General features: G+C 33.5%; 218 protein-coding genes and 1 tRNA gene (2 of these 219 cut by a window edge). 79 read left to right on the top strand and 140 right to left on the bottom strand.

What is annotated here, in order from left to right:
- From Q0783_RS11570 to Q0783_RS11555, 4 genes are all read right to left on the bottom strand, one after another.
- A protein-coding gene (locus tag Q0783_RS11570) for a M28 family peptidase (RefSeq protein ID WP_298895299.1) crosses the window boundary here: on the bottom strand, positions 1-675 show its start. It extends 909 nt beyond the left edge of the window; 675 of the gene's 1,584 nt are visible here — the first part of the coding sequence; it begins with the start codon at positions 673-675; its stop codon lies off the left edge, out of view.
- 95 nt (positions 676-770) lie between these two features.
- The gene (locus tag Q0783_RS11565) at positions 771-1,808 is read right to left on the bottom strand and encodes a M28 family metallopeptidase (protein ID WP_298895297.1); all 1,038 of its coding nucleotides are present in this window, start codon (positions 1,806-1,808) and stop codon (positions 771-773) included.
- An 80-nt stretch (positions 1,809-1,888) separates the two neighbouring features.
- The gene (locus tag Q0783_RS11560) at positions 1,889-2,230 is read right to left on the bottom strand and encodes an FUSC family protein (RefSeq protein ID WP_298895295.1); all 342 of its coding nucleotides are present in this window, start codon (positions 2,228-2,230) and stop codon (positions 1,889-1,891) included.
- 4 nt (positions 2,231-2,234) lie between these two features.
- Positions 2,235-3,014, bottom strand: coding sequence for a DUF3108 domain-containing protein (locus tag Q0783_RS11555; protein WP_298895293.1), 780 nt, complete (start codon positions 3,012-3,014; stop codon positions 2,235-2,237).
- 186 nt (positions 3,015-3,200) lie between these two features.
- Here Q0783_RS11555 and Q0783_RS11550 point away from each other — a divergent pair, with 186 nt between their 5' ends.
- Both Q0783_RS11550 and Q0783_RS11545 read left to right on the top strand, forming a co-directional pair.
- Complete coding sequence (locus tag Q0783_RS11550; RefSeq protein WP_298895291.1) at positions 3,201-4,058, top strand: universal stress protein; 858 nt, start codon at positions 3,201-3,203, stop codon at positions 4,056-4,058.
- Between the two features lie 97 nt (positions 4,059-4,155).
- Positions 4,156-5,160 (top strand): class I SAM-dependent methyltransferase, encoded by a 1,005-nt coding sequence (locus Q0783_RS11545; protein ID WP_298895289.1) that lies wholly within the window; start codon positions 4,156-4,158, stop codon positions 5,158-5,160.
- A 6-nt stretch (positions 5,161-5,166) separates the two neighbouring features.
- Here Q0783_RS11545 and Q0783_RS11540 read toward each other — a convergent pair whose 3' ends face one another.
- The 12 genes from Q0783_RS11540 to Q0783_RS11485 all read right to left on the bottom strand — a co-directional run bounded on the left by Q0783_RS11540 (position 5,167) and on the right by Q0783_RS11485 (position 15,505).
- The gene (locus tag Q0783_RS11540; protein WP_298895288.1) at positions 5,167-5,838 is read right to left on the bottom strand and encodes a hypothetical protein; all 672 of its coding nucleotides are present in this window, start codon (positions 5,836-5,838) and stop codon (positions 5,167-5,169) included.
- A gap of 10 nt (positions 5,839-5,848) precedes the next feature.
- Entirely contained in the window at positions 5,849-6,298 is a 450-nt protein-coding gene (locus tag Q0783_RS11535; protein WP_298895286.1) for a hypothetical protein, read from the bottom strand.
- A 64-nt stretch (positions 6,299-6,362) separates the two neighbouring features.
- Positions 6,363-6,815 carry an Hsp20/alpha crystallin family protein gene (locus Q0783_RS11530; RefSeq protein ID WP_298895284.1) on the bottom strand — a complete coding sequence of 151 codons (453 nt, stop codon included), beginning with the start codon at positions 6,813-6,815 and terminating at the stop codon, positions 6,363-6,365.
- A 234-nt stretch (positions 6,816-7,049) separates the two neighbouring features.
- Positions 7,050-7,457, bottom strand: coding sequence for a hypothetical protein (locus Q0783_RS11525; RefSeq protein WP_298895282.1), 408 nt, complete (start codon positions 7,455-7,457; stop codon positions 7,050-7,052).
- A 12-nt stretch (positions 7,458-7,469) separates the two neighbouring features.
- Positions 7,470-8,324, bottom strand: a complete 855-nt coding sequence (locus Q0783_RS11520) for a universal stress protein (protein WP_298895281.1) — start codon at positions 8,322-8,324, stop codon at positions 7,470-7,472.
- Between the two features lie 70 nt (positions 8,325-8,394).
- Complete coding sequence (locus tag Q0783_RS11515; RefSeq protein ID WP_298895279.1) at positions 8,395-9,225, bottom strand: universal stress protein; 831 nt, start codon at positions 9,223-9,225, stop codon at positions 8,395-8,397.
- Between the two features lie 68 nt (positions 9,226-9,293).
- Positions 9,294-10,148, bottom strand: coding sequence for a universal stress protein (locus tag Q0783_RS11510; protein ID WP_298895277.1), 855 nt, complete (start codon positions 10,146-10,148; stop codon positions 9,294-9,296).
- 14 nt (positions 10,149-10,162) lie between these two features.
- On the bottom strand, positions 10,163-11,011 hold the full coding sequence (locus Q0783_RS11505; RefSeq protein WP_298895275.1) for a universal stress protein: 849 nt from the start codon (positions 11,009-11,011) through the stop codon (positions 10,163-10,165).
- A 251-nt stretch (positions 11,012-11,262) separates the two neighbouring features.
- The gene (locus tag Q0783_RS11500; RefSeq protein WP_298895273.1) at positions 11,263-11,649 is read right to left on the bottom strand and encodes a hypothetical protein; all 387 of its coding nucleotides are present in this window, start codon (positions 11,647-11,649) and stop codon (positions 11,263-11,265) included.
- Positions 11,642-12,502 (bottom strand): universal stress protein, encoded by an 861-nt coding sequence (locus Q0783_RS11495; protein ID WP_298895271.1) that lies wholly within the window; start codon positions 12,500-12,502, stop codon positions 11,642-11,644. Before Q0783_RS11495 ends, Q0783_RS11500 begins: the two co-directional genes overlap by 8 nt.
- Before the next feature lie 70 nt (positions 12,503-12,572).
- Positions 12,573-13,628: a response regulator gene (locus Q0783_RS11490; protein WP_298895270.1), complete on the bottom strand. Its 1,056-nt coding sequence runs from the start codon at positions 13,626-13,628 to the stop codon at positions 12,573-12,575.
- On the bottom strand, positions 13,625-15,505 hold the full coding sequence (locus Q0783_RS11485; RefSeq protein ID WP_298895268.1) for a PAS domain S-box protein: 1,881 nt from the start codon (positions 15,503-15,505) through the stop codon (positions 13,625-13,627). Before Q0783_RS11485 ends, Q0783_RS11490 begins: the two co-directional genes overlap by 4 nt.
- A gap of 133 nt (positions 15,506-15,638) precedes the next feature.
- Here Q0783_RS11485 and Q0783_RS11480 point away from each other — a divergent pair, with 133 nt between their 5' ends.
- The 5 genes from Q0783_RS11480 (at position 15,639) to Q0783_RS11460 (ending at position 19,779) form a co-directional block, all read left to right on the top strand.
- A complete protein-coding gene (locus Q0783_RS11480) occupies positions 15,639-16,028 on the top strand; it encodes a hypothetical protein (protein ID WP_298759224.1) in 390 nt (129 codons plus the stop codon).
- Positions 16,029-16,127: 99 nt separating this feature from the next.
- Positions 16,128-16,736, top strand: a complete 609-nt coding sequence (locus Q0783_RS11475) for a WG repeat-containing protein (RefSeq protein ID WP_298895266.1) — start codon at positions 16,128-16,130, stop codon at positions 16,734-16,736.
- Positions 16,737-16,761: 25 nt separating this feature from the next.
- A complete protein-coding gene (locus tag Q0783_RS11470) occupies positions 16,762-17,841 on the top strand; it encodes an HlyD family efflux transporter periplasmic adaptor subunit (RefSeq protein WP_298895265.1) in 1,080 nt (359 codons plus the stop codon).
- On the top strand, positions 17,841-19,103 hold the full coding sequence (locus tag Q0783_RS11465) for an FtsX-like permease family protein (RefSeq protein WP_298895264.1): 1,263 nt from the start codon (positions 17,841-17,843) through the stop codon (positions 19,101-19,103). Before Q0783_RS11470 ends, Q0783_RS11465 begins: the two co-directional genes overlap by 1 nt.
- Position 19,104: 1 nt before the next feature.
- Positions 19,105-19,779 carry an ABC transporter ATP-binding protein gene (locus Q0783_RS11460; protein WP_298895262.1) on the top strand — a complete coding sequence of 225 codons (675 nt, stop codon included), beginning with the start codon at positions 19,105-19,107 and terminating at the stop codon, positions 19,777-19,779.
- Between the two features lie 4 nt (positions 19,780-19,783).
- On the opposite strand, the gene Q0783_RS11455 is transcribed toward Q0783_RS11460, so the two are convergent.
- Complete coding sequence (locus Q0783_RS11455; RefSeq protein ID WP_298759239.1) at positions 19,784-19,936, bottom strand: hypothetical protein; 153 nt, start codon at positions 19,934-19,936, stop codon at positions 19,784-19,786.
- A gap of 161 nt (positions 19,937-20,097) precedes the next feature.
- Between Q0783_RS11455 and Q0783_RS11450 the strand changes: the two genes are divergently transcribed.
- The 6 genes from Q0783_RS11450 to Q0783_RS11425 all read left to right on the top strand — a co-directional run bounded on the left by Q0783_RS11450 (position 20,098) and on the right by Q0783_RS11425 (position 23,147).
- Positions 20,098-20,691 (top strand): CDP-alcohol phosphatidyltransferase family protein, encoded by a 594-nt coding sequence (locus Q0783_RS11450; protein WP_298759242.1) that lies wholly within the window; start codon positions 20,098-20,100, stop codon positions 20,689-20,691.
- A 104-nt stretch (positions 20,692-20,795) separates the two neighbouring features.
- A complete protein-coding gene (locus Q0783_RS11445) occupies positions 20,796-21,308 on the top strand; it encodes a hypothetical protein (protein WP_298895260.1) in 513 nt (170 codons plus the stop codon).
- Positions 21,309-21,320: 12 nt separating this feature from the next.
- The gene (locus tag Q0783_RS11440; protein ID WP_298895259.1) at positions 21,321-21,782 is read left to right on the top strand and encodes a pyridoxamine 5'-phosphate oxidase family protein; all 462 of its coding nucleotides are present in this window, start codon (positions 21,321-21,323) and stop codon (positions 21,780-21,782) included.
- 47 nt (positions 21,783-21,829) lie between these two features.
- Positions 21,830-22,180 carry a hypothetical protein gene (locus tag Q0783_RS11435; RefSeq protein WP_298895257.1) on the top strand — a complete coding sequence of 117 codons (351 nt, stop codon included), beginning with the start codon at positions 21,830-21,832 and terminating at the stop codon, positions 22,178-22,180.
- 77 nt (positions 22,181-22,257) lie between these two features.
- A complete protein-coding gene (locus Q0783_RS11430; RefSeq protein WP_298895255.1) occupies positions 22,258-22,764 on the top strand; it encodes a hypothetical protein in 507 nt (168 codons plus the stop codon).
- An 11-nt stretch (positions 22,765-22,775) separates the two neighbouring features.
- A complete protein-coding gene (locus Q0783_RS11425) occupies positions 22,776-23,147 on the top strand; it encodes a GerW family sporulation protein (protein ID WP_298895254.1) in 372 nt (123 codons plus the stop codon).
- A gap of 138 nt (positions 23,148-23,285) precedes the next feature.
- Here Q0783_RS11425 and Q0783_RS11420 read toward each other — a convergent pair whose 3' ends face one another.
- The 8 genes from Q0783_RS11420 to Q0783_RS11385 form a co-directional block, all read right to left on the bottom strand.
- The gene (locus tag Q0783_RS11420; protein ID WP_298895252.1) at positions 23,286-24,278 is read right to left on the bottom strand and encodes an MlaD family protein; all 993 of its coding nucleotides are present in this window, start codon (positions 24,276-24,278) and stop codon (positions 23,286-23,288) included.
- A gap of 6 nt (positions 24,279-24,284) precedes the next feature.
- Positions 24,285-25,046: an ATP-binding cassette domain-containing protein gene (locus Q0783_RS11415; protein ID WP_298895250.1), complete on the bottom strand. Its 762-nt coding sequence runs from the start codon at positions 25,044-25,046 to the stop codon at positions 24,285-24,287.
- A complete protein-coding gene (locus Q0783_RS11410; protein WP_298759265.1) occupies positions 25,043-25,825 on the bottom strand; it encodes an ABC transporter permease in 783 nt (260 codons plus the stop codon). The genes Q0783_RS11415 and Q0783_RS11410 overlap by 4 nt, the downstream gene beginning before the upstream one ends.
- Before the next feature lie 348 nt (positions 25,826-26,173).
- Entirely contained in the window at positions 26,174-27,166 is a 993-nt protein-coding gene (locus Q0783_RS11405) for a 2-hydroxyacid dehydrogenase (RefSeq protein WP_298759269.1), read from the bottom strand.
- A gap of 280 nt (positions 27,167-27,446) precedes the next feature.
- A complete protein-coding gene (locus tag Q0783_RS11400; protein ID WP_298895247.1) occupies positions 27,447-30,047 on the bottom strand; it encodes a T9SS type A sorting domain-containing protein in 2,601 nt (866 codons plus the stop codon).
- Positions 30,048-30,094: 47 nt separating this feature from the next.
- Positions 30,095-32,557, bottom strand: a complete 2,463-nt coding sequence (locus tag Q0783_RS11395) for a TonB-dependent receptor (RefSeq protein WP_298895245.1) — start codon at positions 32,555-32,557, stop codon at positions 30,095-30,097.
- Between the two features lie 28 nt (positions 32,558-32,585).
- Complete coding sequence (locus Q0783_RS11390; protein WP_298895243.1) at positions 32,586-33,488, bottom strand: FecR family protein; 903 nt, start codon at positions 33,486-33,488, stop codon at positions 32,586-32,588.
- Positions 33,489-33,537: 49 nt separating this feature from the next.
- Positions 33,538-34,062, bottom strand: a complete 525-nt coding sequence (locus tag Q0783_RS11385) for an RNA polymerase sigma factor (protein WP_298895241.1) — start codon at positions 34,060-34,062, stop codon at positions 33,538-33,540.
- Between the two features lie 226 nt (positions 34,063-34,288).
- Here Q0783_RS11385 and Q0783_RS11380 point away from each other — a divergent pair, with 226 nt between their 5' ends.
- Complete coding sequence (locus tag Q0783_RS11380) at positions 34,289-36,073, top strand: hypothetical protein (protein WP_298895239.1); 1,785 nt, start codon at positions 34,289-34,291, stop codon at positions 36,071-36,073.
- Positions 36,074-36,103: 30 nt separating this feature from the next.
- A complete protein-coding gene (locus tag Q0783_RS11375; RefSeq protein ID WP_298895237.1) occupies positions 36,104-36,586 on the top strand; it encodes a hypothetical protein in 483 nt (160 codons plus the stop codon).
- A gap of 449 nt (positions 36,587-37,035) precedes the next feature.
- On the opposite strand, the gene Q0783_RS11370 is transcribed toward Q0783_RS11375, so the two are convergent.
- A tRNA-Ser gene (locus Q0783_RS11370) sits at positions 37,036-37,120 on the bottom strand.
- A gap of 175 nt (positions 37,121-37,295) precedes the next feature.
- On the opposite strand from Q0783_RS11370, the gene Q0783_RS11365 reads away from it, so the two are divergent.
- From Q0783_RS11365 to Q0783_RS11350, 4 genes are all read left to right on the top strand, one after another.
- Complete coding sequence (locus Q0783_RS11365) at positions 37,296-37,925, top strand: NAD(P)H-dependent oxidoreductase (RefSeq protein ID WP_298895235.1); 630 nt, start codon at positions 37,296-37,298, stop codon at positions 37,923-37,925.
- A gap of 84 nt (positions 37,926-38,009) precedes the next feature.
- Complete coding sequence (locus Q0783_RS11360; protein ID WP_298759320.1) at positions 38,010-38,429, top strand: thioredoxin family protein; 420 nt, start codon at positions 38,010-38,012, stop codon at positions 38,427-38,429.
- 7 nt (positions 38,430-38,436) lie between these two features.
- A complete protein-coding gene (locus Q0783_RS11355) occupies positions 38,437-39,630 on the top strand; it encodes a DegT/DnrJ/EryC1/StrS family aminotransferase (RefSeq protein WP_298895233.1) in 1,194 nt (397 codons plus the stop codon).
- 95 nt (positions 39,631-39,725) lie between these two features.
- Positions 39,726-41,285, top strand: a complete 1,560-nt coding sequence (locus Q0783_RS11350) for a family 16 glycosylhydrolase (protein ID WP_298895231.1) — start codon at positions 39,726-39,728, stop codon at positions 41,283-41,285.
- Here Q0783_RS11350 and ribB read toward each other — a convergent pair.
- Genes ribB through Q0783_RS11330 form a run of 4 tightly spaced genes read right to left on the bottom strand, consistent with a single transcriptional unit; the run spans position 41,282 to position 47,927 of the window.
- A complete protein-coding gene (gene ribB, locus Q0783_RS11345; RefSeq protein ID WP_298759329.1) occupies positions 41,282-42,436 on the bottom strand; it encodes a 3,4-dihydroxy-2-butanone-4-phosphate synthase in 1,155 nt (384 codons plus the stop codon). The two genes, Q0783_RS11350 and ribB, sit on opposite strands and share 4 nt — an antisense overlap.
- A gap of 40 nt (positions 42,437-42,476) precedes the next feature.
- Positions 42,477-44,831: an LptF/LptG family permease gene (locus Q0783_RS11340; RefSeq protein WP_298895230.1), complete on the bottom strand. Its 2,355-nt coding sequence runs from the start codon at positions 44,829-44,831 to the stop codon at positions 42,477-42,479.
- Positions 44,832-44,846: 15 nt separating this feature from the next.
- Entirely contained in the window at positions 44,847-45,488 is a 642-nt protein-coding gene (locus Q0783_RS11335) for an outer membrane lipoprotein carrier protein LolA (RefSeq protein WP_298895229.1), read from the bottom strand.
- A gap of 33 nt (positions 45,489-45,521) precedes the next feature.
- Positions 45,522-47,927, bottom strand: a complete 2,406-nt coding sequence (locus Q0783_RS11330) for a DNA translocase FtsK (RefSeq protein WP_298895228.1) — start codon at positions 47,925-47,927, stop codon at positions 45,522-45,524.
- 118 nt (positions 47,928-48,045) lie between these two features.
- Here Q0783_RS11330 and Q0783_RS11325 point away from each other — a divergent pair, with 118 nt between their 5' ends.
- The gene (locus tag Q0783_RS11325) at positions 48,046-48,507 is read left to right on the top strand and encodes a hypothetical protein (protein WP_298895226.1); all 462 of its coding nucleotides are present in this window, start codon (positions 48,046-48,048) and stop codon (positions 48,505-48,507) included.
- Position 48,508: 1 nt separating this feature from the next.
- On the opposite strand, the gene Q0783_RS11320 is transcribed toward Q0783_RS11325, so the two are convergent.
- From Q0783_RS11320 to Q0783_RS11310, 3 genes are all read right to left on the bottom strand, one after another.
- Complete coding sequence (locus Q0783_RS11320; protein WP_298895224.1) at positions 48,509-48,877, bottom strand: diacylglycerol kinase family protein; 369 nt, start codon at positions 48,875-48,877, stop codon at positions 48,509-48,511.
- Entirely contained in the window at positions 48,877-49,377 is a 501-nt protein-coding gene (gene tpx, locus Q0783_RS11315; RefSeq protein WP_298895222.1) for a thiol peroxidase, read from the bottom strand. The genes Q0783_RS11320 and tpx overlap by 1 nt, the downstream gene beginning before the upstream one ends.
- Before the next feature lie 112 nt (positions 49,378-49,489).
- The gene (locus Q0783_RS11310) at positions 49,490-50,344 is read right to left on the bottom strand and encodes a phosphatase PAP2 family protein (protein WP_298895220.1); all 855 of its coding nucleotides are present in this window, start codon (positions 50,342-50,344) and stop codon (positions 49,490-49,492) included.
- Between the two features lie 189 nt (positions 50,345-50,533).
- Between Q0783_RS11310 and Q0783_RS11305 the strand changes: the two genes are divergently transcribed.
- Entirely contained in the window at positions 50,534-51,817 is a 1,284-nt protein-coding gene (locus tag Q0783_RS11305; protein WP_298895218.1) for an ammonium transporter, read from the top strand.
- A 13-nt stretch (positions 51,818-51,830) separates the two neighbouring features.
- Here Q0783_RS11305 and pheT read toward each other — a convergent pair whose 3' ends face one another.
- Positions 51,831-54,257: a phenylalanine--tRNA ligase subunit beta gene (gene pheT / locus Q0783_RS11300; RefSeq protein WP_298895217.1), complete on the bottom strand. Its 2,427-nt coding sequence runs from the start codon at positions 54,255-54,257 to the stop codon at positions 51,831-51,833.
- A gap of 201 nt (positions 54,258-54,458) precedes the next feature.
- On the opposite strand from pheT, the gene Q0783_RS11295 reads away from it, so the two are divergent.
- Complete coding sequence (locus Q0783_RS11295) at positions 54,459-55,673, top strand: peroxiredoxin (RefSeq protein WP_298895215.1); 1,215 nt, start codon at positions 54,459-54,461, stop codon at positions 55,671-55,673.
- 2 nt (positions 55,674-55,675) lie between these two features.
- Here the strand turns inward: Q0783_RS11295 and Q0783_RS11290 are convergent, their stop codons facing one another.
- Complete coding sequence (locus Q0783_RS11290) at positions 55,676-56,257, bottom strand: peroxiredoxin (protein WP_298895213.1); 582 nt, start codon at positions 56,255-56,257, stop codon at positions 55,676-55,678.
- Between the two features lie 3 nt (positions 56,258-56,260).
- A complete protein-coding gene (locus Q0783_RS11285; protein ID WP_230935892.1) occupies positions 56,261-56,842 on the bottom strand; it encodes a tRNA-(ms[2]io[6]A)-hydroxylase in 582 nt (193 codons plus the stop codon).
- A gap of 158 nt (positions 56,843-57,000) precedes the next feature.
- On the opposite strand from Q0783_RS11285, the gene Q0783_RS11280 reads away from it, so the two are divergent.
- The gene (locus Q0783_RS11280; protein WP_298895211.1) at positions 57,001-58,092 is read left to right on the top strand and encodes a DUF2911 domain-containing protein; all 1,092 of its coding nucleotides are present in this window, start codon (positions 57,001-57,003) and stop codon (positions 58,090-58,092) included.
- Between the two features lie 88 nt (positions 58,093-58,180).
- On the opposite strand, the gene recG is transcribed toward Q0783_RS11280, so the two are convergent.
- Positions 58,181-60,283 (bottom strand): ATP-dependent DNA helicase RecG, encoded by a 2,103-nt coding sequence (gene recG, locus Q0783_RS11275; RefSeq protein ID WP_298895209.1) that lies wholly within the window; start codon positions 60,281-60,283, stop codon positions 58,181-58,183.
- Positions 60,284-60,382: 99 nt separating this feature from the next.
- Here recG and Q0783_RS11270 point away from each other — a divergent pair, with 99 nt between their 5' ends.
- From Q0783_RS11270 to Q0783_RS11260, 3 genes are read left to right on the top strand one after another with little or no spacing between them, the layout of a single operon-like run.
- Positions 60,383-62,080, top strand: a complete 1,698-nt coding sequence (locus tag Q0783_RS11270) for a peptide-N-glycosidase F-related protein (protein ID WP_298895208.1) — start codon at positions 60,383-60,385, stop codon at positions 62,078-62,080.
- A gap of 29 nt (positions 62,081-62,109) precedes the next feature.
- Positions 62,110-64,131: a M1 family metallopeptidase gene (locus Q0783_RS11265; RefSeq protein WP_298895206.1), complete on the top strand. Its 2,022-nt coding sequence runs from the start codon at positions 62,110-62,112 to the stop codon at positions 64,129-64,131.
- Position 64,132: 1 nt separating this feature from the next.
- Positions 64,133-65,032, top strand: a complete 900-nt coding sequence (locus Q0783_RS11260; RefSeq protein ID WP_298895204.1) for a patatin-like phospholipase family protein — start codon at positions 64,133-64,135, stop codon at positions 65,030-65,032.
- 3 nt (positions 65,033-65,035) lie between these two features.
- Here the strand turns inward: Q0783_RS11260 and Q0783_RS11255 are convergent, their stop codons facing one another.
- Genes Q0783_RS11255 through Q0783_RS11240 form a run of 4 tightly spaced genes read right to left on the bottom strand, consistent with a single transcriptional unit; the run spans position 65,036 to position 69,994 of the window.
- Positions 65,036-65,554, bottom strand: coding sequence for a hypothetical protein (locus tag Q0783_RS11255; RefSeq protein ID WP_298759397.1), 519 nt, complete (start codon positions 65,552-65,554; stop codon positions 65,036-65,038).
- 52 nt (positions 65,555-65,606) lie between these two features.
- Complete coding sequence (locus Q0783_RS11250; RefSeq protein ID WP_298895202.1) at positions 65,607-67,160, bottom strand: FMN-binding glutamate synthase family protein; 1,554 nt, start codon at positions 67,158-67,160, stop codon at positions 65,607-65,609.
- A 31-nt stretch (positions 67,161-67,191) separates the two neighbouring features.
- Positions 67,192-68,694 (bottom strand): hypothetical protein, encoded by a 1,503-nt coding sequence (locus Q0783_RS11245; protein ID WP_298895200.1) that lies wholly within the window; start codon positions 68,692-68,694, stop codon positions 67,192-67,194.
- 19 nt (positions 68,695-68,713) lie between these two features.
- Positions 68,714-69,994, bottom strand: a complete 1,281-nt coding sequence (locus Q0783_RS11240; RefSeq protein WP_298895197.1) for a M20 family metallopeptidase — start codon at positions 69,992-69,994, stop codon at positions 68,714-68,716.
- 135 nt (positions 69,995-70,129) lie between these two features.
- Between Q0783_RS11240 and Q0783_RS11235 the strand changes: the two genes are divergently transcribed.
- Both Q0783_RS11235 and Q0783_RS11230 read left to right on the top strand, forming a co-directional pair.
- Positions 70,130-72,445 (top strand): ATP-dependent helicase, encoded by a 2,316-nt coding sequence (locus Q0783_RS11235; RefSeq protein WP_298895194.1) that lies wholly within the window; start codon positions 70,130-70,132, stop codon positions 72,443-72,445.
- Positions 72,446-72,460: 15 nt separating this feature from the next.
- Positions 72,461-73,492 (top strand): WG repeat-containing protein, encoded by a 1,032-nt coding sequence (locus tag Q0783_RS11230; protein ID WP_298895192.1) that lies wholly within the window; start codon positions 72,461-72,463, stop codon positions 73,490-73,492.
- On the opposite strand, the gene Q0783_RS11225 is transcribed toward Q0783_RS11230, so the two are convergent.
- Genes Q0783_RS11225 through Q0783_RS11215 form a run of 3 tightly spaced genes read right to left on the bottom strand, consistent with a single transcriptional unit; the run spans position 73,493 to position 76,341 of the window.
- Positions 73,493-74,467, bottom strand: a complete 975-nt coding sequence (locus tag Q0783_RS11225) for a hypothetical protein (protein WP_298895191.1) — start codon at positions 74,465-74,467, stop codon at positions 73,493-73,495.
- Positions 74,464-75,423: an aspartyl protease family protein gene (locus Q0783_RS11220; RefSeq protein WP_298895189.1), complete on the bottom strand. Its 960-nt coding sequence runs from the start codon at positions 75,421-75,423 to the stop codon at positions 74,464-74,466. The genes Q0783_RS11225 and Q0783_RS11220 overlap by 4 nt, the downstream gene beginning before the upstream one ends.
- Positions 75,424-75,462: 39 nt before the next feature.
- Complete coding sequence (locus Q0783_RS11215) at positions 75,463-76,341, bottom strand: alpha/beta hydrolase (RefSeq protein WP_298895471.1); 879 nt, start codon at positions 76,339-76,341, stop codon at positions 75,463-75,465.
- Between the two features lie 32 nt (positions 76,342-76,373).
- Between Q0783_RS11215 and Q0783_RS11210 the strand changes: the two genes are divergently transcribed.
- The gene (locus Q0783_RS11210) at positions 76,374-76,994 is read left to right on the top strand and encodes an L-threonylcarbamoyladenylate synthase (RefSeq protein ID WP_298895186.1); all 621 of its coding nucleotides are present in this window, start codon (positions 76,374-76,376) and stop codon (positions 76,992-76,994) included.
- Positions 76,995-77,067: 73 nt separating this feature from the next.
- Here Q0783_RS11210 and Q0783_RS11205 read toward each other — a convergent pair whose 3' ends face one another.
- The 3 genes from Q0783_RS11205 to Q0783_RS11195 form a co-directional block, all read right to left on the bottom strand.
- Positions 77,068-77,925, bottom strand: coding sequence for an OmpA family protein (locus Q0783_RS11205; protein ID WP_298895184.1), 858 nt, complete (start codon positions 77,923-77,925; stop codon positions 77,068-77,070).
- Positions 77,926-78,027: 102 nt separating this feature from the next.
- A complete protein-coding gene (locus Q0783_RS11200; protein WP_298895182.1) occupies positions 78,028-79,008 on the bottom strand; it encodes a glycosyltransferase family 2 protein in 981 nt (326 codons plus the stop codon).
- Positions 79,005-79,448 carry a type I restriction enzyme HsdR N-terminal domain-containing protein gene (locus Q0783_RS11195; RefSeq protein ID WP_298895180.1) on the bottom strand — a complete coding sequence of 148 codons (444 nt, stop codon included), beginning with the start codon at positions 79,446-79,448 and terminating at the stop codon, positions 79,005-79,007. The genes Q0783_RS11200 and Q0783_RS11195 overlap by 4 nt, the downstream gene beginning before the upstream one ends.
- Positions 79,449-79,551: 103 nt before the next feature.
- On the opposite strand from Q0783_RS11195, the gene holA reads away from it, so the two are divergent.
- Positions 79,552-80,556, top strand: a complete 1,005-nt coding sequence (gene holA, locus Q0783_RS11190; protein WP_298895179.1) for a DNA polymerase III subunit delta — start codon at positions 79,552-79,554, stop codon at positions 80,554-80,556.
- Here the strand turns inward: holA and Q0783_RS11185 are convergent.
- From Q0783_RS11185 to Q0783_RS11035, 31 genes are all read right to left on the bottom strand, one after another.
- On the bottom strand, positions 80,549-81,292 hold the full coding sequence (locus Q0783_RS11185; RefSeq protein ID WP_298895178.1) for a hypothetical protein: 744 nt from the start codon (positions 81,290-81,292) through the stop codon (positions 80,549-80,551). The genes holA and Q0783_RS11185 overlap by 8 nt on opposite strands.
- A gap of 9 nt (positions 81,293-81,301) precedes the next feature.
- Positions 81,302-81,910: a hypothetical protein gene (locus tag Q0783_RS11180; RefSeq protein ID WP_298895177.1), complete on the bottom strand. Its 609-nt coding sequence runs from the start codon at positions 81,908-81,910 to the stop codon at positions 81,302-81,304.
- Between the two features lie 88 nt (positions 81,911-81,998).
- A complete protein-coding gene (locus Q0783_RS11175; RefSeq protein WP_298895176.1) occupies positions 81,999-82,466 on the bottom strand; it encodes a phage tail protein in 468 nt (155 codons plus the stop codon).
- 33 nt (positions 82,467-82,499) lie between these two features.
- Positions 82,500-84,197 (bottom strand): serine hydrolase domain-containing protein, encoded by a 1,698-nt coding sequence (locus Q0783_RS11170; protein ID WP_298895175.1) that lies wholly within the window; start codon positions 84,195-84,197, stop codon positions 82,500-82,502.
- Positions 84,198-84,348: 151 nt separating this feature from the next.
- Entirely contained in the window at positions 84,349-84,783 is a 435-nt protein-coding gene (locus Q0783_RS11165; protein ID WP_298895174.1) for a DUF1801 domain-containing protein, read from the bottom strand.
- A 13-nt stretch (positions 84,784-84,796) separates the two neighbouring features.
- A complete protein-coding gene (locus tag Q0783_RS11160; protein WP_298759439.1) occupies positions 84,797-85,132 on the bottom strand; it encodes a hypothetical protein in 336 nt (111 codons plus the stop codon).
- 142 nt (positions 85,133-85,274) lie between these two features.
- The gene (locus tag Q0783_RS11155) at positions 85,275-85,856 is read right to left on the bottom strand and encodes a hypothetical protein (protein WP_298895173.1); all 582 of its coding nucleotides are present in this window, start codon (positions 85,854-85,856) and stop codon (positions 85,275-85,277) included.
- A gap of 107 nt (positions 85,857-85,963) precedes the next feature.
- Positions 85,964-87,094 (bottom strand): helix-turn-helix transcriptional regulator, encoded by a 1,131-nt coding sequence (locus Q0783_RS11150; RefSeq protein WP_298895172.1) that lies wholly within the window; start codon positions 87,092-87,094, stop codon positions 85,964-85,966.
- Positions 87,095-87,145: 51 nt separating this feature from the next.
- Entirely contained in the window at positions 87,146-87,451 is a 306-nt protein-coding gene (locus tag Q0783_RS11145) for a hypothetical protein (RefSeq protein ID WP_298895171.1), read from the bottom strand.
- Positions 87,452-87,510: 59 nt separating this feature from the next.
- Positions 87,511-87,909, bottom strand: a complete 399-nt coding sequence (locus Q0783_RS11140; protein ID WP_298895170.1) for a lipocalin family protein — start codon at positions 87,907-87,909, stop codon at positions 87,511-87,513.
- Positions 87,910-88,030: 121 nt separating this feature from the next.
- Complete coding sequence (locus Q0783_RS11135; protein WP_298895168.1) at positions 88,031-88,579, bottom strand: VOC family protein; 549 nt, start codon at positions 88,577-88,579, stop codon at positions 88,031-88,033.
- Between the two features lie 12 nt (positions 88,580-88,591).
- Entirely contained in the window at positions 88,592-88,987 is a 396-nt protein-coding gene (locus Q0783_RS11130) for a VOC family protein (RefSeq protein ID WP_298895166.1), read from the bottom strand.
- Between the two features lie 33 nt (positions 88,988-89,020).
- Positions 89,021-89,425 carry an AraC family transcriptional regulator gene (locus Q0783_RS11125; protein WP_298895164.1) on the bottom strand — a complete coding sequence of 135 codons (405 nt, stop codon included), beginning with the start codon at positions 89,423-89,425 and terminating at the stop codon, positions 89,021-89,023.
- 26 nt (positions 89,426-89,451) lie between these two features.
- Positions 89,452-90,588: an alkaline phosphatase gene (locus tag Q0783_RS11120; RefSeq protein ID WP_298895162.1), complete on the bottom strand. Its 1,137-nt coding sequence runs from the start codon at positions 90,586-90,588 to the stop codon at positions 89,452-89,454.
- A 69-nt stretch (positions 90,589-90,657) separates the two neighbouring features.
- Complete coding sequence (locus Q0783_RS11115; RefSeq protein ID WP_298895160.1) at positions 90,658-91,071, bottom strand: DUF1801 domain-containing protein; 414 nt, start codon at positions 91,069-91,071, stop codon at positions 90,658-90,660.
- A gap of 158 nt (positions 91,072-91,229) precedes the next feature.
- Positions 91,230-91,805 carry a helix-turn-helix domain-containing protein gene (locus tag Q0783_RS11110; RefSeq protein WP_298895159.1) on the bottom strand — a complete coding sequence of 192 codons (576 nt, stop codon included), beginning with the start codon at positions 91,803-91,805 and terminating at the stop codon, positions 91,230-91,232.
- Positions 91,798-92,286: a hypothetical protein gene (locus Q0783_RS11105; RefSeq protein ID WP_298895157.1), complete on the bottom strand. Its 489-nt coding sequence runs from the start codon at positions 92,284-92,286 to the stop codon at positions 91,798-91,800. The genes Q0783_RS11110 and Q0783_RS11105 overlap by 8 nt, the downstream gene beginning before the upstream one ends.
- Before the next feature lie 127 nt (positions 92,287-92,413).
- Entirely contained in the window at positions 92,414-92,875 is a 462-nt protein-coding gene (locus tag Q0783_RS11100) for a VOC family protein (RefSeq protein WP_298895155.1), read from the bottom strand.
- 147 nt (positions 92,876-93,022) lie between these two features.
- On the bottom strand, positions 93,023-93,469 hold the full coding sequence (locus tag Q0783_RS11095; RefSeq protein WP_298895153.1) for an SRPBCC family protein: 447 nt from the start codon (positions 93,467-93,469) through the stop codon (positions 93,023-93,025).
- Positions 93,470-93,474: 5 nt separating this feature from the next.
- On the bottom strand, positions 93,475-93,810 hold the full coding sequence (locus tag Q0783_RS11090) for a hypothetical protein (protein ID WP_298895151.1): 336 nt from the start codon (positions 93,808-93,810) through the stop codon (positions 93,475-93,477).
- A complete protein-coding gene (locus Q0783_RS11085; protein WP_298895149.1) occupies positions 93,807-94,223 on the bottom strand; it encodes a VOC family protein in 417 nt (138 codons plus the stop codon). Before Q0783_RS11085 ends, Q0783_RS11090 begins: the two co-directional genes overlap by 4 nt.
- 62 nt (positions 94,224-94,285) lie before the next feature.
- Complete coding sequence (locus tag Q0783_RS11080) at positions 94,286-94,711, bottom strand: AraC family transcriptional regulator (RefSeq protein ID WP_298895147.1); 426 nt, start codon at positions 94,709-94,711, stop codon at positions 94,286-94,288.
- A gap of 26 nt (positions 94,712-94,737) precedes the next feature.
- Positions 94,738-95,979, bottom strand: a complete 1,242-nt coding sequence (hisS, locus tag Q0783_RS11075; protein ID WP_298895145.1) for a histidine--tRNA ligase — start codon at positions 95,977-95,979, stop codon at positions 94,738-94,740.
- A gap of 63 nt (positions 95,980-96,042) precedes the next feature.
- Positions 96,043-96,198, bottom strand: coding sequence for a hypothetical protein (locus Q0783_RS11070; protein WP_298895143.1), 156 nt, complete (start codon positions 96,196-96,198; stop codon positions 96,043-96,045).
- A gap of 149 nt (positions 96,199-96,347) precedes the next feature.
- On the bottom strand, positions 96,348-97,673 hold the full coding sequence (locus Q0783_RS11065) for a leucine-rich repeat domain-containing protein (RefSeq protein WP_298895141.1): 1,326 nt from the start codon (positions 97,671-97,673) through the stop codon (positions 96,348-96,350).
- 69 nt (positions 97,674-97,742) lie between these two features.
- Complete coding sequence (locus Q0783_RS11060; protein WP_298895139.1) at positions 97,743-98,192, bottom strand: GNAT family N-acetyltransferase; 450 nt, start codon at positions 98,190-98,192, stop codon at positions 97,743-97,745.
- A gap of 13 nt (positions 98,193-98,205) precedes the next feature.
- Positions 98,206-98,817 carry a hypothetical protein gene (locus Q0783_RS11055; RefSeq protein WP_298895137.1) on the bottom strand — a complete coding sequence of 204 codons (612 nt, stop codon included), beginning with the start codon at positions 98,815-98,817 and terminating at the stop codon, positions 98,206-98,208.
- Positions 98,818-98,932: 115 nt separating this feature from the next.
- Complete coding sequence (locus tag Q0783_RS11050; RefSeq protein ID WP_298895135.1) at positions 98,933-99,556, bottom strand: DUF1062 domain-containing protein; 624 nt, start codon at positions 99,554-99,556, stop codon at positions 98,933-98,935.
- A 407-nt stretch (positions 99,557-99,963) separates the two neighbouring features.
- Positions 99,964-100,527 carry a hypothetical protein gene (locus Q0783_RS11045; RefSeq protein ID WP_298895133.1) on the bottom strand — a complete coding sequence of 188 codons (564 nt, stop codon included), beginning with the start codon at positions 100,525-100,527 and terminating at the stop codon, positions 99,964-99,966.
- A 175-nt stretch (positions 100,528-100,702) separates the two neighbouring features.
- Positions 100,703-100,975, bottom strand: a complete 273-nt coding sequence (locus tag Q0783_RS11040; protein WP_298895131.1) for a hypothetical protein — start codon at positions 100,973-100,975, stop codon at positions 100,703-100,705.
- A gap of 10 nt (positions 100,976-100,985) precedes the next feature.
- On the bottom strand, positions 100,986-101,894 hold the full coding sequence (locus tag Q0783_RS11035) for an NAD(P)/FAD-dependent oxidoreductase (protein WP_298895469.1): 909 nt from the start codon (positions 101,892-101,894) through the stop codon (positions 100,986-100,988).
- 189 nt (positions 101,895-102,083) lie between these two features.
- On the opposite strand from Q0783_RS11035, the gene Q0783_RS11030 reads away from it, so the two are divergent.
- On the top strand, positions 102,084-102,464 hold the full coding sequence (locus Q0783_RS11030; protein ID WP_298895129.1) for a transcriptional repressor: 381 nt from the start codon (positions 102,084-102,086) through the stop codon (positions 102,462-102,464).
- Between the two features lie 134 nt (positions 102,465-102,598).
- On the opposite strand, the gene Q0783_RS11025 is transcribed toward Q0783_RS11030, so the two are convergent.
- The 3 genes from Q0783_RS11025 to Q0783_RS11015 form a co-directional block, all read right to left on the bottom strand.
- Positions 102,599-103,618, bottom strand: a complete 1,020-nt coding sequence (locus tag Q0783_RS11025) for a serine hydrolase domain-containing protein (RefSeq protein WP_298895127.1) — start codon at positions 103,616-103,618, stop codon at positions 102,599-102,601.
- 249 nt (positions 103,619-103,867) lie between these two features.
- A complete protein-coding gene (locus Q0783_RS11020; RefSeq protein ID WP_298895125.1) occupies positions 103,868-104,362 on the bottom strand; it encodes a hypothetical protein in 495 nt (164 codons plus the stop codon).
- Between the two features lie 91 nt (positions 104,363-104,453).
- Complete coding sequence (locus Q0783_RS11015) at positions 104,454-105,209, bottom strand: DUF6882 domain-containing protein (protein ID WP_298895122.1); 756 nt, start codon at positions 105,207-105,209, stop codon at positions 104,454-104,456.
- A gap of 281 nt (positions 105,210-105,490) precedes the next feature.
- Here Q0783_RS11015 and Q0783_RS11010 point away from each other — a divergent pair, with 281 nt between their 5' ends.
- Complete coding sequence (locus tag Q0783_RS11010; RefSeq protein WP_298895120.1) at positions 105,491-105,757, top strand: hypothetical protein; 267 nt, start codon at positions 105,491-105,493, stop codon at positions 105,755-105,757.
- A gap of 63 nt (positions 105,758-105,820) precedes the next feature.
- Here the strand turns inward: Q0783_RS11010 and Q0783_RS11005 are convergent, their stop codons facing one another.
- The 7 genes from Q0783_RS11005 to Q0783_RS10975 all read right to left on the bottom strand — a co-directional run bounded on the left by Q0783_RS11005 (position 105,821) and on the right by Q0783_RS10975 (position 112,196).
- Complete coding sequence (locus Q0783_RS11005; RefSeq protein WP_298895118.1) at positions 105,821-106,174, bottom strand: hypothetical protein; 354 nt, start codon at positions 106,172-106,174, stop codon at positions 105,821-105,823.
- Positions 106,175-106,312: 138 nt separating this feature from the next.
- Positions 106,313-106,810 carry a hypothetical protein gene (locus tag Q0783_RS11000; RefSeq protein ID WP_298895116.1) on the bottom strand — a complete coding sequence of 166 codons (498 nt, stop codon included), beginning with the start codon at positions 106,808-106,810 and terminating at the stop codon, positions 106,313-106,315.
- A gap of 181 nt (positions 106,811-106,991) precedes the next feature.
- The gene (locus Q0783_RS10995) at positions 106,992-108,446 is read right to left on the bottom strand and encodes a serine hydrolase (protein WP_298895114.1); all 1,455 of its coding nucleotides are present in this window, start codon (positions 108,444-108,446) and stop codon (positions 106,992-106,994) included.
- A 112-nt stretch (positions 108,447-108,558) separates the two neighbouring features.
- Positions 108,559-109,095: a helix-turn-helix transcriptional regulator gene (locus Q0783_RS10990; RefSeq protein ID WP_298895112.1), complete on the bottom strand. Its 537-nt coding sequence runs from the start codon at positions 109,093-109,095 to the stop codon at positions 108,559-108,561.
- A 94-nt stretch (positions 109,096-109,189) separates the two neighbouring features.
- Entirely contained in the window at positions 109,190-109,816 is a 627-nt protein-coding gene (locus Q0783_RS10985; protein ID WP_298895110.1) for a hypothetical protein, read from the bottom strand.
- 239 nt (positions 109,817-110,055) lie between these two features.
- Entirely contained in the window at positions 110,056-111,075 is a 1,020-nt protein-coding gene (locus Q0783_RS10980) for a hypothetical protein (protein WP_298895108.1), read from the bottom strand.
- A 257-nt stretch (positions 111,076-111,332) separates the two neighbouring features.
- Complete coding sequence (locus Q0783_RS10975) at positions 111,333-112,196, bottom strand: alpha/beta hydrolase (protein ID WP_298895106.1); 864 nt, start codon at positions 112,194-112,196, stop codon at positions 111,333-111,335.
- 71 nt (positions 112,197-112,267) lie between these two features.
- Between Q0783_RS10975 and Q0783_RS10970 the strand changes: the two genes are divergently transcribed.
- Positions 112,268-112,876 carry a TetR/AcrR family transcriptional regulator gene (locus Q0783_RS10970; protein WP_298895103.1) on the top strand — a complete coding sequence of 203 codons (609 nt, stop codon included), beginning with the start codon at positions 112,268-112,270 and terminating at the stop codon, positions 112,874-112,876.
- Between the two features lie 128 nt (positions 112,877-113,004).
- Here the strand turns inward: Q0783_RS10970 and Q0783_RS10965 are convergent, their stop codons facing one another.
- The 17 genes from Q0783_RS10965 to uvrA form a co-directional block, all read right to left on the bottom strand.
- Positions 113,005-113,715 carry a hypothetical protein gene (locus Q0783_RS10965; RefSeq protein WP_298895101.1) on the bottom strand — a complete coding sequence of 237 codons (711 nt, stop codon included), beginning with the start codon at positions 113,713-113,715 and terminating at the stop codon, positions 113,005-113,007.
- 73 nt (positions 113,716-113,788) lie between these two features.
- A complete protein-coding gene (locus Q0783_RS10960; protein ID WP_298759526.1) occupies positions 113,789-114,364 on the bottom strand; it encodes a Crp/Fnr family transcriptional regulator in 576 nt (191 codons plus the stop codon).
- Positions 114,365-114,454: 90 nt separating this feature from the next.
- Positions 114,455-114,934 carry a hypothetical protein gene (locus Q0783_RS10955; protein WP_298759529.1) on the bottom strand — a complete coding sequence of 160 codons (480 nt, stop codon included), beginning with the start codon at positions 114,932-114,934 and terminating at the stop codon, positions 114,455-114,457.
- A gap of 92 nt (positions 114,935-115,026) precedes the next feature.
- Entirely contained in the window at positions 115,027-116,460 is a 1,434-nt protein-coding gene (locus tag Q0783_RS10950) for a hypothetical protein (protein WP_298895099.1), read from the bottom strand.
- A 104-nt stretch (positions 116,461-116,564) separates the two neighbouring features.
- Complete coding sequence (locus Q0783_RS10945; RefSeq protein WP_298759534.1) at positions 116,565-116,828, bottom strand: DUF202 domain-containing protein; 264 nt, start codon at positions 116,826-116,828, stop codon at positions 116,565-116,567.
- The gene (locus tag Q0783_RS10940) at positions 116,828-117,205 is read right to left on the bottom strand and encodes a DoxX family protein (protein WP_298895096.1); all 378 of its coding nucleotides are present in this window, start codon (positions 117,203-117,205) and stop codon (positions 116,828-116,830) included. The genes Q0783_RS10945 and Q0783_RS10940 overlap by 1 nt, the downstream gene beginning before the upstream one ends.
- Before the next feature lie 16 nt (positions 117,206-117,221).
- Positions 117,222-118,862 carry a class I SAM-dependent methyltransferase gene (locus Q0783_RS10935; protein WP_298895094.1) on the bottom strand — a complete coding sequence of 547 codons (1,641 nt, stop codon included), beginning with the start codon at positions 118,860-118,862 and terminating at the stop codon, positions 117,222-117,224.
- Positions 118,863-118,902: 40 nt separating this feature from the next.
- Complete coding sequence (locus tag Q0783_RS10930) at positions 118,903-119,283, bottom strand: hypothetical protein (RefSeq protein WP_298895092.1); 381 nt, start codon at positions 119,281-119,283, stop codon at positions 118,903-118,905.
- A 4-nt stretch (positions 119,284-119,287) separates the two neighbouring features.
- Positions 119,288-119,791, bottom strand: a complete 504-nt coding sequence (locus Q0783_RS10925; RefSeq protein WP_298895090.1) for a hypothetical protein — start codon at positions 119,789-119,791, stop codon at positions 119,288-119,290.
- A gap of 19 nt (positions 119,792-119,810) precedes the next feature.
- Entirely contained in the window at positions 119,811-120,302 is a 492-nt protein-coding gene (locus tag Q0783_RS10920) for a DoxX family protein (RefSeq protein ID WP_298895088.1), read from the bottom strand.
- Between the two features lie 99 nt (positions 120,303-120,401).
- Positions 120,402-121,571 (bottom strand): AraC family transcriptional regulator, encoded by a 1,170-nt coding sequence (locus Q0783_RS10915; protein ID WP_298895086.1) that lies wholly within the window; start codon positions 121,569-121,571, stop codon positions 120,402-120,404.
- Between the two features lie 79 nt (positions 121,572-121,650).
- Positions 121,651-122,826, bottom strand: a complete 1,176-nt coding sequence (locus Q0783_RS10910; protein WP_298895084.1) for a cytochrome-c peroxidase — start codon at positions 122,824-122,826, stop codon at positions 121,651-121,653.
- A 72-nt stretch (positions 122,827-122,898) separates the two neighbouring features.
- Positions 122,899-125,310, bottom strand: a complete 2,412-nt coding sequence (locus Q0783_RS10905) for a thiamine pyrophosphate-dependent enzyme (protein ID WP_298895082.1) — start codon at positions 125,308-125,310, stop codon at positions 122,899-122,901.
- A gap of 152 nt (positions 125,311-125,462) precedes the next feature.
- Entirely contained in the window at positions 125,463-128,300 is a 2,838-nt protein-coding gene (locus tag Q0783_RS10900; RefSeq protein ID WP_298895080.1) for a metalloprotease, read from the bottom strand.
- Positions 128,297-129,565 (bottom strand): T9SS type A sorting domain-containing protein, encoded by a 1,269-nt coding sequence (locus Q0783_RS10895; RefSeq protein ID WP_298895078.1) that lies wholly within the window; start codon positions 129,563-129,565, stop codon positions 128,297-128,299. Before Q0783_RS10895 ends, Q0783_RS10900 begins: the two co-directional genes overlap by 4 nt.
- Positions 129,566-129,599: 34 nt before the next feature.
- On the bottom strand, positions 129,600-130,289 hold the full coding sequence (locus Q0783_RS10890) for a TIGR00730 family Rossman fold protein (RefSeq protein ID WP_298895076.1): 690 nt from the start codon (positions 130,287-130,289) through the stop codon (positions 129,600-129,602).
- A gap of 37 nt (positions 130,290-130,326) precedes the next feature.
- Positions 130,327-133,158 carry an excinuclease ABC subunit UvrA gene (uvrA, locus tag Q0783_RS10885; protein WP_298895074.1) on the bottom strand — a complete coding sequence of 944 codons (2,832 nt, stop codon included), beginning with the start codon at positions 133,156-133,158 and terminating at the stop codon, positions 130,327-130,329.
- Between the two features lie 182 nt (positions 133,159-133,340).
- Here uvrA and Q0783_RS10880 point away from each other — a divergent pair, with 182 nt between their 5' ends.
- Complete coding sequence (locus Q0783_RS10880; RefSeq protein WP_298895071.1) at positions 133,341-134,696, top strand: hypothetical protein; 1,356 nt, start codon at positions 133,341-133,343, stop codon at positions 134,694-134,696.
- 3 nt (positions 134,697-134,699) lie between these two features.
- Here Q0783_RS10880 and Q0783_RS10875 read toward each other — a convergent pair whose 3' ends face one another.
- Positions 134,700-136,121, bottom strand: a complete 1,422-nt coding sequence (locus Q0783_RS10875) for an alpha/beta fold hydrolase (RefSeq protein WP_298895069.1) — start codon at positions 136,119-136,121, stop codon at positions 134,700-134,702.
- Between the two features lie 119 nt (positions 136,122-136,240).
- Between Q0783_RS10875 and Q0783_RS10870 the strand changes: the two genes are divergently transcribed.
- On the top strand, positions 136,241-136,768 hold the full coding sequence (locus Q0783_RS10870) for a hypothetical protein (protein ID WP_298759572.1): 528 nt from the start codon (positions 136,241-136,243) through the stop codon (positions 136,766-136,768).
- Between the two features lie 2 nt (positions 136,769-136,770).
- Here Q0783_RS10870 and Q0783_RS10865 read toward each other — a convergent pair whose 3' ends face one another.
- The 16 genes from Q0783_RS10865 to Q0783_RS10790 form a co-directional block, all read right to left on the bottom strand.
- The gene (locus Q0783_RS10865) at positions 136,771-138,168 is read right to left on the bottom strand and encodes a serine hydrolase domain-containing protein (RefSeq protein ID WP_298895067.1); all 1,398 of its coding nucleotides are present in this window, start codon (positions 138,166-138,168) and stop codon (positions 136,771-136,773) included.
- A gap of 93 nt (positions 138,169-138,261) precedes the next feature.
- Complete coding sequence (locus Q0783_RS10860) at positions 138,262-139,086, bottom strand: helix-turn-helix domain-containing protein (RefSeq protein WP_298895065.1); 825 nt, start codon at positions 139,084-139,086, stop codon at positions 138,262-138,264.
- Positions 139,087-139,178: 92 nt separating this feature from the next.
- On the bottom strand, positions 139,179-139,550 hold the full coding sequence (locus Q0783_RS10855; protein WP_298895063.1) for a hypothetical protein: 372 nt from the start codon (positions 139,548-139,550) through the stop codon (positions 139,179-139,181).
- 48 nt (positions 139,551-139,598) lie between these two features.
- Entirely contained in the window at positions 139,599-140,696 is a 1,098-nt protein-coding gene (locus Q0783_RS10850) for a hypothetical protein (RefSeq protein ID WP_298895062.1), read from the bottom strand.
- Positions 140,697-140,723: 27 nt separating this feature from the next.
- A complete protein-coding gene (locus tag Q0783_RS10845) occupies positions 140,724-141,626 on the bottom strand; it encodes a hypothetical protein (RefSeq protein ID WP_298895060.1) in 903 nt (300 codons plus the stop codon).
- Position 141,627: 1 nt separating this feature from the next.
- The gene (locus Q0783_RS10840; protein ID WP_298895058.1) at positions 141,628-144,879 is read right to left on the bottom strand and encodes a S41 family peptidase; all 3,252 of its coding nucleotides are present in this window, start codon (positions 144,877-144,879) and stop codon (positions 141,628-141,630) included.
- Positions 144,880-144,968: 89 nt separating this feature from the next.
- Positions 144,969-145,544, bottom strand: a complete 576-nt coding sequence (locus Q0783_RS10835) for a pyridoxal 5'-phosphate synthase (RefSeq protein WP_298895056.1) — start codon at positions 145,542-145,544, stop codon at positions 144,969-144,971.
- 35 nt (positions 145,545-145,579) lie between these two features.
- Positions 145,580-146,740: an alpha/beta hydrolase-fold protein gene (locus Q0783_RS10830; protein ID WP_298895054.1), complete on the bottom strand. Its 1,161-nt coding sequence runs from the start codon at positions 146,738-146,740 to the stop codon at positions 145,580-145,582.
- Positions 146,741-147,061: 321 nt separating this feature from the next.
- Positions 147,062-147,502, bottom strand: a complete 441-nt coding sequence (locus Q0783_RS10825) for an SRPBCC domain-containing protein (protein WP_298895052.1) — start codon at positions 147,500-147,502, stop codon at positions 147,062-147,064.
- 11 nt (positions 147,503-147,513) lie between these two features.
- Positions 147,514-147,843 carry a metalloregulator ArsR/SmtB family transcription factor gene (locus Q0783_RS10820; protein ID WP_298895050.1) on the bottom strand — a complete coding sequence of 110 codons (330 nt, stop codon included), beginning with the start codon at positions 147,841-147,843 and terminating at the stop codon, positions 147,514-147,516.
- A gap of 170 nt (positions 147,844-148,013) precedes the next feature.
- Positions 148,014-148,556 carry a DinB family protein gene (locus tag Q0783_RS10815; protein ID WP_298895048.1) on the bottom strand — a complete coding sequence of 181 codons (543 nt, stop codon included), beginning with the start codon at positions 148,554-148,556 and terminating at the stop codon, positions 148,014-148,016.
- A gap of 11 nt (positions 148,557-148,567) precedes the next feature.
- Positions 148,568-149,017 carry a hypothetical protein gene (locus tag Q0783_RS10810; protein ID WP_298895046.1) on the bottom strand — a complete coding sequence of 150 codons (450 nt, stop codon included), beginning with the start codon at positions 149,015-149,017 and terminating at the stop codon, positions 148,568-148,570.
- A 22-nt stretch (positions 149,018-149,039) separates the two neighbouring features.
- The gene (locus Q0783_RS10805; RefSeq protein WP_298895044.1) at positions 149,040-149,759 is read right to left on the bottom strand and encodes a hypothetical protein; all 720 of its coding nucleotides are present in this window, start codon (positions 149,757-149,759) and stop codon (positions 149,040-149,042) included.
- A gap of 171 nt (positions 149,760-149,930) precedes the next feature.
- Positions 149,931-150,233 (bottom strand): antibiotic biosynthesis monooxygenase, encoded by a 303-nt coding sequence (locus tag Q0783_RS10800; RefSeq protein WP_298895042.1) that lies wholly within the window; start codon positions 150,231-150,233, stop codon positions 149,931-149,933.
- A gap of 52 nt (positions 150,234-150,285) precedes the next feature.
- Complete coding sequence (gene ggt, locus Q0783_RS10795) at positions 150,286-152,004, bottom strand: gamma-glutamyltransferase (RefSeq protein ID WP_298895040.1); 1,719 nt, start codon at positions 152,002-152,004, stop codon at positions 150,286-150,288.
- Positions 151,994-152,602, bottom strand: coding sequence for an acyl carrier protein phosphodiesterase (locus Q0783_RS10790; RefSeq protein WP_298895038.1), 609 nt, complete (start codon positions 152,600-152,602; stop codon positions 151,994-151,996). Before Q0783_RS10790 ends, ggt begins: the two co-directional genes overlap by 11 nt.
- A gap of 40 nt (positions 152,603-152,642) precedes the next feature.
- Here Q0783_RS10790 and Q0783_RS10785 point away from each other — a divergent pair, with 40 nt between their 5' ends.
- The 7 genes from Q0783_RS10785 to Q0783_RS10755 all read left to right on the top strand — a co-directional run bounded on the left by Q0783_RS10785 (position 152,643) and on the right by Q0783_RS10755 (position 164,584).
- Complete coding sequence (locus Q0783_RS10785; RefSeq protein WP_298895036.1) at positions 152,643-153,710, top strand: acyltransferase; 1,068 nt, start codon at positions 152,643-152,645, stop codon at positions 153,708-153,710.
- Entirely contained in the window at positions 153,710-155,098 is a 1,389-nt protein-coding gene (gene glmM / locus Q0783_RS10780) for a phosphoglucosamine mutase (protein WP_298895034.1), read from the top strand. Before Q0783_RS10785 ends, glmM begins: the two co-directional genes overlap by 1 nt.
- A gap of 24 nt (positions 155,099-155,122) precedes the next feature.
- Positions 155,123-156,631 carry an aminotransferase class V-fold PLP-dependent enzyme gene (locus Q0783_RS10775; protein WP_298895033.1) on the top strand — a complete coding sequence of 503 codons (1,509 nt, stop codon included), beginning with the start codon at positions 155,123-155,125 and terminating at the stop codon, positions 156,629-156,631.
- Positions 156,632-156,986: 355 nt separating this feature from the next.
- Positions 156,987-160,013, top strand: a complete 3,027-nt coding sequence (locus Q0783_RS10770; RefSeq protein WP_298895031.1) for a TonB-dependent receptor — start codon at positions 156,987-156,989, stop codon at positions 160,011-160,013.
- Between the two features lie 6 nt (positions 160,014-160,019).
- Positions 160,020-161,483 carry a RagB/SusD family nutrient uptake outer membrane protein gene (locus Q0783_RS10765; protein ID WP_298895029.1) on the top strand — a complete coding sequence of 488 codons (1,464 nt, stop codon included), beginning with the start codon at positions 160,020-160,022 and terminating at the stop codon, positions 161,481-161,483.
- A 22-nt stretch (positions 161,484-161,505) separates the two neighbouring features.
- Positions 161,506-163,593, top strand: a complete 2,088-nt coding sequence (locus Q0783_RS10760) for a hypothetical protein (RefSeq protein WP_298895027.1) — start codon at positions 161,506-161,508, stop codon at positions 163,591-163,593.
- A gap of 13 nt (positions 163,594-163,606) precedes the next feature.
- Positions 163,607-164,584, top strand: coding sequence for a PKD domain-containing protein (locus Q0783_RS10755; RefSeq protein WP_298895025.1), 978 nt, complete (start codon positions 163,607-163,609; stop codon positions 164,582-164,584).
- On the opposite strand, the gene Q0783_RS10750 is transcribed toward Q0783_RS10755, so the two are convergent.
- Positions 164,581-165,474 (bottom strand): lysophospholipid acyltransferase family protein, encoded by an 894-nt coding sequence (locus Q0783_RS10750; RefSeq protein WP_230935800.1) that lies wholly within the window; start codon positions 165,472-165,474, stop codon positions 164,581-164,583. The two genes, Q0783_RS10755 and Q0783_RS10750, sit on opposite strands and share 4 nt — an antisense overlap.
- A 46-nt stretch (positions 165,475-165,520) precedes the next feature.
- Between Q0783_RS10750 and Q0783_RS10745 the strand changes: the two genes are divergently transcribed.
- Complete coding sequence (locus Q0783_RS10745; protein WP_298759639.1) at positions 165,521-166,180, top strand: rhomboid family intramembrane serine protease; 660 nt, start codon at positions 165,521-165,523, stop codon at positions 166,178-166,180.
- A gap of 56 nt (positions 166,181-166,236) precedes the next feature.
- Here the strand turns inward: Q0783_RS10745 and Q0783_RS10740 are convergent, their stop codons facing one another.
- The gene (locus tag Q0783_RS10740) at positions 166,237-167,394 is read right to left on the bottom strand and encodes a TlpA disulfide reductase family protein (protein ID WP_298895022.1); all 1,158 of its coding nucleotides are present in this window, start codon (positions 167,392-167,394) and stop codon (positions 166,237-166,239) included.
- A gap of 137 nt (positions 167,395-167,531) precedes the next feature.
- Between Q0783_RS10740 and mnmE the strand changes: the two genes are divergently transcribed.
- From mnmE to Q0783_RS10625, 23 genes are all read left to right on the top strand, one after another.
- The gene (gene mnmE / locus Q0783_RS10735) at positions 167,532-168,923 is read left to right on the top strand and encodes a tRNA uridine-5-carboxymethylaminomethyl(34) synthesis GTPase MnmE (protein ID WP_298895020.1); all 1,392 of its coding nucleotides are present in this window, start codon (positions 167,532-167,534) and stop codon (positions 168,921-168,923) included.
- Positions 168,924-169,196: 273 nt separating this feature from the next.
- Positions 169,197-169,412: a hypothetical protein gene (locus tag Q0783_RS10730; RefSeq protein WP_298895018.1), complete on the top strand. Its 216-nt coding sequence runs from the start codon at positions 169,197-169,199 to the stop codon at positions 169,410-169,412.
- A gap of 788 nt (positions 169,413-170,200) precedes the next feature.
- A complete protein-coding gene (locus Q0783_RS10725) occupies positions 170,201-170,944 on the top strand; it encodes a nucleoside deaminase (RefSeq protein WP_298895016.1) in 744 nt (247 codons plus the stop codon).
- A gap of 27 nt (positions 170,945-170,971) precedes the next feature.
- The gene (locus tag Q0783_RS10720; RefSeq protein ID WP_298895014.1) at positions 170,972-172,114 is read left to right on the top strand and encodes a hypothetical protein; all 1,143 of its coding nucleotides are present in this window, start codon (positions 170,972-170,974) and stop codon (positions 172,112-172,114) included.
- 19 nt (positions 172,115-172,133) lie between these two features.
- Entirely contained in the window at positions 172,134-176,672 is a 4,539-nt protein-coding gene (locus Q0783_RS10715) for a molybdopterin cofactor-binding domain-containing protein (protein ID WP_298895012.1), read from the top strand.
- 20 nt (positions 176,673-176,692) lie between these two features.
- Positions 176,693-177,676: a nucleoside hydrolase gene (locus tag Q0783_RS10710; RefSeq protein WP_298895010.1), complete on the top strand. Its 984-nt coding sequence runs from the start codon at positions 176,693-176,695 to the stop codon at positions 177,674-177,676.
- 37 nt (positions 177,677-177,713) lie between these two features.
- On the top strand, positions 177,714-179,159 hold the full coding sequence (locus Q0783_RS10705; RefSeq protein ID WP_298895008.1) for an adenosine deaminase: 1,446 nt from the start codon (positions 177,714-177,716) through the stop codon (positions 179,157-179,159).
- A gap of 114 nt (positions 179,160-179,273) precedes the next feature.
- On the top strand, positions 179,274-182,075 hold the full coding sequence (locus Q0783_RS10700) for a triple tyrosine motif-containing protein (protein ID WP_298895006.1): 2,802 nt from the start codon (positions 179,274-179,276) through the stop codon (positions 182,073-182,075).
- Between the two features lie 330 nt (positions 182,076-182,405).
- The gene (locus tag Q0783_RS10695; RefSeq protein ID WP_298895467.1) at positions 182,406-185,585 is read left to right on the top strand and encodes a glycoside hydrolase family 2 TIM barrel-domain containing protein; all 3,180 of its coding nucleotides are present in this window, start codon (positions 182,406-182,408) and stop codon (positions 185,583-185,585) included.
- Positions 185,586-185,595: 10 nt separating this feature from the next.
- Positions 185,596-187,059 (top strand): Ig-like domain-containing protein, encoded by a 1,464-nt coding sequence (locus tag Q0783_RS10690; RefSeq protein WP_298895003.1) that lies wholly within the window; start codon positions 185,596-185,598, stop codon positions 187,057-187,059.
- 26 nt (positions 187,060-187,085) lie between these two features.
- Positions 187,086-187,961 (top strand): glycoside hydrolase family 16 protein, encoded by an 876-nt coding sequence (locus Q0783_RS10685; protein WP_298895001.1) that lies wholly within the window; start codon positions 187,086-187,088, stop codon positions 187,959-187,961.
- Between the two features lie 15 nt (positions 187,962-187,976).
- Positions 187,977-188,816, top strand: a complete 840-nt coding sequence (locus tag Q0783_RS10680; RefSeq protein WP_298894999.1) for a PKD domain-containing protein — start codon at positions 187,977-187,979, stop codon at positions 188,814-188,816.
- Positions 188,817-188,859: 43 nt separating this feature from the next.
- Entirely contained in the window at positions 188,860-192,306 is a 3,447-nt protein-coding gene (locus Q0783_RS10675) for a hypothetical protein (RefSeq protein ID WP_298895465.1), read from the top strand.
- A gap of 14 nt (positions 192,307-192,320) precedes the next feature.
- Complete coding sequence (locus tag Q0783_RS10670) at positions 192,321-193,607, top strand: glycosyl hydrolase family 17 protein (RefSeq protein ID WP_298894997.1); 1,287 nt, start codon at positions 192,321-192,323, stop codon at positions 193,605-193,607.
- 24 nt (positions 193,608-193,631) lie between these two features.
- Positions 193,632-195,137, top strand: coding sequence for a glycoside hydrolase family 30 protein (locus Q0783_RS10665; protein ID WP_298894995.1), 1,506 nt, complete (start codon positions 193,632-193,634; stop codon positions 195,135-195,137).
- Between the two features lie 23 nt (positions 195,138-195,160).
- Entirely contained in the window at positions 195,161-196,726 is a 1,566-nt protein-coding gene (locus tag Q0783_RS10660) for an MFS transporter (RefSeq protein ID WP_298894993.1), read from the top strand.
- Between the two features lie 19 nt (positions 196,727-196,745).
- Positions 196,746-197,654 carry a glycosyl hydrolase family 17 protein gene (locus Q0783_RS10655; RefSeq protein WP_298894991.1) on the top strand — a complete coding sequence of 303 codons (909 nt, stop codon included), beginning with the start codon at positions 196,746-196,748 and terminating at the stop codon, positions 197,652-197,654.
- A gap of 333 nt (positions 197,655-197,987) precedes the next feature.
- On the top strand, positions 197,988-199,502 hold the full coding sequence (locus Q0783_RS10650; protein ID WP_298894989.1) for a T9SS type A sorting domain-containing protein: 1,515 nt from the start codon (positions 197,988-197,990) through the stop codon (positions 199,500-199,502).
- 164 nt (positions 199,503-199,666) lie between these two features.
- Complete coding sequence (locus tag Q0783_RS10645) at positions 199,667-200,674, top strand: LacI family DNA-binding transcriptional regulator (protein WP_298894987.1); 1,008 nt, start codon at positions 199,667-199,669, stop codon at positions 200,672-200,674.
- Positions 200,675-200,736: 62 nt separating this feature from the next.
- On the top strand, positions 200,737-201,537 hold the full coding sequence (locus Q0783_RS10640; RefSeq protein WP_298894984.1) for a sulfite exporter TauE/SafE family protein: 801 nt from the start codon (positions 200,737-200,739) through the stop codon (positions 201,535-201,537).
- A 1-nt stretch (position 201,538) separates the two neighbouring features.
- On the top strand, positions 201,539-202,123 hold the full coding sequence (locus tag Q0783_RS10635; RefSeq protein WP_298894982.1) for a methyltransferase domain-containing protein: 585 nt from the start codon (positions 201,539-201,541) through the stop codon (positions 202,121-202,123).
- Between the two features lie 91 nt (positions 202,124-202,214).
- Positions 202,215-202,550: a DUF4870 domain-containing protein gene (locus Q0783_RS10630; protein ID WP_298759747.1), complete on the top strand. Its 336-nt coding sequence runs from the start codon at positions 202,215-202,217 to the stop codon at positions 202,548-202,550.
- 152 nt (positions 202,551-202,702) lie between these two features.
- Positions 202,703-203,482 carry a hypothetical protein gene (locus Q0783_RS10625; RefSeq protein ID WP_298894980.1) on the top strand — a complete coding sequence of 260 codons (780 nt, stop codon included), beginning with the start codon at positions 202,703-202,705 and terminating at the stop codon, positions 203,480-203,482.
- 8 nt (positions 203,483-203,490) lie between these two features.
- Here the strand turns inward: Q0783_RS10625 and Q0783_RS10620 are convergent, their stop codons facing one another.
- From Q0783_RS10620 to Q0783_RS10580, 9 genes are all read right to left on the bottom strand, one after another.
- Positions 203,491-203,862 (bottom strand): nuclear transport factor 2 family protein, encoded by a 372-nt coding sequence (locus tag Q0783_RS10620; protein WP_298894978.1) that lies wholly within the window; start codon positions 203,860-203,862, stop codon positions 203,491-203,493.
- Positions 203,863-203,929: 67 nt separating this feature from the next.
- Entirely contained in the window at positions 203,930-205,048 is a 1,119-nt protein-coding gene (dnaN, locus tag Q0783_RS10615) for a DNA polymerase III subunit beta (protein WP_298759756.1), read from the bottom strand.
- A gap of 137 nt (positions 205,049-205,185) precedes the next feature.
- Positions 205,186-206,859 carry a gliding motility-associated ABC transporter substrate-binding protein GldG gene (gene gldG / locus Q0783_RS10610; protein ID WP_298894977.1) on the bottom strand — a complete coding sequence of 558 codons (1,674 nt, stop codon included), beginning with the start codon at positions 206,857-206,859 and terminating at the stop codon, positions 205,186-205,188.
- Entirely contained in the window at positions 206,846-207,340 is a 495-nt protein-coding gene (locus tag Q0783_RS10605) for a hypothetical protein (RefSeq protein ID WP_298894975.1), read from the bottom strand. The genes gldG and Q0783_RS10605 overlap by 14 nt, the downstream gene beginning before the upstream one ends.
- On the bottom strand, positions 207,337-208,065 hold the full coding sequence (gene gldF / locus Q0783_RS10600) for a gliding motility-associated ABC transporter permease subunit GldF (protein WP_298894973.1): 729 nt from the start codon (positions 208,063-208,065) through the stop codon (positions 207,337-207,339). Before gldF ends, Q0783_RS10605 begins: the two co-directional genes overlap by 4 nt.
- A gap of 2 nt (positions 208,066-208,067) precedes the next feature.
- Positions 208,068-208,478 carry a hypothetical protein gene (locus Q0783_RS10595; protein WP_298894971.1) on the bottom strand — a complete coding sequence of 137 codons (411 nt, stop codon included), beginning with the start codon at positions 208,476-208,478 and terminating at the stop codon, positions 208,068-208,070.
- A gap of 6 nt (positions 208,479-208,484) precedes the next feature.
- Positions 208,485-209,120 carry a GldM family protein gene (locus tag Q0783_RS10590; protein WP_298894969.1) on the bottom strand — a complete coding sequence of 212 codons (636 nt, stop codon included), beginning with the start codon at positions 209,118-209,120 and terminating at the stop codon, positions 208,485-208,487.
- Between the two features lie 10 nt (positions 209,121-209,130).
- Positions 209,131-209,427, bottom strand: coding sequence for an antibiotic biosynthesis monooxygenase family protein (locus tag Q0783_RS10585; RefSeq protein ID WP_298894967.1), 297 nt, complete (start codon positions 209,425-209,427; stop codon positions 209,131-209,133).
- 3 nt (positions 209,428-209,430) lie between these two features.
- On the bottom strand, positions 209,431-210,267 hold the full coding sequence (locus tag Q0783_RS10580; RefSeq protein WP_298894965.1) for an SAM-dependent chlorinase/fluorinase: 837 nt from the start codon (positions 210,265-210,267) through the stop codon (positions 209,431-209,433).
- Between the two features lie 210 nt (positions 210,268-210,477).
- Here Q0783_RS10580 and Q0783_RS10575 point away from each other — a divergent pair, with 210 nt between their 5' ends.
- Positions 210,478-211,431, top strand: a complete 954-nt coding sequence (locus Q0783_RS10575; protein WP_298759782.1) for a PhoH family protein — start codon at positions 210,478-210,480, stop codon at positions 211,429-211,431.
- Positions 211,432-211,544: 113 nt separating this feature from the next.
- On the top strand, positions 211,545-212,504 hold the full coding sequence (locus Q0783_RS10570; RefSeq protein ID WP_298894963.1) for a phosphoribosylaminoimidazolesuccinocarboxamide synthase: 960 nt from the start codon (positions 211,545-211,547) through the stop codon (positions 212,502-212,504).
- A 73-nt stretch (positions 212,505-212,577) separates the two neighbouring features.
- Here the strand turns inward: Q0783_RS10570 and Q0783_RS10565 are convergent, their stop codons facing one another.
- The 3 genes from Q0783_RS10565 to Q0783_RS10555 all read right to left on the bottom strand — a co-directional run bounded on the left by Q0783_RS10565 (position 212,578) and on the right by Q0783_RS10555 (position 216,532).
- Positions 212,578-214,890: a T9SS type A sorting domain-containing protein gene (locus Q0783_RS10565; RefSeq protein WP_298894961.1), complete on the bottom strand. Its 2,313-nt coding sequence runs from the start codon at positions 214,888-214,890 to the stop codon at positions 212,578-212,580.
- A gap of 172 nt (positions 214,891-215,062) precedes the next feature.
- The gene (locus tag Q0783_RS10560; RefSeq protein WP_298894959.1) at positions 215,063-215,440 is read right to left on the bottom strand and encodes an ester cyclase; all 378 of its coding nucleotides are present in this window, start codon (positions 215,438-215,440) and stop codon (positions 215,063-215,065) included.
- A 3-nt stretch (positions 215,441-215,443) separates the two neighbouring features.
- Positions 215,444-216,532: a heparan-alpha-glucosaminide N-acetyltransferase domain-containing protein gene (locus Q0783_RS10555; protein ID WP_298894957.1), complete on the bottom strand. Its 1,089-nt coding sequence runs from the start codon at positions 216,530-216,532 to the stop codon at positions 215,444-215,446.
- Between the two features lie 89 nt (positions 216,533-216,621).
- On the opposite strand from Q0783_RS10555, the gene Q0783_RS10550 reads away from it, so the two are divergent.
- From Q0783_RS10550 to Q0783_RS10520, 7 genes are read left to right on the top strand one after another with little or no spacing between them, the layout of a single operon-like run.
- Positions 216,622-218,019 carry an alanine/glycine:cation symporter family protein gene (locus tag Q0783_RS10550; RefSeq protein ID WP_298894955.1) on the top strand — a complete coding sequence of 466 codons (1,398 nt, stop codon included), beginning with the start codon at positions 216,622-216,624 and terminating at the stop codon, positions 218,017-218,019.
- On the top strand, positions 218,009-218,284 hold the full coding sequence (locus Q0783_RS10545; RefSeq protein ID WP_298894953.1) for a DUF4212 domain-containing protein: 276 nt from the start codon (positions 218,009-218,011) through the stop codon (positions 218,282-218,284). The genes Q0783_RS10550 and Q0783_RS10545 overlap by 11 nt, the downstream gene beginning before the upstream one ends.
- Positions 218,277-220,004 (top strand): sodium:solute symporter family protein, encoded by a 1,728-nt coding sequence (locus Q0783_RS10540; RefSeq protein WP_298894951.1) that lies wholly within the window; start codon positions 218,277-218,279, stop codon positions 220,002-220,004. Before Q0783_RS10545 ends, Q0783_RS10540 begins: the two co-directional genes overlap by 8 nt.
- A 3-nt stretch (positions 220,005-220,007) precedes the next feature.
- Positions 220,008-221,915 (top strand): acetate--CoA ligase, encoded by a 1,908-nt coding sequence (gene acs, locus Q0783_RS10535; protein WP_298894949.1) that lies wholly within the window; start codon positions 220,008-220,010, stop codon positions 221,913-221,915.
- A gap of 12 nt (positions 221,916-221,927) precedes the next feature.
- Positions 221,928-222,542 (top strand): DUF2306 domain-containing protein, encoded by a 615-nt coding sequence (locus Q0783_RS10530; protein WP_298894947.1) that lies wholly within the window; start codon positions 221,928-221,930, stop codon positions 222,540-222,542.
- A gap of 21 nt (positions 222,543-222,563) precedes the next feature.
- On the top strand, positions 222,564-222,719 hold the full coding sequence (locus Q0783_RS10525; protein ID WP_298894945.1) for a hypothetical protein: 156 nt from the start codon (positions 222,564-222,566) through the stop codon (positions 222,717-222,719).
- A 53-nt stretch (positions 222,720-222,772) separates the two neighbouring features.
- On the top strand, positions 222,773-224,476 hold the full coding sequence (locus Q0783_RS10520; protein WP_298894943.1) for a DUF6794 domain-containing protein: 1,704 nt from the start codon (positions 222,773-222,775) through the stop codon (positions 224,474-224,476).
- Here Q0783_RS10520 and Q0783_RS10515 read toward each other — a convergent pair.
- Together Q0783_RS10515 and Q0783_RS10510 are read right to left on the bottom strand one after the other, a co-directional pair.
- Positions 224,473-225,678, bottom strand: coding sequence for a multidrug effflux MFS transporter (locus Q0783_RS10515; RefSeq protein ID WP_298894941.1), 1,206 nt, complete (start codon positions 225,676-225,678; stop codon positions 224,473-224,475). The genes Q0783_RS10520 and Q0783_RS10515 overlap by 4 nt on opposite strands.
- Before the next feature lie 124 nt (positions 225,679-225,802).
- Complete coding sequence (locus Q0783_RS10510; RefSeq protein ID WP_298894939.1) at positions 225,803-226,366, bottom strand: DUF1579 domain-containing protein; 564 nt, start codon at positions 226,364-226,366, stop codon at positions 225,803-225,805.
- Between the two features lie 209 nt (positions 226,367-226,575).
- Here Q0783_RS10510 and Q0783_RS10505 point away from each other — a divergent pair, with 209 nt between their 5' ends.
- From Q0783_RS10505 to Q0783_RS10490, 4 genes are all read left to right on the top strand, one after another.
- Positions 226,576-227,022 carry a DinB family protein gene (locus tag Q0783_RS10505; RefSeq protein WP_298894937.1) on the top strand — a complete coding sequence of 149 codons (447 nt, stop codon included), beginning with the start codon at positions 226,576-226,578 and terminating at the stop codon, positions 227,020-227,022.
- The gene (locus Q0783_RS10500) at positions 227,022-228,029 is read left to right on the top strand and encodes a S41 family peptidase (RefSeq protein ID WP_298894934.1); all 1,008 of its coding nucleotides are present in this window, start codon (positions 227,022-227,024) and stop codon (positions 228,027-228,029) included. Before Q0783_RS10505 ends, Q0783_RS10500 begins: the two co-directional genes overlap by 1 nt.
- A 3-nt stretch (positions 228,030-228,032) precedes the next feature.
- The gene (locus tag Q0783_RS10495) at positions 228,033-228,560 is read left to right on the top strand and encodes a GNAT family N-acetyltransferase (RefSeq protein ID WP_298894932.1); all 528 of its coding nucleotides are present in this window, start codon (positions 228,033-228,035) and stop codon (positions 228,558-228,560) included.
- Between the two features lie 77 nt (positions 228,561-228,637).
- On the top strand, positions 228,638-229,723 hold the full coding sequence (locus tag Q0783_RS10490; protein ID WP_298894930.1) for an amidohydrolase family protein: 1,086 nt from the start codon (positions 228,638-228,640) through the stop codon (positions 229,721-229,723).
- Between the two features lie 9 nt (positions 229,724-229,732).
- Here Q0783_RS10490 and Q0783_RS10485 read toward each other — a convergent pair whose 3' ends face one another.
- A complete protein-coding gene (locus tag Q0783_RS10485) occupies positions 229,733-230,608 on the bottom strand; it encodes a VOC family protein (protein WP_298894928.1) in 876 nt (291 codons plus the stop codon).
- Positions 230,609-230,623: 15 nt separating this feature from the next.
- A protein-coding gene (locus Q0783_RS10480) for an SRPBCC family protein (protein WP_298894926.1) crosses the window boundary here: on the bottom strand, positions 230,624-230,686 show its end. Its footprint extends 492 nt past the window's final position; only the last 63 of its 555 coding nucleotides appear in the window; its start codon lies beyond the right edge, outside the window — the gene reads right to left on this strand; its stop codon occupies positions 230,624-230,626.

Below are 230,686 nucleotides of genomic sequence, written 5' to 3'. Positions count from 1 at the left end.
ATTAGCATATCTTTCGAAAAGCGCAGGTTCTAAGTAGAATAAAGCTTTGGCGCCATTTTCTTTGGCAGCATCTCTTTTTGAAGACAGCGATCCTCTACCAGAACTCCATTTAGTTTCTTCTGAGGTTCCTGTGGTAACGTAAGTTCCATCTTCATTTTTAGGTTCACCAGATTTAGCTAATACAATTTTACCTTTTACATCCAATCCTGAATAATTTGAGTAATTCTCGGTATCGATACCATAACCAACATACACGATATTAGACATATCCATGGTTTCTGTTTCGACAGATCCTAAAACAAGAAAATCTGTAAATTGCTCAAAACTGGTTCCTTTAACCTTTAGCATAGCTTCAGGAGATTTTTGCTTTTGAAGTGGTACTTCTTGAAAATAGTCATCTCCAGGTAGAGGAGAAGGGATACCCATTTTCATATATTGTTCTTTAAGATAATTTACAGCTTTTTTTTGTCCTGGCTCTCCAGTTTCACGGCCTTCAAATTCGTCTGAAGCATAAGTGTAGAGCATTTCCTTTAACTCATCTGAAGTGATGGTGTTTCCATATTCTGTTGGGTCTGCAGGAGGTTTGTTTTCGGCTTGTTTTTTTGTGTTTTGATTTGAACTACCACAACTTACCATGAGTAAGGTAGCAGCTAAAATTTTGAATGTAGTCTTCATTATTTAAGTGTTACTTAGTTTTGCAAGGCTAATATTACGAAAATTCTAGGTGACTTTTGATATGAGCAGTTAGTCTTTAAGCAAAATTTAACAGCTTAATATACCTCTTTGTCTACGATGATTCTATTTTCTGAATTTGCTAAGTACCAAGCTGTTGCAAAGATTAACTTTGTGCGTTTTGCAAGAAGCGCATAATTGATTTTCTCGGGCGTATCTGTAGGTTCATGATAGTCTTCATGTTCACCATTAAAATAAAAAATAACAGGAACGCCTTTTTGTGCAAAATTATAATGATCTGATCTATAGTAATAGCGATTAGGATCATTATCACTATTGAGTCTATAATCCAATTCGAGATTGGTAAATTCGTTATTAGCTTCTTCTGAAATATAGTGTAATTCGGTACTTAAACGATCTGCTCCGATAAGGTATAAGTAATTTTCATTGTCTATGTGAGAATCATCGACACGACCTATCATATCTATGTTGAGATTAGCCACAGTATTTGCCATTGAAAACACAGGATATTGCGTGTAATATCTTGATCCGGTAAGTCCTACCTCTTCACCAGTAAGGTGCAAAAATACAACGCTACGTTTAGGTCTATTACCTTCATTAGCAGCTTTTTTGAACGCTTGAGCCATTTCCATAACAGCTGCTGTTCCTGAGCCATTATCGTCGGCGCCATTAAAGATTTCGGTATCGTTATAACCTTCATGATCTGAATGCGCAGATATAATAATCACTTCATCTGGAAACTCGCTACCTTCAATATAGGCGATGACATTTTGAGAATCTTTGATGCCTTCAGAAAAATAAGATTGAGGAATTTGTTGGTAATATTTTGAGCCTAAAGGCGATTTTATGTTTTCGTTGATATAATAATCCTTAATAAATTTTGAGGCTTTATGGTGTCCTGGTTCTCCGGCTCTTCTGCCTTTAAAATCATCTGAAGAAAACGCATAAACGTGCGTCTTTAATTCGTCTTCGGTAATTGTATTGAGGTAAGATTGAACCGTTTGGGTATCTTCAAAATAGATGCTTTCTTTGAGTTGTTCTATTTTTTCGGTATGTCTAAGTGTTGCACAAGACCCAACAAGGGTGAGGGATAAAGCAACAAGTTTAACTTTCATTTTCGGATTAAATAAGTGGCTGATTATGATTCAAATAAAATAAAAAAAAAGGTAATACCGAAGTATTACCTCATTTTAATTTATTCACTGTCGAGCTCCTCTAATTCTATATTGTCAAGTTCATCTAAAGATTCTTGTTCGAGTTGATCTTCTTTTTCTTCTAATTGTTCTGTGTTACCGACTTCAGCTTCTGTAAATAATGCCTTATAAGTTGTAAGTGTTAGCGCAATAATTGTCATTAAAAAAATGAGCTGAATAGAGCGTTTGTACTGTTTGTTATCTTTAGAGGTTATTAAACTTAGCACTCCAAAAATTAAGGCAGCAACAGACGGGATATAGGCAAGTTTTGATAAAGGCGTTACGGCTAAGATTACAGCTAAGATTGCTGCTATAAATCCTAAAATTAAAAACAACTTTTTCATAGTATTAATGTTTTAGTCCGACAGCCGATTTTATCTTTAATTCTCCACTACCAACAGCAATTTTAAATTTGGCATATACTGGAACTTTATTGGCATCAGCTGTTAGCCACAATACATTATTATTACTCCCTTTTAGAACATCGCTGTTATTTATTGCGATAGATAGTTTATAGCATTCTTTTTTACCAATAGCAGTGTTTATGGTTTCCTTGCTTAAATATTTTATAGTCACTATTGATTCTTTATTATCAAATAAGACTTTAAAGTTTTGACTATCACCAATACTAGCTTTATGAATATCTAGGTTTCTAATGTGATATAGTGTGGTCACTAAATCGCGAGTTGAACTTCCTATTTTTACTGTTTTTTTCTCTTCCCATTCTGTACCATCACGTCTAGTTTTGCGCTTTAAACTTGCAACTGTTTTGGTTTTATGGTTGAATTTATATTTCATGAATTTTTTATAACCACCTTCATAGATATCTCTATTGTACAAATAAGGCGTTAATGTTTTTGGATTCACATAGCTTTCGTACAAATCACGTATTTTGAAAAAACTATCCCATTTACTGTAGGTTACTGCAGTACATTTCAATTTCAATAATGTTGATTTTGATGTTTTCACTTCACTGGTTTGCATGGTCACTTCGGCTAACTCGTTAAGGAGACCTTTCATGTTATAAGAAGCACTATAGGTGAGTTTTTCACCAGCAGCAATAGTTTTATTCTGAGCTAATGAGAAAAATGAGCTCAAGACAACTAATGTAGATAACAATAATTTCATTGTGATATGTTTAGTGTTAATAACGTTTGTATTAACATATATTGTGCCGAAAATACAATGCTTTATCATTTCTTGCTAATATTTTTTTGAAGTTTTTCTTTTCTCTAGATTAAGTATGAGATGATAAATGTCATAATTTTTTTGAACAAAGCTTAGTAATTTAGAGTAACATCAAAATCACTAATTATGAAAAAGATATTGTTACCAACAGATTTCTCAGATAACTCCCTTAATGCAATTCGTTATGCAATGGATTTTTATCAAAATGAACCTTGTAAATTCTTTGTACTAAATATTCAGAAAGTGTCATCATTTGTGTCAGATGATTTGATGGCTATGCAACCTTCGGAGACTATATTTGACTCTTTGATTGACTCAGCGAAGACAAAAGTAAAGACACTTATAAGAACTTTGAAAAAGGACTATCAAAATACGTTGCATGATTTTGAAGCAAAAGTAGATTATGACAATTTTATCGATGGGATTAACCAGCTCATTGATCTTGAGCAAATTGATATGATTGTTATGGGAACACGAGGCGCTTCAACCATGAGCAAGAAACTATTTGGATCACATACAGTAAGAGTTATTCAACGCTGTTCTTGTCCAGTGTTAGCAATCCCTAACAACTATACGTACTCAAAAATAAATGATGTAGCATTTCCATCAAATTATTATACAGCATATAACTCTGAAGATCTCGTACCATTAATTAATTTGGTTGAGCTCAACAACTATAATGTGCATGTTATTCATGTCAAGGATTCGGAGCATCTTACCGAATATCAAGAAAATAACAGAGCATATTTAGACTCTTGTTTTTCAAAAGTTAATCACTCGTTTGTAGAACTTGAAGAGGATAAACTGTTCAAAGTGATTACCAATTATATTAATGACAATGATATAGGTTTGCTTACTATGATGAGTAGAAAACATTCATTTTTAGAGCGATTATTTGTGACGCATCCTGCTGAGAGTTTTGCGTTCAATTTAAAAGTACCATTACTTGTCATGGAGAATACTGGATCATTTTATATAAAGTGATATTATACTCGTGTAGACAGGTGATTTGTCTAACCGCTTTATTTTTAGTAATTTAGATAAAATTAGCTCCACATTCTTCATAAAATCAAACTACTTAATGGAGGCATTATCTGATAAAGGTTCTGCCAATAAAAAAGTAAATCGATTAATCTATATCATTGTGTTAGACAAATATAAAAGCCTCACTAAAGGGTATCTCAAAGGAAGGATAAGAGCTACGGCTAAGTTTTTTATAAATAACTCTGCTTTAGCTAGAAGTATTCTTATTAATAAAGAGTATGCCGCTAGTAAGAGCGAATATTGCTATAATATCTGGATGCAACATTTCGGAAATTGGCGTAAATTAAATGACAGTGTTCCAGATGTAGTTATCGAAATTGGCTCTGGTAATTCTTTGGGTGTAGGTCTTTCAGCGTTGTTGTCAGGAGCCTCAAAATTTTATGCTTTGGAAAAAACCCAATTTTGGAATGATTCCACCAATTTGAGAATTTTTGACGAATTGGTAGAACGTTTTCAAAAGGAGATTAATTCTAACAACAGGGAAGAGAATTCTATAAATCACCTATTGACTAATGAGCATTTAGAGAAATGTTTGGAGAAAGACAGAATAGAAAAAATCAGAAATGAACTAGAGCATCCTCATAATCCAAATAATACATTTGTGAGATCTATTATTCCTTGGTCGGATAAAGAACACATTGAAGATCATACGGTCGACCTTATATGCTCTCATACAGTTTTGCAACATATTAACGACCTAGATTTTATGTATGAAAAAATGAATCGTTGGTTAAAGAAGGGTGGTTGCATTTCTCATACTGTAGATTTAAGATCATTAAACACATCTAAGCTTTGGAATGGTCATTGGACTTACAGTGTCAAAGAATGGAAGATTGTTACTGGAGGCATTAATTTAATTAACAGAGAGCCTATTTCTACACATTTAAATTTGCTGAAAAAATATAACTTTGAAATTAAATTTAAGAAGATTACGACAATGAAAAACAAGTTATTAAGAAGTGAACTCGCTGAACGATATCGCAACTTAAAAGAGATAGACTTGACATCTTCTGGATTGTATTATTTTGCAAAAGTCAATTAGTTTTGGCTAATTTACAACAGCGTCCTTAATGTCTTCTTTTTGAGTATTTATGCGGTTTATTAATTGTTCTTCTTCTAAAACAACGATGACTAATCTCACATAATCATTTACAGCCTTTTCTATCGATTCAGGATCTGTGATATCGATATAACCTTTCCATATGAGTTCTCTATCTTTTGTAGGGCAAATACAATACATGGACGTTTCGGCCTTATAGATCTTATAATCTTCGTAATAATCCGGATTAAAAAACACATCCTGATACATTAAATATTCATCTTTGAATTTTCGATACGTTTCATCTCGACCTTTATAATTTTTGCGATACTTAATCTTGTCTTCTACACCAATAATCTTTGTAAATAGAATGGTGTCAAATCCGTCTGCAATTAACTGACTTTCTAAGGCAATCAATTCATCTTCGGTCATCTTATCCGTTTTAGGTGTTTGATCTAATACGTTTAATCCCATAACTGCTTCAGAGCCTCTAAGTTCTAGTTCATTCTTAAGTTTCGTTTCAAATTTATCTCTTGCTCCATAATCAGAAGTTAAGCCAACAACAAGAACCTTATAAGGTTCATAAATACCAATGTCTGGATTTCTCCAATGATCTACTAGCTGTGTTGAAGAACAGTTTGCTAATAGCAATAGAATACATATGTAAAGTAGTTTTTTCATGATACTAACATTATTTTTTATCAATTTGATGGTCTTGTTTTTCTTCTCTCTTCATATTTTTTATGAGATCAAAAAGTTGAGTTTTCAGGGTTTTATAATCTTTTAAAAACTCATTAATGATATCTACCAGACCTTTATGCGCTTTTGTATAGGCACTTTCTTCTTTGATTTGGTCTACACCATCAACCATGATTTGTAGTTCATTCTCATGGGTTTTGACAACTTCAATGAGGAGGTCGTTTTGCTTTTGAGATTTATATAGTTCATCAATAATCTCTTTCGTATCTGAAAACCGTTTTGGAGCTATTAATTGTGATGTATATGTTGTAATTAGGTCTTCAAAGAAGCGGTGTTCATCTTTTATAAAGTTTAATTCTGAAAGCCACTCTTTGGAAGCCTCGTGCATTTGATCTGCACTTAGCCATTCAATATAATGCGCGTGTGTTTGTATAGTTTTCATGGTATCATCTTTATATTTGAAAGCAGAACTCAGTCCCTCAAACCGCGATCTGCTTTCTTGCTAATTAAAGCACTTCTATCTTTTTCTTAAACGCTTCTTTTGCTTCGTCTTTCTTTTTAAGATTTAGTTTTAAAATACCATCCTTATAAGTGGCTTTTATATCTTGATCAATATTAACTGATTTTGGTAATGTAAGTGATCTTTTGAAAGAATTATAGCTAAATTCACGTCGTGTATAATCTTCTTCTTTTTTCTCTTCCTCTTTCTTTTTCTCTCCGCAAACATTAAGGATGTTTTCATCGATTGTAACTTCGAAATCTGTTTTTGAAAAGCCTGGCGCAGCAAATTCGATTTCGTAATCGTTATCGTGTTCTTTTACATTCATTGCTGGCATAAGACTATCTTCTTCAAAGAAGTCTGTATGAAAGAAATCATCTGAGCTTAAAAAATCTTTAAGTTTATCATTACTCCATGAAGGGAATAATCTATTTCTGTTGTTAAATTTGATAAGTGACATAATTTTAATTTTTCGTTATACTTTATTTCCTGTTTGGAATGTACTATTGAAATGTGTTTTTTGAAATGATAATTATCAGTTAGAGGTTCTATTTTAACTGTTTTAAATCATAACCTTTTCACCAGATAATTTGGTAATCTCTAAATTTTTGATTTCCATAATTGACTTAAAAAAACTGCCATAATCAAATAGATCATGGCAGTTTTACTTCACTAACTAATAAAATATCGAAAACTAATTCGACTTGAAAAAGTGTCTTACCCATGCCTTGACTTGATTGTCTGTCATGCTATCTGCCTTTTGCACACCTTTTATTTTTGTACTCAAAGACTTATAATTTTTTTGTAATTCTTCGTTAAGTTTTTCATTGGTTCCAGCAGGTCCAAAAATTACTAATGCATCTGTATCCTTGATTTCCTCAACAATAGTTTTAAAGTATTGTTTGAGTTGATGCTTTTCCCGTTCTAAATATTTACTGTCTTGCACTACATCCTGAGGACCACCTTTAAACCGTGTTCCAGATCCACCATGAATGCGGTAATGTTCTATATTAGATGGAATAGTTTGTAATGTTTCTTGCTCCTTTTCAATGGTAATAATGAGCGCTTTGTCTTTATCTAACCAGATGCCTGTATGTTTCATTTTTAATATTTTTTAGTTTTTTAAATCATGCATTACCATAATGGGTACTCTTGAGTGAAAGGTGATATCTTTAACCAATGGGTTTGTTAACATACTTCCAAAAAAGGCATGTTTTTTATTTATAAACGCAACCATATCACTCTCTCTACTTTCAACAAATATGGTTATTGCGGTTTCAATTGAGCAATGTGGTAACGTATGATGTTTGTAATTGGTGCCTTCTAAAATATCTTCAAGTAATTGCTTCTTCTCTTTTTGATTTTTATCCAATTCGTTTTGCTCTAAAACATGTAGAACAATAATAGTGGCATCACATTTTTTGGCGATGTCGATCAAATACTTAAGTTCTCGCCGTTTAAAATTGATTTTATAATCTGTAGGAAATACGATTTCTTTTGGTAATATTTTCTTAGCATTTTGCGGAACAACAATTACCGGACAATTACGCACTTTTTCCATAACGTTAATTGCTGTACTGCCAAAGGCAGTGGCTCTTGAGTAAGTTTCTCCTTTGCTACCCATAACAATCATCTCTATATCTTTTTTCTCTACTACATCTTTAATAGCAGTAACAGGATTATTAAAGACTGAAATCGTTTTAAATTGATGCTTCGGATTGTCATATTCTCCCATTGCAATCATATCGTATACCTTAGCTAACCCATTTTCAGAATGTAGTTTTGCAGTTTCATACAATTCGCTTCCAGGTTCCATGTTTAATAAACTTTCCATAATATTGCTGGTCGCAGAAAACACATTGAGTATATAAAAATCACAATGGTCATTTTCGTATAGCTTTATAGCATAATGTAAGGCTTGCATTGCGTTTTTAGAAAAGTCTGTAGGTATTAAAACTTTATGCTTCATGATATTTTTAATGTTTATACTGTAAAAGTACTTCACAGATATAAGGTGCAAAATGATATATATCAGATTGTTATTCTGAAATGACTAAAAATGGAATTATGGGATGAAACCCAATTTTTTTGATAATAGGTTCTTTTATAATGCTCTCAATAAAACTGTGTTTATAATTTATCATGGCTAACATATCTATTTCTAATAACGCGATGAAATCATTAATTTCATCTGTTTTTTTAGCATAATTTGGCATGAAATGAAAACTCGTATTATAGTGTTCTAGATAGTTTTTAAGCATGGTCATATTATACTCTTGGATATCTGTCAACTTGTCTTTGGATAGAATACAAACAGGTAAGATCTTAGAATCAAACAGGTCTGCTAGATCCTTTAATGGTCTTAATTCCTTATCATCATAAAATCTAGTATAATCTGTGGGAAATGCTATTTGCTTAGGCGGTACAAAGTTAAACTCGTTTGGAACCACTAGGATAGGACAGCCTTTCACTTTTTTTATAATTCGTACGGTATTGCTTCCGAAGAAAAATTCCTTGGCACCTGTTGCGCCTTTAGTTCCCATAACCATCAAGTCGATTTGATGTTTTTTTATTGATGATTTTACAGCAGTCTCAATGTCATCAGGACTTAAAATGATTTCAAACTCATGATTAGCATTGGCGTTTGAAACTTCTGCCATAGTTTTCAATTCTACAAGTTCTTTCATGGCATTTTCAGACATAACCTTCAATAATTTATTTGAAAAATTTGACATTGTTGAAACGCTCATTTTCGTAGAGTGTAAAAAATAGAATTTACATTCAACTTCGACATATAGTTTTAATGCGTAAACAATAGCACTCCAAGCATTATCTGAAAAATCTGTTGGGAATAAGATGTTTTTTTTCATGGCTATATGTTTTAAATTATAATTTGAAAATTAAGATTTGCAATTAGGCTATGAAATGATATAAATCACTATAGGTTTATCTTTTTTGGAGGAATCACTAAGAATGGAATATTTAAATGAAATCCAATTTGATTAATCGTATTCTTGAAAAATAAGTTTTCAAAAAAGGAATGTTTATTATTAATCATGACCAATAAATTAATTTTGTACTTCACTTGAAATGCATTAATTCCTTCTAAAATATTCATGCTTTTGATATCATGAAATAGAAATGCTGCGTCCTTGAATATCAACTCTAAACTTGATTTATTCTTTTCTTGTAAATCGGTTATATCATAACCTGTAGAAATATGCATGGCGTTAACTCTAGAATGATGGGACTTTGCTATATCATGAAGAATATCTAAGTGTGTTTTATTATAATCTACCTCTAAATCTGTAGGAAATAGAACCTCATGAGGAGATTCATATTCGAAACCAAATGGAATGGCTAGAATAGGACATTTAATGTCTTTAAATACGTGGACAGTATTAGATCCAAACAATATTTCTTTGGCGCCAGTAGCACCTTTGGTTCCCATCACAATCAGATCAATAGGGTGTTTCTCCATAAATGCTTTTATACCAGATGTTAGGGTGTCAAACTTAGCTTCGGTTTCAAATATATGTTTTGGATTCGTTCCAAATTCTTCTTTAATTTTCGAAACTGTCTCATTTAAGTTCTCTTGAGCATTAGTTCTTATCACATCTCCTAAGCCAAATTGAGCTGGATATCCCAATACATATTCGACATGATAAATAACAGGAGTATACGCATTCAATAAGTAAAAGGTGGAATCCTCATTTTTAAATAATGTAATGGCATATGTAATGGCATTCCATGCGTTTTCAGAGAAATCGGTAGGTAATAGAATATGTTTCATGATACTTTGTTTTATTATGATCGTGCTGAATTCTGCATTGCTAAAAGTGGTATTTCCAATCCTAAACTCACCTTATCTATTGTTGAAGGAAATAGCATGTCTTCTAAAAATGAATGTTGTGTGTTGACCATAGTTAACATGTCTATATTGTTATCTTTTATATAGTTTTTAATGGTCTCGGCTATTTTTTTACTGTCCTCATGATAAAAATTAACCTGATTATCCTTTAATGTGTTTTTTATGAATGCTTGATTATCTTCTTGTCGTATTGATAGTTTATCACTTTTAGAGATGTATAAAACATCTATGACGCTCCTGTATGACTTTGCTAGCTCAGACAAGAGTTTCAATTCTCGACGCTTATACGGAATTAGATAGTTAGTTGGAAATAATATGTGTTTGGGCTGAGTGTTGGTATAATTTGATGGTATGGCCAATACAGGACATTGCACATATTTTAATACTTGGAATGTATGACTTCCAAATACAATATGACGTTCATCAGATTTGCCCTTTGTTCCCATTACAATCAGATCGATGTTTCTTGCTTCTGCTATTAAGTTTGCTTCCTCAACAAGTGTGCTATACGATGAAATAGTATGATAGGTAAATCTCGGATTTGGAGCAATGCTTTTAACCTCTTCTAATAATTTTTCTAAGTTGGCTTGTGATGTGGTTCTAATTGTATTTAAAACATCTTCAAAGACCTCTCGAGAGGTAAGGTCTTCATGATCATAAAATTCATTTTGATACGCATGCATAAAATAGAATTGTGCTTTTTGGTATTTAAAAAACTCCAAGGCATATGTAATGGCATTCATTGAATTTTCAGAGAAATCGGTAGGTAGAAGTATTGAAAACATCTGTACAAAGTTTAAGTGTTAATTGTAAAATTAAGCGGTAGATGATGTAAAAACAATGATATATATCAGATGAATACTTACTAGTGAGATACATAATTATCTTGTATTAAGTAAACCAAGAAAGCCAAACGTAGGCGTTTGGCTTTCTTAAAGTTGAGAATCCCCACTCTCAATATGATAGTCACCCTAAAATGACACTATAAATATAATTTTAACTTAGTTTTCATGCAATGATATCTATCAGTTTTGACCTATATCTGTACGATACCGTAAGCCGTATTAAGTAAAAAGAGCCCTGTAAAAAATAGAAGCATATAAATGACCTGAACAAATCTAATATTAGCTAGTTCCAACCAGGAAACTGTTGGTTTAGGAAATATAAATAACGCTAAGCCTATAATAAGCGAAATCCAACCTATGCTTGTAATGATTAGCTTATAACTTAAGTCCCAAATATTATGAAATTGAATGTTTACCAAGCCTACTATAATTGCTAAAAATGATGAGATGATAAGAAATTTTTCATCATTTAGGTCATTAAATATTTGCTTAATGCGTTTTGGGTTAAGACTTAAGATAAAAAAGAATATCAGGAGATACCATCCCCAAAATTTTGCTAAGAAAATTGAATTATCCATAATGTTTGTTTTTTTCATGAAGTACTAAAAACGGTACATCTGTATGATAGCTTATTTGTTCAACCTTTGAATGAAATAGAATTTGCTGAAAGTAATTTAGGTTTTTAGCAACCATACAGATCATATTAATATCTCTGCTTTCTACAAAACATTGAACTGCTCGTTCAATTTTTTTGTCTGTTAAATAGTGAAAGCTAAAATCTTGATGATTAAAATAATCTTCTAGTAGTTCTTTGTTTTTTTCTTGATCGTTATTTAAAACAACTTTGTTTTTGTTGATATGTAGTATTCTTAAAACGGACTTAAATCGTTCTAAAATATCAGAAATTGGTTGAAGAACATGTAAATTGCTGGACAGCGAAAAATCTGTTGGAAATGCAATTTCTCTAGGTATTGTGAATTCTGCATTCTCTGGAATAGCCAGTGTATTGCATTTTACTTTTGTAATTACATCTGCTGTATTGGTTCCTAGAATGATTTTATCCAAGCCTGATGCGCCTTTGGTTCCCATTACAATGCAATCTATGTGTTTTTCATCTACAGTTTTACGAATAGATTCTATAAAAAAATTATACTCAGAAAGTGTATAAAACTTATGCTTTCTATGATTTGTTGTTAGTGTTGAAATACGCTTTAATATGTTGCGTAATTTTTGCTTCGTAGGTTTTACATAAATGGTATCAATAGCATCTTGATTTAATATTAATGGTGAATCATTAACTGCAAGATTGCTAAGTTTATTCACGTGCAACACGTAAAAGTTACAGTCTAAATTTTCAAAAAAACGGACAGCGTATTTAATGGCATTCCATGAGTTTTCCGAGAAATCAGTGGGTAGTAATATATTTTTCATCTGACTACATCTTTACTAAACAAATGTATTAGTAAGATGTCATTTCATAAATGATATTAGTCATGTTTAGTTAACTGATGGATTTTAGCTTTTCTAGATCAACAACTTTAATATTTCGTCCTTCGATGTTTATGATACCTTGCTTTTTAAAGTTTGTTAGCGCTCTAATTAAAGTTTCAGTAGCAACACCAGCAACACTAGCTAAATCGCTTCGTGATATCTTAATAGGATCTTCAGGTTTGCGATTTATTTTTTCTGAAAACTTTATAATAGTGGCTGCAGTTTTTTTATTTACCGAACCATAAGCCATTTCTAATAATTGATTCTTCATTAGCAATAGGTCATCAGATAATAACTGCATTAACTCCAAAGCCAATTTATGGTTGTTATTTAAGATTTGGTTAAACTCGATAATCGAAATACCTACGAGCTGAACATTTCCAATAGCCATGGCTGTTTCTCTGTGTGGCAAATTATTCGTAAATGAGGTATAACCAAATAGATCATCTTCTTTATATAATGTTGTGACAAGTTCTTTGCCTTGATCATCTATTTGATGACATTTTACAGATCCTTTGGTGATAAGGAAGATATAATTAGAATGATCGCCTTCGCGGTAAATAATGGCATCTTTTTCGAATATAAATGCAGTACCATGATCATCAAAATAGTTTTTTAGATCGTTGAGTGATTTTAATTCATTTCTATTGATGTCTTTTATTGAAGTGTTAGTGTTAGCTCTTGTATCTTTTAGTATAGATGCTTTTGCTAAACGACTTTCAATAGCACTAATAAGCTCGTCCTCTGTGAAAGGCTTTGTGATGTAGTCATCTGCACCCATATTCATGCCTTTTCTTACATCTTTATGTTCAGTTTTGGCAGATAAAAAAATAAATGGAATATATTTCGTCGTATCATCTTGAGATAGGATTTTAAGAGTTTCATATCCATCAAGCTCAGGCATCATAATATCACAAATGATAATATCTGGTGAGTGTTCTCTTGCCATATCAATACCAGTATTGCCATTTGAAGTAGTGATTACTTTATAATGCGAAAGCTCTAAAAGTTCTGCGGTATTTTCCCTTAGAACGACATCATCTTCAATAAGTAAAATGGTTTTCATTGTTTTACAGTATTAGGTAATGTTATTGTAAATGTGGTACCTTTTTGTTCTTCACTTTCAAAATAAACAGTGCCACCTAAATTTTCTAAATGATGTTTTGCAATGTTTAGACCTATACCAGTACCTTGCGTATTAATTACATTTTCTGCTCTAAAATAACGCTCAAAAATACTTTTCTGATCTGCCTTCGGAATTCCTATTCCATTGTCTTGGACTTGGATGGTAGTTACGTCATGATCTTGCTTAATGGCTATGGTTATAACCGAATGCTCTGGAGAATATTTAATGGCATTATTGACTAAATTTGATAATATAAGTTCGACAATTTTCTCATCTTGATAAAGGGATAAGTCATTCACATTATCTGGATACTTAATAGACTGACCTTCTTTTAAAAGCATATTGGCATTATAAATCACTTCATCTACAACTTTGCTTAATTTAAAATTGCTAAAACTGTATGTCAGTTTCCCTGTTTCTAATTTTTCTAGCGATAGAAAATCATTTAAAATATTATTTAAGTAATGTACTTTATCTGAGATCGTTTTAATATGTTTATCTCTTCTATTTTGTTCTTCGGTTAATTGATATTTACTCAACAGAACAGTTGACGTTAAAATACCGCTTAGAGGTGTTTTGAATTCATGTGAAACTAAAGATAAGAATCTGGTTTTTAGTTCATTGAGTTCTTTTTCTTTTGATAAAGCTGCTTTAAGTTGTTCTGTTCGTTCTTCTACTGTATTCTCAAGTTTTTCAGTGTAATTTTTACGCTCGGTGATGTCTAGAATGATAGCTACAAAAACTTCGTTGTCACCTAAACTTGAAAGTTGCAAATGTACTTCAACGGGATAGGTTGTGCCATCTTTTCTTTGGTGTATGGCTTCAAATTCTATTTTTTCAACATTCTTTTTTAATAAAACATCAGTGTTTTTTCTAAATGTAATTTCATCTTCTTGAGTTTTTAGATCTAAAGGTGTCATTTGCTTTAGTTCTTCAATAGTATAGCCGCTATTTTTTTGTGCGCCATAATTGACATTTACAAATTTTAAGGTGTGGGCATCAAAAACATATATTTCATTGAGAGATTCATCAAAAATGGTTGACAGATGATTACGTTCGGCTTCCGCTTTTCTTCGCTGTGTTACATCATTCTGAATCCCGATAAAGTGTGTTATTGTTCCTTTCGCATTTGTTATTGGCATAGTGTACAGGTCATTCCAAAATAATGTCCCATCCTTTTTGTAATTGCGCAATGTAACTTGACAACTTTTGCCTTTTTTTATTGCAGCTCTCAATGTTTTAAGTGGTAATTGGTCTGTGTCCTTACCTTGTAAAAACCTACAATTGTGATGTAATATTTCTTTGCTTGAATATCCAGTTAGGTTTTGAAATGCCGAATTAAAATAAATAATTGGGTTGTCAGGTTTTAAGGCATCAGTAATAATAATACCATTACTTGCAGATTGTAGAGCCTTGCTCTTTAACATAAGATCTTTTTGAGTTTCTTTTATTTCTGAAACATCCTTGATCAATGCCATGACATAGGTTTTGTTATAAATTGTAAAGGGGTTAAGCTCTATCTCAAGCGCAATAATATCTCCGCTTTTTTTTACACCGAAAATATCTGAGGCTTCTCCCATACGTCTCCGCTTTCCTTTCTTGACAAATTTTTCAATATGCTTAGCATGACTCTGATGGTAATTTGAAGGCAATAAAGTGTTCAACTCTCGTTGAATGAGTTCCCCTTTTTCATAGCCAAATATGGATTCAGCAGTTGAATTAATTTCCATGATGTGTTGATTGTTATCAATAATGATAACGCCTTCAGAAATTGCTTGGAATAGTGTATTAAATATTTCTTGGTCTTGCTGAAACATAGTTTTTATGAAAAGAATGCTACCATTTTAAAAATACGAAAAAAAGGTATTTTAATCGATTAATAACTGATTTATATCATGTGAGGTACCCATTAAAGCATTTATATTTAAGAATCATCAATTTAATTAAATCATGAGTGAAAAAGTAGATGCTAAATTTTGTCAGCATTTGGGTAAATTATTTTACGCTATTGCAGCTGTAGATAAAAATGTAAGACCTGAAGAATTCAATAAACTCAAAGAAGTTTTAGATAATGAATGGACATTTTTAGATAATTCTACCATTTGCTCAAAGGCAACTATCATAGATACATTTGAGTGGTTGCATTTAGATCATGAATATAACGCTGAAGTTTGTTACAACAACTTTATGTTGTTTAAACGAAACAACGAAGCCTTATTTAGTTCTAAAATGAAGTCTCTTATTTTACAAACGGCTAGTAAGATAGCGTCAAGTTTTTCTGGTCAGAATAAGTCAGAGCTTATGATGCTAGCTAAGCTTAGTATTGAATTTAAAAAGTAGTTGACATCTGCTATATAATTGTATGAGTCTGACCAATATCATTTTATAGCAATGTGTTCCATACTAATTTTGCAGTACTAATTTAAAAATGTTGACATCATGAAAACGATCACACTCTTCTTTTTAATCGTAATAGCTATGCCATTTTCCGGATTCACACAAACAATAGACAACCTTAGTTATATTTCACCATTTCATGATGGCTTTGCAGCTATAGAGAAAGATGGTAAGTGGGCATTTATTAATGAAAAAGGGACTATTGTTGTCGATTTTAGAACTGATTTGGTTACTACTACTAATACAAAAGGAAGTTATCCGATATTTACAGAAAAAAGGTGTTTGATTAAAACCGTAAAAGACGGTATTTCTTATTTTGGTTATATAGATACTTCGGGAAAAACTATAGTTGAACCTCAATATTTAAATGCCACTAATTTTCATAATGGTTTGGCAATTGTACTAGAACTCATAACCGAAACTGTTGGAAGAAATGAAGCGTTAGGTAAAAACGTGGTGTATTATAAATATTATGAAGTCGCCATTGATGTCGATGGAGCAGTTAAAACATATCTTACAAAAAAGCCAGTAAATGTTGTTTTGGACAAGAAATTCTTAAAAAAACCTCCTCAAATTACTACCAAACAAATAGCTGATGAACTTTATGCTATAAAGAAAAAAAATAAATGGACCATCATCACTAGCAATTAATCAATAAATACAATCATAATTAGCTATGAGAGTCTTGAGTTACACAATGATGTTATTTATCTTTTTGTCTTGTTCTAATGCACAAGAAAAAATTCTACCAGAAGAAAAATCATTAACGGAATCTGTATATTCTTCAGTAACCATTCAGCCAGATAGTCTTTATCAAGCCTATGCAATTGTATCGGGACTATTAGATGCTAATCTAGTGGATGAAGGTGATTTAGTTTTTAAAAATGATCCTTTATTTCAAATTATAAATAGTACACCTAAACTAAATACCCAAAATGCCAAGTTGGCCTTAGATCTAGCTAGAGAGAATTACAATGGAAGAGCAGCTATTTTAAGCGGTATTCAGGATGAAATTGAGGCCGCCAAACTCAAACGTGTAAATGATTCTGTTAATTATTTTAGACAAAAAAACCTGTGGAATCAAAATATAGGATCTAAAAATCAGTACGATTCTAAAAAACTTAACTATGAATTAGCATCTAACCAATTACGTCTTCTGCAAAGCAAATATAACAGGACTAAAAATGAATTACAGACAGCTGTAAATCAAGCAGAAAACAATTACCAAACAGCATCTATAGCTTCAAAGGATTTTACTGTTGAAAGTAAAATAGATGGCAAAATCTATGCTATTTATAAAGAACCTGGTGAAATTGTTACAAGCATGGAGCCAATAGCAAGCATAGGAAGTGCCAAAAGATTCATAATTGAATTGTTAGTAGATGAAGTTGATATCGTATCCATACACAAAGGCCAAGATGTTTTAATTAGTCTAGATGCTTATAATGACAACATATTTAATGGAGAAATCACAAAGATTTACCCTAAGAAAGATGAACGCAATCAAACCTTTATCGTTGAAGCCCAATTTATTGAGGCTCCAAAAGTTTTGTATCCTGGATTGTCTGGAGAAGCTAATATCATAATAGAACGAAAAGATAAGGTACTTACTATACCTAAGGCTTATTTAATTGATAACAATAAAGTAAAAACAGAAAATGGTTTGGTGACCATCACAATAGGCTTACAAAATATGGAGTATGTAGAAGTGCTTTCTGGGCTGAGTAAAGATACATTCATTTATAAACCAGACTAATGATTAATTGGAAGGTTATACTAAACATTGCTAAAACACATTTGCTTACCAAAATTAAGCAAACATCAACGGCAGCACTAGGTGTGACCTTTGGCATTGGATCTTATATCACATTGGTTTGTTTTATGACAGGACTAAATATGATGTTAGATGACTTGATCTTAAATCAAACGCCACATGTTCACATTTATAATGAAATAGAGCCTTCTAAAAAGCAGCCTATTTCACTATATGATGATGTTAAGAATAGTTTTAATGTTGTGCATTCTATCAAACCGAAATTAAGTCAGAAAAAAATACATAATGCTTTGCCAATTATTAGTTATTTGGAAAAGGATGCAAATGTTCGAGGAGCTCTTCCACAGATTAAAACACAAATTTTTTATATCGCAGGATCTATTGAAATTGGTGGAAATCTCACAGGTATAAACCCTATTGATGAAGCGAGGCTTTTTAATATGGGAGATTATATCGTTGAAGGTTCGGCTGAAGCTTTGCATAATTCAGATAATGGCATTTTACTAGGCATAGGTATTGCCAAAAAGATGTCATTAAAAGTTGGAGACCGTATTCAAATTAGTCCGATTAATGGAGGAAATTTTTCTTTAAAAATTGTCGGCTTCTACCAAAGTGGTATTGCAGATCTCGATGCTATTCAAAGCTTTACAAATATAAAAACAGTACAACGTGTTTTAGGTGAAGCTAAAAACTATATTACAGATATCAATGTCAAATTATATGATATTGATCAAGCTCTTCCGCTATCAAAAAAAATAGAGCAACAGTTTAAGCTCAAAGCCATAGATATTAAGACAGCTAATGCACAATTTGAAACAGGAACTACCATACGAAACCTTATCACATATGCAGTATCTGTGACATTGTTGATTGTTGCAGGATTTGGCATTTATAACATATTGAATATGCTTATTTATGAAAAGATGAATGATATTGCAATATTAAAAGCCACAGGGTTTTCGGGTAAAGATGTTCAACTTATTTTTATGAGCCAAGCAATGATTATTGGTTTTGTTGGAGGTGTATTAGGTTTACTTATAGGTTTTGGATTAGCGAGTTTGATTGGTACAATTCCATTTCAAACAGAAGCATTGCCAACAGTGGCGACCTATCCTATAAATATGAATCCATTATTTTTTGTTATCGGTTTTTCATTTGCTATGCTTTCAACATTTCTTGCAGGTTATTTGCCTTCAAAAAAAGCAAAAAAGATTGATCCAGTTAGAATTATTAGAGGCCAATAAAATGAGTGTTGTACTAGAAGCAAAACATATCAACAAATACTTCAAAAAACCGGTATTATTTCATGTGCTAAAGGATATCAACTTTCAAATTAGACAAGGTGAGTTTACTTCAATTATGGGTAAGTCTGGTTGCGGAAAATCTACATTGCTGTATATTCTTTCTACAATGGATACTGATTATGAGGGCGAGCTGTTTTTAAATCAGAAATTGGTAACCAATGAAACAAGAGAACATTTATCATATTTGCGCAACAAGCATATAGGTTTTGTATTTCAGTTTCATTATTTACTATCTGAATTTTCCGTATTGGAAAATGTGATGCTGCCTGCTAAAAAATTAGGAGAAAAAACGCTACAGGAAATAGAGCATGATGCCATGAATAAACTAAAGATTCTAAATATAGATCATTTGGCAAAAAAACGAGCATCACGAGTTTCTGGTGGAGAAAAACAGCGTGTTGCTATTGCGAGAGCGCTTATAAACAACCCATCGATTATCATGGGAGATGAACCTACAGGAAATTTAGACAGCTATAATTCTGAAAATGTATTTAATATTTTTAAACAGTTGAGTGAGGAGCAAGGTTTATCGCTTCTCGTGGTGACCCATGACGAAGATTTTGCCAATAAAACAGATAGAATCATTCAAATGGGTGACGGGAAAATTATTAGCTAAGGTATTATTTTACAGTACCAATTTTTAGTAACATGCCAACAATTAAAAAAATGACGCCTAGTGGCCAAATTCCTGTATTTGGATATATACCAAGACCAACAATGATCCAAATTAATCCTAAGGTGAGAAAAATAACCCAAATGTTTTGTTTTTTCATTGGTGTAGATTTTATGATTGCTTTAAAATTAAATGATAAGAGTCGTATGTAAAATGATCAATGTCATTTCTAAATTTTTAATTTTCAATTACTTTTCAACTCTAAAGTGTCATTAAAATGATACTGACTTTTTGAAGTTAGATTATCCTCAATACGTTACTATGCTAACATTTAAAAATTATAATATTGCCGATTGGTTTTCATTCTACAGAATCGCAGCAGCACCTTTCATATTAGGCTTTATTTGGTTTGATCAACAGCTAATATGTGCGAGTTTATTAGCCGTAAGTTATGCAACAGATGCTATTGACGGATTCTTAGCCAGGAAGCTTAAGATTACGAGCCCTAGAGGATCTCAATTAGATTCTTTTGGCGATCAAATTACACTTGTTGTTGGGTTGATTGCCTTGTTTTATTTTGAAAAAGAATTCATTATAAAGAATGTTTTATTAATTGCTATTGCTTTTGTTCCGTATATCATACAAATGTTGATCGCGTATTTTAAATATGGTAAAGCCACAGCTTTTCACACCTATTTGGCAAAGCTTTCAGCGGTTATGCAAAGTGCATTTATTTTATATGCACTGTTCTTTGATCCAAATTATATCCTTTTTTATATCATGATAGGTATCGGATTACTAGAAACCTTTGAAGAGATTACACTTATTTTCATGTATCCGCATTGGGCATCTGATGTTAAAGGAATTTATTGGGCTTACAGAGATAAGAGACGCTTAAAGAAAAGCAATTTATAAACCCATTTGGTATTTGAGGTGTTTTCTAATTTTTATCAACTGATTTTTATCATAGTAAAACAATGCTGTATGGGTTAATTTAACCTAAGTAAATACATATATCTATGTCTCGAACTAAAAAGATACTTGTTCTAGTAGGAACTATAATTGGATTACTATTTTTTATTTCAATTTGGTATCAGCAAACATATTCTATGGATGTAGCAGAGAGTTTCGATGTAAATTCTCCTGAATACAGTCAGAAACTACTTATTGCCACCCAAGGAAGTGAATTTAAAGGCAAACTCACTACAACTATAATTGACCACTTTAAAGAGGATTCTATATATATCAAAGTAGTAGATATTTCCGAGTTGAAAGATATTGAGCCAAGAAGCTATAGTGCCTTAGTACTTATACATACATGGGAGAACTGGAAACCACCTAAGTCAATCGAAACTTTTGTAGAGAGAACTAAACCATACAGTGAAAGAATAGTAGTTATTACAACATCTGGAGAAGGATCTCGTAAAATGGATGATGTGGATGCTATTACTGGCGAATCAAAGTCAGAAAATAGTCTGGTTATGGTTAAACAAGCGCTTAGTAAACTAGAAATAATACTTAAGAGTCATTAAAAACTTTAAATCATGATAAGACATCTAAACGACAATGAGTGTATTCGCATTTTGGCTAATAACTATATAGGTCATTTGTCATATATCTATAATGGCAAACCTTTTATCGCACCAATAACCTATTTCTATGATAAAAACATCAATGCTATAATAGGATATTCCGCTGAAGGTCATAAGGTAAAAGCTATGCGAAAGCATACAGCTGTTTCTATGGAAGTTTCTGAAATAGATTCTGTGAATACTTGGGATTCTATTCTGGTTCATGGGCATTACCAAGAACTGTATGGAAGTGAAGCTAAAGCACATTTGCATGATTTCTCTCTAGGCGTGAAAGATTTAATTGTTAGAAAAGAGCATAGAAAACTTGATTTTATAAGCCAGTTTTCTAGTCAGATATATAAAGACGATTTTCCTATTATTTTTTTAATAAAAATTGATGAAATCACAGGGAAAATGAGAAGGCATAAAGATTAAAATTCAATCCCAGCGTGAGTAGTAATAACACAAATAAAACAGCAACAATGTTAAGGTATATAGCACGTTATGGCCTGTTGCTAATTGCTAGTTTGCTGCTGGCTTTTTCTATATTGTCTGGTTCTACAGATTATGGAGGAGGTATTGAAGGCGTCTTAAGAAATAGTCCAAATGGATTGCCTTGGATTTTACTTATTGTATTGGTTTTTGTAGCTAGGAAAAGAGAACTATTTGGTGGTATATTAATTATTATTTCTGGTTTGTGGCTGGTCTATTTTTTTAATTTTAGAGGTCCAAATTTTTGGTGGATTATTTTGGGATTAACGTCATTAATACCACTCTTGGGATCGCTTTTTGTCATAAGCTGGTATCTTAGGAGTCAACGAAAAAATTTATAGCTGGACAGTTGTTCTAAACTGATTAATATCATTGTGTTAGACCTTTAATTGATCGTACTTTACAGTAAAATCAAGATATGGTATTCTACATACTTTTGATCATATTTTTGCTAGCAATCATTTATTTATTATTGGTTCCGATTGTCTTCTATATTGACACTTCGACCAACCAATATTTTATAAAAATAAAAGGTTTGTTAAAGGCAAGTATTGAGCCCGATGAAGCTGAAATTTTTAAAATTCATTTCAAGGTGTTCTTCTTTAATTTTTTTGTTTACCCACTCCAGAAAAAAAAGCGGTCAAAGACTAAAGCAGTTAAAACGAACACTAGTAAAAAAAGAGGAGATAAGCGTATCCCATTCAAAAAAGTATTTAGAGTATTAAAATCGTTTAAGATCAAACAGTTTCAGTTAGATATTGATACTGGAGATTGTATTTCGAATTCGAAATTATATCCAATTTTTGCATTTCTAAATTTTTATAGAGGACATCATTTAGGCGTTAATTATGAAGGAAGAAATAAAATATTACTATCTGTTGAGAATAGACCAATTCGTATGATAAGATCATTTATTAACATTTAAAACTTAATATCATGGAATTACATTTTGAAGAATTATTAGGAAAAATTACGGACTTTATTAAGTCTGAAGCCAAAACTGAAACAGTAGTTGGCAACCAATTTGAATTAGGACAGTTTAAATGCGTCCCAGTCATTAAAGTTGGTATGGGATTTGGCTCAGGAGGAGGCGAAGGCGTTGAAGGAAAAGGCAACAAGCGAGGTGAAGGTATGGGAGCAGGTGCAGGAGTAGGTATTGAACCTATTGGTTTCTTAGTGACTAAAGAAGACGAAATCTCATTTATAGAAGCAGGTAAAGCACATGGTTTAGCCGCTGCTTTTGAAAAAGTACCAGATATGATTGAGAAAATTTCAGCAAATAAAAGAGCTGCAGAACCACAAAAGTAGTGGTTTGACAGTTACATGAACAAGCCGAGCATTTCTTATGAGATGCTCGGCTTTTCTTTATTTATCTAGATCTTGAAACAGATTAATATAGTTTTTGTAATCTGTAACGCGTTCTTCGAGGTGTTCTATTTTCATGATCTAATCTTTTGTATTGTTTGCTTCCTTCTTTTCCTGACGTTCTAGTTTCCTAAAATAACCTCGCGTTAGGAAGTTATGCTTTAAAGCTTCCATGTTTTGGTTGAATTTGTCTGTACCTTCGTTAATGTTTTTTAAGGTAGATTTCAAATTATTTACCAATGAAGAGTCCTTTATAATGTAGTTGAAAGCACCTTCACTTGAATTAAAATCATCAACTACTGTATTAATATTACCAACAACTTTTTCTATCTCTATACTAGAAGATTCGAGGTTATTTACAATAGATTTTAGTTTTTTTCCTGAAATAGAATCATTAATTAACATGCCTAAAACAGTATTGTCATTTGTCTTTAGTGAGGATATAATGTTGTTGAGATCTGTGATTGATTTTGTTGCACCATAGCTTGCTATTTTGAGATTAGTAACAGATTGCTGTAGTTCTTTGGCCATGATAGTATCATTAAGTAATACACCTAATGTTCCTTTTCCTTCGGTCATGGCATTGGTAATCTTTAGGAGGTCGGCTGTGAGTATGGCTGCATTTTCAGAACTTACGCTTAATGTGCTTAAAATATCATCAGCTCCAATTTTACTGTAGGATTCAATAATATCTCCATTACTTATTATTTCTGAATGGCCTTTACCAGGAACAATGTTTACGATCATATTACCAACCAAACCATCGGATCCAATTGTTGCAATACCATTTTTTTTAATATGAGAGATAATTTTTTCTTGGATATTCATATCTACTTTTATAGTAGAATCATTAATCATGGTAATGTCTTTAACCGTCCCAATGTCAATACCAGAGTATCTTACATTATTTCCTTTTTGTAGCCCATTTACATTTTGAAAGTAAGCACTTATTGTAAATGTTTTATTAAACATGTTCTGGCGTTGTCCTATGAGGTATACAGCGACAATGAAAATAATCGTGCTAATAATAACAAATGTGCCTAATCGTAGTTTCTGTGCGTTTGAATGTTTCATAATCGTTCAGTGTTTAAAGAAGGCTTTTATTTTTGGATCTTCTTGGTTTGATAATTCATTAAAAGTGCCAACGGCATAATTTGTTCCATCTATAAGTAGTATCATTCTATCTGCAATCACTCTAGCACAATCTACATCATGCGTAATGATGAGTGAAGAGGTGTTGTATTTTTTCTGAATGTCTTGCATTAAAATGATGATCTCTTTAGCGGTAATAGGATCTAATCCGCTAGTGGGTTCATCATATAAAATGATTTTTGGCTGTAAGATTAGTGTTCTCGCTAATGCAATTCGTCGTTTCATACCTCCAGATAATTCCGATGGCATTAAGTCTATGGCATCAACTAATCCAACATTCTCTAGGGCTTCTATAACTAGAGTTTGAGTATCAATAGCTTCTCCAAATTTCTTTGTGTGCCGACGTAAAGGAAACTCTAAATTTTCTCTTACAGTCATAGAATCGTACAAAGCACTACCTTGAAAAAGGAAGCCAATATCTGCTCTTAAAATATCAAGTGCTTCTTGATCTAATTTGGTAATGTCATTACCCATAACAGAAATAGAACCACTATCGGCTTCCATTAATCCTACTAAGCATTTAATCATAACCGATTTTCCCGATCCCGATTTTCCCATAATGACTAAGTTCTCACCTTGGTATAATTGCATGTTAAATCCGTTAAGTACATGATTATCGCCAAAGCTTTTATGTAAATCTTTGATGTGAAGCACTATATCTTGGGTCGATATGTTTTTTTTCTCAATCATAGATCGTAAAATATATCGGTTACAAAAACTGCAATGAAATCAATTACAAATAGTAGCAACGAGGTAAATACCACAGCAGAGTTCGCTGCTTTTCCAACACCAGCGGTTCCTTTTTTACAGTAATATCCTTTAAAACAGCCAACGATTCCTATGGCTAAGCCAAAAAAGAAAGATTTTACTGTTGCAGGTACGATATCACCAAATTCAAGCGAATCAAATACCTGGTTAAAAAAGAGCGTAAATGATACATTGCCTTTTACATGTTCAACTAAATAAGAACCAAATAAAGCAATAGCATCGCCCAAAATCACTAATAAAGGTAGCATTAGTGTAACGGCCAAAACTCTAGTAACGACTAAGTATTTAAATGGATTTGTACCAGAAACTTCCATGGCGTCGATTTGTTCCGTTACACGCATTGAACCTAATTCGGCACCAATTCCAGACCCTATTCTACCAGCACAAACTAAAGCCGTTATAATAGGTCCTATTTCTCTCACTATCGAAATACCAACCATTGATGGCATCCATGATACAGCACCAAACTCAGTCAACGTTGGTCTTGTTTGCAAGGTCAATACCAATCCAATAATAAAACCAGTAATTCCAACCAATAGGAGAGAACGGTTGCCCATATTATAGCATTGCTTTAGTAATTCTTTGAATTCAAAAGGACGTTTAAACGCTTCCTTTAAAAATCTTGAAGTGAAGTATGAAAGCTCTCCAATTTCAATTAGAAAGGCTTTTAGTTGTGCGTTTATAGATTTGAATCCCAACATATAAATCGGTAATATTCAATTCAAATGTATGGTTAAGCTCTGGTGTGTCAAATGATTTGTGTCAGCTATTAATACTGATGAATATCATTTCATTAGTAGAGTATTTCAACTAGTTTAAGGATCGAAAAATTATATCATGAGAGCAACAGTTCATATAGAAAACCTGAAGAGTTGTGGTTGTAAAAGAACATAATTAATGCATTATCTCAGGTAAAACATATTGGTGATGTTGATGTGAATATTGAAGCTAATACAACCTCTTTTAATTATCAAACCCATTACGATTTCGACAATGCAAAACGTGTGCTATCTAGAATCGGTTACCCAATTGTTGGGACTGAAAATAAATTAATTAGTTAATTCATTTTCGGTGTCTTTACCAGAATCCCAGCAATTTAAATTGTAGATAGTGGTCTCTGCAATATTTGTGAGTGCTTCTTCGGTTAAGAATGCATGATGTCCCGTTATTAGAACATTTGGCATGGCATTTAATTTCAGAAGGAGATCGTCATTAGGTAATTCTTGAGACCGGTTTTTAAAGAATATGCTTTTTTCATTTTCATAAACATCCATACCTAGAGCACCAATCTTTTTGTTTTTAAGACCTTCTATGACATCTTCTGTATTGATAATAGCACCTCTTGCAGTATTGATAAGAATAACTCCATCTTTCATTTCAGAAATTAAATCGTCATTAATAAGTTGATGGGTTTCGGTATTTAAAGGAAGATGTAAAGAGATAATATCTGCTTGATTACATAATTCCTTTAACGTAGTGTAGCGCATATTATATCGTTCTTTCAATACTACATTTTCTTCAATGTCATAGCCTAATAAGGTACAACCAAAACCATACATTATCCGACTCATGACAGAGCCAATTTTTCCTGTGCCAATGATACCGACGGTCTTTTGGTTGAGATCAAAACCAACAAGACCATTGAGGTTAAAATTATAGTGATTGACTCTAAAATTGGATTCAATTAGCTTTCTGTTTAGTGTTTGCAACAGAGCGACTGCGTGTTCGGCAATAGCATACGGCGAATAGGCAGGTACATTAGCAACTTTTATATGTAATCGTTTAGCAGTTCTTAAGTTAACATTATCGTAACCAACCGATCTAAGTGTTATATATTTTATACCGAAATCCTTAAGCTTTTCGATAGTGATAAAACAAGCTTCATCTGCCGAAAATATTGAAATAGCATCATAGCCTACAGCTTTCATGGCTGTTTCAGATGATAAGGCCTCTTCTGTAAAGCTCAATGTATGCTTTTTATTATTGGCTTGTATTAAATATGGAATCTCAAAATCTTTGGCACTATAGATTAATACTTTCATGTTCTATTACTAAATGTTATATAGAGCAAATCTATTTATAATGTGATATCTAAGAAATGATATTGCTCATGCTATTAATTATTAATAAAACAGTTTTTTACGTGGTCTCTTATTTGAGCAATAAGCGTTATTTGATTTATTTATCCAAAACGTTATTTTAAAAATAGACACGTACCACGGCATTTGTAGTCAAGCCCAATGAAAATCTTGAAAATCCATTTACAGCATTATAAAGGTATTTATTTTATTAGTTTGAATTAACTATTTTAAGTTCTGTGATTTAAATTTTAATAATTTTTTTAATAATATTCTTGTTTTCAGAATTAAAATTGATAAAATAAACTCCATCGGTTAAATGTGAGACATTAATTTTATGACTGTTTTGACTCGGTGTAATTTCTTGTATTAGCTTCCCAAGTAAATTATATATTTTAATTTTTTCAATACTTAATTCTGTTATGAAGTTTAAATCATCTTTAACTGGATTTGGGTGAAGACTTATATCATTAGACAATTCAAAATCGTTTATACTTAAATTGTCTTCAGTTACTGTAGTAATGTAATTATTGGTTTCAATAGGAAAATTAAAGTCAAAATAAATATTTGCACTATTAAAGAATGTATCACCTATTTCTAGCGTTGGGAGAGTCTCAATTTTATAAATAATAAATCCATCATTATTAGCATCATCAAATGGTAAGTTTATGTCTTCAAAAATGAATTCGACTTTGTTTCCAGTTATTCGAGTTACGAACTCGTGGCTACCATTCGTAACTTGTAAGGAAGATAAATTGAATTTTTGGGTGTCAATTATATTTTCTACTACTATATTTTGGGCAGGGAACGTACCAGTATTTTCGAAACGAATACGATAGTGAACATCTTTTCCAACGTCATCTAAAAAGATGTTTTCTCCTTGTAAACATAATATATCATTGGGGTCAAATGAACCAACTACGGTTTGATTCAGTGTAAAAGTATTATTGTCAGGATTGATATCATCCACAATTGGAGCTGCTATAGCTTCAAATGTTAAGAAATCATCTATATTTACGGGAAAATTAGGGTCGGTAGGAGGGTTTATATTGAAAGTTAAATTTATAGCAAAAGATTGAAAAGGTTCTAAATTAGTAAAGTTCCAAGTACAACTATTACTGGTCGAAATGTCAAAAGGTAAGTCTGAGTTTAAAAAAGTTATAAAATCTTCTTGGTAAATCAATGTGATATCTCCACTAGAAATTTGATTACCAGTATTTTTTACCAATAATTGATAATCTGAATCAAATCCTGGTCTAGCTGGCGTTAATGGAGCTAATATAACTTCTAGATTATTTACCGTAGAGTTTGGTACGATACAGATATCTTGAACAAATGGACTACTCTCTTGAGGGAAACTTACAGTAAAACTCTCTGGTATAACATCAAAAAGGGAAAGGTCAAAAGATGTAGGTGTAATGGTATAGCTTCCAGCCTGTATGGGAATATTATAAACTCCAGTACTATCAGCAACTCCCATACCATCGGTGATACCATCACTAATGGTATAGGTCATAAAAGGAACCATTGTGTCTGTTGCTGAACATCCGTCACTATTAAAATCAAATTGAGATTGACCCTGAACTGCATAAAACTCACCACCTGGAGTAAAAGAGCAGTAGGTGTTTATATTCACATTATTATAACCATTACTAGCTAACCAACTTTGAACAGCATTCAATTGAAAATCATCTGCGCACACATACTGTAAGTTTGGAAGATTATTTATATTAATATTAAAAAGAGATTCTTGACTACTATTTTTAAGAAGGATGGATTCTAAACTTGGGTTATTGTTGAAAGAACCCCAATTTAAATTAGTACAACTGTTTAAATCTATTTCAGTTAAAAGGTTATTTGATAATCCAATTTGGACAATTTCATTATTGTCTGCTAATATCAGGTTTTCAATAAGATTGTTTTCTACTTCAACTATGGTTGTATTAGGAACATTTGATAAATCAAGTGTGCTTAATTGATTATCTTCCATTACTAACGTAAAGAATAATGGACAGTTTTGTATATCGAGATTATTAATCATATTTCCACTGGCACTAATGGATTGTAAGACAGGTAAATCATGTACTGTTAAAGAAGAAACTTGATTAAATGCAATATTTAAGTTCCCTAAACTAACTGCTCCAGTTACATCAATAGTTGTGATGCTATTATTTTCGGCAAACAATGTTGACAAGTTAGAAAGACCGCTTAAATCCAAACTTGTTAGAGCACCATACTGACAGTTTAGATCTTCTAGTGCTGTGCATCCACTTAGATTCAATGTTGTCATCAAATCATTACTGGTGCAGGATAAATCCCTTAAAGTTGTTAAGTTACTCACATCTAAATTAGTAAGGTTGTCACAGTAGCTGATGTCTAATATATCTAATGAACTAAGACTGCTCACATCAATAGTGCTAAATGGATTTCCAAATGCCCAGAAAATTTGAAGATTAGAGAGACCTGTTAGATTTGTTGTAGTTAAACTATTATTGCTAAAATTGAGATACTCTAAGTTAGTGAATGCCGTTCCGTCAAAAGTGGAAATATTATTTAAGTTTATTTCCAATCGCGTTAAACTGACAAAGTTTTCAAGTCCAGTAAGATCAGTTATATTACTTGAACTAATATCTAGTTCATAAATTACTGATGCCTCTGTTACATCAATTTCGTTGTCAGCATTGGTGTCGATTTGTACACTACTTCCATTATTATCAATTGCAACATAGTTTGCTGAACTTGCTGATAGAAGTTTATTTTTTAACTCAATATCTGAAAAGTTAATTGTTTGACTTTGTATTAAAGTTGTAAACAATAAAAATGAAATAAGATAAAAATGTTTCATAATAGTAAGTTTTAATAATAACTACTGTGTTAGCTATTAGGTTGTTTTTAAAAATAAATTCGTATTACTGCGTTAGTAGTAAGCCCTAAGGAAAACCTAGAGAATCTATTTACAGTGTCATTGTTAACTCTGTAATAGTTGTTAATTGAATTTTCTCTATTTGAAATATTCCAGATAGATGCACCGATTTCTGACCTTAAAGCATCACTTAATTTGAACTTGTAAATTGCTGAAGCATCAATTCTGATATAATCTAATAACCTTTCATTATTGGCTTCATCGAAATTTACATCATCATCATTATCAATTTCGTCGTCACTCAAAGGAATTGAAGTGGGCTTACCTGTTCTGTAATTAACTCCTGCTGATATGTTCCAAGATGTGTCGCTATACGTAGTGCCAAGAGTTATAGAATGTGTAATATCAAAATTACTAGGAAATTCAATCTCTTCAAGGACTTCGAAGGTATAGGTGTTATTTATGTATGAATAACTTAGCCAACTATTAAAATTACTAAATGTCTTCTTAAATAGGAATTCAAAACCAAAGGCATCATAGCTGCCTTTTTCTTTTGCAAACTCATATTTGGTTGTAAAGCTTTGGCTTTGTGTAGTTATACCATCAATCATCTTATAATAGCCTTTAGCATCTAAAAGCCAACCATTATTTTTATACAGTATTCCGATTGATGCCTGTTTGCTCTGTAACACAGGAATACTATCGTTATCTGTTAACTGCCAACGCCTTTTCTCAATACCTAGAAAATCATTTTGGAAATTAACAATTTGCGAGGTACTTTGATGTTTAAATTCGCCTTGTGCTTCAATGTCAATGAATTCTCCAATCGATTTTCTAATGCTTAATCTTGGCTCAATAATCAACTTTTCAAACCGAGTTAAATAATTTGCTCTTACACCACCTCTTATGGAAAAGTCATTATTAGGATTTTTATACCAAACCTGACCAAAAGCGCTATGTTCTCTAAGGATTTCTTCGTCACGTCTAACAAACCGAGGTAAATCAATGTCATTTAAATTGATAACTTCTGTTTCAGTAAACTGATAGCCAAGGTTAAATCGCCATTGATTTTGTTCATATAAATTATTAAATAAGACGCTTGTTTCAGAAACAATGTTTTCTTGTAACTGTAGCTGATTACTAAGTACGTCTGCGTTTAATGCTTCAAGCTTATATTCACTATTGTAAATGTTAATGGATGAGAACAGTTTCTCGCTCCATTGTCTTTTATAATTGAGACCAACAGCAAGACTATTTTGAGAAATATTACTGCGTCTGGTTCTTGATATACCATTAATATTAGCAGTTTCATTGAAGCTTAAATCGTTATTGATAAGAATAAAATTTAATCTTATAAAATCTCTATCTGTAGGCTGGTATAACCATCGCAATGAAGCATCATAAAAATCAAATTCTTGATTAGAATTAGTAACATTTGAAACATTATTTTGGGCTTCTGTATCTTGAGTCACTCTATCAAAATAAACATCATAAGTAGGTGTTCTTACAAAATCATCCAAAGATTTTCTGGATGCGATTTGAAGTGAAGACTTATTTCCTATTGGAATATTTGAAAACACTTCTGCATTTATAAAATTAAGACCGAAAACACCATTGAATTTTGAATCGATTTGCTTATCGGTTTGCATATGAATTGTCCCCGAGACACCATCGGTTAATGCTACATCTGTACCATTATTGATGACGTTCGCTGTTTGGGTCATTAACGGATTAAAGCTAGATATAAGTCCGAAGAAATGTCCAGTCTGATACATTTTAATATCATCCCAAAGTATCAAGTTTTGGTCATGAGAGCCGCCTCTAATATTGATGTTCGAAACCGTTTCATCAACACTTAAAATACCTGGTAGTGCTTGAACGGTTTGAAGCACATCTGATTCAATTAGACCTGGTAAAAGGCTAAAGCGTTTGTAGTCGATTGAGGTCGTCCAATCTTGCCTTTTGTCAATACCTCTAACCAAGTAGGTTTCTATAAGGACAGGTGCTATAATTTCTTGTTGAATTAACATAGAAATCGTTTCACAATCCTCTAAATTGAAAAACCTTACTTGACGTTCAATAGTCTTGAATCCAATATGTCTAATGGTTAATACTTCATTTAATGATTTTAGTTCTATATCGAAATACCCATTCTCATCAGTTACGGCATAAGCAAACTTGCCATTAATGGTGGCTCCAGAAAGTGGTTCTTGTAATTCAGAATCTTTTATATAGCCGCAAAACCGTATAGCTCGAGTAATGCTATATACAAAATCACTAACCCTTTCAAAAACTAGATTAGTTTGCTTTTCAAGATTCCTGATTTTTGAATTTAAGCTTAACTCTTTTGATATAGGTATTACAAAAATATCTTTTAAGAGACTGCTCTCATAATTAAATTTAATCGAATGTGTTTTAGTGATTTGTTCTAGTACATCGGAAATTGGAATTTTAGACGCTGTGCTTTGACCCTGTGCAGTAAAGAATGACAAGCAAAAAATAAGTAGCAGTATGTATGAGCTAGTCTTGCACATGCCTTATAATGACCACATTGTTGTTCTTGATGGTGTAGGTCAAATCAAGGGGTTGTGTAATAGATTTTAAAGCGTTTTCAAGATTGTTATGTTCAAAAGCACCAGTAAAGTTCAAAGTCTTATCTAGTTGAAAATGCACTTTAATATTATATTGCTTTTCTAACTCTAAAATGACATTTTTCAATGTTGCATTTTCAAAGACACTCATATTCTTTAACCAAAATGGCTCAGCAATAGAAATGTTCGATTTTAAGCCTTTCCCTGATGTTAATATAAACTCTGTACCAGCAGGTAATTTAACATCAGTATTGTTGTAAGTCACTTGAACCATGCCTTCATAACAAGACACTTTAAAAATACTATCACGAGATAATACATTAAACTCGGTACCTAAAACACTAACTTTACCAAAATTGGTATTCACTTCAAATTGGTTTCCTTTTTCCACGTCGAAGAAAGCCTCACCACTAAGATCTAATGACCTATTCTTATTCCAATCAGTATTAATGTATTCTAGCTCTGATAATTCATTTAGGTTAACAATTGAGTTATCTGGTAAGGTTATGGTTTCGTTTTGAGCTAAATCAGTTTTATACGAAGTTATTTGATCTTTATTGATTAATGTAAATAGAGCGAAACCAGCAATAAGAATAGCTGCTATGCTTGAAACAACCTTTATCCAATGAGTTGAGGCACTTTTTTTGGGACCTAATTTTTTATCTAATACTTCAAATGAATCAACTTTAGCATGAGCATCACCTTTAAATCGTTGTGCTTCTTGAATGATTTCTTCATAAAGCTCGGTATCATCAAGAGAATCAAAATGAGCTCTCTCAATTGGAGATAAGTCATTTTGTAACCATTTTTTAATAATGTATTCTTTATCCATCACGTCATGTTCTAATATTAAAACAACTAAAGATTAAGAAGTCCCAAGATTATTTTTTTCTAAGTTCAACTAATTGATCCTTAAGTTTATTAAAGGCAGCATATATGCGATGCTCGGTGATTTTTTTAGTCACTCCCATAATCTCTGCAATTTCTTTATGTGTTTTGCCATCTATTTTACTCAGTAAAAAGGCTGTTCTTTCTTCCTCCTTTAAGTTCGATAATACAGCCTCATAGCGTTTTAAAAACTCTTTTTTTCTCAGTACAAATTCAGGAGATTCATTAGTGTAATCCTTTGGTTTGACCTGTTGGTATTTTAAAACTACTTTTTGATGTTTCACTTCATTGAGCATCATATTGTTTGCTATTGTATACAAATAAGATTTAGCAGTTTCTGGCGTCACCTTAGCACAATTCTCCCATAGTTTAATAAATGCATCTTGAACTTTGTCGGCAGGATTTAGTAAATCACCATACTTGTAATATAGGATATTGCTCAAACTTTGAGCATACTTCTCATAGAGTTTGGAGAAGCGGAATTTATCACAGATATTTTGATGTAGGGATTTCGACAATGATATTTTTTTTAGATGTTAAACAGATACAAGCAAAACTAAATATATAAATTTCATAAAGCGATGATTTTTATCATGCTTTTAATTTCCAATGCCATAAGATAAATAAAATATTTTTTGGGACATTATACAAATGAGTTGTTTTAAGAATAAAGGAGATAGTTTAATTCATTTTAAAAAGAGTCCTTTAATATCAATTGACAGTCTAAATAAAAAAGAAATAATCATGAAAACATTGAAACCAATCCTACTAATATTATTAGGAATTTTTTTAAGCACTACTTCGTGCAGAACAGAAGATGATCTAAGCATTGATCCACCCGTTGAAGAAACTATCGAAGCTAATTCACCGATAGCAGTCTTAATGAGTAATGTTGCAACTAATGACGGCTCTAACGATAATATCATTGACAATGCAAGTTGTTTAAGTGTTGAATTGCCTGTTACAGTAACAGTTAACGGCATTGAACTCGTCATAAATGATGATGATGGCTATGAAGATATTGAAGACATTATCGATCTTTTTGATGATGATGTAGATTCTGTTGTCATTTCTTATCCAATTACAGTAATACTATCTGATTTTTCAACTGTTGTGGTAAACTCAGACAGTGAATTGGCGGCACTTACAGCCAATTGCCTTGGTGAAAATGAGGATGATGATGACATCGAGTGCATCGATTTTCAATATCCTATAACGGCTTCAATTTTTGATGAAAATAACGATTTGATTAATTCAATTACGATTAATAATGATAATGATATGTACGATTTTATCGATGACTTGGATGAGTATGCAGCGGTTACAATAAGTTTTCCGCTTACAGTTATTTATCCCGATGGAATGACGCAAACAATCAATACTATACAAGAGTTGACCTTAGCGATTGAAACCGCAGATAATAGTTGTGATGAAGATGATGATAACGATTTTGATGATGATGATTGTGATAATTGTACGACTAGTGATCTTGATACTGTGTTTGCTGATTGTTCAGAATGGACAGTTGATAAATTAGAACGCAATGATGATGATCTTGAAGATAACTATGTAGGCTACGTATTTGAATTCAATAATGATGGAACAATTCTAGTTACTCAAGGAATAAATACATTTAATGGTACATGGGACGCCTCAGGTTCTGGTAATAATATTTCAGTAATAATTAACGTAACAGGATTACCAGATTTTAATGATACATGGAACTTACACGAAATAGAACAAGAGCCTGGTGAGGTGAAGGTCGACCTAAGATTAGGTGATGATCGCTTACGTTTTGAGAGCGATTGCTCGAGTGATGGAGGTGTTGACGATTCAGCTTTAGTTACTGCTCTAACTAATGGCGATTGGTATATCACTTACTTCTTCGATGATACAGACGAGACAACAGACTTTATAGACTATGTATTCAATTTTGCATCAGACAATACGGCAACTGCAACAGATATGAGTGGAACTACCAATGGTTCTTGGTCAACAACATCAGGTGACAACACACCACTCGGACTTAACTTAAACTTCGGAACAAGTATTCCGCTAGATGAACTTGCCGATGATTGGGACGTTCTGGAAGTTACAAACGACATTATTAGATTAAAAGATATCAGTGGTGGAGATGGTTCGGAAGACTTCCTAACCTTTGAAAGAACACCTTTTGATGGTGGAAACGGCAATGATGATTTGTCATCAATTTTAGTTGACGGTCTCTGGTTTGTAGCATCTTATATGGAAGATGCCGATGACCAAACAGCGAATTATGCAGGTTATGAATTAGACTTTAATATGGATGGATCAGTTTCAGCTTCTAACGGTTCTACAACTAATAATGGTACTTGGACTGTGTTTAGTGGAGGCAATCAAATGACTTTGAATTTTGGTACAGATTTACCATTTGAAGAGTTCAATGATGACGACTGGGATGTGATTTCTGTATCAAGTACAGAAGTGGTCATTCAAGATGTGAGTGGAGGCGGTGGTGGAACCGATACACTAACACTTCAAAAACTTTAAAAACAATATTAACCTTAAACTATAGAAATCATGAAAAAAGGACTTTATTTTGGTGTACTGATACTACTAAGCTTTTCATTAATGTCGTTTAGTTGTTCAGACGATGATGATGGAAACCCAAACGATAATAGTCAGCAAATCGCTCAAATTGAAACTACCGTTGAGTCTGGAACTTGGCGTATAACCAATTTCAATGACTCTGGACAGAATGAAACTTCAGATTTTACAGGTTATGATTTTACTTTTAATTCTGATGGTTCGCTTGTAGCAACAAATGGCTCCACTACAATGACAGGAACCTGGTCTGTAACAGATGATAGCAATAGTAATGATGATAGTAGTAGTGATGATGATATTGATTTTAATATCTTCTTTGCAGTACCAGAAACCAATAATTTTGAAGACCTTAATGACGATTGGGATATTGTATCCACGTCCTCAACTAGAATTGAATTAATCGATATCAGCGGAGGTAATGGTGGTACAGATATGCTGACTTTTGAGAGAAATTAATCAAATTCCCTTTCTATCAGCCCTAATATATTTGATTAATAGCAAGCCGACTATGATTTACATAGTTGGCTTTTTGTTTTAGTCGCTTATGAAAATTAGACGTTCAACATTTATTAAAAACACAAAATCCACAATTTTCATTGTGGGTTTTTTTCGCGGAGAAAGAGGGATTATTTCATGTTCCCTCTTTTAGCATTTTGCAAATGCTAATACTTTAAAAAGAAAAAACCACTCAAGTAAAACTTGGTGGTTTTTTGTTTTCAAACTTAACGCTTGATTGCGGAGAAAGAGGGATTATTGTTATGATCCCAATTGGAAATCTTTGGCAAACATAAAACCCTTACCACGCTTCGCTTGTTAGGTTTTGAGTTTCCTTCCACCTCTTTGAAGTAAACTTCATAGGCTACAGAAAACACAAAACCCACAATTTTCATTGTGGGTTTCTTTTGCGGAGAAAGAGGGATTCGAACCCCCGGAGGTGTGACCCTCAACAGTTTTCAAGACTGCCGCATTCGACCACTCTGCCATTTCTCCAGTATCTCATCAGGTATTCCCTGAATGCGGATGCAAATATAGAACCCTTTTTTATTTCTTTCAAATAAAAATTAGCTTTTTTTAAAGTATTTAATACAACTATAGATTTATTTTATTGTGCAAAGGATGTTTAATGATTATTCTCGTCTTATTTTTGCAGAAATATTTGTAATCAATGACTACTATAGATAAATTGAAATGGCGCTATGCCACAAAAAAGTTTGATCCCAGTAAGATACTTACTGAAGACAAGCTCAATATATTAAAACAAGCTTTTAACTTAACAGCAACCTCTTATGGTTTACAAACGATTAGCTTGGTAATTATTGAAGATGAAGCTGTTAGAGTAGATTTGGTTGAGTACTCTTATCATCAAAAGCAAGTTTTAGAAGCCTCACATTTATTGGTGATTTGTATTCAAGATGATATTTTAGATCAGGATGTTGATGAGCATTTTGATAATGTGAAAGACATTAGATCTACACCAGAAACCATTTTGGAACCGTATCGTAAAGATCTTAAGCAAATGATTCAAAATATGACCGTTAACGAACGTCAGGAATGGTCGACTAAACAGGCCTACATTGCTTTAGGAAATTTAATGACTGTTTGTGCTATTGAAAACATTGATTCTTGTCCAATGGAAGGTTTTAGTCCTACAGATTATGATAGAGTATTGAACTTAAAAGATAAAAATCTTAAATCGGTATTACTTTTACCAGTAGGCTACAGAGCTGACGATGATATGTTTGCAGATTTTAAAAAAGTGAGAAAACAAGTTAATGAAGCAGTTATAGAAATGTAATTAAAAGCTTTTAATGTGTTTTTGATTATGCTATATTTGTTTCAACTTTAATCGCGAAAAGATTCGCACGTATTAAAAATTGCTATGAAAAAAATACTATTTATCTTACTAGTTGCTTTCACAATTCAAGTGTCTGCACAAGATCAATCTAATTGGATCACAAATAACGAAGCCGCTCTTAAACAAGCCGAAACGCAGAACAAGCCTATATTGGTTTTTGTTACTAATAACCAAAAAACAGAAGCTTCTGAGAAATTGAAAGCTAATTTTTTTAATGCTGATACGTTTAAGAAGTTTGCTTCAAAGTCAATTCTACTCAAATTAGATGTTTCAGATAAAAACTCTACAAATGCACGTTTAGGGATTCACTATACGAAACAAAATGGGGCTCCAGGAATTGCACTAATTGATAGTAATGGGAAAACAATTAAAGAACCTCTTGTCGTAGATTTTTCAGTGAAAAAAGTAGAGAAGTTTTTGACTTTGTGGAACGATACCTTATAACTAACACATGCCAGGATTTGAATTATTTGGTGATCTAGAACGTAAAGAGGTTAATGACGTTTTAGACAATGGTGTATTGATGCGCTATGGTTTTGATGGTATGCGAAATGGCCATTGGAAAGCTAAAGCATTAGAAAAAGAATTGTCGACAACATTTAATACGAAACACGTTCAACTCGTTTCTAGTGGAACGGCCGCTGTATCTGTTGCATTGGCATCTGCAGGCGTTGGAGCAGGTGATGAGGTGATCATGCCTACATTTACTTTTGTAGCAAGTTTCGAAGCCATTATGATGCTTGGCGCTATTCCTGTATTAGTTGATATTGATGATACACTCACATTAGACCCTAAAGCCGTTGAAGCTGCTATAACACCTAAAACAAAAGCCGTTATGATGGTGCAAATGTGCGGTAGTATGGGAGATTTAAATGCTGTTCAGACTATTTGTACAAAACACAATCTCATTTTTGTTGAAGACGCCTGCCAAGCTATTGGAGGCACTTACAATGGTAAACCTCTTGGTAGTATTGGAGATCTGGGTTGTTTTTCTTTCGATTTTGTAAAAACAATCACTTGTGGAGAAGGTGGTGCCGTAATCACCAATAATAAAGACTATTATATTAATGCAGATCATTACAGTGATCATGGTCATGACCATGTAGGTAATGATAGAGGCGCAGAAACCCATCCTTTTTTGGGTTATAATTTTAGAATTTCAGAATTAAATGCGGCAGTCGGATTAGCACAGGTAAAACGTTTGCCTGAGTTTATTGCTATTCAGAAAAAAAATTACACAATTCTTCGTGACGCTATTGCTCAAATTCCTGAAGTAACTTTTAGAACAGTACCCAAAGGAGGAGAAGAGAGCTATGCTTTTTTAAACTTCTTTTTACCAGATTTAGAAAGTGCAAGAAAGGTCTCAAAAGCATTTAAAGAGAGTGGCATTGATGTTTGTTTCCATTATTATGATAATAACTGGCATTATGTAAGAAAATGGGAGCATCTTAAAACTCAAAAATCGTTGTTTCCTTTATCTTCGGAAATTAAAAAAGGACTAGAAAATCTTCAATATCAAACATTTGAGCAGTCCGATCACTTTATAGGTCGAAATATCTCGTGTTTGATTAAAATGTCATGGACAGACGATGAAGTCAACCAAAGAGCGTCTAAAATGGTAGATGCTATTAAAGCATCAATTTAGAAGTTTTAACACATTTCTCTACAGTTGTTGTGTTATTGTATAGGCTAAAAATTAGTACTTAGTAGCTACATTTCATAAATTTCAAAAAAAAATCTATGAAGTATTATTACTATGTCGCAGGTCTGTTTTTATGTATGTCTCAGCTGTTGTTCTCGCAACAGATGCCTATAGACTTTTCTGATACAAATGACAATTTTATTGCGTTTGGCAATAGTGGTTTTTCATTTAATACAGATCCACAAGATGGCACTAATGCCGTTGGACAATTTTTTAATGATGGCTCAGAAGCTTCACAAGGGTTTTATATAGACTTGATTCAGCCAATAGATTTAGATGTTCAACAAACTATAAACTTATCATTTTACTCATTTGACCCCAATCAGCATAATATATTACTGAAATTAGAAAATGGTACAAATCCAGATGTTCAAGTTAAAGAAACATTTAATGTGCCTTCACCTTCAAATTGGGTAACGATTACATTTGATTTTTCTAATGCACAGTATAGTTCTGATGGTTCTGCAGTTAATGCTTTAGGAACATATAATAGATTAACAATTTTTATTGATGAAGGAACACTCACTTCTGGAACCTACTTAATAGATGATATCGATGATGGCACCGAACCTGTAGATCCTAACACTTTGGATATTATCTATACAGATTTAGTTTGGTTTGATGAATTTGATGTTAATGGTGCACTAGATTCTAATAAATGGTTTCATCAAACCCAATTACCTGCAGGTGGCAACTGGTTTAATGGAGAGGAGCAACATTATACGAACCGATTAGAAAATTCATTTGTAGACAACGGATTTCTAAATATTGTAGCCATAAAGGAAAATTTTACAGATCAAGGCGAAACGAAAGCATATACTTCGGCGCGACTTAATTCTAAATTTGCGTTTACTTATGGTCGTATTGATGTTCGTGCCAGATTACCATTTGGCGAAGGCACTTGGCCAGCCATTTGGACACTTGGTAAGAATATTAATGAAGCTGGTGCGTATTGGGAAACTCAAGGTTTTGGGAATACGTCATGGCCAGATTGTGGTGAAATTGATGTCATGGAACACGGTTTGCATAGTACAAATGAAGTTAGTACTGCCATACATACACCATCTAGTTTTGGAAATACGGTAAATACTGCGACTCAAATGTTAGCAGATGTCGCCAATGATTTTCATGTATATTCTATGAATTGGTCTCCTAATCAAATTACATTTTTAATTGATGGTGTAGGGTTTTATACGTATAATCCAGCTGTCAAAGATGCAAGTACATGGCCATTTGATGATGATCAATATTTACTCCTCAATATTGCAATGGGTGGAATTTCGGGAATGATTGACCCTAATTTTACGCAAAGTAGTATGGTTATTGATTATGTGAGAGTTTATCAAAACAATTTAAGTGTCGATGATGAAATCGCTAATCAATTTATAGTATCACCCAATCCAGCATCAGACTATATTAACATAGCTTCAAATACTGATGTAGATCGTATTGAAATATATGATGTTTTAGGAAAGTTGATCTTACAAAAAAATGACGATGTAAAACGACTTAATATTTCAGATATCGAATCAGGAATGTATATTTTAAAAATCTATTCTGGAAAGCGTATCGCTTCAAAAAAGATAGTTGTGAATTAATAGGTAACGTAATCTACAATTTCCAAACCATAGCCAATCATACCAACACGTTTAGTTTGCTGACTGTTAGAGATTAGTTTTAGTTTATGGATATTAAGATCGTGTAAGATTTGCGCACCAATTCCGAAATCTTTAGAATCCATTGGAATTCTAGGTGCTTTCACAACTTTACCATCTTCTTGGCTTTCTCTTAGAATACTCAAGCGCTTTAATAGATTCATAGATTGTGCTTGCTGATTGATAAAAATGATGGCACCTTTACCTTCAGTATTAATAACTTTAAACATGTCGTCTAACTTCTCATCGGCATTATTGGTCAAAGTTCCTAAGATGTCATTATTCACAAGTGTAGCATTTACACGCGTTAATACAGGTTCATCCTTTGTCCAAGTGCCTTTAGTTAAAGCAATATGAATTTGGTCATTGGTCGTTTGTTGATATGCTCGTAATCTAAATTGTCCAAAGCGCGTCTCGATGTTGAAATCTTCTTTTTTATCAATTAAAGAATCATGCTCCATGCGATAAGCAACCAAATCTTCAATAGAAATCAGCTTAAGGTCAAATTTTTTGGCAACCTCAATTAATTGAGGAAGTCGAGCCATTGTACCATCTTCATTTAATATTTCTACTAAAATACCAGCAGGTTGAAATCCTGCTAATCGCGCTAAATCTACAGCAGCTTCGGTATGACCAGTACGTCTTAATACACCACCATTTTTGGCTTTCAAAGGAAAAATATGTCCAGGACGGCCTAAGTCATGAGGTTTCGTCGTATCGTCTACGAGCGCTTTTATTGTTTTAGAACGATCATGCACAGAAATACCAGTCGTACAACCATGACCTATAAGATCAACAGATACAGTAAATTGTGTATGATGTAACACAGTATTATTTTGAACCATCATGGTAAGATCAAGTTCTTCACATCTGTCTTCAGTAAGTGGAGCACAAATCAATCCACGACCATGCATAGCCATGAAATTGATCATTTCGGGTGTAACGGCTTCAGCAGCAGCTATAAAATCACCTTCATTCTCTCTGTTTTCATCATCAACTACAATAATTACCTTGCCTTGTTTGATATCTTCAATGGCTTCTTCTATAGTATTCAATTGTATGTTGGTTGTTCGCTGTGCTGTATTCGTTGTCATTGTATGCTATTTATAAATGCAAAGATATGGCTTATTTTTTCTATGCTGAAAAGTCTTTGGCTATTTTATTCCGCCTTAAAACATACACATAAGGATAGACTACAAACCCAATAATGTTCCATAACATATGATTAGAACGGTTTAAGTGGTTTGTCAAATTATATAGTTTACCAAAATTAATGTTAGACAGTACGGCGTAGATAAGAAATAGAACACCAGAAACCATCGCTAATTCTTTTGAAGCTGAAGTAACAGCTACAAGATCACTTGATCTAAAGGCAAAATAGAGTATTAGTAAAGCAATACCAACACAGAAGAATATTAATGCAAATTTCGAATAGATCCTGTAGTCAGAATGCACAGTTTCAAATGCTTCATTATCTACAATTTTAGTTTTACTAGCTTTTACTGGCTTCTTTGCAGACTGCTCTTTTAGGTCTTCGCTAATTCTTTTCTTTTGAAGGAAATAGAATAAGACATACATTGGCACTCCTAACAAGACAAACATGACTGCATTAGAGATGTTCTTTTTACCTAGTTGCTTGTATAGGTTGGAATGATCTATAAAAGATTTTATTAAAGCAAACAAATAAAACACACCTACGACTATACCAGTTATAAGCATAACTTGTCCTATTTGCGGATAGCCATTATTTCTTAATATAGCACCAGGAAGTGTTAGTATGAGTGTGATGATATAGAGAACAAATGCTAGTTTAGAGTTTTCTTCATAGGAATACTTTAATCGTAACGACTCTTCATAACCGTGATCTGTAAGATTACCTCCAAATTTTAATTCTTGTTCTGTGATTCCTCTAGAGTTTAAAATCGAAAGTGCTGAGTTTTTATATTCAATACCATAATCATATTGGCGATAATGTTTAACCACATCTATTAGTTTTTTGTCATTGTAACTGTTGAGCGTAGTATAAGCATCAGAATCTATTGCTAAGAGCGTGGTGTTATAGGTTAGTGTTTTACGTTTAATTCCAAAGAGTCGTTTTAAAGGTTCTAGAAGTCCTTCAGATTCAAATAGAGGCCTGTCATTTGTTGCTCGTCTGGTCAAGTAAATACTCAAAGGAAACATGATAGCAGTTGATAACCACGTGGCTAATACAGGGTTTAACGAATCATCTAATGAACTGTTTTTGGCGAAAATTCCAATGAAGTGATAAGTTAAAAACAGTAAAATAGCAACAACTAATGGTAGTCCAATTCCACCTTTTCTAATTAAGGCGCCCAAAGGTGCTCCAACAAAAAATAATATGATACAGGCTAAACCTAATACATATTTTTCATGAAGTGATTGCACATGTTTATTACGCCATTTCGTATTGACTAAGAAATTTTGCTTATTAGTGCTAATAATCTGCTTTGTACTGTTTATAGTATTGCCTGCTAAATTGAGCAGTTGCATTTTTGTTTTGTCATTAAATAAATTCAAAATGTCACCATTAAAGACAGAATCTTTTTTTGGAGACATATTGTTATTTAAGGTTGGAAAAGACGTTCTATTATACAGTGTGTTCGCGAAATTTTTTAGGCTTTCATCTCGCTTTTGGTATAAACTATCTATCGTATGATTAAGCTCATTAACATCAAGCATGTTATACCTATTCTCGTAACTTTTATCATTAATATCGACGTCATTTAAGCCTTCTAAATCTACATTGATGGTATACTCTTCAAAGAAACTTTTGGCATGAGGTTTCTTTTGTGATTGTCTTGGGTTTCTTGTAAAGATCTCTTCGTAATAATTTCCGTTATATAAGATCAATTGCAATATATTGGAACCTTCACTACTTTTAAGTTCGCCGCTTTCAGAGACGATTACGGTTTTGTTTTTTCCGTTTTTTGCTTTTTTATGAATAACTACATTGGTCAAAAATTGATCATTATCGCCACTTTTATCCTGTACTTTAATGTTGTAATTACCAATTTCATTAAACTGTCCTTTAGTGATTGCTAAAGCAGGTTTTACCTGAGCGATATTCTTTCTAAGGTTATAGACTCTGTAATTAGCCCAGGGAATAACATTATTTGAAAAAATAAAGGTAGTCACACCTAGTAAAACAATAAAAATACTCAAACTTCTCATAGCACGTTGCAATGAGATTCCAGTGGATTTCATTGCAGCGAATTCATAATTTTCGGCAAATTGCCCAAAAACCATAATGGAAACCAATAAGATAGTAAGTGGTAAAATTAAAGGGATAAGTGTAGGAGTAATGTAAAGTAAAAGCTTAAGGATAACGAACGTATCTAGGTCTTTTCCAGCTAAGTCTCCTATATATAACCAGATTGCCTGTAAAACAAAAATGAACATGAGTATAATAAACACGCTCAAAAATGTCTTTAGGTAGGTCTTTAATATATACCTATCTAATATTTTCATAAAATGGTGGTTAACCTAATCTAGCTTATTGATATAATAATCTTTGTACTTACTTTCGTCAAAAGTAAATAAGGTTTTTGAAATCGGTTCGTTCGTTTTAAAAGAATTAACAGTTAAGGTTGTTTTTGTACCGTTTTTACCAACTTCAATAAGTCTGTATATGTGCTTCGTTTTAGCATCAATACCAAGGAATACTTCTTTAATCTCAGAATTTGTATCTATAGGATAAAGCTTTACAAACTGAATTTTTCTTCCTCTAACATCTTGAATAATATCCATAGCATAAGTGTAGCCATCTTTATAAAAGGACAACATCATACTAGGCGTAATCGTATTCTCATCCTCAGAATTATCCGAAGAAATAGTCACCTCTTCATCTTCTGGACTAATGGTATAAAGTTTTTTGCCATCAAATAACCTCGTGATACCTAGAATATTAAGTAAATATTTATCACCTTCCATAACAACGTCACCTCGTGTCTCTTGTTTTATGTTTTCACTTGAATTTTCTAAAACATATTTGAAATCTATTGAGATGTTATTATAAGTATTTACCGTCTCATATACTTCATTGAGTAAGGTTTCTGCTTTTTTTGAATCTTGAGAAAATCCAAAACCTCCAATTAATAATGCTAGTACTACAAGTATCTGTTTCATGGTCTAATGTATTTTTGCTTTCGCTAAATCTTTTTATGTTTCGTTTGTTAATAATTCATCTAGAGCTACTAAATCAGGAACTAAAACCTGTCGTGCTTTACTACCTTCAAAACCACCAACAATTCCTGCAGCTTCTAATTGGTCTATGAGGCGTCCGGCTCTATTGTAACCTAATTTTAGTTTCCGTTGTAGTAAAGATGCTGAACCTTGTTGTGCTGTCACAATGATTTCAGCAGCTTCTCTAAATAGTTTATCTCTATCCTCAATATTATTATCAAGACTTGTGCCACTTTCTTCACCAACATATTCTGGAAGCAAATGTGCTTCTGGATATGCTTTTTGTCCGCCAATAAATTCAGTGATTCTTTCTACTTCAGGCGTGTCAACAAATGCACATTGGATACGTGTTATATCATTTCCTTGGGTATATAACATATCACCACGACCAATTAATTGATCTGCTCCAGAACCATCCAAAATTGTACGTGAATCTATTTTAGAAGTCACTCTAAAGGCAATACGTGCAGGGAAATTGGCTTTAATAATACCAGTGATTACATTTACCGATGGACGTTGTGTAGCAATAATTAAGTGAATCCCTATGGCACGAGCCAGTTGCGCTAAACGAGCAATAGGTGTTTCGACTTCTTTTCCAGCGGTCATAATTAAATCTGCAAATTCATCAACAACCAATACGATGTAAGGTAGAAATTGATGACCATCATTAGGATTTAGTTTTCGTGCTTTAAACTTGGTATTGTATTCTTTAATGTTACGACACATGGCATTTTTGAGCATCTCGTAACGGTTATCCATCTCAATACAAAGCGAATTTAATGTGTTGATTACTTTCGTGTTATCTGTAATAATAGCATCTTCACTATCTGGTAGTTTTGCTAAATAATGGCGTTCAATCTTATTGAATAGTGTTAATTCAACTTTTTTAGGATCAACCAAAACGAACTTAACTTCAGCAGGATGCTTTTTGTACAATAGTGAGGTCAATACGGCATTTAATCCAACAGATTTACCTTGACCTGTGGCTCCAGCCATTAACATGTGAGGCATTTTGGCCAAATCGACCACAAATGTTTCGTTACTAATGGTTTTACCGAAGGCAATTGGTAGCTCCATTTCAGATTTTTGAAATTTCTGAGACGCAATAACAGAGCGCATAGAAACAATGGTTGCATTTTTATTTGGTACTTCAATACCAATAGTACCTTTTCCTGGAATAGGAGCAATGATACGTATTCCGAGTGCAGAAAGGGATAAGGCTATATCGTCTTCTAGGTTTTTAATTTTTGAAATTCTAACGCCTGCCTCTGGAACAATTTCATATAAGGTAACCGTCGGACCGATAGTCGCTTTAATACTCGCAATACCAATTTTATAGTTATTGAGTGTTTCTACGATTCGGTTTTTGTTTTCCTCAAGTTCCTCTTGATTTATGGTAATGCCTTCAGTATCATATTTCTTCAAAAGATCTAATGGAGGAAACTGAAATTTGCTCAATTCTAATGTAGGATCAAACTGACCAAAATCTTCAACAAGCTTATCAGAAAGATTATCGGTTTCAGAAACTTCTTCTTCTACCGTTTCAATTTGTATATCTAATTCGGTGTCTTTCTTATCTTCTACTTTAGCTTCAGTCTTTAATTGAGGTTCGAGTTCTTTTCTTAGCTCAGGCTCAGGCTTTGTAGTTTTGTCTTTGGAAGGTTTAGTATCTTCAACTGTAAGTTCAAAAGCAGATTTGATATCTTCAGCTTCAGCAGATAAATCATTATCTACAGCGAACGTTTGCTCATTATCAGTTGTGTTTAATTCTTTTTCGATATCGCTTTTTGCACGTTTGAATAAATTTACAAACGACTCACCATTAATACCAAAACGAATTGCTAAATAGGAGATAAGCACAAAAACCAGTAGTAGAGCAGTTCCAATTTTCCCAATGTAATCTTGAAAAAAAGAATTCATTTCAAAGCCTACTGTACCTCCAAGGGTATCGTATTTATGAGAGAAAAAACCAAAAAATATAGATAGCCACACCACGATGAGTGTTCCCCAAACCCAATGACGTCTCAGACGTGCCTTGTTAATATCTAATGTGATATAAATACCAGATAAAAAGATCAATCCAGAAAAAATGAATGAAGCGATCCCAAATCCTTTATTAATGAATAAATCACTAACCCAAGCTCCTAATTTATTAAGCCAGTTAGAGGCTTCAACATTTCTAGAAGCAATTTCAGTAAGCGTGCTTTGGTCTGCTTTTCCAGTAAAGAAAAAAGATAAAAACGCTATAAACATTAAAACACCAAGAATAATCAATAAACTACCAAAAATCAATTTTTGCTGACTTGATAGCTTTAAACTTGGTTTTTTAAATTTAGGTTTGGTTTTAGCTTTGCTTTTAGTCTTGGTTTTTTTCTTCGCCATTGAAGGGTTATTAGTTAAAACAAAAATACAAATTACTAACGTTAAACCTAGAGAGATGTTTTAAATTTGACGCAACCTTTTTTGAAACCTCGCATCTTATAGATATAACTATTAAATTATGAGAAAGTTTATACTGAGTTTTATTATCGTTTTTTCGTTTGTTCTGGTTAGTTCTTGCTCAAGTGATGATGAGTGTTCTCCTGTAATTCTGGAGATTACGAGTCTTGAAGCCGAGTATTCTTGTATCAATACACCTTATCAAATGGATATAGACCTTACAGAAGAGTTTATTATCATTAGATCCCAATTTGTATTTGATAATTTAGTGACCGGAAGTTGTATGCCTCAAATTGATTTTGTTGCCTATGATCTCCTCATAGGTAAAAAAGCACTTACAAGTGGTATTGATAGCATTGATTATGATGGTCTTGTAAAAAATTGCGATAACGGTCAGTTTAGTCTCACCGTTACATTTGTGAAGAATGCAACAACAGAGGCTCCCAATTTAACCTATCATGCATTAGTGCCAAAGTTAGATGCCAACGATATTATAAATGTGAGTATAGTTACTATTAATTAATTTAGAAGATCTTAGGAAGATAAATAACTAAGGCAGCTACAGCAGCAGAAATAGCAGCAATAAATACAGCTCCAGCTGCAATATCTTTTATTTTACCAATAGTTTCATGTCTATCTGGGTGAATAAAATCTGAGATATATTCAATAGCGGTATTCATGCCTTCAAGGCTCATCACTAAACCGATAAATGCAATTTGAAAGAGCCATTCCGTTCTAGAAATATCAAAGTAGAATCCTGCAATAGTTACTGCTATGGCACAGAACACTTGAATTTTTATACTTGACTCTGTTTTGATTAGATAAACAGCACCTTTAAAAGCATAACCAATACTTTTAAGTCTGTTAATTAAAAAAGATTCTTTATTTGACATTATTTCAAAGCTTCTAAAGCCGCTTTGTAATTAGGTTCGTCAGCAATCTCTGGAACTTGCTCTGTATAAGTTACAGTACCTTGCGAATCAACTACAATAACGCATCTGGATAAAAGCGCTTCAAAAGCACCATCCGTAAAGTCTAGCCCGTAAGATTTTCCAAAGTCACCCGTTCTAAAGTCTGATAAACTCACAACATTATCTAAGCCTTCAGCACCACAAAAACGTGCCATAGCAAAAGGAAGGTCTTTAGAGATACATAGTACTTTTGTATTATCTAAATTACTCGCTTCTTTATTGAACTCTCTTATAGATTGTGCACAAGTTCCAGTATCAACACTAGGAAAAACATTCAATACCAATTTATGCCCAGCATAATCATTTAAAGATTTGGAAGATAGATCGGTTGCCGTTAATTTGAAATCAGGAGCTTTTGATCCAACGTTTGGTAATGTTCCCGATGTATGTACTGTATCTCCACCTAATGTAACTGTAGCCATTTTTTTTGTTTTTTAATGAATGTTAAAATTAAGGATTATTTCAATCTTAGTTGCAAGGTCTGAATAATATTTTGCAATAGTTTAACAGATAAACTATATCGTGTTGAACAGTCTAAAATGTGCCAATAATTCCAATTTTGTTTGGACTAAAACTCAAGTTCCAAGAAATTTGTTTTTTCTTCTTAGGATACTCATAGGCATCTTCTTTAAATAGAAAGTTATCAATGCAATCTACCACAATAACACTAATAGCAGCACTCATAGCAATATCGGTAATCCAATGTGAATTATCAATCATTCGAGATATTGGCGGAATTGATCCAACTGTATAAATCCCAATTTTCACCCAAGTATTATCAAATTGCTTGGCGATAGAATGTGCCATTGTAACAGATAAAATGGTATGACCAGATGGAAATGAACGAAACTCAGCATCATTTGCATAAGGTTTAAAAGTGAGGTGGCCCGAACCAGAACTTGGCCTGGCTCTACCAAATGCATTTTTACTAATGGTTTGAATTAATCCAGTAGTTATAGACGATGAAATAATTAATACACTAGTTTTTCTAATTTTCTCGTTTTTGGTTAATAATCCGAAACCATATAAACCAGCATTCGCCATAAAGTAATTTTGCGGACTCCCAAAATACCAGCCAAAATCTCTAACAACTTTTGGAAAGTCTTCTTTTTGATTTTGAAAGAAATCACGCATTGGTCTATCGGCAAGTGTTAGTGTCGCAGTTCCAGCAACAAGAATTCCTAATTTAGCAAAGTCTTTACCTTTCCAATGGAGTGGTCGTGTTAATGAATGACCTACACTTTTGTAGGTGTATTTAAAATCATACTTTGCTAATTGCCAAATTGATAAAGAATCTTGATGATGTGTGCTGTCAAAAGGTTGTGCAGATGATATATTACTGCAAAGAGAAAAAAACGCAGTAAATAGAATTAAAAATCGAATTTTCAAATTATTAGTGTTTTGAGAGAATATTCATATTGTTTCACAAATCTAATGAATGATTTTTATAATATAAATTATCATACTGATAAAAATCAATAGACATTTTTGTCAAAATCATAAATCTTCCTGCTATCAGTAGTTTATTAGATTATTTTCTGAACACGTTTTCTACATTTGAATATCAAAACTAAAATTATGGGTAAAAAGTTAAATTTCATCGTGTTAACAGTGCTAGTCATTTTGGCTTTGCTATGTGGTACAGAGTATCAAATTTTGGAAAATGAAGCTAATATTGATTCGGGCGATACAGCTTGGATGATTGTTGCTTCTGCTTTAGTGTTTTTAATGACACCTGGGCTGGCGTTTTTTTACGGTGGTATGGTTAACAAAAAGAGCGTCATTTCTACCATGCTCCAAAGTTTTGTTGCTCTAGGTGTGATAAGCATTTTATGGGTTATAGTGGGTTTTAGTTTGGCTTTTGGTGATAGCTTTTATGGTATTATAGGAAATCCTATGACCTTCTTTTGTTTTAATGATGTTTCGGTGTCTCCAAATCCTAATTTTGCTGGATCAATTCCTTTTTTACTGTTTGCGTTATTTCAATTGAAATTTGCAATCATCACACCAGCTTTGATTACGGGTAGCTTTGCAGAACGGATACGTTTTAGGAGTTATATTTTATTCATGGTTTTGTTTTCGATTTTTATTTATTCACCATTGGCTCATATGACATGGCATCCCGATGGTTTATTGAGAAATTGGGATGTACTTGATTTTGCAGGAGGAACTGTCGTTCATATGTCCGCAGGCTTTGCAGCCTTAGCAGCAGCTCTTTATTTAGGTAAACGCAGAATAAAGATTGAAAAACCTGCAAATATTCCGTTTGTAATTCTAGGCACTGGTTTATTGTGGTTTGGTTGGTTCGGATTTAATTCAGGATCGGCTTTAGGAGCAAATACCGATGCGGTGATTGCATTTGCCAATACTAATATTGCATCAGCAACAAGTATGATTACTTGGTTGTTTTTTGAACGATTTTATAATAGAAAAATGTCCTCGTTAGGCGCATGCATTGGAGCTATAGTTGGACTTGTAGCGATCACACCAGCAGCAGGATTCGTCACTATTGGTCACAGTATTTTTATTGGTTTTATAGCTGCTTTGGTGAGTAATATAGCGATTCAATTAAATAAGAAATCTAAAATTGATGATACTTTAGAGGTTTTTCCAAGTCATGGTGTAGGAGGTATAATAGGTATGATTCTTACTGGTGTTTTAGCAAAAGACGTTGGTCTTATTTATGGAGAATACACAACATTTACGCATCATCTCATTGCGTTAATAGCTGTAGCTCTATTTACATTTTTTGGAAGTCTATTACTATTAAAAATTGTTGATTTAGCCTTACCATTGCGCGTAAGAGAGGATCAAGAACTTAGAGGGTTAGATCTTTCTCAGCATGGAGAAAATATTGAATAATTCGCAATTAAGATTATCTTAATTCTGCGCCAAGCTGTTTTTCAAAATTTGCTTGTAGCTTATTCATTATTTTATCGATTTGCTTGTCTGTTAGCGTTTTGTTTTCATCTTGAATCACAAAACTTACAGCATAACTCTTCTTGCCTTTCGGAAGGTTCTTTCCTTGATATACATCAAATAGATCAACATCCTTAAGCAGTTGCTTTTCGGTTTGCATTGCTATTTTATCAATCTCTTCAAAGGTAATATGCTCATCTAATAATAATGCAAAATCACGACGTACTTCAGGATATTTTGGAATAGCTTTGAACATAATGTTATTATGTTTGGTCATACTGATAACATTATCCCAATTAAAATCGGCAAATAAAACTTCTTGAGAAATACCAAAATGCTTTAATATCTTTTTGCTGATGATACCAAATTCAACCAGTTTGGTTTTTCCTAAAGACAAACTAATGCCTTCACTAAACATATCATTCTTGATAGGTGAGACTTTGAATTTAGAAATGCCCAATCGCTCTAATGTACTATTTACTATACCTTTCAAATAAAAGAAATCACTTTTTTGTATTGGCGAATTCCAACGCAAATCACTTTTGTTTCCAGTTAAGAAAATGGACAAGTGTTTATATTCTTCGCGACCATCTTTATAGTTATGATAGGTTTTGCCAAATTCATACAATTTTAAATTATCCCGTTTTCTGTTGATATTATAGCTAACGGCTTCCAAACCAGAAAACAGTAAGCTTTGGCGCATAACACTAAGGTCATTACTCAACGGATTTAGCATTTCTACATTGTGCTCTTCTTTTAATTGAGCACTAAGTTCAACATATTTTGGTGTTGTTAGCGAATTAGACAATATTTCGAAAAAGCCTTGAGCTGTCAATTGATTTCCAATAACATTTTGAAGTTTATAATCTTCAAATTTTGACGTATTAGAAATAGAAGCGTTTAATTTTTCCGTGGTCATTATATTGTTATAACCATACACACGCAATATTTCTTCTATAACATCTGCTTCGCGCTGCACATCGTTTCTGTAAGCAGGAACAGTGAGTCCAAGACCAGCTTCAGTAACATTATTTACTTTAATGTCTAAAGATGTCAATATACTTTTAATTGTTTCTCTCGGAATTTCTTCTCCAATCAATTTCTTAGCATTGTCAAAACTCAAACGAACTTGAAAGTCTTCAATTTTCTTCGGATAAAAATCCAAAGCATCACTAGAGATTTCACCACCAGCAATATCTACAATCATAAGTGCAGCTCGTTTTAGAGCATAATCTGTGATATTAGGGTCAATACCTCTCTCAAATCTAAAAGATGCGTCTGTGTTTAAACCATGGCGTTTTGCGGTTTTTCTAATACTCACAGGATTGAAGTAAGCACTTTCTAGAAAGATGCTTGTAGTACCTTCTGAAACTCCAGAGTGCACGCCTCCAAATACACCAGCAATGCACATCGGTTTTTCAGCATCACAAATCATTAAATCTTCAGCACTTAACTCGCGTTCTACTTCGTCTAAGGTTGTGAACTTTGTGCCTTCAGGAAGCGTTTTTACGATAACTTTGTTTCCAATGATTTTTGCAGCATCAAAAGCGTGTAGTGGTTGTCCTAATTCATGTAAGACATAATTTGTAATATCTACTATGTTATTCTTTGGTGTTAAACCAATAGCTTTTAAACGATTTTGTAACCAGTTTGGTGAATCTTCAACTTTTAGACCTGTAATTGTTAGTCCGCAGTAACGTGGTGCCAACTCGTAATCTTCAACATCGATGTCAATCTTCAATGTTCTACTATCCACATGAAAAGAGCTTACAGATGGTGTAATTAATTCAGTATTAATATCCTTTTGAAGTAAGCCAGCTTTTAGATCTCGAGCTGTTCCATAATGGCTCATTGCATCGGCTCTATTTGGTGTTAGACCAATTTCAAAAACATGATCGTTTTCAACACCAAAAATATCTGCAGCAGGAGTTCCTACTTTGATTTTTGGATCTAAAACCATAATACCATCATGTGATTTGCCAAGTCCTAATTCGTCTTCAGCACAAATCATACCATGACTTTCTTCTCCTCTTATCTTACCTTTTTTGATTTTCCAGGCTTCACCAGTTTCAGTGTATAATGTAGTTCCAATTGTTGCAACTGGTACTTTTTGACCAGCAGTCACATTAGGAGCTCCACAAACTATTTGTAATGGCTCATCTGTGCCAATCGCAACCGTTGTTAATTTTAATCGATCTGCATTTGGATGCTGTTCGCAAGTCAGTACTTCACCAACAACAATACCTTCTAAGCCACCTTTTACAGATTGGTAACTTTCTATACCTTCAATTTCTAATCCTAAATCAGTAAGTAATTCTCCAGTTTTTTCTGCAGACCAATCCGTTTTTAAAAATTGTTTTAACCAGTTATATGATATCTTCATTATCTTATTTTGTCAATGGACAAAGATAATAATACTAATAATTTCAAGGCTTTGATTTGCATAAAAATTAAGTGATTGACTTATTTTTTTACAGAAATTGAACTTTTATCAAACTCTTAACGATTGCCAGTGGATATTTAGACCATCTTTGTAAGAATTATATCTTTGTGGTGACTACACTATTTTAAATTGAAAACGATTATGCGAAAATTACTCTTCTTACCAATTTTATTCATTTTTTTAAGTTGTAATATTGATCGACCAGAAGCCTTAAAAGAAGGTGTTTGGCGTGCAGAATTGCAATTAACTGATACCGAAGTTTTGCCATTTAATTTTGAAGTAACTTCACGTGATGCACTCAAGATATTTAATGCCGATGAGGTGATCATGGTTACAGATATTAATTATTCTAACGATTCGATTGTGTTTAAAACACCTGTTTTTGAAGGATATATTGAAGCTGTAGTCAAAGAAGGTATGTTGGAAGGTAGTTTTATAAAAGAAAGTTTAGATCGTGTGGTGCCTTTTTCTGCGGAATTTGGAGTTAAAACCCGATTTGACCTAGATAATGAAGCGGGATCTGTTGATGCCACAGGAAACTGGGAGACCGTATTTAGTCCAGATTCTGAAGATGATAAATACATTGCTAAAGGAATTTTTAAACAAGACGGTTCAAAGGTGACAGGAACCTTTAGAACAACTACTGGTGATTACAGGTATTTAGAAGGAGTGATGGACGGTAATACCATGAAATTATCAACTTTTGATGGAGCTCATGCCTTTTTATTTACTGCAGTAGTTACTGATAGTACAATGAATGGAGTGTTTTATTCGGGAAATCATTGGGAAGAACCCTTTACTGCTAAACGGAATGAGACTTATGAACTGCCTGATGCCAATGACCTTACGTTTTTAAATGAAGGTTATGATGCTTTGGAGTTCACATTCCCAGATGCTAGTGGGAAACAAGTATCTCTATCTGATAATCGCTATAAAAACAAAGTAGTAGTGGTACAGGTTATGGGGACTTGGTGTCCAAATTGTTTGGATGAAAGTAAGTACTATTCAGAGTTTTATGATAACAATGCCGAAAAGGATATTGAGTTTATTGCACTTGCTTTTGAATATGCTAAAACAGAAGAAAAGGCCTTTGAGAGCATCAAACGACTAAAAGATGATGTGGGTATTGATTACCCTATTTTATTGGCGCAATATGGGACGTCTAGCAAATCTAAGGCACAAGAAAAATTACCAATGTTAAATCATGTCCTATCATATCCTACTTCAATATTTATTGATAAAAAAGGAAAAGTACGTAAGATTCATACAGGATTCAATGGTCCTGCAACAGGTGAAAAATTCACAGAATTTAAAACAGAATTTACAGGGTTTATTAATGCGTTGTTAGAGGAATAGATTTACCTTTTCAATACTCCATTAATTTTGCGTTTCAAACGGTTCATAATATTGAAACTCAAAACATCACTAACATATTGAAGTTTTCCTTTTTTGTCAAGAATCACATTGTAAGGGTAATGTGGAATTTTTAGGTCTCTAGCCAAGACCCTTCCGTTTGGAATGATTGTGAAATCAAATGTGGTCTTTTCTAAAAACTTATCTAGTGAAGCTTTACTATCTAGAGCTACAGCAAAGAAAGCAACATCTTTGTTTTTAAATTCAGCTTTTAATTTATTTAAATCAGGTATTTCAGCTACACAAGGTTTGCAATGGATAAACCAGAAATTCATTACAACTACTTTTCCTTTTAAACTTTCGTAGGTGTGTTTGTTGCCATCAATGTCTTCAAAACTGAGTTCGGTTAATGTTGTGCCTTCTAGTCCCTTTCTAGCAGCTTTTTCTTTTTTCTTTTTAGCTTTATAGTTAGCTTGAAATTCTGCCATCTCTTCTTTGGTGTATGTTTTATTTGCTTCGTTCTGACCAAAACTGAGATGTAATGTAAAGCATAAAATGAGCGTTAGAATGGCATGATGTTTCTTCATAAATTATCCGTGTATGGTTTCTGATTTTCCGTAGCTTTTAATAAGTTCGCCTTCAAAGGCAACAAGTTCCTTCCATCGTTTATCAACGTCTATATCTTGTCCATATTTTCTAGCAAATCCAATAAATGTTGTATAATGTCCAGCTTCACTTACCATAAGGTCATAGTAAAATTTAGAAAGCTCTTTATCCTTTATGCGCTGAGATAAAAGTTTAAAACGCTCGCAGCTTCTGGCTTCAATCATTGCCGAAAACAATAAGCGATCTACCATGCTTTGCAGGTGACTTCCGCCTTTATTCATAAACTTGTAGAGTTGATTGACATAATGGTCTTTTCGTTCTCTACCTAAAGTATAGCCACGTTTTTTAATAATTTCATGTACCATTTGAAAGTGCTCAAGTTCTTCCTTGGCGAGTTCTAACAGGTCAGTAACAAGGTCTTCGTATTGCGAGTTATGGGTAATAATAGTGATGGCATTAGTGCATGCTTTTTGTTCACACCATGCATGGTCGGTTAAAATCTCTTCGATGTTCTCTTCAGCAATTGTGGCCCAACGAGGATCTGTTTCTAGTTTTAGGTGAAGCATGCTCATAACGATTTATTTTTTGTAAATATAGATATAGTAAATTAGTATAAAGAAATGTTAATTAACATTAACACAAACCACTTTAACATGACTGTAACATGGCTATACTTCTTTTGTTTATAACTTCAAATACAATTTTAACTAATACAATCAAAACCATGAAAAACAAGACAATTACTGGGCTATTTATGTGCTTGATGCTTTTTGTAAGCATTGACACATTTGCGCAATTAAACACACCGCGAGGCAGTCAGCAAGCAACTGTATCACAGCGCATTGGTGTGTCAGATGTTTCTATTACCTATTCAAGACCAAGCGTAAATAATCGAGAGATTTGGGGAAAACTTGTGCCATATGGCATGAATAACTTAGGCTTTGGAACTGCTACCGCAGCACCATGGCGAGCTGGAGCCAACGAAAATACTACAATTACATTTTCTCATGATGCAAAAGTGGAAGGGAAGTCTATAAAAGCTGGAACTTACGGCTTGCATTTAGAAGTTAAGGCAGATAATACAGCAACTTTAATATTATCAAAAGATGCCGATGCTTGGGGAAGTTATTTTTACGATAAGAAGAATGATGCTTTGAGAGCTACTATTACTACGGCTTCTGTACCGCATCATGAGTTGCTTACTTATGCCTTCAATGACATCAAGGCTAATTCTGCAACTGCATCTTTGGCCTGGGAGAAGAAAGCATTTCCTTTCGAAGTGTCTTTTGATGTGACTAATATTGTTCTAGACGATTTCAGACAAAAAGCTAAAGGGCAAACAGGTTTTCAAAGGCAGAACTGGGAGCAAGCTGCTAATTTTGCTTTAAATAATGGAGGTGATCTCAATGAAGCTTTAGGATGGATTGATAAAGCTATTTCTGGGCAATTTTTTAGTCAGAAAACATTTAATAATATGGCTATTAAAGCACAGTTGTTAAATAAGTTAGGTAAGACCGAAGAGTTTGAATTGGCATTAGATGAGGCTGCTGGTATGGCAAATTCTAACCAACTAAATAGAATGGGGTATCAAATGCTTAATTTAAAGGATAATGATAGAGCAATGAAGTATTTTAAAAAAGCTGTGGAGATCGATCCTGAAAACCCAAATGTATATGATAGTTTAGGAGAAGCATATAAAACAATAGGTGATAAGAAAAAAGCTATTAAGAATTTTAAAAAGGCATTATCTATGAATCCACCTGCCAATGTCAAAGCAAATTCTGAAAAAAACTTAAAAGAATTAGGCGCATTATAAAGAATTCATCAATCAACTAAATCAATCAAAAACATACCTTCATGTTTTCAAGCTCAACTTTTGATAAAGAAGTTGAGCTTTTTTTGAATTAAGAAATGTAATTCCAAATATTCTTATACTTACTAAGTTCGCGATAGGTTTTTAAAATAACATCATGCTCAGGAAAACCTAAAGACGGATCCTTATCTAGTACACGTTTAGCATAAAAGCGAGCGCTTTGCAAAATATCTTTATCTTTAATGATATTTGCAATTTTCAAGTTTAAAACGCCACTTTGTTGGGTTCCCATAATATCTCCTGGACCACGAAGTTTAAGATCTACTTCGGCAATTTCAAATCCGTCACTAGTTCGTGTCATGGTTTCCAAACGTGTTTTGCTGTCCTGACTTAGCTTGTGGCTGGTCATAAGAATGCAATAACTTTGCTCTGCACCACGCCCAACACGGCCTCTCAGTTGATGGAGTTGCGCTAAACCAAATCGCTCGGCACTTTCAATGATCATAACTGAGGCATTGGGGACGTTCACTCCAACCTCAATTACTGTTGTTGCTACCATTATTTGTGTTTCACCTTTGACAAAGCGTTGCATTTCAAAGTCTTTATCTGCTGGTTTCATTTTACCATGGACAATAGAAATTTGATAGTTTGGCTGTGGAAACTCCCGGACAATACTTTCGTAACCATCCATAAGATCTTTATAGTCTAAAGCAGAACTTTCTTGAATTAAAGGATAGACCACATAAATCTGTCTTCCTTTTTCAATTTCATCACGCATAAATCGCATGACTTTGAGTCGATTTTTATCGTATCTATGAACCGTTTTTATAGACTGTCTACCAGGTGGTAATTCGTCAATAATTGAGATGTCTAAATCGCCATAAACAGACATCGCTAAAGTTCTCGGAATTGGTGTTGCAGTCATCACCAAAATATGTGGAGGAGAGGTGTTTTTTTTCCATAATTTTGAACGTTGCGCAACTCCAAATCGATGCTGTTCGTCAATAATTGCGAGGCCCAAATTTTTAAATTTAACCTTATCTTCGAGCAAAGCATGCGTCCCAATTAGGATCTGTAATTCACCATTTTCTAATGATTCGTGAATTTTTCTTCTTTCTGAAGTATTTGTTGAACCAGTGAGTGTTTTTATACTGATATTCAATTTATTAGATAGTTCTTGTAATCCTTGGTAGTGTTGGACTGACAAAATTTCAGTTGGCGCCATTAAACAGGCTTGAAAATCGTTGTCAAGCGCCATTAACATTGACATGAACGCAACTATGGTTTTCCCAGAACCGACATCGCCTTGCAATAATCGATTCATCTGTGCATTGCTACCAAGATCTTGTCTGATTTCTTTCAATACACGTTTTTGGGCATTGGTTAAATCGAACGGTAAATGCGCTTTGTAAAAATTATTAAAATAGTCACCAACAGATTCGAAAGGGAATCCTTTTATTTTTGATTTGTGAATGAGATTTTTCAAAATTAATTGTAACTGAATGTAGAATAATTCTTCAAATTTTAATCTAAATTCTGCGCCTGATAATAGCTCTTGATTTTTTGGAAAATGAACGTTAAACAGGGCGTCACTTTTTGGTAGTAATTTAAGTTCAGAAATTAGGTGATCTGGAAGGGTTTCAAAAAAGCGTCCTTTGGTTTCTAAAAATAGACTTTGCATGATTTTTGTCATTACACGATTGGTGATGCCTTTGTTAGATAATTTCTCTGTTGAAGGATAAACAGCTTGCATTGATGATCGCAAATTGTTTTTGTGTTCATTGAGTAATTCCAATTCTGGATGTGGCATATTAAAGACACCATTGAACCAGTTGATTTTTCCGAAGATCACATAAGGTGTATTTAGTTTTATGCTATCGCGAATCCATTTTTGACCACGAAACCAAACGAGTTCTATTTTCCCCGTGTCATCTTGAAAAGTGCCTACTAATCGTTTGCCACGTTTTTGTGCAACTTCCTTAAACCCTGTGATCTTTCCTATAATTTGAACTTCAGAACTATTGCGCTGTAATTCATTAATCTTGTAATACTTTGTGCGATCTAAATAGCGATTAGGGAAGAGGTTAATCAAGTCTTGATATGTATGAATGCCAAGTTCGCTCCGAAGTAAATCAGCTCGATTAGGACCTACACCTTTAAGGTAGTCTATTGGAGTTTGTAAATTAACACTCATTCAGTCAAAATTATCACTTTTTTCTAATGTATTATTATCAATTTTACTTTTTTGGAATTATTATAATCTATACATTGTAAGAAAAAATATTTTTAGCTTATGAAAACTGATTATTTCAGAAAACACTTTATTGTTTCTAGCCTCTTGCTAAGTATCTTCTTTGTTTTTAACTGCGGTAGTGATAGTTCTGATGAAGGTTCTAATTCATCTAGTATACTAATTACTGGGTCATTGAGTTCTTTTGGAGAAGTTAATGTTGGAAGTAATTCTATTTCACAAAATATTCAAGTTAAGGGAGATGACTTAAGTGCAAACTTATCAATTTCTGTAACGGCTAATTTTGAGATCTCATTAGATAATGTGAGTTTTTCGAATCAGGTAACAGTAAATAAAGATATTGCTAATGCAGAAAATCAAACACTATATGTTAGATTTTCGCCTTCAGCTAGTGCATTGGGTGTAATATCTGGAGAAGTATCAATGCAAAGTAATTCTGCAACAACAAGAACAGTGAATGTAAGTGGTGTGGGCTTGAGTACAGCGCCTGTAATTGGTATAAATGTGTCTAGTTTTAATTTTCAAGATACACCAGTAGCTCAGCAGTCTGCATCTTCGACACTCTTCATTGATGGAAATAATCTTACAACTGCAATTGATTTGAATGTTACTGAAGGCTTTGAGATATCATTAGATGGCACGCTGTTTTCTGATGTGCAGCAAATACCATCTGGATCAGTAAATGATCAAACAACACTATTCATAAGATTTGCGCCAACAGCTTTAGGTAATGCTACAGGCACTTTAAGCTTAGTGAGTGCTGGAGTAGAGACTGTAGAAATTGTTTTATCTGGGACAGGAATTCCAGTTGTTTATAATTATCTCACATTTGATAAAGAACGCTTGGCTTTTGGTGGAGGGTTTAATCAATCAGCAACTCAAACATTTAATTTGCATGATGATCTCACTAATATTCAAACGATTAAGATGTATGTAAAACTTACTTGTCCTAATGAAGGTTGCGATGAGTGGGATGTGTATGCTAATGTGAAAGTGAAGGATAATGATTCTGGTGAGTTATATGAGTTGGGGCGTTATATTACGCCATATTGGAACGATAATAGTCAATTGGAAAGAGGATTTGAGTTTGATGTTACCGATTTCAAATCATTGTTAACGGGTTCGACAGAGTTGCGAATTAGAACCGAATGTTGGAATGCAAGAGGTTATGAGGTGACTATAGATTTTGATTATATAGAAGGAACGCCAGATTATCCTTATTATGCTGTATCTAGAGTTCTTGCTTACGATGACTGGTCTAGCTCTGGAGTGCCTTACGGGACAACGCATAATTTAGATTTAGATAAGATGGTTTCTATTCCTGCTAATGCAGAAAGCACACATTTAAGGACAATTATTTCGGGTTGGGGACAGGCGTCTCCTGCGATTGCTGGACGAACTTGCGCTGAGTGGTGCTTTAGAACCCATGATGTAAAGATTAATGGTGTGAATACGTTTCAGCATAATATGGATGCATTAGGTTGTGCGTCTAACCCTGTAAATAATCAAGAGCCAGGGAATTGGCAACCGGATAGAGCAGGTTGGTGTCCTGGTATGGTTGTACCGTATCGTATTGATAGCTTTGCAACAAATATGGCTGGAAGTACGTTTGATTTTGAGTATCAATATCAAAGTGGCTGGACTAACGATGCTCAAAATGGGAATGCGTTTTATGCAACGTCTACATTTGTGGTTGTCAAAAGTAATACACCAATTAATAAACCTGTGGTAATCGATTAAGCTGGTCTCATTTTTGCAGCATCATACTTATGAAACAATTATGTTTACTTATCTGTTTTTCATTTTTCTTCGGAAATGTAACTGCTCAGCAAACTGAGTATGTTGATTTTAAAAGAGCTGAAGCTGCAATTGATGTCTTTGTAAAGAACTCTTATTTAAATAAGGCTAAGTCTAATACATTGTCAGGTTCTGTGCGATATAAATTTGATGTACTTAAAAGTGTAGATTCTATTTTTCTTGATGCAAAAGCTTTGAATTTTAATAAGGTGTTTATTTTAGATAGACACCTTAGAGTGTTAGATTCTGTTTATTCTTATGATGGTCAAAAATTATGGTTAAGCTATAAGTTTAAAAAAGGAAGACGCTATATAGTGGATATTGATTACACTAGTTCGCCAAAAAAAGCATTGTATTTCATAGATAATCAAATATGGACGCAAGGTCAAGGGAAATATACGAGTCATTGGTTGCCAAGTATAGATGATGTAAATGATAAAATAGTTTTTAATTTATCTTTGAAATGTGAAAAAGGGTATGCAGTGATTGCTAACGGTAAATTAATTGAAGAAACGGGGAATAATCATTATCAATATGTTCATTATGAAATGGAAAAACCAATGTCAAGCTATCTGGTGGCTTTGGTTATAGGTGATTATAATGTGCAAACAGAAACCTCAAAAAGTGGCGTTCCTTTAGAATATTACTATTATCCTGAAGACTCACTAAAAGTTGAGCCTACCTATCGCTATACCAAGCAAATGTTTGATTTTTTAGAAGAAGAAATCGGATTTCCATATCCATGGCAAAATTATAAGCAGGTTCCTGTTAAGGATTTCTTGTATTCTGGTATGGAAAATACAAGTCTTACGATTTTTTCAGACAGTTTTGTGGTGGATTCTACGGCATTTAATGATAAAAATTATATCACGGTTAATGCGCACGAACTTGCACACCAGTGGTTTGGGGATTTGGTCACTGCAACATCTGGTGAGCATCATTGGTTACAGGAGGGTTTTGCAACGTATTATGCGTTATTAGCAGAGCGGGATGTTTTTGGAGATAATCATTACTATTGGCAGCTTTTTGAAAATGCACAAGAGCTTATTGCTCAAGAGGTTGCTGGTCAAAGCACCTCATTGCTTAATCCTAAATCGAGTAGTACGACATTCTATAAAAAAGGTGCTTGGGCTTTACATGTGTTGCGAGAGCAGGTAGGAGATGTTGCTTTTAAAACTGCTGTAAAGACGTATTTGGAAAAACATCAATTTGCAAATGTTGAGACCAACGATTTTATTTCTGAAGTTGAGGCTGTTAGTGGTCAGGATTTAACTGGTTTTGTGAACGAATGGCTTTTAGAGTCTAAGCTTCCTGAGGATGCTATGGTCAAAAGCTTAAAGCAATCATCATTCATGCAGGAATATTTTATGGTCGACTGTGAAGCGTATACCTCTAAATGCAAAGACTATCTATCGTCTTATGTTTCTGATAAAGCAAAAGTAAAGGTGATCAGTCAGATTCCTGATAAAATTGAGACAAGTGCATTTCAGAATAATTTGGAAGTACGACAAGCTATTGCAAAGTATGTTGGTGAGATTCCTATGGAGCTGAAACTGGCCTACGAATCGTTATTAGATGATGAATCTTATACAACGATTGAAGCTGCATTGTATAATCTCTGGGCTAATTTCCCAGAAGATCGAATAAAATATTTACAGAAAACCAAAGATATTGTAGGGTTTAACGATTATAATGTGAGATTACTATGGTTAGCATTACATTTAAATACGGTTGAATATCAACCCGAAAAAAAGCAAGATGTTTTAGAAGAGTTAATCAGTTATAGTTTACCTGGTCAACATTTTGAATTGCGATTGAATGCCTTTAATTACCTGAAATTACTAGGAGGCTTCGAACGTAAGTCTATTACAAGCTTATTTGAAGCTAGAAAGCATCATAATTGGCGTTTTTCAAAATATGCTAAAAACTTATTGGCGGAACTGGAAACAAATGACAATTATAAATCTTTAATAAATACATTAAAAAAGAACTAATTTGAGAGCATTAGTGATATCTGGAGGTGGAAGTAAAGGCGCTTTTGCTGGTGGCGTAGCGCAATATTTAATTGAAGCTGAAGGGCGTAGGTATGATATGTTCTTGGGAACATCAACAGGAAGCTTATTAGTGCCGCATTTAGCGGTTAATGATATTGGAAAACTCTATGATATTTTTACTAATGTGCAACAGCATGATATTTTTAGTGTAAGCCCTTTTGTACAGCGTAAAAAAGGGGATAGGGAATATGTTTCGATAGATTTTTTAAATTCACTCTGGCAGTTTATACGCATGAAACGTACGTTTGGTGAGAGTAAGGCGTTGAAACGAAATATTAAACAAAATTTCACTAGAGATGAATATGAGAAGATAAGAAACACTAAAGAAGATGTTGTAGTTACGGTCTCAAATTTGTCTATGAATCGTGTGGAATATAAATCTATTAAAGAATGTACTTATGAAGAGTTTTGCAATTGGATATGGATTTCATGTAATTACATTCCGTTTATGTCTCTGGCTAAAGTTGATGGCTATGAATATGCAGATGGAGGCTTAGGTTGTGTGATTCCTATACGCGAGGCTATTTTGCGTGGTGCTACTGAGGTAGATGCTGTTGTTTTAGAATCTGAACAAATGGAACGCACTAAGGTGTTGGGTAAAAATCCATTTTCTTTAATGCTTAATTTATTTGGACACCTTTTGGATCAAGTGGAAAAGAATGATATTGTCATAGGAAAACTAGCGGCTAAAAACAGAGGTGTAAAACTCAATCTGTATTACACACCTACAAGTTTGACTGAAAATTCATTGATTTTTAGTAAGCGCTTAATGGTAAAATGGTGGGCTCAAGGTTATGACTATGCAAAGCAAAAGCATGAAAACAAAATCACATCCGATTAAAAATTACCAGATATTAGAAACTTCTTCTTTAATAAAAGATAGAGCAGCATCGCTTGGAGATCTTTTGTCAATCATGTCAGTTAGAAGTACTTCCCTAAGCTTATCTGCTGAATCTATTTTTTCCGATAGATTAGCTTTTCTAATCATTTGAATAGTCGCATTTTTTGCAGTAGATGTAATGCTCCAGCATTGGTCTGTAACATAGATTTGTTGTGCTAAATTATGATCAAATTCCTGTTCAATATTTGCTATAAGTAAAGATTCGTAATCTTCTTTATTTGAAGACATTGGATTGACTCTTACTAATAATTTTGAAGGTTTAATTCTTTCTAAAAATAAAGACAAACGTTCGTAGGCTTGAAGACGCATTGGTAGTGATTCTTTTTGCAGGTCTTTTTGAATTAAAAAGTCGCGACGTCTACTTTCATTTTCAACATGTTCTCTAAAAAATAGATAGGCAATTGCTCCAGTTATTAAAGCTGGAATTATAAACATTAATAGATTGACTAACTGTTGTTCCATAGTTGGTTGTTTTCTTTTGAGTTGTAAACTTAATTCTTTTTGAATTATTGCTTTAATATTTTCCTCCTAAATGCATACAATCTTTTAAATCCTGCATTGAGGTATAAGGGACTTTGGTTTTATTATACATATAGGTGCTCGACAATTCTTTAGATAGGTTGTGGTCATCTACATTTACTTCTATATCATCCATGTTAAACTCACATGGGTGTTCATAACCTGCAGCATGAGTAATCTCTATAAGTTCTTTTCGAAATGTTTTAAAATACTGCGCCAGTCGCACCGATTTTAAAGTTGGGTCAATACCGTTTTGTAACCATTTACTTTGTGTTGCGACACCACTCGGGCATTTATTTGTATGGCAAATTTGCGCTTGGATACAACCGATACTCATCATAGCTTCACGGGCAACATTAATACAATCTACTCCCATGGCAAAGGCCATAGCTGCTTTAGCAGGAAAACCTAGTTTACCACTTCCAATAAAGACAATGCGTTCTGATAATCCTTTCTTCTGAAATAATCTATACAAATCTCCAAATCCATAGACCCAAGGTAATGATACATGATCAGCAAAACTTGGAGGTGCAGCACCTGTACCACCTTCACCACCATCAACAGTTATAAAGTCTGGACCTTTCCCTGTTTCGAGCATGATATCTATGAGTTCTTCCCACTGGTCTAATTTACCAATTGCAGCTTTGATACCAACTGGTAATCCTGTTTCCTCTGCGATAGCTTCTATAAAATCTACCATTTCTGGAACTGTAGAAAATGCTTTGTGATTTGGAGGAGAAAGCACAGTTTTACCTTCCTCAACACCTCTGATTTTTGCAATCTCTTTGGTAATTTTAGATCCTGGCAGTACACCGCCTTTGCCTGGTTTAGCACCTTGAGATAATTTAACTTCAATGGCGCGAACAAAAGGATTGTCTTCTACAAGTTTTTTCATTTTCTCCATCGAAAATCCGCCATCTTCTGCACGAACACCAAAGTATCCTGTTCCGAAGTGAAACACAACATCTCCACCGTTACTATGGTATGGAGATAAGCCTCCTTCTCCAGTATTATGATAGGCATGTGCCATTTGAACACCTTTATTCAAAGATTCTACAGCTTTTGCAGAAAGTGAACCAAAACTCATCGCAGAGACGTTTATAACCGAAGCGGGTCTGTATGGACGCTTACGTTTATTAAACTCTCCCATTACTTTAGCGCAAGGCAAAAATGATTTATCAATGGTATTTGGATGGTCGCCACCAATCCTGAAAGGAAACATAGCGTTGTTCACAAAAATATGTTGGTGGGCATATATATCCCGATCTGTACCAAAGCCTTCGTAGTTATTCTCGTTTTTTGAAGATGCATAGACCCAACTACGTTCAATACGATTGAAAGGCAATTCTTCTCTATTATTCGCTACAAAATATTGACGAATTTCTGGTCCAATGCTCTCAAACCAATAACGAATATGTCCAATTAATGGAAAGTTATGCTGAATTGTATGTTTTTTTTGTAAAATATCACGAATGGCTATCACTACAAGCACAATGATAATCCACATCCACCATGAAATGCTTGATATAAAATTTAGAAAGGTATCCATAGAATTCAATTAAAGGGTAAAGATATTTATTTTAGTCTAAATAGGTGTCTAAAATATTGATGTCGATAATATTTTTACCAACATAACTTGTTCTGTGGACAGTAGTTTTAACATCTTGAAATTCGAGTTCCCCAAAATTCTTCATTTTTATTACGGCGCTGTCACTTTGGTGTTGGGAATGCACGACATAGACATCAAAAAACCTCATACGATCTGCCTTACTAGAATGTTTGAAAATACCATTAAAAGTAGAAAGACTACCGTAATCACTAATATTTAGAAATTTACCTCTGTAAAAAATAAGAGAATCTTGTGGCGCGACGAATGTTGTGACTTTACTTCTTGGTCTTAAAAGGACACAATGATTATAGTTGTTTTTTCTAAAAATAATGAGTGATTTGTCTATATCTAAGTTTTCAATAGTAAGATGATGCGGTGTTGAGTCACTAACTTTTGGAAAGGGTTTGTAAAATGGAAAAAATATAGAATGAGTTAACTCAGTATTACGATCATAAGGATATTTATAGGCTTTTAATATCAATTGTCCTTCTATGTTTTTTAATACGCCATTGGCATCTCTGGATATATGAGGACCGTATAGACTATTAAACGAGTTATAAAAATTGTTAACGTCTTTCGCAGAATATTTTTCTACAGAGTCATTTTCGTTAACATGGTTGAATATGCTTGCTACAATGATTGTGACCACTAAAACCGCAATGGTTATTACGACTTGCATGCCCCATTCGTTAGGAGTCTTTTTGTCAAGCACTACCCGAGCAATATGACCGTTAATGTGGGCTTCAACGTAATCTTTAAGGACCTGGTTGTCTAATTTGGCATTCTGAATAGCGATTAATCCTTTATGGTAATGGCTAGCCCTTTTCGTTCTTGAATGAAGGTGTTTTAGCTGATTGACAAGTGTTTCAAGATATTTCTTCGTAATGTCGAGTCCGCCATTAGATGCACAATATGAGATTAACGCCCCAAAACCTGTACTTTGAATATACTTTGTAGGTTTTATTTGCTGTTTTGTTTTTAAGAGATGAATGGTGGTTGCTATTTTATGCTGAAGTATATTTTGACATTGAAACTTAATATCTTCGCAAAAGAGCCAATCATTTTTAATTTTATCTATAACATAAAAGAACTGATTAGAATTAAGAGCATTTTTGAGTTTAGGAATTAGAGTGCCACTCAAATATGGTTCAACGAATTTTCGGAAGGCAACATCATCTATTTGTAAAGGCTCCAGTATCCTTTGATCTATAGTTAGTGTCTGAGATTCTAAAGATTTACCGTTTGATAAAAACGATTTCAATCTTGGATGCTTCTCAATAATATAAATAAACTGTCTTTTTTTGTCATCCCGAAGTGTGTCAATGATAGCGTTATTAACTTCGGTTTTAAAAGAAGCATTGTCCAGAATGGCTTGAGACTTGATGATTTTTTCAAACTTGATGATTTTGTCATCGTCAATATCCAGTAAATCTTCCACAGAAATTTTCAGCTTATCTACAATAGATTGGTACATAAGTTAAGACGCTATGGCTTTATTGATTTAAATAATCTAATGTAAGTTGAGTAAAGGCTTTTACACCTAGTAGCATGCCGCTTTCATCAATCATAAAGTCTGGTGTATGATGTGGAAATGCACCTTTAGATTCGTTACTAGGCGTCATACCTCCTAAAAAGAAATAAATACCAGGAACAACCTCTTGAAAATAAGAAAAATCTTCTCCTCCAGTAGTGGCTTTCATAATTTGAACATTTTTTGAGCCTGCTACTTTTTGTAATGAAGGTAACATTTGATCCGTTAAATCTGGATCATTATAGGTTATTGATGTTTGGTTTCTAAACGAAATTGTAGCTTCTCCACCATAGGCTTTAGCAATGGTTGCTGACATCTCTCTCATCCTTTTTTCAATCATGGAACGCATTTCTGGGTCTAATGTTCTAACGGTTCCAATTAATTGAGCCGTTTCTGGAATAATATTAAATCGTGTTCCTGACGTTATCTTACCAACAGTAATTACGGCTGCTTCGTCTGTCAATTTAGCTTCTCTACTAATAATAGTTTGCAATCCGTCTATTATTTTTGCCGAAATTAAAATTGGATCAACACCAGACCATGGTTGAGAACCGTGTGTTTGCTTTCCTTTTACGTCGATAACAAATCGTTCTACAGAAGCCATAATGCCACCTTTTTTATATTTTAATGTTCCTACTGGAGTTCCGGCATTAATATGCAGACCAAAAATGACATCGACTTTGGGGTTATCTAAAACGCCTTCTTTAATCATGAGTTTTGCGCCACCTTCTTCACCTGGTGGAGGGCCTTCTTCTGCTGGCTGAAAAATAAACTTTACAGTACCTCGTATTTTATCTTTATGTTTCGATAAGACCTCGGCAGTTGCCATTAAAATTGCAATGTGAGTGTCATGCCCACAAGCATGCATGACACCAGTTTCTGTATCTAAAAATGTTGTCTTTACGGTAGATTTAAACGGTAAATCGTTACGTTCTGTAACAGGAAGAGCATCAATATCTGCTCTTAGCGCTACCACCTTTCCTGGTAAATCACCTTTTAATAAGCCTACAACTCCTGTTATTGCAATGTTAGTTTCGACTTCTAAACCAAGGGATTTTAAATGTGTCGCTATTTTTTTGGCAGTTTTAAATTCTTGATTGGATAATTCTGGGTTTTGGTGAAAATGTCTCCGCCATTCAATTAATTTTTTTTCAACATCAATAATGTCTTGCTCTAATGCGTTTTGCGAAAATGAAATGGAGCATGTAAATAAGGTGAATGCGAATACAAAAAAGATCTTCATAGATTTATAATTTTCACTAAGATATTGAAATTTGATAAATTGAAAGACTCTTTTAGATTGTTTATAATTAATGACATTTCTATATGGTAAAACCTATGACAATTATTAATTTCACGTTTCATTAAAGATAGACCATTGGAGAAATATTTAAGTCAGTTAAATGATGCACAATTAGCACCAACGTTGCAAAAGGATGGCCCAATGATTGTTATAGCAGGAGCTGGATCTGGTAAAACTCGTGTGTTGACATATCGTATTGCGTATTTAATGCATCAAGGTGTAGATCCCTTTAATATTTTAGCATTGACCTTTACAAATAAAGCGGCTCGTGAAATGAAAGGGAGAATTGCTGATATTGTTGGAGCAAGCGAGGCTAAAAATTTATGGATGGGAACCTTTCACTCCGTGTTTGCTAAAATTCTGCGTTTTGAGGCAGACCGATTAGGTTTTCCAAGTAATTTTACGATTTATGATACGCAAGATTCTGATCGCTTAATTTCTTCTATTATTAAAGAAATGGGATTGGACAAAGATGTATACAAATACAAACAAGTGCGTTCTAGAATTTCATCGTATAAAAACAGTTTGATTACGGTAAAAGCGTATTTTCAAAACCCAGAACTTATTGAAGCCGATACAGCTGCTAGGCGGCCACGATTAGGTGATATCTATAAAAATTATGTAGATCGTTGTTTTAAAGCTGGTGCTATGGATTTTGATGACCTATTGCTGAAAACTAATGAGTTACTGACGCGCTTTCCGGATGTATTAGCGAAATACCAAGACCGATTCAGATATATTTTAGTTGATGAGTATCAAGATACCAATCACTCGCAGTATTTGATTGTAAGAGCTTTGTCTGATCGATTTCAAAACATATGTGTTGTAGGCGATGATGCTCAAAGTATCTATGCGTTTAGAGGCGCAAATATTAATAATATATTGAATTTTCAGCGCGATTATGATGATGTAAAGGTATTTCGGTTAGAACAAAACTATCGCTCTACCAAGAATATTGTCAATGCTGCCAATTCTATTATAGATAAAAACAAAACTAAGCTCGATAAAATCGTATGGACTGCCAATGAGGAAGGTCCGAAAATAAAGGTTAATCGTCTCATGACCGATGGTGATGAAGGCCGTTTTGTGGCGAGTTCTATTTTTGAAAACAAAATGCAGCATCAACTCAAGGATAGTGATTTTGCAGTTTTGTATAGAACCAATGCGCAATCACGTTCTATAGAAGATGCTTTGAGGAAACGTGATATTCCTTATCGTATTTATGGAGGATTGTCCTTCTATCAGCGTAAAGAGATTAAAGACGTTTTGTCTTATTTGCGTTTGGTCATAAATCCTGCAGATGAGGAAGCATTAAAGCGTGTAATTAATTTTCCTAAACGAAGTATTGGACAAACAACTGTTGATAAATTAGTGGTTGCAGCTAATGGATATAATCGCTCAATTTTTGAAGTGATGAAACATATTGACAAGACAGAAGTTAATGTGAATGCAGGAACCCAAACAAAGCTTAAGGATTTTGTGACCATGATCGAAAGCTTTCAAGTTATGAATCAAACAGCTAATGCTTTTGAATTGGCTGAACACGTAACTAAAACTACTGGTATTATTAGAGAATTTAATAAGGAAGGTACTCCTGAGGATGTGGCAAGGCTTGAAAATATTGAAGAATTACTCAATGGTATCAAAGATTTTGTTGAAGGTCAAATAGAAATAGCAGATGCTACAGGAAACATCGCAGAATTTTTAGAAGATGTGGCTTTGGCAACCGATTTAGATAATGACAAAGGCGATGATGATCGTGTGGCTCTAATGACGATACATTTGGCTAAAGGTTTAGAATTTCCGTATGTATATATCGTAGGAATGGAAGAAGATTTGTTTCCAAGTGCGATGAGTATGAATACACGTAGTGAGTTAGAAGAGGAGCGACGTTTGTTTTATGTGGCACTTACAAGAGCTGAAAAACAAGCATATTTAACTTATACCTTATCGCGTTATCGTTGGGGAAAATTAATTGATGCAGAACCAAGTCGTTTTATAGAGGAAATAGACGACCAATATTTGGACATTATAACACCAGTTCATGAACCAAGGCAAAACCCAATGTTAAGTGCCGATATTTTTGGTGATGTGGAGCCTAATCGTATTCGTTTTAAAAAACCTATTAAACGTAAATCTGAAACCAAAACACCAAAATTTGTTGCTCCTAAAAATTTAAAACGTGTGTCCAAGAGCTCGCCTTCTGATAACACTAATTTATTCGATGGTAAATTGACTGTTGGAAATATAGTAGAACATGCACGTTTTGGTAAAGGTGTGGTTGTTAAAATAGAAGGTAAAGGTGCAGACGTTAAAGCAGAAATTAATTTTGAAGTTGGTGGCATTAAAAAGTTGCTACTTCGCTTTGCGAAGCTGGATGTACTCGGTTAAAAAAATCACATGAATTTGAAATATCTTATAGTATTACTCGTATTGGGAAATAGTCTTGCCTATGCGCAACCATTTACCAAGACATCACTTGAAGCTAGAATGGAAGAGAATAGACTTTTTGGAGATTCGTTGAAAATTCCAGTATATAGTAGTGACGTTTGGGGATTTAAAGATGAAGGTTTTCATTTTATAAGCAAAGATGGGAAATGGGCATTAAAAAATGCCAATAAGAATAAACTAATCATTCCGTACGATATAGATTCAGTTCTAGTTCAATTTAATGCGCCAAATATTAAGAGTTACTCGATAAAACGAAATGGTGTCTGGGAAAGCTATACGTTTAATAAGAAGTATAAAATGAAAAAAGCAAATCCGTATAGTGGATTGGCGCTTTCAAATAGTATGAATGATGTCTACAAAGAAAAAAACTACCTAAGATTTGATGTTATTTATAATGGAAAACGCGGAATAATGAATTGCAAATACGAAACGATTGTGCCATTGCGATATGATTATATTCTCGAATTGTTTGATGCGCTTTCTGAACGTCATAAAGATACATTGTCTTATTTACTTTATAATAATGATAAGGTCGGTATGGTGACTAATAAAGTGATTATTCAACCCAAATATGAAGATATAGGTATTTTCGAATTTAGAGGTTATGATTATGTAGGAACGACGAAGTTAGATTATGAAAAGGATTATTTTGGGACTACCATTAACGGCAAAATGGGGATTATGAATTATAATGAAGAAATTCTAGTACCGCATATTTATGACAAAATAATTTATTGCAAGCCCTATCTTGAAAATGCAACCTATCCTGACAAGTTTGTCGTTATAAAAGGTAGGAAACAAGGTGTAGTTAATATTACTGGAGAGCTTTTATTACCAATTGAGTACGATACCATAGAGTTTGATGAAACTTTTGAAAAACTGGATCATTTTATCGTAAGTAAAAAAGGAAAGTATGGGGTTGTTAATTCATTAAATGAAATCGTAAAGCCACTTACGTTTAGTCGATCTGAAATAGATAAAGATTAATTATTTTACCATAAATACAGAATTGATATGACCTTTACCGTCATATTCTTTTACTGGATTATCTGGATCTAATATCCATTCACCATCAATAATAAATTTATAGTAATGTTTACCAGCTGGTAATGGTAATCTGTATTTCCAATACCCACTTTCTATTCTCTCCATCAAAATAGCACTTTCATTCCAATCGTTAAAAGAGCCAGCTAGAATCACACGTTCTGCATTATCATAGCCTTTTAGCAGAAATGTCACATATTTACCAACATTTATAAGAGAGTTATATTCACCAAATTCATTTTCAACTTTGGAAGGATTTGAAGGGTCTTCTATCCAATGATGACCATCAATAATAAAGCGATATTCATACTCACCTGGTTTGATGTCTAACTTAAGTTCCCAACCGTTTTCAATCTTATACATTTTAAAGTCACGCTCATTCCATCTGTTAAAAGAACCAGCTACAATAACTTTTTTGGCATCTTCATAACCTCGGAGTCTAAACTTAACATTTCCGTTGTCATCTGGAATAGCAGCTTGTGTAGACATTCTGAGATTGTATACATTTAGATGCGTGCCTTTTTTTTGAGCTAGCTCTATATTAGCATCAAACTCTGAAGGTTCTGCCCAATATTGATTATTAACGATGAACTTAAATTCCCAAGTAAATTCATCTTTAAAGTCATTGATATGTTTTCTAAGCTCATAAGTAGTTTCGTTAACTTTTTGCATTTTCCAGTCATACTTCGACCAGTTATTGAACTCTCCTGCAACTACTACATTATCTATCGTTAAATCTTCAAACTTAACTTTTAGCTTAGAGTCATCTTTTGAAAACTTCTCATAATCATGCTTATTAAAGGTAAATACCACATAATTACCATCAAAGCGATATCCTTTATCTTCTTTTTGGGCAAAAGATAGATATGATACTAGTACTACTGCTAGAATAATGATATGTCGTATTACTGGTTTCACTGTTTGTTTATAGGGAACTGTACAAAGTAAAGCTTTTCTTTTTTATAATTAATGATGGTACGTTGCTGCCTAAAAAACTCATAACCTAAAACACCATCTAATGAGGTGCCGAAAGCTTCATTCATTTGATTAAGGTTAGTCAACATCGTTTCCATAGGAGCAAAGAAAATTTTATCAGACAGTTTAACACGATACAACTTTCCTGCCAAAACTTCAATTTTCTTACCGCTCGCACCAACTAGCATTAAGCGTTTAGAAGGGTAGAAGTATTTTAAAACTTTTTTACTAATTCTTTTATTGAGTTGATTGTATTCTGCTCCAGTATCTAATCCAAATTTTAATTTTTGATCATTTACATAGGTTTCTAGTACAATGGTATGCTTTTTTAATTTGAAATCAATTGTATCTATAATGGTTTCTAGATATTTTCTATCGTCTAGTTTTTTTCCTTTCGAATTTACACGAGATAAGGTAATTTGATTAAGATACATGTCAATAAATACCTCATAATCTTTCAAAATGTCAAAACCTATAATGCCTAGAAGATGTATTTTTTTGCTACTCTCAATATGAGACAAGTCAATAACATCTGAGTTTTTATCTTCAACAATTAAATCCTTGATTATAAACTCACGTAACCGTTTTTCTAAGGGGTTATCAATTATATCTATAACTCCTGATGTTTTTTTATCCTTACTATAAAATGGCTGCCGCGTTTTAAAATGAACTTTATTGAGGATTAATGTTTCAGACCCTGTGTCTATTATAAAATTACCTTTTCGATCGAGAAGTTCGGCTTCAATTACAATAAGGTTATCGATAAGTTTAAATGGAATTCGTGTTGTATGCTCACTTAAAATTTCGGCTCTAGGAAAAGTAATCACCTTAGGCTTTTCTTTTGCAAAGGATTGAAAAGAAAGAGAAAAAGCCAATATGAGAACAAGGACATTCCGCATACTATATAGACGAGTTTTTTTTTGAATTGTTACATGAATTTATTCTAAATGTGTTTGCGTAAATGCTTTGAGTTTTGTCCATGTATCCAATAACTCCAACCCAACCCAACCATGGCCAGCATCTGGATATAATGTAAACTGATGTGTCACGCCTAAGCTTGTTAATCTAGCTTCCATATCAACACCTTGACTTGTTGGGATAAGTGGATCTTGCCCACCATAAAATAAAGTTGTTGGAGGCGCTGAGGCTGTCACTTGGTGATACGGACTTACCTCTTCTAGAAAATTAATTGAAGTGTCAATTCCGAAGACATCAATAAGCTCTTGTAACACAGGGTTTTGATTGTTTAAATATGCAGGATCTGTAAAGTTTGTTGGTCCAACTATACTAGCGACCATTTTGACATCATTTTCAGTGTCAAAAGCATAACTCCAAAGCATTGATAGATGAGCACCAGCGCTCGTACCTAGAAATCCGATATCATTTGAAATCACATAATCACTTTGATTAGTTTTTAGTAGATTGACAACAGTTGTGATATCTTCAATTTGCATTGGATAAGGAGGATTGTTTTCATCTGCCAATCTGTAATTGATATTAACAATAGCAATATTTGGCAAGTCTTGAAGCATTAAATCTTTGAGTGGATTCATATCTACTTTATCTCCTGAAGTCCATCCACCACCATGAACTAAGATCATTACTTTCGTATTAATAGTTCTATTTGCAGGCAAATAGAGATCGAAAACTTGATCACTATCATTTCCGTAGGATACATTTAATTCTTGACGAAACGCTAAAGGTGTATCAATTTGTTCATTTGAAGAATTATCGTCATCAGAACAAGAAATAAGACTTAAGGATACAAAAATGAATAGGAAAGTATATTTAATAGTCTTCATGATGAAATATTTAATTACTTTGTAAACGCATTTGTAAGATACATATTATGGCTGAATTAGTAAGAATTTATGAAGACAATCCTAATCCTAAGGAGATTATGAAGGTTATAGATGTGCTTAAGCGTGGAGGGTTAATTATTTACCCAACAGATACCGTTTATGGTTTAGGTTGTGATATTACTAATATTAAAGCTCTTGAAAAAATTGCTAGGATAAAAGGAGTGAAACTTGAAAAGTCAAACTTCTCTTTTATTTGTGAAGATTTGAGTAATCTGAGCGATTATGTAAAACAGATAGATACCACAACGTTTAAAATTCTAAAGCGTGCACTTCCTGGTCCTTATACGTTTATTTTGCCTGGATCTAAAAGTTTACCAAATCCGTTTAAGAAGAAAAAAACAGTAGGTATTCGTGTCCCAGATAATAATATCGCTTTAGAGATTGTTAGGCAATTGGGTAATCCTATTATATCAACCTCTATTCGTGATGAGGATTATGTTATAGAATACACTACAGATCCAGAGTTGATTCTTGAGAAATGGGACAATTTGGTTGATATTGTTATTGATGGTGGTTATGGTGGTAATGAGGCTTCGACCGTTATTGACCTGTCACAAGATGAGCCTTTAGTTATAAGAGAGGGTAAAGGAAGTTTAGAGATTTTTTAAGTTCATCCAATATATCAGAAAATAAAGCCCAATCTTTCGATTGAGCTTTATTAAATTTATGATGATCTGTGAATTATTCTTCAGCAGATAAGTTTTTCATTTCTTCTTCAATCATTTCATAGAACTGATCAATTTTTGGTAATACAACAACACGTGTACGTCTGTTCTTAGCTCTGTTTTCGGCAGTGTCATTTTCAGCTAAAGGTACATAGCTACTACGTCCTGCAGCAATTAACTGACTAGGATTTACGCCTAATTCTTGTAGCACACGAATAATAGATGTTGAGCGTTTTACACTCAAGTCCCAGTTGTCTACTAACACACCTTTACTGTAAGTACGACTATCTGTATGACCTTCGATCATCGCTTCAAAATCTGGCTTACTTTGGATTACTTTAGCCACTTTGGCTAAGACATCTTTGGCTTTAGTTGTTACATTATAACTACCGCTTTTAAATAATAACTTGTCGGCAATAGAAATAAATACCACACCTTTCTCAACATTAACTTCAATATCAGGATCGTTGATGCCAACCGCTTTTTTCAAGCTAGTTACAATGGCTAATGTCACACTGTCCTTTTTAGTTAATGCATCTTGTAAACGTGATATTTTAAGATCTTTTTCTTTTAAACTCTCTAGAGATTTTTCTAGGTTTTCTGCACCTTTTTGCGTTAAGGTTGTTAAGTTTCCTTTAGTATCAATCAAATCCTGATTTGCTTTACGTAAATCGGATAGCTGTTCTTTCATGGCATCTACACGAGCCAATGCTGCGGCTTTATCAGATAAACAGCTGTTTAACTTTACGGTTGCAGTATTTAATAAGTCCTGAGTTTCTTTTTGCTTTTCTTCTAGTGCCATATATTCTTTCTTAGACACACATGAAGTCAAAATGAACATCCCAGCAACACTTAATAGCATTAATTTTTTCATAATAAAGTTTAATAATTAGTTGTTATTTAACGTATCAAAATTATACAAAAGAAAATACCCTTTGGTGCTCTTTAACTAAACTTTTAACACTTTTATGAACAATTAGAACGTTAATCTCTTTTTAACAAAGTATGACCATACAATCGACGTTGTTTTGTAGTAATTTTTTTTCTTCGGAAGTTGTTTACGCTGTTTTAATAGTCTTGGTAAGTGTCTGTAAAAGCTGAAATGTGCTTTTAAAATTGCCATGAAGTGTGACCATTTAAAGCTAAATAAAAATTTGAGCCCTGCAATGCCATCTAATAGCAACCTAATAAATATAATTGAGAAGAGAGAACCATCTACGTTTTTTGTAATAGTAAACAAGCTGTTCCTGAAATTAAGATAGGTTTTCTTTGGATTAACAGCGTTAAGCGTTGCACCACCAACATGAAAAACTGTTGAGGTGCCAATATATTTAGCAATATAACCAGCGTTGTATGCGCGCCAACATAAATCGATTTCTTCAAAATGTGCAAAATACGTTTCATCAAAACCATGAAGCGCTTTAAAAGTAGATTGCCTTATAAAAAGACAGGCGCCTGAAGCCCAAAAAATGGATGTCGTGTCATTATACTGGTCATGATCTTCTTCAATTGTATCAAAAATACGACCTCTACAGTATGCATAACCATATTTATCAATAAAACCTCCAGCTGCACCAGCATACTCAAAGAGTGTCTTCTTTTTGTAATCCAAAATTTTAGGTTGGATGATAGCGGTTTTCGGATGACGTTCAAATTCTGAAATAATAGGAGTCAGCCAGTTTGGAGTCACTTCAATATCACTATTGAGCAAACAAAAAATATCTTCATTTACGTGTTTTAGCGCCTCATTATAACCTTTAGCATAACCACCATTGCTTGTATTTTGAATGACATTTACATTAGGAAATTTCTGAATTAAAAATTGTATCGAATCATCAGTAGATGCATTATCGGCTACATATATTGTTGCATTTTTAGAGTGTTGTACGACCGATGGCAAAAACTGCTCTAGCAATTGCTTTCCATTCCAATTTAATATGACAACGGCTATTTTCATTTGTAAGCTGGAATATCTTTCAAGAAATCGTAACGCTTATTCTCGACATCCATTACGCAATAATAATGATTAATTCCGTTAGTGACCATTAAATAACTTGCATTTAAAGCTAAATTATAGCGAGCAATTTGATCAAAAGTTGTTTGGTTAATCTTGACTTTATATGATTTACACTCGACGATGAGGTGGATGCTACCATCAGAATTGAAGACAACGATGTCATAGCGTTTTGTCAATCCGTTTATTTTAAGTTCTTTTTCAACATTGATTAAAGATTTGGGATAGTTTTTATGTTGAATTAGATACTGAACGCAGTGCTGACGCACCCATTCTTCGGGTTGTAAAACGATAAATTTTTTACGAATCTCATCGAAAATAGAAACTTTATTTTCGTTATTTTTGAAACGGAATGAAAACTTCGGAAAATTGAGTTCTTGCATCAAGACGTATAGAGATTTTCCTCAAAGTTACTCTACTATAATCGAAAACCAAAGCCCAATTAGTTTTTTTGGAATTTGGAATTAATATTTGAAATTTCACAGTTTGGATGACGTAAAGCAAATAGTTGCAGATATTAAAAAAGGTAATATCAAACCCATTTACTTTTTAATGGGAGAGGAGCCTTACTATATTGATGCTATTTCAGAATATATTGAGAATAATATTCTTGCCGAAGAAGAAAAAGGCTTTAACCAGATGGTATTGTATGGTCGTGATGTGTCGGTAGATGATATTATTGGTAATGCCAAACGTTACCCAATGATGGCAGAGCGTCAAGTGGTTATTGTTAAAGAGGCACAAGATTTATCTCGTACTATTGAGAAACTTTCTAATTATGCCGAAAATCCACAGCCTACAACAGTTTTGGTCATAAATTATAAGTATAAGAAGATAGATAAGCGAAAGGCTTTGTATAAAACAATTAAAAAGTCAGGTGTTGTTTTTGAAAGTAAGAAGCTATATGAAAATCAGGTGTCAGATTGGATTCGTCGTGTCTTATCTGGACAGAAGTATACAATTTCACCTAAGGCATCGCAAATGCTTGTAGAGTTTTTAGGAACTGACCTTAGCAAGATTAATAATGAGTTAGAAAAGTTAAAAATTGTTCTTCCTGAAGGCACTCAAATCTCACCAGAGCATATTGAGGAGAACATTGGAATAAGTAAAGACTATAATAATTTTGAATTACGAAAAGCTATTGGCGAGCGCGATACAGTTAAAGCCTTTAAGATTATTAACTATTTTGCCGATAACCCAAAAGATAATCCAATGGTTGTTACGGTGTCTTTATTATTTAATTTCTTTTCTCAGCTTTTACATTTCCATGGTTTGCATGACAAAAATCCAAGAAATGTAGCTTCGGCATTAAAGATCAATCCTTATTTTGTTAATGAGTATGTCTCTGCCGCACGTCATTTTCCTATGCGAAAAGTAAGTCGCGTTGTGGCTACCTTACGAGAATTTGATGTAAGAGGAAAAGGTGTAAATTCTAACGCTGTACCTCAAGGCGATTTATTAAAAGAATTATTGGTCAGGATTTTTAGTTAAATTCTTGATTGAAACCATAAGTCATCTCATTTTCATTGATATACAAATAATAGATTTGATTTTTTCTTATCGATTGATTATCCATTTCATTTTCAATAGCCTCAATTAACTGTTTTGGTGTATTTCTATCGGCATTAATAATGTAGATTTGTTCATTCATATTGCAATGGTAACAATTTACATAATTCTTAATCTCATCTAAGGATGCGATTTTATCATTAAACTGCATATAAAACTCTTCGTTACCTAGCTTTTGGAACGTTTTACTTAGACTAGTCTTAATCTGTCCAATGAATATATAAGTAATAGGTTTATTGGGTAATTCGAGCAATTCAAAATTGATGTTTTTGAGTTGTGGAGGGTAAATGTCTACAAGTAGACCTATAGAAAATTCATCTCTAAAATTTTTAGTAGTGAGTTCTACTTTTTTCCAACGAATCGAATCATTAAAAAAAAGAACATCGTCTTTAATTTTATAATCAGAAGTGAGTTCAAAAAACCCAGTTGACCAGCTGTAAATCGAATCTTTAGGGATCTCAGATCCTCTTAAATAGTCATAACCATTGTTAAAAACACCTTCAGATACAGAGCTATCGGTATATCTATAACAGTTGATAATATTATTAGGATTGTCTACTTTATATTCATGCCAATGGCCAATAAGCTGTGTTTCTCTTGACAGACAAGACATCAAGAGTAAAGCTAAGACTATAATGATGTTATTCTTATACATCATTATGAATCATTAAAATTTAGCCTTAATCGTTTTATCCATAATTTTAAACATATCTTTTGATTCTTCAGAGTCTGAGCCATCTTCATTTTTAGAGTCTTGAAATGAGATGAAGTGCGTTTTTCCGTCGTTGGTATTCAATTCATAGATGTCGTAGCTAAGCTTTGTTCCTATTAAATTAATATCGATACGTTGTCCTACAAGCTTTAACTTTCCAAGTGTTGTACTTTTATCTGTTACTTTACAACTTTCTCTTCCAAATCGTTCAACCATAGCTTGAATAAAAAGATTTAGTGAGATGTCATCTTCATATTCGAAATACATGAATATAAAATCGTTACCATCTAAAGTCCAGTTTCTATAGCCTATATCTTTTTCAAATTCGTAAGCGTAATGTTTCGGATAGTCGAAAACAAGCGCTCCAAAATTGAAAGTGAGATAATCTGATGTTTTTGCTGTAATCGTTTTTCCATCCACTTTAATGGTACCACCATCCTTAACTTGATATTTTTCTCCATTGACTTCTATATCAATTTTTATTGAAGGTGCTTTACTGTCTTGGGCTGTAATGCATAGGCTAAATGCCAAAATGCATATTATGGTCAACATGCTTCTGTTCATGAGTAAGTATTGAATTAAATTATTGTCTTTAAAGTGGCAATATAGTGAATGTGAGAGAATTTTAGTCAAGAAATTTGAAAGTAAGCGATTAAGGTTTTTGATGACAATCTGTAACGCTCATAGCGCGGTGTTCAAATACCAGCTCTTCTAAAGTTATTAAACCGCTATCTTCTTCAAAATTGAGACCTTTGACTTTAATTGGGGTAGTTTTTGGAATTGTCCATTCTAAACAAGATTGAAATTCAGGATCGTCTACTTGAATCTTAAGGGAACCTTCGTTACGTTCTTCAAGTAGTTTTTCAATTCGCCTTTTTTGATCTTCAGAAAGCTGTTTTTTAAAAGTTCCTTTTTTTATGATAATGTTTGGGTGATACGTTAACCCATTCATTTTTTTCTTATGAAATTCACTGTCGGCACCATCTCTGTATTCTATAAAATCATCATCAAATTCCAAACCAGATACTTCTGTGCCGTAAAATTCCAAATCTGAAAAATCAATTCTAATACGAAATTTTGGTAAGAAATAACTGCCTCTTGATGATTGAGATTGCTTCATGACTTTTTTGATTTAAATTAAACAATCCTCAAATTAGTTTACTTTTTTAAACCACAAATTTCTAACACGCCCAGCCGACACTCTAAAACCGGTGATTTGTTTATTTGCATTTCTTTCAAACATAAAGCTGTAACCACCTGCCAGAAACATATCATGTTTAGCAGACGAAACACTAGTATCACTTGCCCGATGATGTGTAAATGTGAGCTTTCCATTTTTTATAACTGCATTGTAAGTGGTTTGTAATTCTGGACTATAATACGCACCAGTAAATTCTTTAAGGTCTGAAATCTCATAGCTTGGAGGTGTAAACCCATAGGATATTATAGGCTCATCGTCGTTAATTATAACAGTCATTTTACGTTTTTTATTTAATTCTGAAAACTTAACTCTTAGATCAACATTAATACCTAACATTTTAAATTCTGTCGGTGAAACTGGAGCAAGAGCACTTTCATTTCCTTCACCTCTGAAATATCTGAGCGTATCGTTTTTTACATAGATTTTGCGAGCATATTTTTGATCTTCATTCCAAAAATGACCATTAAATTTCTCTAATTCCTTAGATGACAATTTTATATAGTCAACGTCATCTGGAGTTGTGGTATCACTTGTACTAGTATCTTTTTCAATAAAATCCTCCAAATAAATATCTGCCACTTGCAGTGCTAAATTTCCAGGATTAGATTGAGCGAGATTACTAAAAACCATGACCGCAAAGTTTTGATCTGGAAATCGTCCCAAATAGCTACGATAACCAGCATCAGCACCACCATGTTGAATTTGATTTAAGCCTCTATGTGTATTTACAAATTGACCATATGCACCACCAAAGGTTTCTCCATTATTAAGCACTGCCAAGGTGTTCATTTTCTCAATAATAGCTTTGTCTCCAACGGTATTTAATGAGAAATTCATTGACCATAATGCGAGATCTTCAACAGTTGTAAATAAACTTGTGGCGCCTACATTTGCAAAACTTAAAACACTTTTTTTAAATGTATTGTTATTAACATAGTAATAGGAGTAAGCTCTGTTTTTTACAATTTTTTCATGATCATCATAGAACAATGTATTAGACATTTTTAACGGTTTAAAAATACGCTCTTCAGTAAACTCGGCAAATGATTTGCCAGAAACTCTGGCGACTACTTCAGCTAATAATGTAAAACCTGTATTGCAATAGGTGTATTCTTCACCTGGGTCAAAATTTAATTCTTTTTGTTGAGCTACTATTTTTAATATGTGTTCTTTAGTGATCACATCATCAAATCGCCATCCAGCTAAGCCTAATAAGGTCCATTGATCGCGCATTCCACTCGTATGTGATGCCAAATGTTTGAGAGTAATAGTTTTTCCAAAATCTGGAACTTCAGGAATATATGTCCTGATATCATCATCAAAAGATAGCTTACCTTCTTTTTCTAACAGTAAAATAGCGAAGACTGTAAATTGTTTTGAAACCGATGCAATGTGAAAGATTGTAGACGGCGAATTAGGTATACCATACTCTAAATTGGCACTGCCATAACCTTTTTTAAAAATGATCTTTTGATCTTGCACAACGGCAACAGTAGCTCCTGGTGCGTTGAGATCATCAAAATTTTTGAAGATAGCGTCAATTTTTGATTCTATTTCACCAGAAGCATCGTTTTGTGCTTCTAAATGTTTTAATGGTACTAACAAAAATGTAAGGACTAATAAAGAACAACGTATTTTAATAGATGTCATGATACTGATGCTTTTAGGTAGGTCAACTCAAATATATTTGAGGATCGTTCACTCTAATAGTTAGAATTTCAGGAGAACAAATTTAGCTGGTAACTAAGTTAGTAAAAGAAAATGAGCTAAGTGGAAATCTGTTCAGTTTTATGTGTTGTTATCAATTTCTACAAGCACATTCATGATGTTCATTGAGGTATGCGATTGTTGCTTCGCACATTTTCTCCAAGGTCTCGATATTTATATCTGACAGTTTTTTTACGTAGATACATGCCTTTCCCATTTTAAATTTCCCGAAGTTATCCAATAGATGTTTGTTTTCTTCGGTAGGAGAATACACATAGAGAGAGAATGCCGATTTCCGAGGAGAAAAGCCCAAAAGAGGTGCATCACCTTCATGTCCGCTAGCATAAATATAATGATAACTTCCAAAACCAATTATGGTTGGTCCCCACATTTTGGGTTCAAACCCAGACCATTTGCTTAGTAGTTTAATTAGCTGGAAACTATCCGCTTTCTTTTGCTCATTATCAACATATGAATTGATGAAATTGGTTACATTTACTTCTGTTTCGGTTGTTTTGTTTTTTGCCATGATTCGTTATTTTTTATTTAACCTCGATATATTCTGATGTCCCACCAGATAAATCTCCGTTTAACCAATTCCAGTCAAATCTCAATTCCAATTTACCATTTTGATCTTTGGAAATAGTGCCTTTAGATTCACCTACTTTTAACTCTCCTTCTTTAGTTAAGCATTGAAATAGGAGTTCGATTTTAGAAGTTTCTATCTGTTTTCCTACTATAAAACCTTCAGAAATAGCTCCACCTTTATACGTTCCTGTAATAATATTTTCATTTTGAAAATAATGAAAAATCGTTTTATTTGATGATAAACCACTTTTGTTTTCAATGGTAACAAATTTCTTGTCATTTAAATTCACTTACGTTATTCTTTAATAAGTTATACCGAGTTTACGCGTATTTAGTTACATGTACTAAAATAGTAAAATTAAATGTTTGATTTTGGTAGAATTGTTCTGGAGACGAATACATATTTATAGTATTATCAAATTTCTTTGGATATTAAAACCGATACCCAATACGTAAATGTAAATTAATGGCTGTTTCGTCTTTATCTTTTGTAAATCCAGAATTCTTGGCAAAGTAGTGGATGTAACCAACACCAATTCCAGCTTCATAGTTAAAATGTTGTCCAATATTTCTTCTCATACCCCAAGTTGGAATAATTGCTAAATTATCTACAATTCTTGCATCGTCACCAAATTTTATAAGTAGGTCATTTGAGTGAAAAGTTGTTTTTAACGCGAAGAAATTTCCACTATTATTATCAATTCGTTTAGATTGGTTTAACCGCTTATCTAGATTATAATACCAACGAGGTTCTAATGTAATAGCTGTTGTGAATAGAAAACCTGCATCTGGGTAAAAATCATCATTGTCATATGCATTTAAACCTAATTCAATTCGCAGTGCAATTTGATCTAAAAGCCTAAATTCATTATAAATCCAAAGTCCTGCGTAGCCTGTTTGAATTCCGAAGGTCGATTTTTCTACACTTGGCTTTTGTAATGTTTCAGTTATGTTTTGAGAGTTTGAGATACATGTAATTCCAAAAAGGAGTAGGGTCAATACGATATTTTTCATGGTATTTAAATTTAAAAGATTGACTACAAATCAATGCATTTATCATGATTTTGATTGACCAATAGAAGCATTGGTATGTTATCATATGTTAAAAAATAAGATGCTTGTTAAGACTTACTATTTTTAAATTCGGAAGGAGAGAGGCCTGTTTCTTTTTTGAATATTCTATTAAAACTAGTTCTTGATTTAAAACCACATTCGCATGCAATTCCAAAAAGATTATAATTATTGTAGCGATCTGATTTTATTTTTTTCTTTACAGCTTCTACGCGATATGTATTGATTAAATCATAAAACGTTGTCTTCATATATTGATTCAACATTGTCGACAATGTTTTGTCGGTTGTTGAAATTTGCTGCGCCAATTTCCCGAGTGTTAAATCTTCATCCAAATAGGGGTGATTTGTGTTTAATGTAGAGATTAACTTATGTTTTAGATGTTCAAATTCTTGTTTCTTTTCAGCTGAAAGCATCTTGTTTTCTGCTTTATTGGACTTTGATTTCGTGTCGTTCTGTAATAAAAAAGAGGGTAATAATACTTTAGATTGATTGATACCATAAAACCCTAAATAGGATACTAGAATAATCATTGCCAGTACAGAAAGGAAATCAGCATTCCATGAAAAGTCACCTAAGATAGATTCATATACTTTAAGTGCGAGGTCTAGACCAATGATGCTAAGTGCAGATAAGAGCATTACCTTTATCCAATTAAGATCATATTTGGTTAGGTTTGAGTATTCATATTTAGATAATTTTTGATGCTTTAATAAAAAGCGCAATGATATTGTGAGATACAGTAAAAAGTATATGTTTTCGGTTCTAATAATAAACCGTACTATGTTTGAATGTGTGTAAGCTAAAGCATTGCTATGATAGCTGTTGAATATCATTGTAGGAATAGTAATGCTCAAAGCAAATAAGACTGCAGGCGTGAAATGCTTTAAATGGTTTTTCACCAAACTCTTTTCATCTAAAAACAAAGATTTCACATAAAGGAGTAATAAAGGCGCCAAAGTAATAATTGTCATATCATTTGGCAGAAAGCATAGTTTAGCAAGCCAAGTAATGTTGTGTAGGAGCGCATAAAAATATAACGCCACACAAAAAAGAAGAGAAAACAGGACAAGCAATATTTTTTGAGATAGTGCTTTTTTCTTTATTCTTAAAAGCTGTACCAAAATGATGGCATTGATAACAACACCAGTAACTAAAAAGAAATCTAAAATTAAATTCATCAATTAAAGTTTAGATTTTTTTAATGATTTTCAACTTAGTTTAACAGGATTTTAAGCTATATCGACTTGTACCAGGCTCAAATAGTTTTTATAACCAAAAGTCACTCTATAAAGTGCAGAACCAGCACCTTTTCTTAGCTCTAGTTTAATAATAGAATCATCTTCTGCATGATATGTGATTACGTTTGAAGAGCACCAATCGATTTTGGCTTGAATAGTATGTACACCTAATGAAATCTCAAAAGTAGATTCTTCTCCGTCTTTGATTGTATCAACTACTTTTCCGTCGATTTCGACCTTTATTTTTCTTGCGCGATTTTCGTAACTAGAAACTCTATGGATTGTTAATTTGGGCATTAGTATTACTTTCTAATTTTTTCTACCACAAAATGGTGTAAAATTATAACGAATAGGTTTTAATTATTTTTTTTAAACTTTTGCGAATAACCTTCATTTGATATGAAGTTTAAAATTAGGTGTTGATCATTTAATTCGAAAGAAATTGTTGTAATATTTGGATTTTGACAATTCGTCGTTATGGTATTGTTGGTCAAACTAAAACTTCCAGTAGTGATTATTTCATCTGAATATGGATCACATAAAGAAGTATTGGTTGTTATTGTTCCGCTATTTTCGAATTCAATAGTCTTATCGCTTTCAACAGGCATGAACGTTCCGCTGCCGCCACCAGGATTGGCTAAAACCTCAATTAATTTCCAATTTCCTATTAATTCTATATTTGAATTATTCTGATCATCATTATTACAAGAGAGCATAAGTGTAATAACCAATAAAACTAAAAGTTGTTTTTTCATGTCTTTTTAAATCTATCATTTAATATGTAGATGCTTATTTGTGTAAAAGGTTGCGTTAATTTGTTTATTGCGAATGTTTATACAGTTTTTTTCTAATAGTTTTATGTTGAAAGATAAGTTGTTACTTTAAATTCAATTGCCAAGACACACCAAATTGGTCTTCAATAAAAGCAAATTTTGTACTCCAGCCATAGTTGTCTAAGGGCATCAAAGCTTTACCGTTTTCTGATAGTTTTGTAAAGAGGATTTCAATTTCATCATTTGTTTTGCATTCTACCATATTCGAAACGCCTGGAGTGAATGCCCATTCGTGTTTTATATAACTATCACTGCACATAAATTTACTTCCGTTTAGCTCAAATGTAGCAACCATAATTGTTCCTTCTTTGGCTGGTCCATCTTTACCATAGCGCTGAACATCAATAATTCTTGAATTTTCAAATAGTCCTACATAAAAGTTCATTGCCTCTTCTGCATTATTCTCTTGAAATGTCAAAAATGTTGCAATCTGTTTGTTTGAAGCATTTGACGCTTCTGCTTTTGAATTTTTTAAGCTATCAAGTTCAACACGTAATGCGTTTAGTTTTTCATTAGTATCCTTATTGCCTTTAGAATCAGAACAACTAAATACGAGTAGTGCAAGGATGAGTAAAGTTGTAATTCGGTTCATTTTATTAGTTTTTTAAAGTGTTTCTACAATTTGAATGTTATTTCCACAAGTGTCATTGAAAACAGCAAATTTCACAGTTCCCATTTTAGTTGGCTTTACGCTAAACTCAACCCCAAGTTCTATCAATCTGTCATAGTCGGCATCGACATTATCAACATCAAATTGCGTATACGGAAACCCTGCTTCCATCAATGCATCTTGAAAAACTTTACAAGGCTCAAAATGGTTAGGAGCTGGTTCTAGTAAAAGTTCTGGTCCATCCTGCCATTCTGCTGAAACTAGAGTGAGCCATCGATTGCCACCTTCTAATGGTACGTCCTTCTTTTTCAGGAAACCTAATTTTTCAGTATAAAATTTTAAGGCTTTTTCTTGGTCTCTAACCGGAATGCTAATTAGTGTTACTTTCATCGTTTTTGATTTGTTTTAGTTATTCACCAAAGTTCAGAACTCTAAATCTAATTTGCTTCTCGAAAGTTGCTCTTTTTGAAATACGCTTGGTGATTTTCCCGTTTTAGTTTTGAATAATTTACTAAAGGAACCTAAACTTTCAAACCCAACGGCGAAACAGGTTTCGGTTACCGTCATTCCGTTTATTAGATTTTCTTTTGACTTCTCAATGCGTTTGTCTGTTAAGTATTGTCTAGGTGTTTGTCCGTAGTACCTCTTGAAAAGTCTTAGTAAATGATATTTTGATGTAAATCGGATGTGTGATAAAAAATCCAATTTCAGATCTTTATCATAATTATTGTCAATATAATTACGTGTTGCGATTACAGTCTCTATCTGGCTATCGTTAGAATAACAGATCTTTCTTATTCGCTCTATTTCTGTTTGGTAAAATGTCATTTTACAAGTATATCGCAAACTGAAAATTAATTCTTATTACTCCAATTAGTGGCTTCCAAAATCTTATGAAAAATTTCTGTGTTTTCATAAATACCAGCGAATTCCTCAGCACCAGGACCATAAGCAAATACCGGAATTAATGCGGCTGAATGCCCTTTTGTAGAAAACGTCCCAGCCACCTCGCTGTAATCACTATAGGTGCTGCCATCTTCTCTTGTTTTAGTAGAGGCCGATAAGGTAAAGCCTCCAGTTTCATGATCGGCTGTTACTATTACCAAGGTATTACCATCTTTCTCAGCAAAATCGAGAGCCTTACCAATAGCATTGTCGAAATCAATAAGCTCTGCGATAAGATAGTTTGCATCATTAGCATGACCTCCCCAATCTATTTGAGACCCTTCTATCATAATAAAAAAGTTAGGATGATCTGCATCCTTACTAAGAAATTGTATCCCTAATTCGGTGGCTTTAGGTAAGAAATCACCACGTCCATTGCCACCTATAGAATCCATGTGAGTTGTTGCTAATAAATACGCCATTTTCGAATAATCTTTAATTCTTGCAAAGTCATCCAAAGCTGTTGTGTTTATACCAAACCCTTTTGTTTTCAAATCCTCCAATAAATTTTTACCATCTTTTCGTTGATTAAAAAACCTCGTACCACCTCCAGCAAAAAAATCAATATCAGATGCGACCATGTCTGCCGCAATATCTTCATAAAGTCCTCTATTTATAGCATGAGCATAGAAACTTGCAGGCGTTGCATGTTGTATAGATGAGGTAGAAATAACTCCTGTTTTAATATTTTGAGGTGATACAATTTCTACCAAAGTCTCTACTTCGGTAGAGTCATCGGCTACACCAATAGCACCATTGTAGGTCTTTACTCCAGAAGCAAAAGCTGTAGCACCTGCAGCAGAGTCGGTTATATCTTGCCTCGACGACGAGGTTTTAATAAGTCCGATCGTTTTAAAACGTGCATAATTTGGACTGGTTTCCTTAAAATAAAATGCCGAGGATATTTGCGACAATCCTGTGCCATCACCAATTAACAGAATCACATTTTTTGCCTTAGATGGTATTTCTTTTTTAACTACGTCATGTGTTTTACAGTTAAATAATAGTAGTGATAGAACCAGATAAATTATGCTTTTATGCGTCATGAGTTTATGTTTTAATTGTTGTAAATGTATTCATACATGTAGTTGGTAGGTGTTATTTTGTTTTACTAATTAATGCCACTTTGCATCTTTACTTCTGGTTATTAGTTGTTTCAAAACCTCTAGGTTTACATCCTTTAACTTGTTGATATACAAACATCCTTTTCCCCATTTACATTTACCTAGTTTTTTTAACAAATCCTCATGATCGTTAATGTCAAGAGTTAGATACACTGTGAATTTAGTTTTTCTAGGTGCAAAGCCTACATTAAACCATTCGAATTCTTCTTTACCATTCTTTCTTCTATACTTATAGTTACCAAATCCGATAATAAAGTTATCTCCCCAAATTTTTGGTTTACTACCTGTTATGTCTTCCATTATGGATAATAACTTTTTTGCATCTTCTTTTTTAGGTTCACTTTCTATATTATTAATAAAAAGGGATACATCTTTATTAGTTTCTTTAGTTGCGAGTCCAGCCATAAGTTTTCGGTTTCAGTTATTGTCGACGTGTTTATGTATGGTTTGTACGAATTAAAATCCGTAGAATTTTCATTCAAAGAAAATCAGTTGTTTAAAGATATAAATTTAAAATTTGGTAGGAGGTAAGTATAAATTTTAAATATGGTGGAGACAGGCATTTATTTTAAGAATCTAATTTGAGGCCTATAAATCACGTCCTTTTCATTACTAATTCGAATCGTGTTTAGCACTATTGAAATCAAATTAATAACATATAAAAGGCTAATAATAATAAAAAATGTGCTTAGAGTAATATGTTCTACAAGTCCGATTTTTGATATGATAAACACTACTAAGGGAATGAAAAATAGAAGTATTGTCCATGTAATTTCAAAATTGATTAAATCTTTCCCTAATGTGTTGATGTTTTTAATCTTACCTTTTTTCGATGTCCAAAGAATAAAAGGAACTAAAATTCCTAGCAATGGAAAGAACAGAAAAGTTAAGGCAGAGAGATTGAGGTAGTTTAAATATTTATTGTCTTCAATTATCGCCCAATCAATCAACTCATCAAGGTTTACGTTTAATGCGTCTGATAATCTTTTAAGAGACTCACCAGTTGGATTTGATTCGCCATTTTCAATCCTCTGAACAGTTCTTAAGCTTAAGCCTGATTCTTCTGCAAGAAACTCTTGAGACATTCCTTTTTGGCTTCTTAATTCTTTTATTCTTTTGGCTAATTGGTTCTTATCCATTTTTTATAGTATTGTTTTTCAGTTTTAAAACCTGTTTTTGTCTCATTATAGCAAAGGTAATAGAACCCACCAAAAACCCAGGTATTATTTGAATGAGTGAGCCGTAGATTATTTGATTCAATGCTACTTGTCCGAAATTGTCGAAATATAGTCCGTAATGGGTTCCTAATTCCCATTTCGTATCAATCCACCAAGCTAATGCAACAGGAAATCTTGATATTGGAGAATACACAATTAAGCTTAATAACAGTAGTAATAAGAATCGCTTTTTATTATGAAATTTCATAGACCAATATATGGAAACTCCAATCGTTAGCCATAGTAAGCCAATAATGAAAATGTAATTTTCAGGAATACCCATTAGTTCAAGAGTATAGCGAATTGGTGTCAAGAAAAGAGCAATTATAATTGGTGTTTTCACCAGGTAAAGCACTTCTTGAAATAATGTTTTTTGAGTTGTGATTTTTTTTTGCTTTATCATCAATACCTAAATGTTTAATTATATAAAGCAAAAGTAATTCGGTTACTCCGACATTGATGACGTCATGGTTATGACATCATTGCGTCATCTATGCGCAACGTAGCATTTACCTATTTAATGGTGTTTTTTATTCATCCTTTATTTTAAGCCATTGCTCATAAGTGACCACTCTTTTTTCTTCATCAGATTTAGGTGTTCCAGGTAAAATTCCAATAAATTCGAGCTCATGGCCGTCTGGGTCGCTAAAATATATAGATATTGCTGGCATCCAACAAAACACCATTGGTTTTTCTTTTTCATTGTCTAAAAAATTCCAACATTTTAAATTCCGAGATTTTAAAAACACGACCGATTCATTTAAAATCCATTCTGGCTCACATTCGAAAGCAAAATGACGAATATCAATGTCTTCTTTTGGTTTTTCCCATAAGCCGAGCATAAACTGCTTATCTTCTCCAATCCAAAAAAAGGCTGTTCTTCGTTCTGCTCCATAACGGCATTGTTTCAATCCGAGTGTTTTTGAATAAAACTCAATCGAGCGTTCAAGATCCTCAACAAATAAATGTGTTTCATAGAGTCCTTTTATCATAAAATCATGGTTTTTTTAAGACATAATAATGGTCTAGATGCGAAGTTGCATTGGCCATGTCTAAGGTAGTAAAAGAAAACGACCCAGAGGAAAACCTATTGTGATTTTGCATACAAATAAAACAGGTAATTGGTACTATTATATGCTTTATTGAGTTTTAGTCCCTTCAGCGAATTCTTTGAATTGGTTCATCCACTTTTGACTTTGTTGTTTGAATTTATTTGGAAATAACTTAGCCATTAGCTTAATCATAAACCCGTTGAACTTTATGTACTCGACATCTGAAGTGTATATTGTTTTGTTATTTCCTATGTCCTTAAAACGAGATGTTTGAGTATTTGTCATATGGATATGCTCATACAATGCAATTTTTTCCTTTGGTAGATTGGATGAAATAATGGTTTCAATAAGTTCTATTTTTTGTTTTGCATTAATCGTAATTTTAGATTTAGCCCCATTAGTATTTGGTGTTCCACTTAAATGTTTAATGCTCTGAAAGCCATCTTGCCATTCTTTGAAATAGTGCTCATCACTCCAAAGTTCAACAACTTTATCAATAGGTAAGTCTATTTCTATACGACAAGTATATTTCATAAGTACTATTTCTTTTTTGTTGGTTTTGGTTTTAGACTAGACGTATAATTGAAGCTTTTCTCTAAGTATTTTGATAAGTTTTCAAGATCATTAAGCAAGGAGCTAGGAACCGCAACATATTCTTTCATTACTCTTCCGTGTTGTACCATTAGTTCGGTATCAAATGTTTGAATAAAATCCTCTCTGTCATTTGTAGAAAGTCTTAATCCCATTTTACCCTCTTTGGATAAAAAAGAGAACATATGCCCATTTACAGAGGTATAAGGCATTGTTTTTCCTTTTCTTTCAATTTTTGGATTGGACTCAATTAATGAATCATATTGCTTTTGAGCGTCTTTCATTCTTTAATTTTTTGTACTAGTGAAAACCAATTTCCTGAGTCATCTTTAAACATTGCTTCTATACCAGATACTCCAGGTTTTGGTTCTTTTATAAACTCAACTCCTTTCTGTTTTAATTCTGTGTAAGTCGCATAAATATCTGTGCATTCGAAAATCCCAAATCCAAATGCTCCTTTTTCAACCAATTGTGTGAGTTGGGAGGCAATTTCTCCTACAAACATTAAACCTGTATTAATAGGAATTAAGGTTATTTCTAGCTCTTTTTGATTTTGAGGTCGAACCGTTAACCAACTTCCTTTATCACCAACAGACACGTCCATTACAACATTAAAACCTAATTTGTTGACATAAAAATCACGTGCTCTTTTTTGATCAAGGACAAAAATACTACTATGGGAAAGTTTGCTAATCATATGTACTTATTTAAATCAAAGTAAATGACTTTACTTGGTTTTGAATTGTCGAATCTTGCTTTTCAGATTTTCCATCCCAAATATTGAGCATAATCGGTTGGAATGAAGTTTAAAGGGTTTTGTTCTATCTGTTTTCTTTTAATTGTTCTTATTTTCGAAAACTCCAATGGTGTCATGAGTTCATTTTTCTTGAATAATTTAATAAATGAACTTGTACTTTCAAAACCAACAGAACTGCAAACTTCTTGTATAGAAATTTCTTTAGATAAAAGCGTTTTTGCTTTATTAAGTCTTAAATAAGTTAGGTATTCAAGAGGTGTTTTATTGTAACATTCTTTAAATAACCTGTGAAAATGAAATTTAGAAAAACAGGCCTGATTTGCTATTAGCTCAAGATTAATTTTTTCATGAAAATTAGCATCTATAAACAACTTCGCTTCTATAATTTGTCTGTAAACATAAATTCTTGGAATGGAAACGGTGTTCATTTTTTCTAATGGTAAATGGCTCTTATTTAGTTTAACTCCTTTACAACTAATTCAATTTGATTCTCAAAAAACGCAAAGCTATTAAAACCATGTTCTTTAAGATTGTCAAGCTGTTTTTTCAGATTTTTATTTTTCAGTTCTAATGACACATGATTACCTTGTGTTCTTAATTGTTGAGCAGAAGAGCAAAGCAGATTATAATCATCGTTGCGATTATATAGAATTGCAGTCTTATTTTTTGTACTTGGTACTTTAAAGTTTTGGTCTTCTAAAATAGCGATTACTCTTTCAAAACCAATTGAAAATCCGCAAGCAGGTATATCTTCATTTCCTTTAAGAAATTTTCCAATCATCCTATCATATCTACCACCACCAGCGATAGAAGACCCAAAGCCATCGGCTTCAATCTCGAAAATTTGACCTGTATAATAACCCATTCCTCGAACAAGTGACAAGTCTAAAACTATTTTGTACTTATCATCAGCTTGTAATTTTACAGTGTCAATGACCTTAGATAAATCATCTAATACCTCTTGTGATATGTTAGGTAGCATAGTTTTTAAACTATCTACTGTTATACCTGATTTTGTAGCTTCGGTTACGATAGCCATAAAAGAATTGATACAATTATTAGAAAAATTTGATTTTTCTAATTCTAGTCTTACACCTTCAAGACCAATTTTGTCTATTTTATCTAAGATGATAAATACTTTAGTAAAGTCTGCACTTTCAAATCCAGATTGTTTTGCAAGAGATTCTAAAATTCGTCTATCATTGATACGAACTTTAAAATTAGAGAATCCAATTTCCAATAAAGCTTCTGAAGTTGCTAAAATTAATTCGATTTCGGCAAGTATACTATTAAGACCAATTACATCAATATCACATTGCGTGAACTGTCGATATCTTCCTTTTTGAGGGCGTTCTGCTCTCCAAACACTTCCAGTTTGTATGACTTTAAATTCTTTAGGTAACTTTGATCTCTTATTTGCAAAAAACCTACAAAGCGGAACTGTCAAGTCATATCTCAAACCAAGATCGACCAAATCATTTTCTGATTGATCGTTTGAAATTTTTAGTTTTTCACCTCTCTTAAGAATCTTAAAAAGCATTTTTTCGTTATCACCTCCATCACCACTACTTAATAATTCGATGTTTTCGGTACAAGGTGTTTCAATTTGATTAAATCCATATTTTTTATACACCTTTAGGATTTGATGTATCACATAGCTTCTTAATTCAACTTCTTTAGGAGATAAATCTCTCATTCCCTTGACAGGATTACTATTTATTATCACGTTCTATTTATTTTGTCTTTTTGAGCTACAAATTTAATTATCTTTTTTCTCGTTTGGATATTCAGATAGAAAAGTTTTTAAATCGGTCACTAGGTTTGGTTTTAAACTCCTTTCTCTGTAACAATACACATTTGGATTTTTAGTTCCATCTGCTTTAAAATACCAAAACATATAACCTTGATGCATCATAAAAACAACATCTTTTTCGGTTAGGAATATTTCGGCATCATCTTCCTCTAGTAATTCTAAAGCCCATTGATTTAATTCCTTTCTATTGTACTATAATTCAGTTCCAACTAGTCCTTTTGGTACAGCTTTTAGCCATTCTAAACATTAGTTTAATTTTGAGAATCAATACTTAATTCATTGATAGATTCCTGCAATAAAGATTTGTATGTTTTGATATCTTTTTTACGAATGTTATTCCATGCTAAGTTTAGTCTTCTTAATCGTTCAAGACTAACTATACAATTTGGGATTGACTTTAATGAATTCCCCTCTAATTCAAGTGTTTTAAGAGTCTTGAGCTCACAAACAATATCAATTGAGGCTATGTTATTGTTATTTAATAACAGCTGCTTTAATCGCTTTAAATTCTCAATTTTTTTAGGAATTTCAAGTATGTTATTACTACTTAATTCCAAAAATTCAAGAGATTCTAAGCTTAAAATGATTTCTGGAAATCCTAAATTTTCACACCATCCAAGAGCTAAACTTTCTAAGGTTTGAAGTTTAGAAAATGAATTAGGAATGGAGGTGATTTTTTTACTGTTGGTTAGTCTTAAATCTTTAATTGATTTCAAATCACCTATACTATTTGGAAAATGAGAGAACTCATAATTTCTAACAAGATTTAAAAAAACTAAATTATCCAGCTTGCCAATAGACTCCGGTAAGGTGGTTAAACTATTGTCGTATAAATCTAGCATTTGAAGCTTAGTAAGTTCACCTAAATTCTCAGGAATTGTTGCTAGCTTGTTTGAGCCTAAATACAATTCTTCAAGTTCTGAAAGGGTTCCAATTTCCATTGGAAGTTGTTCCAATTTATTAGATCCTAGCCATAATTGTTTTAGATTATTTAGGAGGCCAATTTCTTTAGGCAAAGCAAGAAGTTCGTTTTTTTCTAACCTTAATTCATGCAATCTATTTAAGTTTTCTATTTGAGAAGGCATCTCACTTATTGAATTCCCATCTAAGGATAAGTATTCTAAATTAACTAGCTCTAGTATGGATTGTGGGAACCTATCTAAATTATTATTACTAGCATATAATGACGTAAGATTACTAAGCTTTTTTAGATTTTGAGGCAAATAATCTAAATCATTGTCACTTATATTTAGGTCTTTTAACTTAGATAAATTGCCAATAGTTTCAGGAATCTCATAGATCTCATTATTCTTTAAAATCAAAACTTCTAAGTTTTCTAATTGTCCAATCCAATCAGGAATAGTAGCAATCTTATTTCTTGAAAGATTTAAAAACGTTAGGTTTTTGAACTTAATAATCTCATCAGGGAATTCGGTTAATTTTTTCCAACTGATTGTTAAATTATAAACTTGTTCTGGGTTTTCTAAGGCTTCATCAATTGATTTGAAATATCTACTTTCTTGAGCGTGAATTGTAATGCTTGAGAAAGCGATTAGAAATGATAGTATATATTTCATTTATGTTGGTTATTGAATTTGTGGTGTCTGTTACAAAATTAGTGCCAATGCGTTCGAGTAATGGTTGTATTATAATTCTATTATTTTTTTTCTGAGACCAATTCGACTGCTTCCGTCAGAATACCAATTTTCCATTTCTGTGAATGGCTTGTAACCATGTCTGTCGTAGAATCTTAATGTAGATGCTCCTGAGGTCCAGAGCCAAATGTTTTGAGCTCCTAATGCTCTTATTTTCTTTTCTAATTCTTTTAGAAGGTTAGACCCTAAGCCTTGATCGCGATATTCCTTCTCAACAAACAGATCGGTCAGGTAGAACCAACCAGAATAGGTCTCTCCATTTTTATGCGCTAAACCAGAAGAACAACCAATAAGTCTGTTGTCTTTCAATGCCACAAAGCTTATTCTTTCAGTACTTTCTATGTCTATACCTTCTTCTATTGAAAGGTCATCAAACCCAGAATTGACAAGTTCAATTTCTTCAGAGGTCAATTCTCTATTTACAATATTGATATCATTCATTACTTTTCATTGATCATTTGATTTTTAATAGTATAGGGTTCCAATTCTCTTTAGTATTCCTTTCAGAATCTGAAGGATACACAATATCCTGTGCCTCTCCTAAAAAATCTTTAATTTCAATTCGAATTCGATTTTTTTTACTCTTAATTTTTCGTTTTGAAATTTTGAATTCAAACCCTTCATAAGGCACTATGCTTTCTTTGAAAGACATATTTTCATTGTGATTTACTATTTCAACATTATTTGAAATCCAATCTTTGTTATTGCCCCAATCCCAAGTTGGAATGGTATCATTCCAGTGATCACCTAATACCCTTTCGCCAAGTTGCATTGATGCGTGTAAATTAATTGTTCCAATTGAATCGTTATTTATATACAAGTCAATATATCTATTAATGCTATCAGTGTTTCTAATTCCTATAAATAGATTGACTTCATCTTCAATATAAAATAATGTAGTTGAAGGCGTCACAGTAATAATTTTGGAATCCTCCCAATCTTTTTCTTTCAAAAGACCATCTATCTGAATATCAATATTAGATTTTAAAGGAATCTCATTAAAATCATTACACGAAACTAATAAGGTCAGTGAAATTAGTGCTACGTATTTATGGAAGATATTCATGATTGTACCTAACGTGTTCGTACATGGTTTATGATGTTCGAGAACTAAGTTAGCAAAAATGGAATGAAGAGTGATTGGATTTTGATAGAAATCTGTGTACCATCAATAAACACTATTAATTATTTAGTTTTTTAGATTCCATATTATGTTTCAGTTTTCTTACTTCTATTTTTATAATACTTTCATTTTTTACTTTATGTTTTTTCTGTAAATATTTTTCTTGAATTGAAATGACTTCCAACTCAATTAATCTTTCCAATTGTTTTGATGATATGTTTAAACAAGCCCGAATAACGGATGATAGTTTAAGATTAAAATCAAAAGGATATTTAATCTTAAAAGTGATGATTTCGATGTCTGAACTTAATATATTCTCCAAGGTTATGTTATCGTGGAGTATTTTATATTCAACACTTTTAAAATCTAGTTCTATATTATTTTTTTGTTTTATGTCATAAGAAAATGCATATTTCCAAGCTGCTTGGATCTGGTTTTCAGAAAGTTGTTTGTGTAACTTTTTATTTATTGAACTTGTTTTGATTCTAGAAAATATTGTCATATTAATTGTATTATCACATTTTTTACATCTGTAAATCAACCATACATCTATATTTTTCTTTTGAGCATTTAATCTAAATTTTTCGCTGCAATAAAATCTATCATTATGACAATGACTGCATTTTTTTATTAATAGGGGAGTGCTTGTCGCTTTTATTTCCCAGGTATATTCGTTTCTCACAATTTATAAATCTGCCTAACATTTTTTTTGATTTTATAGACCATTTAATCATTGCTTTTTCGAAATTGAATTGTCAAAACCAAAAAGTATGCGTGATTGCTTTTTATAGCAAGACGACAAAGAATAATTAAATGGAAAACCGATTCGAGTAGAAGATTACTCGAATAAAAAAGTTATTAACCTGTGGTTTCTAAGGTTAATTTTAAGCTAATATAAATTTAAGAGTGTTTCTCAAAATGTTATATGTTGAATACAATAACAAAAATACTATTTTTCTATTTAGTAGGAAATATCCTGATTTTAATTGCTTTTATACAATGGCAGTCGATGTAACTGAGTAAAAGCATACTAAGCAATGAGTTAGATACAATGTTAGATTCTGCATTTTTATAGTAAACGTATTTTCGTTAAAATCGATATCCAATTCGCAAATGTAGGTTCACAGTTGTTTCACTTTCATTTTCAAGAAATCCGGCTTGTTTTGCAAAGATATATCTGTACCCAATTCCAATTCCAGTTTCATAGGTGAAATGTTTTCCAATATTTCTTCTTATTCCCCAAGTGGGAATTATAGAAATATCACTTATTACATTAACATTATCAGTATTTGAAATCACAAACCAATCTGGATGATAACTTGTTTTTAATGAAATGAAATTCCCGCTGTTTCCATCAATTCTCCTTGATTTGTTAACTCTTTTATTCAAATTATAATATAGCCTAGGTTCGAGAGTAATTACAGGTGTCATTAAAAATCCCGTTCCGTCATAGAAATCACCTCCCCAAATTCCGCTGTCTAAACCAATTTCAGAACGTAATGCAATTGAATTTGATAATTTCGTTTCGTTATGAGCCCAAATTCCTAAAAATCCAGTTTGTATCCCATATGTTGATTGTTCGACACTTGCATTTTGTGATTTTGCGATTAAAGTTAGTCCGCAAAAAGTTAAAGTGAGTAAAATTCTTTTCATCTGGCTTTGTTTTGTATAATTAAAATATTGTAGAATTTATCAAGAATTATACCGTTTTCGAAAATGTAGTAAGACGTGTTTTTGTATGATTAGTAGTGTTGAAGCATTAAGTTAGTAAAAAAGAACGAAGAGTGCGGAAATTTGCCAGAATTCCCCGAATCTTCATTAAACACTATTAATTACACACCTTGTTGTGTGTAGTTTTTATCGATATACTATCTTCCATGATTTCACATAGGAGTTTTAATTTTATGGCTATCAATATAATTTTGTTTGGATCAAAACTTTCTCCTTCTATTCGCAATACTGTATGTCCTATTGGATAAGGCAAATTAGTTTCATCCATATCAAAATCAATATTCAAATCTGGAAATCTTTCCCCAATCTTTTTTGACACTTTTTCTACTTGAATTTGGGTTTTAACATTTGTAATGAATACTTCAATCATAATTTTTTGTCTAAAATTGTTCTTTAGTAAGTTCCATGTTTATTATAGCTCCTGCCATATTTCCAGATGCAACTGCATTAGATACTGAACGTATTTTTGAGCAATTGTCTCCACAAGCATATACACCTTCAATAGTAGTTTTGTATGTCATGTCTACTTGAATGTATCCTTGTTCGTCAAGCTCACAGCCTAGTAATTTGGGAATGTCAGAATGCTGTTTAAAAGGGACGGAAGCATAAGTAGCTTCAAAAGATTCTTTACTATTGTCTTTAAAAATTACGTTCTTAATATGTCCATTCTCATGTTCTATTTCTGTTATTTCTTTTTCAATAATCTTAATCTTGTTCTTATTCAGTTTTGCAATTTGTTCTGTATTAAATTCAGCTTTCCCTCTAGTTAATATGCTAAGATTAGAAGTGAGGTTTTTTACCAAAGGGGCTAAGTGAAAAGCAGTATCTCCGTTCGCAATAATTCCTGTTTTCTTATTTTTTATTTCGTAACCATGACAATATGGGCAATGTACAACGGAAATACCCCAACAATCTGAGAATCCTTTAATTGCTGGCATTATGTCTTTAATTCCGGTTGCAAAAATTAATTTTTTGGTAATAAATTCTTTTCCAGATGCAGTGATAATTTGAAAAGTATCATTTATTTTTTTTCCTTTAACAGCCGTATCTTCAATAAAACTTATAGTATCATATTTTAAAGTTTGTGATTTTGCTTTTTGTGAAATTTCGATGGGTGTAGCGCCATCTTGAGTGATAAAGTTATGTGATTGTGGTGTTTGTCTGTTACAAGGTAAGCTACTATCTATGATCAGAACTTTTCTTAATGAACGTCCAAGTGCCATGGCAGCTGATAAACCCGAATAACTTCCTCCTATAATAATTACTTCAAAATTTTTAGATGTATTCATGTGAGTGTATTTATTAAAACTTGTTATTGAAATAGGAAGAGTAATTGCTAATGCAGTCATGCTTCCTTTTTTTATTAATTCTCTTCTTGTCATAATTTTAAATTAATGCAACTTGGTCGCATTAATATTTTTTGCAAATATATAAATATTTTGTATTATTGCAACAATATCGCAATAATGATTTTTGTAATGAGAAGAAGAAATACAGCTACAAAAGATGCAGTACTGTCTGTTTTACATTCAACAGGTAAGGCAATGAGTCAAGGTGCTATTGAAAAGGAAATTGGTGTTGACATTAATAGAGCTACTATTTATAGAGTTTTAAATCGTTATTGTGAAGATGGTGTTTTACATAGAATTGTTGCTGACGATGGAAGACAATATTTCGCTCTTTGTGTAGAATGTGACAAGAAGCAAAAACCTTTACACCACTTTCATTTTCGTTGTGAGAAATGTGAAACTATAGAATGTTTACCCGAGCCTGTCCATTTTTCGATATCAAATGATTACAAAGTAGAAAAGGTTAATTGTGTTCTTACAGGAATATGTAAAGACTGTGTTAATTCTTAGCTAAGACTAAATACACACAAACTAAGCAATGATCTATACACGTTTATTGTAGTCTGCTTTTTTGATAACTATTAGAATTAATCTAATTTCCGGTTGCACTACTTGCACCTACTACTAAAACTTTCATATAATGTTTATTTTTTTCTCTTAATTATCTTTACAATACGATTAATAGTTATCTCTGATAAATTCCATTCGTATCCATTAAAATCTGTTGTGTTTATAAATTGTACAACAACGGCATCAATATCTTCGTGGTACTCTGCAAGACTCTGATATCCAGGAACCAGACCACCGTGTTCGTATTCGTAAATAGACGAATATATTTCCTTTTCACCTTCATTAAATACAGAGCCATCGTTTAGTGCGCGCAAGAATAGTCCAACATCTTCTGCTGTAGCTAACATTCCATTTTCATTGGTCTTAAAATCTTGCTCAATTCCAACATAATACCCACTCATAACATCGTCTATGTTTACTTCTTTGAGAGAAAAAAACGTATTGTTCAGTTGGAGAGGACGTAATATGTTTTCCTTGATGTACTGTTCATGACTATAGCCTAGAACCTTATCTATAATTTTGCGAAGCAACAAATAATTGGTGTTTGAATATTCATAGCTTTTATCAGGCTCAAAACTTGCTGATAAATCGAGAGCAAATTCAAGTGCGTTTTTTCCATTTTCCTGTTCATTCTCCCAATACGCAGGATTATCTGTAAAATTTGGAATACCACTACGATGCTGTACCATTAATTTTAAGGTGATTTTTTCTACATTTTCAATTCTGCCTACAAGTTCTGGAAGGTAATAGGCTAGTGTTTTATCTAAAGATAAATGATTGTCTTTAGCCAGTTTTGTAATTGAAACAGCTGTATATAACTTACTAATGCTTGCGATTTTGAATAGTGATTTTGGATCTGCAGGTATTTTGTTTTCTCGGTCTTTCCAACCACCTGTGTAAAATGCTGGCGGTTTTCCTGCTTCGTCCACATAGACAATCATTCCATCAAACCCATGACCAATAGCTTCATCTACTTGTTCTTGAATAGTGTTTGGCAGTGGTAAAATCCATGCCCATACCAAAATCCATGGTACGAAGAATAAGGAAATTAAAGTTCCTACAAGTAATACTATTCTAAGTATCTTTTTTTTCATAATGTTATTTGCTTTTAAGTACAGTAGAGTTTCTGTAAATGCCACACGCAAAATTCCATTTATATATTAAGGATAGAAATTATAAACTTCTGAATTGTTGAATATTCTTGATGAGTTGTTCATTTTGTTTAATAGTTAAAGATTTACTCAAAATTGGTTACAACGTGTTCGAGTATGGTTTAGTTTCGGTGATTATATTCCTAATGCACACAAAACCAGCGATTGGATATACACGTTATTGGTGTTTCGTTAATTTGATTCTCTAGGCCAAGCTTGGCTTATCATATGATCAGTAATGAACCAATTATCATTTAACTTTTGATATACTCGTAAATGATTAATTATTCTGTCTTCCATTATAGACCCATCAGGCCACTTTTGATTTTTCCTTATGTTTTGAGACCTTACTGTTGCAATACTATCATTTACAAAGGTAATTTCGTTTTCTCCATAATTATTTTCACCAGACATAACAAAATCCATGTTGAAAATTCTATTAAGTAAATCTTTCAATTTTTCCTTAGATTGAACCCTTGCTCCAAATGCATTAGTCCAATCTGTTTCATCTGTATAATGTTTAATGGCTAAATTCAAATCCTTGGTTTCCCAGGCAATATCCCAATCCTTAATAGTTTTATTTATTTTTTTTAAGTCTGAACTATGATCGATTGTTAATTCAGTTTTATTTGAATCACAGCTCCAAATGGAAAACAACATACAAAGTGTAAAAGCTAATTTTTTCATGACTTTTAATTTAATTAATACCAACGTATTTGTGTATGATTAGTTGAGGAAATTCAGGAGCAATTAATTATACACGTTGTTAGCCATAGTTTTATTTTTCATTAAATTCCTTTAATTCAAAGTAGCACTCTTCACACACTAATTTAATTTTTGCGAATTTTTCAGATTCTTCATTCCAACCATCTTTTTCAACTCTTACTTTTTCACATTCATTACACCAAGCCGCGAAATCATCTTCTTCATCCAATTCCATTCCTCTATAGGTTGTAAAAGATTCTTCAAAGCCATTAGCTTTTTTTAAATTTAAATGTTGACATACAAAAGCAGGCCTTTTAAAGCCATGATTTCCACAATCCACAGTTCTTTGTTTCATTTTTTTTACTGCGGTTGAATCTGTTTCTGAATATTCATGGGTCAACAATTTATAGGTCAATAAATCCTTTGAATTAGTACAGTATACTCCCAAGCTATTTATAAATTTTTTAGCAATTGCAACGAATTCCCAGCACTCGTCTTTATCACATTCTATTAATCCTTTTGTGAGTTTTTGATACTTATGGATTTCTCCAAATGACTTTACCTGTAAAGTTTCGTTTTTACTTTTTTCAATTGAATGCTCATTTTCCCAGCTCCACATCCAAGTATTGGATTTCAGCGAATAAGTCCCAACTGGTACATATTTAAAGAATATTTCATCTTCATCACTATTGTATAGTCTTAACAGCTCAGATTCTTGATCATAAAACCAGTTGGAATATGAGTCCAAATCATATTCTGATTTAAAAGCGTCTTGAGATTCGCACAATTTTTCAAATTCAATATTAGAAAATTCATCGTAATTTTTCATTCGTAATAATTATGGCTAACGTATTTGTGTATGATGCCGTTGCGATATCACTAAGTTAGTAAATAGAAAATGAACCAGAGAAAAAAAAGAAGGATAAGGATTTTGCTAATGTCAGTTCGCTACGCTAGTGTTCGAATATACACGGAACAAGCAATTGACTATACGCGTTGTTGGGTGCCGTTTTTAAATAATTATAATACAGATGTATAGTACTGATAATCAGTTGCATAAGTTAAATATATTTTGTATTTTTAAGAGGTATTAATTTAAATCATTTTATTATGGGTTTTGCATCAAAAGAAGACGAAGAGAATGCTTATAGAACTAACGATGATATGCTTGGAAGATCTATTAGACGTGGTACTGATAAAGCTTTAAACGCTTTAACTTTTGGATTATGGGGAGCCGTTACAAGTTCTTCAGAGGATAATTCTGAAGGAGATGAAGATTGTGACATAGATCCAGATTTTGACCCTTTAACTAGATTGGCAAAAGATGCGGCTAGGGAAGCGCCTAAAGCTTTTAAAAGAAGTAGAGAAAGAGAATAATTAATTATACACGTTGTTAGTTGCTGGCTATATTCAATCTAATATTGTGAAATTTAAATGCAATCATTCAAAGTCTATTCCTTTTTTTCCTTGTAAAAACGCTGGATTCCATACTAATATTCCTAACAAAACTGCCATAAAAGTAGAACCACCAATGTCGTAAGTGTTCTCTTTGAGATGATAAATTGTAAAGAATAATAAAATAATTACTAAGAATCCTGCTACATATCTTCTTAGCTTAGAAAACCAAATAAGAATACCAGCTGCTATTTGTAAGGTTCCAAGCACTTTCCAAAGAGTTGCAGAGATATTATCTATCAAAGAGCAAGGTGGTTCTATAAATGGAATAAACTTATCGAATCCAACCATGAAAAAAAGCAGACTGCATATAGCAGTAATGATTTTTAGAATATTCATAACAACGTATTTATATATGGTTTGTTACATGTTTTAAGTAACTAATTTAGCAAATACAAACCGAAAAGAAACTCCGTGAGGATTTTCTTATGTAGGCAAGTACTAGCAATGAACTATACACGTAGTTAGTTGCTGGTTTTATTCCACATCAGAGTCATTTAATCCGTCAATCAATTGGTCAATTTGTAAAATGATTTGTTTTCTTTTTTGCTTTGCTTTTTCTACAATTTCTTCCGTGCTTTTTGGATTGGATATCTGGTTGTTATAATAATCAACAAGAGTTCTCATAGCATTCATTTTAGCACTCAATTGGGTTTGTTCTACCTGACGTATTAAGACTTCTTGAGCTTTCCGTTGTAATTTTCCGCTTTTTTCAAGTTCTTTCCTATTCAAAACAATTTCTTCACGATTTTGTTTTATTTCTTCTCGTTGAAGGACTATTGTATAAATTAAAACAGCAAATGCAAGAGCGGAAAATAAAGCGTTTACAGCTCCAAATAGATCTCCAAAAGTTCCTCTATCAGACCATTCAGATAGAAATACTATAATCAAGACTGCAGACAGTCCCCAAATCAGAACAACCAAAAGAATCAGCTTGATTAGTAAAAATTTTTTCGGATTTTGATTTTCGCTCATTTTTTTCTTCGCTTGTAGCTAACGTGTTTGTGTATGGCTTTTTGTGTTGGTTAGCACTAAATTAGTAAAAGAAAACGAACCAGAGGAGTATCCGTAGGATTTTGCTAGCGCCAGTTCGTTACGCTCGTGTTCGAGTAAACACAAAATAAGCCATTAACTATACGAGTTGTTGGTAATAGTTTTAGTTCTTTATTAGTTCATTTATTTTTTTTTGAGAACCTTCGTATCCTAATTCAATAGCTTTTTGATAACTTTTTATAGCATCTTCTTTTTGGTTATTTGCTTTATAACCATCACCCAAAGAATCCCATAGGTTTCCGTCATTAGGATAAAGTTGAACATTTTTTTTAAACAATGCTATAACCCAATCTTTATGTTTATCAATCATTAATAAAATATTTCCAATTGAATTTAAAAGCCTGGAACTTGTAAAATTGTCAGGATATTTTTCTTTTAGTAAAGTAATGAGTTCTTCTGTTTTGCTAATATCGTTTTTTACCATATAGTTAACCGCATAGGCATAAACATTGTTCTCAACTGGTTTTGGAATATAAGTCTCATCCAATAACATTTTTGCAATTGCATATGCAATATATTCTACCTTTTCACTATTTGCATTTGTAGCATAGACAATATAGATATCCTTTTTTGGGAACCAAATTAACGAGTGTGAATATGCACCATTAGACCCATTATGAGCTATTCGTTTAACATCACCCTCTAGAAACCTTATTGTCCAACCATAGCCGTAGCTTAATGTGCCGTTGGGATAATCGGCATAAGCTGTAGTCATTTTTTCAAACGACTCTATTGATATAATTGTATTAGATTTTAGGGCATTGTACCAGAGAATCATATCATTTTGTGTAGAATTAATGCCTCCATTAGCTTTTAAATGCCAACTAATAGTACCATTTTTTTTATACTTTAAAATAGGTGATTCACTTTCTAGAATTCCCCGATTGTAACTTCGTGAGATTTCTTTAGTATTCCATTTTGGTAATAAGTAGCCCGTTTGTTTCATTCCTGCTGGAATAAACAAGTTCTGGGATAAAAAGACTTCATATTCAAGTCCAGAAGCTAATTCGATAATCTTACCTAAGACACTATAGCCTACATTAGAATATTCATACTTTTCTCCAGGACTAAACAGTAATTTACTTGCAAAAAGGGTGTCGAAAAATTGTTTTGAAGTGATTTCGTCAAAATCATTTCCTATGGTATCAACAAAGCCAGATGTATGAGTTAATAACTGGTGAATAGTGATATTTTGCTTATCTACTGGAAGGTTTTTGAAAAACAGTGATAATGGGTTGTTTTCATTTATTTTACCCATTTCAATCAACTTTAAAATAGCTGTTGCCGTAAACTGTTTTGTATTTGAACCAATATCAAAAATAGTATTAGGATTATTTTGTGTTTGGGTATTTTTGTTGGCTATCCCATATCCTTTATTAATAACAATGCTTTCATTTTTTATAACGGTTATAGCTCCTGTAAACCCGTTCTTAACTGCAGACTCCAAATAATTGTCTATTCTAGAATAAAGTGTTGATGATTGATTCTGATTTTGAGTAATTGCAATACTACTTATTGAAATGAAGAAGAGGATAGTAAAAATTTGTGTTAGTTTCATTGTCTAAATTATTTTAGGCAAAATTCTAAAAAGACAAAAGTTATATCTAGAGAACTATCCCGTCAATCTCCTGACAATAACACGACAGTAGTAGTAAGTCATTAAAAAACAGTTAGATAAGGTTGTATCTTAACTTGAAGTACAGCTCTTTATGCTTATCAATATTTGCCGAATTGATAAGTATCATTACAAGGTTTATTACTATCAAAATAATGGCGACCCAAAGTGTCGTTTGATGATGCAAATCAAAGGTTAATTTGAGAAATCCTGAGATGAAGAATATTAAAGTAGAAACAATACTCCATAAAATTTGTAGGGTAACAATGCCTTTTGTTAAGTTATTGTTTTGTTTGTAATGATAGGTTAGAGCTAATGGTAAAATGATGTTCAACAATGGAATGAAGCAGACAAATGCAGTAGAGAGATTTATGCGTTTAACCAGTGAATAATTAACAGTCTCTGTTAGTTTTTCTGGTTTGTTTAAAGAAGACAAATCTAAACCAAGGGTTTTAGCAAGTACTTTTGCTGTATGTCCTTTTGGCTTTTGACCAGCTTCTATACGTTGTATGGTTCGTATAGAAAGCCCAGATTGTTCAGCAAGTTCTTCTTGAGTTAAATGTTTTTTCTCTCTTATGGTTTTAATATTCATCTGTACTTGATTTGGCGCCAATTCTGTGAAATTATTGCCAACGTGTTTGTGAATGGTTTACCTTCGGTGATTATTTTACCTAGGTCGTTTTTACTTAGATTATTAACCAACCTTCTTTTAAAAAGGTCAATTTACAATTCTTAATAAAATCTTTCAGTTCAGTATTTTTATCAGCAGTTTCATTAGACAATTCAAATATATAAACTTGTGGATTAGCTGACTTTGGCCTACCTAACCAAAATCGAAATCGTTTAATTTTCGGTGAGTCAGAAAGAAAATTAAGTTCTTCTAAATTCGTTATAGTTAGATTATCTCCTCTATTCATTTCGTAGAAGTATCTTTCGGTAGGAGATAGAGAATCAAGTTCCTTTTCCGATTTGCGTTTTTCAGTTGTAAATCCGCTAATTAGTTGAGGATATAAAATCCCTTTTTTAAATATCAGTTTTAAAGTTTCATTTACTCCATAAATGTTGAAAGATTTATTGCCATAAATAAATTCAGTACCTACTTTTTCTTTGATTTCATTCTGATACAACTCATAAGAGAGTTTTTTATACTCTTTTTTGAATAGTTCTTGAGCCCAATAATTTTCTTGTTCTCCTTGATTTTTAAAAGGTGGTTTTAATTCAGCACTTTTTTCAGTTTTAATTTTTTCAGTGTTGCTTTGAGGTTTGCAATCAATTGAAAAAGTCAGAAGTAATATTGCTACAAGTAATTTCATTTTTATCGCTTTAGTTTCTCAAATGTTTTTTAATATTAGTAATCAAAAAAGTCAAAATGAGTGAACTATAATTTTCGTCGAGTTACACTGTCTTAAATGACACACAACGTATACGTGTATGGTTTCGTTACGTTGGCTAGCAACTAAATTAGCAAAAGAAAACGAACCAGAGGAAAATCTGTAGGATTTTCGTAAGTAGACGAGAACAAGTAATTAATTATATAGGTTGTTAAGTGTTGTTATTTTAATTTCTCTATTATTAGTTTCATGTCAAATGATAATGTTTCAATATCTCCTTTATCATAGTAACACTCTTGAGTTCTCCTTGAATTAATTATAAGTTTAGACTCTTTAACCTCAAAGTCAAAACATTTAGGCGAGTTAAAGCAAAAGTATTCATCTTCAATTCTAAGCAGACCAATTTTTCCATTTTCAGGGTTAATAATAAAAATTTTATTATAATTTCCTATGCCACTAACCTGATGTAGTATGATGTGATTATTAAAATACTTGATTTTAATTATTGATTTCCATCTCAATTTTTCTGGACCTCCTGTCAAGGTACCGTCGGTAATAAATAGCCAAGAATATTTTTGCTCTTTCTTAGCAAGTATTCCGTGAGAAGTAGAAAATATTTCATAATTATTTGATATTGTATCAGTTTGAAACTCAAAGTCTCTTGAGCGATGATTTTGCCCATAATAGACAAGAATTCCGTGTTTATACTTAATGTAGTTTTCACTACAAACTCTATCCCAAAAAACAGGTAAGGTATCTTTAGAAATTATCTTGAATGATGCTTCAGGATAACTAAAAGTATCGTGTTTAGAAATGGGACAGGTTAAAGTCATAGAAAAAAGATTATCTGTTGTATCAATAACTTTATTTTGGTATCCAGCAATTAACCAATCTAATGAAGGGTCGGGTTCTGAGAAATTAGGCAATAGGTATTGAATAATAGTATCTAGTAAAATTTCATTTGCCGGAATTACAAGTTCTTCTGGCAGTGGTATGATTTCAAGAAAGTTTGCTTTAGACCAATTATAGCTGCCTCTACCACCAATAGTGAAGGATTGTTTCGTTAAACTATTATAAACTTTTATTGATTTTGTTGTTTTTCTAAAAGTATAAATCGTTAATGAATCAGAAATATTATCATTATTAAAATCATTAACAATACTTATTGTATCACTTAGCGAATTTTGAGAGAAACAATTTAGGGATGCTAAAGTCAATATGAAAATAATGATTTGTTTCATGTTTTATTGCACTTAACGTGTTCGTGTATGGTTTATCTTTAGTAATTACTTTCCCTAGTTCGTTTTTGTTAATGTCATTTTACTTAAATGCCAAACAAAAATCTACTAGCTTTAATAGTTGTAGCGTTGGTTGGAACTAAGTTAATAAAAGAAAACTAACCAGTAGGAAAATCCGCAGGAATTTCTAAGTAGGTGAGGACTAGCAATGAATTATACACGTTGTTGCAAATCGATTTTATGTGTCCAATTCAATATGTTTAGTTAATCCATTCCATTAACTTTTGTTGAATAATTGGGTATGTATTTTTAGAGGGCATATGTTTTGAGTTTTCTAAAAGATGAACTTCTTTTAAATTTAAAAACAATTCTTTACTTCTTGCAGCAATTTTTTCTCCAGGAAAATAGACATCATCTTTAGCAGCAATCACATATACAGGAGCTGTAAAATTTTCAACTTCTTTAGATTTTAATAATTTAGGTATTCTTGTATCTAATTTTACACCTTTCATTATTAAACTCAACATTTTATATAAAAACTCATCTTCAATATGAGCAAATGCACTTAAAAAGGATTTTAAATGTTTTTCCTTTTTAGTGATATTCCATCTGATTAATGGAAAAGTCAGTTTTTTTGTAGATTCCCAAATATTTCCATTTACAATACCGCTTGGTACTACCAAAACACATTTATCAATACGTTCTGGATTGTAGACCATAAGTTTTTCAACTATAAATGCTCCATAAGATATACCAATTACATTTACTTTTTGTATTTCTAATTTTTCCAATACCTCATTCGCCCAAAGCGCAAAAGAGTCATCTTTAATATTGATTATTGTTTCTTCACTTTTAGTAGCTTGTCCTATTGTTTCAATAACATAAAAACAATACTTATCTAATATATCTTTAATAGCTTCTAATGTAATTGGTGCACCAGCATTGTAACCGTGAAATATTACAATTTTTTTACCATTAGTCTTTCCTGTTTTGACAATTCTAGTTTTTCCAAATTTTGTGTTAACATCTATGTTTGTATAATCTATTTGTAAAGCTTTTAATTTTTCATCGTACAGATCCATTAAATCTGTTTTTGCTTTACTATTCTTGTATATTGATGCCATATTAATATAATTTAATACAAAGGTATTTAAAATATATTAAAATTAGTCCAAATAGCCTATTTTGTAAAATAATGAAAACTAAAGACAAGATTAAAAATACATCAAGAGAGCTTTTTAATAGTAAAGGCTTTAAAAATGTTACTTTAAGAGAGGTTGCTAAAGAACTTTCAATTAGTTATGGTAATGTTACATATCACTTTAAAACAAAGAATCAATTAATTCTTTGTTTATATGAAGATATGCTGAAAGAAACTGGGGAAATTATAAATACGTTTGATTATAATAATTTATTAATAGGCATATTAGATGCGCCAAAAATCACTTTTGAAATCTCAATAAAATATTTATTTTTTTATGTTGATTTTATTGAAATTAAGAGAAGTTATTCTGATTTGTCATTAATGATAGAACAAGATAATAGTTCTAGAAAAAAAAGATATTTACAAATTTTAAAACAATTAAAAATTCAAGGGGTATTGAGGGACGAGTTAACCGATAACGATTTAGATTATTTAATGGATTTAAGTGGTGCAATGCGAACGTTTTTCTTTATTAACCTTAATCCTAATGATTTTTTTTATAAAGGTTTAAAAACCAAATATGTAGTTTATGTAAACAATTTAATTTTTCCATATTTGTCAGCTGAAGGAATGAAACAATACAGATCCCATTTAGAGTGATCTTTCCGAAGGCAGACAAATGGTTCACAACGTGTTCGTGTATGATTTGTGCGGCAGAGAATCCGCAGGATAATCAGTCGTAGCAAATCAGTTAGTTAAAGATAGTATTTTTTCTATGAATAAAAAGGTTAGCATTGATTATACACGTTGTTAGCTGCAGTATTATTATTTCTAAATTCCAGCAATATTTTTATACTCACTAAATGCGAATAAAGAACAATAGGTACAATTACTGCTGGTAGCCAAACAAAAGGAAAGTAAGTTACACCAATATTGGGTTGGTCAAATGCTAATTGCTGAATTGGGGTTTGAGCACTCAAAATAGCTATAGTCAAAATATTAACTAACAATCCTAAACAAATGAAATTCCATATTAGAAGTCCCTTTTTTCCAATCCATTTTTTGACAAACACAGTATAGTAAATTATTGGTGCTGAAATACCACATAGAATATCATAGTTATAGCCCTCAAAAGTCATTAAATCAGGTATTAATCCTGCTATGAAAACATAGTACAATACTATTTCAACAGGAACTCTTATCGTATGTAATAAAGTCAACCATTTTAAATTCTGTTCATTGCTAATAGTATTGTTTCTTGTAAGGAAAAAATGGATAATAACGAAAAGGATGCTAGGAACCAAGAGAAAAACAAATCTTGGTGGTATAGTATTTTGAATTTGGTAAAACCCTAAATATCCCAAGATTCCGACTACAACCATCCAAATGGAGATACTTAAAAGTTGCTTCTTACTTTTATTGGTTTGATAAAAACAAAACAAAGTAAGTATGGTTGTGAAAATGAAAAATATTACAATTGAAGTAGAAATTTCGCCCATATTTATTAAACTTTAATGCAAAGTTCAGTAAGTGAAATTTATATCTACTTGACAAAAGGCAAGAAATAAAAATTTACATTTTTTTTCGCAACCTACTCAAAGTGCTATCAGTAACACCTAAATAAGAAGCAACGTACTTTAATGGTGCATATTGTAGTATTTGGGGTTTTGTGCTCAAAAGGTTCTGATATCTCTCTTTTGCTGTTCGATTTATCATCCCATAATTTCTGTTTTGAGAAGCAATAAATTTTTTTACCAAAATGGCTCTTCCAAAATCTCTGAATGCAGGTTTATTATGAAATAGAGTATTTAATTCTTCGTATGAAATTCTAAATCCTTTACATTTTGTGATAGCCTGAATATATGCTTCTGAATGAATTCGATTAAAGAATGAAGTAATCTCAAATACAATGTTGTCTTCTGTAAAGAAATCAATCGTAATTTCTTCACCTTCCAAGTTGTAGAGAAAAGTCCGCATTAATCCACTTTCCAAGTAGAAGTAATCATCACTTACTTCCTTTTCTCTAAGTAAATAGTCTTTTTCCTTTATTTCAATAGAATGAAATGTGTTTGCAATTTGGTGAGCATCATCTTTTGAAATTTTGACGACACTTAAAATGAAGTTTAATAACGACTCTCTATTGTTCATTTTGTCATATTGCAGCTAACTAGTTATATGGAGATAAATATACGCGTTTTTGGGGTCTATACTCCCGTAAACGTGACCTTTTGTTCCTCATTACAAATCTTCTATCTCCTCTAATACAATCCTATAGTCGTATTGTAGGTCTTCATGTAGATTGACAATCTTTTTCTTTATCGCTTCTATATTACGCTCATAAATATTGGTTAAGGTTGTATTGCGTTTTATCGAAGGTCGCATGGTTTTTAGTGTCTTACAAAAATAGAGGAGGAGCTCTACTTCGGTTTCCTTATTAAGCGAATACCTAATGTACTTTTTGGTATTACGTAAGATCTTACGAACACTTTTTTTAATGTAGAAATAACTGTCAGTATTGATGAGTTCAAATTGCTCATCTATTTCAGCTTTAACGGTGTCAATATAACCAGCTTCACTATCGGCTTCAAATAACAAATAGGTGAGGAGCTCCTTATTCTCTTTTTTAAAGCGTGACAAACGCAAACACAGCTCGGCTAATTCTTCATTGGATTTGTGCTTGAGTTCTTTTCGTATTGTTACTACAGAAACAGCTTTCATGATGTGAGTTTTGGGTTGTTGGTTTCTTTGGTCAAGATACTAAAAAAGGCTACCAAACTGGTAGCCTTTTTTACTTTATCTGTGAGATGCATCTATTTGCAATCTCCATATTCGTCAACAATGGTTTTTAAGTTGCTTAGATTACTCAAATCAAACTCATTGTTCTTTAAATCGTCACCTAGTACTGCACAGTTGTCTATAAACTTCGCTAATGCTGCAGAGATCTTTTCATTTTTACGCTCATCAATCATAAAACCTACTTTTTTATCGGCAAACTTTAAAACGTAAGTATCAGGTTCGCCTGGTTTTGATAAGACCATATTCCCTTTATACTCATAAACCACTTCATAGAAATACGAGTTATCAAAGCCTAAACTTCCAGCATTTGATAATTTTTTAAGCGCATTCCCTTTGGTTTTCATACCATAAAAACATTTCTCTTCACCTTCGTCTGTAGCACAAAATTTGATATTATTTCTAGCCGCAAATTTCTTAGTACGCGGTCGTCCTTTATCATTTTTGTACTTCACACTTACAAACTTTCCAAACTTATCAATAGAGTTCATATCGTAGAGATCACTTTCCTGCTGAGCAGGATCAAGTTGTAGTTTTTCGAAGATCACATAAACGATCCCAGAATAGGTCTTTCCGTCTTTATCGGTTACAGAACCTGGAACACCATAAAGGTTGACACTATTTTCTTTAGCGACTTTCACCTTTTCTTTGTGTAATCGTGCTTTATACGCTTTGGCTTCACGACCTAATTTATAGTCGCGTCCTAAAAGTTCCTCCACAAATATTTGTCCGAACGATCTCGAAAAGCGTCCAGTCATCATGGTTCTTGAGCCATAGTCAAATTCAAATTCTTCGTCGGTAAAGGTTTTTGCTTTAACGGTTGTGCAGGTCGAACATCCTGTTGCTGTTCCAACGGTTATACCATCAAGATCAATCACACTATAGGCATTATTTCCGTAGGCCACACGACCCATAATTCTCGTTCCGGTAGAACCTCCAAAAACGATAGTCCCATCATCTTTTACAAACGCATTGTAACGACCAATTTTGGCTTTTCGTTCTTCTTGATCTGCTTTGGCAGATACGACATTCTTCATGTATTTGTCACTAAGCACTTCACGTTCTTGAGCAAAAAACTCATCTACCTGTGCCATATCAATACCATCGGAAGTGATTAAACCATATTTAGCACTTAAGAGTTTGATGATGAGTTTTGTCGGACTAAAACTCGTCATCAATACCTCATAAGGAATTTCAGTTTTTTGTCCGCTAGCAGAAGTTAATTCCAGCCATTGAAAGCCTTCAGTATTTGAAGCTGATAAACCTTTAAACACAACATCAAAGGCTTTTTCTCCAGACAATGTTGAGAATAAGTAGTTGTCGCGAAGTTCTGTATTTACTTTAGCAACAGCTTTACCATCAAAAGTTACAGTGCCTTTTTTTACTTTGATCTTTTGAGCAAAGCTTAGCATTGGAATGACCATCAAAGCTAATAGAATAATTTTTTTCATAATTTAAGATACATTGAATTTAGTACAGTTGTTTTCAATAGTTTAGAAAACACAGCAGACGAAAATACAATAATTACGCCACACTAAGATTTATAGACTATTAATTACAAATTATAATGTTGTCGTATCGCTTTTCTCACTCTAAACAGCCTATAGATACCTATAAATAATAAAACGGCAGACACTATAATAAGTATGATGCCGTAAGATTTTAAATCTGCAAAAAACTCAAGTTTCAAAATTGTAACTCCTGTTCCTAAAAAGACTAGGAATGTTCTAAAATACGCCAAAAAGGTGCGTTCGTTGGCAAGTTTGGTTCGCTCTATGGCCAACCAATCTCTCGTCACAAGCGTGTTTTCTTTTTCCATTATTTTTTTAATCCGTCTAATGAGTATTTACCTGCTCCAGCCAAAAATAGCGCGATAAACGCAAACAAGTATAGTAATGCATGCTCTTTTGTTGCCAGATCATCTTTGGCGTGTACCACAAAAGCCGCAATCATCATAGTGAGTGCTGCTGGAATGGCTGCCCATTTGGTTTTAAAACCAACAATCAATAGTATAGGTGCTATAACCTCACCAATTAAACATAACAGTAGTGATAGTGTTGGTCCAAGGTGAATGGGATCTGGAAATTCTGCAGGATTTGACAAATAATTAAATTTCGGAATACCATGGGTGAGCATAAATCCGCCAAACCCCAATCGTAATACCAATAATGCTAAATCTGTAAAGTTTTTTTTCATGTCAGATAGAGTTAAGTTAGTTACCTTTTAAAAGATTGACACTTACTGTTGCCAATTCATTATTTGGAAATTTAGAAAAATAATTCGGATCTGGATGTAATCCGGCTTCTTCTGCAATCGCATTAAATACATCAACTTCTAAGATGTATTGATCACTATAACCATGTGTAGCGTCATACGCTGTTGCTGCTGTTTTACCAATATGCTTAGCGACCAAACTTGGTTTGACTGTATGTAGTTCAATCATTAATAAACCAAAGCGCTCCACATACGGTTTCCATTTGGTAAGATGTTCTAAAAGTGAATATTCCACTTGGTTGTTATTAATGCGTTGCCCTAAAGTCGCATAAGCTCCAGTAGACTTACTTATGTGTTCTGTTGCAGACTTTGGTGTTTCCCATATACGATTGTGATCTAAAAATGTACGCACATTGAGTAAATCTTTTAGATCAATATTGTAATCTTCTTTTAAATCGCGAGCCAATACATCTGGTCGACCAATATCTCCCCAAATTACTTTTGCCCAAATATCTGCTTTTATCAAATTGGCACGAGTCACCTTTAAGGCAGCTTGGTTAAAATCGGCTCCAACCAAAAGCAGAGGATGTTCATCAAGCATTTTGCCTCTTATCGTCTGATATTCTATAACATCAAAAATATGCTGAATAAACGCACCATTACCACAACCCATATCCAAAATTCCTTTAGGCTGTTCGTCTATCGGTTTGTTAAAGAGTTTGATAATGACGTCATCTATGACTTTAAAATAGGTCGAATGCGCGCCACCACTTCCCCAAACATTCATCTCACGATGCACATGCTTTTCGGTATCATCTGGCGACTCGGTTTTCAGGATGTTTGCATTTCCGAAGATCAACTCATCCAAATGTATAAGTGTTGGTAAATAAGACACAGTCACACCATAAGCGCTAGCACGTTTGGCATAAAATAAGCCCTCATCTGTGAATTGATAGGTGTTTTTCTTTTTATTAAACCAGCCTAAATGCGCAAAGAAATCGAGTATTTTTTTAAAACTCTCGGGATCTTTATGATATTCTTCAGCAGTAAACGAAGCCTCCATAAAATATTTGTGAAATAGGCCATTTACACCTAATAGCACAATAATTGGTCCAACGATACAGCCTTCAATATGCTTTACTATTTGGTAAGCTACGGAAGTGTCATCGGAAATATCTATATCGAATTTGCGCTCATAGGATTGAAACACTTTTTCTAAGGCACTAAAGGCATCAGCGCCTATACGTTCCTCCGGAAATCGCACAGAATACCGTAACAAATTGACAGCCTCTTCATAATGTGAAACCAATTGAAATGCTTCTGTACTCAATGCATTTGTTTCATAAAAGATCACATCACTTTTATTGTCGATGTGTTGTGTTAACCAGCCTTGAGATGCTAAAACTCGTAAAGCTACATTTAAATAGCCTTCATTCGCATTAAAATTTGAGGTTAATGTTGCTAGTTCTACCTTCTTGTGCTCTAATATATAATCAAGCACTCCTTTTTTGTGTAAGGCAAAAGCCGAAGTTGCAGTTGCAATACCATCAAGATGCCTAAAGATTGTACCTCTTAATTGTTCTTTATCTTGTTTTGAAAGCATGGGCTGATCTGTTTCGTATAAATATAAAAAATCCATCACTAGTGTGACGGATTTTTAAGACGAATTGTTCTGGTTTCTAATTCATTTGAGACTGTTTTCCTAATGGTTTATCAAAAACGGCCTCGTATTGTATGGTTTCTGGTTGATATTTAAAGTTTATTTGTCGGTTGTTCTGATGTTCTAATTCGAAAATAGAATCCCGATTAACGAATTTGAAACTCACACTACTTTGGGCTGTTTGTTTTGTAATTGTTCCTTCATAAATACCATCGTTGTCGGTATCTGTAAAATAAATGGTGTCTTGCCAAGGGTTCTTGGTAAAAGGCCCTCTAATGCCCACTTTATAGACCTCATCAATGGCTGTCATATCTACTTTGAAATGTACTGTTTTTAGATGTGTGTCTTGAACACAACCAAACAGTAGAAGTCCAATAATTAAAAGCGTTATATATTTCATAATCTTAGAGTTTAGTATATGTATAGCGATTACGTACAAATTTTTCTGAATCGTCGTTAAATTGTACCTCTTTAGTTACAGAGAAATTATTGCTGTCATATACATAAGTTTTGTAGATTTTAGCAGGTTTGTTAGCATCACGTCCTTCATAAAAGGTTGTGAGTGTTGTTTTTCCATCTTCGGAAATATGCTTCTTTATAATCTTTTCATTTCCAAAGTAAGTGCCATTCTTTTTTAGTTTGATGGTACTTTTTGAATTAGCTGAAGGCTCATTGTCGTATTGGGTACTCATCAAAATCTTATGACCTTTGATCTGAATCTGCATTGTCGTCTTTAAGGTTACCTCGCGACTGTCACTATAGTTGACATACATGAGCTCGCCTGTCCATTGTGTGTTATCTAATACGCTTAACTCATCCATAGTTATTGAAGTCTTAGATTGTGCGCCAACTGTTAATGTGATTACTGTAATGGCAATGGTGATGATGTGTTTGTGTAAATGTGTCATGATGTGTTGTTTTTTAATATTAATTTTTGTGTTTTAATGTTTTACTGATGAGATAGTCCAGCCCAAAACGTCCTGAGCCCAAATACAAGTGGTAGATACTAACCCAAAGGAATCCCATGGCTGGAAGCATTGCCCATGTGCTTTGTCCCCATTTTTGCATAAAGATGGCTACGAGCATAGTACACATGATAAGGAATGAGGCCAATCTGGTTTGCAAGCCAAAGGCTAAAAGTAAGCCTCCAACAGCTTCACTAAAAGCACCCATCCAAGCAAAAAATATTGGTGCTACAGCAAAAATCCCACCGTAGCTCGCAACATCTTCAGGGAACCATGCAGCGACTTCAAAGAGGTCTAAGTGTTGTGATTCGTCTGTCCAAGGCATTCCAAATTTTGAAGCTCCAAAGTCGAGCGCTAAAAGGATTCCGCAGATAAAACGAATGATAGCAAATAGTAGATCTGCGAACCAATGCTTTTGCGTAAAAGGTGTTGTTAATAGAGTAATGATTTTCATAATGCAACTTGTTTTGTTTGTTGATACAAATGTGCAGCATTATGCGTCGTTGGGCGACTTATATGGTATTCTCAGGTCTTAAATACGATTTGAGACGTCTTAATTGAGTGAGGATTTTAAATATTCGGTAGGAGAGTAGTTGGTTAGTTTTTTAAATACACGATTAAAGGTCGCCTTACTATTAAAACCACATTCTTGTGCTATTCCAAGTAATGATAACTGTTCGTGTTTATTTTCTTTAAGCATCGATTTAAATGCTTCTACACGATAGCCATTTACAAAATCATTAAAGTTTTTATGAAATCCAGAATTTACGATTTCAGATAATTGTGCACGTGACATATGTGCTTGTTCGGCCAGATCAGAAAGATTTAATTCTGGATTGAGATAGGCTTTATCAATTTCCATTAAGGCTTTTACAGTATCTACATCTGCTTGAGAAATCGTTTTTTGCTCATTTGCTTCTGTGTTTTGCGGAATGGCATCACGATTAGGTGAAAAGCTAAAGCTTAATTTTTTAAGTTTAGTGGTGTCTGTGAAATAGCCTTTTATTCCAACGTACAACGTGATGATTGCTACAAATAGATTGAGCCACCAGCGATCATCATATCCCAAATCGATATATCTACCAACAACCGATTGAATCGTACTGTATAAGAAAGCCAATGAAAATAGTACGAGGAAACTTAAGATCCAATTCAGCTCTAGTTTATACGTGTTTGAGAAGAACTGCATGATCTTTTTTCGATAATTATAAAACAACTGAAATGTGAATGCTAGGTAGAGTAGCATGTAAGGCGGACTAATATACCCAATAGCCGTGAGTACAATAGGTTCGTCTAGGCTCAATTTAAGAATACCATTTTGTACGGTGTCAAAACCAGGTTGTAAAGCATCGTAGGTATAGATTGATAATCGATATATAATGAATGCAAAAGCAGGAGCGAAGTGCCACCAATCTTTTTTACTGAATTTAAATTTTGACGTCGTTATCGATTTGACATAAAAGAAAATTAAAGGACCAAGTGCAAACGTAGTCTCTAATAAAAAGTAATTGATCTTAGTAGTTCTAAACTCATTATACCATCCCATAAAACCAACAGTATAACAGGTTTGACTGTAACAGGTTAATAATAAGATAAGGCCAAGAAATAGATCTGAAATATTTCCTTTACGCTTATATTTTGAAAGTAATAGAATAGCAAATAGCAATCCTTGCAAGACAAGAATTAATAAAGGCAAACTCCAACGATTAAAATCTGGAAACACTGATATACTAATTTAGAAAACTAAAATAGTATTATTATTGCAGTTTTGGAAAATCAATTAGGCTCATTTCGTCAATGACCTATTCAATAAATGGATTACTCCATTTTTCGTTAGTATAAACGTCGTCACCTGCTAAAGTTTGAATAAAGGCTATAACAGCATCACGTTCTTCTTGAGTTAAATTTAATTGTTGCCCAAAACCATTTGGTCTTAATCTAGGATCAAGATTATTATTTCCGGCCAAATTAATAGTATTGTAATGGTTTAGAACCGTTATTAAATTACTACTCACTCCAATATGCATAAACTGTCCGTTAGCAGTTCCATCAGCTTTAACGACATCTCTAAGACTTGGAGATCTTGTCACAGTTAGATCAGAACCGGAGTTGTCAATAGTTCCTATATTTCCGTTATTAAGAGAATTTGGGACAATGCTAAATTCTGGAGCTTGATGACAGCCTGCACATCCAAGACCTCCATCAATTCTCATGCCTTGGTTATTAAAAACTGCAGGTTGTAAAAACAACTGCTTACCTAAATTTTCTTGCTGAGTAAAATTATTAAATGGTTCTCCATCAGTATTAGCCATTGCTCGACCTTCGTCAAATTTACTATCAAATGATTGAATACTTCTTATAAATTGTGCTAAGGCTATTTGAATTTTATCTTCAGTAATCGTTGAGTCACCAAAAGCTAGATTAAATAGAGCAGGATAATAGGCTGTGTCTTCTAATCTATCAATGAGATCATTGAAATTTAAATCGCCATTTTCACCACTAAACCCCATTTCTACATGGTCTTTGATTGGCATTGTTGTTTGTGTTTCTAAAGTTTCAGCGCGCTCATCCCAAAAAAAACGACTTTCATCTGAAAACCTCGAATTGACCAAACGCATAGAATGTCTTCCTGTGACACCATTTACGCCATTACTCACCTGAATATCATCCCCAAATGCTAAGTTTTGTTTATGACAGCTTGCACATGCAATAGTATTATTGGAAGATAACTGTTTGTCATAAAATAAGACACGACCCAAAATAGCGCCTTCATCAGTAATGCTACTACCAGGTGTTGTATTATCTCGAGTAATATAAGGAGGAATAGCTTGATTACTATATTGTGGTAGGTTGCCAAAGTCTACAGACAAAATATCAGAAAAGTTTAATACGTCATCATTTGTAATTGGCACTAAATCATCATTACTATCGCATGACAATATAGTTAAGCACATAAGTGCTAGAAATAAGATTCTCATAGATATAGGCTTTTTTCTTAGACCTTTATATCATCAAAAGGTTTAATGAGCACCATAGTTTATGGAAGTATTCTATCGTAATTTTGGAAAATCGGAAGGGTTCACTTCGTGCATCACCTCATAAACGGCCTCAAAGATATCTTCTGCAGAAGGTTTTGAGAAGTAATCACCATCGGTTCCATAAGCAGGACGATGTGGTTGCGCTGCTAAGGTTTTTGGCTGACTATCTAAATACTGAAATGCATTTTGGGTGTTTACAATTTCATTTAATATATAAGCTGAAGCACCACCAGGAACATCTTCATCAATTACCATTAAACGATTTGTTTTCGCAACACTTTTTACAATGTCGTGGTTGATGTCAAATGGTAGTAATGACTGCACATCAATTACTTCTGCATCAATACCAACTTCCAGTAATTCTTTGGCAGTTTGTTCAACAATTCTAAGCGTTGACCCATAAGATACTAAAGTGATATCTGTACCTTCCTTTACAGTCTCTACAACACCAATTGGTGTTTTGAACTCACCAATATTATTTGGCATTTTTTCTTTTAAGCGATAACCGTTTAGACATTCTATAATCAATGCTGGTTCATCACATTCTAAAAGTGTATTATAAAAACCAGCAGCTTTGGTCATATTTCTTGGTACAAGAACATGAATACCTCTTACTAGGTTTATAATACCACCTAGTTGTGAGCCAGAATGCCAAATACCTTCTAATCTATGACCACGAGTTCTAACAATTAAAGGTGCCTTTTGCTTTCCTTTTGTTCTGTATTGTAAGGTCGCAAGATCATCACTCATGATCTGAAGTGCGTATAGGATGTAATCTAAATACTGAATTTCGGCAATAGGTCTCAAGCCTCTCATCGCCATACCAATCCCTTGTCCGAGAATAGTTGCTTCTCTAATGCCAGCATCTGCAACTCTTAACTCACCATATTTCTCCTGCAAACCCTCAAGTCCTTGATTTACATCTCCAATATTACCCGAATCCTCACCAAATATCAAGGCTTCAGGATAGGTATTAAAAATGGCATCAAAGTTATTTCTCAAAATTAATCGCGCGTCCACCATTTCGGCATCGCTATCATAGGCTGGTTCTACTTCTGAAGCATTTAAAACAGATGAATCAGATTCACTGTGTAAATGCGAACTGTATTTAGGTTGTACCTCATTAATATAATTATTGATCCAATTTTGAAGTGCTTCTTTTTCGTTTGAATCTTCGCCAACGAGATAGCGTAATGTTTTACGAGCGGCAGACAGAACGTCTTTTCTGCCAGGTTCTTTAACCTCTTTAAGACCGTTGCAGATTTTTGAGATGAATACTTTATTGGCACTAGACTCAGCAACAGCTTCTATCAAATTTATTGCTTGAGTTTGCTCTTCTAAAATAGGCTGTAAATACGCGTTCCATGCCGCCTTTTTACCATCTCTTACACTTTTCTTTATGTCTTTGTCTATGGTATCTAATTCGTCTTCGGTAGCAATATTGTTATTAACCATCCATTGACGCATTTGCACTATACAATCGTATTGAGCTTCCCACTCCAAACGTTCTTTGCTTTTATAGCGTTCATGAGAACCTGAAGTAGAATGTCCTTGTGGTTGTGTTAATTCTACCACATGAATCATTACAGGTACATGTTCTTCACGTGCTATTTTTTCGGCTTTTTGATAAGTGTCTATTAATGCAGAATAATCCCAACCATTAACCTTAAGAATTTCATAACCTTTATTATCATCGTCTCTTTGTAATCCTTTTAAGATTTCAGAGATATTTTCTTTGGTTGTTTGGTGTTTTGCGTGCACAGAAATGCCATATTCATCATCCCAAATACTAATTACCATTGGTACCTGTAAAACACCTGCAGCATTAATCGTTTCAAAGAATAAACCTTCACTTGTACTAGCATTACCAATAGTTCCCCATGCAATTTCATTGCCTTTAACCGAAAATTTTGTGGTATCTATGCCGTTGACATGTCTATAAATCTTTGAAGCTTGTGCTAAACCTAAAAGTCTAGGCATTTGACCAGCAGTAGGAGAGATGTCTGCGCTAGAATTTTTTTGCTCTGTAAGGTTTTTCCATTCACCATTGTCATCAAGACTATGTGTTCCAAAATGACCACCCATTTGTCGACCAGCACTCATTGGATCGGCTTCAATAGAGGTGTGTGCATACAAACCAGCAAAAAACTGTTGAATGTTTAGCTTATCTATGGCCATCATCAAAGTTTGGTCACGATAGTATCCAGAACGGAAGTCACCATTTTTGAATACTTTAGCCCATGCTAATTGAGGAACCTCTTTACCATCACCAAAAATTCCAAACTTTGCCTTACCTGTAAGCACCTCACGACGACCTAATAAACTGCACTCTCTACTTGTAGTTGCAATTTTATAATCATTTAAGACTTCGTTTTTAAAGTCTTCAAAGGTCATATCGGTAGTGGCTTTGGTTTTTGTGGACATAGCTGTGAATTATATGCTGCAAATTTAACCATTTTTTAGTTATGTTACAACGTTGAATATCGTTATATTATTAAGAATTCATCAAAAAAAGAAGGTTTTTTTAGAGAAATTATCAAAAAAGTCAAAAAAAAGACATTTTGATTAAGAATATGCTAATACCATTTTCTTCTAAAAAGACCCAGTAAAGCTTGAGGGTCTACGGTGAATTTTATCCTTATTTTTTGATCGTAATTAGGCTGTCCGATTTCCCAACCTAAATTGGAATATATTGGAAAATACAACTCAAAATAATCGGTAACCAGATCTAATTTAAGTCCAGAGTCATAAACAAATGCAGGATTGAGACCTTTATTTTTGACTAAACCAATATCACCATAAGCTTCGATATATTTCCAAATGGTGGTACTTACATTAGCTGTGGTCATCCATTGGTTTGCAAATGGTGTTTCTAATTTCGATTTAAAACCACCTTCAGCAATGATAATTTGCTGACTAAAAATTCCTGAGGATTCTGAACGTCCTAAATAATTGTAATCGAAAAGATAATCTGTTGGTCTATCTAGTGCAAAACTGAAATAGTCTGAGTCTGCTTCGGTTCTATTATATAAAAAGGTTCCAGCGAACAAACGCAAGTTGAACTGCCTATTAGATTCTGAAAGTTTACGATATTCGTAGTTCAAAGAAATTTTTCCAAATTTCTTTGCAAATTGAACATCATAATACCATTTGTTGAAGTTAACCAACCCTGGATTTGAGCTAATGTACCTAATGTTAAACACACTGTAATCTGGCTCTAGTAAATCATCAATAATTGCATTTTCACCAACTTCCCTTGAGATACTGAGAAAACGAAGGTTTAAAAACTTAGACTTATCAGATCTATAATCGTCCTTATCTCTAAAGAACAATGATAAACTTGGCGTTAGAATAGTTACAAAGGAATCTTCGGCAAATGAATTGTATTTGGCAAAGAGACCATAAGTGATGTTAAAGAGGTCTGTATTTTCAATAAAATGCGTGTAAAAAATATTACTACTTCCTGTTATGGATCTTGACTTTGTAGCATATACTGGTGATATTTTATAATTCAGCTTTTTTCTTAAAACAGTTTTATTGTAAAACTTAGCACCTAAGGTCAAGCCATCGTAAATATTTCTAAACTCCACCTGAGGCATTATAAACACTTGATTGTAGTTTGGGTCTTCTACATCTTTAATGAGCCTAAATTGAAATGGTTTGTTATTCAAAAAGAAACCATTTAGCGATCTATAATTATCTCTTAAGTTAAATTCTGGTATTGTATTATCGTAGTTAAGTACAAATTTATCTGTGCTGTCTTTAGGAATAGTAAAAGTCTTTAAGCCACTTACATTTTCAATCCACGATTTTGATGTGATTGAGTCATTACTTAAAGAAAATAGCGAAATAGGCATGTTGTTTTTTCGCTTATTCTTAATCGTAATGGTAACCGAATCTTCGGTTTGTTCGATATCTTTTATCTTAAAATCAATTTTAGTTCTCGAATCAACATAATCTTTAAAAAACCAGTTAATGTCTTTCGATGTTTTTGATTTTATAAGATTTTCAAAACGATTAGAGCTAGTGATCTTTAACTGATTCGTTTTAAGATATTCAGAGATACTATTTTCCATAATATCTTCATTTATGAAATCGTCAAGATATCGTAAACCAATACCAGCCTTGTATTTTCCTGCGATATTGGCATTAAATTTCAATAGAGAATCTTTAGACATAGTTAATGGCTGATCACGATTTGTCCTCGCCATTTGCATGAAAAATAGAGTAAACTGATCGTTATAGCCTAAATCTGCTGCATGAAATGAACGCACACCCCAAACATTAGCTAATGTACCCAGTAGTTTTGTGTCTGGATAATAGATCTCAACATATTTCATTAAGAAATAGATTTGAATACCATCTCTCAACCAATAGTCTTTTCTTGGATTAATCAATAAGATGTTTTCTAAATAATTGTTTAAAGCCGTCTTTAAAAGTTTTAACTCATATTGAAAATTATCAGGAAAAGGTCTTATGAAATTTGGTAACTGATTTAAACCGTATAATGGATCTTTCTTGTAATCATTCTTAGTAATTAACAAGCGTTCGTGAGGGTATTCTCCTAAGTGTTCAGTAATAAAACGCGTAATCTTATCAGTAATTATAGCTTTTTCTTCAGCGGTTACACCTTCATTTGAAAGATCGGAAAAAATGGTAAAATTATCAGTTTGTACAAATTTGAAATTTGAAAACTTAGTCAATATCAAATGGGTATTCACACGATTTTTTCCGTGTAAATAGAATGTTTGATTCTCCTTTGTTTGTTTGATATCAATAGTATTAAGCTCTGATATCAATTGGTAATTGAGAGGAAATTCAATTTGAAAAGTTAAATCGGCTTCTGGTATGTACAAATCATCTAAGTTCTTATTGCTATAGTATTGCCATTTTCCGTTATAAACAGAAGGCGTAATATACCAATATTTGAGGTCGAAATCTTTTTCGGGAGTGATGCCGTAACCCGTAAAACTATCGTCTGGCAGCACAAGGTTATAGCTTAGCGTAATATCATAAGATTCGTTAGGGAGCAATGGTTTTTTAAGATTTACTTTTATGATATCTGGATGCTCTTTTAAAGCAGAATGCTCAAGTTCATTGTTCGCATCATCATGCATCTTGGTAATCAAAGTAAAACCACGCTGTTCGCTTTTAGCAAAATGGAATTTATCGTTAAACTCTTCAGTAAAGCGTTTGGCTAAAGGTGTTTTTTTGGTAGAGTAGGCGTTATTCCAGTTGCTTAGATAAATTGTAGTTAAGGTATCATTACTTTCATTTTGATAAACGATACGTTGATTAATTTTTATGGTCTTAGTATACACATCTACAGAAGCACTTAGGTCAATACTATTTTGACCAAAAACTAATGTACTCCATAAAAAGAGATTAATAAGTAAGACATAATTTAGTTTCAATGCGCAACTACAAATTTTAAGGGTTCAAACTGAAATTTAGAGTTAGTAATATAATAGATACCATTTGCAAATGAGGCAGCATCTACTGTTATTAACGAATTTTTAGCGTTAACAGTTTTTACAAGTTGTCCTAAACTATTATATATCGAAAGCGATATATTGTTTTCTAAACTAGGTTTCACTTTAAGTTTTAGAGTTTCATCAACAACGTTTGTGCCAATAATAGTGATTGCATCTTCAACCAAGATTTCATTAACACTTAATGATTGATTGGTTTGGAGTTCTAATGTAACGGGAAGATGGTCGCTAAAATTGTATAATGCGTCTCTGATGGCAAAGGAAAAGTCGGCTCCAGCACAGTCTGATGAATTGATTTCTTGATTATAACACTGAAAATTTTCATTATTTCCGTACACATCATAGCTATCTGGAACAAATGTCAATTCGGGATTTGAATTCATAAATGCTGATGTCATTATAAAATCAAAACGATCATCAAAACCTCCAGTACTACCACCAAGTCCAGTTTGAGTACGTGTAGACTGGGTCATCACATCGATAAAATTTGAATTGGTATGCCAACTTCCAATACGATCTGCTGGATCCTCAAATTTGATAACATTGTTGTTAGCTGTATCTATAAGCTCTTGAAATGCAGGCTCAGAACTCGTATAGACATTAAAATCTCCAGCTAAGACAATATTACTATTCACAGGAAATGTATCAAGATAAGTTGTTAAATCATTAACCATTTGCAGACGTAAATTTTGGTTGGTGCTACCTTGTGAGGCTTTTAAATGGCAAACAATCACATCTAATATAACTGGGTTAGTATTTTGATTTACAGAGTTAAGTCTTAGCCTATAGTGATTAAAATCTCTAAAAATGGTTGTAACAATGTTTTGACTTTCTAGAATAAATTTAGAACTATCATAATATAAGAGTTGCTGTAGATCATTTTGATTACTTCCACTATCGTCAGAGGTGTTAAGTTCAAATGTAGCTCCTTGATAGTCTGGATTTATGAATTGGAGTGAACTCAAAATGGTATTAGCTCCATTAACATTATTTAATTCGCACACCATAAATAAATCTGGTCTATAATCATCCAATACCAATTCAAGGTATTGTAGACGATTAGGAACTGCATCTTCTAATGGAAAATTAAGTAAGTTATAAAACATAAGTTTAAAGTTTTCTTGCGCAGAAAGGGATTGAAACGTTAATGCGCACGCAAAAACTGTAAGACATAATTTCTTAATCATAGCGGTAATCTTGAAATTTGTTATTATTTTTTGTTTAGAAATTCGGACTTAGTCCATATTCTTTATAGAATTTATCAAGTATATTAATCACTTCTTCACCAGTATCTACAACGTGAATTAAATCTAAATCTTTAGCACTAATATTACTGTGAGCGTCAAGTAGAGTTTGTTTAACCCAATCCATTAAACCGTCCCAGAATTCTGTTCCAACAAGGATAATTGGAAATTTTTCTATTTTATTGGTTTGAATTAGTGTAATCGCTTCAAAAAGCTCATCAAGTGTTCCAAAACCTCCTGGCATCACAACAAAACCTTGCGAGTATTTCACAAACATGACCTTTCTTACGAAGAAATAATCAAAATCTAAACTTTTATCATTATCAATATAAGGGTTGTCATGTTGCTCAAACGGTAATTCGATATTAAGTCCAACCGATGTTCCTCCAGCAATATGAGCTCCTTTGTTACCAGCTTCCATGATACCTGGTCCACCACCAGTAATCACACCATATCCATGCTCTACTATTTTAGTAGCAACTTCTTCAGCTAGTTTATAATACTTATGATCAGGCTTTGTTCTTGCCGAACCAAAAATAGAGACGCATGGCCCAATTTTACTTAGCTTTTCGTATCCATTTACGAATTCGCCCATGATTTTAAAAATTGCCCAAGAGTCGTTTGTTTTTATCTCATTCCAACCTTTGTGATGTTGTTCTTTTCTCATATATGTTTTGTCTTTATTTTAAATTTATATCAACCTGCTAATTTAGTTCTTTTTTAAGAAACTTCGCAGTGTAACTCTTTTTATCTTTTATAATATCTTCGGGAGAGCCTTTAGCCACTACGTTTCCACCACCTTGACCACCTTCATATCCAATGTCAATAATATAATCTGCCATTTTAATAACATCAAGGTTATGTTCAATAATTAGAACAGTATTACCTTTATCTACGAGTTTATTTAATACTAACATTAAGACTCTAATATCCTCAAAATGTAAACCTGTAGTGGGTTCGTCAAGAATATAAAACGTATTTCCAGTATCGCGTTTGCTCAATTCGGTTGCAAGTTTAATGCGTTGCGCTTCACCACCAGAAAGTGTTGTGCTTTGTTGCCCAAGAGTAATATAACCTAAACCAACATCTTTTATAGTTTTAAGTTTTTTATAAATTTTAGGAATATGTTCAAAAAAGTCTACAGCTTCGGAAATGGTCATATCCAAAACATCGCTTATCGATTTACCTTTGTAACGAATTTCTAAGGTCTCTCTGTTAAAACGCTTGCCTTGACAGGTTTCACATTCGACATAAACATCTGGAAGAAAATTCATTTCTATCACTCTTAAACCTCCTCCTTGACAAGTTTCACAGCGACCTCCTTTGACATTAAAACTAAAACGTCCTGGTTTGTAACCACGTATCATGGCTTCAGGGATTTTCGCAAACAAACTTCTTATTTCGCTAAATGTTCCAGTATAAGTCGCGGGATTGCTTCGCGGTGTCCTACCAATAGGAGATTGATTGATGTCAATTACTTTGTCACAATGCTCTAAGCCTTTAATGCTCTTATATGGCATTGGTTTCTTCACACCATTAAAGTAATAAGCATTCATAATTGGATACAGCGTTTCATTGATAAGTGTTGATTTTCCACTTCCTGAAACACCAGTAACCCCTATCATTTTTCCTAATGGGAATTCAACCGAAACGTTCTTTAAGTTATTACCTGTACAACCTTTAAGCTCTATTTTTTTACCATTTCCTTTTCGACGTTTCTTCGGAACAGGAATCTCTTTCTTGCCATTAAGATAATCTGCTGTTAATGTGTCATGTGTTAGAAGTTCAGCCGGATTTCCAATGCTTATGATTTCACCACCATATTTACCCGCTTTAGGTCCAATATCGATTACATAATCGGCACGCTCAATCATATCTTTATCGTGCTCTACAACAATAACCGAGTTTCCAATATCTCTAAGTGAAATCAAAGAGTTGATTAGTTTTTCATTGTCACGTTGGTGTAATCCAATACTTGGTTCGTCTAAAATATAGAGCACACCAACCAATTGTGATCCAATTTGAGTAGCCAGTCTAATACGTTGTGCCTCGCCACCAGACAATGATTTTGAACTACGATTGAGTGATAAGTAGTTGAGTCCAACATCTAATAAAAATTGTAATCGGGCTTTGATTTCTTTTATAATTTCTTCGGCAATTTTAAATTGCTTCTCACTAAGATTTTCATTGATAGCATCAAACCATTCCGCAAGATCAACAATATCTTTATGTGCAAGCTCAGCAATATTTAAACCATTAACCTTAAAGTATAACGATTCTTTTCTTAAGCGAGACCCTTCACACGTTGGACATTTCACTTTGTCCATATAATCTTTTGCCCATCGTTTTAAGGATGTGGTTTCGGCATTTTTGTACTGATTTTCAATAAAGTTAGCAACACCTTCAAAATCTATTTTGTATTCGCGAGTAACACCAAGTGTTTTGCTTTCCACCGAAAATTTATCATTACCACCATACATGATCATTTGCTTAGCTTCTTCTGGGATATCTTTGAAGGGGTCTGTTAAACTAAAATCAAAACGCTGTGCAATGGTTTCAAACTGTTTGAAGATCCAACTATTCTTTTGTGGTCCATGAGGCGCTAACGCTCCTGTTTTTATAGAAATTGTATCATCAGGAACTATTTTATTTTCGTTCACTTGATATAGCGTACCAATACCATTACAAGTAGGACAAGCACCTTTTGGTGAGTTAAATGAGAAATTATTTGGTTCAGGGTTTGGATATGAAATCCCAGAAGATGGACACATCAAATTTCTACTAAAATAACGTGTTTCTTCTGTGTCATGATCAAGTACCATAAGCACGTCATCACCATGATACATGGCTGTATTAATGGTTTCTGTGAGACGTTTATCGTTATCATCTGAGTCATCAATTTTTAAACGATCAATAACAATTTCTATATCATGTGTTTTATAACGGTCTAGCTTCATGCCTTTTTCAAGGTCACGAACCTCTCCATCTGTTCTTACTTTTACAAATCCTTGCTTCGCAATTTGTTCAAATAACTCGCGATAATGACCTTTACGAGAACGTACAACAGGTGATAGTACATTGATGCGCTTTCCTTTATAACTTTCTTTAATGAGTTCTTTAATTTGATCATCACTATAACTCACCATTTTTTCACCAGAATTGTAACTATAAGCATCACTAGCACGTGCATAAAGTAAACGCAAGAAATCGTAAATTTCTGTAATAGTACCAACAGTAGATCGAGGTGATTTACTCGTTGTTTTTTGTTCGATGGCAATCACAGGAGAGAGTCCATCAATTTTGTCTACATCTGGACGTTCTAATCCACCAAGAAACTGACGTGCATAGGCAGAAAACGTCTCGATATAACGACGTTGTCCTTCTGCATAAATGGTATCAAACGCTAATGATGATTTACCGCTTCCAGACAAACCAGTAATCACTACCAATTGTTCACGTGGTATAGTAACATCAATGTTTTTCAGGTTATGCACTCTGGCACCTTTTACCTCAATAGCGTCGTCAAATGTGCTCATATATGGTATTGAAATTGTGTGGTTAAATAGCAAAGTTGCAAAGGTACTGATTTTAAGCTTAAAATGTAAGCTTGATTCATTTAGGGGTATGTTAAAAGTTTGTTCTAATTTCCATCGTGTTTGTCGTTAAAGCTTATTCGTTTTCCTTACCTTGTTTCCCAAAATTTTCATTAAAAACAACTATGGGATTATTCGATTTTTTTAATAAGAAAACTAATAAGAACACATCAAAAGAACAGCCGTTGGAAACTTCAGAAAATGAACTTTTCAAAAAACTACAACCTTACTATGCTTATCTAATGTGCTATACAGGAATGCAACAACAAGGTAATTATGCGCCTATCTCTGCTTATGAAAAACCAAATGGCGATATTATTGGCTTCTTATATGTTTTTGATGAAAGTGGTGCTTATTCATTAAATTCTGATGCTGTTGTGGAACTTATGGAAGCACGTTTTGAAAAAGAGCTTGCAGCTAATGAGATCAAATCTTATGCGATATTATATCATTCAGAATTTGATGATACTAATAATAGCCATAAAGTAGCGCTTCAGGATGATGAATTTAAAGCCATTTCAATTGCTTATAATTTTACTAATTTAGAGAAAGGACATATTGCTATGGCATATGCTTTTGATGAAGAAGGAGTTAATTATCACGGATTAGCTGGCTACACCAATGAGGAGAATAATGCAGTTTTTAAAACGCAATTAGAGCAAAAGGATTATTTCCAAGATAGAGCAACTATGGAAATTCCAACAACTACAAATGATATTGGACTCACTATAACCAAATCGAACATTCATGGTTTAAATAATACATGGAGTGGAATTTTTGGGTTTAACAGATTTAATAACAAAGATGGAAGTCAAATTCTTAAAGAATATTTTGCATTGGCTATGACAAAAGCAGAAGGTGATCTAGATAAAGGTATTGTTACATCTAGTATAGAATTTAAAGATATTGATTTCAAAGGTGTTTTGCAGCGTGGAGAACCAATGACCTTATTACCTATTGTTAAAACCGACTATGTGATTGATGTTGAACATCGTGACATTCAAGAATGGGAAAATGTTGACAATCTAGAAGCCATTGTTTCGGGTAAAGCAAGAGATACGTTTGGTATTTGGTATTATGCCACAGATTATGCAAAAAACAGACAGCGTTATCTCACCGAGAAAAACTTGAATATGCATATTAGTGGTATTGCATTTGTTTTAGATATCCACACCAAAGATGAGTCTAGTGAGGTGCCTTATAGTGATGAGTTTACAGCCTATTTCCCTAGTAAGGATGTGCCTAATTTTGGTTGCTTTGATTTTATAGGAGAAGTGGAAGATTTCAGAGAAACCAGTGTATTAGATGATGATAGTTTAAAAGGCTTTATCATGAGTGTAAGATTAATTACCAATGAAGAGGTAAAAGATTTCTTTACAATAGATATCTACGTGACACCAGAGAACATGCGATTTGAAACCTTAACTAAAGGTTTAAAAGTTACAGGAATGTTCCAAATGCAAGGCTGTATTGCTAATTGATAGTTAATTAAACACGATTGGACTTGATGATTTTGTACAAGAATCATCGACTTGTGCCATTGGATTGTTTAAAAAGCTGACGGCCATTTGAAAGAAACAAGAATTCATCGGACAATGACCATCTGTTGGAAAAATCACGTGACTTGAATTTTTTAATGACTTTGCTGCTTTTTCTGCATTTGAAGGTGGTGTGATAGGATCCCATGCACCACTTACTAATAATGTTGGAATATCGGAAACTACAACACTCATTTTAGTATTTGAATTGTTTTCAGAAGGCCATAGCTTTATAACCTCTGGATCTGAAGCAAATAAACTTATACCTTTAGCCAAGCTTGGATGTTTTTTTTCATCCTTAGCTATGAATCGTTTATTTTTAAACGTGCCTTCGTCTTTAACGTTTACAGACCAATATGTTGCAACATTTATCACACCTAAGCGCGATGCAAAAGCTTGAATAGACTGAATTACAGACTGTGAGTCGTTTGTTTTAAAAGCCATTATAAATGATGGTACTTGAGCTATAGTTTGTCTATCGTATAATAGTTGTTGAATCAATAATAGAAAGTCTTGCTTGTTTATCACAAGCTCGTCTCCATCAATCATAAACGATTGCCCTTTACTATCTAATTGCTTGCAAATGGCTTCAAAATCCTTTTTTAAGTTTGGGTATTTATTTGAGCAATTTTCATCATTTTCACAAGTATCAAATAGTTTTTCTAATGAACGATTCAAATTGGTGTAAATATTTTCATAGAGTCTTATTTCCAAAGGAAATAGGCCAGAGAGAATTGATGCTCTGATACTATTAGGATATAATTCCATGTATTTTAAACCCAAACGCGTACCATAAGAACCACCAAATAAATTAAGTTGCTTATAGCCCAAATGCTGTCGTAAAGCTTCAAGATCTTTAGCGCTTTGTGCTGTGCCAAATGCTGTTTTGAAGTTTGGATCGTTTAAGGATTTCATACACTCAGAACTAATACTTAAAAGCGTTTCATCTTCGTTATCTAAAGACAGGTCTGCAGTCATTACTTCTAGAAATGAAGCACTTAAATTAGGGCAGATCTCATTTGAAAATCCTATACCTCTTTGATCATACATTATAAAATCACGATCTGGATCAAGCGCCAATCCACTAAACACATTGGCATAAGGCAATACACTACCTCCTGGACCACCTTGAATAAAAACGAGGGGATCATCTTTGCGGTTTTCAGATTTTGATGCAATGACGATGTAGGCGATTTTTGTTGTGCCAACCTTTTTAGCGTCCCAATTATTTGGAACATCAACATAACCACAACGATCATGCGTTATAGTGATTTGTTTTTCAAAAGGACATACATGTTGTTTTTCTTGAGACTGACAGTTAAGTGCGATAAAGCCAAATAGTGTAAAAAATAAATGTTTGAGTTGCATAGTTGTTAGGATTAAAAAACCTTTAGTTTTTGAGTTGGTGATGTTATAAAATTAGTAAATCTTAAGCTTTATTAGTATCATTGTTATGCAAAAATTAACATCAAAACAATAGACAACATATGCAATTATTAGGAATAGGTTCCAGAATTAACCACAGCGAATTTGGAAAAGGCGTTGTGACTAACGTGACTTCAAAGCATTATTGGGTAACTTTTATTGATAAAGGATTAGAGACCATAGATATTGATAGCGATTTTGAAGTGATTGAAGCTTGTGAAGATGATGTGGATACAGTAAGTTTTGCTGAAGTAGAAAGTAGCCTTGTTCATATTTTAAAGCGTTGGAGTGATGTTTCCGAAGTGATACCAATTGCAGATAAATGGAAAGGTGGAAAATTGGTCATGGAACCAGGTGATACAAGTTTACAAGGAAAGGAGCTACCAATCAATCAATTCTTTCATAAGATTACAATGGTTAGAGACCGTTTGCGTGTGATGGAACAAAAGATCAATTCTAGTAAGAATTTAGATGAACAAGAAAAGATAGATTTACAGCAATATATCACACGTAGTTATGGAAGTCTAACGACGTTTAATGTATTGTTTAAACTGAAATCTCAACAATTTGTAGGGCAGAAATCTAAATAGTTTCAATTTTTGATTTCTGCATTAATCCTGAATATTTGACCAGATATTTTTTTTGACTCTATATTTAGCTTTATCGGTAGAAAGCCAAGACTGATAGGTGGTTGACCTCCAGCTGATGCAAAAATCCATAAATCATCTTCAATCCAGAAGGAATCATAAATATTAAATTTCTGAATGCCAATAAGGTCAAAAGTTCCTGAAAGATTAGTCTCATTATTTAATATTAACTTAGCTTTGAGGTCATTTTTTCCAATTTTAATGTCTAAATTGTAATTATATGTAGTTTTTGGCTTAAATTCTTTAATTGATTTTCCATCTATTTCTGCAAGAAAACGCCTCGCTATTGTCTGAAATTCTCCACGCTCAATAGGCGCATTCCTCATATTAGAAACAATAGCAATAGATAGTTCTTCTTTAGGAAAAACCATTAGACCACAAGTACTTCCAGGTGTCTTTCCGTCTCCCCAAAAGACTATTCTGTCCTCCCAATCATTACGTAAACCCCAACCTATGCCTTCTTTGGTGTATAATGAGTCGTTGATTTTTCGTGGACTTGTGAGTTCGGTTAAATCTTTTTTAGAAAAGAGCTTAGAAGAATATGTATGTGCCATACCAAACTTAACAAGATCTTTTGCTGTTGATAAATAACCACTCCCAGCCCATCTTCCGCTTAAATTAATATGAGGGGCGTGTTCTGGTTTTCTGTTAGTATTATATTGATAAAAAGCGGTTCTACCTTCAATAATCTTTTTATGATTGTCAACTTCGGTATGTGTCATTTTCAATGGCTTAAATATGATATCGTTCATAGCTAAAGGAAATTCTTTATTTGTTGCCTTTTCAATCACAGCGGCAAGGACTGTGTAGGCATAACTTGAATAGGTGACATTATCGTCTGGTTTATGTTTTAATGAACGATTCTCAAATTTTTTTAATGCTTCCTTTGTTGAATTATAGTGATGAGTATCAAGAGCATCTTGTACATCAATGTAATGACCAATTCCGCTAGTATGTTGGGCTATTTGTCTAATAGTTATAGTTTTCCAATGGTTAGGAACTGAATCTAAGTATTTAGAGATGTAATCATCTAAGTGTATTTTACCTTCTTTATGGAGTTTAAAAATTGCAGTGCCTGTAAAGAGCTTTGAAACACTTGCAATTCTAAATTTGCTTGAATCATTTGTTGGAATTTGATGTTCTAGACTGATTTTACCAAATGACTGATTCCAAATGATTTCATTTTTATGTGAGACAGCTATTGAAAGACCAGGAATATTGCTTTGTTTTACTAGCTGTTGAATTAGTCTTGAATTTGCTGAAATAGCTTTTTCAAATTGTTGACTTTGACTATAGTTGCAGGTTAAAAAAAAAGATAATAAAAATGGTACTAGGTTCTTCATAATTTGATTGATAGTGAATTAAAACATCAAATGTAATAGGAAGATTTATACAATAATTGTAAAAAAGCAAACAACAGATTGGCATTTGTAGAACTAAGTAGTAAACGGAAAATATTCTAGTATGAAATTATCATCTTTTTTAAAAAATGATGCTGGGGTTTCCTCCATAAAACTATTAAAGTCATGTATGAAATGAGATTGATCAAAATAATTGAATTGAAGCGCTAATTGAGTTAAAGATATATGCGGTTGTTTTTTCTGAACATGCACTAAACTTCGCATTCTAATTACTGATGAAAATTGTTTAGGACTTAACCCAACATGTTCTTTAAAAATTCTTTCTAAATATTGCGTACTAATGCTAAGCTTATCAGCCAATGTTTTGATTTGCATAGTTCCCTTAGTTCGGAAAATAAAATCACAAGCAAGATATAAACGTTTAGAGTAATCTTTTTTCTGTTTAATACTTTCAACTAAGTACGATTCAATGATATTAATACGCTCTTTTGTTGAATTGCAATTTAGCATACGCTGTTCTAAATTTGATAGATTTTTATTATTCAAATCTGAAATCAAAGTAACTTTATTGCTATATATATTTGCGCTATCATATATGAAATACTTTGTTGCCCACGGAAAAACTTTTACTTGAAAAAATTCTAAGGCCTCATTTGGCAACATTTGAATTTTTTTATTGCTTTGACCAATTAAAAAACCTGTATGTAAATTATTTGATTCATATTGTCCAGATGATTTTAAAGATAATGAACCGTACTTAGAAAAATAAATTTCAACAAAACCATCTGGTAGAGCAGAACCATTAAAAGGAAAATCAGTTCTATTATTTATTGTAACAGTAGCGTAGCCAGCAATATAGTTGCTTAAGTATTTTGAAGGCTTAATGTGGCAAATTTCCATGTGTTGAATTTAATAATTCATAAAGCATGTTTGACCAAATCAAATGTTAAAAAATCGATGTTTGAGAATGAGCTTCAGAAAACAATTTCTATTTACATTTTTCTAAAATAAGCCTTTCTAATTAAAATGATATATATAATTAAAGGAGCTAATACACAGATTACTACAGAAGTGGTTGTATAATTACTTCCAATACTATCAAAGCCTCTCAAGAACTCAGCAGAAGCATCGAATGCCATATTAGAGAATTCTGAAAAATCTTTTATGAATAATAATGCTAGTATTATAATTGCTATGAAGCCTATCTTAAAAAAATGTTTGCCTCTAATTTTATCAATAAGAAAAGCCCATGACAATGGAATAACAATAAACCAGATGATGATATTTATCTCTTTATAGCTAAAGCCTGTAATTCTTGATAGAAACATAAGGAGTTTATATGTAAGATCAAATATCTCTTTCATAAACTCTTAATTTTTTGATTATCATTTTAGTTTGAAAAGGCAATGATTTTAATACTTTACATAGTACATTAACTCGTCTTTTAACATGTTTACCAATTCTTCAGAAAATTCATGCTTAACATCATTTAAAGCTATAGTGCCATGTTCACCAAGAGCAAGCGTATCTGTTGGTTTTGATTTATAGTTTATCAAAATTGAAAACCTTGCGTCCATGAAACGTCCATCTTCTTTAGTTGATTTTAACTCTGAAAACTTCTTTTTGAAGGTATTTAAAAAGAATCTATTTTTAATTGTCTTTTGAAACACATGTCCATCATGTTTGGCATACATATATCTTAATTCCATATCTTGAATAGACCTATGGATAGATACTCCAGCACTCATAAATACAACATCCATGTTGGTGATGTCTCCATCCTTTAGTTCTAATTGTTCGGTTTTAATTCCTTCAATATCCAGTCCTAAAACCAATAGTTTATGAAATGTAGGTAACTGCACACCAGTTTCAGTTGTGGTCCAATCGCTCCATGAGGCTTCGAGTCCGTCAATAGGTAAAATGTCTACCCACATTTGATAGCTTGTTGGTTTTCCATTATCATCAAAATGCCATAAATAAGAATCTCCCGGAGTGGAACCACCATTCGTATAGGTCACTAAAAGGGCATCTTTATCATCTTCGGTTTTTACCAGTCGGCGTTCGACACCTTCATCAAACACTTTATATGGCGCTACCAACCAAAACGTGTCATTATTAAAAAGACCTTCAGCCTTATGAATATAATCATGAACTTTCTCACCTGTATAGAGTTCTTCAGAAACATAAACCTCAGAATTATCATGGTTACTAAGATTGAGGTCAACTCTAATATTTTTCCAGTAGACCTCACAAGTGTTTTCAGCTTTATTCCATTTAAAATGATGACGCTTTTTAAACGTAAATTCAATATAATCGGTTGCTTTATACGCATCATGATTAAGCGCATCGAGCATTCGTATGGCTAATTTATCTGCTGCTAGGCCTTTCTCACCAGTGGGTAGGTCTTCATTGTATTTAAAATACATAAAGGCAAAGAATAGGAGGGAAGGCAGTGTGAAAAAAATGATCACACCTCCTATAATCTTAAGGATTTTTTTTGGTTTTGGCACTTTATATTTTTTTACAAATGTAGGTAATTAGCTTAATTTCTCTTTAATGCCTTTTGCCAACATAAGCGCTGCAGGTTTATGATGTCTAAACCACAATTCTGGTTCAATAAGTTCCAATTCTGAAAGTGCAATCTTGCCTTCATTGTCCTCAAAAATATCAACTCTGGCATAGATAGGTAATTCGGCACAGGCTTTTACTGATGCCTCAGCAAAAGCAATTTCTTCATCAGTAGGTTTATAATCTTCAATACTTCCGCCAAAATCATCCTGAACTCTAAAATCACCAGCTTTTGCCTTTTTCAGAATGGCATGAGTAAACGTACCATTGAAAACCATCATAGAAATCTCTCCTTTACTTACAATATTATATTGAAAAGGTTGCAACATCATTGCTTCATTAGCAATCAATTCTTGAAAAACAGTTTCGTACTCATGTAAATTATCAGGATTTAATTTATAAGTGTGTCTGGCAGCACCAGAAACACAGGGTTTGAGTACTGTTTCTTTCCAATTAAGAATATCATGAAGCTGCATTAGTGTTACTTGAGCACCTCTTTCTATGAAATGGCTTTCGGCAATATGAACACCATTACTTTGTAAATCTAAGAGGTAATGCTTATCAATGTTCCAGCGAATGATTGCTTCAGAATTTAATAATGTTGTTTGTTTGGAGACAATTTCCAGCCATTTTGAAAACTCATCAAAACGATCAAAATAATCCCATGTCGTACGAAACAATACCGATTTGGTTGTGGACCAATCAAAAAACATATCATCCCAAGCGAGGCGCAAAGTTTTCAATCCTACTTGCTCCAAAGCGTGATAAACCAAACGATCTTCATAATAAACATTGTGTTTATAGTCATCAGTTTTTGAATCGTTGAGGTAGCGGCTATCAGTGAGTATAACCACATCAAAAATTGTCTTCAAATTAGTTGTCGTTTTTATAACCTTTAGGACGCATAGATCTTATAGGTGGTGCAGGTTCAGGCTTTAATTCAAACTCATTATTTTTCAATGCTTTCATGGCTTCTTCGACGGCACGTTCTAATTGTGGGTCTTTACCTTGAAGTACTAATTTTGGATGCTGAATCACTTCAATATCTGGAGCAATCCCTTCACCTTCAACAGCCCAATTTCCGTCGACATCATAAAATCCGCCACGAGGAGCCACCATACGTCCACCATCAATAAAACGAGGTGTATCCCAAGTTCCAACAAGTCCTCCCCAAGTTCTTGTGCCAACTAAGGGTCCTATATCTGCCATTTTGAACATGTAAGGCAATAAATCACCTCCAGAACCAGCACGCTCATTGATGATCATTACTTTTGGTCCCCAAATTCCTGCCATAGGAGTCGTCCATGGTCTGTTACTTTCGGTCTTACTATTAAAATATCCGAAGAGTTTACGATTCATAATATCAATCATATAGTCGGCAGCAGAACCACCGCCATTGTTACGTTCATCAATAATAGCTCCCTTTTTATCTTGTTGTGAGAAGTAATAGCGATTAAATGATGTGAAACCACCACCACCTGTATTAGGCACATAGATATAGGCTAATTTGCCGTTAGAAAGTTCATCAACCTTACGACGATTGCCTTCAACCCAATCGACGTAACGAAGGTTACGCTCACTTCTTACCGGTTTAATGAGATGGGTTTTTGCGCCATCCATAGAAGGTTTATTATTTATTGTGATATTGATTTCGCGACCAGCAGTTTGTTCAAGTAGTTGATACGGATTGACATTTGCAGATACATTAGTACCATTGATTGCTAAAATATAATCACCTTCATTGATATTCATTCCAGGTTGAGCGAGAGGCGCATCGGTACCAGGATTCCAACGTTCGCCAGAATAAATTTTTGTGATTTGATAATAACCATTGGCTGCTTTTATATCTGCACCAATTAAACCAACAGGAACAAAACCTACATTTGGCATATCACCACCAGACACATACGAATGTCCGATAGCAACTTCACCACTCATGATATCGACAACATAATTCAAATCGGTTCTATGACGAACATGATCAATCCATGGCGAATACCATTTATACACATCGTCCCAAGGTGCACCATGTACATTATCTACATAGAGAAAGTCACGCATATAACGCCATCCTTCTTTAAAGATTTGTTTGTATTCCTCTTTAGGATTAACCTTAATTTTAAGGTTGGTAGCGATCTTATCTTTTGAAACATTTGGTTTTCCTTTTGTCCCAGAAATAGCCCATTGTCCGCCTTTATTTATGAGTATAGAATTTCGATCTTCAGAAACAATCATTTGCTGAATACCATCTGCAAAATCTTCAGCTTTATCTTTTTCAGTATCATAATTATGAATTTTCACACCGTTTCCACCATCAACAGCTTCGGCAACAAAGACATGACCTTTTGGTGCTTTAGCCAAAGCAACATAATTGCCATTAGGCAGACTTAGTGCAACAGCTCTATCAAATAAACCATTAGTATCAATAGTCACAGTTACACCAGTGGCTTTATCTTCTTTTTTATCTTCGGAAGCTTTATCATCCTTTTTCGTTTCTTTTTTTACTTCTTCTTCATCTGTTTTGATATGATTAGGTGCTTTATCAGAAGCACTTAATACTACAGCATATAAACTACGTGTTGTTTCTGGGTCGTACGAACTCATGTCTAACCAACCTGTTGCCAAACCGTAATTAGTACTTGCCAATGTATACAAATACTTTCCAGAAGCATCCCAAACAGGACTAATGGCGTCTGCAATAGGATCGGTAATAGGAATTACCGTTTTTGTGTCGACGTTATAGGCATATATAGATTTAAAATTGCTGTTATTTTGTTTGGCATAAGCAATCCATTTACTATCTGGAGACCAAACAGGGTTCATTGAACGGTTTGGGTGAGCATAACCTTCAGTATCGGCCTTAACAGCTTTCTTAGAGTCTAAATTCATGACCCAAATATTGAAATCGGTATCTGTATAAGCAATGTATTTACCATCTGGAGACCAATCTGGTTGAAAGTAAAACGTATTATTTGGGAGTTTGATGCTCGATTGGTTTTGACCATCTTGATCAGCAATAATCATTTGATATTCTCCACTTTTATCAGAAAACCAAGCGATTTTATCCCCTTTAGGTGACCATATTGGAGCACGATCGGCAACTCCTGAAGAGTTCGTTAAGTTGCGCCATGTACCATTTTCTTTTGGTACTGTAAAAATATCACCACGATGCTCAAAGACAGCACGCTTTCCTTTAGGAGAAACATTAGGATTTGTCAATTGTCTGCCAGATACATTTTCCCATCGCGTACGTGAGAAGTTTAAATCGGCTTTAACATCAATGTTTAATGTTTGTGTTGTCCCATTTGAAGGGTTGAGTATATGCAGCATTCCACCTTGTTCATAAACGATCATACTGGAACTAGCATCTAAGCTTTTAACATCGAATTTTTTATGAAACGTTAGTTGTTTTTCGGTTTTTGTTTTTGGATCAAATGACCAAATATTACTGGTATAATCGCGTTCAGACAAGTAGTAAACGATACCATTTAACCAAACAGGATACAAGTGACGTTCTTTATCTAACTGAGGTGTTGTAATGAGATCTTTGGTCTTTAGGTTGACAATCCAGATTGGCATGGCTTGACCACCGCGATAATTACGCCATTCTGCATCCCAAGACGTGATTGGTGTATATGCTATATGTTTTCCATCTGCTGAAATTTCACCAAAAGCTGCTCGAGGAATATCCATGGCTTTTGGCAATCCACCTTTGGTAGATACTGTGAAAAATTTATTGGTTTGTGTAGGGCGACCTTCACGATTAGAACGAAATAGAATATCGCCATCTGGTGTCCAGCCTTCAACAAAATCACCAGCAGAGTGATAAGTAAGTCGTTTAGGTTCTCCACCTTGGCTCGGAATAATAAAGACATCGAAATTTCCGTCGTACTGTGCAGAGAACGCAATCCATTTTCCATCGTTGGAGAAGTGCGGACTCAATTCATAACCATCATCACTTGTGAGTCTTATGGCTGTTCCTCCAGAAGTTGATGCTTTCCATAGGTCATTAGCATAAATAAAGACCACATCGTTTCCATGTAATGTGGGTTGGCGTAATAGTTTGGTTTGTGCAGAAGCTACAATAGTGCACATGCCTAAAAAGGCGATGAGTAATCGTTTCATGTTGTGGTTGGTTTTAACGGATGTTAATTATAAACCTAAAGATACGAAAATGAAAAGAGGGTTTTAGCTGGGAATTGTTAAAAAGCAAATTAAGGCTGTAAAATCATTTTGCTCCAGCCGTTCTGTTCTTTTGTATATAATTCTCTGTAATGAAATCGATTGCTTTTGAATTCCATAAATTCAATACGCTTTGGGTCTATATAAAACCCAGACCAATCATTTGGTTTGGGGACGTCGGCATTTTTGTATTCTTTTTTTTTCTTTTCAAATAAAGAGGTCAAGTCAGTTATATTATCAATTTCAATACCTTGCTGACAGATGTGACTCACTATTTGGGCTTCTTTATGTCTTCCTTTAAAATAAGTATCGGCAAGTGTGTGATCAATTTGAGAAGCATCACCTTGAATTCTTATTTGCTGTTGAGTCTCTGGCCACCAAAATGTAAGGGATGCCTTTGGGTTAGCTAATAATTCTATTCCTTTTCTAGAGGCGAGTGATCCAGTTATCACAAACATATTCTCAATGATTTCTTTAAGGGAAACAAATCTCGAGTTGGGATAGCCATCACTACTCATTGAGGTTAAGCAGCAAGCTGAGGGGAGTTTGTTAGTAGACATTTTTGTATATGCCGTATGCCATTGCTTAAATTTTTCTAGTGGGTTCATATCCATTTATGGTCGATATTTTTATTTTCTAGTTATTAATTAGAATTCGTTTTAGATAATTTTTCAGCTTTTTTATAATATAAAGAGGATTTTCTTTCCTTTTTTAAAGCTTTGTAGGTGTCACCTAAACCATAGAGAGGTTGTACAGCGTTAGGATGCTTTTCTGCCAAGAGGTTGAAGAGGTCAATGGCTCTATCATACTGTTTGTGTTTTAAATAAAATTCAGCAATTGAGCAAGCCCTACTTACTCTCAATCTGGACATAAAATCTGTAGGTTGAAATGTATTGACTAATTTATCAAATTGTTCAAAATCATCAGCTCTCATTGCATTTCTTGTAATGCTAAACATCGTCCAATCTGATAGTTCGGCTGGAAACCCATATCTCGAAGCGCGTTTTTGATAATAACTGTATACGCTCTCCAGTCCGCCAGCATTCAAAAACTCTTTAAGTGTATTGAATTGTAATTCGGGGTAATACTCAAAATATGTAATCATACCATGATAGAGTGTAGAAAAGGGAGTTGATATATGTTCTTCACCTATGAATTCTCTAAAATTCCATCTCATAGATTCTGGAGCCTTGTTTATTAAGAGCTCATTTAATGCAATAGTTCCATCTCTAACAACACCTTCATTTATATCGGATGTGAAGTACAATAGCTTATCAAAATTTGTGTTGTGAGAAATCAAACTATCGACTGCATTTATTTTTTCGCTTGCAGGAAACGGACTAGCTGCAATGTATGCATTAAACAAGTTTGGTTTATTGATCAAGGCTTCTATGGTAAAGCCACCTGCATAAGCCCATCCAAAAAGAAGACGATCCTCAGACGTTCGATAGTTAGTATCTACGTATTGAATGATGTCTTGTTCTATAGCATTTAAAAAGGTTTTAGCATTGGAACTGAAATTTCTATTTCTTTCAGATTGCTTTTTAGTAATTCCGACAATAATAAATTCGGGAGTTTGCCTAAATCCGACAAAGGTTTTATGCAAACTTACAGCATGTAAAAAATAGCGTTGTCCATCTAATACATAAAGAACAGGATAGGTGTTATCGGTTTCTTGATAGGAGTCTGGTAGAAAAATTTGAATTTCTCGGTTTTCTTTGAGTATTTCTGATTTGAGAGTTATAGTTTCACCAACGTTAGTATTTGTTTTTATGATTTGACTATATGTTGTTTGTACCAACATAGATATTAAAATGAAAAAGAAAAATTTAGAGTGCATGGTCGTTTAATAAAAGCTGACGTACTAATTTAGAAAAAAGAAAACGGCAATACGTTAAATTCACAGAATTTTAAGAGTACACAATCCTCATGATCAACTCTGCTACATTTTTTTGTTATGACAAGAGATAGATATGGTATTTCTTTTTTACTAATATTTTTTCACCATCACGATCGGGAAAGACCGTGATGCTCCGCTTATTATATATAGCACGTAATTGTTAGTATTGCTAAGGAACTAATTTAGCAAACTTTAATATTAAACTTTATGTGTTCTACTTTTAGGTTACCAATATCTAAGTGCTTTACCATTTTCTAAATATTCTTTTAGGGATTCGTGAATAAGGTATTTCCATCCTCCAACAAAATTGTCTCTTTTAAAGTCAGGGTTTGTGAATGTTTCAATCCCTTCGTGTATGAGCTTTACTTTGGTTTTTTTGCCATCAGATGATAATTTGAAGGTCACAAAAGATATTCCGGTATAGCCTTCATATGCCCATGAGAACTTGAGCTTTTTATTTGGAATGACTTCCAATACTTCACATAAATGCATATATCGCTTGTCTTCTTCGCCACCTTCAAAATGAAACTTACAGCCCACTTCTGGTTTGAAATCGGAGATATCAAAATACCATTTTTTCATTAATTCCTTTTCGGTGATGGCACGCCAAACAAGTTCTAATGGCGCATTGAATTCTTGTTCAATTATTAATGGTTTATTATCCATGATTGTTGTGTTTATAATTTGTCATTAGGTTTAGATTGTAATTCGTCCAATACGATGTTAAGTTGATTAAACTTCGCTGTCCACATTTTTCTAAAAGGTTCAAGCCAATCGGCGATTTCTGTTAGTTTTTGAACGTCGAGGTTACAGTGACGTTCCCGACCTTCTTTTTTTATAGTGATGACACCACATTCTTGAAGATATTTAATATGTAATGATACTGCTTGTCTGGTCATATCAAACTTATTTGCCAGTGCGTTGACATTTTGTGATTCATTTGTAAGCGACATAAGTATGCTTCTTCTTGTAGGATCTGCTATAGCATTGAAGACATCTCTTTTCATAATTTTTATTTAATAAGCAAGTGATTACTTGCAAATATATACGAAAGTATTTACTTGCGCAATTTTTTTATTAAGAAATGTATGTAGTGACTAGGAGTGTTGTTAATTTTTACTAACTGTAAATTACAATGTATATATGAGTATAATTTTATTTCTATCTCATCATAACACTACTGGTAGAGGATATATCTGGGTGGTTTTAATCCATTAAGCCGCATATAAACTAGCATTTGACCTCTGTGATGCGTTATATGATCAGTTAGTAATAGTAAAATTTGCCTTTTTGTTCTATTTAAGCCTAAATAGTCTAACCTGTCTTTAAGTTTAGTGATGTCAAATTTTGTAATAAACTCAATAGTTTTATTAAATGTTTTGTCAATTGTGGCAATCATCTCTTTTTTAGATTTTTTGGCTACCTTAAGTTCGGTGTCAGTATTCCAATCTCTTGCCTCGCGTCCACCCAACAGCGATTGGCAATGCCAATCCATAGCCCAGCCTATATGCATTAAATTTTCAGCAAAACTCATTGATTCTGGTGTTGCTTTAAAATTATATTTGTCTTCGGGCATAGTCTCTGCGACAAGAATTAAATATTTTCGGGAGTTTTCCAATCGTTCTAAATAGTCTGTGATAAACTCATTTTGTTGGGCAAACAGTGGTGATATAAATGAAGAATATAAAATTATTGAAGTTAAGGTCAATAGGTGTTTCATTGTATTTAGTTTCATTGCGTTTTTAATTTATCAAGTTGATAATTATATTCAGATAGGTTAAATTCGAATGGTCCAAATTTGGAATAATCCCAGTGATTATAACTTTTCTTGCCTCTATGTAATTGCTCAAAGTCAGTCCAAATAATTTTGTTATTAATAGTTTCAATTCTGGTCATGAAAGACCAGCATCCCCAAACACCACATTCACAATCAAGAATGTCAGATTTATTGTCTTGAGAGTTAGAGTTATCAGGAGCATTGAGTAAATTTTTATAAAGAGTTGATGGGCTAAGCCCTTCATATTGTCCAGCTATATCTGGGCTGCCTTCTTTTTTTGCTAAGGGCTTTTCGAATTCGACTAATAACTCGATCAAATCAGTTCCATCGATTATAATTTTCGCTACTGATTTATTTAAGCCATCTTTTTTAGTTACCAGAACTTTGATTTGAAGTTTGTTCATTCTTAAATTAACTTCGACGTTGTTAGTTGTTTTTTTTATCTCTTAATTTTCTTTTCAAAGTTGCTAAATATATTTTTGTAATATCTCCAATTGATCCTAATTCTGATTTTTGATTTAGAACATTTTGATAGGTGAGTATTGCATTTTTAAAATCCCCTTGTAAGTGATAAGACCACGCGAGAAAAAACATTGCTGGAATATAATTTACATCCTTTGATAAGCAGTATTTAAAATCAGACTGGGCCGATTTGTACTTCTTTAAACCAATTTTATTTGCTCCTCTTTCCCATATTAAGGCAATATTTAATGAATCTTTATTGATTAAACGCGTTAAGGAATCTACGTTCTTTTGAGTAACGCCTTTCTCCATATTTTTTTTCATGAACGAGCTTAATTCCGAAGTATATTGATAATAAGAATCACAATCATTAACCAATTGTTCTTGTATGTCGCCATAAAACTTTTGACCATAGGCGTAACCATAAGCATAGCCATCTTCATATAATTCACTCTCTATAATAGTGGTATCTATATCTTTGATGATATAGTCGGTAAATTCTTTTTTGTTTGCCTCTAGCGTATTGGTAATACATTTTTTAAGAAGGGATAGATTGGTGTCTTCAGATACTTTTTTTATGTTGTTATCAAAGCATTGACAAAAATCGGTAACAAATTTTTCTTTAAACGTCTGTGCATCAGCCGAAACAGAAAGTATAAGTATTAAAAATATAAGTCTGTACATATATGGCTAATATTGTTTGAAGGCAAGTTAGTAAAAAAGAACGAGGAGCATTGAAATTTAGTAGAATTCAACGAGTTATATTAAACACTATATTTGGTGATCAAGATTATCCCAGCCACAAGTAATTTTAAATACACTTTTGATTAATTTCATTCTGAAGTTTATTATTGTTTATTCAGCGAATACTTCATAATGAATAACGTTTTCGGGAAAATCGATTAAATAATTTTTATCTTCAGGGTAGTATTTGGCTTTTTCAAAATCATTACCAGCAAACCCCTTAATTACATCCATATTTTTCCAAAAAGTGATTAAGTCAAAATATGCAAAATTATGATCTGTTCGTTTTAAAAAAATTAATTTAATAAATCCATCAACCTTAGAATAATCAGGTATTGCTCTGACTTTCATAAAATCAGTATATTCTTCCAAATGCTCAATTTTCGTTTTTCCTTTCCAGATTCTTGCAATCATTTGTTTTGAGTTTTATTGTCTACTTACGATAACTAGTTATATAACCTATAAATCAAAACCCTACAGCAGTATCATCACCTCTAGAGTCTGCACCACCTTCTAAAGTTCCATCATTTAAGATAAGAATGGCATCTACTTTTCCTATTACAGGTGTACGTGTTTCATTTATGGTATAGCCTAAGTTCTCTAGTTGTTCTAAAAGTGAATCATCAAAGCGATTAGGTTCCATTCGTATTTCTTCGGGTAGCCATTGGTGATGAAAACGTGGTGAATTTACAGCGTCATGCATAGTCATTCCAAATTCATGTACGTTGAGTATGGTTTGAAATACAGAGGTAATGATTGTTGAGCCACCAGGTGTTCCTACAACCATATAGAGTTGGTCGTTCTTTTCTACAATAGTTGGTGTCATCGCACTTAGCATTCGTTTTTGTGGCGCAATGGCATTGGCTTTTCCACCTAGGAGTCCGTAAACATTTGGAACACCAGGTTTACTACTAAAATCATCCATTTCGTTATTTAGGAAAAAGCCTAGATTTTCAGCATAGAGTTTTGAGCCATAGGCACCATTGAGTGTTGTGGTAACTGCCACTGCATTTCCAAACTGGTCAACAATAGAATAATGCGTCGTTTCGTCGTGTTCTTGATACGAGATGTTGTCTCTTATTTCCATGGTATAGTTAGGCAGTGTTCCATAGGAAATCGAGTCTGAAGGTGTTGGCTTGTCAAACGAAAAATGCTGCATTCGATTATTGAGATAGGAGTGGTCAAGAAGCTTATCTATTGGTATGTTTACAAAATCTGGATCGCCTAAATAATAGCTGCGATCAGCATAGGCTTGTTTTTCGGCTTCAACCATAACTTGAATGGCTTCTAAGCTATTTTGATCATATTGGCTTACATCAAAAGGCTCTGTCATTTTCATAATTTGTGCAAGACAAAGTCCTCCACTCGAAGGTGGTGACATCGAAATGATAGTAAGATCGTCATAGGCAAATCGAATAGGATCGCGCCATTGAGCTTCGTATAGAGCAAGGTCTTCGGAGGTAATAATGCCGCCTTTCTCATTAAGAAATGTCACAAGTTGCTTTGCAGTTTCACCTTTATAGAACTCGTCACGACCATGCTTAGAGATGCGTTTTAATGTTTCGGCTAATGCCACATTTTTAAATGTTGATTGTGCAGACACATCTTTATTTACTAGTGTTGTTTTTCCATTAACAGCTGTTATGATGCTATCATACTTCGCAAAACGCTTGTGTTGCTTTTTGGTGACTGTAAATCCATTTTCAGCCAAAGCAATAACAGGTTTCAATAGTGTTTCTATGGGAAGACTTCCAAACCTCTCATGAGCAGTAAAAATGCCTGCAACGGTTCCTGGAACACCAACAGCGTAAGCACCAACAGTACTTTTATTGGGAATCACATTTCCGAGAGAATCCAAATACATATCACGACTCGCTGCTAAAGGTGCTTTTTCACGATAGTCCAGCGCTCCAGTTTCACCTGTATTAAGACGATAGACCATAAAACCACCTCCTCCAAGATTTCCAGCATAAGGATAGGTTACGGCTAAAGCCATTTCGGTCGCAAACATCGCATCAAAAGCATTACCACCTTGTTCGAGGATATCACTCCCTATTTTAGAAGCTTCGGCGCGTGCAGACACCACCATAGCATTTTTAGTAATCAATCCACGCTTGATAGGAGTTTCCTTTTTACAAGAAAAAGTGATGCATAGAAAGACTATGAAGTAAAGTTTAATTTTCATTTAATAATTGGATTTCGATGTCTTTTAAAGCTGCTTCGGTAAATGCTCTTAGTTCTTCAAAAAACGAGGTGAATTCAGTTTCAAATTCGGTATAAAATTCTTTGAGCTCTACAGTGGCTGTATTCATTCCCGATTTGTTCTGAGTTCTACGGTTCATTCCATCTAAAACCTTTTGAATACCTTCAATTTCAGCGTAACTAAGTAACCAATTACCAGCAATCATATGCGGCATCATTTTTTGAATACGAGAAGGAAGACTATCAAAATGCATTCCCATAAGATCGTAGAATTTGTCTACATAATCGTGTAAAGGAATATCTGAATAAGAGCTCCAATTCTTGGCCAAAAAGTGATCGTACAAGATATCGACGATTACACCACTGTAATGCCCATAATTTTTGTGCAGGCGTTTTGTACTCTGTCTTACTGTTGGGTGAGCATCAGTATATGTATCTATTTGACGATGTAGTAGGATGCCTTTTTGAATTCCTAAAGGAAATTTTTTATAGCGCTTTCCTCTAATGCCATCAGCGATAAAATTACCAATAGTAATCAAGTCGTCGTCTTGAGATAGATAAATATGGGCTAGAAAATTCATTCAATAAATATATGTATTTTTGAGTTCTAAATGTTTATACTTGGATAGATTACCAAATTTAGATCCCTTACGTTTTATCTTGGCTTCGTTGGTGATGATTTTTCATATTCCGCATCTAAGCAGAAATCAAGGACTTCCATATTTCTCAGATGCTCCCATATTTAATAGAGGGACTGAAGCTGTTTATGTATTCTTTGTTTTGAGTGGTTTTTTGATTATTAGATTGATTTATCGTTATAAGCAACGTGATGCGTTTTCTATTAAGAAGTTTTACATCCGACGCATGTTAAGAATATTCCCTTTGTACTATCTTATTGTTATTTTCGGGTTCTTATTTTATTGGCTCATTTTGCCTGCTTTGAATATGCCATTTGAAAATAATTATAACCTAGGAGAAGGAATTTTATTGACTACATTTTTCTTACCTAATGTTTTCGGGAAACTATACGAGCCAGGTGGTATTTTAGAAGTGTTATGGTCTATTGGTATTGAAGAACAATTTTACCTTATGATTGCTCCTTTACTTTTCTTTATACGAAAAACTAGGATATTACTTGTATTATCTGTACTTACTATTGCCTATTTTATTGTATTTCATTTAGATGTTTTTCAATTCTTGTATACTTATAGATTTGTGTATTTCTTTTTATTCTCTGGAGGCGTAATAGCTATTTTGGAAGAACAAAAGCAATTGGAGTTTTTAAAACGCTCAATACTAATCCCGATTGTGATAGTAATTGCGATGCTTCTGTATTTTACAACAAATGTGTTTCAATTTGAAACACGCTGGATGACTCATTTCGTCACGATGGTTGTATTCTGCTTGTTTGTACACACCTTAGCGCATAATAACTTTGGAATAACGATTAAAAATAAGTTATGGAATCATTTGGGACATATGTCTTATGGTATTTATATGTTTCATGTCATTGCAATGAACATCGTTGTTTTTTTTATGCTGAAAGTTCAAGCTCATGAAATTTTTAATGATACTATAACAATACTTCTAATTAATATATTGACTTTTGTATTGACAATACTTTTTGCACATTTGTCGTACACATATTTTGAAACCTATTTTTTAAAACTGAAAACAAAGTTTAGATAATGACACTTATAAAATCAATCTCAGGAATACGAGGTACTATTGGCGGACAAGTTGGTGATAATCTCACACCAATTGATGCCGTAAAATTTGCTTCGGCTTATGGCACTTGGATCAAACAACAACGTAACAAGGAAAACTATCGTGTTGTAGTTGGTAGAGATGCACGAATTTCTGGTGAAATGATTCAAAATCTAGTAATGAATACTTTGGTTGGTCTTGGTATTCATGTGATTGATCTTGGTCTGTCAACAACACCAACAGTTGAAGTTGCTGTGCCAATGGAACATGCCGATGGTGGTATTATTCTAACAGCAAGTCACAATCCAAAGCAATGGAATGCATTAAAGCTTTTAGATGCTAAAGGTGAATTTTTAAATGGAGAAGAAGGTGCAAAGATTTTGAAACTAGCCGAAGGAAACGACATGTTATTTGCTGATGTTGATAGTTTAGGAGAGATTACGATTAATGATGCGTATATAGATATGCATATCGATGAAGTTTTAGCTATGGAACTTGTAAACAAAGAAGCTATCGAAAAAGCGAATTTCAAAGTAGTTGTAGATGGCGTGAATTCTACCGGAGGTATAGCTATTCCGTTGTTGTTAGAGCGGCTTGGAGTACATCCTATAAAGTTGTATTGTGAACCTAATGGTCATTTCCCGCATAATCCAGAACCTTTAAAAGAGCATTTAACGGATCTTTCAGAAGCAGTGGTGAAGGAAGGTGCTGATTTTGGCATTGTGGTGGATCCAGATGTTGATCGTTTAGCCTTTATGGATGAAAACGGAGAGATGTTTGGTGAAGAATATACCTTGGTAGCTTGTGCAGATTATGTGTTGAGTAAAACACCAGGAAATACAGTGAGTAATATGAGTTCTACAAGAGCTCTTCGTGATATAACCGAAAAGCATGGTGGTACTTATGAAGCCAGTGCAGTAGGCGAAGTTAATGTTGTTAATTTGATGAAGAAAAACAACGCTATTATTGGAGGAGAAGGTAATGGAGGGATTATTTATCCAGAATTACACTACGGAAGAGATGCGCTTGTTGGTGTTGCACTATTCTTGAGCTTATTGGCCGAAGGAAATAGCTCTGTAAGTGAGTTGCGAGCTTCATATCCTAACTATTTTATGAGTAAGAAGAAGATTCAGTTAACACCTGAGTTGGATGTAGATGGGGTATTGAGAACTATGGAAACCAAGTATGATAATGAAAACCTAACCACTATTGATGGTGTGAAAATAGATTTTACTAACTCTTGGGTACATTTGAGAAAAAGTAATACAGAACCAATTATTAGAATTTATACTGAAGCACCTACACAGCAAGAAGCCGATGATTTAGCAGATCGTATTATATCTGAAATCAAGGTAATCGCAAATATTTAGTATCTTCGCAAAAAGCTTTTTCAAATGATTTCTACGGAAACTACAGCGTCTAAACCATCTGAACTTGAATTGTATTTCAATCGATTCAGACAACATATAATAGGTATCGATCAGGAGTTTGAATCTCCTTTTGGAACACAAAAAATCATTTATACAGATTGGACTGCTTCTGGACGTTTGTATAGACCAATTGAAGAAAAGTTGTGTAACGAGTTTGGGCCTTTTGTAGCGAATACTCATACCGAAACTACGGTTTCTGGAACGGCAATGACCAAAGCATATCATGAAGCGAAGCATATTATTAAAAAACACGTGAATTGCACAGATGATGATGTGCTCATTGTGTCTGGCAATGGAATGACAGGTGTTGTCAATAAATTTCAAAGGATTTTGGGTTTAAAAATTCCTGAGAATCTTAGAAAGTATACTACTGTTCCTGATGAGATTAGGCCTGTAGTTTTTGTGACGCACATGGAGCATCATTCTAATCAAACGTCTTGGTTAGAAACTATTGCTAAGGTAGAAGTGATTCCGCCTGATGCTAATGGTTTATTCAGTTTAGAAAACTTAGAAAGCTTACTAGATAAATATAAGGACTGTACATTAAAGATAGCTTCAGTAATTGGAGGTTCTAATGTGACTGGAATACAAACACCATATCATGATATTGCAGAATTAATGCATAAACATGGAGGCGTATGTTTTGTAGATTTTGCCTGTTCGGCACCTTATGTCGATATTGACATGCATCCAGAAAATGAACTTCAGAATTTGGATGCTATTTTCTTTTCACCACATAAATTTTTAGGCGGGCCTGGAACTTCAGGTGTTTTAATTTTTAATAAGAAGTTATATAAAAACATGATTCCTGATTGTCCAGGAGGAGGAACCGTAAGTTGGACAAATCCATGGGGAGAGCATAAGTACATAGATAATATAGAAGATAGGGAAGATGGTGGTACACCAGGATTTCTACAAACTATAAAAACAGCCTTAACAATAAAACTTAAGGAACAAATGGGTGTTGCCAACATCCTAGAGCGTGAACATGAGTTGGTGAGTAAAGTATTTAGTGAGTTATCTTCTCAAGATAACTTGCATATTCTCGCTGGCCAGCATCAAGATCGTTTGGGTGTAATTTCATTTTATATTGATGACTTGCATTATAACTTAGGCGTAAAACTGCTAAATGATCGTTTCGGAATTCAAACACGAGGTGGTTGTAGTTGCGCTGGAACCTATGGACACTTCTTATTACATGTAGATCAGCAAACTAGTAACGAATTGACCAATGAAATATCTATCGGAGATCTTGTGCGTAAACCTGGTTGGATTCGAATGTCCATACATCCAACGACTACCAATGAAGAAATGGCCTATGTTTGTGACAGTATTAAATCATTAGCAAAACATCATAAAGATTGGTCAAAAGCTTACGAGTATCAAGGCAAAACTAATGAGTTTATACATCAATCTTTGGCATCTCAAAAATCATCTGATGATGAGGTGATTGATGCATGGTTTAAATTGTGAAAATTCATTTCTACAGACACTACAATATACTGCTTTCATAATTGTTTTTGAGTTGCTTACATTAAGAACATACTGTATTTAGTGTAATTGAAGCTTTTTTTTAACTATACCTAATATCAAAGTTGTTGTAGGAAAACATTACATCACCTATACATTACCACAACATTATTCTTTTTTACACTACATCGTTGTAGTTGTGCTTGTTTCGTATTATTTAAAAAGTACTGAAAATCCTTGATTTTTAAGTATTTCGTAATATTATATATGTTTTTTTGAATTGTATGATTATTGTATAGGTTTTTTTTATTGAATTGCCAATTTCCCGCTGTAAGTTTACATCATAACAATCAATTATATGACAACAAAACTCTTTTCACTAGTATTCTTACTATTTACAGCATTGACATTTAGTCAAAATGTTACAGTAAAAGGTACAGTTGTAGATCAAGCAACTGGACAACCACTGCCAGGAGTTAATATTCTGGTCAAGAACACTGCCAAAGGTGCGTCAACAGATTTTGACGGTAATTTCACTATTTCTGATGTGTCTATCAACTCCACTCTAGTATTCACTTATTTAGGATATAAGGATTTGGAGTTCGTAGTTACAGACAACAACCCAATAACAATACAGCTTGTAGAAGACACAGAGTCTTTGGATGAAGTCGTGGTTATAGGTTATGGTACCCAGAAGAAAAAGGAAATAACTGGAGCTGTAGCTGTTGTATCAAGTGAAACTATCGAAAACTTGAAACCAACACGTATTGAACAAGCATTGCAAGGTCAAGTGGCTGGTGTTAACATTACATCACAATCAGGTTCTCCTGGTGCAGCAGCAACCATTAGTATACGTGGTGTATCCACAAATGGAGATAACAGACCATTGATATTAGTTGATGGTAACGTTATTGAAGACTTAAGTGTTATCAATCCAAATGATATTGAGACGCTCAATGTATTAAAAGATGCCACTGCTGGAATTTATGGTGTAAGAGCAGCAAACGGAGTCATATTAATTACTACTAAGACAGGTAGAAAGAATAGACCTCTTAGTATTGAAATTAATACCTACGCTGGTTTTCAACAAACAACACGTGAGATTCCTTCTTTAAATGCTACCGAATACGCATTGTTAGTAAATGAAGCTTTTGCCGCAAATGGAGAAGATCTTGTTTTTCCCGATGTTTCAAACTTGGGTCAAGGTACAGACTGGCAAGACGAGGTATTTCAAAACGCAGCACAGTATAATGTTAACGCAACACTATCTGGAGGAGGAGAAAAGTCATCGTATGCATATGCAGCATCATTTTTGTCTCAAGATGGTATTGTAGGAGGTAGTAAGTCAAACTTTTCAAGATACACACAACGTTTAAATTATGGTTTAGATTTTCTTGAAAATTTCAAGTTGAACTCAGGGTTAATCTTTACACATACAAGTAGAAAAGCACTTTCTGAAAACGGATTAGGTTCCGTATTGTTTAACGCATTAAATATGGCACCTACATTTTCAGTAAGAGATGAAAATGGCGCTTATACTATAGCAGAAGGCTTAGGCAATGAGGTTATCAATCCATTAGCACAAATCGATAATACCTTCAATAGGTCTTTTGTGGATAAAATAGCAGGAAATATAAGTTTGTCTTATAATTTCTTAGAAAATTTCACTGCTCAAGCTAATTATCAATTTAATTATTCTGAGGTTGAAAGCAATGTTTTTAATCCTATTGCTTTCTTCGGAAGCGGTAAAGTATTCAATAGAGATAGAAATGAAGTAGTGATCAATAACAATATTTTTAGAGACTATACTTTTGATGCCTTTTTAAAATATGAAAATAGATTTAATGACATTCACAATTTAAGTGTATTAGTTGGGACATCAGTATTTAAGACAGAAGGTTTCTTTAGTGGGTTTGTTGGGTTTGATATTCCAGGCAATACTGTTGAAAACGCTACTCTGGATCAAGCTTCTGATATACAAAATATTTTCCCTAATGGAAATGCACAGTTTGATGCAAGATTACTCTCTTATTTTACCAGAATACAATATGACTATAATGGAAAATATCTTATTTCAGCTGTATTACGACGTGATGGTTCTACCAAGTTTGGGCCAGAAAATAAATTTGGTTTCTTCCCATCAGCATCTGTAGGATGGATTATTTCAGATGAAGATTTTTTAAGTGATAGTAATACTATAAGCTTTCTAAAATTAAGAGGTTCTTATGGTGTTCTAGGAAATGATAGAATACCAGATTTCAGATTTGTGTCACTCTTAAATGGAGAAGGTACTTATGTGATAGATGATGAACTTGTATTTGGTACTGCAATAGGAGCTGTATCAAATCCAGAAATACGATGGGAAAAACAAAAAACATTAGATATAGGAATTGATGCCAAATTGTTTAATAACCAATTAGATATTACAGCAGATTATTATAAGAAAAGAACAGAGGACTTATTAATAGTACCTCAGGTTTCAGGAATTTTGGGTGTTACTGCTCCCGGAGCTACACCACCAGTTGTTAATGCTGGTATTGTAGAAAATCAAGGTTTTGAATTTTCAGTAGGCTACAGTAAGGTTGTTAATGACGATTTTAACTATAGTATTAGATATAATATCGCTACTCTAGATAATACAGTTGTAGAAGTAAGCGCAGATGGAGATTTTCTCTCTGGAGGTGCATTTGGTGTTGGACAAGACCCTCCAGCTAGAATGGAAGAAGGTTTTCCTATTGGATACTTTAGAGGATTTGTAACAGACGGAATATTTCAAAACCAAGGAGAGATTGATGCTTATCCAACATTAAATGATGCTGTGCAAGCCGGTGATTTACGATTTGTAGATATCAATAATGATGGTGTTATAGATGATAATGACAAAACTAACATTGGAGATCCATTACCTGATGCCACTATGGGGCTAAATTTTAATTTCGAATATAAAAATTTCGATTTTCAAGCCTATGCATTTGCTTCAGTAGGAAATGATATTGTAAGAAATTATGAGAGAAACCAACCATTAACCAATCGTAGTGTTTATTATTTAGATCGATGGACTGGTGAAGGTACTAGTAATAGCTTTCCAAGAGTAACTTCTGGAGCAAACTCAAACGGTTTGTTTTCAGATTTCTTTGTTGAAGATGGAGACTTCATAAGATTACAAAACGTACAATTAGGGTATTCATTATCAGGTGAATTCTTAGAAGATTCTAAAATCACAAAATTACGATTTTATATATCTGCTTCAAACTTGCTTACGCTTACAGAATATAGAGGTTATGATCCAACAGCTTCTACTGGAGAGGCTATAGGTGGTGGAATCGATTACGGTTTCTACCCAACTCCGAAAACATTTTTATTAGGTATGAACTTAAAATTTTAATTAAAGATGAAACTAACAAGAATAACATATATAGGTATCTCACTACTTATTTTTATATCATGTAGTGATGATTTTGTCGACGTCGATTCACAAGATCAAAATTCTGAGGACTTCTTTAATACTGAAGAAGATTACCAAAACGCATTAATTGGCGCATATGACCTATTGCAATCAACATACTTAAACGTTATGTTGGGAGAAATTGCGTCTGATAACACCTTAGCTGGAGGAGAAAGTGCAATTGATGTTCCTGGTATTCAGGAAATAGACGATATGATTCACACACCTATTAATCAACAATTAAGAGACATTTGGGGATGGATGTACAGCGGTGTTAATCGCGCAAACTACATTATGGAGTTTCAAGATAAAACTGATTTTGTTGGTAAAGAAGGTGTTTTGGCTCAAACACGATTCTTAAGAGCATATTATTATTTTGAATTGGTAAAATGGTTTGGAGATGTACCATTTGCTGTTGACAGAAGAATACTATTTGGCGATCAGTTTTCTATTCCAAGAACACCAAAGACAGAAATCTATGCACAAATGGAAGAAGATCTCATTTTTGCGGCCGCTAATTTACCTTATGTTCAGGCAGAAACAGGTCGTGTTACTAAAGGAGCTGCGCAAGCTTTATTAGGAAAGGTGTATTTATACCAAGATAAGTTCTCAGAAGCGGCAAATGTTCTGGAAGACTTAATAAATAATGGTCCGCATGATCTCCTCACAGATTACAGCACTATGTTTGAAAATGATAACGAGAATAATATCGAATCTGTTTTTGAGGTACAGTATTCTGATCAAGAAGGTGCTGGTTTTGGATGTCTTCAATGTAGTGAAGGTAATGTAGCTGTTGGATTTAATGGTATAAGAAGTTATACAGGTCCAGTTTTTGAATCGGGATTTAGCTTTAATGTACCAACCCAAGAAGTTGTTGATGAGTTTGAACCTGGCGACAACCGATTTGAAACAGCAATTTTAGATATTGATACTTGGGCCAATGATACTGGCGCTACATTCTCAACCGGATTTGAGCACACAGGGTACTATAATAGAAAGTATATAGCGCGCCAAGGTGATGCTAATACTGGAGATGCCAATTTAACAAATCCTAATAATTATAGATCTATTCGTTTTGCAGATGTCTTATTGATGGCAGCTGAGGCACTTAATAGAGGTGGAATAGATGATATGAGAGCACAGCAATATTTAAATAGAGTTAGAGAACGTGCTTTTGGAAATTCTGATAACAATGTAACAGCAACTGGAACGGCATTAACTTCTGCTATATATCATGAAAGACGTGTAGAGCTTGTTGGAGAAGGACATCACTTTTTTGACTTAGTTAGAACTGGTAGAGCTGCAAGTGAGATAAATGGTTTTCAAGCTGGTAAGCATGAACTGTTTCCAATACCTTCTATTGAAATTCAATTAGCTGGAAATCAATGGGAACAAAATCCTGGATATTAAAAAAACAACTATAAAAAGAGATATGATGAAGATTTTAAAATACATACTGAGTATAGCGTTGCTTACTGCTATTATCTATGGCTGTACAGATGATGACAATGATACTAACTTCGTTAACAACCTGCCTGCACCAACCAATATTTCATTATTATCAGTGGTGACGCCAGATAATTCGGGTTTAGTTACACTAACACCATCAGGTGAAGGTGCGGCAAAATTTGATCTGGAGTTTGGTGATAATACGGGCTCTTCTGGAGAATTAAACCCTGGCGAAAGTGTTCAACATACTTATGCAGAAGGTTCTTATGATGTAATTGTTACGGCTACAGGTCTTAACGGAAAAGTGACTACAGTGACGCAAACTATAATCGTCGCGTTTTTAGCTCCGCAAAACTTAATGGTAACCATTGAAAATGATACAGCAGTCTCTAGGCAAGTTAATGTAACTGCATCGGCTGAGTTTGCTATGAATTATGAAGTGAATTTTGGCGATCCTAACAATACCATCATGATGGCGAATATCGATGAGGGTGTTTCTTTTACCTATGATGAAGCCGGAACCTATACCATTACAGTAACAGCATTTAGTGCGGCTATTGAAACAACAACATATACTGAAGATTTCTTGGTAACGGAAATTTTACAGCCTTTGGCTGGTGCTCCTGTGCCGCCAAGTAGAGCAGATGAAGATGTGATCTCAATGTTTAGTAACACTTATGCGCTTGATGTTAATGTGAGTTCTTGGCGATCAGATTGGAGTACAAGCACACTAACAGATTTGCAGATTGATGGTAACGACACTAAGTTTTATGCTGATGCCGATTTTGTTGGTGTTGAGTTTTATGGTGCTGATGCCGTTGATGCTACCGAAATGGAATTCTTTCATTTAGATTTCTGGTCAGTAAATGCAACGACATTTAGAATAAAACTAGTAGATCTTGGTGGTACAGCAACCGAAGCTGAAATCGTTTTTGATGATTTACCACAAAATGAATGGGTGTCCTTAGAGATTCCAATGAGTGATTTTACTGATGCAGGAATGACTTCTATCAATTCTATACAACAACTTATTTTTTCAGGTGTACCTGTAGGAACATTTGATTTCTTCATTGATAATGTTTATTTCTACAAATCGCCATCTATGGCTCCAACAATTACTGGAACATGGAAAATGGCTCCTGAAGCTGGATCTCTAGGAGTAGGACCAAGCGTTGGAGATACACAGTGGTTCTCTTGTGATGCTGTTTGTGTTACTGATAGAACATGTTATTTTGATGACACATATTTCTTCGGAATAGATGGATCATTTGTAAATGATTTAGGAGCAGAGTCATGGATCGAAGGATGGCAAGGAGGTAGTGATGGTTGTGGTACACCAGTTGCACCGCATGATGGTTCCAATCCTGCCACATATACCTATGATGCAGGCGCTGGAACAATTACTTTAAACGGAACTGGAGCTTATATTGGCTTAGCTAAAGCAAATAATCAAGGTGAATTACCAAATGTTGCTGTTCCAAGTTCGATAACTTATAATGTAACCCTAGTTGATAATAATAATATGGATGTGTATATCGAATCTGGAGCTGGTGTATTTTGGCAGTACAGATTGGTTAAAGAATCTGAAGCGCCAAACCCATTGGCTGGAACATGGCAAATGGCTCCTGAAGCTGGATCGCTAGGAGTAGGACCAAGCGTTGGAGATACGCAGTGGTTCTCTTGTGATGCTGTTTGTGTTGCAGATAGAGCATGTTATTTTGATGATACTTATGTCTTTGGTGCAGACGGATCGTTTACCAATAATTTGGGGTCTGAAAGTTGGATTGAAGGATGGCAAGGTGGATCTGATGGTTGTGGTACTCCAGTAGCTCCACATGACGGTTCAAATCCAGCAACTTATACTTATAACTCAAGCTCGGGAGAGTTAACTTTAAATGGAGTAGGCGCTTATATTGGTTTACCAAAAGCGAACAATCAAGGTGAATTACCAAATGTTGCTGTTCCAAGTTCAATTACTTATAATGTGACATTAGTAGACAGTAATACTATAGAAGTCTATGTCGAATCTGGTTCTGGTGTATTTTGGCAATATAAACTCGTAAAACTCTAAGCGTAAAAAGATCATGATGACAATAAAAAAAATATTCAATAGCGGCTTATCACTTTTAGTGATGATGACATTATTTACATGTCAAGACGAAGATCAGGAATTTGGTGAGATTACTACGCCAACTAATTTAGTTCTTAACTTCGAAGTTATAGGACAAGATTTAATGAATCCTAATGGTGATGGCTCCGGATTTGTCACGTTTAGTGCAAGTGCAGATAATGCCATTACCTACAGATATAATTTTGGAGACAATACCAATGTTGAGGTCACGCCATCTGGTGAAATTACGCACAGATTTAATCTTACAGGACTTAACACATACAACGTCACTGTGATTGCTTCTGGGACAGGAGGAGTGACTACAAGTACATCTGTTGATGTTGATGTGTTTAGTGCATTTGATGATCAAGAAGCCAAAGACTTTTTGTCTGGAGGAGCAGGATCCTCTAAAATATGGTATTTAGCGGCTTCTCAATCTGGACATTTAGGTGTAGGTGGTACTCCAGAGATTTCCGCAGATGCCTTTTGGTTTCCAAGTTTTTTCTCAGCGACACCATTTGAGAAGTGTAATGACGAGATTAGCGATTGTCTATGTGATGATGAATTAACCTTTTCATTAGATGTCGATAACCAATTAACATTTCAGTTAAATAATAACGGACAAACATTTTTTAATGCAGGACATCAATCTGTAATTGGAGAAGATGCTGGAGAAGATGCTTGTTTTGATTTTGATACTTCAGGAGTTAGTAATGTGTCTTTAGCACCAACTTCTGTAGATTGGTCTGCTGTTCCTGATCCGGACTTTAATCCGAGAGGAACAGTCATGAATTTTACTAACGATGCATTTATGGGCTATTTTGTAAGCTCATCATCCTATGAGATTCTTTCAATAACTGAAAACACATTATATGTACGAACAATAGATGGTTTAAACCCTGTATTGGCTTGGTATCATAAATATTCAACAGATCCGCCAGACTTAGATTAATTATTATAGTCTTCAGGATTCTTGTCTTTATGTTTCCAACGTTTATGTGTCCATAAGTAGTATTGTGGCGCTTCATAAATTTGTTGTTCGACAAGCTTTAAGAATTGATCCGTGATTTCATAATCTTTATAATCATTTGGATAGTCTGCTAACGTCTCAAATGTGGTTTCATAATATCCGCGTTTGAGGCGTTTTACGCTAAAGAATACAACAGACATGTCCAGACGTTTTGCTAACATTTCGGCACCTGTGTGCACGGGTACTCTTATATTCATAAACTCGGTCCAATGAAATGCTTTTTGAGGTTTAGGTGTCTGGTCAGATACAAATCCGTTAATAGTAGAAACACCTCTATTTTTTAACCTAATTAATTCAGGAATGGTCTCTTTAGTTGTAATTAAATGGCTATTATATTTTGCTCTAATACGTTTAACTAATCGGTCAAAGTACTTATTTTGTATCCGCTTATAAATTGCATTTCCTCTAGATTTCACATAAGTTTGAAGAATAAATATCCACTCCCAGCTTCCGTAATGTGCGCACATGAGTACAATGCTTCTATCTTTAGCTTCTATACCTTGAATTAATTCGACATTGGTAAATGTAAATCGCTTCTTCATTTCAGCTTCTGAAATCGATAATGATTTGATAGCCTCAACAATCATGTCACATAAGTGATGGTAGAATTGTTTTGTAATTAAATTAATTTCTTTAGATTCCTTTTCAGGAAAAACCAGTCTTAAATTATCCTGTACGGTTTTTTTTCTGTAGCCAAAAATACGATAGATAAATAGGTATAATACATCTGAAAATGCGTATAACAATCTAAACGGAAGAATAGATATTAACCATAAAAATGGATAAACTAAGATGTAGATAATAAATTGCATTTATATATGTTAGATTTGCAGTGGCAAATATATGTAATTAAAGTCTATGGGTAGTTTAGGTGGTTTAAGTTTATTTACAATTATCATTATTGCAGCAAATGTAATAATATCATATAAAGGGTTTGAAGATTATGGTTTCTTCGAGCGCTATAAATTTAATGTAGGAGGTGTCAGGCGTGGTGAACAGTTTAGAATGTTTAGTTCGGGGTTCTTACATGCCGATACTACACATTTGTTGTTTAATATGATGACGCTTTTCTTTTTTGCTAATGCTGTTATTGGTGATCTTGGTGAGTTAGGGTTTTTAGTAGTATACATTGGAAGCTTAGCTTTGGGGAGTTTATTATCTCTTTACTTTCATAAAAACGAGTATCATTACAGTGCAGTAGGAGCAAGTGGTGCAGTTATGGGTATTCTGTATGCGTCTATATTGTTAGAGCCTGAGCGTGGTATTTATATGTTCTTTATTCCTTTTGAAATCCCTGGTTATATCTTCGGAATCATGTATCTCTTATATTCAATTTACGGCATGAAAAATCGTGTTGGTAATATTGGTCATGATGCTCATTTTGGAGGTGCCATAGGAGGTTATGTTATTACGCTTATTTTGCAGCCTTCTTTGTTTGAAACCGATCTGCTAATGGTTGGGTTACTGGCTGTACCTATTATTATCTTGTTTGTAATGCATAAATTAGGGAAGATTTAAATAAAAAAGCCTTCAATCTTTTAAGAGAGAAGGCTTAAATTTTATTAATGCAGCTATTAGTTAAGCAACTCAGCAATTTTAGCTTCCAGAGCTGGTCCTCTTAAATTTTTGGCGACAATCGTTCCATTTTCATCTAAAATAAATGTCGCAGGAATTGATCTAATATTATAGGCTCTAGCCACAGGGTCATTAAAATAGTTTAAACTTGATACATGGTTCCAAGTTAGTTTATCTTGTTCGATAGCTTGTAACCAAGCCGCTTTTGGATCTTGTTGTCTTGTTGTACCATCTAGAGATACACCAATAATTTCTAGCCCTTTAGAGTGATACTTATTATATACTTTAACAACATTAGGGTTTTCACGTCTACACGGCCCACACCACGCTGCCCAAAAATCGATAATAGTCACTTTTCCCATAACATCTTTTAATGCCAACGGACTCCCATCAGGCTTAGTCGATGTAAAATCAGGTGCTTGTTTTCCAATTTCTGTGGCACTTAATAGTGCTCTTTGTTGTTGTAGTCCAGTTATTTTTGCTTCAATATTCTTACCAAGTTTAGTGCTTTTAATTGATGCGTCCAAACCATCAAAAAGTGACGAAATATTGTCAAGGTCTGGTTGGTTCGTTTTAAATAAATTATCAATTACAACCAATGAGTATAAGCTGCTTTTATTTTCTTTAGCATAAGTTATAGGTAAGGCTCTCATATCTCTTGTGAGTTGGGTGAATTCTTGCGCTAGTTGGCTCTTTACGTTCTTATCATCTGTAGCACGTATTTGTTCGTTTAATTTTGTAGCCTTTGCGTTGAGTTCTTCGACTTGTGCATTTAACGACATGAGGTCATCATTTGCTTTTGTGCCTTTAATCTTTGATTTAGATAAATTAGTATTATCAACATCAATAGTTATGGCTTTGTTTTCAACAATAAGCGGAAGATCTCCTTTAACGCTATTGATGTTCAAGTTCCACATTTGAGGTGTATCAACTTTACCTTCAAATACAAAGCGCTCATTCATGACGATAGCAGTATCTACATTAATCTTCCTACCACGTTGATCGGTGGTTTGTAGGTGTGCTCTAATGCCATTATAAACGCCAGGAGCTTCTCCAGTAATTAAATAGGTTTCTCTAACAACTTCTTCAGAACTGCCTTCAGTCTTACAGTTGAATAATAAAACACTTAAGCAAAAAATTGTAACTATCTTTTTCATCATGTAATAATTTAGTACTGCAAATATAATAAGTTCAATAAAAGAAAATTAATCACATTTATTAATAAAAACTTAAAGAACTCTCCAAATTTATTTTATAAAGCTAAAATTGCAATACTTTTGTAAAAAAATATAGGATGACTCACCAAGATACAATTGTTGCATTAGCTACAGCTTCTGGAAGCGGAGCTATTGCTGTGATACGACTTTCGGGTAACGATGCGATCTCAATTGTAGACGACAGTTTTAAATCGGTTGTTGATGGTAAGACTTTGGTCAATCAGGCAACACACACGATTCATTTAGGTCATATTACTGAAGGCGGTCGTGTATTTGACGAAGTTTTGGTTTCTGTGTTTAAGAACCCTAATTCTTACACAGGTGAAGATGTTGTAGAGATATCTTGTCATGGCAGTTTATATATTCAACAAGAAATTATACAATTATTTCTTCGGAAAGGATGCCGAATGGCAAACGCAGGAGAATTTACCTTACGTGCTTTTTTAAATGGAAAGTTGGATCTATCACAAGCTGAAGCTGTGGCCGATTTGATTGCTAGTGATAATGAAGCCTCACATCAAGTGGCTATGCAGCAAATGCGTGGTGGTTTTTCTTCGGAAATAGCTAAACTAAGAGAGGAACTACTCAATTTTGCCTCTTTGATAGAATTAGAACTTGATTTTGCTGAAGAAGATGTTGAATTTGCTGATCGTTCGCAATTTAAAGAATTGGTGGACAGAATTACTTTCGTACTTAAACGTCTCATCGATTCGTTTGCCGTTGGGAATGTCATTAAAAATGGAATTCCAGTAGCTATTGTTGGCGAACCTAATGTTGGAAAGTCTACGCTTCTCAATGCCTTATTAAATGAAGAACGCGCTATAGTTTCTGAAATTGCCGGAACAACGCGTGATACGATAGAAGATGAAATCTCAATTGGAGGTATTGGCTTTCGGTTTATTGATACGGCAGGGATTAGAGAAACTAAAGACGTGGTAGAAAGCATTGGTATTAAAAAAACGTTTGAGAAAATAGACCAAGCACAAGTGGTTATTTACCTATTTGACAGCTCTAAGTCGATTTCAGATTTAAAAACAATTCAGATTGAAATCGAAAAAATAAAAAATAAGTATCCACGAAAACCGCTGTTGATTATTGCTAATAAAATAGATCAGTTAGATGACTCACAATTGGCAGGTCTACAATCTGAAATAGAAAATATCCAATTACTATCTGCTAAAACAGGATTTGGTGTAGAAACGCTAACCAATTCGCTTTTGGAGTTAATTAACACTGGAGCGCTACGGAATAATGAGACCATCGTGACTAACTCACGCCACTATGATGCCTTATTAAAAGCGTTTGAGGAAATTCAGAAAGTAAAACACGGATTAGAAACTGGATTGTCTGGTGATTTATTGGCGATAGATATTCGTCAGGCACTATATCATTTTGGAGAGATTACAGGAGAGATTACAAACGATGATCTATTAGGTAATATCTTTGCTAATTTCTGTATAGGGAAATAATTCTTACTATATCCGAATTCAAATCTTAAGATAGAAGTTTATTGTTTTGAAAATGATTTAAAATGTGTTGGTGTTTAATAAAACATAAGTCCAGTACGTATAATATACGAGGCGATTCTTATTTAATATGCTTATCTTTTGTTGTAAATTTGTTAGCAATCAACTGTAAAAGTTGATTGTCAAAAATTAACACTAGAGATTGTTATGAATACTAAAAGGCATTACTTATATATATTAAAATTTGTCGTTTGTTTATTCTTGTTTTCTTCTTCTTTGAGTTATTCTCAAAAACAACAAAAAGAATTAAATATTGATGATTTAAAGAATCATATTCACAATACTTCTGGTATTCAAAAACTTAAATTATTAGATAGTTTATGCAGGATTACTAGAGATAGAATAGAACTTAAATACGATTCTATTGTTAAGATAACAATAGAATATGCAATAGTAAATATACAGGCAAGAAGTATAAGACGATTAGAATAAAAGGCACAAGGTAAATGACATCTTTTAAGATTACTTTTCCGAAAAAGCGTTTCACATAATAAAACAAAAATGGTACCAACAAAAAGAGGGATTGGTCTATAGATATAAGTGAATATACTGTATTCATTAAATAAGTCGTTCCAATGACCTACCCAGAATAACATTATAATAGAGAATACTACAATGAAGGCACTTAAAAAGAAATCAATTTGTTTATTGCTTTGATTTTTACGTGTCGCAATCTAAAAGCTCAAAAAAAAGCCTTGCACTGCAATGCATAGAAATATAATCGTCCAAATTTTCAAATTCCCCATAACAATATAAGGTTACTTTAAATAATAACATGAATTATTTAAAATTGTTACAGAGAATCTTTAAAAAGATGCTGTTGCCAATATATTGGTAATAGAAAATAATAGGCTTAAGATTTCACCTGCTAGAGTGTAATTACAAACCTTTATCAATAGCTATCACATTATTTCAAAAGTTTATTTAGTGGACAATTTTAGAAAAAAAACGTGGTATCGAATACAGGTATATATACCTATTGTTTGGCATTACCCTATGCTATACCTTTGAGATGACTCCCAGTTCAGCCAAGCTTAGATCTTATAATTACAATAGTATTTAGTCTATAAAAATCATCTTTATTTTACTTGATAATTTATAAAGCAATTCTAGGATTTTTTGAGATACTATTATCAAAAGTAAATGGAGTCAAGACTTATTCTTGTGGTAGATTAAATCGTAAAATACTAATACATTCAAGTTTAAATAAATTAGAAATTATGTACCAAAAAAAGCCTTACTTATCACAGCCCATTCCTGGGAACGGTGAAATATTTCATGTAGAGCATGATCCTGTTGATCCTTCGGCAATACAACCATGGAGCGGACTTGTTCCAAAGTGTACCTTAGAAGATCATGATCAATGCAAATATTTTCCGGCGCAAACAGCGAATATTATTGTAGATGAAGTTTATGAAAAAATACGAATTAAAAGTAATAAATGGATTGAAATGGCTTGTGAAGAAGCTAAAGAATCGATAGGAGAAGAAGGAGGTCCATTTGGAGCAGTAATTGTTCAAATTGATGATGAAACTCAAGAAATAATACGGTATTGGAAAAACCATAATCAAGTGACCGCCATAAATGATCCAACTGCTCATGCCGAAGTGATGACCATTCGCAGTGTTTGTGCATCTCTAGGTGTATTTGATTTATCTAAAATAGAAAAAGATCATTCAAAATTACCTCAAAAAGGAGCAACCTCTCATTGTGTCATATTTAGTTCTGCAGAGCCTTGTCCAATGTGCTTTTCGGCTATTAGTTGGGCCAGTTTGCAGCACATGTATTTTTCAGCTACACGTTATGATGCTGCAGTTCAAGGTGTCAATTTTTCTGATGAAGAAATTTATAATGAACTGTCTAAACCCTATTATCAAAGGAGCATGAAAGTATTTCAATGTAGTACACCAAATTCACTAGATGCTTTCAATACATGGAAAGTTGTACCTCATACTGATTATTAACCTAGAAAACTAAAAATATTATTTCAAATGGAAACAAATTCAAAATTTAACTGGAAAGATCATATCTCAATTGTTGATTCAAGTTTAAACGCAGAAGCCATTGCCAATGTCATTAAAGTGGATACAGAAATGCTGGCTCATATGGACGATTTACAAGATAAAGTTCAGGCCGATTTGACAAAATTCCAACCAGTAATTGTTGCTCAATTCACACCTGGTGGTGGAAAATTTACTTTAGTTAGAAATGAATATGGTGAAGAGGCAAGATATACTGTAGAACCTGTTGCAAGACTGTTTTATATGGCCAAATCTATTGCTCATGCGCCTCTTGGTATTTTTGGATGTTTTGGCCCTTATAGTACAGATCCTAAAAATCAAGGCTGGAGAGCACCAATGGAAGATTATAGAAATGTATTGGCAAAAGCCTTATCAACAATAGACGATATAGATGTTGAAGAGGGCTATCAAATTGATGACACATTAAAGAAGAAATTGGTATTAGATTTAAACAATGTTACTGGTGAATTTGATGATGCACCACCACATGTAGATGAAACTACAGTTGTACCTCATATTATAAAAGTAATGAAAGATTTATTGAAATCTTCAATTGATTTTGTCGATAACACAGCTTTGAAATTAAGTGATGACGAATCTCCTGCAGAAGTATTTCAAAAATGGTGTAATATGTCTAGTGATGATAATGATAATCCAGATGATACACTTTATAAGCTTATTGTACAATCCCAAGTCATTGCAGCATCAACTCAGCAATTAGGGATAAGTTCATTGATGAAAACATGGAGAGACACATTTTCAGAAGAAGATTGGAAGAATTTATATGTGATAGTGCAAGGTGAGTGGGTAACTCGAAAGTTAAATTCAATAGCACAGTGTATTCTACCAGAAATGGCAGATAAAGAAGAAGCTTTAGATGAACACCTTTTGATTGTTACCAACCTTACAGATGTAGACCCTGCCTTACATTTTTTAGCTAGAATCTTAGAAGATAGATCTGCTGCTGCCATGATTCTAACTGATCATAGTCAGCCAAGAAATGACCTGTCTGGTCAGGTAGATTTATTAGGTCCGGTAATGCAAGATGTTGTATGTCCACATATGAGTGCTTCCAATAAAGCACCAGCGACGTCCGATACATGCCCTCATTAAAATAATCAATACTAGTTATATGGAAGCTTCTGAGTATAAAAATAAACTCACGTTTTATCTCGATGGTAAAAAAATGACACTATTTAAGGTATCTCCTAAAATGCGATTGATAGATTTTTTACACTTACCTGAGATAGGTAAAGGCGGAACTAAAATTGCTTGCGGACAAGGAGGTTGTGGTGCTTGTACAGTGATGTTAACGAGTTATGATAGTGCTCAATGCAAAATAATTCATCGTGCAATTAATGCTTGTTTGCGTCCGCTATCTTCTTTAGATGGCACATTGATTACAACAACTCAAGGTATTGGAAATGTCAAAACAGCCGTAGATGAAGTGCAATGGACTATTGCAGCTAATAATGGATCACAATGTGGTTATTGCACACCTGGTTTTGTGATGAATATGTTTACCAGAATGCAAGAAGACACAAAACCTACTTTAAAGGAAGTAGAAGATTTGTTTGATGGTAATATTTGTCGATGTACAGGTTATCGTCCAATCTTAGATAGTTTTAAAAAACTAGCTAGTGATTATAAGCCGCCTAAGCATTTACCCGAAATGAAATTGGATCCAAACTATAAACCAAAGGAAGCACCTCATTCTACAAAGGTTACCATCCCAAAAGGTTTTGTTCAGTATATGGAAAACCCTGAAAACATTCATTTTTCAAATGACATGTACAACTATTTTAGGCCAACTACATCATCACAATTATTTGATTTATTGGATAAATATGGTCCAGTTGGTCCTAACCTTCAGTTAATGAGTGGCAATACAGCCGTAGGAATTTATCCTACCAAAGCTAATTATAATGAATCCTACCAAGATCCTAAATGTATTATTGATATTTCTAAAATAACCGAACTCCAATCTGTTAAGTCAACCGAAAGCAGTCTTACAGTAGGCGGGCAAATTACATTGTCCAGATTTTTGGAAGTTCTTCAAGCTGAAATAGAAAAACAAGGCGATGATAGAAGTAAAGGTTTAGTAGCTTTAAGTGAACACCTTCATAAAGTGGCTAATCTCCAGGTACGAAATGAAGCTACTTTGGCAGGGAATATTTTTATAGGAACCAATAAAGGGTTTCTTTCCGATTTAGTATTGGTGTTAGCAACACTTGAAGCAACAGTGACTGTAAAAACTAATAATGAAACGTCTACTTTTCCTATTCTTGATTTACCAAAAGCTTCAGAATTAAGTAAAAATGCGTTTTACTATTCAATAACAATACCGTTTACTCAAACGAATGATTATATAAAGACTTTTAAAATTAGACGACGCGTAGAAGATTGTCATGCTATTGTTAATGCTGGATTTAGAGCTACATTTAATACGAAAGGGGAAATTACCTCAAGTCGTTTTGTAGTAAATGGTATTCATGCAGATTACAAGGATACATCCGAAGGATTGAAGTTTAAACCAATTTTGTTATCTAGTGTATCTGAAGCATTAATAGGAAAGAAATGGAACGAAGATACATTAAGCCATACACTACGTCATATTGCAGATGAAATTCAAAACTATGCACCTCCAAAGAACGGTTCAAATGAAAGCATAGAAATTGACCAAATATCATTTTCATATCGCCAACAATTAGTATCCTCTTTATTCTACAAATTTTTTATTGCTGTATGTAAACAACGTGATATAGATGTGCCAGCAAAAATAGCGTCTTTGAACGATCCTTTAAATAATGAAGTTTCATCTGGAATTCAGTTTTATAATTCTTATGAAGAAGAGTTGCCTGTATCTGCTCCGTTTGTAAAGCTTTCAGCTTTTATGCAAGCTACTGGTGAGGCAATATACACCTCAAGTGTGTTAACTCCTCCAAATACGTTAGAAGCAGCTTTTGTGTATAGTACTATTTCTAGAGGAACTTTTCATTACTGTTTGCCTAATAAGAAAAAAGTGGATCTACAAGAGTTAAAAAGCTTCCTAGAAAATAAGTATTTGAGTTTTGTTGATTTGATTGCCTATAAGGATATCCATACGGATAATCAAATAAATAATTGGGGAGGAGCAGGACTAGATGATCCTTTATTTGTGCCTTCTGAAGATGATGACATCCCATCAGTAATTCTTGAAAAAGGAGAGCATTCCGATATTTTTTCTCCTAGAGAAATATCTACAATTGGAGCACCTCTTGCTATTGTTTTAGCAAATACAGAAACACAATCAAATACCATTGCCGAATATGTTAGACAACATTGCATAGCATATTCTGAGTATCCTGGTATTTATATTGAAGAAGCCTTAAAAGAAAAACATTATTTCCCTCAGGCGCCTAGCACAAACCCAGGTTTAACACATATTGAGGAAATGCTAAGGCCTGGTAGTAAACAAGATGTTATAAATACCTTAGAAAAACATATAAACAGTAACGTCAATTCTAAAAAAGGTTTTGCTTCTGGAAAACAATCCACAGGATATCAAAACCATTTCTACATGGAAACCATGACTGGTCTAATTATTCCGGGAGAAAATAAAGACATGATACTGTATTCTACAACGCAAAATTTGGCAGATGATCAGAGTGTGGTTGCCAGTATATTGGGCATAGATGCTTCCGATGTAAAAGTAGTTGTACAACGATTGGGAGGCGGTTTTGGAGGTAGACAATCTCGTGCGCGATTTATATCGGGTCCAATTGCTATCGCTTCTAGTAAGCACAATTGTCCAGTGCGTTTAAAAATGACTCGGGAAACGAATTTTATTATGTGCGGAAACCGACATCCTTTTTATGGGCATTTTGCAACCCAGTTTGAATCATCTGGGAAAATAACAGGTATGGTGATGAACTATGTTTCTAATGGAGGAAACACATATGATCTGTCGTTTCCAGTGATGGATTTATCTGTATTAAGTGCTGATAATGCCTATAACATAAAAAACTTAAAAGTCACAGGAAATGTATGTCAGACTAATGAGATTAGTAGTACAGCATTTAGAGCTTTTGGTTTAGTACAAAGTATGAATATACTTGAAGAGTGTATTGAAAAAACGGCTTTTGAATGTGATATAAGTCCGGAAAAACTTAGAGAATTGAATTTGTATAAAGATGGACAAGTTAAATGGGGTAGTTTTGAAATTACAGATTGGACTTTAGATGTTTTAAAGACGTATGGTTTTGATAAATCAACATTGCACAGTTTAAAGGCTTTACAAGGCGAAATTTATAAAGATGAACTTGAATTAGAAAAGGCTATTAACACACATAATATTGAAGCTTTCATTGGACCATCAAATATTGATAGGCTCATAATCCTAAAAGATTTTAGTACCACATCTTATGATTATACGCCTTATTTAACAGGGCTAAAGTGGAATAATATTAATCAGATATGGACAGATTTGAAGACATCTTCAGATTTTGAAAAAAGGAAAGTAGATATTAATGACTTTAATGCGAATAATAAATGGAAGAAGAGAGGAATATCTATGATTCCTCTAAAATATGGCATTTCATTTAATGGGCCGAGAGGAGCTTTAAATCAAGGTGGTGCCTATGTTCTTATTTATTCTGGAGACGGTTCAGTTTTAGTGCATCATGGAGGTGTTGAAATGGGACAAGGTATTCAAACTAAAATGGCACAAATAGCGTCTAAAACCTTAGGAATACCTATTGAGTATATTAAAATGGCAGAAACAAATACAAATATTGTTAATAATGCTTCTGCTACAGCGGCATCAACAGGATCAGATCTTAACGGAGGAGCTGTTCAAAAAGCATGTATGGCATTAAGGGAGCGCTTAGAGCAGATGTGTGTTGATCTTGAAGAAAATGCCTTGTATTTTGCTGAATCAGATGATGGAGATTCTGAAGATGTTTTAAAGGTTAAAACTATTGTGCGTAATTGGAGAGATCATTGGTCTGATATATGGCCATTGATTATTGAATGGGCTTATACAAGTAGAATAAATTTGAGTGAATCTGCTAGGTATAGGGCGCCTCATCATGAGGTTGTAGATAATACGCATCCAATTGGAAGACCATTCTTCTATTTTACTTACTCTGCAGCAGTAAGTGAGGTTGAAGTGGATATCCTTACGGGAGAATTTGAAACTAAGCGTACAGATATCTTATTTGATCTAGGAAAAAGTCTGAACCCATTAATAGATGTTGGTCAATTAGAAGGCGCATTTATCCAAGGATTAGGTTACTTGACAACCGAAGAATTAATTAAACAAGGACCAAAAGAAGCTCCAGTAAAAGGTGTTCCAAAAAACGCAATTACCTCTGTAAATACATGGGATTACAAACCACCTGGGTCAAAATCTATTCCTACAGATTTTAGAATTTCAATTTTTGATGACAGGTTAACGCCTTCAGAGAGACTTGATCCAAAACTGGCAGCAAGAGCAGTTAAATCTTCTAAAGGTATAGGAGAACCACCATTGGTTCTTGCAAATTCAGTATTCTTTGCCATCAAACAGGCTATACTAGCTTTTTACAAAGAAGTTGAATATGATGGATGGGTAGAAATGACAGCACCAGCAACAATAAGCAAAATTCAAACAGCTTGTCATGTAGCATTAAAAGATATGACTCTTAAATAAACATTTTTAAAAATAAAAATATGACAACTTCAAAACCAACACCAGTGATTTTTAACCATAGTGCCGCTATTGACGATTTTGTTTCAACTGCAGTACTGAGTTCAATGCCTAATATTGAAATAAAAGGTATCGTAGTAACAAATGCAGATTGTATTGCAACTCCAGCTATGGACACATCAAGTAAGGTTCATCAATTTCTCGGTTTAGATAAAAAGGGTATTCCATTAACCTTAAGTATGTCTCGTGGGTGGAATGCATTCCCTTGGGCATATCGAAAAGATTGTATTACAATGGGAACAATAGAATCTTTATATCCTTATAAAAGCCATGTAGAGCCTCCTTATCAATCTGGAGAAGAAATGATAGAGACATTATTATTGGAAGCAATGATAATGAGTGACCCAGTAGTTGTATTGGCAACAGGTCCAATTACTGCAATTACGGATGTTCTAAAAAAACGCCCAGAACTTATTAAAGGTATTAAAGATGTTATTTGGATGGGCGGAGCGATATTTGTTAAAGGAAATCTCTATGACAAAACAGTATCTATACCACGCGAAATTGCAAATGATAAAGCTGAATGGAATGCATTTTGGGATCCATTTGCTGTTAACGAAATGTTCAATCGGTTTAGTGGTGTACATATGTTTCCTTTAGATATCACAGATAAAGCAAAGATTACCGATAAATTCAAAACGGCTTTAGCTTCTCAGGCAAAGACGTTTAATCTGTCACAATTTGTTAGCGAAGCCTATGGCTTGGTTAAGGATGAACCATTTTATGAAATGTGGAATACTTTAGCCACTTGTTTTTTAGGAACTTCTGCTAGCACAATATTTGCTGATCCAGAAGAAATATCATTAACAATAGACGAATGGGGTAATGATACCCAGGGTTGGATTCATCAAATGGAAAATAGAAACCCTCAATCTGTTTATTTCAATATGAAAAATTCAGACGCATTTTATGATTATGTATTAGGACAACTAAAAATGAATGTTTAGTGCTATTGTGATAGCTGTAAAAAAATAAACCAATCTTATGAAAAACAATTTTATAATAATAAGTGTTTGCCTTTGCATATTAAGCTGTAATGAGCCTAAAGAAAGATCTGATTTTGAAACCACATCTGAGTACTATGAAATGATGATAGAAAAGAATGACATCGCAAAGCTTAATCAATTTTTCACCAACATGCCCAAAGGTGGTGATATTCATCATCACTATACTGGATCTATATATGCTGAAACTTATTTAAATTGGGTAAAACATAAAGATTGGAGAATTGATAGCTGTAGCTTGAAAATAGTTACAGACATAAGTAAAACCAATACATGTAAATTATTAACAGCAGACGAAGTTATTGAGAATACAATGCTTTATAGACAATTATTAGAGCTGTGGTCTGATTTAGATTTTGGTAATCATAATCATTCTGAACCACCACCAGATTTACAATTTTTCAACACTTTTGGTTATTTCGGAGCTGTTTCCGATGAATATATGGATGTAGGACTTAATATATTAAAAGAAAGAGCTATCAACGAAAATGTCTCATATATTGAAACCATGATAAGTGCTGTTGGTATATCTAGTAATGACTATTTTCCCACAGACAATACTTTAAACACCTTATTAGAAAATGCAAAAACACAACAAGAAGTTGATAATATATTGAAAGATATAGATTCTATATATTTTAATGATAAAACGTTTGATAAGGAGATTGATGAATTTGTAGATAAGCTCACAAAAGATCATAATGGTATAGATACTGAAAGTTTCACAATGCGATTTCAAAGCTATGGTGTTAGGGTACTAGAACCGTTACAAGTATATACAGACCTTCTTTCGGCATATATAGCTGCTACAAAGTCACCATTACTCGTGGGTGTTAATATTGTAGCTCCTGAGAATAATTATACTGCTCTTAAAGATTATACACTACACATGCAAATGTTCAATTATCTAAAAAGAAAATATCCAGATGTTAATAGAGCTTTACACGCAGGGGAACTAACTTCAGGTATGGTGAGGCCTAAAAATCTATTGTTTCATATTAATCAAGCCTTAGACATAGCGCAAGCTCAGAGGATAGGCCATGGAGTGGATTTGCCATATGAAAAGGATTCCTACGAACTATTATCAAAGCTAAAAAATCAAGCTGCAATTGAAATAAATTTGACAAGCAATAAGTTCATATTAGGAGTTGAAGGAAGAGAGCATCCTTATTTAATTTACTCTAGTTATGGCGTACCTCTGGTTATTTCAACTGATGACTCTGGTGTCTCAAGAAATAATTTATCTAATGAGTATATGCTATTAGCTTCTAATTATACACCTTCATACGAAAAAATAAAAGAGTATGTATATAACAGTATTCATTATTCATTCATGAATGAGAATGATAAGAAAAAATCTATACACACTTTAGACAAAAAATTTGAAGAGTTTGAGCATAAAATAGCTAAGCAGATACGACATTAAATTTTTCTACTAAAATTAATTTATAATGTAATGCATCTGTATAGGTTGTAATTTACTATTTATGTAAACCATACAAAATCGTATATTGTACACAATTCTATACAATAAGTGCAAATGTCAATATCTCGAAGCGTAATAATTTTTCTTTTTTTCGTATTACATGGTCTCGTTAGTGCTCAGGAAATCCTACCTATACAAATCTATCCGTCTGATATATACAAGGCAGAAACTCAAAATTGGTCTATATCTCAATCTGATAACGATTACATCTATGTTGCTAATAATATTGGTTTATTAGAGTTTAATGGTGCCGAATGGAAGTTATATGAAACACCTAACCAAACCATATTACGTTCGGTTAAAGCTGTTGGAGATAGAATATATACAGGCTGCTACATGGAGTTTGGTTATTGGGAGCGTAATAATTTTAATCAATTAACCTATACATCATTATCTAAAGATCTTCAATCACCAATGATTGAAGATGAACAAGTTTGGAATATTATAGCTTTAGATAAGTTTATAGTATTTCAATCTTTAGATAGACTTTATAGCTATGACACAAATTCGAAAGAATTCAAAATTATTAGCTCCGAGACAACTTTAACTAAGATGGTTGAGGTTAACAATACTATTTATTACCAAAAATTAAATCAAGGAATATTTAAAATTGAAAATGGTAAGGAAACATTGTTTTCAGATAATGATATTCTAAAATCGAATAGAATCATAAATATTTTTAATATCGATGGCAAATTTATCATACAAACCAATCAAAAAGGTTTTTTTGTATTTGATAATGGTCAATTGTCTAAATGGAATATCCCAGCCAATGATATTATTTCAAATCTTACAATATACAGTAGTGTTAGGCTAGAAGATGGAAGTTTTGCAATTGGCACGATTTCCAACGGAATTATTAATCTTAATAAAGAAGGAAATATATCATATGCATTAAATCAAAATAATGGACTGTCAAACAATACGGTACTTTCTGTTTTTGAAGATAAAAATGATAATATATGGTTGGGTTTAGATAATGGAATTAATTGTATTAATAGCTCATCACCATTTAGAGTATATAATGATAAAAAAGGCCAGTTGGGAGCTGTACATGCCGCAAAAGTCTATAATGATAAATTGTATTTAGGAACAAATCAAGGACTTTTTGTCAAACCTCTAAATTCTTTAGAAGAATTTAAACTTGTAGATGGTACCAAAGGTCAGGTCTGGTGTCTAGAAGTTTATGACAACACGCTTTTTTGTGGTCATGATCTTGGAACCTTCGTAATCAGCGAAAATGGGATACAACAAATATCAGATATTGAAGGAACTTGGAGAATAAAGCAAGTACCCAATAATGAAAATTTATTATTGAAAGGGAGTTATGCTGGTTTAAGCGTTTTACAAAAAGTTAATAATGAATGGCAGTTTAGAAATAAGATTGACGGATTTGATATCTCATCTAAATTTTTTGAACTACTCGATAGCAGTCAAGTATTTGTAAGTCATGAGTACAAAGGGGTTTTTAAATTAGACCTTAATGATGATTACACTAAAGTATTGAAGGTGAAAAAGGAAAGTTCTGTTAAAAAAGGGCTACACTCAAGTTTGATTAAATATAACTCAAATGTATTGTATGCCTATAGTCAAGGGATTTATTCTTATGATGTTTCATCTAATTCATTTCAAAAAGACACCATCCTAAGTAAGGTTTATCATGCAGAAACATATGTATCAGGTAAACTGGTGAATACTCCTGGTAAACTTTGGAGTTTTTCAAAAAGAAATGTCAATTATATATCGCCTGGACTCCTTAGTGATACACCACAAATTAATAGAATACCATTACCTAGTGATTTAAGGGAGAGTTTAACAGGCTATGAAAATATTATTCCTATTGATAATCAAGAATATCTTATTGGAACATCCTCAGGATACATTATTGTAGACTTATCTAAGATGAGAAACCAATCTTACCGTATAAAAATCAACTCTATATCTAATTACGCATTGGATTCTGATAGCAAAATGATAGAACCTAGTGTAAAAAAAGAGTTTCATAATAAGAATAATAATTTCGCCTTTACATATAGTATTGCCGAATTTGATAAATATCTAGAGTCTGAATATCAATATAAACTTGATGGAAACTACAATAAATGGAGTTCATGGTCTAGTTCTCCTTCAGAATTATTTAAAAATTTGCCTTTTGGGGATTATACATTTTATGTACGAGGTAGAGTAGGTAATCAAATGACTGATAATGTGGCCGAGTACTCATTCACGATAGATAAACCGTGGTACTTATCTAATCTTATGGTTTTTCTTTATGTACTGTCAGTGATGGCGTTCTCAATTATTATGCATAATGTCTATAAAAGAAATTATAAGAAGCAGAAAGAGAAGCTAATTATAGAAGCTGAGAGAGAATTAGAGCTTAAAGAATTAGAGAATGAGCAGCAATTAATGTCGTTAAGAAATGAGCAATTAAAACAAGATATAGATAATAAAAATCGTGAGTTGGCTATATCGACTATGAGCTTAATTAAAAAGAACGAGTTTTTGAATAATATCAAAGAAGAGCTGAAAAGTGTCAATGAAACAGAAGGTTTAAATCCAGTGATTAAGATTATTGATAAAAACTTAAACAATACAGACGATTGGAAATTTTTTGAAGAAGCATTTAATAATGCTGATAAAGATTTCTTGAAAAAAGTAAAGGCAAAACATCCGTCATTAACACCTAATGATCTTAAACTTTGTGCATATTTACGGTTAAATCTGTCTTCAAAAGAAATCGCTCCTTTGCTAAATATTTCATCACGAAGTGTAGAAGTGAAACGTTATAGACTTCGAAAAAAAATGGAATTACCACACGAATCTAGCTTAACAAATTATATTTTAGAAATTTAGTCACTATACACTCGACTATTTCACCTATACAATTCCTATACATTTAGGTTTTTTTAACAAATTACAACGTTGTAGTTGTATTGTTTAACGTAGTTTTAATATGTGTTAAACAGAACGATAACTGCGTATTTCGCAAAAAAGAGACGTTTTTTTTGCGATGTATGTTTTTTGTTGAGGTCATTTTTAGCATTTTATTAATATGTAAGACTAAATTTACCTATCAAGTATCCTAAAAAGGTGTGGTAAGGTTTTTCAAATTGAAATGACGAGGTTTTTAATCAAAACCATAAAATCCAATCCTTTAATTACTAACTTAAAAACAACTAAATGATGAAGAACAATTTTCTTGTACTCTTTCTTTTCCTAGTAACATTTTCAGTTTTAGCTCAATCTAACAACGTTGTTGTTGATAAAAGTATAGACGGAATGAAATTAAAAGTGGATGGAAAAGATTTCATGGTTAATGGTGTCAATTGGGATTATGTACCTATTGGGACAACAATTACAGATGCTGGTATTTGGGCAGAATCTGATGATATTATTAGAGCTGCGTTAGATGGCGAAATGCCATTACTTAAAAACATGGGTGTTAATGCCATAAGAACATATGGGCTTCCTCCTAAGTGGATTACTTATATATATGAAAACTACGGGATCTACACCATGCTTAATATTACGTTTGGTGCATATGGTCTAACAATTGATGGAGCCTGGACTCCACAAACCAATTATGCAGATCAAGCCACTAGAGAAATCTTGATGAAGGAAGCACGTGATATGGCAAATACTTATAAGAATACACCAGGATTATTATTGTATATGATAGGTAATGAAAATAACTATCATTTGTCTTGGACTGGTGCAGAAACCGAAGCCATTCCCATTGATGGTGCCGAAGATCCTAATAAAATTGCTGCTGCACGAGCTTTATATAAAGCCTTCAACGATGCCTCTCTAGAAGTTAAAGCTATAGATCAATCTCATCCGGTTGCTATTTGTAATGGAGATTTACTTTATATAGATCTAGTAAAAGATGAATGTACAGACATAGATATATATGGTACTAATATGTATAGAGGTGTTTCGTTTGGAAATGCTTTTCAAGAAGTTAAGGATAAACTAAACCTACCAATCCTCTTTGCAGAATTTGGTGGCGATGCATTTAATGCAAGAGATAATCAAGAAGATCAATATTCTCAAGCCTATTATAATGTTGGAAATTGGAAAGATATATATGAAAACGCCTCTGGAATGGGTAAAGCTAATAATTCTATTGGAGGTTTTACATTCCAATTTAGTGATGGTTGGTGGAAATATAAACAAACTGAAAACTTAGATGTTCATGATAATGTTGCCGTTTGGCCAAATGGTGGATATAGTAGAGATCAAGCAAAAGAAGGTGATCTCAATATGAATGAGGAGTGGTTTGGTATTTGTGCAAAAGGACCAACAGATGCTAGAGGACTTTACACATTATATCCTAGAGCTGCTTATTATGCACTTAAAGAAGTACATAAATTAGATCCTTACAATCCTGAAATGACTCCAGAGTTCATGTCAAATTACTTTGATAATATTGAATTAATGGACGCTGTACTCAGAGCAAGAGGAGATAAAGCTGCTTTAGGTGGCGGCGGAAGTCAGAAAATAAGAATCAGTAACCTCGGTGCACGTTTTACAACATTTAGTACTGGTGGAAGTTTGATAACTACTCCTGAAACTGAAGATCCTAATGCTAATGTATTTCCTAATCAATTAGGTTTTGATCATATGCAGTCGTATTTCGTCGGAATTGAAGGTAATCCAGCTCCAAATATGAGAGCTAATGTGAACTTTAATATTTTGGGTAATGTAGCTGAAAACCCAATTGATGAAATATTTTATGAGAATGTAGGTAGACCAATTACTGTTGTTGGTGTTGAAGGAGGTAATGATTTAGATGTAGAAATCAATGACTTTAACAGACTAAGAGTTTATAATGCCGAATTCGAATGGAATACAAAATATGCTGATATCAAAGGTTTTTACAGAACTGGGCATTACCATTGGGGATATGAAGGCGATTTCTTCGGATTGTATCCTGAAGCTAATTACGGTCCAAACTTAGATATTTATAATGGTGAGATACTTGGGATGGAATTCAACGGTAAAGGATCTCTTAATGGTTTAAAAGCAGCATTCGGACCTCAATTATGGTGGGGAGCTAATCCAACCGCTTTATTAAAATATCAACGTAAAGTTGGTGATTATGAAATTACTGGTATATACCATAGAGATATTGAAACCGATTTAGAATTTGATGAAAATGGTCAACGTGTATTGGATGCCAATCAAGTACGAAGTGGTATTATTCCAGCATGGCCAACAGAACGCGCAACACTTGTTGTAGAAAGAGATTTTGGCAAAGTAGGAGTGACACTTGGGGCAATCTGGGGTGGAAGTCCATTAAATGGCAGTACATATCAAGATATCGACAACGGAGAGGTTGTATTAGATGAAGTACAAAGCAAAGACAATTGGGGTGCTAAAGCAAAAATCACTTATGGAGGTGGTAAGTTTAATTGGTATGCCCAAGGAGCTATCATGGGCTTAGTTGCTAATGGCGGAGCCGATCAAACGCAAACCTTCACAGGGTGGAAATTGAGAGATTCTGGTAGTGGAAATGTGTCTAGTATTTTAAGTGGTTTCACATATACAATGGGCGATTTTCAAATTGCACCAAACTTTATGTATCAAAAACCGTTAGTTGACCCTATGCCCAACGGTGGTGATGCACCTGGGAGATTAAGAAATGTTATTAGCGATCCTTTCGCAGTAAGAAATGGTAATAGAGAAACCACAGGAGCTGAATTATTACTTACCTACGATCCAACACCTGGAACATGGATGTATTCGTGGGATAATGATAGAGCTGAAGATGCTAAATTTGCAATGAATTTAGGATTTGTATTCCGTCACCTTCCTACAACAATGGATGCTCATATTGGTTTCCAAGCTAATCGTACATTTTTTGCATTCCCAACATCAGTACCTGCTGACGACTTATGGGAATTACATTCTAGAATGGTATCTAAAATTAGCCCAGACTTAGGGTTGATTGGTAATTTCTACTACGGAAATGGACAAGCTAATGGTGATAGTGATAGAACAATTGATCGTTTTGGTGCAGATATCAGAATGATTTACAAGAAAATGAGTGTACGAACACATGTAAAAGTTAATGATTGGGGGCCTTTTGATTACCATAGGGATTTTAACTTAACATTTCCAATGCAATTAATGCTAGACGTGTCAACCTCATTGGGTAAACCTGATTGGTTTATTCTACCAAGTACACGAATTGGAATAAGAGGAACCTGGAGAGCTCTAGATCAATTCTCACCTAGGTATTCTCCTACGAACACATTTACTGATGACTTTCCACCACAACCAATATTAAGTCCAGCTGGATTTTCTGATGGCTCAGAGTGGGAGATTAGAACCTATGTACATATCAATATTGGAAAATAAAAACGAAACAATGAAAACAATGAAATTAATCAAATTAAACAATGCATTCTTATTAGGGTTGATTCTAAGCCTTACTTATGGATGTGAGAGAGATATTTCTGATGACGCAATTCCAGCTACATTTCCCACTATAGGTGATATTTTTACAGATACACCAATCGGACTTACAGAAGAGTTTTTCAATTCGTTTGACCCTGCTGACGGGGCAAATGTCAATGGTTTTGGTACTGATAATGGTGAAGCTTTTGAAGGAAGTATATCAATTAGAATAGATGTACCTGCACCTAATGATCCAGACGGAGGATTTATAGGCGGAATTTTTGAAGATGCTGGAGCTGGTAGAAATTTAACACAGTATGATGCCTTAACGTTCTGGGCTAAAGGCTCTACAACAGGTATTGTTGAGGCAGGTTTTGGAACCGATTTTGTAGAGAATGAATACGCAGTAAGTTTTCCTAATGTTCAATTATCGACAGATTGGAAAAAATATATAATCCCAATCCCAGACCCTTCTAAACTTGTTCAAGAAAAGGGAATGTTTCTCTTTTCTGCTGGAACACAAAGCACAAATGGTTTTGGATTTACATTTTGGATAGACGAACTACGATTTGAAAACCTAGGAACTCTAGGTCAAGAAGTACCTCGAATCTTTAGTGGTGCTTCTCTTGTACAAGAAGCTTTTGTGGGTTCTACTATTCAGATTTCAGGAACTTCATATACCGTTAATTTACCTACAGGCATTAATCAAACAGTTAATGCAGCTCCTAGTTACTTTGACTTTTCATCTTCTAATGAATCTGTAGCAACAGTTTCAGAATCGGGTGAAATAACAGTTATTGGAGTAGGTACTACTACTATTACAGCTAGTGTTGGTGCTAATTCAGCAGAAGGTTCTTTAGAACTCACATCTAATGGTCCATTCCCTAGCGCTCCTATTCCAACAAGAGACCCTGCAAACGTTGTGTCGCTCTTTAGTGATGCGTATACAAATGTTCCTGTAAGACACTATAATGGTTTCTTTCAGTTTGCAACTACACAAGGTGGTGCTGGAGCAGATCCTAATGATGTTGATTTACAAGTGCCTTTACCAGGAGGTGGACTTGATAATATTATAAACTATACAATGCTAAACTTTGTTAGTATTGGAACTTATGAAACGGTGTCTTTAGTTGATATAAGTGCAATGTCTCATTTGCATGTAGATATTAATATTAGAGAAGCTATCGATGGTGGTGATTTTATAAGATTATCTCTTGAAAGTGGAACAGGTACTGGTTCATCAACAAGTGGGGACTTTATATTGAATTCTACTGCTTTAGGAAATGCTGATGAAAATGGTTGGTTAAGTTTAGACATTCCAATTTCTAACTTTTCAGGGTTTTCAGACCTTGCTAACTTAGGACAACTGTTCTTCGTTTCAGATGCAACTATCTCAGATATATGGGTGGATAACGTATATTTTTACAATGAATAATGGCTATAATTTATAAACAAAAAAATATGAAATATATAAAATCATTTAACAAGATAAAATTAGCGCTATTATTTATGGTAGCCCTATTGATAAGTGCTTGTAATACTGACGAAACTCAAGAAGTAACTCAACTTAATAACCTAGTGATGCAAGATGAGTTTGATATAGATGGTGCTCCAGATTCGTCAATGTGGACTTATGATATTGGAGATGGAACTGCTCAAGGATTACCAGCAGGTTGGGGTAATAATGAATTGCAATATTATACTGATAGACCAGAAAATGTAACTGTCGAAAATGGATTATTAGTATTAACTGCAAGAGAAGAGGCTTTCGAATCCTCAAATTATACTTCTGCTAGATTAACCACTCAAGGCTTATTTGAACAGCAATATGGTCGCTTTGAAGCTCGAATTCGTTTGCCATATGGAAAAGGGATCTGGCCAGCATTTTGGCTTTTAGGTAACGACTGTGATCAAAACCCATGGCCACAATGCGGAGAAATTGATGTCATGGAATATGTAGGTAATCGCCCTACTGTAGTCTTTGGTAGTGCTCATGGCCCAGGGTATAATGCTGGAGATGCATTAACTAAAGAATACGAGATTGAAAATGATCGTTTTGATACTGGATTTCACGTTTTCGGAATAGAATGGGGACCAAACTATATCAATTATTACGTCGATGGAGATTTATATCAAACTTTAACTCCTCAAGATGCTGCAGATGAAGCAATTGGAGTAGAAGATGGAGCTCCTCAAAATACTGGTGAATGGGTGTTTAATCGTCCGTTTTATATTATTATCAACATGGCTGTGGGTGGATCTTTACCAGGTGCTCCTAATGCAGAAACAGTTTTTCCACAACGCATGTATGTGGATTATGTGAGAGTGTACAATTAATTTAAATAAAGAAACATGAGATTTTTAAAATATAAAATAAGTATCATAATCGTAACAATTTTTTCCTTTGGATTAACAAGTTGTGAAGGCGATGGAGGTGCTGGAGAAATCATAGAATTAGATGCAAGATTTCTAAGCAATGTTGATGTAAGAACTATTTCGTTTATTAACGTATCAAACGATGCTGTAAATTATTCTTGGGATTTTGGCAATGGAACATCATCTACATTAGCTGAGCCAACTGTAACTTATGAAAATGGTACATATACTGTTACCTTAACTGCATTTGATATTAATGGTAATGCAGATACGTTTCAGGAAACATTTGTTATAGATATTCCTGTTTGTACCGATGAATCTGCTGAGAATCTTGATCCCGCAAATGGAGATATAAACTGGACGTTCTTAGATGCAAATGGAAATGCAACATTTGACGCTTTTGGAAATACTGCAGGTTTTATAGTTGACAACCCTGTTATAGATGCTGTAAACTCGAGTTGTAAAGTACAACGATATGAAAAAACTATAGGATGTCAAACCTTTGCAGGACTTGGTGTCGGCTTAGCAACTTCAATAGATTTTTCTACAACATCTAATAAAACGTTTACAATGAAAGTTTTAGCAGAAACTCAAATTACTGAAGTCACCCTTCGTTTAGAGTTTATGCCATTTCCAAATACTGAACCTTCTCAAGATAGAGTTGCTAATATCACTCAAACCGGAGAATGGCAAGAACTTACTTTTGATTTCACAGATGTCCCTACAGGAACTTTTCAAAGTATGATTATATATTTTGAAAGAAACGCAGATTGTGATGGTGACATCTACTACTTTGATGAGATAGTTCAACAATAAATACCAATACGGCTTAAAGAGCATGATAACCGAAGCAACTTTAATGGAAAATAATATTTCTAAAGAAAAAAAAGTCAGATTAATAGATTTAGTTATTGATAATGAATCTTATTACAAGATTTCTAATTGTGATGAAATTCGTCCCTTTTTTATGAGTATCGTCAGTGATTCTAATCACTGGATGTTTATATCGAGTAATGGAGGGCTAACTGCAGGACGTAAAAATTCTGAATATGCTTTATTTCCTTACTATACAGACGATAAGATTACCGAATCTGCTGATATAACCGGAAATAAATCAATCTTCAAGGTTCATAAGAATAATCAAGAGTTCATGTGGGAACCACTAGCTATTAGATCTTTAGGTAGATATTCTACAACTCAAAACTTGTATAAGAATAGATATGGGAACAAAATAATTTTTGAAGAAATTAATCATGACTTAGAATTAATATTTAGATACCAATGGAGTTCTAGTAATAAGTATGGTTTTGTAAAAAAATCTAAATTAATTAATACTGCTACAGAATCTGTAAGTATAACACTATTAGATGGTATTCAAAATATTTTGCCAGCAAGTATAGGCAGTGATATTCAGAATCAATCCAGTAATTTAGTAGATGCCTATAAGAGAAATGAGCTAGAAGAGTCAACTGGACTTGGAATTTATGCACTTAGTGCTATTCTTGTTGATAAAGCTGAAGCAAGCGAAGCATTAAAAGCAAACGTTGTTTGGTCATTAGGTTTAAATAATCCTAAGTATTTGCTATCATCATTACAACTAGATGCTTTTAGGTCTGGTCAATCTTTAACACAAGAAGTGGATGTTAAAGCTGAAAAGGGTGCTTATTTTGTTTCAACTGAAATAGAATTACTAGCAGATTCTTCTAAAGAATGGATGCTAGTCGCAAATGTTAATCAAAATCACTCAGATATTGCGTTGCTGTTAAAGAAAATACGCGAGGATGAAGCATTAGCTGATAAAGTTAATGAGAACATTGATTATGGTACTAAACGATTAGTGGAGTTGAATTCGGCATCAGATGCCATTCAAGTTTCTGCAGATAGTTTAAGAGATACGCGTCACTTTTCTAATACGCTATTTAACATTATGCGTGGAGGAATCTTTGATAATGGTTATCAAATTGAAAAATGGGATTTTAGCAACTATCTTCACAATGCAAATAAAAAAGTTGCACGAACATCTGAAGGAATATTAGATACCCTTCCAGAAGTGTTTTCTCTATCAGAAATACAAGAAATAGCATACAATAGTGATGATAAAAACTTTAGACGTCTTTGTTTAGAGTATATGCCGTTAAAATTTAGTCGTAGACATGGCGACCCAAGTCGTCCTTGGAATAAATTTTCAATTAATACAAGAAGTGAAGTTGATGGATCTAAAATTTTAGATTATGAAGGCAATTGGCGAGATATCTTCCAAAACTGGGAAGCGCTAGCACACTCATATCCAGAGTTCATTGAAAGTATGATTCATAAATTTTTAAACGCAACAACATTTGATGGGTATAATCCATATAGGGTAACAAAAGGTGGTTTTGATTGGGAAATAATTGAACCAGACGACCCGTGGTCTTACATTGGATATTGGGGAGATCATCAAATTATCTACTTACTTAAGTTTTTAGAATTTATTAATAATCATAACCCAGATAAATTAGAAAGTTTCTTCACAAAAGATCTATTTGTCTATGCCAATGTACCTTATAAAATTAAGCCATATGCAGACTTACTAAAAAATCCAAAAGACACAATTGTTTTTGATGATGCATTAGATCATAAAATTAATGAAGAGCGTGAACAATTAGGTGCAGATGGTGCTTTGCTTCGCGATGAAAACAGATTTATAGTTAAAGCAAATTTTATTGAGAAAATATTAGTAACATCTTTGGCAAAACTATCAAACTTTATTCCCGAAGGAGGTATTTGGATGAATACACAACGTCCCGAATGGAATGATGCAAATAATGCTTTGGTAGGTAATGGAGTATCTATGGTGACGCTTTATTATCTGCGTAGATTCTTCAATTTCTTTGAAGAGTTACTTACAACGACTAGTATTGATCAAGTAGAAGTTTCTGTTGAGCTATCTGAATTCTTCGATTCGGTATTGAATACCTTCGAAAATAATAAAGACTTATTATCAGTAGCGATTAATGATACAGATAAAAAAATAATATTAGATGGTTTAGGAAATGCAGGTAGTAATTATAGAACTCAAATCTATAACCATGCCTTTTCAGGAAGAAAAACAACGCTTTCGGTTAATAAATTGAAAGACTTTGTAACAATTAGTAAGTCTTATTTAGAGCATTCAATTAAAGCTAATAAGCGTTCTGATAATTTATATCATGCTTATAACCTCATGACTGTAAATACAGACAACTCTATTTCTATTTCTTATTTAAGTGAGATGTTAGAAGGTCAAGTAGCTGTTTTGAGTTCAGGTTATTTAAAAGCCACAGAAACACTAAATGTCTTAAATGCATTAAAACAAAGCAAGCTTTTTAGAGAGGATCAATACAGTTATATGTTGTATCCTAATAAAGAGCTTAAAGGGTTTTTAGACAGAAATACGATTCCTGAAGATGCAGTTTTTTCATCAAAATTACTCCAAGAATTATTAAAGGATGGAAATGTTCAAATCATCGAAAAAGATGTTAATGGCGACTATCATTTTAATGGAAACTTTAAGAATGCTAATGACGTTTCTTTAGCGTTAGAAAATCTTTTAGGAACAAAATATGAAACACTTTTAGAATCAGACACTCCAAAAGTATTGCAAGCTTTCGAAGAGGTATTTAATCATAAAGCGTTTACAGGAAGATCTGGAACATTCTATGGTTATGAAGGGTTAGGATCGATCTATTGGCATATGGTTTCAAAATTATTACTGGCTGTACAAGAATGTTGTATAAAAGCAGTAAATGATGGCGAAAGCGAAGCTATAATCGGACAATTACTAGAGCATTTTTATGAAATTAATGAAGGGATTGGTGTACATAAGTCACCAGCATTATATGGTGCTTTCCCAACCGATCCATATTCGCATACACCAGGAGGAAAGGGAGCTCAACAACCAGGAATGACAGGACAAGTTAAAGAGGATATTTTGAGTCGTTTTGGAGAACTAGGAATATTTGTTAAACAAGGACAATTGCTTTTCAACCCTTGTTTATTGAGAGAAGAGGAATTCTTAACAGAATCTAAACCCCTTAACTATGTTGATGTAAACAACAACTGGAAATCAATTGACCTTGAAGTTGGTTCTTTAGCTTTTACATATTGCCAAGTGCCTATAATTTATAAAATGGGATATGAGAATTGGATTGAAGTAGAAACTACTAAAAGTTCACAAAAAACGCTTAACAGCTTGGTTCTTGATAGAAACACTAGTAACGAGATTTTTGCTAGATCAGGTTTAGTAGAGCGAATTACCATAAGTATTAATAAATCAATTTTAAAGTAAAAAATAACAAACACATGAAATTGAAAGTAAATATCCTATGTGCAATAATTATTTCAATGATCATGTCATCTTGTAATCAAAACCCAAAATCTAACAAAGACATGCAAAAAGGCAAACAAATGACAGCTAAAGAGATATTAGGAAATCCTAATTATTTAGCAATATCTTATGGAGGTTACCGCGAAAAATCTAGAGATAGTCAGCCAACAATTAAAGAACTCAAAGATGATATGAAACTATTGTCTGCAATGGGTATCAAAATATTGCGAACGTATAATGTACAGCTTCCGCATGCTTCAAATATTTTAAAAGCGATTACAGAGCTTAAAAAAGAAGACTCAAATTTCGAGATGTATGTGATGTTAGGTGCATGGATCGATTGTCTAAATGCATGGACTGATCAACCTGTAGATCACAATGTTGAAAGTCCTAATAATGCAGCCGAAATAGAAAGGGCTGTAGTTTTGGCTAATAAATACCCAGACATTGTGAAGGTTTTGGCTGTAGGAAATGAAGCTATGGTCAAATGGGCAGAAAGCTATTATGTGCAACCTAACGTGATATTAAAATGGGTAACACATTTACAAGAATTAAAGACGCAAGACAAACTTCCGAAAGATTTATGGATAACGAGTTCTGATGATTTTGCATCATGGGGAGGTGGCGAAGACCAATATCATGTTGAAGATCTAGAAAAATTAATCAAAGCCGTAGATTATATCTCGATGCATACATACCCATATCATAATTCACATTACAATCCTGAATTTTGGGGAGTCCCTGAAGCCGAAGATAGTCTTGCTGATATTGATAAGATTCATGCTGCAATAGAACGTGCCATCCAATTTTCTAAACGTCAGTACGATAGTGTTACTAATTACATGAAAAGCATCGGTATTAATAAACCAATTCATATTGGTGAAACAGGTTGGGCGACAGTATCTAAAGGGTTCTACGGACCTAATGGCTCTAGAGCTACAGATGAATATAAACAAGGTTTGTACTACGAACTCATGAGAGAATGGACCAATACTGCTGGAATTTCGTGCTTCTATTTTGAAGCTTTTAATGAGCAATGGAAAGATGCACATCATCCAAATGGTTCAGAAAATCATTTCGGATTGTTTACGATTGATGGAAAGGCAAAATACCCAATATGGGATTTAGTAGATGGTGGTGTTTTTGATGGATTAACAAGAAATGGTAACCCAATTACCAAAACATATAACGGTAATAAGAAAGCCTTGATGGAAGATGTTTTAGTACCTCCAGCTCTAGACGAAATAATGGCAAATCGATAGACATGTCAAATAAAATAATCAACAATGAAAACCATAAGCTACATTTTTTATTCCCTTTTAGTACTAGTTATGATAGGTAGTAATGAAAAAAAAGAAATAGGACAAGACTTGCTTGAAGTTGAAATTTATGAAACATCTGCAAGCGGAAATCAGCTTACAAGAATCAATGACGTTTCAACAACAGGTTCTTTGCCTGTTTTAAAAATTAATCCAGATAAAAAATTTCAAACTATTACTGGCTTTGGAGGCGCATTTACTGAGTCCTCTGCCTATTTGTTAAACAAATTAAGCAAAGCCAATAGAGACAAAATCTTGAAGGCCTATTTCAGTAGAGAAGGTGCAAATTATTCATTAACACGAACACATATGAACTCTTGTGACTTTTCATTGAGTCAGTATTCGTATGCACCTGTTGAAGACGATATGATGCTAGAACATTTTACAATCAAAGATGATATGGATGATCTTATTCCAATGATAAAAGAGGCTATGGCAATTTCAGAAGATGGCTTCGATATTTTCGCGTCACCATGGACGGCACCACCTTGGATGAAAGATAATAAAGAATGGGTAGGAGGAAAGTTATTACCTAAATACTACGATACTTGGGCTTTGTTCTTTTCAAAATATGTAGATGCTTATGAAGCTGAAGGCATTCCAATTTGGGGTTTTACTGTTGAAAATGAACCACATGGAAATGGAAACAACTGGGAAAGTATGCACTTTACTCCAGAAGAAATGACCGATTTTGTACAGAATCACTTGGGACCGAAATTGGAAGTCGATGGTAAAGGCGATAAAATCATTTTAGGTTATGACCAAAATAGAGCAGGCCTTAAAGAATGGGTAGATGTCATGTATGCTACAGAGGAGTCATCGAAGTATTATGATGGAACAGCTATTCATTGGTATGAAAGCACTTATGACTATTTCCCTGAAGCTTTGCAATATGCCCATAACAAAGCACCTAATAAGTATTTAATTGAAACTGAAGGCTGTGTAGATTCTGAAGTTCCAAAATGGAAAGATGATATCTGGTATTGGTCAAAAGAAGCTACCGATTGGGGCTGGGATTGGGCAGCAGAAGATGAGAAATACTTACACCCAAAATATGCGCCTGTAAATCGCTATGCTAGAGATATCATTGGATGTCTCAATAATTGGGTAGACGGTTGGGTAGATTGGAACATGGTGTTAGATAGACAAGGTGGTCCTAACTGGTTTAAAAACTGGTGCGTAGCTCCTATTATTGTTGATCCAGATGCAGACGAGGTCTATTTTACGCCTATTTATTATACCATGGCACATTTCAGCAAATATATAAGGCCAGGAGCTGTCGTGATTGATGTTGAAAACCCAGATAAAGACTTGATGGTGACTGCAGCAAAAAACCCTGATGATTCCATAGCTGTAGTCATTTTTAATGAAGGCGAAACCGCTAAAAGTTTCACGTTAAATTTAAATGAAAGCAATGTAGATATTAAAATAAATGCACAAGCAATTCAAACAATTGTAGTGCCTAAGTCATAAAACACTAACTAAACTAAACCACTATGTCAAAAATTAAAACAGCCGCAAAAGATAAAGTCCCAGTTGGACAAAAAGCAGCCTTTGGAGCAGGTCATTTTATATTGAATATATTACCAGGTACTCTTGGTGTTTTTATTCAGTTTTTCTTATTGACGGCTTGGGGTGTTGATCCTTTATGGGCTGGACTTTTAGGTGGTTTACCAAGAATATTTGACTCAATCACCGATCCAATAATGGGTTTCATCTCTGATAATACAAAGTCGAGATGGGGACGAAGACGTCCTTATATTTTTATTGGAGCAATTATAAGCGGAATACTTTTCTTTTTAATGTGGCAAATCGATGATAATGCATCCCAATCTTATATTATTTGGCATGTAATGATTCTTCAATTATTGTTTCTTATTGGTAATACAATGTTTGCAACACCATTAGTAGGTCTTGGATATGAAATGACTTCTGATTATAATGAGCGTACACGGTTAATGGCTTTTTCTAATACTATGGGGCAAATTGCTTGGATGATTGTGCCATGGTTATATGTTATTATTCCTGATACAGACACATTTAATACGCAAACAGAAGGTGTTCGTACAATGGCTCTTATTGTTGGTGCTATGTGTGTTGTTTTTGGGATACTGCCAGCATTATTTTGTAAGGGTATTGATTCTTCTCATATGGAGAATAGAAAGGAAATTACATTTAAGTCGTTAGCATCAAATATGAAAGATTTATGGCAGGGTATTAAACAAGTCACAAAAAACAAACCTTTCATGAAATTATGTGGAGCAACGTTTTTAGTGTTTAATGGATTTCAGCTTGTGGCGGCATTTGGTGTCTTCATTATTGTGTTTTATATGTATAGTGGAAGTTATGAGATGGCTGGTACTTGGCCTGCTTGGTTCAATACCATAAATGCTATTATTACAGCATTTATTGTTATCCCAATTATTACAAGAATGGCTAATAAATGGGGGAAGAAAAAGGCGTTCATAATCTCAACTGTGTTATCCATCGTTGGTTATGTTTTGAAATGGTGGGGCTTTGATAAAGAACTTAATAATCAATTTAATCAAACTGGATTAGGTAAGAGTTTAAATTCAGGAGTTAGCTCCATTTTCGAATCTCTAAATCCAGCTCTTGAAAGTATTGGAATGTCTTGGTTCAGTATTGATCCAGGAAGCGATGTACCATGGCTCATATTTGTACCGATTCCACTATTTGCATTTGGTATGGGAGGTCTATTCACTTTAATGATGTCTATGACGGCAGATGTTTGCGATTTGGATGAACTAGAGAATGGTATGCCTCGTAAAGAAGGGACTTTTGGAGCCATCTATTGGCTGATGGTAAAAATAGGTCAGTCTATAGCTCTTGTTTTGGGAGGCGCAATCTTAAGTATTGTTGGATTTGACCCTAATGTTACTGAGCAATCTATAGAGACTATGAACAATCTTAGAATAGCTGATATAATAGTTCCATCGTTAACTGCAGCACTTGCGGTTTGGGTAATGTGGAAGTATAATCTAAATGAAGATAGGGCTAGAGAGATAAAGAAAGAACTCGTTGAGCGACGAGGAGAATTATAACTATAAATTTAAAATTTAAATGTCATATAGAGACGAAGAATATCACGCATATAATGGAATTAACTTCACAGAACACTCAGGAATTGATTTCAGTAAATATTCATTAGAAGAATTAAAAACGTTGTGGAGAGCAACACTTAAAAAAGGAATGCATGGCATCTGCTTTAGTATGTATGAAGATGGTCAGGAACCTGGCGACGTCATAACCGAAGAACAGGTGGAAAGACGTGTTAAGATTTTAAAACCATATTCGAAATGGATACGTTCATTTTCTTGTATAGAAGGAAATGAACATATTCCGCGTATCGCCCACAAACATGGAATGAAAACACTAGTTGGTGCTTGGTTGGGAGATGATAAAGATGACAATGAAAAAGAAATTGAAGCACTAATTCAATTAGCAAAAGAAGGCGTTGTCGATATTGCTGCTGTTGGTAATGAAGTACTATATAGAAACGATTTGTCACTAGACGAATTGCTAGACTATATACGACGTGTAAAAGAGGCTTTGCCAGATATTCCTGTGGGTTATGTTGATGCTTATTATGAGTTTTCGGTACACCCTCAGCTTGTAGAGATTAGCGATGTGATACTCAGTAATTGCTATCCGTATTGGGAAGGTTGCCATATTGATGGTGCTCTGCATCATATGCAACAAATGTTCGGGCAAGCATCAGATGCAGGACACGGTAAAAAAGTAATCATTACTGAGACTGGCTGGCCAAGTGAGGGAGGTAGCCTAAAGGGCGCATTTTCTTCTGAAGAAAATGCGATGAAATATTTTATCAATACGCAAGTATGGGCTGCCAAAGCTAATGTTGATGTATTTTATTTTTCATCATTTGACGAGTCATGGAAAACTGGCGATGAAGGTGATGTTGGAGCCTATTGGGGACTTTGGGATAAACATGAAAAATTAAAATTTTAAAACAATTGGTTGATGGGAAAGCTATTATAAATGCTAAAAAGTACAACATTCAGAAAAGTAAGCAATATATAGCGAAAAACAAACACAACATTACCACAACACAATAGTTAATAAAATGCTAAATAAGACTTTGCTAATATTTTAAAACCTCTTGAATTCGCTTTGTTTAGCGGATTTAGACACATAATTAAACAAAAAATAGATTATTTGCTTTTGTATGTTTTTTGTAGCGGTGGGTTTTATGATAATCTCAATATATAGTACTTAAATTTATGAAAATGAAAAATACAGAATGCAAATTTTAAATAATTACTAATTCTAATATATATAACTATGAAAAAAATTACATTTTTAATCTTTTTATTAGCATCGGCTATTACGTTTGGGCAATCTTTGCCTCTCGATTATGAAGATACAACGACGACTGCATCATTTCAATTTGGTACTTTAGGTTTTGCTAATATTGCTAATCCAGATGTAAGTGCAGGAAATATGTCTGCTCGAGTACTACAAGTAGATAAACTTGTTGGAGCTAACTGGTTTGCAGGTTTTGGATATGAAACACCTGGATCACCTTTAATTAATTTAGCGAATGGAACATCGTTCACGATGAAAATTTGGTCAACGAAAGCTAATCTTCAGTTAAGATTTCAAATTCAAATAGGATTAAGCGGAGAGCCAACTTACAATAGAGATGTTGTGGTTACTAATGCGAATACATGGACAGAAGTAACATTCGATTTTTCTGATCAACCAGGTCTTACAGGTATGGAACAGTATTCTACTTTGGTAATACAACCAGATTATGACCCAGCACTTGAAGGTCCTGCTGGTGATGGTGTTTTGGTTACTGAATCAGGCACGTACTATATTGATGATATTGTTCAAGTAGGTGCTCCAGAACCAACGTGTATGGATGGTGTTCAAAATGGTATGGAAACTGGTGTAGATTGTGGAGGCCCTGATTGTCCAACATGTCCTGAGACCTGTGATGATGGAATCCAAAATCAAGATGAGACTGGTGTAGATTGTGGTGGTGCTTCTTGCCCTGCTTGTCCACCTGCAGGTCCTACAATGGCTGCTCCAGAATTTCCTTCTACTGGAACAGATCTTTATGTTTATAGTGGTTTACCAGGAAGTAGTGTTGGAAATTTTAACTTCTATGCATTTGGTAATGTAGGAGTTCCAGAAGTGGATATTGAAATGAATGGAAATAATGCCGGAAGAATTGAAGGTGGTGGTTTCTTTTTCTATGGAGCACAATGGGATGCTGAAGATTTAGTTGCTGGAGGTTATCAGTTTGTACACTTAAACTATTATGCAACTACAACTACTGAGTTTAATTTCTTCCTAATTGATGCCACAGCTGGAATTGGTGGTGGAGCTGCTGAAGAACCTAGATATAGATTTGGTGGTCCTACTCCAGATTCTCCAATTGTAACTGGATCTTGGCAGAGTGTATTTATTCCATTACAACACTTCTTAGATCATACACCGTCTAGTGGTACTTATGATTTAAATGACATATTCCAATGGAAATTTGATGGAAATGGAGAGGTTTATTTTGACAATATATTCTTTAGTACTTCTAACACTTTAGGTGCAGAAGAATTTACTAGAAATGAGTTTTCTGTATTCCCTAATCCAACAACAAACAATTGGACGGTTATAGGTACTCAAGATATCGAATCTATTCGAATTTATGATGTTTTAGGAAAGCAAGTGGTTAATGTAACTCCAAATGCAAATGAAACTCAGATTGATGGATCAAATTTAAAAGCAGGATTATATTTTGCAAAAATTTCTTCTGCTACTGGAAGCAAGACAATCAAATTGGTTAAAAAATAATGCTTAACTAACTAATATTTTTTAAAAGCCACATTTGCTAGTTGCAATGTGGCTTTTTTATTAGTGTCAAAATGGTTAAATGATTATATTGAAATATCCCTTTCTAATCAAAATAAAAGCAATTATTTTTATATCGGAATTATACGTTTCTTATTTTTAATTTTATGGTAACATTAAAACAATTAGCTGAGCAATTAAATGTGTCTGTTTCTACAGTATCAAAGGCATTGCATGATAGCGACGAAATTAGCCCTGACACTATAGAACGAGTAAAGGCTCTTGCTAAGTTTTTAAACTATAAACCAAATAAGTTGGCTTTAAGTCTTAAAAACAGTAGAACTAATACGATTGGCGTAATTATTCCTAATATTCTTAATCATTTTTTTGCAAAAGCACTATATGCCATAGAAATGCAGGCCAGTAAACAAGGCTATAATATTATTACTTGTGTTTCAAATGAAATGCAATCCAAGGAAATCAATAGCCTCCAATTATTATCTAATGGTAGTGTTGATGGTTTTATCTTATCCTTGGCAGAAGAAACTCAAGTGGCTAATAATGTCGACCATATCAATGAGATATTACAAAAAGATATTCCAGTAGTATTATTTGATAGGGTTTCTGAAGATATTAATTGTGATAAGGTTATTATAGATGATTTTGGAGCAGCTTATGAAGCAACTAAGCATTTACTTTCTGAAGGACGACAACATATTGTGCTTGTGAGTAATATTGATGAGTTAAGCGTTGGTAAACTTAGAACTAATGGTTATTTGGCAGCTTTGAATGAATCCATTGATTATAAGAATGAACCCAGTATCATTACGATTGAAAACGATAAATCAATTGAAGATGGTGTTGATCAGTTATTCAATAAGTATCAATCGGTTGATGGTATTATTTCTATTGATAACACCTCAGGTGTCATTGCTCTTCAAAAGGCGCTAAAACTAAATTATAATGTACCAAAAGACTTGTCCATAATTGGATTTTCAGATGAGAATGTACTTCAATTCACCAATCCAAAACTGTCAACTATCTCACAGCATACTGTCGATATAGGCAAGGCTTCGGTCAAATTACTTTTAAATCGTTTAAAGGATAAAGGAACCACCAAGAAAACGACAAAAACAATAAAGACTAATCTTATCTTAAGAGAAACTACCAAATAGTTTTATTCGGAAATCTAATTTTAAGTGCAAACTAGTTATAATTTATAATTAGATTTGCGTTCATGGAAATCTCACAAGTTTTAGGATACTTTGGAGCTCTTTTAATTGGCCTTGTTTTGGGGTTAATTGGAGGAGGAGGATCAATTCTAACTGTTCCTATACTGGTATACTTAATGTTTATAAACCCAGTTACAGCAACAGCTTATTCACTTTTTGTGGTAGGAGTGTCTTCTGTTTTTGGTACATTTCAGAATATTAAAAAGGGGTTGGTAGACTTTAGAACTGCTATTGTATTTGCAATCCCAGCATTTATTGCTGTGTATCTTACACGAAAGTTTTTAGTGCCAGCAATCCCATCGGAAATTTTTACTATTGGAGACTTTACTCTGACCAAGAATGTAGCTATTATGGTTTTTTTTGCTATTGTTATGTTATTGGCTTCAATTTCAATGATAAAAGAAAGGAAAGTAACTACAGACGTATCTTCTGAAGATGTAAAATTTAATTATCCGTTAATCACTATTGAAGGTTTTGTTGTTGGTGTATTAACTGGAATTGTTGGTGCAGGAGGAGGGTTTCTTATTATACCTGCATTAGTGCTTTTGGCAAAATTACCAATGAAAAAAGCTGTAGGAACATCACTCTTAATTATTGCAGTGAAGTCCCTAATAGGTTTTATTGGCGACATTGAGAATCTAGATATAGACTGGGCATTTTTACTCATATTTACAGCTATTTCTGTAGTTGGGATCTTTATTGGGACTTATCTTTCCAATTTTATTAATGGTAAAAAATTAAAAAAAGGATTTGGATCGTTTGTACTAATTATGGGTGTCTATATTATTCTAAAAGAACTATTATAGCATGGAAAAATTGGATGCGTCCTACTGGGATAACCGATATATAAATAATGAGGACCGTTGGGATTTAGGAGAAGTGTCTCCACCAATAAAGACTTATATAGACCAACTCAAAGATAAATCTATACGCATTTTAATTCCTGGCGGTGGTAATTCTTATGAAGCCGAATATTTATTTAATCAAGGATTTACCAATGTTTATGTCATTGATTTATCAAAAACAGCTCTTGATAATATTAAGAAAAGAGTACCTAAATTTCCTAGTGACCATTTAATTCAAACTAACTTTTTTGACTTAGATATGCCTTTTGATCTCATATTGGAACAAACGTTTTTTTGTGCGCTTGATCCAAGCCTTCGGTCAAAATATGTGTCGAAGATGAGTGAGCTTTTAGTTGATAAAGGTAAACTTGTTGGATTATTATTTAATCAACCTTTACATGATGATAAACCACCGTTTGGTGGAAACAAAACACTATATCTACCTTACTTTAAAGACATCTTTCATATTAAAACAATGGAGTTGTGTTACAATTCTATTTCTCATCGACAAGGGAATGAGTTATTTTTCAGCGTAATAAAAAAATAATATTTAACGTTTTTCGTTAAAAAGAGAGGAGGAACTGTAACATTTTAAGAAGACTTGCGTCCAATAGGTGTTCAATCAAAACATCATCACAATGCGACAAGATAATCAACTTATAGTACTTACACATTTAAGTCAGTTGCTTACATTTTTAACTGGATTTGGCGGACTTATAGTTCCGTTGATCATTTGGGCTACTCAAAAAGAAAATGTGTATAGAATGGATCAAGAAGGCAAAAATATCGTCAATTTTCAATTGAGCGTATTAGTATATAGTTTAATTTGTATTCCTTTAGTATTTGTATTAGTTGGCGTTTTTGGATTAATAGTATTAGGTATACTATCGTTTATTTTTCCAATTATAAACGCTATTAGAGCAAGTCATGGAGAATCACCAAGATATCCTTTATCTCTTAATTTTATTAGTTAGTTATTTTACATAGGGATAAATGAAAACGCTCACTTTTTTAAGTGAGCGTTTTTTAGTTATAGTATATACACGCACAAAAGTAATTGGGTGTTTTTACTTGGTTTTTTAATACTATTACTTATTAATTTAGGACATCATTTAAATATTAAATTATGGCCAAAACTGTTTCTACATCTTCTTCATCTAATGTTAAACCTAAAGTTGATAAAATTTCAGACGCAACAAAACCAGGTATTTCTCAAGACATTATTAAAGAACTAAGTGCTGAAATAAATAATATGTTGTCTTATGCAGTTTACAATGGAATTACTATAAATACTGAAGTTAATTCTCTTATTCAAAACAGTAGTGTTGATGATCTAATTAATGCTCATAATTTATTGTGTAAAAATGTTGCACCTGCTACACCAAAATCTATTAAGTATACTAAAAACTTACATTCAGAAGATAATAGTAAAATGATATTAAGTCGATTGCCATTAGTTAGAAACCTCATTATTTTGGCACTGGTATTCTTGGCAATTTTCATTATTACTGGAACATCATCTGCAGTAAACAATGATTCACTCGATAAAGGAATCATGAATAACCATGGAGAACAATTGCTTTTAAATATTGGTTATTTGTGTGCTATTTCAGGTTTGGGTGTCGTATTTTATTTATTAAAAAATGTAAGCAGTTCGTTAAAAAAAGGAACATTATTACCTGAGGAATCCATAGAATATATGGCTCAAATAGTACTTGGTATTATTGCAGGTTTAGTTTTATCTGAAATTTTATCTGTGTATATCACTAATCCTGACAATGTTAACTTATTCAATAAAAGTGTCTTGGCGCTCATTGGAGGATTTTCGTCAGATGCATTGTTTAGTATGCTTCAAGGTGTTATTGATAGAATTAAATCAATTTTTATTCCTGCAGGCACTTCATAAATCATAATTTATGTGTTATTAATCAATTGTCGACTAACTACAGTATCATAGATAATTTGCAAGTGATCGATTTTTAATTCCTTATTAAAGGAAATGATATCTACAACATCAAAATTGACTGTAGCCTCTGTTTTTAAAACCCAATGATAATTGAAATGTAAGGCGAGTTTGTTTGATTGATGATCATCAAAAATGCCTTTAAGCTCTAGTTTCGACGAATTCGTATCGTTTTGTAAAGATGCATAAAACGCATTCGCAGGTTGATCACCATAAAGTGGTGAAGATACAGTTCCAGTTTCAGAAAATAAATCAACAATACGCTCCATGTCACCATGTTCAAGGTACTTTAAATAGCGCTTTGCTATGGATGTTCTTGTCATAATTATGAAAATTAAAAAGCCAATAACTAGAGGTCATTGGCTTTTGTAATATATATGTTTTTTGTGACTAGTTATTTAGCATCACAGGCATCACTAACATCGTTACTTTTTCACCATCATCTAAACCATCAATAGGAGTCAAGATACCAGCTCTATTGGGTAAGCTCATTTCTAGTTGCACTTCATCAGAGTTTAGGTTATTGAGCATTTCAGTTAAAAAGCGTGAGTTAAACCCAATTTGCATATCATCACCTTGATAATCACAAGTTAAACGTTCTTCGGCTTTATTTGAGTAGTCGATATCTTCAGCAGAGATATTTAATTCGGCACCAGCAATTTTTAAACGTATTTGATGTGTCGTCTTATTTGAGAAGATACTCACACGACGAACAGAGTTTAAGAATTGTGTTCTATCTATAGTTAATTTATTTGGATTTTCTTTAGGAATAACCGCTTCGTAATTAGGGTATTTTCCATCTATTAAACGACAAACAAGCACAGAATTTTCAAATGTGAATTTAGCATTCGAATCGTTATACTCAATAGTAACAGCCTCATCGTTTGCTGCTAAAATTCCTTTTAAAAGATTTAAAGGCTTTTTTGGCATTATAAATTCGGCAACCTGATCTGCTTTTACATCACCACGTGTATATTTAACTAATTTGTGAGCATCGGTTGCTACAAATGTTAAACCTTCAGTAGAGAATTGAAAAAAGACACCACTCATAACAGGACGTAAATCATCATTACCTGCTGCAAAGATGGTCTTGCTTATAGCAGTAGCTAAAATATCACCAGCTATTGTAGTTGTACTTGGATTATCCAATTCTACAGCTTTTGGAAATTCATTGCCATCTGCATAAGCCAAGGCATATTTACCATGATTAGAACTAATCTCAACGGTATTGTTATCTTCAACCACAAAGGTTAGTGGTTGCTCTGGAAACGTTTTCAAAGTATCGAGTAATAAACGTGCTGGTAATGCAATACTACCATCGTTATCACTTTCAACATCTAAACTTGAAGACATTGTAGTTTCTAAATCACTTGCCGAAACTGTTAGTTTTGAGTCTTTTAACTCAAATAAGAAATTATCTAAAATCGGTAGTGTATTCGAACTATTGATAACACCTCCTAAAACTTGTAATTGTTTAAGTAAATATGTACTGGATACTATAAATTTCATACGTTCTTCTAAAATTTTTACAAAATTATCACAACAAATTGTGCAATACAAATATATCTTAAAGCTATTGTTTTATAAAACAAACTTATTAACAACTCAAAGCTTATGAAAAAGGGCGTTTTAGACCTGTTTTTTGGTTATTTAGAGTAGCGTTTTCTTCTAAAATATTTAAATGTAAAACCAAAAAGACCTAATATTACAAGAGGTAAGGCAATATTTACAATTTGCCATTTGGATTTTTGGTCTTCAATTTTTTCAGAATCTAAGAATGCCAATTTCACCTCTTTTGTGCGAATGTTTATAAGTCCGTCATCATTCAAAAGGTAGTTCACAGCATTTTCTAGAAACTCTTTATTTCCAAATTTGCGTTTGGTCAAAAATTCGAAACCTAATTCTTGAGGTCTGTTTTTTATAACCTCATTTTTAATCACATCACCATCGGCAATAACGATCATCTTTGTGGCGATACTTTTGGTTTTATCATCTGAAATCTTAAACGGTTTAATACGTTTATCGTACACAGAGCTAAACTCTCCTTCGAGTAGAACAGCTAAGGTTTGATTGGGTTCTTTGTACTCTTCAGGATTGGGTTCTTGAGTAACCACATCTAAACTAATTTCTCGCGGCACACCTTGTGTTTTTGATAATTGAGAACTTCTGAGTAAAATCGTTTTATCAATAGTATTTTTTAGTGTATCTATCTGACTCGTAAAATCAAATTTTACTGGATCCAGATTGGTCGTTATTGGATGATTTGGGTTACTAGCAGCTAATGGCGAGTATGGCCATTGTACTGGCTGAAACTGGGCATTATTGCCTTCACCAATGGCTAGAGGAATAGGCGCAGAGTACAAATCATTTACAATTACAGGGTTTACGCGTACTCCATATTTAAAAAAGAAATCGTTAAGGTTGAGATCCTTCATAATTGCGACAGCAGTTCCAGCGCTATTGTTTAAACTATCTCTATCCATAACAATACTCTCGGTGAGCCATAGACTTTTACCACCATTCATGGTATATTGATCTAACACATATTTTTCTTCTTCGGAAAAGGCCTCACTAGGTTTTGCAGAAATAATTAGATCATAATTCCTAATGTCTTGCAAGGTTTTTTTAGGATTGCTGGCTACACTATCTAAAGTAAATGGTGCTAGAAAATAATGCTCTCCTAATCGTTTAAGGAAATCGGCAACATATATATCTTTTAACTGACCGTTACCTCTTAAAATGGCTATTTTTTTCTGCTTTGGAGTGACTAGCTTTTTAAAAGCCTCAGCAAATGCATACTCTAAATTTTGAATTGAACCATTGACCAATTCCTGATCTGTGGCTCCAATTTTATTTTTTATCAACGGAATGATAACCGTTTGCTCGTTATAACTGGCTAATGCCCAAGGGATAATAAGTTCTTGAGAGGTTTTTCCGCTTTCTTTAATATTGATTTGAAATGGTTGTAAGCCACGTTGCGTTAATTGTTGTAGAATTTGATTGCGATTTTTTTCATCGGCTAACGGATTCATAAACTCAAAGTTGACATTGCTATTGTAAACTGTGAACTCTTCAAGTAGCTGTTGTGTCTCGTCACGTAGTCGTCTAAATTCTGTTGGAAAATCACCTTCCAAGAACACGTCAATAATTAAAGGAGAATCAACATCTTCAATAGTTTGTAAAGCCTCATTAGATAAGGTATAACGTTTATCTTTCGTTAGATCAAAACGTTTGTAGACTTTGCTCGATATAACATTAGCAGCAATAATTGCGACTAAAACGATGGCAATCGTGATGATATTTTTTTTAGTCTTTAGCATCAAATTTTATCTCTTCTTTATATGTTGATATCGCAATAACTTTATCGTTTTTAAAAACAATTTCAACACATTCTTTTTCAGTATTAAAAGCTCCAGGTTCAATACCCAAACTATAGTTCCATCTGTTAGAATCATGGTCTTTTTGAGCCTCGTCCCATGATAGCCATTCATAAGTTCCCAAAAGGGATTCAATGTCGCTTTTTGGCTGTCCGATTAAAATTTCCGAAGTAATCATATCATCAGATAATTCATAACGTAATGCAGGTTTCTCAATCCATAATTCCGAAGAAAAATATTTTTGATGGTGATAGTTACTAAAAATATTGACCATCGGGTATACAGCATAGAAATAAGCGAAAGGTGTAATAGCCAAACTCACTAAAACGGTAAGCCATTTGCGACGATCTATTGTTTTTACAAACAGAAAAATCAGCACAAAAACAATGCACATCATAATGACTAAAGGAGCTGTAATAATCATTTGTTTGCGCGTTTAATATTTAGTTTAGTAAGCACAATAAATAAAGCCGTAACACTTAAAAAATAAATGATGTCTCTAGTATCTAAAACACCTCGACTCATACTTTTAAAATGAGACTCCATTCCTAATTTTTCAATATATAGGGTGTCTCCAAAAAGGTTGTAATTTGATAAGCCCTCAAAACCAAAATAGAAAAAGAAGCAAATAAATACAGCAGTGATAAAGGCTACGATTTGATTGTCGGTCAAGCTAGAAGCAAATACGCCAATAGCAGTGTAAGCAGCAACCAGAAAGAGCAATCCGAAATACGATCCCATCACACTACCAACATCTAAGTTGCCTTCCGGATTTCCAAGCTTAGAAATGGTATAGACATATAATAACGTTGGGATTAAAGCAATAATAATTAATACAAAAGCACCAAGATATTTTCCAAAAACGATATTGAGATGACTAATAGGCTTAGTGAGTAATAACTCCAAAGTACCTTGTTTCTTTTCATCTGCAAAACTACGCATCGTTACAGCTGGAACTAGAAATATGAGAATCCATGGCGCTAATAAAAAGAAAGTTGATAAATCGGCAAAGCCATTATCAAGAACATTAAATTCGCCTTTAAACAGCCACAAAAACAAGCCGTTAAGTAATAAAAATACAGCAATAACTAAGTATCCAATTGGAGAGGCGAAGAAGGTGTTTATTTCTTTTTTTAGTATGGCGAGCATTATTAGTTGTTAGGGTTTTCTAGATTATTTTTCATCAAAGATATTAAACCATGTATAGTTACACCAAAAAATACTATATAAAGACTCAGGCGAGTGAGTGGTCTTTCGATATCTTCGGTTGGGAGTTCTGTGAAAAATGCATAAATAACTAAGCAACTAGCTATGATAATTGACACAGAACCAAATGATTGTACTTTGTTTAATAATTTATGTTTTCGAGGTTTTATATAAGCACCAAGAGCAACATTAATCAAACCAAATAATAAAATATAGAGGTGTCCAGCCCTAAATAAAGCTCTATTCATAAGTTCCATATCTTTTAAGTGGTCATATTTATGGTGCATATATTGTCCCGTCAATAAAAAAATGATAACGATTATAATGCCAAAAAAAAGATGAAATCTTCCAAACATATTTAGCTATTTAATATCAAATCTAATTTCATCTAATCGCCTTACTTGGTCAAGTACCTTGCATTCTAAATTGGTAATATACACTTGATCTCCAGATTTTACTAATGCGATTAATTTTTTTGTCTCCTCGGAAGCTCTATTGCCAACGTTTTTTGAAATTCCAATAGAAGTTGTGTCCCTAACAACCATCATTGTATAGGATGTGATGTTAAAATCTATGCAAGCATATTCACTATAGGCACCAAATTTACCAATACTAAAATACTTTTTAAATTTTTCTTCGGAAACCTCGCCTTCTTCTATACCTGCCAGAGTAGGAATAGGGTCGGGAAAATCAATAACCCGATATGTTCTTTTAGTAACAAAGACAGTGTCTTTTTGTTTTTTCTTGAAAAAGCTAATGGTTAGTTCTCTATGGTCAGTGTTGGTGATTAGATTATAACTACAAGGGTTAATCTCACTTTGTATTAGTTTAGCATCATCACTTTTAATAATAACATCTGTACATTTTGTGTCTTCAATAATGACTTCAACCGGGTTATAAATACCTTTAACAACTATATTTTGCAACGACATTTCTAATGACACTTCTTGGGCAAACGTTATTTGTACAACTAATAATAAGAACAAGAATTTGGTCATAATTGATGGTTTATTCGAGTGATTCCAACTTATCTACACTCCAAGCTTCAGGCTTAGCATTGAACAAAGGTTTGGTTTTTGCCCAAACACTTTTAAACAAGTTAGAATGTCTGTAATTCTCTAAATCGGCTTCGGTTTGCCAATAACTATACGTAAAAAAGACGTTTGTATTGTGTTTGTCACGATAGAGTTCTAAAAATTTACAACCATCAAAAGCTCTAATATGATGCTTATTATCTTCAAAATTTGAAAGGAATTCTTCAATTTTAGAAGCATCAAAGCTCATTTTTACAATACGTACAAACATAGCTTAAGTTTTTGAAAAATTAATAGTAACTGTATCCATGACTTTAAGTCCCATAAGACTTGACGCACTACCAACAGTAGCATTATCACTTTTGTAAACTGCAATTTCTAAATAACCAGACGAATTAAATACAACTAAGCCTTTGCCAGCATCGTAACGCTTATCTTCAGGAATTTCAAAATTAATGGCATCGCTATATTTGTCATATATTTTTTTGAACTTATAACTACGTGCCGAAATTTCATAAGCACGAGTTTTTTGTACACCTTCAAAAAATTGACGTTTGATGTTGGTGATTACATTTCCGTAGTTGTCAATATAAATAACATTTCCAATAATTTGATTCTTTTCATCATTAACGAACGGAATCAAATTTTTAATGGGTTTAATTGTATCGATTAGTTTTCCAATGACTTCTAATGTGCCACCACGAGCAATATGGCATGCTACATTCACAAACACATCCAAAACAGGAAAACTGGTGGCTACACGATCATGTATATTTATTTCAACAATTTTTTGCGGCGCAATTTCTGAGCAAATCATACTCATAATACCATTATTGGCACAAATGAAATAGTGATCGTCTAATTTTACAGCTATATGTTTATTTTCAGGATTGAGTTCAGAGTCAATACCAATCATATGAATGGTGCCTTTAGGAAAACTGCTATATGCATTCTGAATAATATAAGCCGCTTCAGCTACATTAAATGGCGCTACCGAATGTGAGATATCAACAATTCTCACATTAGGCAATTCACTATAAATAGCACCTTTAATGGCACCAGCAAAGTGATCTTTTTCGCCAAAATCGGTTGTTAATGTGATGATTGCCATAGGTTAGCTACAAATAAAGTTTAATTGATGTTTTTCTTTTTTTTACCTTAAACAAAACTGTTAAAAACTAATCATATTTTAACCTTAGGGAAACCTACAGAATAAAATAGTTTAATTATTTTTGATTTAGATGATATTAAAATGAAGCTCATTTTGTCTCATCACAAAACTAATAAAACAAAACAGATTAATTTATAATTCCCATCGCTTTTGAACGAACTTATTTTAGAACTAGAAGAAATTACACCCAAAGAATTTTTTGGAGCTCAAAATGCCAACATCGTACTACTCAAAAAATACTTTCCTAAACTTAAAATTGTTGCTAGAGGCAACAAAATAAAAGCTTATGGCGACGAAGATTTACTTGAAGAATTTGATCGTCGTATGAATATGCTTATGCAACATTTTGGAAAGTATAATAAAATAGATGAAAATGTTATTGAACGTGTGTTGACAAGTCAGAGTAGTGATGATTATACAACCTCAGAGCAAAGCGGTGAAACTATAGTCCATGGCGTTAACGGAAAGATTATAAAAGCGCAAACCGTAAACCAACGCAAGTTGGTTGAGAGTATGCGTAAAAATGATATGGTTTTTGCTATAGGTCCAGCAGGAACAGGTAAAACCTACACAGGAGTAGCCTTAGCGGTTCGTGCGTTAAAAGCTAAAGAAGTTAAACGTATTATTTTAACGCGTCCTGCAGTTGAAGCAGGTGAGAATTTAGGATTTCTTCCAGGTGATTTAAAAGAAAAGTTAGATCCTTATATGCAACCTTTATATGATGCGCTTCGCGATATGATTCCTGCTGAGAAATTGGCTAGTTTCATTGAAAATGGAACGATTCAAATTGCTCCTTTGGCATTTATGCGTGGACGAACATTAGACAATGCTTTTGTGATTTTAGATGAAGGTCAAAATACGACACATGCACAAATGAAAATGTTTTTAACACGTATGGGGAAAAATGCAAAGTTCTTGCTTACAGGAGATCCAGGTCAGGTTGATTTACCACGTCGTACTATTTCTGGATTAAAAGAAGCCTTGCTTGTTCTTAAAAATGTAGATGGTATTGGTATGATCTACTTAGATGATAAGGATGTGATTCGTCATAAATTGGTGAAGAAGGTCATTGCAGCTTATAAGAGTATAGAAAATAGAGATTAATTTTTTAATAAGAAGCTATTCCAGCTTTCGGCAGTCGCTCTCTGCGAGGAGCTTCAACAAATGCCTCAATCTGGGCTAGGATTTAAGTAATAATAAATACAAATTGTTCATTCGTGGCAAATCAGAACCATACTATAACAGCATCAAATTTCAATTTTCCCAACCAAAAAAGTGTCTATAAAGGGAAAGTAAGAGAAGTTTATAATATCAATGATGAAGAACTTGTCATGATCGCGACCGATCGTTTATCGGCTTTTGATGTGGTTATGCCCAAAGGAATTCCATATAAAGGGCAAATCCTCAATCAGATTGCTACAAGCATGATGAAAGCAACAGAAGACTTGGTGCCTAATTGGTTAACAGCGACTCCAGATCCTAATGTAGCTGTCGGACATTTATGCGAACCTTTTAAAGTAGAAATGGTGATTAGAGGTTATATGTCTGGTCATGCAGCTCGTGAGTATAAAGCTGGACGACGCATATTGTGTGGCGTAGAAATGCCAGAAGGCATGAAAGAAAATGATAAATTCCCAGAACCTATTATCACACCAGCTACTAAAGCAGAAATGGGAGATCACGACGAAGATATCTCTCGTGAAGATATTTTAAAACGAGGCATCGTTTCCGAAAAAGATTATGTGGTACTTGAGGATTATACGCGTAAATTATTCCAACGTGGTACAGAAATAGCTGCGTCAAGAGGGCTAATCTTGGTAGATACCAAATACGAGTTTGGTAAAACAAAAGAGGGCAAAATAGTACTTATCGATGAAATCCATACGCCAGATTCGTCGCGTTATTTTTATGCCGATGGTTACCAAGAACGTCAAGACAACAATGAAGCACAAAAACAGCTGTCTAAAGAATTTGTGCGTCAATGGTTGATCTCAAATAATTTTCAAGGCCTTGAAGGACAAACCGTTCCTGAAATGAGCGATGCATATATCGAAACTGTTAGTGAACGTTATATTGAGCTTTATGAGAATATCATGGGTGAAAAATTCGTTAAAGCTGATGTATCTGATATTCAAAGTAGGATAGAGACTAATGTTCTCAATTATCTCAAGTCTTAAGGTATTCAAATTAAAAAAGGAACCAAGTCTGGTTCCTTTTTCATGAATTAATTATTTAATATGTGCAGTATTACTATTCTATAATAATGCGTTTATTTATGATTTGACCATCATTTTCAATGCTCAAAATATAAACGGCACTTTCTAGAGTCCCAAAGTGTAAGCGTTGATTAAATAATCCTCCATTGTTTGTGTAGGTAAGTTGATTTATAACACGACCTCTCAAGTCATATATTTTAATATTAACATCTTTATTGTTTTGTGTACTAAAAGAAACATTTAATTCGTCTTTAGCTGGATTAGGCCATATCGCTAGAGAATCTGATAGATTAGCGTCTTCAACACTTAATGTTGTTGTACCGCAAATCTCGAGATCAAAGTTTAAGAATGTACCACCATCTTCAGTAGGAAAGCCATCTGTAATTGTTAGAACCCAATCACCCAAGGTACTTTCATTATTAAAGGCAGATAACACTTCTGCTGGCTGAACAGTACCACCTACTGCAGGAGCAATAGTACTACAAGACACTGGGCTAGCAGCCTGATCATCAAAAGTAACGTTGATATCATTTGTGCCATCATCACAGGTACTATTTGCTAATAATGTTACAGATGTGCCATTTGGAGAAGTTAATACTAACTCTATGTCTCCAGCCCAAGTATGTGAAATATTTATAGTCATATTTACATCCGAAATTGTAATATCATCAGTAATGTTTAGAGTAGATGTAATAACATGTACTGCATTACCAGCACCTGGAATGTTCAAATTGTTTTCCGAAGAATTATAATTTGTACATGCCACGTCGGCGGTTGTAAAGTTTCTTGTTGCTGAATAAGATGATTCACCACAACTATTTGCAGCTTTTACTCTCCAGAAGTATTGTGTATTTGCAGTAAGTTCTGGAGTTGAAAATGTGGTTCCATCAAAAGTACTTGAAGCAATAATAGCTGTGAATGCTACATTTGTTGAAAGTTCTACAGTGTAACTTGTTGCATCAGTAACAGTATTCCAAACTAAATTAGATAATAGTGGAATATCTGTGGCATTGTTAGCCGGATTTGCAAGTCCTGGTGTATTTGGTGTAGCTCCTTCGATAATAAGTTGGACATCTATAGATTTTGTTACAATACCAGTTCCTGTTACTGTAATCATATAATTTCCTGCAGAAATACTTCCTAAGTTATTTACTGTAAATGTCGTTGTACCTGTATCACTTAAACTAGTCGGACTAAAACTTCCTGATGCTCCAGCTGGTAAATTTGATGCAGAGAATGTTGTAGTATCTGTGTTTCCTCCTGTAGCCGTATAGTTAATGGTATAATTAACTGAATTGGTAGATTCACAAATATTCTCAGAAGAATTTGAAGCAGCTAACACAAAGTCTGGAGCTACGCTACAGCTTACGACGTTAGGCTTGAACGTAGATTCGATAGACATCACATAAGCTTCCATAACAGTTGTTTGTCCGTTACTAAACATAATCATGCAAGCATCGTCAGTATAATCCATAAAGCTCTGAAACAAGCGTTGTTCACCTGTAACACAAGCAGGGGAAGCACCTAGAGTTGGGCATCCACCACTTGGATTACTTTGATTAGGTGTATCTGCAATATTATCATCGGTGGCACAACTACCCGTAAAAACATGATTTAAATTATAGAAATGACCAAGCTCATGAGTTACTGTACGACCTAAATTAAAAGGAGCTCCTGGAACGATACCAGAATTTGGGCAACCAGCACCAGAACCAAAAGCACCTAAGTTCATTGTTACAGATTCACCTGCAGCAATATTTCCAGGAAAAGGTGAGAAGCCTAATAAACCTGCGCCAATATCTTTTACAAGAAAGTTCATGTAGCCTGCCCAATTTGCATCGGTTTCTCCTCCATTTCCAAAATTATATCCAATGGTTACGGCTGGACCGCCTTCAACCATTTCAGGATCTAATCCTGTTGGATGATTCATTGTAGCAATACAAAACAAAACATTTGTATTACCAGTTGTTGTATTTGTACTTGTATAAAATGGCGCTGCAGCATCCCAACCTGAAATATCTGCATTTGTACCATTAAAGTCTTCATTTAAAATATCGATTTGATTTTGGGCTAAAGCTTCGAGACATGCGCGATCAGATTCAAGACCAGAAGGGAAGTGAACAGCGACAGGAATGATAATAGGATCCATTCTTCGATTTGACTGTCTGGCTTCAAGGTTTAATGCTAATTGAGCTTTAAATTTAGCCTGTGTTTTTATGTATTGCCTAGCGTATTCTGGGTCTTGCATTTTTTCCTGCATAAGTTCAACCATACCGCAAGAACGCTGGGCATTTACTAATGTTCCTATAAATAGGAAAAGCAAAAGGAGAGGTAGTTTTGGATTCATCAATTTTTCTTTTCAAGGTTTATACTATAATTAACATGTATAAATGAATTTACCCTAAAAAAACTTTCAATATTTAATCAAATTGATAAATAAAATATAAAAATAATCCACTATTCTGAATTTATCTTATTGAATAGTAATTAGTTGTAAATGAGATACTCCAATAGTGAATTTAATACATTGTATTTGGATTGGCAGCTGTTTTTGGAATTTGTTGAATAGCATCCCAATGTTCGCAAATTTTCCCGTTTTTATCAAACCGAAAAAAATCCATTGTGACATACTGGTCATTTCCAGGCCAAGTTTGATGTGTGTGGAGTGCCACCAAATTGCCTTCAGCAATACATCTTACAAACGCTATAGATTTATTAGGGTATTCATTTTGCATACGATCAAAATAGTCAATAAAACCTTGTAGGCCATCAGCAACATCGGGATTGTGTTGGATATATTCGTTGCCAACATACAGTTCTGCTGCCTTTTTAGGTTGTCCTTCATACGCCATTTTATAAAATGCAATGGCGTTCGTCTTGTTTTGCTCTAGATTCATATCTTAATTTTTAATTGCTCTTACCAATTTCCTTACACCTCTATAAATAAAAGCATTCGTCTTTACATAATGAAACGAAATAATGCATACGACAATTATAAATATAAATGCGCCAAGTATAGCTTGTGTTGGATTCAACGCTTTTAAGAAGAAATGTTTAAGTCCGACTCCTGTGAAACTTCCAAAGATGATTATAAAGTGTATCACATAAATTGACAAGGTTTTTTGTCCAATTTTCCCAATTAATGACCCTTTTAAAAAAGGTTCAGCAGCATAGAAGACTCCAAATATCAACAATACATTTCCGAAGCGCGTAAAGAGATAATTAAAGTAAGCTGAAGATTTAAAAATTTCAATATCTGTCCAATAATGCAAACGCATTAAAAACCATGAAGAACAATCGATTAGGAATATACCTGTGATAAAAAATGAAATTACGGTAACTAATCTGAATCGTTTTTTATGGACATGAGAATAGAATATAGTAGCGAGAAAGCCTCCAAAGGCAGTGTAGCCAAACCATGGTAAAATGGTAAAAATAGAGCCGTAGCTTTTAGTCATATAGTTAGCAAAGGCGATTGGTACATTGCTAAAATTCCACGACTGATATATAGGTTCAGTTAAAAAGCACAAGCAACCCATAAGAAATAAGAGTATAGATAAAAGTCTTACATGTTTCCGAAGTAAAACGTAGCAACCAATAAGTATAATAAGAGATATACCTATACATTGTAAAACGTCTACAACAAAGAAATAGGATTTAAAGTCACCACGTAGCCATCCAAAAATATCAACACGGAGTAAATACCCAATACCAATGAGTAATAAACCTCTGTATAACCCTTTTTTAATTCTAGGATAATCATCTCCTTTATGTTTGGCTCTTAAAAGTAAATATAAGAATACCAATCCAGAGATAGTGAAAAATGTTGGAGCTGTAATGCCCCGAAAATAATACCATATTTGATAAACCATGTTTGACGAATCTCGGTGTATAGGATTGAGAAGTGTGTCTATAAAATGACCTTGAAGCATCATTAAAATTGCAAACGCACGTACGGCATCAATAAAAAAGATTCGGTTGGTTTTCAATAGTTAGTCGATTTGTATAAATATACTTTTAATTTCTCAGGTGTACTAAATTGAAAGTAATATCTTAGAAGGCAAATTTAAGATTGTAAATGGAACAACTCAATTCGATTTCTGAAAAATTTTCGTCCTTAGCATGGGGAATTCCATTACTTGTTTTACTTATTGGTGGCGGACTCTATCTATTAGTGTTGTCACGTTTTTTGCCGTTCCGTTTTTTTGGTCATGCTATAAAAGTACTAAGAGGAAAATATGATGACCCAAACGACCCTGGAGAGATTAGCCATTTCAAAGCCTTAACTACCGCACTATCTTCAACAATTGGTATGGGTAATATTTCAGGTGTAGCCTTAGCTATTGCTGTTGGTGGGCCAGGCGCTATGTTCTGGATGTGGATTAGTGCAATTGTTGGCATGTCTACAAAGTTTTTTACGTCCACCTTAGCCATTATGTATAGAGGAAAAGATAGCAATGGTGAATTGCAAGGCGGTCCTATGTATTTTATTAGAGAAGGTTTAGGTAAGAATTGGAAATTTTTAGCGATCATGTTTTCAGTTTTCGGAATGCTTGGCGCATTACCTGTGGTTAATGTTAACCAATTAAAACAAGCCATTAATGATATTGTTTTAATTCCTAACGGTGTGGAGGTAAGTCTATCTACTAATCTCATCATTGCTGCAGTTTTGGTTATTGTGACAACCATTGTTGTTCTTGGCGGATTAAAACGTATAAGTTCTATTGCCTCTAAAATGGTACCTTCTATGGTAATCCTATATTTTATTTTAGTATTGATTATTTTGTTAATTAACTACACCGAAGTTCCTAAGTATTTTATGATGATTTTTACAGATGCTTTTGATGCAAACTTTATGACTACTGAAGGAAAGAAAGATGTCTTTGGAGGTGTTTTAGGTGCACTCGTATTATTAGGAATTAAACGCGGTGCTTTTTCAAATGAAGCAGGAATTGGTACAGCACCAATGGCGCATGGAGCAGCAAAAACAGATGAACCTGTACGTGAAGGTTTGGTAGCGATGCTTGGCCCAGTCATAGACACGCTAATAGTATGTACATTAACTGCATTAGCTATTTTAGTAACAGGTGTTTGGAAAATAGATGGACTTAATGGTGTAAGTTTGACGGCCTCGGCTTTTCAAAATGCAATGCCTGGAATTGGACAATATCTACTCATGATTTGTGTGTTTATTTTTAGCATTTCATCCTTATTTTCTTATGCTTATTACGGAAAAAAATGTATGTCCTTTTTAGCTGGAGCACACAACAAACAGTATTATAATTATTTCTATATTTTAAGTATCATTTTGGCGGCTACAACTGAATTTGAAGTGATGATCAACTTTATTGATGGGATATTTGCGTTCATGGCCATACCTACAATGCTAGCCACTATTTTATTAGCTCCTAAAGTCGTGAAGGAGTTGAAGGTTTATATACATAACTTAAAAACAGAAAAGCCAAATGATCGATAAAAGCAGCAGTAAAAAACGTACTAGAGCAAAAGCATATTGGAGAGAAAACATTAAGTATGTCTGTATCCTTTTAATTATATGGGCCTTAGTTTCATATGGCGCAGGAATAGTTTTTAAAGATGAACTTAATAACATAAAAATGGGAGGTTTTAAACTTGGTTTTTGGTTTGCTCAACAAGGTTCAATGTATGTGTTTGTTATACTCATTTTTATTTATGTACGCATCATGAATAAGCTAGATAAAAAATATGGTTTTGATGAATAGTGAATCTGCAGAATCAATATTAGATGTGCAAAGTTGGACTTATATTTTAGTAGGTCTAACTTTTGCACTTTATATAGGAATCGCAATTTGGTCAAGAGCGAGTTCAACAAAGGATTTTTATGTTGCTGGTGGCGGTGTTTCACCTTGGGCAAATGGAATGGCTACAGCTGCCGACTGGATGAGTGCAGCCTCATTTATATCAATGGCCGGAATTATATCATTTGCTGGGTATGATGGAGCAGTATATCTTATGGGTTGGACAGGTGGTTATGTGCTTCTTGCATTGTTGTTAGCTCCTTACCTCAGAAAGTTTGGAAAATTCACGGTTCCAGATTTTATAGGAGATCGTTACTATTCTAACACGGCTCGTATAGTGGCCGTAATTTGTGCACTGCTAGTGTCGTTCACTTATGTGGCAGGACAAATGAGAGGCGTAGGAATTGTATTTTCTAGATTTTTAGAGGTAGATATTAATACAGGTGTTATTATTGGGATGCTTATTGTATTGTTTTACGCTGTTTTAGGCGGAATGAAAGGGATCACTTATACACAAGTTGCACAATATTGTGTTCTTATTTTTGCATTTATGGTGCCAGCTATTTTTATTTCAATTCAAATGACAGGAAACCCAGTACCTCAATTAGGATTTGGAGGCGAATTGAATGATGGATCTGGAATGTATTTATTAGATAAATTAGACGGTTTAAGTACAGAACTTGGTTTTTCTGAATACACCGAAGGAACAAAGTCTACAATAGATGTTTTTGCTATCACGCTGGCATTGATGGTTGGTACAGCAGGCTTGCCACATGTTATTGTTAGGTTTTTTACAGTTAAAAAAGTAAGAGATGCACGCAAATCTGCCGGAATAGCATTGTTGCTAATTGTTATTTTATATAGTACAGCTCCTGCGGTATCAGTTTTCGCACGAACAAATATGATTGAAACAATATCAGATAAGCCTTATGCAGAAGTTCCCAAATGGTTTAAAAAATGGGAAACTACAGGTTTAATAACGTTTACTGATAAAAATAAAGATGGTAAAGTTCAATATTTAGCAAATGAAACTAAAAATGAACTCATTGTTGATAATGATATCATGGTACTTGCAAATCCAGAAATAGCAAAACTTCCTAATTGGGTTATTGCTTTAGTTGCTGCTGGTGGTTTGGCAGCAGCCTTATCGACAGCTGCAGGATTATTATTAGTGATTTCAGCATCAGTATCCCATGACCTTATAAAAAAGGTTATCAATCCAAAAATTACAGAAAAAACAGAGTTAAGAGCTGCTCGATTGTCTGCTGTTGGAGCCGTATGTATTGCTGGGTATTTTGGAATTAATCCACCAGGATTTGTAGCAGCTGTTGTAGCTCTCGCTTTTGGATTAGCAGCTGCGTCATTTTTCCCTGCAATTATCCTAGGTATTTTCTATAAGAAGATGAATAAAGAAGGAGCTATAGCTGGAATGATAGTTGGTATTATAGCCATGCTCTTATATATGATAAAATATAAATTAGGCTGGTTTGATGAAGTATTACCTGATAAAAATGAATGGTGGTTTGGAATTTCACCTGAAGGTTTTGGTAGTATCGCAATGTTACTTAATTTTAGTGTATCAATTATTGTCATGAAGTTTACAAAATCACCTCCTGAAAATGTACAAAAAATGGTTGAAGATATTAGAATTCCATCTGGAGCAGGAGATGCTATAAATCATTAATATATGAGTAATTACCATATTAAAAACCTTGAAGAATATTTTCAAGTCTATCGCAAGTCTGTTAGAAACCCAGAGTTGTTTTGGGAAGAAATTGCCGAAGAACATTTTATGTGGCGCAAAAAATGGGATAAAGTGCTACAATGGGATTTCTCTAAACCTGAGGTCAAGTGGTTTAATGGTGGAAAATTGAACATTACCGAAAATTGTATTGACAGACATTTGCATACTAGAGGTGATAAAACGGCTATTCTTTTTGAACCCAATAATCCAAATGAAGGTGCTCAACATATTACATATAAACAGTTGCATGAACGTGTTTGCCGATTTGCAAATGTGTTAAAAGAACAAGGTGTTAATAAAGGAGATCGCGTTTGTATTTATTTACCAATGATTCCCGAGTTAGCGATTTCAGTATTAGCTTGCGCTCGTATTGGTGCTATACATTCGGTTGTATTTGCCGGATTTTCTGCACAGGCTTTAGCTACTAGAATCAATGATTCAGACTGTAAAATGGTTATCACTAGCGACGGGTCTTACCGAGGTGCCAAAACAATAGATTTAAAAGGAATTGTCGACGACGCTTTAGAACATTGTTCATGTGTAGATACAGTTTTAGTCGCTAAACGAATACAATCTGATGTCAATATGAAGGAGGGCAGAGACTATTGGCTGCAACCACTTCTTGATGAGGCATACATCGATTTCCCTCCTGAAGTAATGGATGCAGAAGATCCGTTATTCATTTTGTATACTTCTGGATCGACTGGACAACCCAAAGGCATGGTACATTCTACAGCAGGCTATATGATTTATAGTGCATATACCTTTAAAAATGTATTTCAGTATAAAGAAGAAGATGTGTATTGGTGTACAGCCGATATTGGTTGGATCACAGGACATAGTTATATTGTTTATGGCCCTTTAGCTAATGGAGCAACGACTGTTATGTTTGAAGGTGTGCCAAGTTATCCAGATTTTGGACGCTTTTGGGAGATCGTAGAAAAACATAAGATCACACAATTTTATACAGCACCTACTGCTATTAGAGCTTTAGCAAAAGAAGGTGTTTCTCATTTAGAGAAATATGACCTATCCTCTTTAAAAGTTTTAGGAACGGTTGGAGAACCTATTAATGAAGAAGCTTGGCATTGGTATGATGATAATGTAGGCAAGAAGAAAGCACCTATTGTAGATACGTGGTGGCAAACCGAAACAGGAGGTATTATGATTACGCCTATTCCATTTGCAACACCAACAAAACCAACCTATGCGACCTTGCCATTCCCAGGAATTCAACCAGCTTTAATGGATGAAAATGGAAATGAAATAAAAGGAAACCAAGTGGATGGTCGTTTGTGTGTGAAGTTTCCTTGGCCTAGTATGGCACGTACCATTTGGGGAAATCATCAACGTTATAAAGACACATATTTTTCTGCATTTGAAAATATGTATTTTACTGGCGATGGTGCTTTACGTGATGAAGTTGGATACTACAGGATTACAGGTCGTGTTGATGATGTGATTATTGTATCTGGTCATAACTTAGGTACAGCTCCAATTGAAGATGCTATAAACGAACATCCAGCAGTAGCCGAAAGCGCTATAGTTGGTTTTCCTCATGATATTAAAGGCAATGCTTTATATGGTTATGTGACTTTAAAAGATATTGGAGAGGGTAGAAATCATGACAACCTGAGGAAAGAGATCAACCAGATTATTACCGAGCAAATTGGACCAATAGCTAAGTTGGATACTATTCAATTTACTAACGGACTTCCAAAAACACGTAGTGGAAAGATCATGCGTCGTATCCTTCGTAAAATTGCGCATAAAGATGCTGATAACTTAGGAGATATTAGTACGCTTCTTAATCCAGAAGTTGTTCAAGACATTAAAGACAATGCTTTATAAGAATAATCTAAAATGACAAAGAGAATAGGATTTACCATTTTTGCAATTATGTGTATTTCTATTGGATTATATCCATTGGTCTATTTTCTTATGGAACGTACATTTGGTTTACTTGGTTCTAAAAGTGACGTCGTATTAAGTGATGTGTTTTGGAATATTGGCTTCTATACGCATATTCTTTTAGGTGGATTGGCCTTGCTTATAGGTTGGATGCAATTCAGTAAAAAACTAAGAGCTAAAAACCTGAAATTACATAGAGCAATAGGTAAAGTATATACCATTTCAGTATTGTTTAGTGGTTTGGCTAGTTTATACATCGCTTATTTTGCTACAGGTGGTATAGTTCCAATGTTAGGATTCATGGGATTAGGTCTTGTTTGGCTGTATAGTACTACATTGGGTTATATGGCGATTAAAAAAGGACAGGTGAATAAGCATCAAAAATTTATGATCTATAGTTATGCAGCTTGTTTTGCAGCAGTCACCTTACGTATTTGGCTACCCTTACTAACAATGGCATTTCAAGAGTTTTTAATCGCCTATAAAATTGTAGCTTGGTTATGTTGGGTGCCTAATATCATAGTAGCATATTTTGTTGTGAAACGATTAGGGTTGAGCAACGCTTAATTACGTATTAAATTTACTATCATGCCAAAACCAAAAGGACAGAAAAACGGAAAAAATAAAGCAAAGCACTCTAAGCTTATAGCTCAAAAAAACAACAAGATTAAAGCTGAAAAAGAACTTAGAAAAAAACGTTTAAAGTCTATTATAAATAAGGCGAATGATAAAAAGGAATTGTAATTTCATAAGAAACTAAAGTCTTTTCCGTTAAGTTAGAGAAGATCTATTATTCAATGAAATTTAAGTTTGTTTTTTTGTTCTTGATATCCGTTACTTTTTCCTATTCTAGCAGTACTAAAATTACTAGAAGCAATTATGTACAACAGCCACGGACTTATCTAGAAGCCATTGACCATATTTATAATTTATTAAGTGATGCAGATAGGGACTATGTTAAAAATGTACCATTCTATGACCTGATAATTTTTCACAGAGGTTGGGGAATGGGTATAAGAAATGATCTTGGTCTTTGGGGGAAAAACAAGGAATTGCTCGATTCCTGTGCTGATGCTAACGGAACTAAAACGATTCACCCTGAAAATGCTTCACAACTTATAATAGAAGGAGTCTGGAAAAAACTTAATGATGATATCAGTTTTATTGACTTCTCAAAATTGGAACCAGAAGACTATTTCAATAGAATTCATCAAACCATTTTATTAGCAAAAAAAGAAAATAATACCAGACCTATGTTAGTCTTGCCATCATGGGTTTATGAACAATGGCAATATTGGGACGATGAAAAACGACTAATTGCTCTAAGTGATATGGCGAAGAAATTAGTTAAAGATGAAAATGATCTTGGTAATCTTGCATTGTTGTTTTTGTCTCAAAATAGCAAGAACTCAGAATTAATTGAAGATAAACTAAAACAAAAAATAGAAAATTTTGAAAGTATAGATATACTACTACCAGAATTTTTAGTTAATGAACAAGATAAAAAAACAGTATCTAAATTGAAACCTCTTACATCTCGAGAGTTTGCTTTAATATGTTATGGAATGCTGTATAATAAAACATTTAAATCACTTGACAAGTATAATCAATGGATGAAATTGCGTAAAGATAATTTCTTGGTGCATTGGAAATACTCAAGCAATATGGTTATCAGTGATTTTGAAAAATTATTAAAAGAACCAAGAAAATTTTTAGAGATACTTATTCTTACAGGTGAATATTATGATATTAATGTTCATAATAGTGGTTTAATTGAGAGATACAATACATATAATCAAGTTGTTGATAGTTTGATGGTGTATCTTGAGTTTGAGAACAAAGAATATAATGAATACCCTTATGATTCATCTATTGGAGTAAGAAGATATAATTCTTTAGACCCAGGCTATAATAAGAGAGTTGTTAGTGCAGTACATATGTTATCACATATTGCCGATAAAATAAGTGATGAAGAACTATTTGAAATATTAAGTCCAAATTCAATTATTAATTATAATCATAATCTCAGAACTGATGATCTAATTGAGTATAAATACCTTATTGGATTTTTGATAGCAACTCAATATGAAAGAATATTATCTCACCCTAACAAAGATCGAACTTTTGAAATTCTTAACTATTTCTGGCAGCAAGAATTTATTTCTTGGGCATTAAAATATTTTATATCAGATCTCTTAATTCAAATTGACACTCAAAAAGCGAGACAATTATTTTCAACTGAATTTGATATTGTACCTGAGACAGGGTCTTTTACTAGAAATGCTATTATTAAGACCTTAGTAACATATGATTTTGATGCTAATAAAGAATTTATTCACGATTGGTATTGGAAAATTCAGAATAAAGAATTTAGAACAATGCCAATAGAATGGCATTTTATTTTAACCATATTAAAGGACTCTACAGAAGAAACACAAGAGCTTTACAATAAGATCATTAATGATTCGCGTTTTACAAGAAAGGAGTTTATTGACGATTAAGCCTTAATCATGTAACGTCTCCGCTTCAACACCATAAACACCAACAACGACAATAGCCCAAAAATGGAAAACCCGATAAATAAAGGAAGCACTGAGGTTTTAACAAAACTTCCAATATAGTTCGCTATAGGCACAGCCATCACAGTAGATACAAATCCGTTTATTGCTGCCCCAATACCTGCGATATGTCCTAAAGGCTCCATAGCCAATGAACGTAAATTTCCGAAGAGAAACCCTACAGCAAAAAATTGTAATAAGAAAAAGGTGATGAGCACACCAACACTAGGATTGTTCCCAGAATAAAACAGTACTACATACAAAATCGAAATGGCTGCATAAGCAATGGTAGCTGTATAGGCTATATTAAATGCTCCAAATCTAATTACAAGTCTGCTATTGGTAAAAGTAGCAAAGCCTACCGAAAAGGCTGTACTTGCAAAAATATAAGGGAATATATCGCCTAGTTGGTATTGCTCTTGAAATATTTGTTGAGAGGTACTAAGGTATACCATAAATGATCCCGTAATAAAACCAGAAACAAGCGTAAAAGCAATAGCTTCTTTATACCGTAAAAATTCTTTAGTTCCAGAAATAAATATGGAAGGTGAGAATTTAATTCGTTTGGTTTTTTCTAAAGTCTCTGGTTGACGTCTCCAAAACCAAAGAACAATGATTAAACCAATAATAAGGTTAGCATTAAAGATGGCTTGCCAATTGAAAAAATCGAGTAGTAATTGTCCGAAAGTAGGTGCAACAATTGGAACCAAAATAAAGAACATAACAATGATGGATAGTATCTTAGCCATAAAGTCTCCACTATAAGTATCTCTAGTCATAGCAATTGCGATAGTTCTAGGAGAGGAGAGGCCTATACCTTGTAAAATTCGCCCTAGAATCATCATGTCTAAACTTTTTGTGGTAACACAAATAATACTGGCGATTACAAAAACTCCAAATCCAAAATAGACCATAGGTTTTCTTCCGAAGCTATCAGACAAAGGACCAAACACCAATTGCCCGAAACCTAAACCCAAAAAGATCATTGTAATTAATAGTTGATTATCGCTTGGATCACTCACGTTTAATGTGTTTCCAATTTCTGGTAATGCAGGTAATAAAGCATCAATAGATAAGGCAACAATAGACATCAGTGATGCCATGAGTGCAATAAATTCAAATTTAAAGGTTGGTTTATTTTGCATTGCGCAAAGATACTAGGATTACTTTTATGAAAAGGCAATGATTTCATAAACTCCTCTTAATTATTTTTTGCATAAAAAAACTCCCAAGATTAGGAGTTTTTGTTATGTTAAATATTAATTGTTTTTATTTTTTTCGCGTGTAGGTGATTTCCATAGTTTTCATTTCCTCTTTACCTACAATCATATACATTTCGAAATGGTGTTTATCTTCAGAGATATGCGTCAATATTTGTTTGATGCCCATATCTTTTCCAGACATTGGGTCGGTCATAGTGCCTTCGGTAAGTAAGACCTTTCCTGTTTCGTCTAAAGTACCTTTCATAATCATGATGCCACTTCCCATATTATCTATCCAAGTATTGATAAATTCCTTTTTAGAATTATCATAACCAATCATACCTTCACCTTTAAAAGGCATACCCATCATATCGCCTGTATGCGTAGATCTTTGGTAAAGACCATTCATAATCATTTCATTTTTTGTAGACATTTTTGATGCAACAGGTGGTTGAGATGGATCCATCCACATTTTTACATCACCATTCCATTCGCCATCAAAAGAAGACAGCCACTTATGATATTTTCCTGGTGTCATATGTTCTTGCCACGCTTTCATCTCTTCTGGTGTTTGCGTATATCCATTGGCACAAAACACAAGTAATACTATTAATACGAGTAATTTTTTCATATTGGTAAGGATTAGAATTAATACCTATAAAGATATTAAAATTATTGTGAACAGCTCTTAGCTACTATGAATGTTAAGTTTCTTAATTTGAAAACCTTAACACTTACCTAATTCAAGGGTTAAAAATTAAAACACAATCTAAATTATTGTAGTTATACATATGAGATTATTGCATACTTTTATAGTACCATTTTATAATTAAACTCAACATGCTTACAGATACATTAATAAAATTATATACTAGAGATTTAGAGGCCTTAAAAAAAGAAGTTAACGCTTATACTGATGAAAGTAAATTATGGTTAGTAACCAAAGACATATCCAATTCTGCTGGAAATCTATGTTTGCATATCGTTGGAAATCTTAATCATTTTATTGGAGAGACTATTGGTGATTCGGGATATGTAAGGCAACGTGATTTAGAGTTTTCACTCAAAGATGTGCCTCGAGAGGACTTAATCAAACAAGTAGATGATACCATTGTTGTTGTTTCAAGAGTTTTAAAAGATCTTACAGAAAACGATTTGCAAAAAGAATATAAGCGCCGCGTATTTGAAGATACTATGACTACCGAATACTTTCTAGTACATTTAGTAATGCATTTATCTTATCATTTAGGGCAAATCAATTATCATAGACGATTACTAGATTCATAATGACAAAAAAATTTAAAATATACACACTATTCATACTTATTATCTTTTCGTGTAGTAAGAGCGACATTGCTCCATCAGCAGGAGATTCCGCATCCGAAATTGATACTATTGATAATATATCAGTAGTTGCAAGAAATTACCTTAATCAGGTGATTAATATTATGCAAGATAACTCGATTAATAAATACACAATTGATTGGAACAATTTAAGAAGTGAAGCATTTGCTGAGTTAGAAAATAATGCACAAACCATACAAGATACCTATCCAGGAATATTAAAGGCTCTTGAGTTATTAGGTGATAACCACAGTTTTTATATTGGTTCAAATGAACAATATGTGAACCCAAACAGTGTCATCTGTGAAGGTACGGCATTTGAAAATGTTGAAGTTCCAAGTCATATTGGTTATGTGAAAGTCTCTAATTTTAATGGTTCTGGAGGCAGTGATGGTATTGCATTTGCGGAAAATATACGAACCCAAATTCAATCTCAAGACGGACTCAATATAGAAGCTTGGATTGTAGATTTAAGAGCAAATACTGGTGGAAATATGTGGCCTATGCTAACAGGTATTGGACCTGTTTTGGGTAATGGTACATCAGGTTATTTTGTTGATCCAGATCAAAATGAAATCGCATTTGGGTTTGACAACAATTCATCATTTCTTGACGGAACGGTAGTAATGTCTTTAGAACCAGCATACGAATTGGTAAATCCAAACCCAAAAGTTGCTGTCTTGTTTGACAATGGTGTGGCTAGCTCTGGAGAGGCTATTGCCGTTAGTTTTATTAGCAGACCTAATACTAGAACATTTGGAGATCTTACTTGTGGGCTCTCAACTGCTAATACACCATTCACCTTGAGTGATAGTGCTAGACTTCTTCTTACAACCCATTATTTTGCAGACAGAGATTTAAATATATTTGGAGAGCAATTAAGCCCTGACCAATTTAGTGCTACTGAAGCTGCGTTAACAGAAGCTATTAACTGGATAAATAATAATTAAATAATGAATTTTGATCACTTTAAAATCAATCTATTGCAACCTACAGAAAGTGAAGCGTTTTTTAACTTAATTGATAGAAATAGAGCTCGTCTTGAGGATTTTTTTGCAGGAACAGTAGCCAAGACCTTAACATTAGAGGATACTAAAGCCTATTGTTTAGAAATTGAGGAACGTATTCAAAATAAAACTTACTTGCCGTACATGGTTATTGATCTCACTACTAATTTGTTTGTGGGACTGGTAGATGTGAAAAATATCGATTGGAATGTACCTAAAGCAGAACTAGGCTTTTTTATAGATGCAGAATATCAAGGTCAAGGGATTACAACAAAAGCTGCTACTTTAGTTATTGAGCATATTATTGCAGAGTTTAAATTCATTAAGCTTTTGTGTCGCGCTAGTAGCAGAAATAATGGTAGCATCGCTGTGATTTTAAAAAGTGGTTTTGAATTAGAAGGAGTCATTCGGAATGATTACAGAACTACAAAAGGCGAAATTGTAGATTTAAATTATTACGGACGTGTGTTTTAACAGTTTGTGTTAAACACATGCTAAATCTATAGCTCTATCACTTGTGATGTTTAACTTTAAAGCATAAAACACTTCATATGAAAACTAAGTATTATTTGATCTGCGTTTTATTATTCGCGGCATATTCATCCTTTTCCCAAGACATATCTTTTGAAGATTACAACCCAAAATCAACACTTGTTGTTCCAGGAAAAATTATTAAAAAAGCAAAGTTTCCGTTTATTGATGTTCATGGTCATCAATATCAAATGCCTACTCAAAATTTAAGCCCAGTTGTTGCTGCCATGGATACATTAAATATGAAGATCATGGTTAATTTAAGTGGAAGAACGGGAGATGATCTTATACAATCGGTTGCAAATATTAACAAGAATTTCCCAGGTCGCTTTGTTGTATTTTGTAATATCAATTTTGAAGGAGCAGGAGCAGAGGGTTGGATTGAAGAGAAGGTAGCACAGTTGCGCGAAGATGTAAAAAATGGCGCACGCGGACTCAAAGTTTACAAGAGTTTAGGGTTGAGAAATACGGATGTTGATGGTAAGCGTTTAGCAATTGATGACCCAAGATTGAACCCGATCTGGAAAACCTGCGGAGAATTAGGAGTTCCGGTGTTGATTCATGCTGCAGATCCGAAGTCATTTTGGGACGAATTTGATGGTGATAATGAGAGATGGCTTGAGTTAAAAACCCATCCACGTCGCAAGCGTGATGCTAATAACCCAGCACCTTGGGAACAAATCATACAAGAGCAACACAATATGTTTAAAGCGCATCCTAACACGACATTTATCAATGCACATATGGGTTGGTTTGCTAATGACTTAGGACATCTTGGTAAATTATTAGATGAGATGCCAAATATGAATGTTGGTATTGGTGCTATTATAGCTGAATTAGGTAGACAACCACGTTTCGCAAAGGCTTTTTTTATCAAATATCAAGACCGAATTCTATTTGGAAAAGACAGTTGGAAACCCAATGAGTTTCCAACGTATTTTAGAGTTTTGGAAAGTGCTGATGAATACTTTCCATATCATAAAAAATACCATGCCTTTTGGCCGATGTATGGTTTAGATTTACCAGACGAAGTGCTTAAGAAAGTGTATTATAAAAATGCATTGCGTATTGTCCCAGGTTTAGATAAAAGTTTATTTCCAAACTAGCATAATCTCTTATTTATGTTGATCAATTAAAATAGGATTACCATCTGGATCTGTAATCATGAAAGATGCTTTGCCATCTTTTTTATCCATTCCTGTTTTCATAACAACAGGTAAGTTTTTAGAGGTTGCTACTTTATATAATTCTCGCGCATTTATGGGATTAAATGTAATGGTATTGTTTGGAAACATGCCTTGGAATAACCCAATTTTTGAATTACCATCAGATAAAACCACCCAGTTTTGATCTAGGTTGCCTTCTGCTTTTTTAAACCCTAATTTTTTATAAAACGAATAAGAGGCTTTGATATCTTTAACGTTAAGAGATAATGATAGCTGGCCCAAATCGTTGGTTTTTTTTGCTTTTGTAAGCTTCCAAGTATACGATCTATTAACAGTCCATTTTTCATTAGCATCAATAGTAAATGAACTCACTGTTAATGTATTTGGTTTTAAGCTAGAGCGATGTCCGTGAGTTGTAGAAACTCCAGATGGGGTTGTAAATATCTGTGTTAATTCGGTTTCGCTATCCGAAATTTGTTTTAATGGGCCTATACCAACAGTGCCATCACTTCCATATTGAATGAGTATGCCTTCATTTTTTTTAAAATCCCAGTACTGTCTAAACTCCCAAAATGGTCCAACTTTTTTGTCGTCAATATAACCATAGAGTTCACCAGTTATAGATGTTTTACCAATGCCCCATTTCCAATCCATTGCGTAACTTGTCATAGGCTCATTTTCATTTTGGTATTCAGCATTATCAGCAACCCAAGTCCCAATAGAACCTTCCATGTTCTTTTGGAACCATTCGGGAATAGTATTTGACGTTTGTGCCAGAGTTTGTGATATACATAATAGCAGTATAAATTTCATTGTATTTTTCATAAGTTTAAGTTTTATTTATTGATTGTTTTCGGCCATTTTTTGCCAATTGTCTAATAAAAAATTGGAATCTTTCTTGGC

It is taken from the genome of uncultured Psychroserpens sp. (assembly GCF_947500255.1).
Lineage (GTDB): Bacteria > Bacteroidota > Bacteroidia > Flavobacteriales > Flavobacteriaceae > Psychroserpens.
This window is presented reverse-complemented; position numbering and strand designations above follow the sequence as displayed.

Bases quoted from the DNA above. Each gene is read 5' to 3' on its own strand.
- Q0783_RS10910 (WP_298895084.1), bottom strand. From the start codon at position 122,826: ATGAGAATCTTATTTCTAGCACTTATGTGCTTAACTATATTGTCATGC.
- Q0783_RS10630 (WP_298759747.1), top strand. From the start codon at position 202,215: ATGCGACAAGATAATCAACTTATAGTACTTACACATTTAAGTCAGTTG.
- recG (WP_298895209.1), bottom strand. From the start codon at position 60,283: ATGAGTGTTAATTTACAAACTCCAATAGACTACCTTAAAGGTGTAGGT.
- Q0783_RS10655 (WP_298894991.1), top strand. From the start codon at position 196,746: ATGTCATATAGAGACGAAGAATATCACGCATATAATGGAATTAACTTC.
- Q0783_RS11080 (WP_298895147.1), bottom strand. From the start codon at position 94,711: ATGAACACCGTTTCCATTCCAAGAATTTATGTTTACAGACAAATTATA.
- Q0783_RS11565 (WP_298895297.1), bottom strand. From the start codon at position 1,808: ATGAAAGTTAAACTTGTTGCTTTATCCCTCACCCTTGTTGGGTCTTGT.
- Q0783_RS11175 (WP_298895176.1), bottom strand. From the start codon at position 82,466: ATGAAGCAATCTCAATCATCAAGAGGCAGTTATTTCTTACCAAAATTT.
- gldF (WP_298894973.1), bottom strand. From the start codon at position 208,065: ATGCTCGCCATACTAAAAAAAGAAATAAACACCTTCTTCGCCTCTCCA.
- Q0783_RS10715 (WP_298895012.1), top strand. From the start codon at position 172,134: ATGGAAGCTTCTGAGTATAAAAATAAACTCACGTTTTATCTCGATGGT.
- hisS (WP_298895145.1), bottom strand. From the start codon at position 95,979: ATGAGAGATTTATCTCCTAAAGAAGTTGAATTAAGAAGCTATGTGATA.
- Q0783_RS10770 (WP_298895031.1), top strand. From the start codon at position 156,987: ATGACAACAAAACTCTTTTCACTAGTATTCTTACTATTTACAGCATTG.
- Q0783_RS10855 (WP_298895063.1), bottom strand. From the start codon at position 139,550: ATGAAAGAGATATTTGATCTTACATATAAACTCCTTATGTTTCTATCA.
- Q0783_RS10830 (WP_298895054.1), bottom strand. From the start codon at position 146,740: ATGTTGGTACAAACAACATATAGTCAAATCATAAAAACAAATACTAAC.
- Q0783_RS10645 (WP_298894987.1), top strand. From the start codon at position 199,667: ATGGTAACATTAAAACAATTAGCTGAGCAATTAAATGTGTCTGTTTCT.
- Q0783_RS11380 (WP_298895239.1), top strand. From the start codon at position 34,289: ATGAAAACATTGAAACCAATCCTACTAATATTATTAGGAATTTTTTTA.
- Q0783_RS11400 (WP_298895247.1), bottom strand. From the start codon at position 30,047: ATGAAACATTTTTATCTTATTTCATTTTTATTGTTTACAACTTTAATA.
- Q0783_RS10880 (WP_298895071.1), top strand. From the start codon at position 133,341: ATGGGATTATTCGATTTTTTTAATAAGAAAACTAATAAGAACACATCA.
- Q0783_RS11405 (WP_298759269.1), bottom strand. From the start codon at position 27,166: ATGAAAGTATTAATCTATAGTGCCAAAGATTTTGAGATTCCATATTTA.
- Q0783_RS10790 (WP_298895038.1), bottom strand. From the start codon at position 152,602: ATGAATTTTCTAGCCCATATTTATCTATCTCAAGACGACGACTTGATT.
- Q0783_RS10755 (WP_298895025.1), top strand. From the start codon at position 163,607: ATGATGACAATAAAAAAAATATTCAATAGCGGCTTATCACTTTTAGTG.
- Q0783_RS11115 (WP_298895160.1), bottom strand. From the start codon at position 91,071: ATGGCTGGACTCGCAACTAAAGAAACTAATAAAGATGTATCCCTTTTT.
- Q0783_RS11125 (WP_298895164.1), bottom strand. From the start codon at position 89,425: ATGACATTTTACCAAACAGAAATAGAGCGAATAAGAAAGATCTGTTAT.
- Q0783_RS10565 (WP_298894961.1), bottom strand. From the start codon at position 214,890: ATGAATCCAAAACTACCTCTCCTTTTGCTTTTCCTATTTATAGGAACA.
- Q0783_RS11510 (WP_298895277.1), bottom strand. From the start codon at position 10,148: ATGAAACATATTCTATTACCTACCGATTTCTCTGAAAACGCATGGAAT.
- Q0783_RS10605 (WP_298894975.1), bottom strand. From the start codon at position 207,340: ATGATTATTACAGCTCCTTTAGTCATTATGATGTGCATTGTTTTTGTG.
- Q0783_RS10635 (WP_298894982.1), top strand. From the start codon at position 201,539: ATGGAAAAATTGGATGCGTCCTACTGGGATAACCGATATATAAATAAT.
- Q0783_RS10700 (WP_298895006.1), top strand. From the start codon at position 179,274: ATGTCAATATCTCGAAGCGTAATAATTTTTCTTTTTTTCGTATTACAT.
- Q0783_RS10660 (WP_298894993.1), top strand. From the start codon at position 195,161: ATGTCAAAAATTAAAACAGCCGCAAAAGATAAAGTCCCAGTTGGACAA.
- Q0783_RS11165 (WP_298895174.1), bottom strand. From the start codon at position 84,783: ATGGCAAAAAACAAAACAACCGAAACAGAAGTAAATGTAACCAATTTC.
- Q0783_RS10960 (WP_298759526.1), bottom strand. From the start codon at position 114,364: ATGAACAATAGAGAGTCGTTATTAAACTTCATTTTAAGTGTCGTCAAA.
- Q0783_RS10775 (WP_298895033.1), top strand. From the start codon at position 155,123: ATGATTTCTACGGAAACTACAGCGTCTAAACCATCTGAACTTGAATTG.
- Q0783_RS11485 (WP_298895268.1), bottom strand. From the start codon at position 15,505: ATGTTTCAGCAAGACCAAGAAATATTTAATACACTATTCCAAGCAATT.
- Q0783_RS10690 (WP_298895003.1), top strand. From the start codon at position 185,596: ATGAAAACAATGAAATTAATCAAATTAAACAATGCATTCTTATTAGGG.
- Q0783_RS11555 (WP_298895293.1), bottom strand. From the start codon at position 3,014: ATGAAATTATTGTTATCTACATTAGTTGTCTTGAGCTCATTTTTCTCA.
- Q0783_RS10670 (WP_298894997.1), top strand. From the start codon at position 192,321: ATGAAATTGAAAGTAAATATCCTATGTGCAATAATTATTTCAATGATC.
- acs (WP_298894949.1), top strand. From the start codon at position 220,008: ATGAGTAATTACCATATTAAAAACCTTGAAGAATATTTTCAAGTCTAT.
- Q0783_RS11515 (WP_298895279.1), bottom strand. From the start codon at position 9,225: ATGAAAAAAAACATCTTATTCCCAACAGATTTTTCAGATAATGCTTGG.
- Q0783_RS11130 (WP_298895166.1), bottom strand. From the start codon at position 88,987: ATGAAAGTAACACTAATTAGCATTCCGGTTAGAGACCAAGAAAAAGCC.
- Q0783_RS10920 (WP_298895088.1), bottom strand. From the start codon at position 120,302: ATGAAAATCATTACTCTATTAACAACACCTTTTACGCAAAAGCATTGG.
- Q0783_RS10685 (WP_298895001.1), top strand. From the start codon at position 187,086: ATGAAATATATAAAATCATTTAACAAGATAAAATTAGCGCTATTATTT.
- Q0783_RS11445 (WP_298895260.1), top strand. From the start codon at position 20,796: ATGTCTCGAACTAAAAAGATACTTGTTCTAGTAGGAACTATAATTGGA.
- Q0783_RS10820 (WP_298895050.1), bottom strand. From the start codon at position 147,843: ATGAAAAGAGATGTCTTCAATGCTATAGCAGATCCTACAAGAAGAAGC.
- Q0783_RS11305 (WP_298895218.1), top strand. From the start codon at position 50,534: ATGGGTAAAAAGTTAAATTTCATCGTGTTAACAGTGCTAGTCATTTTG.
- Q0783_RS11185 (WP_298895178.1), bottom strand. From the start codon at position 81,292: ATGATGTATAAGAATAACATCATTATAGTCTTAGCTTTACTCTTGATG.
- Q0783_RS11200 (WP_298895182.1), bottom strand. From the start codon at position 79,008: ATGAAAATAGCCGTTGTCATATTAAATTGGAATGGAAAGCAATTGCTA.
- Q0783_RS11450 (WP_298759242.1), top strand. From the start codon at position 20,098: ATGCTAACATTTAAAAATTATAATATTGCCGATTGGTTTTCATTCTAC.
- Q0783_RS10805 (WP_298895044.1), bottom strand. From the start codon at position 149,759: ATGTACAGACTTATATTTTTAATACTTATACTTTCTGTTTCGGCTGAT.
- Q0783_RS11220 (WP_298895189.1), bottom strand. From the start codon at position 75,423: ATGCGGAATGTCCTTGTTCTCATATTGGCTTTTTCTCTTTCTTTTCAA.
- Q0783_RS10765 (WP_298895029.1), top strand. From the start codon at position 160,020: ATGAAACTAACAAGAATAACATATATAGGTATCTCACTACTTATTTTT.
- Q0783_RS11500 (WP_298895273.1), bottom strand. From the start codon at position 11,649: ATGGATAATTCAATTTTCTTAGCAAAATTTTGGGGATGGTATCTCCTG.
- Q0783_RS11360 (WP_298759320.1), top strand. From the start codon at position 38,010: ATGAAAAAAATACTATTTATCTTACTAGTTGCTTTCACAATTCAAGTG.
- Q0783_RS11425 (WP_298895254.1), top strand. From the start codon at position 22,776: ATGGAATTACATTTTGAAGAATTATTAGGAAAAATTACGGACTTTATT.
- Q0783_RS10940 (WP_298895096.1), bottom strand. From the start codon at position 117,205: ATGAAAAAAAACTTTACAGATTTAGCATTATTGGTATTACGATTGGGG.
- Q0783_RS10620 (WP_298894978.1), bottom strand. From the start codon at position 203,862: ATGACAAGAACATCCATAGCAAAGCGCTATTTAAAGTACCTTGAACAT.
- Q0783_RS10840 (WP_298895058.1), bottom strand. From the start codon at position 144,879: ATGAAACGATTACTCATCGCCTTTTTAGGCATGTGCACTATTGTAGCT.
- Q0783_RS10530 (WP_298894947.1), top strand. From the start codon at position 221,928: ATGACAAAGAGAATAGGATTTACCATTTTTGCAATTATGTGTATTTCT.
- Q0783_RS10815 (WP_298895048.1), bottom strand. From the start codon at position 148,556: ATGAAACACCTATTGACCTTAACTTCAATAATTTTATATTCTTCATTT.
- Q0783_RS11145 (WP_298895171.1), bottom strand. From the start codon at position 87,451: ATGCCCAAATTAACAATCCATAGAGTTTCTAGTTACGAAAATCGCGCA.
- Q0783_RS11195 (WP_298895180.1), bottom strand. From the start codon at position 79,448: ATGCAAGAACTCAATTTTCCGAAGTTTTCATTCCGTTTCAAAAATAAC.
- Q0783_RS10490 (WP_298894930.1), top strand. From the start codon at position 228,638: ATGAAAACTAAGTATTATTTGATCTGCGTTTTATTATTCGCGGCATAT.
- Q0783_RS11490 (WP_298895270.1), bottom strand. From the start codon at position 13,628: ATGAAAACCATTTTACTTATTGAAGATGATGTCGTTCTAAGGGAAAAT.
- Q0783_RS10890 (WP_298895076.1), bottom strand. From the start codon at position 130,289: ATGAGAAAAGAACAACATCACAAAGGTTGGAATGAGATAAAAACAAAC.
- Q0783_RS10485 (WP_298894928.1), bottom strand. From the start codon at position 230,608: ATGAAAAATACAATGAAATTTATACTGCTATTATGTATATCACAAACT.
- ribB (WP_298759329.1), bottom strand. From the start codon at position 42,436: ATGACAACGAATACAGCACAGCGAACAACCAACATACAATTGAATACT.
- Q0783_RS11010 (WP_298895120.1), top strand. From the start codon at position 105,491: ATGGGTTTTGCATCAAAAGAAGACGAAGAGAATGCTTATAGAACTAAC.
- Q0783_RS11180 (WP_298895177.1), bottom strand. From the start codon at position 81,910: ATGAACAGAAGCATGTTGACCATAATATGCATTTTGGCATTTAGCCTA.
- Q0783_RS10560 (WP_298894959.1), bottom strand. From the start codon at position 215,440: ATGAATCTAGAGCAAAACAAGACGAACGCCATTGCATTTTATAAAATG.
- Q0783_RS11250 (WP_298895202.1), bottom strand. From the start codon at position 67,160: ATGGATACCTTTCTAAATTTTATATCAAGCATTTCATGGTGGATGTGG.
- Q0783_RS11255 (WP_298759397.1), bottom strand. From the start codon at position 65,554: ATGGAACAACAGTTAGTCAATCTATTAATGTTTATAATTCCAGCTTTA.
- Q0783_RS11460 (WP_298895262.1), top strand. From the start codon at position 19,105: ATGAGTGTTGTACTAGAAGCAAAACATATCAACAAATACTTCAAAAAA.
- Q0783_RS11135 (WP_298895168.1), bottom strand. From the start codon at position 88,579: ATGAACCGAATTACAACTTTACTCATCCTTGCACTACTCGTATTTAGT.
- Q0783_RS10740 (WP_298895022.1), bottom strand. From the start codon at position 167,394: ATGAAAAAGATAGTTACAATTTTTTGCTTAAGTGTTTTATTATTCAAC.
- Q0783_RS10875 (WP_298895069.1), bottom strand. From the start codon at position 136,121: ATGCAACTCAAACATTTATTTTTTACACTATTTGGCTTTATCGCACTT.
- Q0783_RS10545 (WP_298894953.1), top strand. From the start codon at position 218,009: ATGATCGATAAAAGCAGCAGTAAAAAACGTACTAGAGCAAAAGCATAT.
- Q0783_RS11430 (WP_298895255.1), top strand. From the start codon at position 22,258: ATGGTATTCTACATACTTTTGATCATATTTTTGCTAGCAATCATTTAT.
- Q0783_RS11090 (WP_298895151.1), bottom strand. From the start codon at position 93,810: ATGAAAGACGCTCAAAAGCAATATGATTCATTAATTGAGTCCAATCCA.
- Q0783_RS10675 (WP_298895465.1), top strand. From the start codon at position 188,860: ATGGAAAATAATATTTCTAAAGAAAAAAAAGTCAGATTAATAGATTTA.
- Q0783_RS10650 (WP_298894989.1), top strand. From the start codon at position 197,988: ATGAAAAAAATTACATTTTTAATCTTTTTATTAGCATCGGCTATTACG.
- Q0783_RS10995 (WP_298895114.1), bottom strand. From the start codon at position 108,446: ATGAAACTAACACAAATTTTTACTATCCTCTTCTTCATTTCAATAAGT.
- Q0783_RS11040 (WP_298895131.1), bottom strand. From the start codon at position 100,975: ATGATTGAAGTATTCATTACAAATGTTAAAACCCAAATTCAAGTAGAA.
- Q0783_RS10520 (WP_298894943.1), top strand. From the start codon at position 222,773: ATGAAATTTAAGTTTGTTTTTTTGTTCTTGATATCCGTTACTTTTTCC.
- Q0783_RS11020 (WP_298895125.1), bottom strand. From the start codon at position 104,362: ATGAAAAAATTAGCTTTTACACTTTGTATGTTGTTTTCCATTTGGAGC.
- Q0783_RS11170 (WP_298895175.1), bottom strand. From the start codon at position 84,197: ATGACATCTATTAAAATACGTTGTTCTTTATTAGTCCTTACATTTTTG.
- Q0783_RS11560 (WP_298895295.1), bottom strand. From the start codon at position 2,230: ATGAAAAAGTTGTTTTTAATTTTAGGATTTATAGCAGCAATCTTAGCT.
- Q0783_RS10800 (WP_298895042.1), bottom strand. From the start codon at position 150,233: ATGATTGCAAGAATCTGGAAAGGAAAAACGAAAATTGAGCATTTGGAA.
- Q0783_RS11030 (WP_298895129.1), top strand. From the start codon at position 102,084: ATGAGAAGAAGAAATACAGCTACAAAAGATGCAGTACTGTCTGTTTTA.
- Q0783_RS11060 (WP_298895139.1), bottom strand. From the start codon at position 98,192: ATGAATGATATCAATATTGTAAATAGAGAATTGACCTCTGAAGAAATT.
- Q0783_RS10540 (WP_298894951.1), top strand. From the start codon at position 218,277: ATGAATAGTGAATCTGCAGAATCAATATTAGATGTGCAAAGTTGGACT.
- Q0783_RS11245 (WP_298895200.1), bottom strand. From the start codon at position 68,694: ATGTACCAATCTATTGTAGATAAGCTGAAAATTTCTGTGGAAGATTTA.
- Q0783_RS10975 (WP_298895106.1), bottom strand. From the start codon at position 112,196: ATGGCATCAATATACAAGAATAGTAAAGCAAAAACAGATTTAATGGAT.
- Q0783_RS10595 (WP_298894971.1), bottom strand. From the start codon at position 208,478: ATGTTTGGAAGATTTCATCTTTTTTTTGGCATTATAATCGTTATCATT.
- Q0783_RS11480 (WP_298759224.1), top strand. From the start codon at position 15,639: ATGAGTGAAAAAGTAGATGCTAAATTTTGTCAGCATTTGGGTAAATTA.
- Q0783_RS11440 (WP_298895259.1), top strand. From the start codon at position 21,321: ATGATAAGACATCTAAACGACAATGAGTGTATTCGCATTTTGGCTAAT.
- Q0783_RS10505 (WP_298894937.1), top strand. From the start codon at position 226,576: ATGCTTACAGATACATTAATAAAATTATATACTAGAGATTTAGAGGCC.
- Q0783_RS10970 (WP_298895103.1), top strand. From the start codon at position 112,268: ATGAAAACTAAAGACAAGATTAAAAATACATCAAGAGAGCTTTTTAAT.
- Q0783_RS11365 (WP_298895235.1), top strand. From the start codon at position 37,296: ATGACTACTATAGATAAATTGAAATGGCGCTATGCCACAAAAAAGTTT.
- Q0783_RS11000 (WP_298895116.1), bottom strand. From the start codon at position 106,810: ATGAGCGAAAATCAAAATCCGAAAAAATTTTTACTAATCAAGCTGATT.
- Q0783_RS10695 (WP_298895467.1), top strand. From the start codon at position 182,406: ATGAAGAACAATTTTCTTGTACTCTTTCTTTTCCTAGTAACATTTTCA.
- Q0783_RS10515 (WP_298894941.1), bottom strand. From the start codon at position 225,678: ATGCAAAATAAACCAACCTTTAAATTTGAATTTATTGCACTCATGGCA.
- Q0783_RS11105 (WP_298895157.1), bottom strand. From the start codon at position 92,286: ATGATAAAGCAAAAAAAAATCACAACTCAAAAAACATTATTTCAAGAA.
- Q0783_RS10865 (WP_298895067.1), bottom strand. From the start codon at position 138,168: ATGAAGAACCTAGTACCATTTTTATTATCTTTTTTTTTAACCTGCAAC.
- Q0783_RS11005 (WP_298895118.1), bottom strand. From the start codon at position 106,174: ATGAATATTCTAAAAATCATTACTGCTATATGCAGTCTGCTTTTTTTC.
- Q0783_RS11065 (WP_298895141.1), bottom strand. From the start codon at position 97,673: ATGAAATATATACTATCATTTCTAATCGCTTTCTCAAGCATTACAATT.
- Q0783_RS11055 (WP_298895137.1), bottom strand. From the start codon at position 98,817: ATGAATATCTTCCATAAATACGTAGCACTAATTTCACTGACCTTATTA.
- Q0783_RS11320 (WP_298895224.1), bottom strand. From the start codon at position 48,877: ATGTCAAATAAAGAATCTTTTTTAATTAACAGACTTAAAAGTATTGGT.
- Q0783_RS11545 (WP_298895289.1), top strand. From the start codon at position 4,156: ATGGAGGCATTATCTGATAAAGGTTCTGCCAATAAAAAAGTAAATCGA.
- Q0783_RS10760 (WP_298895027.1), top strand. From the start codon at position 161,506: ATGATGAAGATTTTAAAATACATACTGAGTATAGCGTTGCTTACTGCT.
- Q0783_RS10945 (WP_298759534.1), bottom strand. From the start codon at position 116,828: ATGGAAAAAGAAAACACGCTTGTGACGAGAGATTGGTTGGCCATAGAG.
- Q0783_RS11465 (WP_298895264.1), top strand. From the start codon at position 17,841: ATGATTAATTGGAAGGTTATACTAAACATTGCTAAAACACATTTGCTT.
- Q0783_RS11290 (WP_298895213.1), bottom strand. From the start codon at position 56,257: ATGAAGAAACATCATGCCATTCTAACGCTCATTTTATGCTTTACATTA.
- Q0783_RS10895 (WP_298895078.1), bottom strand. From the start codon at position 129,565: ATGATTAAGAAATTATGTCTTACAGTTTTTGCGTGCGCATTAACGTTT.
- Q0783_RS11120 (WP_298895162.1), bottom strand. From the start codon at position 90,588: ATGACGCATAAAAGCATAATTTATCTGGTTCTATCACTACTATTATTT.
- Q0783_RS11045 (WP_298895133.1), bottom strand. From the start codon at position 100,527: ATGAAAAGAATTTTACTCACTTTAACTTTTTGCGGACTAACTTTAATC.
- Q0783_RS11330 (WP_298895228.1), bottom strand. From the start codon at position 47,927: ATGGCGAAGAAAAAAACCAAGACTAAAAGCAAAGCTAAAACCAAACCT.
- Q0783_RS11140 (WP_298895170.1), bottom strand. From the start codon at position 87,909: ATGAAAAAACAACTTTTAGTTTTATTGGTTATTACACTTATGCTCTCT.
- Q0783_RS11470 (WP_298895265.1), top strand. From the start codon at position 16,762: ATGAGAGTCTTGAGTTACACAATGATGTTATTTATCTTTTTGTCTTGT.
- Q0783_RS10640 (WP_298894984.1), top strand. From the start codon at position 200,737: ATGGAAATCTCACAAGTTTTAGGATACTTTGGAGCTCTTTTAATTGGC.
- Q0783_RS10585 (WP_298894967.1), bottom strand. From the start codon at position 209,427: ATGTTTGTACGTATTGTAAAAATGAGCTTTGATGCTTCTAAAATTGAA.
- Q0783_RS11025 (WP_298895127.1), bottom strand. From the start codon at position 103,618: ATGAAAAAAAAGATACTTAGAATAGTATTACTTGTAGGAACTTTAATT.
- Q0783_RS11375 (WP_298895237.1), top strand. From the start codon at position 36,104: ATGAAAAAAGGACTTTATTTTGGTGTACTGATACTACTAAGCTTTTCA.
- Q0783_RS11520 (WP_298895281.1), bottom strand. From the start codon at position 8,324: ATGAAGCATAAAGTTTTAATACCTACAGACTTTTCTAAAAACGCAATG.
- Q0783_RS10510 (WP_298894939.1), bottom strand. From the start codon at position 226,366: ATGAAAAAATTACTCGTATTAATAGTATTACTTGTGTTTTGTGCCAAT.
- Q0783_RS10725 (WP_298895016.1), top strand. From the start codon at position 170,201: ATGTACCAAAAAAAGCCTTACTTATCACAGCCCATTCCTGGGAACGGT.
- Q0783_RS10930 (WP_298895092.1), bottom strand. From the start codon at position 119,283: ATGAAATATATAACGCTTTTAATTATTGGACTTCTACTGTTTGGTTGT.
- Q0783_RS11295 (WP_298895215.1), top strand. From the start codon at position 54,459: ATGCGAAAATTACTCTTCTTACCAATTTTATTCATTTTTTTAAGTTGT.
- Q0783_RS11495 (WP_298895271.1), bottom strand. From the start codon at position 12,502: ATGAAAAATATATTACTACCCACTGATTTCTCGGAAAACTCATGGAAT.
- Q0783_RS11100 (WP_298895155.1), bottom strand. From the start codon at position 92,875: ATGATAAAAGGACTCTATGAAACACATTTATTTGTTGAGGATCTTGAA.
- Q0783_RS10590 (WP_298894969.1), bottom strand. From the start codon at position 209,120: ATGACCAAATTCTTGTTCTTATTATTAGTTGTACAAATAACGTTTGCC.
- Q0783_RS10710 (WP_298895010.1), top strand. From the start codon at position 176,693: ATGACAACTTCAAAACCAACACCAGTGATTTTTAACCATAGTGCCGCT.
- Q0783_RS10665 (WP_298894995.1), top strand. From the start codon at position 193,632: ATGAAAACCATAAGCTACATTTTTTATTCCCTTTTAGTACTAGTTATG.
- Q0783_RS10680 (WP_298894999.1), top strand. From the start codon at position 187,977: ATGAGATTTTTAAAATATAAAATAAGTATCATAATCGTAACAATTTTT.
- Q0783_RS10625 (WP_298894980.1), top strand. From the start codon at position 202,703: ATGGCCAAAACTGTTTCTACATCTTCTTCATCTAATGTTAAACCTAAA.
- Q0783_RS10950 (WP_298895099.1), bottom strand. From the start codon at position 116,460: ATGAAAAAAATTATTCTATTAGCTTTGATGGTCATTCCAATGCTAAGC.
- Q0783_RS10980 (WP_298895108.1), bottom strand. From the start codon at position 111,075: ATGAAACAAATCATTATTTTCATATTGACTTTAGCATCCCTAAATTGT.
- Q0783_RS11540 (WP_298895288.1), bottom strand. From the start codon at position 5,838: ATGAAAAAACTACTTTACATATGTATTCTATTGCTATTAGCAAACTGT.
- Q0783_RS11325 (WP_298895226.1), top strand. From the start codon at position 48,046: ATGAGAAAGTTTATACTGAGTTTTATTATCGTTTTTTCGTTTGTTCTG.
- gldG (WP_298894977.1), bottom strand. From the start codon at position 206,859: ATGCTAAAGACTAAAAAAAATATCATCACGATTGCCATCGTTTTAGTC.
- Q0783_RS11210 (WP_298895186.1), top strand. From the start codon at position 76,374: ATGGCTGAATTAGTAAGAATTTATGAAGACAATCCTAATCCTAAGGAG.
- Q0783_RS11435 (WP_298895257.1), top strand. From the start codon at position 21,830: ATGTTAAGGTATATAGCACGTTATGGCCTGTTGCTAATTGCTAGTTTG.
- Q0783_RS10955 (WP_298759529.1), bottom strand. From the start codon at position 114,934: ATGAAAGCTGTTTCTGTAGTAACAATACGAAAAGAACTCAAGCACAAA.
- Q0783_RS11530 (WP_298895284.1), bottom strand. From the start codon at position 6,815: ATGTCACTTATCAAATTTAACAACAGAAATAGATTATTCCCTTCATGG.
- Q0783_RS11415 (WP_298895250.1), bottom strand. From the start codon at position 25,046: ATGATTGAGAAAAAAAACATATCGACCCAAGATATAGTGCTTCACATC.
- Q0783_RS10870 (WP_298759572.1), top strand. From the start codon at position 136,241: ATGCAATTATTAGGAATAGGTTCCAGAATTAACCACAGCGAATTTGGA.
- Q0783_RS10495 (WP_298894932.1), top strand. From the start codon at position 228,033: ATGAATTTTGATCACTTTAAAATCAATCTATTGCAACCTACAGAAAGT.
- Q0783_RS10905 (WP_298895082.1), bottom strand. From the start codon at position 125,310: ATGTCCACAAAAACCAAAGCCACTACCGATATGACCTTTGAAGACTTT.
- tpx (WP_298895222.1), bottom strand. From the start codon at position 49,377: ATGGCTACAGTTACATTAGGTGGAGATACAGTACATACATCGGGAACA.
- Q0783_RS10705 (WP_298895008.1), top strand. From the start codon at position 177,714: ATGAAAAACAATTTTATAATAATAAGTGTTTGCCTTTGCATATTAAGC.
- Q0783_RS11355 (WP_298895233.1), top strand. From the start codon at position 38,437: ATGCCAGGATTTGAATTATTTGGTGATCTAGAACGTAAAGAGGTTAAT.
- Q0783_RS11455 (WP_298759239.1), bottom strand. From the start codon at position 19,936: ATGAAAAAACAAAACATTTGGGTTATTTTTCTCACCTTAGGATTAATT.
- glmM (WP_298895034.1), top strand. From the start codon at position 153,710: ATGACACTTATAAAATCAATCTCAGGAATACGAGGTACTATTGGCGGA.
- Q0783_RS10965 (WP_298895101.1), bottom strand. From the start codon at position 113,715: ATGGGCGAAATTTCTACTTCAATTGTAATATTTTTCATTTTCACAACC.
- Q0783_RS10935 (WP_298895094.1), bottom strand. From the start codon at position 118,862: ATGGATTTTTTATATTTATACGAAACAGATCAGCCCATGCTTTCAAAA.
- Q0783_RS11085 (WP_298895149.1), bottom strand. From the start codon at position 94,223: ATGATTAGCAAACTTTCCCATAGTAGTATTTTTGTCCTTGATCAAAAA.
- Q0783_RS11280 (WP_298895211.1), top strand. From the start codon at position 57,001: ATGAAAAACAAGACAATTACTGGGCTATTTATGTGCTTGATGCTTTTT.
- Q0783_RS10525 (WP_298894945.1), top strand. From the start codon at position 222,564: ATGCCAAAACCAAAAGGACAGAAAAACGGAAAAAATAAAGCAAAGCAC.
- Q0783_RS11270 (WP_298895208.1), top strand. From the start codon at position 60,383: ATGAAAACTGATTATTTCAGAAAACACTTTATTGTTTCTAGCCTCTTG.
- mnmE (WP_298895020.1), top strand. From the start codon at position 167,532: ATGACTCACCAAGATACAATTGTTGCATTAGCTACAGCTTCTGGAAGC.
- Q0783_RS10825 (WP_298895052.1), bottom strand. From the start codon at position 147,502: ATGGATAATAAACCATTAATAATTGAACAAGAATTCAATGCGCCATTA.
- Q0783_RS10860 (WP_298895065.1), bottom strand. From the start codon at position 139,086: ATGGAAATTTGCCACATTAAGCCTTCAAAATACTTAAGCAACTATATT.
- Q0783_RS10925 (WP_298895090.1), bottom strand. From the start codon at position 119,791: ATGACACATTTACACAAACACATCATCACCATTGCCATTACAGTAATC.
- Q0783_RS11265 (WP_298895206.1), top strand. From the start codon at position 62,110: ATGAAACAATTATGTTTACTTATCTGTTTTTCATTTTTCTTCGGAAAT.
- Q0783_RS11150 (WP_298895172.1), bottom strand. From the start codon at position 87,094: ATGAATTTAATTTTAGATTTCTTTTTAGTTACTGGTGTTGTTATCAAT.
- Q0783_RS11340 (WP_298895230.1), bottom strand. From the start codon at position 44,831: ATGAAAATATTAGATAGGTATATATTAAAGACCTACCTAAAGACATTT.
- Q0783_RS10500 (WP_298894934.1), top strand. From the start codon at position 227,022: ATGACAAAAAAATTTAAAATATACACACTATTCATACTTATTATCTTT.
- Q0783_RS11070 (WP_298895143.1), bottom strand. From the start codon at position 96,198: ATGATGCATCAAGGTTATATGTTTTGGTATTTTAAAGCAGATGGAACT.
- Q0783_RS11505 (WP_298895275.1), bottom strand. From the start codon at position 11,011: ATGTTTTCAATACTTCTACCTACCGATTTCTCTGAAAATTCAATGAAT.
- Q0783_RS11475 (WP_298895266.1), top strand. From the start codon at position 16,128: ATGAAAACGATCACACTCTTCTTTTTAATCGTAATAGCTATGCCATTT.
- Q0783_RS10745 (WP_298759639.1), top strand. From the start codon at position 165,521: ATGGGTAGTTTAGGTGGTTTAAGTTTATTTACAATTATCATTATTGCA.
- Q0783_RS11410 (WP_298759265.1), bottom strand. From the start codon at position 25,825: ATGTTGGGATTCAAATCTATAAACGCACAACTAAAAGCCTTTCTAATT.
- Q0783_RS11535 (WP_298895286.1), bottom strand. From the start codon at position 6,298: ATGAAAACTATACAAACACACGCGCATTATATTGAATGGCTAAGTGCA.
- Q0783_RS10580 (WP_298894965.1), bottom strand. From the start codon at position 210,267: ATGGCAATCATCACATTAACAACCGATTTTGGCGAAAAAGATCACTTT.
- uvrA (WP_298895074.1), bottom strand. From the start codon at position 133,158: ATGAGCACATTTGACGACGCTATTGAGGTAAAAGGTGCCAGAGTGCAT.
- Q0783_RS11110 (WP_298895159.1), bottom strand. From the start codon at position 91,805: ATGGATAAGAACCAATTAGCCAAAAGAATAAAAGAATTAAGAAGCCAA.
- Q0783_RS10720 (WP_298895014.1), top strand. From the start codon at position 170,972: ATGGAAACAAATTCAAAATTTAACTGGAAAGATCATATCTCAATTGTT.
- Q0783_RS11095 (WP_298895153.1), bottom strand. From the start codon at position 93,469: ATGAAATATACTTGTCGTATAGAAATAGACTTACCTATTGATAAAGTT.
- Q0783_RS11525 (WP_298895282.1), bottom strand. From the start codon at position 7,457: ATGAAACATACAGGCATCTGGTTAGATAAAGACAAAGCGCTCATTATT.
- Q0783_RS11240 (WP_298895197.1), bottom strand. From the start codon at position 69,994: ATGAAGATCTTTTTTGTATTCGCATTCACCTTATTTACATGCTCCATT.
- Q0783_RS11035 (WP_298895469.1), bottom strand. From the start codon at position 101,894: ATGAATACATCTAAAAATTTTGAAGTAATTATTATAGGAGGAAGTTAT.
- Q0783_RS11550 (WP_298895291.1), top strand. From the start codon at position 3,201: ATGAAAAAGATATTGTTACCAACAGATTTCTCAGATAACTCCCTTAAT.
- Q0783_RS10990 (WP_298895112.1), bottom strand. From the start codon at position 109,095: ATGAATATTAAAACCATAAGAGAGAAAAAACATTTAACTCAAGAAGAA.
- ggt (WP_298895040.1), bottom strand. From the start codon at position 152,004: ATGAAAATTAAACTTTACTTCATAGTCTTTCTATGCATCACTTTTTCT.
- Q0783_RS11350 (WP_298895231.1), top strand. From the start codon at position 39,726: ATGAAGTATTATTACTATGTCGCAGGTCTGTTTTTATGTATGTCTCAG.
- Q0783_RS11420 (WP_298895252.1), bottom strand. From the start codon at position 24,278: ATGAAACATTCAAACGCACAGAAACTACGATTAGGCACATTTGTTATT.
- Q0783_RS10550 (WP_298894955.1), top strand. From the start codon at position 216,622: ATGGAACAACTCAATTCGATTTCTGAAAAATTTTCGTCCTTAGCATGG.
- Q0783_RS11285 (WP_230935892.1), bottom strand. From the start codon at position 56,842: ATGCTTCACCTAAAACTAGAAACAGATCCTCGTTGGGCCACAATTGCT.
- Q0783_RS10810 (WP_298895046.1), bottom strand. From the start codon at position 149,017: ATGAACAAACTTCAAATCAAAGTTCTGGTAACTAAAAAAGATGGCTTA.
- Q0783_RS10985 (WP_298895110.1), bottom strand. From the start codon at position 109,816: ATGAAATTACTTGTAGCAATATTACTTCTGACTTTTTCAATTGATTGC.
- Q0783_RS11390 (WP_298895243.1), bottom strand. From the start codon at position 33,488: ATGGATAAAGAATACATTATTAAAAAATGGTTACAAAATGACTTATCT.
- Q0783_RS10835 (WP_298895056.1), bottom strand. From the start codon at position 145,544: ATGAACCCACTAGAAAAATTTAAGCAATGGCATACGGCATATACAAAA.
- dnaN (WP_298759756.1), bottom strand. From the start codon at position 205,048: ATGAAATTTATAGTATCCAGTACATATTTACTTAAACAATTACAAGTT.
- Q0783_RS11015 (WP_298895122.1), bottom strand. From the start codon at position 105,209: ATGAAAAATTACGATGAATTTTCTAATATTGAATTTGAAAAATTGTGC.
- Q0783_RS11155 (WP_298895173.1), bottom strand. From the start codon at position 85,856: ATGAAAAATATCGTATTGACCCTACTCCTTTTTGGAATTACATGTATC.
- pheT (WP_298895217.1), bottom strand. From the start codon at position 54,257: ATGAAGATATCATATAACTGGTTAAAACAATTTTTAAAAACGGATTGG.
- Q0783_RS11335 (WP_298895229.1), bottom strand. From the start codon at position 45,488: ATGAAACAGATACTTGTAGTACTAGCATTATTAATTGGAGGTTTTGGA.
- Q0783_RS11205 (WP_298895184.1), bottom strand. From the start codon at position 77,925: ATGAAAAAATTAATGCTATTAAGTGTTGCTGGGATGTTCATTTTGACT.
- Q0783_RS10750 (WP_230935800.1), bottom strand. From the start codon at position 165,474: ATGCAATTTATTATCTACATCTTAGTTTATCCATTTTTATGGTTAATA.